At 72.6% G+C, this 230,686-nt stretch carries 201 protein-coding genes and 1 pseudogene (1 of these 202 cut by a window edge); 98 read left to right on the top strand and 104 right to left on the bottom strand.

The annotated features are described in order from the left end of the window. From FS793_RS13360 to FS793_RS13345, 4 genes are all read right to left on the bottom strand, one after another. A protein-coding gene (locus FS793_RS13360; RefSeq protein ID WP_144721124.1) for an AEC family transporter crosses the window boundary here: on the bottom strand, positions 1–485 show its 5' portion. The gene continues 439 nt to the left of window position 1, outside the view; the window shows 485 of its 924 coding nt (coding positions 1–485); the start codon lies at positions 483–485; its stop codon lies beyond the left edge, outside the window. Positions 486–575: 90 nt separating this feature from the next. After that, entirely contained in the window at positions 576–1,127 is a 552-nt protein-coding gene (gene pyrE, locus FS793_RS13355) for an orotate phosphoribosyltransferase (RefSeq protein WP_144721122.1), read from the bottom strand. Positions 1,128–1,230: 103 nt separating this feature from the next. After that, entirely contained in the window at positions 1,231–1,782 is a 552-nt protein-coding gene (locus FS793_RS13350; RefSeq protein WP_144721120.1) for a maleylpyruvate isomerase N-terminal domain-containing protein, read from the bottom strand. Positions 1,783–1,920: 138 nt separating this feature from the next. Beyond that, positions 1,921–2,610, bottom strand: coding sequence for a metal ABC transporter ATP-binding protein (locus FS793_RS13345; protein ID WP_144721118.1), 690 nt, complete (start codon positions 2,608–2,610; stop codon positions 1,921–1,923). Between the two features lie 44 nt (positions 2,611–2,654). Here FS793_RS13345 and aztB point away from each other — a divergent pair, with 44 nt between their 5' ends. The 9 genes from aztB to FS793_RS13300 all read left to right on the top strand — a co-directional run bounded on the left by aztB (position 2,655) and on the right by FS793_RS13300 (position 17,420). Continuing rightward, a complete protein-coding gene (gene aztB / locus FS793_RS13340) occupies positions 2,655–3,644 on the top strand; it encodes a zinc ABC transporter permease AztB (protein ID WP_144721116.1) in 990 nt (329 codons plus the stop codon). Positions 3,645–3,732: 88 nt separating this feature from the next. Continuing rightward, the gene (locus FS793_RS13335) at positions 3,733–4,929 is read left to right on the top strand and encodes an ABC transporter (protein WP_144721114.1); all 1,197 of its coding nucleotides are present in this window, start codon (positions 3,733–3,735) and stop codon (positions 4,927–4,929) included. Beyond that, the gene (gene aztC / locus FS793_RS13330; RefSeq protein ID WP_144721112.1) at positions 4,926–5,834 is read left to right on the top strand and encodes a zinc ABC transporter substrate-binding protein AztC; all 909 of its coding nucleotides are present in this window, start codon (positions 4,926–4,928) and stop codon (positions 5,832–5,834) included. The genes FS793_RS13335 and aztC overlap by 4 nt, the downstream gene beginning before the upstream one ends. Before the next feature lie 68 nt (positions 5,835–5,902). Further along, on the top strand, positions 5,903–7,120 hold the full coding sequence (locus FS793_RS13325) for a hypothetical protein (RefSeq protein WP_144721110.1): 1,218 nt from the start codon (positions 5,903–5,905) through the stop codon (positions 7,118–7,120). Positions 7,121–7,284: 164 nt separating this feature from the next. Beyond that, positions 7,285–8,097 carry an exodeoxyribonuclease III gene (locus FS793_RS13320; protein WP_144721108.1) on the top strand — a complete coding sequence of 271 codons (813 nt, stop codon included), beginning with the start codon at positions 7,285–7,287 and terminating at the stop codon, positions 8,095–8,097. A gap of 181 nt (positions 8,098–8,278) precedes the next feature. Further along, positions 8,279–10,147 carry a hypothetical protein gene (locus tag FS793_RS13315; RefSeq protein ID WP_186329522.1) on the top strand — a complete coding sequence of 623 codons (1,869 nt, stop codon included), beginning with the start codon at positions 8,279–8,281 and terminating at the stop codon, positions 10,145–10,147. 124 nt (positions 10,148–10,271) lie between these two features. Then, positions 10,272–10,625 (top strand): hypothetical protein, encoded by a 354-nt coding sequence (locus tag FS793_RS13310; RefSeq protein WP_144721104.1) that lies wholly within the window; start codon positions 10,272–10,274, stop codon positions 10,623–10,625. A gap of 135 nt (positions 10,626–10,760) precedes the next feature. Next, a complete protein-coding gene (locus tag FS793_RS13305; RefSeq protein WP_222123762.1) occupies positions 10,761–12,173 on the top strand; it encodes a DUF6421 family protein in 1,413 nt (470 codons plus the stop codon). Positions 12,174–12,473: 300 nt separating this feature from the next. Beyond that, complete coding sequence (locus FS793_RS13300; protein ID WP_144721101.1) at positions 12,474–17,420, top strand: choice-of-anchor G family protein; 4,947 nt, start codon at positions 12,474–12,476, stop codon at positions 17,418–17,420. 82 nt (positions 17,421–17,502) lie between these two features. Here the strand turns inward: FS793_RS13300 and FS793_RS13295 are convergent, their stop codons facing one another. After that, positions 17,503–17,997, bottom strand: coding sequence for a DUF427 domain-containing protein (locus FS793_RS13295; RefSeq protein ID WP_144721099.1), 495 nt, complete (start codon positions 17,995–17,997; stop codon positions 17,503–17,505). Positions 17,998–18,392: 395 nt separating this feature from the next. Here FS793_RS13295 and FS793_RS13290 point away from each other — a divergent pair, with 395 nt between their 5' ends. From FS793_RS13290 to FS793_RS13265, 6 genes are all read left to right on the top strand, one after another. Beyond that, positions 18,393–19,160 carry a DUF998 domain-containing protein gene (locus tag FS793_RS13290; RefSeq protein WP_186329521.1) on the top strand — a complete coding sequence of 256 codons (768 nt, stop codon included), beginning with the start codon at positions 18,393–18,395 and terminating at the stop codon, positions 19,158–19,160. Between the two features lie 33 nt (positions 19,161–19,193). After that, positions 19,194–19,805: an SDR family NAD(P)-dependent oxidoreductase gene (locus tag FS793_RS13285; RefSeq protein WP_144721095.1), complete on the top strand. Its 612-nt coding sequence runs from the start codon at positions 19,194–19,196 to the stop codon at positions 19,803–19,805. A 113-nt stretch (positions 19,806–19,918) separates the two neighbouring features. Then, a complete protein-coding gene (locus tag FS793_RS13280; protein WP_144721093.1) occupies positions 19,919–21,262 on the top strand; it encodes a DNA cytosine methyltransferase in 1,344 nt (447 codons plus the stop codon). 13 nt (positions 21,263–21,275) lie between these two features. Further along, a complete protein-coding gene (locus FS793_RS13275) occupies positions 21,276–23,564 on the top strand; it encodes a DUF262 domain-containing protein (protein ID WP_144721091.1) in 2,289 nt (762 codons plus the stop codon). After that, entirely contained in the window at positions 23,564–26,341 is a 2,778-nt protein-coding gene (locus tag FS793_RS13270; protein ID WP_144721089.1) for a Z1 domain-containing protein, read from the top strand. Before FS793_RS13275 ends, FS793_RS13270 begins: the two co-directional genes overlap by 1 nt. Next, positions 26,334–27,392 (top strand): PD-(D/E)XK motif protein, encoded by a 1,059-nt coding sequence (locus FS793_RS13265; RefSeq protein WP_186329520.1) that lies wholly within the window; start codon positions 26,334–26,336, stop codon positions 27,390–27,392. The genes FS793_RS13270 and FS793_RS13265 overlap by 8 nt, the downstream gene beginning before the upstream one ends. Here FS793_RS13265 and FS793_RS13260 read toward each other — a convergent pair. After that, positions 27,331–27,786, bottom strand: coding sequence for a very short patch repair endonuclease (locus FS793_RS13260; RefSeq protein WP_144721085.1), 456 nt, complete (start codon positions 27,784–27,786; stop codon positions 27,331–27,333). The genes FS793_RS13265 and FS793_RS13260 overlap by 62 nt on opposite strands. Positions 27,787–27,839: 53 nt before the next feature. Here FS793_RS13260 and FS793_RS13255 point away from each other — a divergent pair, with 53 nt between their 5' ends. The 10 genes from FS793_RS13255 to FS793_RS13210 all read left to right on the top strand — a co-directional run bounded on the left by FS793_RS13255 (position 27,840) and on the right by FS793_RS13210 (position 37,900). Next, entirely contained in the window at positions 27,840–28,355 is a 516-nt protein-coding gene (locus FS793_RS13255) for a nuclease-related domain-containing protein (RefSeq protein ID WP_186329519.1), read from the top strand. Continuing rightward, entirely contained in the window at positions 28,348–29,550 is a 1,203-nt protein-coding gene (locus FS793_RS13250; RefSeq protein ID WP_144721081.1) for an ATP-binding domain-containing protein, read from the top strand. The genes FS793_RS13255 and FS793_RS13250 overlap by 8 nt, the downstream gene beginning before the upstream one ends. A 156-nt stretch (positions 29,551–29,706) precedes the next feature. Continuing rightward, positions 29,707–31,176 carry a sensor histidine kinase gene (locus FS793_RS13245; protein WP_144721079.1) on the top strand — a complete coding sequence of 490 codons (1,470 nt, stop codon included), beginning with the start codon at positions 29,707–29,709 and terminating at the stop codon, positions 31,174–31,176. Then, positions 31,173–31,853 (top strand): response regulator, encoded by a 681-nt coding sequence (locus FS793_RS13240; protein ID WP_144721077.1) that lies wholly within the window; start codon positions 31,173–31,175, stop codon positions 31,851–31,853. The genes FS793_RS13245 and FS793_RS13240 overlap by 4 nt, the downstream gene beginning before the upstream one ends. Positions 31,854–32,143: 290 nt before the next feature. Further along, entirely contained in the window at positions 32,144–33,028 is an 885-nt protein-coding gene (locus tag FS793_RS13235) for an ABC transporter ATP-binding protein (RefSeq protein WP_144721075.1), read from the top strand. Next, positions 33,025–34,140 (top strand): ABC transporter permease, encoded by a 1,116-nt coding sequence (locus FS793_RS13230; protein ID WP_144721073.1) that lies wholly within the window; start codon positions 33,025–33,027, stop codon positions 34,138–34,140. Before FS793_RS13235 ends, FS793_RS13230 begins: the two co-directional genes overlap by 4 nt. Before the next feature lie 129 nt (positions 34,141–34,269). Beyond that, positions 34,270–35,571: a heparan-alpha-glucosaminide N-acetyltransferase domain-containing protein gene (locus FS793_RS13225; RefSeq protein ID WP_186329518.1), complete on the top strand. Its 1,302-nt coding sequence runs from the start codon at positions 34,270–34,272 to the stop codon at positions 35,569–35,571. Positions 35,572–35,912: 341 nt separating this feature from the next. Further along, positions 35,913–36,269 carry a GntR family transcriptional regulator gene (locus tag FS793_RS13220; protein WP_144721069.1) on the top strand — a complete coding sequence of 119 codons (357 nt, stop codon included), beginning with the start codon at positions 35,913–35,915 and terminating at the stop codon, positions 36,267–36,269. Next, the gene (locus tag FS793_RS13215) at positions 36,266–37,159 is read left to right on the top strand and encodes an ABC transporter ATP-binding protein (protein WP_144721067.1); all 894 of its coding nucleotides are present in this window, start codon (positions 36,266–36,268) and stop codon (positions 37,157–37,159) included. The genes FS793_RS13220 and FS793_RS13215 overlap by 4 nt, the downstream gene beginning before the upstream one ends. Before the next feature lie 12 nt (positions 37,160–37,171). Further along, positions 37,172–37,900 carry a hypothetical protein gene (locus FS793_RS13210; protein ID WP_144721065.1) on the top strand — a complete coding sequence of 243 codons (729 nt, stop codon included), beginning with the start codon at positions 37,172–37,174 and terminating at the stop codon, positions 37,898–37,900. Between the two features lie 146 nt (positions 37,901–38,046). On the opposite strand, the gene FS793_RS13205 is transcribed toward FS793_RS13210, so the two are convergent. After that, entirely contained in the window at positions 38,047–39,411 is a 1,365-nt protein-coding gene (locus FS793_RS13205) for a cryptochrome/photolyase family protein (protein ID WP_144721063.1), read from the bottom strand. A gap of 624 nt (positions 39,412–40,035) precedes the next feature. Between FS793_RS13205 and erm the strand changes: the two are divergent. Next, positions 40,036–40,782 (top strand): annotated as a pseudogene (gene erm / locus FS793_RS13200) (23S ribosomal RNA methyltransferase Erm); the annotation flags it as partial. A gap of 183 nt (positions 40,783–40,965) precedes the next feature. Here erm and FS793_RS13195 read toward each other — a convergent pair. The 8 genes from FS793_RS13195 to FS793_RS13160 all read right to left on the bottom strand — a co-directional run bounded on the left by FS793_RS13195 (position 40,966) and on the right by FS793_RS13160 (position 47,927). After that, the gene (locus FS793_RS13195) at positions 40,966–41,850 is read right to left on the bottom strand and encodes a type II secretion system F family protein (RefSeq protein ID WP_144721059.1); all 885 of its coding nucleotides are present in this window, start codon (positions 41,848–41,850) and stop codon (positions 40,966–40,968) included. After that, positions 41,850–42,779 carry a type II secretion system F family protein gene (locus FS793_RS13190; protein ID WP_144721057.1) on the bottom strand — a complete coding sequence of 310 codons (930 nt, stop codon included), beginning with the start codon at positions 42,777–42,779 and terminating at the stop codon, positions 41,850–41,852. Before FS793_RS13190 ends, FS793_RS13195 begins: the two co-directional genes overlap by 1 nt. Continuing rightward, positions 42,776–44,254 carry a CpaF family protein gene (locus FS793_RS13185; protein WP_144721055.1) on the bottom strand — a complete coding sequence of 493 codons (1,479 nt, stop codon included), beginning with the start codon at positions 44,252–44,254 and terminating at the stop codon, positions 42,776–42,778. Before FS793_RS13185 ends, FS793_RS13190 begins: the two co-directional genes overlap by 4 nt. Continuing rightward, positions 44,251–45,438 carry an AAA family ATPase gene (locus FS793_RS13180; protein WP_144721053.1) on the bottom strand — a complete coding sequence of 396 codons (1,188 nt, stop codon included), beginning with the start codon at positions 45,436–45,438 and terminating at the stop codon, positions 44,251–44,253. Before FS793_RS13180 ends, FS793_RS13185 begins: the two co-directional genes overlap by 4 nt. After that, entirely contained in the window at positions 45,435–46,154 is a 720-nt protein-coding gene (cpaB, locus tag FS793_RS16300) for a Flp pilus assembly protein CpaB (RefSeq protein ID WP_186329517.1), read from the bottom strand. The genes FS793_RS13180 and cpaB overlap by 4 nt, the downstream gene beginning before the upstream one ends. Continuing rightward, positions 46,151–47,209: a TadE/TadG family type IV pilus assembly protein gene (locus FS793_RS13170; protein WP_186329516.1), complete on the bottom strand. Its 1,059-nt coding sequence runs from the start codon at positions 47,207–47,209 to the stop codon at positions 46,151–46,153. Before FS793_RS13170 ends, cpaB begins: the two co-directional genes overlap by 4 nt. A gap of 2 nt (positions 47,210–47,211) precedes the next feature. Continuing rightward, positions 47,212–47,613 carry a TadE/TadG family type IV pilus assembly protein gene (locus tag FS793_RS13165; protein WP_260980164.1) on the bottom strand — a complete coding sequence of 134 codons (402 nt, stop codon included), beginning with the start codon at positions 47,611–47,613 and terminating at the stop codon, positions 47,212–47,214. 92 nt (positions 47,614–47,705) lie between these two features. Continuing rightward, positions 47,706–47,927, bottom strand: coding sequence for a Flp family type IVb pilin (locus FS793_RS13160; protein ID WP_144721045.1), 222 nt, complete (start codon positions 47,925–47,927; stop codon positions 47,706–47,708). Positions 47,928–48,185: 258 nt separating this feature from the next. Here FS793_RS13160 and FS793_RS13155 point away from each other — a divergent pair, with 258 nt between their 5' ends. The 5 genes from FS793_RS13155 (at position 48,186) to FS793_RS13135 (ending at position 53,927) form a co-directional block, all read left to right on the top strand. Continuing rightward, positions 48,186–48,812 carry a TetR/AcrR family transcriptional regulator gene (locus FS793_RS13155; RefSeq protein ID WP_144721043.1) on the top strand — a complete coding sequence of 209 codons (627 nt, stop codon included), beginning with the start codon at positions 48,186–48,188 and terminating at the stop codon, positions 48,810–48,812. Between the two features lie 42 nt (positions 48,813–48,854). Continuing rightward, positions 48,855–49,496, top strand: coding sequence for a prepilin peptidase (locus FS793_RS13150; protein WP_144721041.1), 642 nt, complete (start codon positions 48,855–48,857; stop codon positions 49,494–49,496). Positions 49,497–49,638: 142 nt separating this feature from the next. Then, entirely contained in the window at positions 49,639–51,903 is a 2,265-nt protein-coding gene (locus FS793_RS13145) for a bifunctional metallophosphatase/5'-nucleotidase (RefSeq protein WP_144721039.1), read from the top strand. Between the two features lie 105 nt (positions 51,904–52,008). After that, entirely contained in the window at positions 52,009–53,061 is a 1,053-nt protein-coding gene (locus tag FS793_RS13140) for a threonine aldolase family protein (protein ID WP_144721037.1), read from the top strand. 200 nt (positions 53,062–53,261) lie between these two features. Next, the gene (locus FS793_RS13135) at positions 53,262–53,927 is read left to right on the top strand and encodes a YdeI/OmpD-associated family protein (protein ID WP_144721035.1); all 666 of its coding nucleotides are present in this window, start codon (positions 53,262–53,264) and stop codon (positions 53,925–53,927) included. A 91-nt stretch (positions 53,928–54,018) separates the two neighbouring features. Here FS793_RS13135 and FS793_RS13130 read toward each other — a convergent pair whose 3' ends face one another. Then, positions 54,019–54,645: a pyroglutamyl-peptidase I gene (locus FS793_RS13130; RefSeq protein WP_144721033.1), complete on the bottom strand. Its 627-nt coding sequence runs from the start codon at positions 54,643–54,645 to the stop codon at positions 54,019–54,021. A gap of 123 nt (positions 54,646–54,768) precedes the next feature. Here FS793_RS13130 and FS793_RS13125 point away from each other — a divergent pair, with 123 nt between their 5' ends. Continuing rightward, positions 54,769–56,469, top strand: coding sequence for an RNA polymerase sigma factor (locus tag FS793_RS13125; RefSeq protein WP_186329515.1), 1,701 nt, complete (start codon positions 54,769–54,771; stop codon positions 56,467–56,469). Positions 56,470–56,699: 230 nt separating this feature from the next. Then, positions 56,700–57,632, top strand: coding sequence for an ROK family protein (locus FS793_RS13120; RefSeq protein ID WP_144721029.1), 933 nt, complete (start codon positions 56,700–56,702; stop codon positions 57,630–57,632). A gap of 44 nt (positions 57,633–57,676) precedes the next feature. Here the strand turns inward: FS793_RS13120 and FS793_RS13115 are convergent, their stop codons facing one another. Both FS793_RS13115 and FS793_RS13110 read right to left on the bottom strand, forming a co-directional pair. Continuing rightward, complete coding sequence (locus FS793_RS13115) at positions 57,677–58,327, bottom strand: response regulator (RefSeq protein WP_144721027.1); 651 nt, start codon at positions 58,325–58,327, stop codon at positions 57,677–57,679. Further along, positions 58,324–59,535 (bottom strand): sensor histidine kinase, encoded by a 1,212-nt coding sequence (locus FS793_RS13110; RefSeq protein WP_144721025.1) that lies wholly within the window; start codon positions 59,533–59,535, stop codon positions 58,324–58,326. The genes FS793_RS13115 and FS793_RS13110 overlap by 4 nt, the downstream gene beginning before the upstream one ends. 117 nt (positions 59,536–59,652) lie before the next feature. Here FS793_RS13110 and FS793_RS13105 point away from each other — a divergent pair, with 117 nt between their 5' ends. Both FS793_RS13105 and FS793_RS13100 read left to right on the top strand, forming a co-directional pair. Further along, a complete protein-coding gene (locus FS793_RS13105) occupies positions 59,653–60,429 on the top strand; it encodes a GAP family protein (RefSeq protein ID WP_144721023.1) in 777 nt (258 codons plus the stop codon). Positions 60,430–60,536: 107 nt separating this feature from the next. Continuing rightward, on the top strand, positions 60,537–62,348 hold the full coding sequence (locus FS793_RS13100; RefSeq protein WP_144721021.1) for an RNA polymerase sigma factor: 1,812 nt from the start codon (positions 60,537–60,539) through the stop codon (positions 62,346–62,348). Positions 62,349–62,421: 73 nt separating this feature from the next. Here the strand turns inward: FS793_RS13100 and FS793_RS13095 are convergent, their stop codons facing one another. Further along, positions 62,422–64,083, bottom strand: coding sequence for a DEAD/DEAH box helicase (locus tag FS793_RS13095; protein ID WP_144721019.1), 1,662 nt, complete (start codon positions 64,081–64,083; stop codon positions 62,422–62,424). Between the two features lie 288 nt (positions 64,084–64,371). Beyond that, complete coding sequence (locus FS793_RS13090) at positions 64,372–65,349, bottom strand: helix-turn-helix transcriptional regulator (RefSeq protein ID WP_144721017.1); 978 nt, start codon at positions 65,347–65,349, stop codon at positions 64,372–64,374. 40 nt (positions 65,350–65,389) lie between these two features. On the opposite strand from FS793_RS13090, the gene FS793_RS13085 reads away from it, so the two are divergent. After that, entirely contained in the window at positions 65,390–66,550 is a 1,161-nt protein-coding gene (locus FS793_RS13085; protein ID WP_144721015.1) for an epoxide hydrolase family protein, read from the top strand. Positions 66,551–66,598: 48 nt separating this feature from the next. Here the strand turns inward: FS793_RS13085 and FS793_RS13080 are convergent, their stop codons facing one another. The 3 genes from FS793_RS13080 to FS793_RS13070 all read right to left on the bottom strand — a co-directional run bounded on the left by FS793_RS13080 (position 66,599) and on the right by FS793_RS13070 (position 70,652). Further along, on the bottom strand, positions 66,599–67,096 hold the full coding sequence (locus tag FS793_RS13080; RefSeq protein WP_222123761.1) for a heme-degrading domain-containing protein: 498 nt from the start codon (positions 67,094–67,096) through the stop codon (positions 66,599–66,601). 117 nt (positions 67,097–67,213) lie between these two features. Beyond that, positions 67,214–69,439 carry an ATP-dependent Clp protease ATP-binding subunit gene (locus FS793_RS13075; protein ID WP_144721013.1) on the bottom strand — a complete coding sequence of 742 codons (2,226 nt, stop codon included), beginning with the start codon at positions 69,437–69,439 and terminating at the stop codon, positions 67,214–67,216. 196 nt (positions 69,440–69,635) lie between these two features. After that, positions 69,636–70,652 (bottom strand): TerC family protein, encoded by a 1,017-nt coding sequence (locus FS793_RS13070; RefSeq protein WP_144721011.1) that lies wholly within the window; start codon positions 70,650–70,652, stop codon positions 69,636–69,638. A 284-nt stretch (positions 70,653–70,936) separates the two neighbouring features. Here FS793_RS13070 and FS793_RS13065 point away from each other — a divergent pair, with 284 nt between their 5' ends. The 4 genes from FS793_RS13065 to FS793_RS13050 all read left to right on the top strand — a co-directional run bounded on the left by FS793_RS13065 (position 70,937) and on the right by FS793_RS13050 (position 73,778). After that, positions 70,937–71,554 (top strand): hypothetical protein, encoded by a 618-nt coding sequence (locus FS793_RS13065; protein WP_144721009.1) that lies wholly within the window; start codon positions 70,937–70,939, stop codon positions 71,552–71,554. A gap of 82 nt (positions 71,555–71,636) precedes the next feature. Further along, entirely contained in the window at positions 71,637–72,311 is a 675-nt protein-coding gene (locus tag FS793_RS13060) for an SDR family NAD(P)-dependent oxidoreductase (protein ID WP_144721007.1), read from the top strand. 111 nt (positions 72,312–72,422) lie between these two features. Beyond that, entirely contained in the window at positions 72,423–73,184 is a 762-nt protein-coding gene (locus tag FS793_RS13055) for an alpha/beta fold hydrolase (protein WP_144721005.1), read from the top strand. 48 nt (positions 73,185–73,232) lie between these two features. Then, on the top strand, positions 73,233–73,778 hold the full coding sequence (locus FS793_RS13050) for a hypothetical protein (RefSeq protein WP_144721003.1): 546 nt from the start codon (positions 73,233–73,235) through the stop codon (positions 73,776–73,778). Between the two features lie 46 nt (positions 73,779–73,824). Here FS793_RS13050 and FS793_RS13045 read toward each other — a convergent pair whose 3' ends face one another. Both FS793_RS13045 and FS793_RS13040 read right to left on the bottom strand, forming a co-directional pair. After that, positions 73,825–75,441: an amidohydrolase gene (locus FS793_RS13045; RefSeq protein WP_144721001.1), complete on the bottom strand. Its 1,617-nt coding sequence runs from the start codon at positions 75,439–75,441 to the stop codon at positions 73,825–73,827. Continuing rightward, positions 75,438–76,883, bottom strand: a complete 1,446-nt coding sequence (locus tag FS793_RS13040; protein WP_144720999.1) for a purine-cytosine permease family protein — start codon at positions 76,881–76,883, stop codon at positions 75,438–75,440. The genes FS793_RS13045 and FS793_RS13040 overlap by 4 nt, the downstream gene beginning before the upstream one ends. 79 nt (positions 76,884–76,962) lie before the next feature. Here FS793_RS13040 and FS793_RS13035 point away from each other — a divergent pair, with 79 nt between their 5' ends. Continuing rightward, a complete protein-coding gene (locus FS793_RS13035) occupies positions 76,963–77,601 on the top strand; it encodes a TetR/AcrR family transcriptional regulator (protein WP_144720997.1) in 639 nt (212 codons plus the stop codon). Positions 77,602–77,605: 4 nt separating this feature from the next. Here FS793_RS13035 and FS793_RS13030 read toward each other — a convergent pair whose 3' ends face one another. Next, positions 77,606–78,640 carry a LacI family DNA-binding transcriptional regulator gene (locus tag FS793_RS13030; protein ID WP_144720995.1) on the bottom strand — a complete coding sequence of 345 codons (1,035 nt, stop codon included), beginning with the start codon at positions 78,638–78,640 and terminating at the stop codon, positions 77,606–77,608. Positions 78,641–78,830: 190 nt separating this feature from the next. After that, positions 78,831–85,427 (bottom strand): GH92 family glycosyl hydrolase, encoded by a 6,597-nt coding sequence (locus tag FS793_RS13025; RefSeq protein ID WP_186329514.1) that lies wholly within the window; start codon positions 85,425–85,427, stop codon positions 78,831–78,833. Between the two features lie 286 nt (positions 85,428–85,713). On the opposite strand from FS793_RS13025, the gene FS793_RS13020 reads away from it, so the two are divergent. The 4 genes from FS793_RS13020 to FS793_RS13005 all read left to right on the top strand — a co-directional run bounded on the left by FS793_RS13020 (position 85,714) and on the right by FS793_RS13005 (position 89,827). Beyond that, on the top strand, positions 85,714–87,489 hold the full coding sequence (locus FS793_RS13020) for a DUF7507 domain-containing protein (RefSeq protein ID WP_144720991.1): 1,776 nt from the start codon (positions 85,714–85,716) through the stop codon (positions 87,487–87,489). Between the two features lie 113 nt (positions 87,490–87,602). Continuing rightward, complete coding sequence (locus tag FS793_RS13015; protein WP_144720988.1) at positions 87,603–88,070, top strand: DoxX family protein; 468 nt, start codon at positions 87,603–87,605, stop codon at positions 88,068–88,070. 139 nt (positions 88,071–88,209) lie between these two features. Beyond that, the gene (locus FS793_RS13010; RefSeq protein ID WP_144720986.1) at positions 88,210–89,145 is read left to right on the top strand and encodes a hypothetical protein; all 936 of its coding nucleotides are present in this window, start codon (positions 88,210–88,212) and stop codon (positions 89,143–89,145) included. A 55-nt stretch (positions 89,146–89,200) separates the two neighbouring features. Next, positions 89,201–89,827 carry an ATP-binding protein gene (locus FS793_RS13005; RefSeq protein WP_222123760.1) on the top strand — a complete coding sequence of 209 codons (627 nt, stop codon included), beginning with the start codon at positions 89,201–89,203 and terminating at the stop codon, positions 89,825–89,827. A gap of 30 nt (positions 89,828–89,857) precedes the next feature. Here FS793_RS13005 and FS793_RS13000 read toward each other — a convergent pair whose 3' ends face one another. After that, the gene (locus FS793_RS13000; protein ID WP_144720984.1) at positions 89,858–91,345 is read right to left on the bottom strand and encodes an NAD-dependent succinate-semialdehyde dehydrogenase; all 1,488 of its coding nucleotides are present in this window, start codon (positions 91,343–91,345) and stop codon (positions 89,858–89,860) included. A gap of 129 nt (positions 91,346–91,474) precedes the next feature. Here FS793_RS13000 and FS793_RS12995 point away from each other — a divergent pair, with 129 nt between their 5' ends. Further along, positions 91,475–92,113 (top strand): RraA family protein, encoded by a 639-nt coding sequence (locus tag FS793_RS12995; protein WP_144720982.1) that lies wholly within the window; start codon positions 91,475–91,477, stop codon positions 92,111–92,113. Positions 92,114–92,137: 24 nt separating this feature from the next. Here FS793_RS12995 and FS793_RS12990 read toward each other — a convergent pair whose 3' ends face one another. From FS793_RS12990 to dnaK, 17 genes are all read right to left on the bottom strand, one after another. Beyond that, positions 92,138–92,779 carry a TetR/AcrR family transcriptional regulator gene (locus FS793_RS12990; protein ID WP_144720980.1) on the bottom strand — a complete coding sequence of 214 codons (642 nt, stop codon included), beginning with the start codon at positions 92,777–92,779 and terminating at the stop codon, positions 92,138–92,140. A gap of 88 nt (positions 92,780–92,867) precedes the next feature. Continuing rightward, positions 92,868–93,455, bottom strand: a complete 588-nt coding sequence (locus tag FS793_RS12985) for a thiamine pyrophosphate-dependent enzyme (RefSeq protein WP_144720978.1) — start codon at positions 93,453–93,455, stop codon at positions 92,868–92,870. 1 nt (position 93,456) lies between these two features. After that, the gene (locus FS793_RS12980; protein ID WP_144720976.1) at positions 93,457–93,999 is read right to left on the bottom strand and encodes a thiamine pyrophosphate-binding protein; all 543 of its coding nucleotides are present in this window, start codon (positions 93,997–93,999) and stop codon (positions 93,457–93,459) included. A 142-nt stretch (positions 94,000–94,141) separates the two neighbouring features. Then, complete coding sequence (locus FS793_RS12975) at positions 94,142–95,299, bottom strand: MFS transporter (protein ID WP_144720974.1); 1,158 nt, start codon at positions 95,297–95,299, stop codon at positions 94,142–94,144. Between the two features lie 58 nt (positions 95,300–95,357). After that, positions 95,358–96,326 (bottom strand): DUF4862 family protein, encoded by a 969-nt coding sequence (locus tag FS793_RS12970; RefSeq protein ID WP_144720972.1) that lies wholly within the window; start codon positions 96,324–96,326, stop codon positions 95,358–95,360. Continuing rightward, the gene (locus FS793_RS12965; protein WP_144720970.1) at positions 96,319–96,954 is read right to left on the bottom strand and encodes an RraA family protein; all 636 of its coding nucleotides are present in this window, start codon (positions 96,952–96,954) and stop codon (positions 96,319–96,321) included. Before FS793_RS12965 ends, FS793_RS12970 begins: the two co-directional genes overlap by 8 nt. A gap of 25 nt (positions 96,955–96,979) precedes the next feature. Continuing rightward, positions 96,980–97,993, bottom strand: coding sequence for a tripartite tricarboxylate transporter substrate binding protein (locus FS793_RS12960; protein ID WP_144720968.1), 1,014 nt, complete (start codon positions 97,991–97,993; stop codon positions 96,980–96,982). 42 nt (positions 97,994–98,035) lie between these two features. Beyond that, positions 98,036–99,592: a tripartite tricarboxylate transporter permease gene (locus tag FS793_RS12955; RefSeq protein WP_222123759.1), complete on the bottom strand. Its 1,557-nt coding sequence runs from the start codon at positions 99,590–99,592 to the stop codon at positions 98,036–98,038. Between the two features lie 33 nt (positions 99,593–99,625). Continuing rightward, complete coding sequence (locus FS793_RS12950; RefSeq protein WP_144720966.1) at positions 99,626–100,210, bottom strand: tripartite tricarboxylate transporter TctB family protein; 585 nt, start codon at positions 100,208–100,210, stop codon at positions 99,626–99,628. Next, positions 100,188–101,036, bottom strand: coding sequence for a MurR/RpiR family transcriptional regulator (locus tag FS793_RS12945; protein WP_186329513.1), 849 nt, complete (start codon positions 101,034–101,036; stop codon positions 100,188–100,190). The genes FS793_RS12950 and FS793_RS12945 overlap by 23 nt, the downstream gene beginning before the upstream one ends. A 250-nt stretch (positions 101,037–101,286) precedes the next feature. Continuing rightward, on the bottom strand, positions 101,287–101,928 hold the full coding sequence (locus FS793_RS12940; protein ID WP_144720962.1) for a hypothetical protein: 642 nt from the start codon (positions 101,926–101,928) through the stop codon (positions 101,287–101,289). Between the two features lie 22 nt (positions 101,929–101,950). Then, positions 101,951–103,207, bottom strand: coding sequence for a hypothetical protein (locus tag FS793_RS16405; RefSeq protein WP_222123758.1), 1,257 nt, complete (start codon positions 103,205–103,207; stop codon positions 101,951–101,953). A gap of 74 nt (positions 103,208–103,281) precedes the next feature. Further along, entirely contained in the window at positions 103,282–104,013 is a 732-nt protein-coding gene (locus FS793_RS12930; RefSeq protein ID WP_144720959.1) for a hypothetical protein, read from the bottom strand. Positions 104,014–104,194: 181 nt separating this feature from the next. Beyond that, positions 104,195–104,617, bottom strand: a complete 423-nt coding sequence (locus FS793_RS12925) for a heat shock protein transcriptional repressor HspR (RefSeq protein ID WP_144720956.1) — start codon at positions 104,615–104,617, stop codon at positions 104,195–104,197. Between the two features lie 11 nt (positions 104,618–104,628). Continuing rightward, entirely contained in the window at positions 104,629–105,582 is a 954-nt protein-coding gene (locus FS793_RS12920) for a DnaJ C-terminal domain-containing protein (RefSeq protein WP_144720954.1), read from the bottom strand. Positions 105,583–105,586: 4 nt separating this feature from the next. Beyond that, entirely contained in the window at positions 105,587–106,273 is a 687-nt protein-coding gene (locus tag FS793_RS12915) for a nucleotide exchange factor GrpE (RefSeq protein ID WP_144720952.1), read from the bottom strand. Positions 106,274–106,277: 4 nt separating this feature from the next. Further along, positions 106,278–108,152 (bottom strand): molecular chaperone DnaK, encoded by a 1,875-nt coding sequence (gene dnaK, locus FS793_RS12910; RefSeq protein WP_144720950.1) that lies wholly within the window; start codon positions 108,150–108,152, stop codon positions 106,278–106,280. Positions 108,153–108,438: 286 nt separating this feature from the next. Between dnaK and FS793_RS12905 the strand changes: the two genes are divergently transcribed. Together FS793_RS12905 and FS793_RS12900 are read left to right on the top strand one after the other, a co-directional pair. Continuing rightward, on the top strand, positions 108,439–109,131 hold the full coding sequence (locus FS793_RS12905) for a DUF1345 domain-containing protein (protein ID WP_144720948.1): 693 nt from the start codon (positions 108,439–108,441) through the stop codon (positions 109,129–109,131). Between the two features lie 75 nt (positions 109,132–109,206). After that, on the top strand, positions 109,207–109,896 hold the full coding sequence (locus FS793_RS12900) for a DUF1345 domain-containing protein (protein ID WP_144720946.1): 690 nt from the start codon (positions 109,207–109,209) through the stop codon (positions 109,894–109,896). A 151-nt stretch (positions 109,897–110,047) separates the two neighbouring features. On the opposite strand, the gene FS793_RS12895 is transcribed toward FS793_RS12900, so the two are convergent. The 3 genes from FS793_RS12895 to FS793_RS12885 all read right to left on the bottom strand — a co-directional run bounded on the left by FS793_RS12895 (position 110,048) and on the right by FS793_RS12885 (position 112,236). Continuing rightward, the gene (locus FS793_RS12895) at positions 110,048–110,419 is read right to left on the bottom strand and encodes a cupin domain-containing protein (RefSeq protein ID WP_144720944.1); all 372 of its coding nucleotides are present in this window, start codon (positions 110,417–110,419) and stop codon (positions 110,048–110,050) included. 175 nt (positions 110,420–110,594) lie between these two features. Next, positions 110,595–111,752: a cation:proton antiporter gene (locus FS793_RS12890; RefSeq protein WP_144720942.1), complete on the bottom strand. Its 1,158-nt coding sequence runs from the start codon at positions 111,750–111,752 to the stop codon at positions 110,595–110,597. A 4-nt stretch (positions 111,753–111,756) separates the two neighbouring features. Continuing rightward, a complete protein-coding gene (locus FS793_RS12885) occupies positions 111,757–112,236 on the bottom strand; it encodes a cation:proton antiporter regulatory subunit (protein WP_144720940.1) in 480 nt (159 codons plus the stop codon). A 275-nt stretch (positions 112,237–112,511) separates the two neighbouring features. Between FS793_RS12885 and FS793_RS12880 the strand changes: the two genes are divergently transcribed. Both FS793_RS12880 and FS793_RS12875 read left to right on the top strand, forming a co-directional pair. After that, the gene (locus FS793_RS12880) at positions 112,512–113,936 is read left to right on the top strand and encodes an MFS transporter (protein WP_260980163.1); all 1,425 of its coding nucleotides are present in this window, start codon (positions 112,512–112,514) and stop codon (positions 113,934–113,936) included. Between the two features lie 197 nt (positions 113,937–114,133). Beyond that, positions 114,134–115,063, top strand: a complete 930-nt coding sequence (locus FS793_RS12875; protein ID WP_222123757.1) for a DUF368 domain-containing protein — start codon at positions 114,134–114,136, stop codon at positions 115,061–115,063. On the opposite strand, the gene FS793_RS12870 is transcribed toward FS793_RS12875, so the two are convergent. From FS793_RS12870 to FS793_RS12860, 3 genes are all read right to left on the bottom strand, one after another. After that, on the bottom strand, positions 115,060–115,818 hold the full coding sequence (locus FS793_RS12870) for a hypothetical protein (protein WP_144720936.1): 759 nt from the start codon (positions 115,816–115,818) through the stop codon (positions 115,060–115,062). The genes FS793_RS12875 and FS793_RS12870 overlap by 4 nt on opposite strands. A gap of 171 nt (positions 115,819–115,989) precedes the next feature. Then, positions 115,990–116,469, bottom strand: a complete 480-nt coding sequence (locus FS793_RS12865) for a GNAT family N-acetyltransferase (protein ID WP_144720934.1) — start codon at positions 116,467–116,469, stop codon at positions 115,990–115,992. A 116-nt stretch (positions 116,470–116,585) separates the two neighbouring features. Then, entirely contained in the window at positions 116,586–121,403 is a 4,818-nt protein-coding gene (locus tag FS793_RS12860; protein ID WP_260980162.1) for a proline dehydrogenase family protein, read from the bottom strand. Between the two features lie 177 nt (positions 121,404–121,580). On the opposite strand from FS793_RS12860, the gene FS793_RS12855 reads away from it, so the two are divergent. The 4 genes from FS793_RS12855 (at position 121,581) to FS793_RS12840 (ending at position 125,823) form a co-directional block, all read left to right on the top strand. After that, positions 121,581–123,149: a phytoene desaturase family protein gene (locus FS793_RS12855; RefSeq protein WP_144720932.1), complete on the top strand. Its 1,569-nt coding sequence runs from the start codon at positions 121,581–121,583 to the stop codon at positions 123,147–123,149. A gap of 124 nt (positions 123,150–123,273) precedes the next feature. Continuing rightward, complete coding sequence (locus tag FS793_RS12850; RefSeq protein ID WP_144720930.1) at positions 123,274–123,990, top strand: hypothetical protein; 717 nt, start codon at positions 123,274–123,276, stop codon at positions 123,988–123,990. Between the two features lie 19 nt (positions 123,991–124,009). After that, positions 124,010–124,651, top strand: a complete 642-nt coding sequence (locus tag FS793_RS12845; protein ID WP_144720928.1) for a hypothetical protein — start codon at positions 124,010–124,012, stop codon at positions 124,649–124,651. 5 nt (positions 124,652–124,656) lie between these two features. Beyond that, on the top strand, positions 124,657–125,823 hold the full coding sequence (locus FS793_RS12840; RefSeq protein ID WP_144720926.1) for a hypothetical protein: 1,167 nt from the start codon (positions 124,657–124,659) through the stop codon (positions 125,821–125,823). A 22-nt stretch (positions 125,824–125,845) separates the two neighbouring features. Here the strand turns inward: FS793_RS12840 and FS793_RS12835 are convergent, their stop codons facing one another. Together FS793_RS12835 and FS793_RS12830 are read right to left on the bottom strand one after the other, a co-directional pair. Beyond that, positions 125,846–126,400 carry an acyl-CoA thioesterase gene (locus FS793_RS12835; RefSeq protein WP_186329512.1) on the bottom strand — a complete coding sequence of 185 codons (555 nt, stop codon included), beginning with the start codon at positions 126,398–126,400 and terminating at the stop codon, positions 125,846–125,848. A 170-nt stretch (positions 126,401–126,570) separates the two neighbouring features. Then, complete coding sequence (locus FS793_RS12830) at positions 126,571–127,002, bottom strand: hypothetical protein (RefSeq protein WP_186329511.1); 432 nt, start codon at positions 127,000–127,002, stop codon at positions 126,571–126,573. A gap of 121 nt (positions 127,003–127,123) precedes the next feature. Here FS793_RS12830 and FS793_RS16290 point away from each other — a divergent pair, with 121 nt between their 5' ends. Further along, positions 127,124–127,600: a GNAT family N-acetyltransferase gene (locus FS793_RS16290; RefSeq protein WP_186329510.1), complete on the top strand. Its 477-nt coding sequence runs from the start codon at positions 127,124–127,126 to the stop codon at positions 127,598–127,600. Positions 127,601–127,809: 209 nt separating this feature from the next. On the opposite strand, the gene FS793_RS12820 is transcribed toward FS793_RS16290, so the two are convergent. The 6 genes from FS793_RS12820 to FS793_RS12795 all read right to left on the bottom strand — a co-directional run bounded on the left by FS793_RS12820 (position 127,810) and on the right by FS793_RS12795 (position 134,397). Next, a complete protein-coding gene (locus tag FS793_RS12820; protein ID WP_144720918.1) occupies positions 127,810–128,016 on the bottom strand; it encodes a DUF3618 domain-containing protein in 207 nt (68 codons plus the stop codon). Next, positions 128,013–128,468, bottom strand: a complete 456-nt coding sequence (locus FS793_RS12815; protein WP_144720905.1) for a phage holin family protein — start codon at positions 128,466–128,468, stop codon at positions 128,013–128,015. The genes FS793_RS12820 and FS793_RS12815 overlap by 4 nt, the downstream gene beginning before the upstream one ends. Continuing rightward, positions 128,468–128,716, bottom strand: a complete 249-nt coding sequence (locus FS793_RS12810; RefSeq protein WP_144720903.1) for a hypothetical protein — start codon at positions 128,714–128,716, stop codon at positions 128,468–128,470. Before FS793_RS12810 ends, FS793_RS12815 begins: the two co-directional genes overlap by 1 nt. Before the next feature lie 159 nt (positions 128,717–128,875). Further along, positions 128,876–130,816 carry a M13 family metallopeptidase gene (locus tag FS793_RS12805; RefSeq protein ID WP_144720902.1) on the bottom strand — a complete coding sequence of 647 codons (1,941 nt, stop codon included), beginning with the start codon at positions 130,814–130,816 and terminating at the stop codon, positions 128,876–128,878. A 9-nt stretch (positions 130,817–130,825) separates the two neighbouring features. Beyond that, positions 130,826–132,253: a mechanosensitive ion channel domain-containing protein gene (locus tag FS793_RS12800; protein ID WP_222123756.1), complete on the bottom strand. Its 1,428-nt coding sequence runs from the start codon at positions 132,251–132,253 to the stop codon at positions 130,826–130,828. Then, complete coding sequence (locus tag FS793_RS12795; protein WP_186329509.1) at positions 132,250–134,397, bottom strand: adenylate/guanylate cyclase domain-containing protein; 2,148 nt, start codon at positions 134,395–134,397, stop codon at positions 132,250–132,252. Before FS793_RS12795 ends, FS793_RS12800 begins: the two co-directional genes overlap by 4 nt. A gap of 264 nt (positions 134,398–134,661) precedes the next feature. Between FS793_RS12795 and FS793_RS12790 the strand changes: the two genes are divergently transcribed. Then, complete coding sequence (locus FS793_RS12790) at positions 134,662–135,594, top strand: zinc-binding metallopeptidase family protein (RefSeq protein ID WP_144720900.1); 933 nt, start codon at positions 134,662–134,664, stop codon at positions 135,592–135,594. 49 nt (positions 135,595–135,643) lie between these two features. Here FS793_RS12790 and FS793_RS12785 read toward each other — a convergent pair whose 3' ends face one another. Then, positions 135,644–137,023 (bottom strand): MFS transporter, encoded by a 1,380-nt coding sequence (locus tag FS793_RS12785; protein ID WP_144720899.1) that lies wholly within the window; start codon positions 137,021–137,023, stop codon positions 135,644–135,646. 164 nt (positions 137,024–137,187) lie between these two features. Between FS793_RS12785 and FS793_RS12780 the strand changes: the two genes are divergently transcribed. The 3 genes from FS793_RS12780 to FS793_RS12770 all read left to right on the top strand — a co-directional run bounded on the left by FS793_RS12780 (position 137,188) and on the right by FS793_RS12770 (position 141,516). Continuing rightward, positions 137,188–138,558 (top strand): LLM class flavin-dependent oxidoreductase, encoded by a 1,371-nt coding sequence (locus FS793_RS12780; protein WP_144720898.1) that lies wholly within the window; start codon positions 137,188–137,190, stop codon positions 138,556–138,558. Next, entirely contained in the window at positions 138,555–139,775 is a 1,221-nt protein-coding gene (locus FS793_RS12775; protein WP_144720897.1) for an acyl-CoA dehydrogenase family protein, read from the top strand. The genes FS793_RS12780 and FS793_RS12775 overlap by 4 nt, the downstream gene beginning before the upstream one ends. A gap of 388 nt (positions 139,776–140,163) precedes the next feature. Continuing rightward, positions 140,164–141,516 (top strand): MATE family efflux transporter, encoded by a 1,353-nt coding sequence (locus FS793_RS12770; RefSeq protein ID WP_260980161.1) that lies wholly within the window; start codon positions 140,164–140,166, stop codon positions 141,514–141,516. Positions 141,517–141,537: 21 nt separating this feature from the next. On the opposite strand, the gene FS793_RS12765 is transcribed toward FS793_RS12770, so the two are convergent. The 3 genes from FS793_RS12765 to FS793_RS12755 form a co-directional block, all read right to left on the bottom strand. Then, complete coding sequence (locus tag FS793_RS12765) at positions 141,538–143,172, bottom strand: ABC transporter permease (RefSeq protein WP_144720896.1); 1,635 nt, start codon at positions 143,170–143,172, stop codon at positions 141,538–141,540. Between the two features lies 1 nt (position 143,173). Beyond that, positions 143,174–144,109 (bottom strand): ABC transporter ATP-binding protein, encoded by a 936-nt coding sequence (locus FS793_RS12760; RefSeq protein ID WP_144720895.1) that lies wholly within the window; start codon positions 144,107–144,109, stop codon positions 143,174–143,176. 65 nt (positions 144,110–144,174) lie between these two features. Next, positions 144,175–144,444, bottom strand: coding sequence for a ribosomal protein L7/L12 (locus FS793_RS12755; protein ID WP_144720894.1), 270 nt, complete (start codon positions 144,442–144,444; stop codon positions 144,175–144,177). Positions 144,445–144,483: 39 nt separating this feature from the next. On the opposite strand from FS793_RS12755, the gene FS793_RS12750 reads away from it, so the two are divergent. Both FS793_RS12750 and nucS read left to right on the top strand, forming a co-directional pair. After that, positions 144,484–145,680, top strand: coding sequence for an MFS transporter (locus FS793_RS12750; RefSeq protein WP_144720893.1), 1,197 nt, complete (start codon positions 144,484–144,486; stop codon positions 145,678–145,680). Between the two features lie 46 nt (positions 145,681–145,726). Further along, positions 145,727–146,422, top strand: a complete 696-nt coding sequence (nucS, locus tag FS793_RS12745; RefSeq protein ID WP_144720892.1) for an endonuclease NucS — start codon at positions 145,727–145,729, stop codon at positions 146,420–146,422. Positions 146,423–146,630: 208 nt separating this feature from the next. On the opposite strand, the gene FS793_RS12740 is transcribed toward nucS, so the two are convergent. The 3 genes from FS793_RS12740 to hemB form a co-directional block, all read right to left on the bottom strand. After that, on the bottom strand, positions 146,631–146,837 hold the full coding sequence (locus tag FS793_RS12740) for a hypothetical protein (protein ID WP_144720891.1): 207 nt from the start codon (positions 146,835–146,837) through the stop codon (positions 146,631–146,633). A gap of 142 nt (positions 146,838–146,979) precedes the next feature. Further along, on the bottom strand, positions 146,980–148,296 hold the full coding sequence (hemL, locus tag FS793_RS12735) for a glutamate-1-semialdehyde 2,1-aminomutase (RefSeq protein ID WP_144720890.1): 1,317 nt from the start codon (positions 148,294–148,296) through the stop codon (positions 146,980–146,982). Positions 148,297–148,428: 132 nt separating this feature from the next. After that, positions 148,429–149,406 carry a porphobilinogen synthase gene (gene hemB / locus FS793_RS12730; RefSeq protein ID WP_144720889.1) on the bottom strand — a complete coding sequence of 326 codons (978 nt, stop codon included), beginning with the start codon at positions 149,404–149,406 and terminating at the stop codon, positions 148,429–148,431. Between the two features lie 197 nt (positions 149,407–149,603). On the opposite strand from hemB, the gene FS793_RS12725 reads away from it, so the two are divergent. The 4 genes from FS793_RS12725 to FS793_RS12710 all read left to right on the top strand — a co-directional run bounded on the left by FS793_RS12725 (position 149,604) and on the right by FS793_RS12710 (position 153,189). Then, positions 149,604–149,954 (top strand): ArsR/SmtB family transcription factor, encoded by a 351-nt coding sequence (locus tag FS793_RS12725; protein WP_144720888.1) that lies wholly within the window; start codon positions 149,604–149,606, stop codon positions 149,952–149,954. Then, positions 149,947–151,158 carry an MFS transporter gene (locus FS793_RS12720; RefSeq protein ID WP_144720887.1) on the top strand — a complete coding sequence of 404 codons (1,212 nt, stop codon included), beginning with the start codon at positions 149,947–149,949 and terminating at the stop codon, positions 151,156–151,158. Before FS793_RS12725 ends, FS793_RS12720 begins: the two co-directional genes overlap by 8 nt. Positions 151,159–151,299: 141 nt before the next feature. Then, on the top strand, positions 151,300–152,361 hold the full coding sequence (locus FS793_RS12715) for a winged helix DNA-binding domain-containing protein (protein ID WP_144720886.1): 1,062 nt from the start codon (positions 151,300–151,302) through the stop codon (positions 152,359–152,361). A 72-nt stretch (positions 152,362–152,433) separates the two neighbouring features. Continuing rightward, entirely contained in the window at positions 152,434–153,189 is a 756-nt protein-coding gene (locus tag FS793_RS12710) for a fructosamine kinase family protein (RefSeq protein WP_144720885.1), read from the top strand. 73 nt (positions 153,190–153,262) lie between these two features. Here FS793_RS12710 and FS793_RS12705 read toward each other — a convergent pair whose 3' ends face one another. Next, positions 153,263–160,309, bottom strand: coding sequence for an Ig-like domain-containing protein (locus FS793_RS12705; protein ID WP_186329508.1), 7,047 nt, complete (start codon positions 160,307–160,309; stop codon positions 153,263–153,265). A 319-nt stretch (positions 160,310–160,628) separates the two neighbouring features. Between FS793_RS12705 and FS793_RS16285 the strand changes: the two genes are divergently transcribed. Then, the gene (locus FS793_RS16285; RefSeq protein ID WP_186329507.1) at positions 160,629–160,949 is read left to right on the top strand and encodes a YbaY family lipoprotein; all 321 of its coding nucleotides are present in this window, start codon (positions 160,629–160,631) and stop codon (positions 160,947–160,949) included. Between the two features lie 32 nt (positions 160,950–160,981). Here the strand turns inward: FS793_RS16285 and FS793_RS12695 are convergent, their stop codons facing one another. The 6 genes from FS793_RS12695 to FS793_RS12670 form a co-directional block, all read right to left on the bottom strand. After that, entirely contained in the window at positions 160,982–161,311 is a 330-nt protein-coding gene (locus FS793_RS12695; protein WP_144720882.1) for a DUF7882 family protein, read from the bottom strand. A 62-nt stretch (positions 161,312–161,373) separates the two neighbouring features. Further along, positions 161,374–161,667 carry a hypothetical protein gene (locus FS793_RS12690; protein WP_144720881.1) on the bottom strand — a complete coding sequence of 98 codons (294 nt, stop codon included), beginning with the start codon at positions 161,665–161,667 and terminating at the stop codon, positions 161,374–161,376. A gap of 114 nt (positions 161,668–161,781) precedes the next feature. After that, a complete protein-coding gene (locus FS793_RS12685; RefSeq protein ID WP_144720880.1) occupies positions 161,782–163,131 on the bottom strand; it encodes an MFS transporter in 1,350 nt (449 codons plus the stop codon). A gap of 73 nt (positions 163,132–163,204) precedes the next feature. Then, complete coding sequence (locus FS793_RS12680; RefSeq protein WP_144720879.1) at positions 163,205–163,666, bottom strand: MarR family winged helix-turn-helix transcriptional regulator; 462 nt, start codon at positions 163,664–163,666, stop codon at positions 163,205–163,207. Positions 163,667–163,782: 116 nt separating this feature from the next. After that, a complete protein-coding gene (locus tag FS793_RS12675) occupies positions 163,783–164,670 on the bottom strand; it encodes an NAD(+)/NADH kinase (protein WP_144720878.1) in 888 nt (295 codons plus the stop codon). A gap of 1 nt (position 164,671) precedes the next feature. Next, positions 164,672–165,712: an SPFH domain-containing protein gene (locus tag FS793_RS12670; protein WP_144720877.1), complete on the bottom strand. Its 1,041-nt coding sequence runs from the start codon at positions 165,710–165,712 to the stop codon at positions 164,672–164,674. Positions 165,713–165,806: 94 nt separating this feature from the next. Between FS793_RS12670 and FS793_RS12665 the strand changes: the two genes are divergently transcribed. Then, on the top strand, positions 165,807–166,496 hold the full coding sequence (locus FS793_RS12665) for an NUDIX hydrolase (RefSeq protein WP_144720876.1): 690 nt from the start codon (positions 165,807–165,809) through the stop codon (positions 166,494–166,496). A 112-nt stretch (positions 166,497–166,608) separates the two neighbouring features. On the opposite strand, the gene FS793_RS12660 is transcribed toward FS793_RS12665, so the two are convergent. The 4 genes from FS793_RS12660 to FS793_RS12645 all read right to left on the bottom strand — a co-directional run bounded on the left by FS793_RS12660 (position 166,609) and on the right by FS793_RS12645 (position 170,613). Further along, on the bottom strand, positions 166,609–168,288 hold the full coding sequence (locus tag FS793_RS12660) for a class I SAM-dependent methyltransferase (RefSeq protein ID WP_260980160.1): 1,680 nt from the start codon (positions 168,286–168,288) through the stop codon (positions 166,609–166,611). Further along, entirely contained in the window at positions 168,285–168,866 is a 582-nt protein-coding gene (locus FS793_RS12655) for an HhH-GPD-type base excision DNA repair protein (RefSeq protein WP_144720875.1), read from the bottom strand. Before FS793_RS12655 ends, FS793_RS12660 begins: the two co-directional genes overlap by 4 nt. A gap of 266 nt (positions 168,867–169,132) precedes the next feature. Continuing rightward, entirely contained in the window at positions 169,133–169,360 is a 228-nt protein-coding gene (locus FS793_RS12650) for a hypothetical protein (RefSeq protein WP_144720874.1), read from the bottom strand. After that, a complete protein-coding gene (locus FS793_RS12645; protein ID WP_144720873.1) occupies positions 169,357–170,613 on the bottom strand; it encodes an inorganic phosphate transporter in 1,257 nt (418 codons plus the stop codon). The genes FS793_RS12650 and FS793_RS12645 overlap by 4 nt, the downstream gene beginning before the upstream one ends. Positions 170,614–170,813: 200 nt before the next feature. On the opposite strand from FS793_RS12645, the gene FS793_RS12640 reads away from it, so the two are divergent. Next, positions 170,814–171,524, top strand: coding sequence for a GOLPH3/VPS74 family protein (locus FS793_RS12640; protein WP_186329506.1), 711 nt, complete (start codon positions 170,814–170,816; stop codon positions 171,522–171,524). Positions 171,525–171,616: 92 nt separating this feature from the next. Continuing rightward, entirely contained in the window at positions 171,617–171,886 is a 270-nt protein-coding gene (locus FS793_RS12635; protein ID WP_144720871.1) for a hypothetical protein, read from the top strand. 69 nt (positions 171,887–171,955) lie between these two features. Here the strand turns inward: FS793_RS12635 and FS793_RS12630 are convergent, their stop codons facing one another. Next, positions 171,956–172,798 carry a DUF4352 domain-containing protein gene (locus FS793_RS12630; RefSeq protein ID WP_186329505.1) on the bottom strand — a complete coding sequence of 281 codons (843 nt, stop codon included), beginning with the start codon at positions 172,796–172,798 and terminating at the stop codon, positions 171,956–171,958. Between the two features lie 180 nt (positions 172,799–172,978). Between FS793_RS12630 and FS793_RS12625 the strand changes: the two genes are divergently transcribed. Continuing rightward, positions 172,979–173,695, top strand: a complete 717-nt coding sequence (locus tag FS793_RS12625; RefSeq protein WP_144720869.1) for a VIT1/CCC1 transporter family protein — start codon at positions 172,979–172,981, stop codon at positions 173,693–173,695. Positions 173,696–173,959: 264 nt separating this feature from the next. Continuing rightward, on the top strand, positions 173,960–175,642 hold the full coding sequence (locus tag FS793_RS12620; protein ID WP_144720868.1) for a thiamine pyrophosphate-binding protein: 1,683 nt from the start codon (positions 173,960–173,962) through the stop codon (positions 175,640–175,642). A gap of 227 nt (positions 175,643–175,869) precedes the next feature. Here FS793_RS12620 and FS793_RS12615 read toward each other — a convergent pair whose 3' ends face one another. Beyond that, complete coding sequence (locus tag FS793_RS12615; protein ID WP_144720867.1) at positions 175,870–176,355, bottom strand: FBP domain-containing protein; 486 nt, start codon at positions 176,353–176,355, stop codon at positions 175,870–175,872. Positions 176,356–176,606: 251 nt separating this feature from the next. On the opposite strand from FS793_RS12615, the gene FS793_RS12610 reads away from it, so the two are divergent. Continuing rightward, complete coding sequence (locus FS793_RS12610; protein ID WP_186329504.1) at positions 176,607–177,353, top strand: GntR family transcriptional regulator; 747 nt, start codon at positions 176,607–176,609, stop codon at positions 177,351–177,353. Positions 177,354–177,371: 18 nt separating this feature from the next. On the opposite strand, the gene FS793_RS12605 is transcribed toward FS793_RS12610, so the two are convergent. Further along, a complete protein-coding gene (locus tag FS793_RS12605; RefSeq protein WP_144720865.1) occupies positions 177,372–178,079 on the bottom strand; it encodes a sugar isomerase domain-containing protein in 708 nt (235 codons plus the stop codon). Then, the gene (locus FS793_RS12600) at positions 178,070–179,854 is read right to left on the bottom strand and encodes a PTS transporter subunit IIC (RefSeq protein WP_144720864.1); all 1,785 of its coding nucleotides are present in this window, start codon (positions 179,852–179,854) and stop codon (positions 178,070–178,072) included. The genes FS793_RS12605 and FS793_RS12600 overlap by 10 nt, the downstream gene beginning before the upstream one ends. Before the next feature lie 147 nt (positions 179,855–180,001). Between FS793_RS12600 and FS793_RS12595 the strand changes: the two genes are divergently transcribed. Further along, on the top strand, positions 180,002–181,405 hold the full coding sequence (locus FS793_RS12595) for a glucose-6-phosphate dehydrogenase (RefSeq protein ID WP_144720863.1): 1,404 nt from the start codon (positions 180,002–180,004) through the stop codon (positions 181,403–181,405). A gap of 224 nt (positions 181,406–181,629) precedes the next feature. Here the strand turns inward: FS793_RS12595 and FS793_RS12590 are convergent, their stop codons facing one another. Further along, positions 181,630–182,217, bottom strand: coding sequence for a hypothetical protein (locus FS793_RS12590; protein ID WP_144720862.1), 588 nt, complete (start codon positions 182,215–182,217; stop codon positions 181,630–181,632). A 227-nt stretch (positions 182,218–182,444) separates the two neighbouring features. Between FS793_RS12590 and FS793_RS12585 the strand changes: the two genes are divergently transcribed. Further along, entirely contained in the window at positions 182,445–183,167 is a 723-nt protein-coding gene (locus tag FS793_RS12585; protein ID WP_144720861.1) for a DUF3159 domain-containing protein, read from the top strand. A gap of 151 nt (positions 183,168–183,318) precedes the next feature. On the opposite strand, the gene FS793_RS12580 is transcribed toward FS793_RS12585, so the two are convergent. Next, positions 183,319–183,933, bottom strand: coding sequence for a TetR/AcrR family transcriptional regulator (locus tag FS793_RS12580; protein WP_144720860.1), 615 nt, complete (start codon positions 183,931–183,933; stop codon positions 183,319–183,321). A gap of 81 nt (positions 183,934–184,014) precedes the next feature. On the opposite strand from FS793_RS12580, the gene FS793_RS12575 reads away from it, so the two are divergent. Then, entirely contained in the window at positions 184,015–184,806 is a 792-nt protein-coding gene (locus FS793_RS12575) for an alpha/beta fold hydrolase (protein ID WP_144720859.1), read from the top strand. A 282-nt stretch (positions 184,807–185,088) separates the two neighbouring features. Then, positions 185,089–185,937 (top strand): hypothetical protein, encoded by an 849-nt coding sequence (locus FS793_RS12570; protein ID WP_144720858.1) that lies wholly within the window; start codon positions 185,089–185,091, stop codon positions 185,935–185,937. Positions 185,938–185,949: 12 nt separating this feature from the next. On the opposite strand, the gene FS793_RS12565 is transcribed toward FS793_RS12570, so the two are convergent. Further along, the gene (locus FS793_RS12565; protein ID WP_144720857.1) at positions 185,950–186,957 is read right to left on the bottom strand and encodes a pirin family protein; all 1,008 of its coding nucleotides are present in this window, start codon (positions 186,955–186,957) and stop codon (positions 185,950–185,952) included. A gap of 81 nt (positions 186,958–187,038) precedes the next feature. On the opposite strand from FS793_RS12565, the gene FS793_RS12560 reads away from it, so the two are divergent. The 5 genes from FS793_RS12560 to FS793_RS12540 all read left to right on the top strand — a co-directional run bounded on the left by FS793_RS12560 (position 187,039) and on the right by FS793_RS12540 (position 190,041). Then, positions 187,039–187,659, top strand: a complete 621-nt coding sequence (locus FS793_RS12560; protein ID WP_186329503.1) for an RDD family protein — start codon at positions 187,039–187,041, stop codon at positions 187,657–187,659. A 130-nt stretch (positions 187,660–187,789) separates the two neighbouring features. After that, a complete protein-coding gene (locus FS793_RS12555) occupies positions 187,790–188,620 on the top strand; it encodes an RDD family protein (protein WP_144720855.1) in 831 nt (276 codons plus the stop codon). Positions 188,621–188,622: 2 nt separating this feature from the next. After that, entirely contained in the window at positions 188,623–189,354 is a 732-nt protein-coding gene (locus FS793_RS12550) for a TSUP family transporter (protein WP_186329502.1), read from the top strand. A gap of 42 nt (positions 189,355–189,396) precedes the next feature. Further along, positions 189,397–189,789, top strand: a complete 393-nt coding sequence (locus FS793_RS12545) for a VOC family protein (RefSeq protein ID WP_144720853.1) — start codon at positions 189,397–189,399, stop codon at positions 189,787–189,789. Positions 189,790–189,822: 33 nt separating this feature from the next. After that, positions 189,823–190,041: a hypothetical protein gene (locus FS793_RS12540; RefSeq protein ID WP_144720852.1), complete on the top strand. Its 219-nt coding sequence runs from the start codon at positions 189,823–189,825 to the stop codon at positions 190,039–190,041. Positions 190,042–190,047: 6 nt separating this feature from the next. Here the strand turns inward: FS793_RS12540 and treS are convergent, their stop codons facing one another. Both treS and FS793_RS12530 read right to left on the bottom strand, forming a co-directional pair. After that, positions 190,048–191,772 carry a maltose alpha-D-glucosyltransferase gene (gene treS, locus FS793_RS12535; RefSeq protein WP_144720851.1) on the bottom strand — a complete coding sequence of 575 codons (1,725 nt, stop codon included), beginning with the start codon at positions 191,770–191,772 and terminating at the stop codon, positions 190,048–190,050. 314 nt (positions 191,773–192,086) lie between these two features. Beyond that, the gene (locus FS793_RS12530; RefSeq protein ID WP_260980159.1) at positions 192,087–193,277 is read right to left on the bottom strand and encodes an MFS transporter; all 1,191 of its coding nucleotides are present in this window, start codon (positions 193,275–193,277) and stop codon (positions 192,087–192,089) included. Between the two features lie 29 nt (positions 193,278–193,306). Between FS793_RS12530 and FS793_RS12525 the strand changes: the two genes are divergently transcribed. Continuing rightward, positions 193,307–194,071: a DeoR/GlpR family DNA-binding transcription regulator gene (locus FS793_RS12525; protein ID WP_186329501.1), complete on the top strand. Its 765-nt coding sequence runs from the start codon at positions 193,307–193,309 to the stop codon at positions 194,069–194,071. A 235-nt stretch (positions 194,072–194,306) separates the two neighbouring features. On the opposite strand, the gene FS793_RS12520 is transcribed toward FS793_RS12525, so the two are convergent. Beyond that, complete coding sequence (locus tag FS793_RS12520) at positions 194,307–195,305, bottom strand: LacI family DNA-binding transcriptional regulator (RefSeq protein ID WP_144720849.1); 999 nt, start codon at positions 195,303–195,305, stop codon at positions 194,307–194,309. Between the two features lie 242 nt (positions 195,306–195,547). On the opposite strand from FS793_RS12520, the gene FS793_RS12515 reads away from it, so the two are divergent. The 4 genes from FS793_RS12515 to FS793_RS12500 all read left to right on the top strand — a co-directional run bounded on the left by FS793_RS12515 (position 195,548) and on the right by FS793_RS12500 (position 201,605). Beyond that, complete coding sequence (locus tag FS793_RS12515; RefSeq protein WP_144720848.1) at positions 195,548–196,912, top strand: ABC transporter substrate-binding protein; 1,365 nt, start codon at positions 195,548–195,550, stop codon at positions 196,910–196,912. A 503-nt stretch (positions 196,913–197,415) separates the two neighbouring features. After that, positions 197,416–198,309 carry a carbohydrate ABC transporter permease gene (locus FS793_RS12510; RefSeq protein WP_260980167.1) on the top strand — a complete coding sequence of 298 codons (894 nt, stop codon included), beginning with the start codon at positions 197,416–197,418 and terminating at the stop codon, positions 198,307–198,309. Further along, positions 198,306–199,286 carry a carbohydrate ABC transporter permease gene (locus FS793_RS12505; RefSeq protein ID WP_144720847.1) on the top strand — a complete coding sequence of 327 codons (981 nt, stop codon included), beginning with the start codon at positions 198,306–198,308 and terminating at the stop codon, positions 199,284–199,286. Before FS793_RS12510 ends, FS793_RS12505 begins: the two co-directional genes overlap by 4 nt. A gap of 180 nt (positions 199,287–199,466) precedes the next feature. Continuing rightward, complete coding sequence (locus FS793_RS12500; protein WP_186329500.1) at positions 199,467–201,605, top strand: DUF11 domain-containing protein; 2,139 nt, start codon at positions 199,467–199,469, stop codon at positions 201,603–201,605. Between the two features lie 59 nt (positions 201,606–201,664). Here FS793_RS12500 and FS793_RS12495 read toward each other — a convergent pair whose 3' ends face one another. Continuing rightward, complete coding sequence (locus FS793_RS12495; RefSeq protein WP_222123755.1) at positions 201,665–202,114, bottom strand: YbhB/YbcL family Raf kinase inhibitor-like protein; 450 nt, start codon at positions 202,112–202,114, stop codon at positions 201,665–201,667. 189 nt (positions 202,115–202,303) lie between these two features. On the opposite strand from FS793_RS12495, the gene FS793_RS12490 reads away from it, so the two are divergent. Next, complete coding sequence (locus FS793_RS12490) at positions 202,304–203,284, top strand: aldo/keto reductase (protein WP_144720845.1); 981 nt, start codon at positions 202,304–202,306, stop codon at positions 203,282–203,284. Positions 203,285–203,488: 204 nt separating this feature from the next. Here FS793_RS12490 and FS793_RS12485 read toward each other — a convergent pair whose 3' ends face one another. Both FS793_RS12485 and FS793_RS12480 read right to left on the bottom strand, forming a co-directional pair. Then, positions 203,489–204,982 (bottom strand): MFS transporter, encoded by a 1,494-nt coding sequence (locus FS793_RS12485; RefSeq protein WP_144721206.1) that lies wholly within the window; start codon positions 204,980–204,982, stop codon positions 203,489–203,491. A 70-nt stretch (positions 204,983–205,052) separates the two neighbouring features. Further along, positions 205,053–205,433, bottom strand: coding sequence for a phage holin family protein (locus FS793_RS12480; protein WP_144720844.1), 381 nt, complete (start codon positions 205,431–205,433; stop codon positions 205,053–205,055). A gap of 285 nt (positions 205,434–205,718) precedes the next feature. On the opposite strand from FS793_RS12480, the gene FS793_RS12475 reads away from it, so the two are divergent. Then, positions 205,719–206,981: a low temperature requirement protein A gene (locus tag FS793_RS12475; protein ID WP_222123754.1), complete on the top strand. Its 1,263-nt coding sequence runs from the start codon at positions 205,719–205,721 to the stop codon at positions 206,979–206,981. A 251-nt stretch (positions 206,982–207,232) separates the two neighbouring features. Here the strand turns inward: FS793_RS12475 and FS793_RS12470 are convergent, their stop codons facing one another. From FS793_RS12470 to rarD, 4 genes are all read right to left on the bottom strand, one after another. Next, positions 207,233–208,735 carry a catalase gene (locus tag FS793_RS12470; RefSeq protein ID WP_144720843.1) on the bottom strand — a complete coding sequence of 501 codons (1,503 nt, stop codon included), beginning with the start codon at positions 208,733–208,735 and terminating at the stop codon, positions 207,233–207,235. An 80-nt stretch (positions 208,736–208,815) separates the two neighbouring features. Continuing rightward, positions 208,816–209,289, bottom strand: a complete 474-nt coding sequence (locus FS793_RS12465; protein ID WP_313959376.1) for a Fur family transcriptional regulator — start codon at positions 209,287–209,289, stop codon at positions 208,816–208,818. A 17-nt stretch (positions 209,290–209,306) separates the two neighbouring features. Next, on the bottom strand, positions 209,307–210,269 hold the full coding sequence (locus tag FS793_RS12460; protein ID WP_144720842.1) for a hypothetical protein: 963 nt from the start codon (positions 210,267–210,269) through the stop codon (positions 209,307–209,309). Between the two features lie 51 nt (positions 210,270–210,320). After that, positions 210,321–211,262 carry an EamA family transporter RarD gene (gene rarD, locus FS793_RS12455; RefSeq protein WP_144720841.1) on the bottom strand — a complete coding sequence of 314 codons (942 nt, stop codon included), beginning with the start codon at positions 211,260–211,262 and terminating at the stop codon, positions 210,321–210,323. A gap of 150 nt (positions 211,263–211,412) precedes the next feature. On the opposite strand from rarD, the gene FS793_RS12450 reads away from it, so the two are divergent. Then, positions 211,413–212,120 (top strand): ZIP family metal transporter, encoded by a 708-nt coding sequence (locus tag FS793_RS12450; RefSeq protein WP_144721200.1) that lies wholly within the window; start codon positions 211,413–211,415, stop codon positions 212,118–212,120. 11 nt (positions 212,121–212,131) lie between these two features. On the opposite strand, the gene FS793_RS12445 is transcribed toward FS793_RS12450, so the two are convergent. Beyond that, positions 212,132–213,079, bottom strand: coding sequence for an AEC family transporter (locus FS793_RS12445; protein ID WP_186329499.1), 948 nt, complete (start codon positions 213,077–213,079; stop codon positions 212,132–212,134). A gap of 90 nt (positions 213,080–213,169) precedes the next feature. Between FS793_RS12445 and FS793_RS12440 the strand changes: the two genes are divergently transcribed. Together FS793_RS12440 and FS793_RS12435 are read left to right on the top strand one after the other, a co-directional pair. Next, positions 213,170–213,376: a hypothetical protein gene (locus FS793_RS12440; protein ID WP_144720839.1), complete on the top strand. Its 207-nt coding sequence runs from the start codon at positions 213,170–213,172 to the stop codon at positions 213,374–213,376. 169 nt (positions 213,377–213,545) lie between these two features. After that, entirely contained in the window at positions 213,546–214,190 is a 645-nt protein-coding gene (locus FS793_RS12435) for a TetR/AcrR family transcriptional regulator (protein WP_144720838.1), read from the top strand. Positions 214,191–214,493: 303 nt separating this feature from the next. Here the strand turns inward: FS793_RS12435 and FS793_RS12430 are convergent, their stop codons facing one another. Beyond that, positions 214,494–215,438, bottom strand: a complete 945-nt coding sequence (locus FS793_RS12430) for a quinone oxidoreductase family protein (RefSeq protein WP_144720837.1) — start codon at positions 215,436–215,438, stop codon at positions 214,494–214,496. 298 nt (positions 215,439–215,736) lie between these two features. Here FS793_RS12430 and FS793_RS12425 point away from each other — a divergent pair, with 298 nt between their 5' ends. Together FS793_RS12425 and FS793_RS12420 are read left to right on the top strand one after the other, a co-directional pair. Beyond that, the gene (locus tag FS793_RS12425; protein ID WP_144720836.1) at positions 215,737–217,680 is read left to right on the top strand and encodes a BCCT family transporter; all 1,944 of its coding nucleotides are present in this window, start codon (positions 215,737–215,739) and stop codon (positions 217,678–217,680) included. 192 nt (positions 217,681–217,872) lie between these two features. Next, the gene (locus FS793_RS12420) at positions 217,873–218,709 is read left to right on the top strand and encodes a PhzF family phenazine biosynthesis protein (RefSeq protein ID WP_144720835.1); all 837 of its coding nucleotides are present in this window, start codon (positions 217,873–217,875) and stop codon (positions 218,707–218,709) included. 46 nt (positions 218,710–218,755) lie between these two features. Here FS793_RS12420 and FS793_RS12415 read toward each other — a convergent pair whose 3' ends face one another. Beyond that, on the bottom strand, positions 218,756–220,636 hold the full coding sequence (locus FS793_RS12415; protein WP_260980157.1) for a glycogen debranching N-terminal domain-containing protein: 1,881 nt from the start codon (positions 220,634–220,636) through the stop codon (positions 218,756–218,758). 127 nt (positions 220,637–220,763) lie between these two features. Between FS793_RS12415 and FS793_RS12410 the strand changes: the two genes are divergently transcribed. The 5 genes from FS793_RS12410 to FS793_RS12390 are packed head-to-tail and all read left to right on the top strand — an operon-like array spanning position 220,764 to position 226,073. Beyond that, positions 220,764–221,774 carry a LacI family DNA-binding transcriptional regulator gene (locus FS793_RS12410; protein WP_186329498.1) on the top strand — a complete coding sequence of 337 codons (1,011 nt, stop codon included), beginning with the start codon at positions 220,764–220,766 and terminating at the stop codon, positions 221,772–221,774. Further along, a complete protein-coding gene (locus tag FS793_RS12405; protein WP_144720832.1) occupies positions 221,771–223,003 on the top strand; it encodes a sugar ABC transporter substrate-binding protein in 1,233 nt (410 codons plus the stop codon). Before FS793_RS12410 ends, FS793_RS12405 begins: the two co-directional genes overlap by 4 nt. Positions 223,004–223,007: 4 nt before the next feature. Then, positions 223,008–224,174, top strand: a complete 1,167-nt coding sequence (locus tag FS793_RS12400) for a carbohydrate ABC transporter permease (RefSeq protein ID WP_144720831.1) — start codon at positions 223,008–223,010, stop codon at positions 224,172–224,174. Then, on the top strand, positions 224,171–225,004 hold the full coding sequence (locus FS793_RS12395) for a carbohydrate ABC transporter permease (protein ID WP_144720830.1): 834 nt from the start codon (positions 224,171–224,173) through the stop codon (positions 225,002–225,004). The genes FS793_RS12400 and FS793_RS12395 overlap by 4 nt, the downstream gene beginning before the upstream one ends. A 22-nt stretch (positions 225,005–225,026) precedes the next feature. Further along, positions 225,027–226,073, top strand: a complete 1,047-nt coding sequence (locus tag FS793_RS12390) for a phosphotransferase enzyme family protein (RefSeq protein ID WP_144720829.1) — start codon at positions 225,027–225,029, stop codon at positions 226,071–226,073. Here the strand turns inward: FS793_RS12390 and FS793_RS12385 are convergent. The 7 genes from FS793_RS12385 to FS793_RS12360 form a co-directional block, all read right to left on the bottom strand. Further along, the gene (locus tag FS793_RS12385) at positions 226,070–226,969 is read right to left on the bottom strand and encodes a carbohydrate ABC transporter permease (RefSeq protein WP_260980156.1); all 900 of its coding nucleotides are present in this window, start codon (positions 226,967–226,969) and stop codon (positions 226,070–226,072) included. The genes FS793_RS12390 and FS793_RS12385 overlap by 4 nt on opposite strands. A gap of 8 nt (positions 226,970–226,977) precedes the next feature. After that, positions 226,978–227,922, bottom strand: coding sequence for a carbohydrate ABC transporter permease (locus tag FS793_RS12380; RefSeq protein ID WP_260980155.1), 945 nt, complete (start codon positions 227,920–227,922; stop codon positions 226,978–226,980). Beyond that, on the bottom strand, positions 227,919–229,220 hold the full coding sequence (locus FS793_RS12375; protein ID WP_186329497.1) for an ABC transporter substrate-binding protein: 1,302 nt from the start codon (positions 229,218–229,220) through the stop codon (positions 227,919–227,921). Before FS793_RS12375 ends, FS793_RS12380 begins: the two co-directional genes overlap by 4 nt. A gap of 175 nt (positions 229,221–229,395) precedes the next feature. After that, a complete protein-coding gene (locus FS793_RS16280; RefSeq protein ID WP_186329496.1) occupies positions 229,396–229,698 on the bottom strand; it encodes an EI24 domain-containing protein in 303 nt (100 codons plus the stop codon). Further along, a complete protein-coding gene (locus tag FS793_RS12370) occupies positions 229,695–229,940 on the bottom strand; it encodes a hypothetical protein (RefSeq protein ID WP_144720827.1) in 246 nt (81 codons plus the stop codon). The genes FS793_RS16280 and FS793_RS12370 overlap by 4 nt, the downstream gene beginning before the upstream one ends. A 32-nt stretch (positions 229,941–229,972) precedes the next feature. Next, positions 229,973–230,374: a hypothetical protein gene (locus FS793_RS16275; protein WP_186329495.1), complete on the bottom strand. Its 402-nt coding sequence runs from the start codon at positions 230,372–230,374 to the stop codon at positions 229,973–229,975. A 120-nt stretch (positions 230,375–230,494) separates the two neighbouring features. Beyond that, a partial coding sequence (locus FS793_RS12360; protein WP_144720826.1) for a CsbD family protein occupies positions 230,495–230,686 on the bottom strand: 192 nt, incomplete at its 5' end.

The raw sequence follows: 230,686 nt of genomic DNA, 5'->3' as shown, positions 1-230,686 counted from the left end.
CGCAGCGGCTGCGTCACGATGCCCCAGAACGACGCCTTGCCCGCACGCACGACGTCGAGGATGCCGAGCAGGACGGGCGCGAGCACGAGCAGCTGCAGCATGATCATGGGGCCGACGAACTGCGCGTCGCCGATCACGTAGACGGCGACCGGCAGGCCGATGTTGTTGACGTTCGAGTAGCCCGACGTCGACGCGCCGATCGCGATGCGCCCGACGTCCTTCGTGAAGAGGAGGCGAGCGATGAGCACGTAGATCGCCGCGACCGAGACGAACATGAGCAGCGCGACGAGCAGCACGCCCGAGAACAGCACGCGGATGTCGGATGCGGCGAGCACCGTGAAGAGCAGCGCGGGGCTGGCGCCGAAGAACGCGACCTTGTTGAGCACGAGCCGATCGTCCTGCGAGACGACCTTCGTGCGGGCGAGCAGCCAGCCGACGAGGATGACGAACGCGATGATCGCGAACCCGATGAGCACGCCGCCCATCCGTCTCCTCTCGTCTGCTGCTCGGCACAGATCTGAGGTTCTCGGCCCTTTCTGATGTCAGAAAGGGCCGAGAACCTCAGATCGTCAGGGTCACTGGGGCGCGAGGCCCAGGTCGGCGAGGCCGATCGCCGCGCGGTACTCGACGCCGGCAGCCTCGATCGCCGCCTGCGCACCCGTCGAGCGGTCGACGATGACCGCCACGGCCACGACCTCGGCGCCGACCTTGCGCAGCGCCTCGATCGCGGCGATCGGCGAACCGCCCGTCGTGGAGGTGTCCTCGAGCACGACGACGCGCTTGCCCGCGAGATCCGGACCCTCGACCTGGCGGCCGCGGCCGTGGTCCTTCGGCTCCTTGCGCACGACGAACGCATCCACCGCGAGCCCGCGAGCGAGGCCGCGGTGCAGCACGGCGTTCGCGAGCGGGTCGGCACCCATCGTGAGGCCGCCGACCGCGGCGACGTCGGGGATGTCGGCGATGAGGTCGAGCAGCACGTCGCCGATGAGCGGGGCGCCGCGGTGGTCGAGCGACAGCTTGCGCATGTCGACGTAGTACGTCGCGCGCTTGCCGCTGGTCAGCACGAAGTCGCCGTGGAAGACGGCCTCGTCGCGGATGAGCTGGATGAGGTCGTCGCGCGCGGTCACGGCTCCAGGCTACCCAGGGCACGGGCGTGGTCGATGCCACCCGCGGCCGCTCGCGGCGTCGGGCGCCGAGCGTGCACGAGCGCGATGCGGCTCGATCGCGCGGTCAGACGCGTCGACCCGCCCACGCCATGATCGCCGTCGTGCGCGACGCGCCCTCGGGCGCCGGCATCGCATCCCCGAACACGACGGGCGAGCGCACGTCGGCGTCGACGATCCGCGACGGCAGCCCCTCCGCGAACGCGAGCAGCGGCTCGGGCAGCTCGAGACGCTCGGCGAGCCCGATGCGGGCGATGCCCCACCGGATGTCCCACGCGTGCATCGTGAGGTCCATCGTCGGGAAGTACAGCAGCGGCAGGCGCTCGTCGTCGCAGGCGTCGACGATGGCCATGGCCTCGCGGGCGGTGCGCTCCCAGACGCCGATGGCGCGCACGGCGGCGACGTCGGCACGCGCCGACGTCGGTCCGAGGGGCTCCGCGCCGGAGGTCAGCGGCGCGATGACGTTGCCGCGCTGCGTCAGGGCGAGATGCAGCACGACGTCGGCGATCGTCCAGCCCTCGCACGCCGACGGCAGCCCGAGCGAGTCCGAGGCCGCGAGCGCCTCGGCGGTGAACAGCTCGAGCGCGTCGAGGTAGAGCTCGCGGAGCGGCAGCGCCATGCGCTCATCCTGCCGGATGCGCCGTGTCCGAGATGCGGAAGGGGTGACGCCGTGTCACGGGCGTCCGTCCACCGTGCGCGGGGCCGACCGTCGCAGCCGCGCCGCACCGGTCGCGGCGCCGGGCCGCCGCGAGCTCGATCACCCGAGCGCGAGCGCCTCCACCGCCATGCGGGCCTGCACGTCGGCGACCGCTGCCGGCGTCCCCGCCGCGAGCACCCTGCCCCGCTCGAGCAGCACGGCGTGGTCGGCGCGGGCGAGCGACGTGCGGTCGTGCGTGGCGACGACGACGGTTGCCCCGTCGTCGGCGAGCGCGCGCATCGCGGCGTCGATGCGGTCGCGGGAGGCGGCGTCGGCCGACGCCGTGGGCTCGTCGAGCAGCGTGAGCGGGGCGGCCTGCACGAGTCCCTGGGCGACGAGCGCACGCTGACGCTGCCCACCCGAGAGCGCCGCGATCGGGCGGTCGGCGAACGACAGCATGCCGACGACCTCGAGCGCGTCGTCGATGCGCGCTCGGTCGCCCCGGCGCAGGCGACCGACGAGGCCGAGCTCGCGCCACAGCCCCATGGCGACCGTCGCGCGCACCGTGAGCGGCAGCCGGTCGCCGAGGTCGGTGCGCTGCACGACGAGCGCGCGCCGATCGGGCAGGCCGGATGCGTCGCCGACGAACGGCAGCACGCCGGCGAGCACCTCGAGCAGGGTCGACTTGCCCGAGCCGTTGTCGCCGACGAGCGCGGTCACGGAGCCCTCGGGCAGCGTGCACGAGACGTCGGCGAGCGCCGCACGGCCCCCGCGGAGGGCGTGGACGTGGTCGAGCGCGATCGCAGCCATCCTCCGATTGTACTTTGATAACCGTTATCAGTTACGTTCGATGCGTGCCCTGGATCCTGGAGCCGTTCGAGACGGCCTTCTTCGCCCGCGCGCTGCTCGGCGGCGTGCTGGCGGCGACGATCTGCGCCATCGCCGGCGCCTGGGTCGTCGCACGCGGCATGGCCTTCCTCGGCGAGGCGCTCGGCCACGGCATGCTGCCCGGCGTCGCCATCGCGACCCTCGTCGGCGCCTCGCCCATCGCCGGCGCCGCCGTGAGCGCCGCCCTCATGGGCGTGGGGATCGGCTGGCTCACGCGCCGCTCGCGCCTGCAGCACGACACCGCGATCGGCATCGCGTTCGTGGGCATGCTCGCGACCGGCGTCATCGTCGTGAGCCACTCGGGATCCTTCGCGACCGACGTCACCGCCATGCTCTTCGGCGACGTGCTCGCCATCCGCACGCCCGAGCTCGTGGCCCTCGGCGTCGGCCTGTTCGCGACCGCGATCGTCGCGCGCCTGCTGCACCGCCCGCTCACGGCGCTCGCGTTCGACGAGCGCGTCGCCACGACGCTCGGCATGCGCCCGCGGCTCGCGCGCGTCGGCCTGTCGGCGCTCGTGATCGTCGCCGTCGTCGCCTCGTACCAGGCCGTCGGCACCCTGCTCGTCGTGGCCCTGCTCGTCGCGCCACCCGCCGCCGCGGCCCTCTGGGCGCGGAGCATCGGCGCGACGATGGCCGGCGGCGCGGGCATCGGCGCCGCCGCCGTCGTCGCCGGCCTGCTCGCCTCCTGGCACCTCGCGACCGCGGCGGGCGCATCCATCGCCGTCGCCGCGGTGCTGCTCTTCACCGTCTCCGCGGTCGCCCACGCGATCGCGACGCGCTCGCGGAGCGATGCGGATGCGTCGGCTGCGCCGGCGTCCGCCGCGTCGGCACCAGCGCCCGCACCCGCACCCGCCCCGACGGGAGGACGGCCCGTAGGTGATCGCCGAGTGGTCGCGGACGGTCGAACGGTGGTCACGGATGGCAGCCATCCGCGACCAGTCGACCGCCATTCATGACCAGTCATCGACCATTCGTGACCAGTCGGCATCCCGAGGCGAGCAGTCGCCGGCCGACCGTCGCCATCCCCACCCCCGAGAGGACCGCATGATCCCGCGCCACCGCGCATCCCGCCGAGCAGCATCCGCGCTCGCCGTCGCCGTGCCCGCGCTGCTCGTGCTCGCCGCATGCACGAGCGCGCCCGATGCCGAGTCGGACGACGACGCCGACGCGACCCCGCACGGCTTCGTCGAGGGCGCGAGCGAGCACGAGGAGCCGCAGCTCGGCCTCGTCGGCGTGACCGCGGCCGGCGACGTGACGATGCTCGACCTGCTCAGCGAGGAGACCGCGGCCGTCGGCGAGATCGGCGCCGTGACCCACGTCGCCGACGACGGCCGCTTCGTCGCCGCGACGACCGCCGACGGCATCGCCATCGTCGACTCCGGCGCATGGACCGTCGAGCACGGCGATCACAACCACTACTACCGGGCGCATCCGCACGTCGCAGCGACCATCGAGGCCGACGGCCCGGCGCGCATCGCGTCGACCGAGCTCGTCACGGTCGTGCTCGCCGAGGGAGCCGGCGAGGTCGTCGTGCTCGACCGCGGCGACCTCGGCCAGGGCACGACCACCGAGCTCGGACGCTTCGACGCGGATGCCGTGGCGGCGGTGCCCCTCGGCGACGCGATCCTCGTCGCCGACGCCTCGGGCGTGCGGCTCGTCGACCACGACGGCGACGCGCTGACCGAGCCGACGGCGTGCACCGACCCGACGGATGCGATGCAGACCCGCGTCGGCGTCGCCGTGACGTGCGCGGAGGGCGCCGTGCTCGCGACGGCCGCGGATGCGCCGCTCGAGTCCATCCCCTACCCCGCGGGCACCGACCCGGCGACGGTGGCGACCGCGATCGACGGTCGCCCCGGGCGCCCCACCGTCGCCGCCGTCGCCGGCGACGCGGGGCTGTGGCTGCTCGACACCCGGGAGCGCTCGTGGACGCTCGTCCCCACCCAGACGCCGCTCGTGCGCGTCGCCGCGGTCGACGACGCCGACGAGCACGTCGTGGCCATCGCCGCCGATGGCCGCGTGCTGGCGATGGATGCGACGGGCGCCGTGCTCGGCGCCACCGAGCCGCTGCTCGCCGACGCGATCGCCTCGGACGCGACGCCGACGATCGACGTCGACGCCTCCCGCGCGTACGTGCCCGTCGGCGACGGCACCGTGCTCGAGATCGACTACGCCGACGGCGCCCGCATCGCCCGCACCCTCGAGGTCGCCGGCGACGCCGTGACGGAGGTCGGCCGATGAGGCGCGCGCTCGCGGCGGTCGCGAGCGCCGTCCTCGCCGCCGGCGTCCTCGCGGCGTGCGCGCCCGCATCCGAGGGTCCGCGCATCGTCGTGACGACGAACATCCTCGGCGACGTCGTCGAGACCCTCGTGGGCGAGCAGGTCGAGGTCGCCACGCTCATGCAGCCGAACGCCGACCCCCACTCGTTCGAGATCTCCGCACGCCAGGCGGCCGACATGGAGGCCGCCGACCTCGTCGTCGCCAACGGCCTCGGGCTCGAGGAGGGGCTCCTGCAGCACGTCGAGACCGCAGCGGATGCGGGCGTCCCGATCACCCTGGCCGGCGACGTCGTCGAGGTGCTCGAGTACGCGACCGAGGATGCGTCGGGCCCCGACCCGCACTGGTGGACGGATCCGACGCAGATGGTCGCGGTCGTCGACGCACTCGAGGACGCGATCGCCGAGCATGTCGACGGCATCGACGCCGACGCGCTCGCTGACGCCGCCGACGACTACCGCGGCGAGCTCGAGGCGCTCGACGCGGACCTCGAGACCCGCTTCGACGCGATCGGCGCCGACCGCCGCGTGCTCGTGACGAACCACCACGTCTTCGGCTACCTCGCCGAGCGCTACGACTTCCGCATCGTCGGCGCCGTCATCCCCGGCGGCTCGACGCTCGCGGCGCCGAGCGCGAGCGACCTCGACGACCTGGCCGCGGCGATCGAGGAGGCGGGCGTGCCCGTCATCTTCGCCGAGTCGTCGCAGCCCGACCGGCTCATCCAGGTGCTCGCGGAGGAGGTGGGCGTCGACGTGCGCGTCGAGTCGCTCTTCACCGAGTCGCTCACCGAGCCCGACGGCGGCGCGGGCACCTACCTCGAGCTCATGCAGGCGAACGCCGACCGCATCGAGGCGGCGCTCGCCCCCTGACCCCCGCGTCGCCCACGGCGACGCAACCCGTGCGGCGCATGCCGCATCCCCACCACGAGAGGAACCCCATGACCACCCACCACAGCATCCGACGTCGTGCGACGTCGGCGATCGGCGTCGCCGCCGCGGCCGCGCTCGCCCTCGCGGCGTGCTCGACGGCCGACGCCGAGCCCGCCGCATCCGAGTCCGCATCCGAGGAGGCGCACGACCACGCCGGTCGCCTGGCCCTCACGGTCGACGGCGGCGTCGTCGTGCTCGACGCCGAGACGCTCGAGCCGGTCGGCGACGAGGTCGCGCTCGACGGCTTCCTGCGCGTCAACCCCGCCGGCGACGGCGAGCACGTCTTCATCACGTCGTCGCAGGGCTTCGAGGTGCTCGCGACGGGCGCGTCGACCGACGACGAGCCGGCGCTCACCGGCGCCGTCTTCGAGGGCGCCGCCGCGGGCCACGTCGTGCTGCACGACGGCCGCACCGTGCTCTTCGACGACGCGACCGGCGACTTCTGGGCATTCGACACCGACGCGCTCACCGACTCCGCCGACCTGCCCGCCGACGTCGACGCGTACGAGTCGGAGGCGGCGCACCACGGCGTCGCCGTCGAGCTGGCCGACGGCACGATCGTGTCGACGCTCGGCACCGAGGAGGCCCGCACGGGCGTGCGCATCCTCGACGCCGACGGCACCGAGATCGCCCGCGACGAGACCTGCCCCTCGGTGCACGGCGAGGGCGTCGCCGCCGACGAGCACGTGCTCATCGGCTGCCAGGACGGCGTGCTGCTGTACGCCGACGGCGAGTTCACGAAGCTCGACAGCCCCGACGACTTCGGCCGCGTCGGCAACCTGTACACGACGCACGAGTCGTCGATCGCGTTCACCGACTACCGCGACGACCCCGACGCCGAGGGCAGCCTGCTGCACCGCATCGGCATGGTCGACACCGCCGCGGGCACGTGGGAGATCGTCGACCTGCCCGAGGGCGTCGAGTACACGTGGCAGGGCGTCGAGCGCGACCACCACGGCGACCTGTGGATCATCGGCACCGACGGCGCGCTGCACCTCGTCGACGGCGAGACCGGCGCGTTCACCGAGTCGTTCCCTGCGATCGAGGCGTGGGAGGGTCCGGCCGAGTGGCAGGAGGCTCACCCGTACCTCGTGGTCGAGGGCCACACGGCGTACGTGACCGACCCGGCCTCGAGCCGCATCGTCGCCATCGACCTCGAGTCGGGCGAGACGATCGCGGAGGCGGCGCTCGACGCCGCCCCGAACGAGATGGCCTTCGCGGGCTGATCCCCGCCGGCGCTGCGCGAGGCCCGCATCCCATCCAGGGATGCGGGCCTCGCGTCGTGCATGGGTCGCCGACGCGCTTCCAGCTCGTCGAGGAGCGCGCGAGCGCAGCAGATGGCGAGACCGTGCCGCCGACTCGTGTCGCCACCACGAAATAGGCTGATGCCATGCGCGTCGCGACCTGGAACGTGAACTCCGTCCGTGCCCGTGTGGGGCGCATCGTGGACTGGCTCGAGCGATCCGACGTCGACGTGCTGGCGATGCAGGAGATCAAGTGCCGCGTCGACCAGTTCCCGTACGAGCAGTTCGAGGCCGCCGGGTACCACGTGGAGGCGCACGGCACGAACCAGTGGAACGGCGTCGCGATCGCGTCGCGCCTGCCGATGGTCGACGTCGTGCGGCAGTTCGACGACCAGCCCGGCTACGCGAACACGGGCGAGCCCGTCGTCGAGGCGCGGGCGATGGCAGCGACGGTCGAGGGCGTGCGGCTGTGGAGCCTGTACGTGCCGAACGGCCGCGACCTGGGCCATCCGCACCTCGCGTACAAGCTCGAGTGGCTGCGCATCCTCGCCGAGCACGCGAAGACGTGGCAGCGCATGCCGCTCGCGCTCATGGGCGACTTCAACATCGCGCCGTTCGACCACGACGTGTGGGACATCGCCGCATTCGCCGAGTCGACGCACGTGTCGGAGCCCGAGCGCGAGGCGTTCCGCACGTTCGAGCGCCTGGGCATGGTCGACGTCGTCCGCGACCGCGCGAGCGGCTACACCTACTGGGACTACAAGGCCGGTCGCTGGCAGAAGGGCGAGGGCATGCGCATCGACTTCGTGCTCGGCACCGCCCCGTTCGCCGAGCTCGTCACGGGTGCCCGGATCGACTCCGGCGAGCGAGCGGGCGACGCCCCGAGCGACCACGTGCCCGTCGTCGTCGACATCGACGTCGAGACCGAGCTCGACGACGATCGCCCGATGATCTTCTAGGGATCGGATCGCACGACGACCCGCCAGCCACGGCATCTCCAAGCGACCCGCCGAATCATTGGCCGAATCGGCACAGGCTGAGGAGGCGGTCGGCGACGAACCATCTGCACGACGCGCGTCGCCCTGGATCCGCCAGGCCGTCGACGCCTCGGAGCACGGAGTGTCGACGATGACCCACGCCATGACCCACGGGACGGGGCGCACGCGCACCTCCCTCCGCACACGGATGGCCGCCGCAGGGGTGTCCTTCGCGCTCGCAGCCACCGCCGCCCTCCTTGCGGCACCGGCTGCGTCGGCCGTCGAGCAGCCCTTCTCGGTGACGAGCCCGACGAACGGCTCCGCCGTCGACTCGACGATGCCGACCTTCTCGGGCCTCGGCACGACGGGCAACAGCGTCACCCTGACCTACAGCGGACAGGGCCTCGGCTCGTACGTCGCGGGCACCGCGGTGGTCGACGACGCCGGCGAGTGGTCGACGGCGACGAGCTTCGCCTCCGCGAACCCGGGCGAGACCGAGACGCGCGTGCGCGTCACGGAGACGACCCCGGGAGGCACCGAGACCGGCGCGTTCTTCATCACCATCACGTTCCCGTCGGCACCAGTGCCGGCTGCGGCGCAGTTCACGCTCGAGTCGCCGCTCGAGGGCGAGACGCGCAACGACCTGCTGAACATCGTGCACTTCGTGGGCACCGGCGAAGTGGGCAACACGGTGACCGTGCGCTACTTCGACGGCCGTGGCGGCGTCGCGACCGCAGGCGTCGCGACGGTCGACCAGGGCGGTCGCTTCGACGTCTTCGCCACGTTCCGCGAGCTGCCCGCTGGGCAGACGTTCGCGAACACGTTCACCCGGCAGTTCGCACCCGACGGCACCCCCGCCTCCGTGGAGATCGGCCGCACCATCAACTTCGCCGTCGCCCCGGTCGAGGCCACGCCGTTCGCCGTCGTGAGCCCCGAGAGCGGCGAGCGCGTCGCGACGACGACGCCCGAGTTCACGGGCACGGGAACGCCGGGCGACACCGTGACCCTGCGCTACGGCGGACAGCAGCTCGGCTCCTACCTCGCGGGCGAGACCATCGTCGAGGACGACGGCACCTGGACCGTGCCGACGACCGACTTCACGAGTGCGAACTTCGGCGAGACCGAGATCCGCGTGGTCGCCACGGCGACGAGCCCCGCGGGCGTCGAGCGACCCGGCAGCCGGTTCGTCGACATCATCCTGCCCGAGGCTCCCGCGCAGCAGATCGTCTTCACGTTGACGACGCCCGAGGAGGGCGACACGATCGCCGACCCGCGTGCGGGCGTGGCGTACGTCGGCACCGGCGTGGCCGGCAACACGATCGTCGTGCAGTACTTCGACGGACGCGGCGGACTGGCCGAGGCCGGCTCCGCGATCGTCGACGACGACGGCACCTTCGAGGTCACCGCGATCTTCGACGGGCTGCCGGCAGAGCAGCTGTTCGCCAACACGTTCACGCAGCAGCTCGACGCCGACGGCGAGCGCGTCGCGCAGGAGATCGCTCGCACGATCTTCTTCGAGGTCGCGCCCGTCACGACGCCGCTCGCACCGCCGACGCTCGACCAGCCGGTCGTCGACGGCACGACCGTGACCTTCACGGGCACGGGCGTCGCGGGCGCCACCGTGTCGGTCTCGATCGTCCCGGCCCTGCCGCCGACGGGCGCTGAGGGCGAGTTCGACGGTGCGCAGGTCAGCGCGACCGTGGCCGAGGACGGCACCTGGACGGCGTCGATCGAGCTCGGCGCCGGCGACTACCTCGCCTCGGCGAGGCAGTCCACGGGTGACGGCGCCGACCGGTCCGCGCCGAGCGAGGGCCGCTCGTTCACGGTCGCCGCAGTCGCCGCACCGCCCACGGTGACGCCGCCGACCGCACCGCCGGTCGCCGGTGGTGGCGCAGGTGGCGGCGCAGGCTCCGGCAGCCTGCCCGTGACGGGCGTCGAGCTCACCGGCTCGCTGCTCGCGGCGATGCTGCTGCTCGCCGCCGGTGCCGCGACGCTCGTCACGCGACGGCAGCGGGCGCTCGCGCAGCGCTGACCTCGCACCGCACCTGCGCCCATCCGCGCGTCGTCCGTCGACGCTCGGGTGGGCGCAGATGCGTCGAGCGCCACCCACCGCGCGACCGGAGCAGCGTGCCATGCTGACCGCGATCGGAGGATGCGTGGAGGCAGACGAGGCGACGACGCGGCAGCCCGAGAGCTCGCTGCGCGTCGTGGCGCTCATGGTGCTGTCGGTCGTGCTCGTCGGCGCGCTCGCGACGCTCGGGCTCGTGCCGCTGTTCGTCGTGGCGCAGCCGTGCCCGATCGCGCTGCAGCCGTGCGACGAGGCGTCGGGCCTCGTCGCGCTCGTGCTCATGCTCGCCGTGCCGGCGGCCGCGGCGGTGGTCGGCATCGTCGGTGGCGCCGTGCAGCTCGCCCGGCGCCGCCGCGCGATCCGCTGGCCGGCGATCGCGTGCGCCGTCGCGGTCGCCTCGTGGCTCGCGGGGCTCGCGATCGCGCTCGTCGCGGCGTCCTAGTCCTCAGCCCGCACCGCATCCGAGCGCGCACGCAACGAACCTGCGCCGCGCGCTGCGCATCGTCGCGACGCACGGAACGCGCAGCAAAGTCGCCCCCGTGCACAATCCTTGTGCGAGCGGCCCTTCCTACGCTGGATGCATCCCCCGATCGCCCGCCAGGAAGGCTCTGACGTGACCATCGCCACGCCCCTCTCGACCACCGAGCTCGCGCAGCACCCCGCATGGCTGCGCCTGAAGGCCGCTGCCACCGCGCTGCAGCCCCTGCAGTCCAAGACGGGCGCGATCGAGGATGCGGCGCACCACGACGCGGCGCGTGCGAACGTCGCCGACCTCGTCGAGGGCATGCGCGAGCTCGCTCCGCTGCTCCCGCACGACGCCGAGTACCTCGAGCAGTCGGCGATCGACTTCGAGCGCTGGGCCGAGCGCGGCTTCGACGTGCCCGACCACTTCGACTCGCTGCTGCGCTTCCAGCCCCAGCAGCACCGCATCGACGGCCTGCAGCACCTCGTCGTCTTCCCCATGTACACGCAGAACGGCTCGCCGAACCGGCTCGTCGAGGCCGTGCTCGTCGAGGTCATCTGGCCCGAGTTCATCGCCGATCTCGAGGCCACCGACTACTCGAACGCGCTGTTCGTGCCGCTGCGCTTCATCGACTTCACCGCCGGCTACGACACGAACTCGGCCGTGCTCTTCCCCGAGACCGTCGCGATGCGCGAGATCCCCACCTTCACCTGGGGTGCGATCTTCCAGGACCGCGAGGCCGCGCGCTTCCGCCGCGTCGTGCGCGCCGCCGTCGACGTCACGAAGCTCGACCTGCCCGCCGACGTCGCCGCGATGCTCGACGACCAGCGGCTCACGGAGGAGGTCTTCGTGATGTGGGACCTCATCCACGACCGCACGCACATGCGCGGCGACCTGCCGTTCGACCCGTTCATGATCAAGCAGCGCATGCCGTTCTTCCTCTACTCGCTCGAGGAGCTGCGCTGCGACCTCACCGCCTTCCGCGAGTCCGTCGCGATCGAGCGTCGCCTCACGGCGCAGGAGGTGCGCAGCGAGGCCGACGAGCTGCTGATGCAGCGTGCGCGGCTCGTGCAGTTCGCCGTGATCTTCGACCGCATCTTCCGCTTCTCGATCACGGGCTCGCGCGTGCGCAACTACGACGGGCTCGGCGGCCAGCTGCTGTTCGCGTGGCTGCACCAGCGCCGCGTGCTGCACTGGACCGACACGCAGCTCGCGTTCGACTGGGATGCGGTGCCCGACATGGTCAACGAGCTCGGCGCCGCGATCGAGCACCTGTACTGGCGCTCGATCGATCGCCCGAAGGTCGCGCACTGGCTCGCCGCGTACGAGCTCGTGTCGGCCACGGTCGAGCCGCACCCCGCGTCGGCGTGGAAGGCGGGCGACCTGCCGCTCACGGGTGCGCCGCGCGAGATGACGGATCTCGTGATGGACGATGAGTTCCCGCTGTCGATGTTCTTCGAGGCCTTCGAGCGCAAGATGCGCGACGTCATCGCATCCACCTCAGGCATCACGGCAGCGAGCGCCTAGCCGTCCCCCGATCCGCTCCTCCGAGACGCCCCAGACCTTCGTGGTCCGGGGCGTCTTCGCGTTCCCGGGCGCGTCGCCGCGGCCGCCCATGGTCGATGGATGCTCCTGCCGGCGCCTGTCGACGAGCGCGAACGCCCGCTGCGCGTGGGTCTCGGCGAGATGGTCCGGGAAGACACCTCATCCGTACGAAGTGGCGGAATATACACCCGTCGGCTGACTGCTCCGCATCTATCCCCAGGTGGCCCGTCGGGGTACGTTGCTGGCTGAGGACACCTCATTCGTCTGCCACAGGGGGCACCTATGCGACGCACAGCAGCATGGAAGCCGATCGCGGGGGTCGCTGCGGCGACCATCGCGATCGCAGGATTCGGGGTCGCTCCGGCGACCGCCGCGCCGGGGGATCCATCCCAGGCGCTCGCGGAGGTGCTGCGCGCGCAGCTGATCGACACGGGGCTCGTCCAGGCCGGCTCGGCCTACGCGGCGAATCCCGGCGGCCCCTCGACCCAGGCCGACGACCTCGACGTCGCGCTGCTCGACGGCGACGTCTCGCTCGTCACGGGCGGGCTGCAGCTGCCGCTGCTCGCCGAGGGAGCGACGCCCGGCCTGCTGGACCTCGGCCAGGCCGGCGTGCTGTCGAGCTACGCCAGCACGCCGAGCGCGACCTCGGCCGTCGCCGCCTCCGGACTCATCACCGATGACGGCGCCATCGCCTTCGACGTCGACGAGGAGCCGCCGACCGCGAGCACCGCGAGCCTCGACGCCACGGCACTGCTGTCGCAGCTCGAGGTCACCGGCCTCACCGACGCGATCGTCGACGAGCTCGGCCTCACCGTCGGCGCCGTCGCATCGCGCGTGGAGGACACCGGCACCGGTGCGGCGAGCGACTACCGCGTCGCCGACCTGACGCTCGACCTGCACAGCGACCTGGTGGCCGGCCTGTCGACCGAGCTCGAGTCGTCGCTCACCGATGAGCTCGCTCCGTCGCTGCAGACCACGCTGAACGGCGTCGTCGGCACCGGAGGCGCCCTCACGACGATCCTCGGAGCGCTCAACCTGAACCTCGGCATCGCGCAGCTCGGGCTGGGCACGCCGACGGCCTCGATCACGCTCGCCGACCTGTCGACGGTCGTCGACACGGCGCTCTCGGGCCCGGGCGCGATCCTCGTCTCCGACGACGAGTCGGTCACGGTGAACCTCACCGACGGCACGGTGACGGTCGACCTGGCGCAGCTGGTCAACCCGGGTGGCACGGGCCTCAACGGGCTCGACCCGAACACCGAGGTGCTCGACGCCGACACGATCGCCCTCATCACCGACGGCATCGCGAACGCGCTCGGCAAGGTCGTGACGCCGCTCACGAACGCGATCGGCGACGTCGTGGACGACTCGGTCGTCGACATCACGATCCCGATCACCGCCAACGTGATCGGGCCCGTCGCGAGCGGATCGATCAGCATCCAGGGCACGATCACCGAGCTCATCACCGCGACGCCCGCCACTGCTCCCGCTCTGGTGGACGTGAACCTCACGGCTCTCGGCGTCATCAACCTCGACGCGCTGACCGACGCGGTCGTCTCGCTCGTCGTCGGCAGCGTCGTCCCGCCCCTCGGCACCGCCCTCACCGGCGTGCTGAACGCCAGCGACACGACCGTGAGCACCGCTCTCGAGGCGGTCGTCGACGGCCTGCTCGACGTGCTCGACCCCGTGCTCGCGGGCGTGGTCGACCAGGTCGCGAGCATCACCATCAACGCGCAGCCGACCCTCCTCGGTCAGCCGGCGGACATCGACGAGGACGGGGCCTTCACGGTCCGTGCGCTCGAGGTGACCCTGCTGCCCGACCTCGGTACGTCCGCGCTGCTCTCGCTGCCGTTCGCCTCGTCGACGGTCGTCCTGCAGGACGTCGCCGCCGCCGGCACGCTCGTGGTCGACCCCGACCGCGCGCACCCGGGCGACACCGTCGACCTCTCCGGCGACGGCTGGGACCCCGAGGGCGGCGACGTCGTCGTGACGTTCCGCGACGCCAACGGCACCCAGGTGGGAGCTCCCGTCACGCTGCCCGTCGCCGACGGCGCCATCAGCGGCACCTTCACGGTGCCCGCGGGCACCGCAGCCGGTCAGCTCACGGCAACCGCCGTGCAGGGCGAGGCATCGACCACCGACGGACTCGAGGTCGTGGCCGCACCGGTCATCATCGTCGACCCCGACCCGGTCGACCCCGGCGACACCATCACCATCACGGGCTCCGGCTTCCTCTGCGGCCCCGTCACCGTCACGATCCTCGACGGCGACACCGTGCTCGAGACGATCGAGGACGTCGCGGTCGCCACGGACGGCACGTGGTCGACGACCTACCTCGTGCCGGCGGACATCGATGTGACGAGCCTCACGATCCGCGCCGAGGGCCAGGGCACGTGCGACGAGGACGGTGAGACGCCTGTCGACGTCGACCTGCCCGAGTCGCTCGACCTGACGCCCGTCGAGGTGCGCGCCGGCGACGACGTCGCGATCGCCGGCGATGGATGGGCTGCAGGCACCGTGACGGTCACGTTCACGAACGCCGGTGGCCAGGTCGGCTCGCCCGTCCCCGTGACGGTCGCCGCCGATGGCGTGCTCGACGGCTCCTTCGAGGTGCCGACCGGCACCGCGGCTGGCGTCCTCACCGGCACCGCCGTGCAGGGCGACGACAGCGAGACCGACACCGTGACGGTGTTCGGCGACGCGACCGTCGCCGTCGACCCGACGAGCACCCGCGCCGGCGGCGTCGTGGACGTCACCGGCACCGGCTGGCTCCCGAGCGGCGGCGACGTCGTCGTGACGGTCACCGACGCGGACGACGAGGTCGTGACCACGGTCACGATCCCCGAGGCCGAGATCGGCGACGACGGCAGCATCGCGGACGAGTTCACGGTCCCGGTCGGCACCGAGCCCGGCTCCCTGACGGTCACGGCCGTGCAGGGCGACGTGGATGCGGCGACGTCGCTGACCGTCGTGCCCGAGCCGTCGGTCACGGTCACGCCGGACACGGCGCGTCCGCTCGACCAGGTCGCGGTCGGCGGCGGCGGCTGGGGCCCCGGCATCGTCACGGTGGTGTTCACCGACGAGGACGACCAGCCCGTGGGCGACCCGCTGGAGCTCACGTCCGTCGATGGCGTGATCTCGGGCTCGTTCACCGTCCCCGAGGGCACCGAGCCCGGCACCCTCACGGCCACGGCCACGCAGGGCACCGACGTCGACACCGCCGAGCTCGAGGTCACCCTCGCGCCCACGGTGACGGCGACCCCCGCGCAGGTGCACGGTGGCGACGCCGTGACGATCGGCGGCCCCGGCTGGGGCACCGACCCGGTCGTGGTGACCATCACCGACGGCACGACCGTGATCGGCACGCCGCTCACGCTCACCCCCATCGGGGGCGTCATCGCCGGCACGTACCCGATCCCGGACGGCACCGACCCGGCGGACCTCACGGTCACCGCCGACGACGGCACCGACGAGGCCACGGCTCCGGTCGAGGTCGTCGCCGACGCCGTCGTGGTCGCCGACCCCGACCCGGTCGACCCGGGCGACGCGGTGACCATCACGGGCACCGGCTTCCTCTGCGGCCCCGTCGACGTGGTCATCACGTCGGGCTCGACGACCCTCGTCACGTTCACGAACGTGCCGGTGGTCGACAACGAGTGGACGCAGACCTGGACCGTGCCGGCCGGCATCGCCGTCGACTCGGTGACGATCACGGCCACCACGGCCGCGACGGCTCCGTGCGACGACGAGGCGGAGACCGAGCTCGAGATCGACCTCGACGAGACGCTCGCCGCGACCCCGGCGACCGTCGAGCGGGGCGGCGTCGTGACGGTGAGCGGCACCGGCTGGTCCGACGGCATCGTGAGCATCATCGCTCGCGCGCCGGGCGGCGCCATCGTCGGGTCGTTCACGGCCACGTCGGCGGATGCGACGTTCTCGACGCCGTTCACCGTGCCGGCCGGCACGCCGCTGGGCACGCTGACCTTCACGGCGGTGCAGGGATCCGCGACCGAGACCGCCTCGGTCACGGTCGTGCAGATCCCGACGGGTCCGGCGACGCTCATCGCGTCGCCGAGCACCGTCGAGCCCGGTGACGACGTCGCCATCGACGGCCTCGGTTGGGACCCGACCGGTCCCGCCGTGTCGGTGACGATCGTCGACGAGGACGGGGCCGTGGTCGGCTCCTTCCCCGTCGCGGTGCTGCCCGACGGTCGACTCGCCACGGGCACCTACACGGTGCCTGCGGGGATCGACGCCCCGCAGACGCTGACGGCGACGGGTGTGCAGGGCTCGCGCTCGGCATCCGACACCATCGGCGTGCGTGAGGCCAACCTGCCGGTCATCCGCCTCGCGGGTCCGCAGCGCTGGGAGACCAGCGTCGAGATCTCGCGCGACGCCTACCCGTTCGGAGCATCGGTGGTCTACCTCGCCAGCGGCGAGAACTTCCCCGACGCCCTGTCGGCGGCGCCTGCCGCGGCCCAGGAGAGCGCACCGCTGCTGCTGACGCAGCGCGATGCACTGCCCTCGGCCGTCGCACAGGAGCTCGACCGCCTCGACCCCGACGTCGTCGTGGTCGTGGGAGGCCCGGCGGCCATCTCGGAGTCGGTCGCGAGCGCAGCCGGGCAGTACGCCGGCCAGCTCGTGCGGGCAGGCGGTGCGAACCGGTACGAGACGTCGGTGCTCATCACCGATCGCGCGTTCGGCTCGGCGGACGAGGCGTTCATCGCGAGCGGGGCGAACTTCCCCGACGCGCTGACCGCCGGCGCCGCCGCAGGCGCCGCGGGCTCGCCGCTGCTGCTCACCTACGGCTCGACCCCGAGCGCCCAGCTGCTCTCGCAGCTCGACGACCTCGGCGTCGAGGGCGTGCGGATCGCCGGCGGCCCCGTCGCCGTGGCGAGCTCGCAGGAGGCGGGCTTCACCGCAGCAGGGTTCGACGTGATCGAGCGCTACGCGGGTGCGAACCGGTACGAGACGGGCACGCTCGTCGCACAGGACTCGTTCGCGGGCCCTGCCGACCGCATCTACGTGGCGACCGGCGAGCGCTTCCCCGACGCGCTCGCGGGCTCGGCGGTGGCAGCGGCGCAGAACGTGCCGGTGTACGTGTCGCCGTCCACGTGCCTGTGGGGCACCATCCCCTCCGAGATCGACCGACTGGACGGCCCGCAGGTCGTGCTGCTCGGTGGCCCGGTGGCGCTGAACGAGGACGTGTTCGCGCTGCGGACCTGCTGATCGCAGGAGGATGACGCGGGGGTGCGGGCTTCGGCCCGCACCCCTTCGTCATGCGCGGGGGCTGCCGGCGCGTGGCGCGGGGCTACCAGCCCATCGACCCCGGTCCGCCCTTGAACGGGCCCACGACCTTCGACGTGATCCAGCCGCCGTAGAAGCCGCCGTCCTGCGGCACGACCTCCTCGCCGTCGACCGTGCAGACGAGCGGGGCGCCGGGCATGACCGCCCAGTGGTCGCGGATGCGCTCGAAGCCGGGGCTGGGGGTCGGGTAGGTCCAGGCGGCGCGCGCGACGGAGTGGCCGAGCGCGCGCACGTCGGCGTAGCTCGCGCGGCCCTTCCACTCGCACATGCTCGCGCCGGCGGCGGGCACGAGCGCGCCGGGCGCGAACGCATCGGCAGGCAGGTAGTAGGTCGGCGGATGGCTCGTCTCGAGCACGCGCAGCGCGTCGTCGGTCTGCGCGACGATCGTGCCGGCGAGGCGCACGACGATGTGCACGCCGGCGTCCTCGAGTCGGGGTGGACGCGGGTAGTCCCAGACGGACTCCTGGCCGGGCTTCGGTGGGATGGGCTCGGGACGCATGCCCCCTACCTTCCTCCTCGAGGCCGTCCGCGGCCAGTGCCCGGGGCATGGGATGTGGATGTGCGAGGCTCCCCGCTGGCCGCGTCGCTGCCGTGACCGTTGCGAGGTGGACTTCTCGTTGCGAGGTGGACTTCTCGTTGCGAGGTGGACTTCTCGAGTTGAGGTGCGGCGCGAGCCGCACCTCAACTCGAGAGCCGCACCTCACGACAGGTTCGGCGCGCCGATGACCGCTGTGAGGTGCGCTTGCTGCAGCCAGGTGCGGTTGCAACGGCACCTCACTGCAGCAAGCGCACCTCGCAACCGAGGGCCTCCCTTCGCGACGGGCGCCGTGCCCGCACCGCGTGCCCGCCCCGCATCCCGCATCCCGCGTCCGCTGCGCGTGCCAGGCTGGTCGGGTGACCGCATCCGCGCCCGACCTCACCGACCGCCGCCTCGCTCGAGGGGGCATCGCGCTCGTGGCGACGGCGCAGTACCTCATCGCCGAGCAGGTGGTGTCGGCGGCGTGGACCTCGGCGCCGTACTCGTTCGGCGACAACTACATCTCCGACCTCGGCGTGCCCGAGTGCCTCGTGCTCGACGACCGGGTCGTCTGCTCGCCGCAGTGGCTGCTCATGAATGCGGCGTTCGTGCTGCAGGGCCTGATCGTGCTCGTCGCGGTATGGCAGCTCGCGTGGCTGCTGCCGCGTGCGTGGCGCTGGGCTGCGACGGCGCTGGGCGTCGTGCACGGCGTGGGGATGCTGCTGGTCGGCACGTTCCCGGGCTCGATCGCCGAGGACCTCGGCGGCGACGCGACGCGTGCGGCGATCCACGGCATCGGCGCCTCCCTCGCGATCGGCGGCGGGCTCGTGTGGATGCTCGTCGCCGGGATCGGGATGCTCGTGCGGCGCTGGCGAGGCGTCGGCATCCTGTCGCTCGTCCTCGTCGTGATCGGCGCCGTCGGCATGGTGGGCCTCCTGCTGCTGCCGTCGACGCCGGGCGCCGACCTCGGGCTGGGCGTGGGCGGCATCGAGCGGCTCGCGGTCTACCCGATCATCGCGTGGCTGATCCTCATGGGCCTGTCGGCCGTGCTCGTGCACCGCGGGGCGCTGCGGCAGCAGCAATGGGAGCGGCTGCGCGACGAGGACGAGGCCGCCGCCCGCACGGCGCTCGACGCGAAGGACTGAGCGAGTCGCTGCGCGGTTCGGCAGACTGAGGGGATGCGGATCCTCATCGCCGGAGCGTCCAGCGCCCTCGGCCGCGCCACCGCGAGCGCGGCGCGTGCTGCCGGCCACCATGTCATCGCGGTCGGCTCGTCGGCCGAGCGGCTGGAGCCGGTCGACGCCGACGAGCGGCTGGTCTGCGATCTGACGTCGTTGGCTTCTGTCGAGTCGCTCGCTGCGTCGGTCGGGCAGGTGGATGCGCTCGTGCACCTCGTGGGCGGCTGGCGCGGCGGCGGCGGCCTGGCGGGCCAGTCGGACGAGGACTGGACCTGGCTCGAGCAGCGCGTCGTCGGCACGCTGCGCAACACGACGCGCGCGTTCGAGTCGGCGCTGGGCGCGTCGGAGGCGGGCCGCGTCGTGATCATCTCGACGACAGGCCTGGCGAAGCCGACGGCGGGCAATGCCTCGTACGTCTCTCTGAAGGCAGCGGCCGAGACCTGGCTCGCGGCGGTCGGCCACGCCCTGCGCGCGACTCCGGCGACGACGCACGTCATCCGAGTGAAGGCGCTCGTCTCGGCGGCCGACCGCGAGGCCGAGCCCGACCGCACCTTCGACGGCTACTCGGACGTGGACGACGTGGCGCGCGAGATCCTGGGGTTGATGCATTGACCACGCATCGCAACACCGTGTCATGGCGGCGCGCCTAGCCGGTGTTGTCAGCGGCCCGCTCGACAATGTGAGGACGCGTCACTCGCGAGACGCATTGGCCGGAGGATCGATCGATGAACCAGCAAGGCGCTGCCTTCACGTACGTGGACCTGTTCGCAGGCATCGGCGGCTTTGCAGCGGCCCTCGATGCCTTGGGCGGCAAGTGCGTCAAGGCCGTGGAGATCGATGCACGTGCGGCCGCGGTCTACAAGCTGAATCACGGCATCGACCCGTACGGCGACATCACGGAGATTGCGAACGAGGAAGTCGTCGACGTCCCCGACCACGATGTCCTGACAGCCGGCTTTCCCTGCCAGCCCTTCTCGAAGTCGGGCGCCCAGCGCGGCATGGACGAGACGCGCGGAACGCTCTTCTGGAATATCCTCCGAATCTTGAGGGCCAAGACGCCGAAGGTCGTCATCCTCGAGAACGTCCGGAACCTTGCTGGCCCCAGACACGCGCATGAATGGGATGTCATCATTCGCTCTCTTCGCCGAGAGGGCTATCACGTCTCATCGAAGCCAGCGATCTTCTCGCCGCACCTGCTGAAGGTCGTCGATGGCGGCGCCCCCCAGATCAGGGAGCGAGTCTTCATCACCGCGACATACTGGCCAGAGCGTGCACACCTCGAGCCGGAGGCTCTGAAGTCCGATCGCCGCGGCGACGAGTGGCGACTGACGGATGAACTTCCGTTGGACCCTCGAGACTCGATCCCGGGTTACGGCCTCACCCACGACGAAACTACGTGGATTCAGGCCTGGGACGAATTCCGTGAGCGAGTCGTCAATGAGATGAGGCGCCGCAGCACGAACGGGCGCATTGACGAACAGCGACTTCCAGGATTCCCAATCTGGGCGGATGCCTGGCAACGCGATCGTCGCTTCACAGAGCGCGACATTCCGCCGGGGACGCCCGCGTGGAAGGCGAACTTCCTTCGTAAGAACGCATCGCTCTATGCCGACTACTCGGAGGTCATCGACGATTGGCTCGCTGATTGGGACGTGTTCTCCTTCCCCACTTCCCGGCGAAAGCTGGAGTGGCAAGCGCAGGGTGACAGGTCACTCTGGAAATGCGCCATTCAACTCCGTCCCTCGGGGATCCGCGTCAAGCGGATGACTCACTTGCCTGCGCTGGTGGCCATCACGCAGACCCCCATCCTTGGGCCGAAGCGGCGCCGATTGACCGTCGGTGAAGCAGCGCGACTCCAAAGTCTTCCCGCCAGTTATGACTTCGGCGATCAACCTCGGTCGGCCAGCTTGAAGCAACTTGGAAACGGTGTCAACGTCGGCGTCGTCCAGCACGTCCTGCAAAAGCACCTCGACCGTGACGCTACGAGGATCGCGCGCTGGCCACAGCTCGAAGCCCTCCGTGGCAAGCCGTACACGGCATGGCGTGCCGAAGAGCACTCGATGGCGTAGGAGCGAACCGCAGGTGGCTTTCGATCTCGCTTACGTGGACGGGCGCGCCACTGGGGCGCGTCCGTACGCTGCAGCACGATCGAAGGCAGTCGCGACCGCACGCATGTACTACTTGGGAAACCGTGTGGCCGAACCGCTGGGCCCCGGCAGCAAGGAGAAGAAGTCGAGCCTTGTTGCTCTCGGGTCATTCGCAGAACTCGATCTCTCCGATGTCGCGGGCAAGGTCGAGTGCGGCCGAAGGATCGCGGAGTTCGCCGGTGTCCTCTGGGACTCGGACTGCTATTCGGCGGGCGACACCATCACGCTGATCGGCATGAACCGTCTTCTGGACGGCGTGCTGCATTGGCACATACGGTCCGGGCGACAGCCCGTCCGTTCGCTCATCAGAGACCTCATCTCTGTGAACCCCGCACCGAAGTGGGACGACGATCTGGAGGACGAAGTGCCGACCGACATTGGCGAACTCGAGAACAACATTGCCGAGCTCCTCGCAGACCTCAGTGGAGACGGTCCAGTGCCTGAAGGCGTAGCCCCGGTAGCCGTCGGGATCGAACGCGACGACGTCCGCGTCCACGACGGTTCGTGGCGGACTGCACTTGCACGCGTCGAGGGATGGCTTCACCTCACGGCTGAGATAGACACTCGTGACGACGACGCGTTCGACGAGTCCCTCGCCGCGCTCCTGCTGCTCGACGACGGCTGGACGAACGAGGATTTGTTCGAGCGCCTGCAGTATCGACTCGAGCGAGCCACAGATCTGCGGTCGCGGTTCATGGACGAACTCGAGGGGGAGAGCGAGGGCGAGGCGACCGCGGCGACGGCAACTGCCAACTGGGTGTCATCGTGGGAGGAGTCCGACGATGCCAACGAGGGCGAGGATTCTGGGCCGATTCGAGCCCTGGCCAACGTCTGGCCGATCCTTGAGTTCCAGAGCAAGGCACTCCAGGGCGAACTAGAACTGAGCCCGTCCTACCAACGCGCCGACGTCTGGCCCACTCGGGACGCTCAGCAGCTGATCGAATCAATCCTTCGAGGGATCCCTCTGCCCTCCGTCATCATCCTCGAACGCAATACCGAGGATGGCGGTCAGTACGAGATCGTCGATGGCAAGCAGCGACTGACTTCGATCTTGAGATTTATCGGGCTGCATCCGCGAGCTCTGGAAGTCGTGAGGCAGAAGGCTCACGAGTGGGGTGTCGCCGACCTGGAGGCAACTTTCCGCTCCAACTACCCTGAATTCAAGAAGCTTTGGAAGTTGAACGAACGCGAGTCACTCTCGCAGGGCATCGAGAGAGAGCACTTCTTCCCCTTCGTACTCCGTTCGACGGGTCAACCGATGCCCTTGAACGGCGAACTCGAGCAGTTGAGAGGCAAGTACTACTCGCAGATCAAGGACATCGCCATCGATGTCGTCAACGCCAAGCGCAAGATCTCCACCATCTTCGAGCAGATGTCCGAGTACCGGATCCCCGTCATCATCTATCAGCAAGCTTCAACGAAGCAGGTCCATGAGGTCTTCGCCCTCTACAACCGACAAGGCAAGCATCTGAACGCTGAGGAGATTCGGAATGCCACGTTCCACGAGCTCGACTTGATGCGTGCACTCCTCGTCACCGCCGGTGACTCAAAGAACGTCGCGAGGGTTGCCCCCTTCCTTGAGGCCGACTGGGCTGACCTGGAGAGCACTGGTGAGCAGCTCGCCGGATACGGATTCCCCGACGCCGGATACAAGCGCACCAAGGTGTTGTCCTGGGTTGCTTCCTCCCTGCTGTTCGAGCCAGAGGGAGGGACGAAGATCTCTGCGATGGCTACCAGCAAGCACATCAACCTCTTCCTCGGAGCGGTCGAAGCCGCTCGACCCGGAGCCATCTACTACCCTCTTCGCGATCGGCGTAAAGTCACAGACCTGATGCTCTTGCTGGACCATGCGGTCGACGCCCATGCAGCCCTCGGGGACGAGCCCTGGGCCGAGCAGTTCCATAGGGAGAACTCCAAGTGGCAGGAGCTCCAGCTGGTCGCCGCCCTGATCGCCTTCGCTGTAGCCGCCCACGTCTACATGGACGACGTCAATGACGTCGTCGAAGACGCGCTCGACGAGATCACTACTCGATCTGCTGATTGGGTCCGCCCTCCGAAGACGCAGTCACGCGAGCAATGGAAGTTCATCAGCCGTGTCGTCGCCGAACTGTTGGAAATCCTCGGCGTCGAGATCGATGTTGCCGACCAAGCCCTTCGGAAGTCCTTCGGTTCGAGTGGCTTGAGACTTCTCATCGATCTCACCGAGCGCGCAGACGACGACTGATGACGCTCGAGTTCGGTGAGTCTCGCCTTCATCTCGAGCTTCCTCAGACCTGGGCGGGCGTGTATGCGGAGTCACTCGCTCGGTCGGGTCTGAGCCAGGTCAGCCGTCAAGTGGTCGAAGCCGACGCCCTCGCGATCGCAATGACGGCGGCACCAGACCCGAGCGACTCCCGATGGGACGCGACACGAATTCGGACAGGCGTCGTCATGGGCGCCGTGCAGTCCGGGAAGACCGCGTCGATGCTTGCCGTGGCGGCCCATGCCATGGACGCCGGAGTCAACGTTCTCGTGCTGCTCGCGGGGACGAGGACCACGCTCTGGCTACAGACGCTCGAGCGACTCAAGGCGCAGCTCGACACCGCCCCCGAGCCGGGCAAACGGCGACTTCTAGCGCCAACCTTTGACTTCTCGAGGGCGAACCTCGTGACCGGCACTCCGCATCACCTGTATCGCCTCAACCGCGCGCATGTGGCGCGAGTGCTCGGCAAGGGACGCCCGTTGATGTTGGTCGTGATGAAGCAGGTCGATCACATCTCTCACGCGAGCAGCGCCTTGCACGATGTCGTGTTCCCGGAGGCCGCGAAGGTCGGCGTGAAGGTCCGGATGATCGTGATCGACGACGAGGCCGACGACTCGTCGATCTCCGGGAGCGAATCGGCAGCTACGGCGCGCGAGTTGCAATCGATGAAGCAGGTGCCGCGACGCATCCTGGATCTGTGGGAGGACCGACAGAGGCCGGGCGAGTCCGTAGCCGAGCACGTGTTCGCCACCTACGTGGGCTACACGGCAACCCCACAGGCCAACTTCCTCCAGGATCCGCAGAACCCGCTCGCTCCAAGGGACTTCGTCGCAAGCCTTCGCACGCCCGGTCCTTCTGGCGCCCTGGAACCTCGGGCGCTGACGTACCGAGTGCCGGAAGGCGTCGATGGTTGGTACACAGGGTCTGACGTCTACTACCGCGACCTGGCGGACGAGATCCTCGTCGTCCGCGATGACGAGGGCGACGAGGGCGCTCAAGGTGCCGAGGACGAGCCTGAGGAGACGATCGATCGCGATGCCATCGCCGATGCGACGAGGGCCTATCTCGTCGCCGCCTCTATTCGGCTGCTCCGCCAACCCGGGAGGCTGGGCCCAGAGACTGCGCGCAGTCGATCGTTCGACACGGCGCGAGAGGCCGAGCAGTTGGCTTGCAAGCCCAGCAGCATGCTCATCCATCCGTCTTCGGCGAAGCAGGATCACTTCGCCGTCGCTGAGGCTGTGCGACTTTGGTGGCGAGGGGCAAACGGTGCGGGCGATGATGCATCGGGCGTGCTCGCCGACATCGACGAGCGGCCCGAGGCTTGGAAGGCGTGGCTCGACTCCTATGCGAACTCCGCAGATGCGGTGTTCGAACGCTTCGAGAAGAAGCAGCCGACGACGACGAGACGAGCCATCCCCGAGTGGGACGGGGTACGACGAGTCATCATCGAAGAGCTCGTGCCCAGTACTCGCATCGCGGTGGTGAACAGCGACCCGAACGCCGACGATCGGCCGCGCTTCAATCCCGTTCGCGCAGAGGTCGGATGGTCGGCTGCGCCAGACCTCTCGACGATCTTCGTGTCGGGAAACGTCATGGCTCGAGGACTGACGCTCGAGGGTCTGCTCACCACGCTATTTACGCGCGACTCGAAAGCTCCGCTCGCAGATACGCAGATGCAGATGCAACGGTGGTTCGGCTACCGGGGTAGCTACATCGACCTTGTTCGCGTCTTCCTATCCGAGCGTCAACGAAGCCTGTTCGCCGCCTACGGCGACACTGACCACGCACTCCGCGAGCAGGTCCTGGCCGCGATGAATCAGTCGGAGGCGGGGCTTCCAGACTTCACGGTGCTCCAAGGCGAGGCGTTCCAGGCAACCGGCAAGGTCGGCGGCGTTCGCAGCCTTCCGCTGTCGCCAGGGCGACGGCCGTTCGTTCGGCACTTGAGTGGCGCAGGCGACGACGAGGCGAATCTCGCGGTCGTGTCCGACCATTTCCGCGACGCACTGGAGCGACAGGATCTGGTTGAGACCCGGCGTGGCCTCATCGATCGCGAGACCTTCTCCATGGATAAGGTCGCCGACCTGCTCGACTCGCTGCGCTACTCCGACCACTTCGCGCTACCGGCAGAGCGACGGAGGTGGTCGACCTACGGCCGGTTGGCCGGCATCGCGCCTCCGCCCGAGCTGTACCGTGCACCTGAGCTCGACGGGACAAGCCTCGACCTCGGCAACAGCTCGCCATACACGATTGCCGCCTATCTGCGGTTCTGGTCCGCCTCGCTCGATCACCATGTCCGCGGCCTCTACACCGACGAGGACGTTCCGCGTCAGTGGAGCCTGCTCGACCTGCAGGCGAAGCGAGCGGCTCAGCCTCGCTTCCGGATCGGACTTCGATTCGGCACCGGCGACGAGGTCTCGGAGGGGCCGCTGGACTCGCTGGCTGCTCGACTCCAGGTGCCCGTGCGCTCCATGAAGCGTGATGTGGGACCGAACGGCCTGGTCGCCGCCTGGGGCTCGCGGGGCGCTACGGCCGACGGATATCGCAGCGATGATCTCTTCGACGTGCAGGTCCTCGGTCTCGAGCCGACGCTGATGCCCGATGGCACTCGCGCCACCGGAGAGGCTGGTCTCGTGCTGTTCCACCTCATCGACGACGGAAGCGGTCGCGGGAGCATCGCGGTCGGCCTGAGCATCCCTGCCGGCGGCCCCGATTTCATCCACGCGACGACTTCGAGCCGATGGGATGACGCCGGTGCGTGACTCGACGTATGAGGAACTCCGAAACGCGATTCGATCGGTAGAGCCCGATGGGGACGCCAACTCGCGGAGCGTCCGCTGGCTCGAGGCATCACGATCCCTTGCCATCGCTCGCGATCACCAAGGTCGCATCGAGCTCTTCCTCCTCGGTGAGGAGCTCGCCACCGAGTCGCTTCGAGTACGAGAGCACCTCGTCTTCGACCGCTGGAACTCGCGCGAGGATGGTGTCGTCCTCGCCAATCGCATCGTCCTCTCGTCGGGCGATGAGTACGATGCGGCGGCGGCCCTCATCTGCGTCGAGCTGCTCGACCGAGGGTTCGCCGACGATCAGCAAGGCGCCTTCACGAGCGCTGAACCCGTCATCGAGATGGTGCTCGCCGAGGTGCAGAGCGCCAGCGAACTGGTGACGGGACTCGCTGGCGAGCTCCAGACGCTCGTGAATCTGCTCGATGCGGCCGACTCCGCCGAGACTGACACGATCCTCGATGGATGGCACGGTTGGGACCGATCGACACGGGACTTCCAGCTTGGGCCGGTCGGAGTCGAGGTCAAGACGACCACGACGGGTGCGAGCATCCACAGCATCGAGGGCTGGCAACAGATCGAGTGCGGCATCGCGGCGGACGGGCAGGTCGAGACCTCGTTGAGGCTACTTTCGATGGGCATCCGATGGCTTCCGCACGAGGGCGAGCTGGGTCTGACCATTGAGACGTTGGTGCAACGTGTCCTTGACTACGTCCAACCTCAGCACCGTGGCGAGTTCATCGACCGAGTGAGGGGCTTCGCAGGCGCTTCCTTCGAGATCGAGCTCGATGGGAGATGCGGGGACCCTGCCCTGCGCCGTCCGTTCATGCCAGTGTTCGAGCGACTCTATGACTTCGGCGACGAGCGCATCCGAGTCCTCCGCTCCGAGGATCTCGCGCATCTCAGCCACGTCCAGATCGACTCGGTCCGCTTCGCGGTGCAACTCCCCGAGAAGGTTCGGGGCGACGTTAATCCGGTGTCGAACCTGGACGCGATCGCGCCCTTCCTGCTTGCCCTGATGCGCGAGTGATCACAGACGAGATCGCGTCAGCGACTGCCGCTGGGCGCTCGTGCTCCCAGAACCGGAGCACGACCCACCCGAGATCCTCGAGCGCCTCGGTCGACTTCCGATCTCGCTCGACGTTCCGATCGAGCTTGGGCTTCCAGTAGTCGGAGTTCGCCTTCGGCTCGGTGCCATGGGTCGGGCATCGGTGCCAGAAGCAGCCGTCGATGTAGATGGCGACGCGTTGCTTGGTGAAGAAGATGTCAGGCCGCGACCGCACGGTGGGCTCGACCTGCAGGTCGACGCGGAAGCGCAGACCGCGCGCGTGCAGCAGGCGCCTCACTGCGATCTCGGGCGACGTATCCCTACGTCGGTTGGCCCGCATGATGCGTCGCGAGTTCTCGCTCGAAGCCCACGACATGCAGCGCATGCTTCTCGCGACACCCTGTCACCCGTTGGTCGTAGCCTGACCTGGTGACCACCCTCATCCCCAGCACCTGCCCGGCGGACGCGCCACTGGGCGAACAGGCGCTGTTCGCCGCGCTGCGCGATGCCCCGGGCTCCGACGGCTGGGTCGCCTTCCACGGGCTGCCGATCGTGCAGCACGCGAAGCAGATCGAGGGTGAGGCCGACTTCGTCGTGCTCGTGCCCGGCGAGGGCGTTCTCGTGATCGAGGTGAAGTCGCACCGGAGCGTCGAGCTCGACGAGCGCAACGAGTGGGTGCTCGGCGGCAAGCGGCAGCAGCGGTCGCCGATCACGCAGGCGCGCGACAACATGCGTAGCGTCGAGGCTGCGGCGCAAGGGAGAGCGCGTCGCGTTCCCGATCGCATCCGTCGTCTGGTTCACGCACATCGGCGGCGAGCGTCTCGCGGGCATCCCGACGCGCATCGACCTCGACCCGGGCGAGCTGCTCAGCCGCGCCGATCGGCAGCCGCAGCGCCTCGACGGCGCAGTCGTCGCCGCGCTCCGCAGGCAGCGAGCCATGCTTGAGCACCGCGGCGTCTCGATGTACGCCGACGCCCCGAACGTCGACGAGCTGCAAGCCGTGCGCCACGCACTCATGCCCGCGTTCCGCATCGTCGCCGGGCCGACGGATCGGCGTGAGGCGCGCGCCGAGAGCATCCGGCTGGCGACCGAGCGTCAGGAGCACATCCTCGAGATTGTCGAGGACAACGACCGCATCCTCGTGCTCGGACCTGCCGGAACAGGCAAGACCAATCTCGCCATCCGAGCCGCACGTCGGCTCGCGAACCGCGACGAGCGCGTGCTCGTCACGTGCTTCAACGAACGCCTCGAAGGCGTGCTCGACGCCACCCTCGCACGCCACGACGGGGTCTCTGTCGCCCGGGCGCACCGCGTGATGCTCGACCTCGCCGGCCTCGACGCACCGGAGCATGCGAGCGACGAGTGGTGGAACGAGGTGCTGCCGCGCGAGACGCTCGCCGTCACAGGGGCCGACGGCTTCCAGCCTCCGTACACGGCCCTCGTCGTCGACGAGGCGCAGGACCTCTCGAGGCCTCTCGTGCTCGACGTGCTCGACTCGGTCGTCGAGGGCGGACTCGCCACAAGCCGCAGCCTCATCGCCGGCGACTTCGAGCGCCAGGACATCTTCCGCCGCTCCGACACGACCGCCGCCGGCCTCGCCCGCGTGCGCGAGCGGATCCCGCACTCCACGATCGCCCGGCTCGTCGACAACGCCCGCGCCGCACCCGCGCTCGCGGAGCTCGTCGAGGCGCTCACCGGCGACGAGCTGTTCCGCGATCGACTGCGAGCGGACGATGGACGCGGCAAGGTCGTGTCGTACGCCGACGAGGCAGAGCAGCAGGAGCTGCTCGCCCTCGCCGTGTCGACGCTCGTCGACGACGGCTATCGGCTCGACGAGATCCTCGTGCTCGCACCGAAGCGCGACTCGGCAGCCGCGCGCGCCACGGATCCTTGGTTGCGCGAGCGGCTCGCACCTGCGGGAGCCGCGGCGATCGTGCCGAACCGCATCCGATGGGGCACCGTGCACGCGTGCAAGGGGCTCGAGTCGCCCGCCGTGATCCTCACGGATGTCGATCCCGCACGACCACGTGGCGAGGAGCTGCTGTACGTCGGGGCGACGCGGGCGACCGATCGCCTGTTCGTGCTGACCGTCGATCCGGCGCTCGTGGAGCGGGTGGAGGCGGCCGAGACGGGCGCGTAGATCGGCTCCTTTCGAGGCTCGCTTCGCTCGCACCTCAAGGAGCGTTCGGGAGAGCCACCGCACGGTGGTGGGAGGAACGGGCGCGCCACGTTTCGGTCTCCACACTCCCCCGCACGACTGAGGCGCCTCCCACCGGCCCCGCCTACCCTGGAGCGCATGCCCGCCACGCGTCGTCGCCCCACGAAGGCCGAGCTGCGCAACGACGTCATCGTCGCCGCCGTGCTCGGGCTCGTCAGCGCCGTGGTCGGCGTGCTCAGCTCGGTCGCGCAGTACATGATCGTGCGCGGCGACGTGCCCGCGTGGGCGTTCGTGCTCACCTCGCTCGCGATGGCCGCGCCGCTCGCCGTGCGCCGCATCTGGCCGTGGTTGCCGGCGGTCCTCTCCTCGGGCCTCTACATCGTCTTCGGGGAGCTCGGCATCGTCGAGCTCACGATCTCGCAGGTCATCATGTTCCTCGCGGTCTACTCCGTCGGCGCATGGGATCCGAATCGTCGCCGGGCGTTCTGGGTGCGCGTCGTCGTCGTGGTCGTGATGGCCATCTGGCTCGGCTGGGCGTTCTTCACGATGCTCACCACCGAACCCGCGACGACCGCGGTCATCGCCCAGATGCTCATCCTCACCGTCATCAACGTCGCCTACTTCGGTGGCGCGTGGATCTTCGGCGACCGCGCGTACACGCGGGCGCTCGAGCAGGAGGAGCTCGAGGATGCGCACGCCGAGATCGTCGCCCAGCGCGACCAGCTCGCCGAGCAGGCCGTGTCGCTCGAGCGCGTGCGCATCGCGCGCGAGCTGCACGACGTCGTCGCGCACCACGTCTCCGCCATGGGCGTGCAGGCCGGCGCCGCGCGCCGCACGCTGCGCACCGACGCCGACCGCGCCGAGCGTGCGCTGCGCCACGTCGAGCAGTCCGCGCGCGACGCGATCGCCGAGCTGCGCACCATGGTCGTCGCCCTGCGCAGCGACGGCGACGGCGACGGCCCGATGCCGACGCTCGCCGACGTGGATGGGCTGCTCGCGACCGCGCAGGATGCGGGCCAGATCGTCGACTACCGGGTCGTGGGCGAGCCGTCGGCCGTGTCGCCGATGGCTGAGCTGACGCTCGTGCGCGTGCTGCAGGAGTCGCTCACGAACGCGCGCAAGCACGCCGGTCCGACGGCGCACGTCGACGCGCGGCTGCGCTATCGCGGCGACGTGGTGGAGGTCGAGGTGTCCGACGACGGCCACGGCGCCCCCAAGCGCGCGCTCGGCACCGGCATGGGTCTCACCGGCATGCGCGAGCGAGTCGCCGCCGTCGGAGGCACGCTGGAGGCGGGCGCGCGCCCGACCGGCGGATGGCTCGTGCGGGCGACGCTGCCGACGCGCATCGTCGCCGCGGCGACGGCAGAGGCGGATGCGTCGACGCCCACCGCCGGCAGCCACGCTGCCGCGTCGATCGCCGCCTCCATCGCCGCCGACCGCGCCGACGAGGAGCGCGCGCTGCTCGACGCCGGTGCCGCCTCGCCCACGGACGAGGGCGAGCGAGAGCGCCCTGTGGCCCCGGACGCGACCGCTGCCGCCACCGAGGCAGACGACGCAGCCGGCGTCGACCCCACCCCGCATCCCGCAGCCACGAGGAGCTCCGAGTGACCCGCATCCTGCTCGTCGACGACCAGTCGCTCGTGCGCGTCGGCTTCCGCACCATCCTCGAGACCGAGCCCGGGTTCGAGGTCGTGGGCGAGGCCGCCGACGGACGCGACGCCGTCACCAAGGCGAAGGAGCTGCGCCCCGACGTCATCTGCATGGACGTGCAGATGCCCGTGCTCGACGGCCTTGCCGCGACGCGCGAGATCTGCGAGGGCGACTCGGGCGCCTCCGTGCTCATGCTCACGACCTTCGACCGCGACGACTTCCTCTTCGAGGCGCTGCGTGCCGGCGCCTCCGGCTTCCTGCTGAAGACGGCCGAGCCCGAGCACCTCATCGACGCCATCCACGCGCTCGCCCGCGGCGATGCGCTGCTCGCGCCCGCGGTCACGCGCCGCGTCATCGAGCGCTTCGCGACGCCCGACGGCACGACGACCTTGCCCGAGGCCGCCGAGCTCGACACCCTCACCGAGCGCGAGCGCGAGACCCTCATGCTGCTCGCCCGCGGCCACTCCAACGGCGAGATCGCCGAGCGCCTCTACGTCGGCGAGGCCACGGTGAAGACGCACGTGTCGAACGTGCTCATGAAGCTCGGCATCCGCGACCGCATCCACGCCGTCATCTGGGCGTACGAGCACGGCGTCGTGCAGGCCGGCACCGGATCGGTGCCCACGGTCGAGTGACGACCGCCGCCGGATCCGCGGCTGAGCGCGTCGTCGAGGGCGCATTCCACCCGGACCGCCGTCAGGGCGCGGATTCGGCGGCGAGCACGAGCCGAGCGCCGGTGGCATGTGCACGTGAGGGAGCCTTCGACACGCTGAGCGCATCCAGCGGCTCGATTCGCGCACATCTCACCGACGCTCGACCAGCTCGCCAGCGACCGGCAGCGGCCCCGACCTCACCCGCTCGGCGGAGCCGCGACTCCACCCCGCGCCGGATCCGCGGCACGACGCACGCACGTAGCGTCGGAGGCATGATCCAGCTGCGAGGCATCGACAGGACGTTCGGCACGACCCAGGTGCTGCACGACGTGTCCTTCGACATCCATCCCGGCCGCATGACGGGCTTCGTCGGCGCGAACGGCGCCGGCAAGACCACGACGATGCGCATCCTGCTCGGCGTGCTCGAGCCGAGCGCCGGCACCGTCGAGGTCGACGGTGCACCCATGTCGGCCGACTACCGCGCGCGCATCGGCTACATGCCCGAGGAGCGCGGCCTGTACCCGAAGATGCCGATCGACGACCAGCTCGTCTACCTCGCGCGTCTGCACGGCCTCGACGCGAAGCTCGCAAGGCGCCGCGCGCTCGACCTGCTCGAGCGGCTCGGCCTCGGCGACCGCCACCACGACACGCTCGAGTCGCTGAGCCTCGGCAACCAGCAGCGTGCGCAGATCGCCGCGGCGCTCGTGCACGACCCCGCGGCGCTCGTGCTCGACGAGCCGTTCTCGGGCCTCGACCCCATGGCCGTCGAGGTCACGCTCGAGGTGCTGCGCGACGTCGCCCGCACCGGCGCCCCCGTGCTGTTCTCGAGCCACCAGCTCGACGTCGTCGAGCGGCTGTGCGACGAGCTCGTCATCATCGGCGACGGCCGCGTACGCGCCGCCGGCACGCGCGAGGACATCCGCGCCGCGCACACCTCCCCCGAGTGGCGGCTCGTCACGACGGGCGACGCCGGCTGGGTGCGGGATGCCGTGGGCGTCGAGGTCGTCGACCTCGCCGGCGGCGAGGTGCGCTTCACCGCCACCGACGAGGCCGCCGCCGACCGCGTGCTGAGCCAGGCCGTCGAGCGCGGCGGCGTGCGCGCCTTCTCCCCCGTCACCCGTCCGCTGACCGAGATCTTCCAGGAGGTCGTGCGATGAGCACCGCATCCCCCACCGGCCACGTCCACGCCGCGAGCCGCGTGCCGTTCTGGCGCGCCGTCGGCATCGTCGCGCAGCGCGAGATCATGGTGAACCTGCGCTCGAAGGCGTACCTCATCTCGGCGGCGATCGTGCTGCTCGGTGCCCTCGCGGCGGTGATCTTCTCGTCGGTCGGCCCGCAGCTGTTCCAGTCGACGACGACCGTCGCGGTCGTCGCCCAGACCGAGCAGGCCGTCTCGAGCCTGCCCGACACCGAGGTGACGGTCGTCGACGACGCCGACGAGGCACGCGACCTCGTGGCCGCCGAGGAGGTCGACGCGGCGGTGCTGCCGGGCGATGGCCCCTCGGGCATCCTCGTCATCGGCGAGCGCGAGGCTCCCGAGGGGCTCATCGGGGCGCTGTCGCTGTCGCCGGAGGTCGAGCTGCTCGACCCGTCGGCACCGAACCCCGGCATCCTCTACCTCATCAGCCTCGGCTTCGGGCTCGTGTTCATGATGGCGTCCATGTCCTTCGGCTACGGCATCGCGGGATCCGTCGTCGAGGAGAAGCAGACGCGCATCGTCGAGATCCTGCTGGCATCCGTGCCCGCCAAGGCGCTGCTCGCGGGCAAGATCATCGGCAACTCGCTGCTGGCGTTCGTGCAGATCGCGCTCATCGCCGCCGTGGTGCTCATCGGCGGTGCCGTGACCGACAACTCGGTGATCGTGGATGGACTCGGCACGCCGATCGCGTGGTTCGTGCTGCTGTTCACCGTCGGGTTCGTGCTCATGGCGTCGCTGTTCGCGGCGGCGGCGGCCATGGTGTCGAGGTCGGAGGACCTGGGCTCGACGACGACGCCGATCATGATGCTCGTGATGCTGCCCTACTTCGCGATCATCTTCTTCAACTCGAACCCGGTCGCACTGCAGATCATGTCGTACGTGCCGTTCTCGGCGCCGGTCGCGGTGCCGATGCGCGCCTACCTCGGTGCGATGGAGTGGTGGGAGGGGCTGCTGTCGTTCGGCATCGTGCTGGCGGCGACGGCGCTCGTCGTGACGTTCGCGGGCCGCGTCTACGAGCGGTCGCTGCTGCGCACGGGCAAGCCGGTGAAGCTGCGCGAGGCGCTGCGCTGACCCAGCCCACACACCCTTCTGAGGTTTTCGGCCCTTTCTGACATCAGAAAGGGCCGAGAACCTCAGAACGTTCGGTCGTGAAGCGTCTGCCGGCGGGTGACGCATGGGCGGAGGATGCATGATCGACGCATGAGCGCGACGCCCGCATCCGCCGCCGGGGCTGCCGCGAGCGCGCCCTCGCAGGTCGAGGGCACCGCATCCTCGACCCGCGTCGTCGCCATCGACCTCGCGCGCTGGATCGCGATCGTCGGCATGATGAGCGCCCACCTCCTGGGGTCGGTCGCCGCGTCGTGGACGGGCGGCACGGATGCGCAGGCGCACGTCGCCTACGTCGTGATCGCCGGCGCGAACGGCAACGCGTCGTCGCTCTTCGCCGTGCTCGCGGGCGCGAGCCTCGTGCTCGCGACGCGCTCGCTGCTCGCGCGCGGCGCCCGCGGCGCAGCGCTGCGATCGGTGCTGGGGCGGGCGATCGTCGTCGGCGCCGTGGGCGTCGTGCTCGCCTCCACGGCGCCGCCCGTCTACGTCGTGCTCAACTTCCTCGCGTTCGCGATGGTCGTCGCGGCGCCGCTGCTGCTGGCGCCGAGCTGGGTCGTGGGCACCGTTGCCGTCGCGCTGTGGCTCGGCGGCTCGCAGCTCGCGCTCGCGGTGCGCGAGTGGCGCTTCGGCGAAGGCATCTACCGCGTCAGCGACTCGCTCGACGGGTCGCCGTGGGCGGCACTCGTCGATCTCGTCGCCACCGGCGAGTACCCGGCGGTCACGTGGGTGCCGATGCTGGCCGTCGGCATCCTCGTCGCCCGCGCGGTGCTCGCGGCGCGATCGACGGCCCGCGCACGCGTCCTGGGTCTCGGGCTGCTCGGCGTCGGCGCCGTCGTCGCGACCGCAGCGATCCTCGTGTCGCAGCGGGTCATGGACGCCGAGGCCGACGCCTGGGCCGCCGAGCAGGGGTTCACGGAGCTGCTGCCGTGGCTGCTGCGGTTCGGCACGGGCACGCCACCCGACGCGTCGTGGTGGTGGCAGGCGACGGCCATCCCGCATACGGGCACGATCGGCGACGTCGCCCGCGGCGTCGGCGTGGGCGTCGCCGTGATCGGCGCGCTCGTGGCGCTGCTGCCGCCCGGCGCGCGCATGCCGCGCGTGCTCGCACCCGTGCGCGCCGCCGGCGCGGCGCCGTTCACGATCTACACGCTCCACGTGTGCGCGCTGCTCGTGGCCTCGGCGATCTGGGCGATCGACGGCCCCGGCGAGGTCATCGTCGCCGCGGGCAGCGAGGTCGAGCTGCCGCCCTGGTACGTCGCCGGCCTCGTCATCCTCGCGCTGCACGTGCTCGGCTCGCTGGCGCTCGGGGCGCTGCTCGCACGGGCGGATGCGAAGGGTCCCCTCGAGCGGATCGCGAGCGCGGTCGCGCGCTCGTTCGCGACGCCGACTCGCTGAGGGGCGCTCGACCCCTGGCTGGTCGAGGAGCGCAGGCGCGCAGCGCCTTCGCGTCACGAGACCACGTGACGCGCCCGCTCGACGCGACCATGCGCGCGGCTGAGCGGGAGCAGCGGTCGCGTGGTCTCGTGACGCGTGCTCGCCCAAGGGCTCGCGCGCTCCTCGACCAGCTGTCGGCGACCGCCCTCGAGCGGTGCGGCGCTCGACCCTTGCGCCTCCGCCGGTTCTATGGTTCATTAGTCGAGTAATGAACCAGCGAAGCCGATCGGATGCGCACCGAGACGCCGCGCCGGATGTGCGCACATCCACCACTCCACCCATCCACCCGAGAGGACGAGCACATGCTCGATGACGGGAAGCCGCTGTTCCAGCAGATCGCGGAGCAGCTCTCGAACGACATCCTCGACGGCACCTACCCCGAGGAGACCGCCGTGCCCTCGACGAACGAGCTCGCGCAGTTCCTGCGCATCAACCCCGCCACGGCGGGCAAGGGGCTCAACCTGCTCGTCGACGACGGCATCCTCTACAAGAAGCGAGGCATCGGCATGTTCGTCGCCACCGGCGCTCGCGACCGTCTCGTCGAGGCGAGGACGCGCGCATTCACCCACGAGTTCATCGCACCCATGCTGCGCGAGGCAGCCAAGCTCGGCATCACGCCCGGCCAGCTCGTGCACCTCATCCAGGAGGAGTCGGCATGACCGCCGTCATCGAGACCACGAGTCTCTCCAAGCACTACCCGAAGGGCGTGCGCGCGCTCGACGACGTGTCGATCGCGCTCGAGCCGAACCGCATCCACGCCCTGCTGGGCCGCAACGGCGCCGGCAAGACCACGCTCATGCAGCTGCTCACCGGCCAGCTCGTCGCGACGAGCGGCGACATGCGCGTGCTCGGCGACCACCCGTTCGAGAACGCCCAGGTGCTCTCGCAGACGTGCTTCATCCAGGAGTCGCAGAAGTACCCGGACGGGTTCCGCGCGCAGGACGTGCTCGCCGTCGCCCGAACCCTCCACCCGCAGTGGGACGAGGACCTCGAGCGGCAGCTGATCGCGGACTTCCGACTGCCGACCGATCGGCAGATCAAGAAGCTCTCCCGCGGCCAGCTGTCGGCGATCGGCATCGTCGTGGGCCTCGCATCCCGCGCACCGGTGACGTTCTTCGACGAGCCGTACCTCGGCCTCGACGCCGTCGCCCGGCAGCTCTTCTACGACCACCTGCTGGCCGACTTCGCCGAGCATCCACGCACGATCCTGCTGTCGACGCACCTGATCGACGAGGTCGCGAACCTGCTCGAGCACGTCGTCGTCATCGACGAGGGTCGCGTGCTCATCGATGCCGACGCCGACGAGCTGCGCGGCCGCGCCTACGACGTCTCCGGACGCGTCGACGCCGTCACCGCCTACGTCGCCGGGCGCGAGGTCGTGGCGCAGCAGCGCATGGGCGGGCTCGCGAACGCGACCGTCATCGGACCCATCGACGCCGCCGCACGCGCCGAGCTCGACGCCGCCGACCTCACGACGAGCCCCGTGTCCTTGCAGGCGCTCGTCGTGCACCTCACCCGCACCCCCGAGCTCGCCGCCGCGAGCCGCTGAGAGGAGCACGCCATGTTCCGCACCGCCTCCGTCATCCGGCTCCACACGCAGCAGCGCTTCAACACCTTCGTGCTGCCGTTCATCATCCTCGCGATCGCGTTCGCGGTCGTGCTGGCCATCGGCGTCATCGCCAACCTCAGCGTCGACGACCCGTCGCAGCTCGACGGCATGCACGAGGGCATGCGGTGGAACGGCGCCGTCTGGTCGGTGCTCGGGCCGCTCATGGGCTTCGGCTTCACGGCGATGCTGCAGATCTTCCCGCTGTCGCTGGGCCTCGGCATCACGCGTCGCGAGTTCGCCGCGGGCACGCTCGCGGTCTTCGGCATCATCGCCGCCCTCTTCACGACCGCCATCACCGTGCTGAAGTCGATCGAGCAGGCGACCGACGGCTTCGGCCTGCGCATCCGCATGTTCGACGTCGTCTACGTGGGCATGGGCGACTGGTGGCAGACGGCCGTGCAGACCTTCCTGCTGCTGCTCATGGCGATGTTCCTCGGCGCCGCCGTGTCGACCGTGTACCTGCGGTGGGGACAGCGCGGCCTGTGGATCTCGCTCACGTCGCTCGCGCTCGTGCCGTTCCTCGTCGTCTCCATCGCCTTCGTGGTGCCGGGGATGATGGAGCAGGTCTTCATCGCCGTCGGCTCGGTGCCGTGGATCGGATGGATGGGCATCGTCGCGTTGATCGGCGCGCTCGCCGCCGGCGCGTGGGTGCTGCTCATCCGTCGGGCACCGGTGCGCTGACCCGCGCTCGCGTCACGACGCCCCGCCACCATCCTCGGTGGCGGGGCGTCGTGCGTGCTCCTCGCGATTGGTCACTTCTGTCGCTCGATTGGGCGGCAGTGGTTCGCGACACGCCGCCGCGCGAACCACTACTGCCCAATCGAGGATCAGCGCTTCGTCGCCGCGAGCCGATCGAGCGCCTCGGCGCGCTCCTCCTTGTGGTCGAGGATGCGCTCGGGATAGCCGTCGCGGTAGCCGTCGTCGACCTTCCACGGCTCGTGCACCGCACCGCCGCCCACGTGGCGCAGCTCGGGGATCCACCGCCGCACGTACTCGCCCTCGGGGTCGAACCGCTGCCCCTGCAGCACGGGGTTGAACACGCGGAAGTACGGTGCCGCATCCGTGCCGGTGCCCGCCGTCCACTGCCAGCCGTGGTTGTTGGATGCGACGTCGCCGTCGACGAGATGGTCGAGGAAGTGGCGCGCGCCGTGCGGCCACCACACGTGCAGGTCCTTCACGAGGAACGACGCCGTGAGCATGCGCACGCGGTTGTGCATCCACCCCTCGGCGAGCAGCTGGCGCATGCCCGCATCCACCATCGGGAACCCGGTGCGGCCCTCGCGCCAGGCGTCGAACGCGTCGCCGGGCTCGTCGTACTGCATGCCGTCGAGCGCGTCGGTGAGGTCGTGCCAGTCGCTCTGCGGCGCGTGCCAGAGCACGTCGGCGTAGAACTCCCGCCACGCGAGCTCGGTGCGGTACCGCAGCAGCGACTGCATGCGCTTGCCCGTGCGGCCGCGGGCGCGGCGCTCGAGGTCGGCGAGCATCGTGCGCGGATGGATCGTGCCCCACTTGAGCTGGGCCGACATGCGGCTCGTCGTGTCGTCGCCGGGCCGGTCGCGGCCGTCGTCGTAGTCGTCGAGGTCGTCGTCGAGGAAGGCGTGCCACCGCGTCAGCGCCGCCTCCTCGGAGATCGTGGGGATGTCGGCGTCGATCGCGGGCGCCGCGGGCAGGTCGTCGGACTCGACGAGCCGGCTCCAGCGCAGCCCCTCGGGATCGTCGGCCGGGGCACGCCATCCGTGCTCGAGCCACGCCTTCGAGAACGGCGTGAACACCTTGTAGCGGTCGCCCGAGCCGTTGCGCACGCGGCCGGGCGTGACGGCGTACGGGCTGCCGGTCTCGACCCAGGCGACGTCCGTCGCCTCGAGCGCCTCCTGCACGCGCGCGTCGCGGCGGCGACCGTAGGGGAAGGTCTCGGCGCTCACGTGCACGGCGGTCGCGTCGATCTCGGCCGCGAGCTGCGGCAGGATGCGCGCGGGGTCGCCGCTGCGCACCACGAGGGCGCCGTCGGTCGCGCGCCGCAGATTCGCGAGCGCGTCGGCGAGCGCGGCGGTGCGCACGTCGCCGGCGGTGCCGAGCAGCGTGCGGTCGAGGACGAAGACGGGCAGCACGTCGCCCTCGGCCGCGGCGGCGCCGAGCGCGGGGTGATCGCCGAGCCGCAGGTCGCGGCGGAACCAGAGGATCTGTCGAGGCATCCCTCTCACGGTACGGATGCGCGACGGCGCTCCGGGCGGGCTTGACGCGCGGCGGTGCACGCTCTGAGTGGTCACTCGATGTCGTCAGAATCGGGATTCGACGACACCGAGTGACCACTCAGTCGCATCGAGTGACCAGTCGGTGGGATGCGGCACACGGGAGGCGTCGACTAGCCTGGCCGCATGGGAACGATGTACGCGATCCGCATCCGCCGCGCCTGAGCGCGGGCCGATCCCCTCTTCGCTCGGCTCGTCGCCGACCGCCGGTCGCCGGCTGCAGCAGCATGCTGCGCCCGCACCCGTGGTCCGCACGTCAGGAAGCGGCACCTCGTGCTGCCACCGCCACCCACGAGCCTCGCGGAGCCTCCCATGTCCCGGCATCCTCGCCGACGCGCCGATCGCGGCGCCCCCGACCACCGACCGCAGCGCACGTCGCAGCCTGATCACGGCCTCCCTCGCGAGCATCGTCGCGACGACCGACCCGAACGCCCCGGAGCGGGCGCGCCCGGCGCGTCCGACTCCGGCGCGTCCGGCGACGCCCGTCGCGATGCGCCACGCGACCGACGCACGCCCACCTCGGGCACGCGGCCGGCGCAGCCGCCGACCGCATCCCGCCACGCGCCCGGCAGGCACGAGCTCGGCCAGAGCTTCCTCGTCGACCGCGCGGCCGTGCGTCGCATCGTCGACCTCGTCGACGCCACCGACGGCCCGATCCTCGAGATCGGCACGGGCGACGGCGCGATCACGCGGCCGCTCGCGCGGCTCGGGCGCCCCATCCGCGGCCTCGAGCTCGACGCGCGTCGCGCCGCGCGACTCGACGCGCGCACGCCGCAGCACGTGCGCATCGAGCACGCCGACGCCCTCGACCACCGCTTCGACGCGCGCCCGCACGTCGTGGTGTCGAACCTGCCGTTCCACCTCACGACCGCGCTGCTGCGGCGGCTGCTGCGCGCGCCAGGGTGGACGGATGCGGTGCTCGTCGCGCAGTGGGAGGTCGCGCGCCGCCGCGCCGGGGTCGGCGGGGCGACGCAGCTGACGGCGCAGGCGGCGCCGTGGTTCGACTTCGCGCTCGACCGCCGCATCCCCCGCTCGGCGTTCCGCCCGATGCCGGCGGTCGACGCAGGCCTCTTCACCGTCGCGCGGCGTCCGGATCCGGGCATCCGCTCGCGCGCCGGCTACGAGCGGATGGTGGCCGACGTGTTCGGCGCCTCCGGTCGCGGCCTCGCACGCATGCTCGCGCAGGCCCGCGTGCTGCGGCTCGACGACGCGAAGGCGTGGATGGGCGGCCGCGGCGTCCCTCGCGACGCCTCCCCGACGGCGCTCACGCGCGACGACTGGATCGCCCTCTGGCGAGCGAGCGGCGGCCGGTGACGGCGCGCCCGCGCCCCGCACCGATCCCGCGGCCCCTGCCTCGAGGTGATCGGCGACTCTGCCACCGAGCGGCGACCGCTGCCGTGCCGACGTCGCCGATCCCGTCCCGAAGTCGCCGATCCCCGTGCCGGAGTCGCCGATCCGAGCAGCAGCGACGCCGCCGTCGGGAGCGGCGAGGCGGGGCTACGAGAAGGCGGCCACGATGTCGAGCACCGCGGGCGCGAGCACGACGATGAACAGCACGGGCAGGATGCAGAGCATGACGGGCATGAGCACCTTCACGGGCACCTTCTGCGCCTGCTCCTCGGCACGCTGCCGACGCTTCAGGCGCATCTCGCCCGCTTGCGTGCGCAGCACGTCGGTCACCGAGATGCCGTAGGCATCCGCCTGCAGGATCGCGCGCACGAACTGCCGCAGGTCGGCGACGTGCGTGCGCTCGGCGAGCTGCTCGAACGCCTCGCGTCGCGACCGCCCCATGCGGATCTCCTGCAGCGTGCGCGTGAGCTCGTCGGTGAGCGGCCCGTCGCCGTTGCCCGCCGTGCGCGTCATCGCCGCGTCGAAGCCGAGGCCCGCCTCGACGCCGATGAGCATCTGGTCGAGCGTGTCGGGCAGCTCCTTCTGGATGCGCTGGTCGCGTTCCTGCCCGCGGCTCAGCAGCAGCAGCTCGGGCAGGAAGTACACGATGACCGAGCCGAGCAGCGTGACGACCACGAGCAGCGGCGCCGCGCGCCCCGCGACCACGAGCACGCACAGCAGCAGCGCGATCGGCACCCAGGCGAGCTTGAGCGTCAGCAGCCGATCCATGGGCGCACCTGCCGGGCGACCGGCGCGGGAGTGCTGCCGGTCGAGCATCGAGAGCACGGCGCCGGGCGTGAGCCGCACGGCGAGCGCCACGGAGGCAGGACGCCCCCTCGGCGTCGGGTCGGCGGCCTCGGCGGCGATGGCGCCGCGCTGCAGGTTCGCGAGCATGCGGGTGCGCTCGGCGGTGGAGGAGGAGGTGAGCGCGAGCACGGCGACGACGAGCGACCCGGCGACGAGCGCGCTGCCCACGAGCACGACGGGGTCCATCAGAGCTCGATCTCGACGGTCTTGCGCAGCCAGATGCCGCCGACGACCAGCAGCAGCACGGCGACGCCGATGAGCACGGGTCCGAACGGATGCTCGACGAACGGCGAGAGGTAGCCGGGGTTCGAGATGCCGACGAAGCCGGCGACGCCGATGGGCAGGATCATGAGGATGACCGCCGACAGGCGACCCTCCGCCGAGAGCGCTGCGACCTGGCGACGCAGCATGCCGCGCTCGCGGATGGTGGTGGCGACGCCGTCGAGCACGTCCGACAGGCTGCCGCCGACCTCGCGGTTGATCGCGATCGCCTGCGTCGCCCACCGGAAGTCGACGTTCGCCATGCGCTCGGCAGCCTCCTCGAGCGCGTCGACGACGGGCCGGCCGACGCGAGTCTCGTTCACGATGCGCGCGAGCTCGCTGCTCGTCGGCTCCTCGGCCTCCTTCGCGACCGACGCGAGCGCCTGCATGAGGCTCTGGCCGGCGCGGAGGCTCGACGACATGAGCTGCAGGGTGCCGCCGAGCTGGTTCGCGAACTCGGTGCGGCGCTTCGCGACTCGCGAGCGCACGATCAGCCAGGCGATGCCGACGGCGCCCACGCCGAGCGGCAGCGCCAGGATGCCGCCGCCCAGCACGACGACGATCGCCGCGATGGCGACGCCGCCGAACAGCACGAGCAGCGCGAAGTCCTGCGGGCGCATGCGGATGCCGGCGAGGTCGAGCGACCGCGCCAGCGCGCCGGCACGGGGCTGGATCGCCTTCGACATGAGGTTCGAGGCGAGGTTGGCCGCCCCGGCGAGCGCGCCCTCCCCGTCCTCGATCCCGGGGCGACGACGCGACCGTGCGAGGTGCACGCGGAACGGCTGCAGCACGACGAGCAGCGCCGCGGCGATGCCGACGGCGACGACGACCGAGCCGACGAGCGCGGCGGTCACCAGGCGCCCCTCGCGGCTCGGACGGGCGGGTCGAACGTGCCGGGCGGCACGGCGATGCCGTGGTCCTCGAACCGCTCGGCGAAGCGCGGGCGCACGCCCGTCGCGATCGGCGTCCCGAGGAATCGGCCCTGCGCATCCACGCCGGCCGAGAAGTCGAACACGAAGACGTCCTGCATCGTCACGAGCTCGCCCTCCATGCCCTGCACCTCGGTGACGGCCGTGATGCGGCGGGTGCCGTCGCGCAGGCGCGAGAGCTGCACGATGACGTCGACGGCCGAGGCGATCTGCTCGCGGATCGCGCGCAGCGGCAGGTCCATGCCGGCCATGAGCACGAGCGTCTCGAGGCGCGCGACGGCGTCGCGCGGCGAGTTGGAGTGCACGGTCGACAGCGAGCCGTCGTGGCCCGTGTTCATGGCCTGCAGCATGTCGAGCGTCTCGCCGCGCACCTCGCCGACGACGATGCGGTCGGGGCGCATGCGCAGGGAGTTGCGCACGAGGTCCCGGATGGTGACCTCGCCCTTGCCCTCGACGTTCGCGGGCCGCGACTCGAGCCGCACGACGTGGTCCTGCTGCAGCTGCAGCTCGACGGCATCCTCGATCGTGATGATGCGCTCGTCGTCGGGGATGCACGACGACAGCACGTTGAGCAGCGTCGTCTTGCCGGTGCCGGTGCCGCCCGAGACGATGATGTTGAGCCGGGCCTCGACGCATGCGCGCAGGAGCTCCGCCATCTGCGGCGTGAGGGTGCCGAAGCGCAGGAGGTCGTCGACGACGAGGGGGTCGCGCGAGAACTTGCGGATCGTGAGCGTCGAGCCCGAGAACGCGAGCGGCGGGATGACGGCGTTGACGCGGGAGCCGTCCTCGAGGCGCGCGTCGACCATGGGCGACGACTCGTCGATGCGGCGTCCGACGCGCGTCACGATGCGCTCGATCACGCGGCGCAGCTGATCCTCCGACGTGAAGCGCACCCCCGAGAGCGTGAGGCGCCCGTGCTGCTCGACGTAGACCATGTCGGGGCCGTTGACCATGATCTCGCTGACGGTGTCGTCGTCGAGGAGGCGCTGGAGGGGGCCGAGGCCCAGCACGTCGTCGCGCACCTCGGCCATGAGGCGCTGTCGCTCGTCGGCGGTGAGGGGCGTCGGCTCGGCCTCGACGACGGTGCCGAGCTCCTCGCGCACGAGCGCATGCAGCTGCGCCTCCGTCAGCGAGGGGTCGTTGAGGCGCGTGCCGATGCGGGCGAAGAGCGCGTCGGCGGTGCGGGCCTTGACGCGCTGGAGCCCGTCGGCGTCGGGCGACGGCGCCGACGGCGCGTGGGTGCGCTCGGCGAGCGACGGGTGGTGCTCGCCATCGGCCGGGGATGCGGGTGCCGGGCCCGGGGGCGCGCTCGCGGGTGCCTGCACCAGCGCGGACGCCGGCGCAGCGACTGCGGCCTCGTCGCCGCGTGCTGCGGCGAGCCGGTGCGCGAGGGAGGTCATGCCGCAGCCCGGTGTCGGCCGCTCGAGCGGCGCTCGTCGACGTCGCGGTAGTACGCGACGAGCGTCGCGAGGCGCCGTGCGACGGCGTCGCGCGGCTTGCCGGCGACGATCGGCACGCCCATGTTCATCGCAGCCGTCGCGGCCTTCGAGTGCGGGATGGTGAGGTCGACCTTCGACCCGATGGTCGCCTCGACGTCGCGCACGCTCAGCCCGTTGCCGGGGTTCGCGAAGTTCAGCACCACCTGGCGGGCATGCGTGAGCATCCCGAGCTCGCGCAGCGTCGCCATCTCCTTCGCGAGCCCGCGTGCACCGGGCACGTCGAACGTCGTGAGCAGCAGGGGGTCGGTGGTGTGGTCGAGGGCGGCAAGCGTCGTGGCGTCGAGACCGGGAGCGGTGTCGAGCACGACGTGGCGGAACTGCCGGGACAGCGCGGTGATGACGGCGGCGACCTGATCGGGCGTCACGACGTCGGCGCCGGCAGGCGTCGCGGGCGCGCACAGCACCGACAGGCCCGACGAGTGCTGCGTCAGACGCGTCTTGAGCGCGATCGGGTCGAGCACGGCCTGCGACCGCACCACGTCGTCGATGGCGTACTCGGGGTCGAGCCCGAGCGCCGTGGCGACGTCGCCGAACTGCAGGTCGAGATCCACGAGCACGACGGATCCGGGGTCCGCGATCGCGAGACCGACGGCGAGGTTCGTCGAGATGGTCGTCTTGCCGGCGCCGCCCTTCGGCGACAGCACCGAGAGCACGCGGCCGGGGGTCTCGAGCGTCGTCGCCTCGACGCCGTGGGCCATGGGAGCGGCGGACCGCATCCGCATGCTGGCTGCGACGCGCTCGAGCACGGCGCGCAGCGAGTCGACGTCGGTCGCGGGCGGCAGCACGTCGCGCACGCCGGCGCGCATGGCGTCGAGCGACAGCACGTCGGGGTCGCCCACCAGCACGACGCCCGTGCCCGGCAGCTCCACGTCGATGCGGGCGGCGAGCGCGATGGCCTCGCGCGACGCCCGCGTCGCGTCGACGACCACGACCTCGGGATGCGACGGCGCCGCCGCGAGCACCAGCAGGTGGCGCGGATCCGTCGGCAGCGGCTGCGCGGGCACCGCGATGCACGTGCCGCCGGACGCGTCGTGCACGCGGGCGTGGAGGTCGGGGGAGTCGGAGACGAGCAGCACCGCGATCATCGGATGACCTCCTCGATGATGCCCGGGCCGTCGGCGGCGCCCTCGGGCTCGATGGACAGGTAGATGAGCTCGTACTCGGCGGAGTAGACGAGCTGCTGCGCGGCGGTGGCGTCGACCGCGAGCGTGATCGAGATCATGGGCTCGGCGGCCTGCTCGGTCTGCTCGCCCGTCTCCGCGTCCGTCGTGGTCGAGGCTCCGCCCGCGACGGCGACGACGAGCACGCGATGCTGCACGAGGCGCGTCGCGGGGGTGAGCGGGTCGCCGTCGGAGACGAAGACGCCGACGCGGTCGCCCGGTTGCACGTCGCCGCCGACGACGCGACGCGCCTCGAGGTCGAACGTCAGCAGGTGCATCCCCTCCGGCACCTCGACGGCGCCGCCGAGGTCGTCGGGTGCGGCGAAGCGGCTCGCGAGCAGCTGCTCCCCCACGACGAGGTCCGACGTCGCGACCTGATCGGCGATCTCGGCGAGGTCGGCGAGCGCGCCGAGCGCGCCTGGCGCGACCGCCGAGGCGGGCAGCTCCTCGAGCGCGACGGCGTCGGCGATCGCCGACGCCGAGGTGCCCTGGGCGATCGGCTCGACGACGACGAGCACGGGAGTGGGCTCGAGTCCGGCCATGGCGCGGGCGTCGGCGCCCGATGCGTAGGAGAACGTCACGACGCCTCCGACGATCGCGAGCACGAGCGCCGACGCGATGACGAGCACGCGACGGATCATGGTCTCTCCTCTGGGAGCACGAGCTCGACGCGCGGATCGCCGATGGGCTCCGCGTCGGGCCCGTACTCGAAGTCGTCGCTCGGCGAGTCGATGCCGAGCTCGAGCTCGATGGTGGCGTCGATGCAGCGGTTCTCGACGCTCGTGGGGATCAGGTTCACGATCTCCACATGGCTGCCCGGGCAGGGGTTCGGGTTCGACACGACGCCGTTGCCGAGGTTGTAGCCGTGCAACGTGACGGCGACGAACGCGTAGACGCGGTACTGGTTCGTGCGCGTGACGCTGTTCAGGCGGATCTCGCTGTGCACGGGCAGGTACACCGTCTCGCCGAGATACTCGGAGAAGTGTCGGGTCGAGCAGCTCGCAGGCGCCTCGGGCCGCGGCGCCTGACCGACCCACGTGCGTACCTCGACGTAGGTGTCGCCGCATCCGGGTCCGGGAGCGAGGAATCCGAGCGCCGAGCCCGGCTTCGTGAGCCCGAGCGAGGACAGCAGCGCACCAGGGCACACGGTGGCGGTGAGACCGAGCCGCGGCACGCGCAGGCCGCTCGCGGGAAGGTCCAGGCCGATGACCCGACCCGAGAGGTCGAGCACCTGGCCCACGCCGACTGCTGCGACGAGCTCGCACCACGAGATCGTGAGCGGCATCACGACCGTGCCGCGCTCCGGGTAGCCCCAGCGTGCGCCCGAGGTCGCGCTGAGCTGCGTCGACTCGATGCCGGCGACGGGGCCGAAGAAGTGCTCGCGCGTCGAGGTCGTCGTGACCTCGACGTAGCCCTCGACCCTGTCGATGACATCGACGGTCGCGAAGGCCGGGTCGACGAGCGGCGCGTTCGCCGTCGCCATGTCCTGCGCGGCGAGCGCGTTCGTCGTGCTCGTGCACACCTGCCGTGAGCACTGCGTCGCGATCGCGAGCGCCGCGGCGTCGGCACCCGTCTGCAGCCGCTGACGGTCGACCTGCATGAGGCCGACGTCGATGCCGAGGGCGCCGACGACGAGCAGCGGCACGATGAGCAGCGCCACCCAGGTGGCGGCCGCGCCGCGGTCGCGGCGTCGCATGGTCAGCCTCCGCATCGCATGGTCCCTCGTCCGGTGAGCTCGATGGCGCCGAGGCCGCCGAGCAGCTGGTGGTCGACCCTGATGGTCACGGTGACCCGGTCGCCGATCAGGCACGTGATGGGACTGATGGCGATGTCCGACGGCTGGAGCGCGATCGTCGGAGCGGCAGCCGCGATGGCCGCCTCGCGCGCGGCGGCCGCGCGGTCGGGCAGCGTCGAGATGGCGGCGATGCGCACGCCCTCTCGCGCGGCACCGTCGAGCATCGACTGGATGTGCAGCGCGTAGCCGAAGGCGAGGATGCCGAGCGTCAGTGCGACGAGCACCGGCAGCACGATCGCGAACTCGACCGCGACCGCTCCCCGGTCCCTCGCCTCGCGCAGCGCGCGGCAGCGGTGAGCATGCACGGCGACCTCCTCCCCTGCGTGCGATGCCGGGAATGGCGGATGCGGTGGCGAGCCCCCGAGGGCTCGCCACCGCATCCGACGATGGGAGCTGGTTACGGCTCGGTGGTCCCGCCACCGGGCGTGCCACCGGGAAGGACGGCCGTGACGCTCTCGAAGAGGCCGGTGAGCTGGGTGCCGAGAGCGGCGACCGCGATGATGATGACTGCGGCGATGAGGCCGACGAGGAGGCCGTACTCGACGGCGGTGGCGCCGCGGTCGGACGAGGAGAAGCGGTCTGCGATGCGGCTCTGGACGGCCTGCAGTGCTGCGAACATGGTGGGTTCCAATCGGGTCGGGATTCCGTGCCTGGCCGCACGGTTGCCGAAGACTTCGGATGCAGCGCATTTGCGCCTCCGGCAATTCGAGGAGTCTGGCAAGTCTTCGGCGCGCGAACCTGTACGTCGACTGCGAACATGCCCGGCGAATGCTGCGAATCGTGAATCTGTCGTACGAACACTTCGAACGTTCGAACTGTCCCCCGGACTACAGATCCCGCAGGACTTCCCAAGCGGCATCTCCTAGGGTTTCGCCTCATGCCCGAGAAGGACCCTGCGCAGCGCCGACGACCGTCGCTGCGCGAACGGAAGAAGCTGCACACGCGTCGCACGATCGCCGACGCCGCGTTCGCACTCGCCGTCGAGCACGGCCTCGACGGCGTGCTCGTCGAGGAGATCGCCGAGCGCGCCTTCGTGTCGCCGCGCACGTTGTCGAACTACTTCCCGTCGAAGGAGGCCGCGATCGTCGCCGCGGGCGAGGACGACCTCGCGCAGCTCACGACGGCGCTGCGCGAGCGCCCCGACGACGAGGCGCCGCTCACCTCGCTGCGCGCCCTGCTCGCCTACGCCGTGAATGCGTGGACGCCGGAGCAGCTCGACGCCCTGCGCGCCAAGGAGCGCCTCGTCGACGAGCACCCCACCCTGCTCCCCTATCGCATGGCGCAGTACGACGCGCTCGAGGACGCCATCCGCGTCGCGGTGGCCGAGCGCATGGGGCTCGATGCCGAGACCGAGGCGCACCCGCGCCTCGTCGCCGGCGCCGCCGCGAGCGTGGTGAAGACCGCCATCCGCGTGTGGGTGCGCCAGGACGGCGACGAGCCCACGATCGGCGACCTCGTCGCGACGGGCTTCGCCGACCTCGAGACCGGTCTCGCAGAGGACTGACGCGAGCGAGCCGCGGCGTCCAGACGCCTCGTACTCGCGAAGATGGACCCCGTGCCCCTCGCCGTCGTCCTCGCCGCACTCGCATGCGGCGCCGCGGCGTGGGCCCTGACCCCCTCGGCGCGACGGCTCGTCGACACGCGATCGCGCTGGCTGCACCGCGCAGTGCCGACGGCGCTCGGCATCGTCGGCGGCGCGGGCGCCGTGCTCGCCGCGACGAGCCCGGCGCACGCCGTGGGGCTCGGCATCCTGGCCGCCGCCTGCGCCCTGCTCGCACCGATCGACCTCGCGACCGAGCGCCTGCCCGACGCCCTCGTGCTGCCCGCGCTCGGCGGGCTGCTCGCGAGCCTCGTCGTCGCGTCCGCCATCACGGGCGACTGGGCCCGGCTGGGCACCGCCGTGCTCGCGTCGCTCGCTGCGGGTGCGGGCTACTTCGCGCTGGCATGGATCTCGCCGTCGAGCATGGGGCTCGGCGACGTCAAGCTCGCGCTGCCGCTCGGCCTCGCGCTCGGCTGGCACGGCTGGCTCGTGCTGCTCGTCGGCGTGCTCGCGGCGTTCGTGCTGCTGCTCGTCGTCGCACTCGTGCTGCTCGTCGCGCGGCGCGGGATCCGCGGCGTGCAGGTGCCGTTCGGACCGCTCATGATGCTCGGCGCCGCCGCTGCGATCGGGTGGGCGACGCAGCGCTGACGAGCAGGCGGAGCCCGCGACACGCCGCGACGACCCCTGCCATGTGAACGCTAGGTAACGACCTCGTCGCGATCCGGTCGCGAGCCTCGGCGCATCCATAGGCTGGCCATATCCGTCCCCCTGACACGAGGATCACTCACTCATGACTCGATCGAACGTGCGCCGCGGAGCCCTCTCCGCCGTCGCCGCAGCCGGCGCCATCGCGCTCGGCCTCGGCGTCGCCGCACCGGCATCCGCCACCGTCAATCCCGACGGCAGCGTCACCGTCGACCTGCTCTCCATCACCGACTTCCACGGCGCCCTGCGTGCCGCCCCCAACATGGCGCAGCAGATCGCGACCTTCCGCCTCGACAACCCCGACACGCTCTTCTCGTCGGTCGGCGACTCGATCGGCGGATCGACCTTCGAGTCGGCGATCTTCCAGGACGAGCCCACGATCGATGCACTGAACGCCATGGCGCTGGACGTCTCGGCTGTCGGCAACCACGAGTTCGACCAGGGCTTCGACGACCTCGTCGACCGCGTCGTGCCGCTCGCCGACTTCCCGTACCTCGCCGCGAACGTCGAGGGCCAGTCCGACCTCGCGCCGACCGAGATCATCACGACCGACAACGGCGTGCGCGTCGCCTACATCGGCACCGTCACGCAGCAGACGCCCGACATCGTCAGCGCGTCTGGCGTCGAGGGCCTGACGTTCACCGACCCGGTGGCCGTGACCAACGCGATCGCAGCCGACATCGTCGCGACCGACTCGGCCGATGTGATCGTTGCACTCGCGCACGAGGGCACCGCCGTGATGCGCGACGGGCTGTCCGCAGACGTCGACGTCGTGTTCACCGGCCACTCGCACGAGACGATCCCCACGCAGGTGCCGCCGCCCAGCGGCGTCACGCCGCTGCCCGTGTCGTACACGCCGTCGGGCGCGCCCATCGTGCAGTCGGGATCGTCGGGCTCGGTGCTCGGACACGTCGAGCTGCTCGTCGCGCTGGACGGCACCGTCACGGTGGCCACCGCCGAGAACCTCTCGGTCTCCAGCATCTCGCAGGCGCAGGCCGACTCCGACGACCCGATCACGTCGCCCGCGACCGAGCCGGCCGTGCTGCAGATCGTGCGCGACACGTTCGACGCAGCGCGCCCCATCGGCGCCCAGATCGTCGGCGAGGACATGACGCTGCCGTTCCTCGCAGCCTCGAACAGCGGCACTCCGAACTCGGGCACGCCGCAGCATCGCGGCGCCGAGTCGCCGCTGGGCAACCTGATCGCAGAGGTGGCGCGCGTGACTGCGAACGAGGGAGGGCTCGACGCCGACTTCGGCATCATCAACCCCGGCGGCATCCGCGCGGACCTCGTGCCGAACGCGAGTGGTGAGATCACGCTGCGTCAGGCGTTCAACGTCACGTCGTTCAGCAACACGATCGGCACCCTCGACCTCACCGGCGCGCAGGTCGACGAGCTGCTCGAGCAGCAGTTCATCGGCCAGGGCTCGCGGCCGATGCTGGCGCTTGGTCTCGCGGGCCTCGGCTACTACTACGACCCCACCGCCCCGATCGGCGATCGCGTGACGGGCATCTGGCTCGAGACCACCGAGGTGATCGACGGCGAGGAGCTCGTGCTGCAGGAGCCGATCTTCGAGGAGGACGTGTACACGGTCGCGTCGAACGTGTTCCTGCTCGAGGGCCAGGACGGCTTCACCGTGCTGCGCGATGGCGCGAACCCGCAGGCGCTCACGACGATCGACTGGCAGGCGACGGCCGACTACCTGACGGCCAACCCGGGCCTGCTGCCCGACTACACGCAGCAGTCGATCGGCGTCACCGAGGTCACGCCGTTCGACCAGGTCTTCGAGCCCGGCGACGAGATCACCATCGACTTCTCGTCGCTGTCGTTCACGAACATCGAACCGAAGCCGTCGGTGGTCACCGCCTCGGTCGTCGACTTCGGCTCCGCCCCGACCGGTGACGTCGTCACCGGCTCGGTCACGGGCGGCTTCGACCAGGCTGCGGCCGAGCCGGGCACCGTGCTCGTGGAGGCTCCCGTCGACAATGCGAACGTGCTCGACTCGAACGAGACCGGTCGCGCGAGCGTCACGTTCACGATTCCCGAGGACACCGAGGACGGCCTGTTCGCAGCGCAGTACGTGTCCTCCGGCAGCGGACTCGACGACCAGCTGCTCGGCATCCTCGTGGTCGAGGTCGACGCCGCCGACGCCCCGCCGTCGGTCGACCCGTCGACGCCGCCGAGCGCGACGCCGCCGACGACCTCGCCCAGCACGCCGCCCGCCGCGGGCGGTGCTGGTGGCACGCTGCCGCAGACCGGCGCCGAGCTCGCCGGACCGGCCGTCGCGCTCGCAGCGCTGCTGCTCATGGCCGGCATCGGCCTCGTGCTGCGTCGCCGTCGCACGCTCTGACGCACCCATCGTTCGAAGGCGGTCCCGACTCGCGTCGGGGCCGCCTTCGTCCGTTCGCGGCATCCGGCGTCGCGGCGCGAGCCGCGGAACCGAGAGGATGGATGCGTGCAGCAGATCCACGACACCAGCATCCGCACCTTCGCGAGCGACAACTACGCCGGCGTGCATCCCGCCGTGCTCGCCGCGATCGCGACGGCGAACGAGGGCCACGTCGTGTCGTACGGCCTCGACCCGTACACGGCGAGGCTGCAGGAGGTCGTGCAGGCGCACCTCGGCGAGCAGGCGGAGGCGTTCCCCGTCTTCAACGGCACCGGCGCGAACGTGCTGGCGCTGCAGTCGAGCCTGCCGCGCTGGGGCGCGGTCATCTGCGCGACCGGTGCGCACATCAACGTCGACGAGGGTGGCGCGCCCGAGCGCGTCGCCGGCCTCAAGCTGCTCGCCGTGCCGACGCCCGACGGCAAGCTGACCCCCGAGCTCGTCGACCGTGAGGCGTGGGGCTTCGGCGACGAGCACCGCGCGCAGCCCGGGATCGTGTCGATCACGCAGTCGACGGAGCTCGGCACCCTCTACACGGTCGACGAGATCCGCGCGCTCGCCGACCACGCCCACGGCAAGGGGATGCTGCTGCACGTCGACGGCGCCCGCATCGCCAACGCTGCGGCGGCGCTCGACCTGCCCCTGCGGGCCTTCCTGACCGACGCGGGCGTCGACATCCTGTCGCTCGGCGGCACGAAGGACGGCGCGCTCGGCGCCGAGGCCGTCGTGACCCTGTCGGAGCGCGCGGGCGACGGTCTCGTCTACCTGCGCAAGCTCGACATGCAGCTCGCGTCGAAGATGCGCTTCCTGTCGGCGCAGCTGCTCGCGCTCTACGACGGCGACGTGTGGCTCGAGAACGCGCGCCACGCGAACGCGATGGCCGCTCGACTGCGCGCGGCGCTCGAGGGGGTCGACGGCGTGGACTTCGTGCAGCCGACCCAGTCGAACGGCGTCTTCGCGCACCTGCCGGCCGGCGTGGCCGATCGCGTGCGCGAGTCGTTCATGTTCTACGACTGGAACGGCGAGTCGGGCGAGGTGCGCTGGATGTGCTCGTGGGACACGACCGAGTCCGACGTCGACGCCTTCGCAGCCGCGGTGCGCGCTGCGGTCGCAGCGGCGTAGCGCTCGCACGGCTCGACTGGGCCGCGCCCCTCCATCGGTTGGCCACCTTCTGCGTCGATTGGCCATCTTCTGCGTCGATTGGCCATCTTCTGCGATCGATTGGTCCACTTGTGGACCAATCGCCCTGTCGATTGGTCCACAAGTGGACCAATCGACGCCTCACCGCGAACCGCGTCGCACGTGCGTGGCATGCTGACCGCATGACGCAGCCGGGCACGCCGGGCGGGAGCGCCGAGCGGCCCGCGATCTTCTTCCGCGACGCCGCCGAGCTGCGTGCCTGGCTCGAGGCCAACCACGAGACGGCGACCGAGCTGTGGATGGGGTTGCACAAGCGCTCCTCCCCCGCCGCGGATCCCGGTCTCGGGTGGGCGGATGCCGTGCCCGAGGCGCTGTGCTTCGGCTGGATCGACTCGGTCTCGCAGCGCATCGACGAGCACACGCGGCGCCAGCGCTGGACGCCGCGGAAGTCCGTGAGCACGTGGTCGGCGGTCAACGTCGCGCACGTCGAGCGGCTGCTCGCCGAGGGGCGGATGCACCCGGCCGGCATCGTCGCGTTCGAGCGGCGCACGCCCGATCGCACGGGCACCTACTCGCACGAGCAGGATGCGGTGGCGCTCGCAGCGTCGGAGCAGGCGGTGCTCGACGCGAGCGCGCCCGCGACCGCGTTCCTGCGCGAGGCGACCGCGAGCTATCGCAAGGCCGCCATCCACTGGATCGCCTCGGCGAAGCGCGACGAGACGCGCGCGCGGCGTGCGGCCCAGCTCGTCGAGCGCTGCGAGGCGGGCGCGCTGCTGCCGAACCTCAGCCCCGTGGCGACGCCGCGCTGGGTCGAACGGGCAGCGGCCGCCGCCGACGCGGCGCGCTGACGCTCGGCGCCCGCCGCATCCGCGGCTGCGCGCTCGGCCGAGCGGCATGCGGCCTCGCCGTGCCGCATGCGCGCGGCATCGGTGGCGACCTTCAGTCGGCGGCCACCTGCCCGGCCGCCGATGCCACGCACGCGCCGATCGCCGTCGCGAGGTCGTCGAACGTCAGCGCCGTCGCGACGCCCGCGACCGCATCCGTCTCGCGTCCCACGCCCGCGACGCCGATCGAGCGCACCGCCGGCACGTGCACGAATGCTGCAGGCACCGGCAGGCCGGCGACCTCGACGGCGATGCGGTTGCAGACGAAGCCGCCCGCATCCTCCGACGCCTCGGCCCGCACGCCTGCGTCGCGGATGGCGGCGACGAGCGCGTCGACGTCGAGCGTCGCCGCGCGCAGCTCGGGGCCGTCGTCGATCGCGACGTCGCGCGGCTGGTCGCCCGCCTCGTCGGGGATGCGCGCGTCGATGCGGTTGCGGCCCTGTCGCTCGGGCGTCACGACCGCACGCCCGCCGGCCTCGCCGATCGCGAGCACCGCATCGGGCGCGTGCTCGTCGACGAGCGCGCGCAGCCGCGTCGGCGCGGTGGCGAAGGCGACGGGCAGGATGCCGACGGCCAGGTCGACGCCGGGCACGTCGCGTTCGGCGAGCCGCAGCACCGCCTCCCGGCTCGCGTTCTCGGCGTCGCCGCCGAAGGGCTCGAATGCCGTCAGGAGGATGCGCATGACTCGATGGTGCCATCGGGGGACACTGCTGAGTGTCGCTCACCACTTCGGGGGACTAGTCTCTGCTTCCGGCCCGCCGCTCCATCCGGGTGCACGCGTCACCGGACGAGAGATGAGTGGCCCATGACCCTCGAGCTGCACGAGACCGCGGCGATCCGCGCCGTGCTGCGCGACGAGTGGGACGACCTCCAGCCACGACTGCTGGCCATCGCCCAGCGCGTCGTCCGCCGCCGCGAGGTCGCCGAGGACGTCGTCTCGGCCACGGTCATCGAGCTCATCGGCCGCGTCGACGCCGGCGAGGAGATCCGCGATCCCGCCGCCTACCTCGCCCGCGGCGTGCGCTTCCGCGCGATCGACGTCGTGCGATCGAAGGATGGGCAGGCGGTCGTGGGCACCGAGGTCGCCGACGACGCGCTCGCCTCGATCGCCGACACGCGCCTGGGCGCCATGGCCGTCGACGACCTCGACGCCCTCGCCCCCGTGCGCGAGGCGTTCGGCGCGCTCGCGCCGCGGCATCGCGAGGTGCTGGCGCGCACCGTGATCGATGACGAGCCGGTGAAGGATGTCGCCCGCGACATGGGGCTGTCCCCCAACGCCGCCGCCGTGCTGGCGCTGCGTGCTCGTCGCGCGCTGCGCAGCGAGCTGCAGGCCGTGCTCATGGAGCGCGCGGGCGGCGAGTGCGCCGTGCACGCGAGGTCGAAGGATCGCTCGGCGCTCGCGCACGTCGCCCGCTGCGAGCACTGCCTCGAGGTGCGCGGCGGCCGGGGCTTCGGCCGCTGGGTCTTCGCGGTGGTGCCGCTGCTCGTCGGCGGCGGCGCCGTCGCCGTCGCGCCGGCGAACGTCGCCCAGGCCGTGATCGGCACCATCGCGCGCAAGCCCGCGATCGCCGCCACCACCATCCTCGGTGCCGCGGCCGCGGCGACCGTCGTGGTCGTGGTCTCCGTCGCCGCGCTCACGCCGACGGATGCGGCGAGCGTCGCCGCGCCGCCGACCGCGGTCGCGCCCGTGACGCAGACGCCGAGCGCACCGTCGGCCGCCGACGAGGCACCCGTCGCCGCCGCTGACGAGGCCGCTCCCGCCGCTCCGCAGACGGTCGTCGTCGGAGCCGCAGCGTCGGCCCCCGTCGCCCGCACGCCCGTCGCGCCGCCGTCGCAGCAGGTGGCGCCGATCGTCGCGACGGCGCCCACGCCGACCGATCCCGCCATCGAGACGCCACCCTCGACGGAACGCCAGCCACCCGCCAGCGAGCCGGAGCCGCCGGTCGAGCCGGTCGACCCGGTCGACCCCGTGGATCCCGTGGACCCGGTCGATCCCGTCGACCCCGTCGACCCCGTCGATCCGGTCGATCCCGTCGACCCGGTCGATCCCGTCGACCCGGTCGATCCCGTCGACCCGGTCGATCCCGTCGACCCCACCCCGGTCCCCGTGCTCTCCGTGAGCGCTCCCCCGACCTGGTCGACGCCCATCCCGCTCGTCGCGACCTCGACGTTCACGATCGACGGGCTCGTGCCCGGAGCCGACTACGTGCTCACGGCGCCGAGCGACCTCGTCGCGAGCACCGTGGTGCAGTCCGGGCTCGCATGCGACCTGGGATCGTGCATCGCGACGGCGACGTCCGCGGTGCTCACGGTGGACTCCGTGGACCTCATCGTGCTGTGCACCGCGCCGCAGGCCATCACCCTCGCGCCGCAGAGCGCCGCGCAGTCGCCCATCACGGTCACGCTGCCCATGCTCGACGGCCTGCTGTGCCTCGCGCCGCAGGAGCCCGGCATCCCCGAGCTCCCCGAGGTGCCAGGACTGCCGCTCCCGCCGCTCATCCCCTAGCCCGGCCCCGACGACACGCCCGGGATGCGCCCGCCTCCGGGCGTCCGTCATGCTGAGGCGACCTCACACGTCTTCCCTGTGGCGCCCACGGGCGTCGGCCCGCGCTCCCGTGCGGGTCGAGTGGAGGGGCACGGGTCGGTGCCCCTCCGCTCTCGCACCGAGGCCGTCGCGGGTCGCCCTGGCCGGCGACCCGCGACGCACCGCATCCGTCGACACGGCAGGATGGTGCGGTGACTCTGCTCGGGATCGACGTCGGCGGCACCAAGGTCGCGGGCGTCGCGATGACCGAGGCCGGCGAGGTGCTGCACCGTTCGTGGCGCGAGCATCGCATCCGCTCGTCCGACGGCCTGCTCGACGAGATCGCCCGCACCGCCGACGAGCTGCGCGCCGCGCTGGCCGCCGCGGGGCAGCCGACGCCCGACCGCCTCGGGCTCGGCATCGCGTCGTGGCTCACGCCCGACGCGTCGACGATCGCGTGGGCGGCGCACTTCCGCATCCGAGACTTCCCCGTGCGGGATGCCGTGTCGGCGCGCGTCGGGCTGCCGGTGGTCGTCGACAACGACGGCAACGCGCACGGGCTCGGCGAGCACCGCTTCGGCGCGGGCCGCGGTGCGCAGTCGCTGCTGCTCGTGTCGCTCGGCACGGGCGTCGGCGGCGCGCTCGTCGTCGGCGGTCAGGCGCTGCGCGGCGCGCACGGCTTCGCGGGCGAGCTCGGGCACGTGACCGTCGTCGAGGACGGCCCGCTGTGCTCCTGCGAGGCGCACGGATGCCTCGAGGCGTTCGCAGGCGGTCAGGCGCTCGCGCGCGTCGGCATGCGCATCGCTGCGGCGCGCGACCTCGCCGGGGGCCTGCCCGTGACGGCGAAGCACCTCGTGGATGCGGCGCTCGCCGGCGACCCCGCATCCATCGGCGCCGTCGGCGACGCGGGCATCGCGATCGCGGCGGCGCTGCGGCGCATGCTGCCGGCATTCGACCCCGAGATCGTCGTGCTGGGCGGCTCGGTCGGCATGGCGGCGCAGTCGATCCTGCTGCCGATCATCGAGCAGGAGCTCGACGCGCTCGCGCCGTTGCAGTCGGTGCCGCAGCCGCGCCGCATCGTGCCCGCGGCGCTCGGCCGCTGGTCGACGGCGATCGGCTCGGCGAGCCTCGCCCTGCAGGGTTGAGGGCTTCGGTCCGATGCGAGGTCGCATCGGACCGAGACCCTCGACTACACGAGGCGAGCGTCGCGCGCGATGACCGCGGCACGCATGCGCGAGGGGGCGCCGAGCTTCGCGAGCACCCGCGAGACGTGGGTCTTGATCGTCGGCTCCCCGATGCCGAGCCGGTCGGCGAGCTGCGCGTTCGAGAGCCCCTCGCCGAGGCCCACGAGCACCTCGCGCTCGCGCACCGTGAGGTCGTCGACGCCCGCGGGCACCGCAGCGGGTGGTGCCGGGGCTGCCCGCATGCGCTCGAGCACCCGCATCGTGACCTCGGGGGCGAGCACGCCCTCGCCGGCGGCGACGCGGCGCACGCCCGCGATGATCGCCTCGGGCTCGGCGGTCTTCAGCAGGTAGCCGGATGCGCCGGCGGCGAGCGCGCCATCGACGTGCTCGTCGACGTCGTAGGTCGTGAGCACGAGCACCGCGACGCCGAGCGCGACGACCTCGGCGGTCGCGGCGATGCCGTCGAGGCGCGGCATGCGCACGTCCATGAGCACGAGGTCGGGGCGCAGCGCCGTCGCCTGCTGCACGGCGGCGCGACCGTCTGCCGCCTCGCCGACGACCGCGATCGATGGATCCGCGGCGAGCACCGCCGCGATGCCCGCGCGCACGGCGGCGTGGTCGTCGGCGACGACGACGCGCACGGTGGGCTCGGTCATGCATCCACCTCCGCCGCGGGCACCTCGACGCGCACGACCCAGCGGCCGTCGCGCGCCCCCACGCTGCCCGATCCACCCACGGCGCGCCATCGCTGGGCCATGAGGGCGATGCCGAGCCCGTTGCCGCCGGCGGTCGCCCCGGGCACGAGCGCGTTCGACGCGTCGAGCGCGGCGACGCCGTCGGCGATCTCGACGCGCAGCCGCACGGGCTCGCCCGGCGCGTGGCGCGCGGCGTTCACGAGCGACTCGCGGGCGATGCGCATGAGGGCGTGGGATGCGGCGGTCGCGATCGCGTCGGGCGGCACGTCGACCCGGGCGTCGAGGTCGACGGCGAACCGCTCCGCGTCGCGACGCAGCACCTCGGCGTCGTCGATGCCGACGGCGACGGCGTCGTCGTCGCGTCCGGTCGTGAGCACGCCGATGAGCTGCCGCAGCTCGTCGAGCGCCTCGACGCTCGACGAGCGGATGGCTCGTACCGCCGTCGCCGTCGCGTCGTCGGCCGGAGCGCGCGCCGCGAGGGCCGCCGACTGCAGGGCGATGGCGGACAGCCGCGCCGCGAGCTCGTCGTGCAGCTCGCGCGCCATCGCCGTGCGCTCGCCGCGCACGGCGCTCTCGCGCTCCGCGTCGGCGGCGCGGGCCACGGCATCCGCGCGGGCGGTCTCGGCGGCGAGCAGCTCGTCGCGCTGCCGCACCGACAGGCCCCACACCGTCGGTGCCGCGATGAGGAGCGCGAGCGACAGCGCCAGCTGCAGGCCGCGCACCGGGTCGACGTCGCCGGTCGCGAGCCATACGCCGACGAGCACGAGGCCGACCGCGACCGCGATCGCCAGCACGACGCGGCGGATGCGCGCCCGATCGTCGAGCATGGCGGCGTAGATCGCGTCGAAGAACGCGAGCACGGGGATGAGCGACAGCGACCCCGTGACGGCGGCGACGTCGGTCACGACGATGACGCCGGCGCCCGCCACGGCGACGATCGGCACCGCACGCTTCGCGAGCAGGCACCCGGCCGCGCCGACGACGAGCACGTACGACATCCACGGCAGACCGAGCGGCAGCGCGGGATCGACGGGGTAGCCGTACCCGAACGCGGTGCCGGCGATGCCCGCGGCGAGCGCGAGCGCGGCGATCGCCACGACGCCCAGGCGCGATCGGTACCGCACGAGCGGCAGCACGTACTCGTCGAGCGGTGGTCGGCGATCGGCCATGCGTCCATCCCAGCACGCCCGGGGCGATGGCGGGTCATCCGATCGACGGATGCCGGGGCGCGACGCATGCGACCTTCCGCCGACGCGCGGATGGGGCGGGCACGCGAGCGTGGAGCCATGGACCTTCCCACGATCGGCACGCTCGTGCTGCTCGCGCTCGCCGACTCGACGAGCTTCGGCACGCTGCTCATCCCCATCTGGCTGCTGCTCGCGTCGACGCGGCCGAGCGTGGCGCGCATGCTCGCCTACCTCGGCACGGTCGCGGGCTTCTACCTCGTGATGGGCGTCGTGCTGTCGTTCGGCGCGCGACTGCTGCTCGACGACGTGCAGGCGTGGCTGGCGTCGCCGGTGGGCGGCGGCGTGGTGATGGCCGTGGGCGCCGCGCTGTTCGCGGGCTCGTTCTGGCTGTCGAGCCGTGCGAGGGCTCGGCAGGGCGACGGCCCACCCGAGCGCATCCTGCGCTGGCGGGATCGTGCGCTCGACGCGGAGTCCGGATCCGTCGCACCGCTCATGACGCTCGCGCTCGCGGCGACCGCGATCGAGGTCGCGACGCTGCTGCCGTACCTCATGGCGATCGGCATCATGGATGGCGCCGATCTGCCGCTGCCCGTGCACGGCGCCGTGCTGGCCGCCTACGTCGTCGTGATGGTGCTGCCTGCGCTCGTGCTGCTGGGCGTGCGGCTCGTGGCGCATCGCCGCATCGAGCCGTGGCTGCAGCGCGTGAACGACTGGCTCATGCGGCAGGCCGGCGAGATGACGTCGTGGATGGTCGCGATCGTGGGCTTCCTCCTGCTCCGCGCCGGTGCGGACGCGTTCGGCGGCATCGGGGTCGTCGCCGACACGGTCGCCGACGTGGTGCGGCAGGTCGTGCGCGGCCTCGTGCCGATCGCGTGATCGGGCGCGCGGCTGGCCGCGCATCCTGTCCCCCGCCCAGACGCTTCGCCGCGCGCAGGGTTACCATCCAGCACCACGTTCGCCCACGCATCGAGGCAGGAGGCACCGTGACGACCGCGCACCAGGGGTTCGAGTCGCTGCTCGGCCGCGACTGGGCCGCGGTGCGCTCGCGGCTCGACGCGCTCGCGCAGCGCCTCGTGCGACGCGCAGACGATGCCGAGACGATCGTGCTGCATGCCATCGACGTGCTCGACCCGTCGGACTACGCCCACGACGAGGCCGGCGCGCGCGCCGCGGTGGATGCCCTGCGCCGATCGGTGCGTGACTCGGCGGCCGAGGCGCTCGAGGTGGGCGCGAGGCCGACGGTGCCGATGTCGATCGACGAGTCGACGCTCGCGGCGTTCGACGTGCCATCCGCGGATCCGTCGGCGGTGTCGCCGATGCGCGAGGCGCTCGGCGCGCTGCCCCAGCTGCAGCGCGACGCCGTGCTCGCGCGCGTCGTCACGGGCTATCACGCGTCGGAGGTCGCCGATGCGCTCGGCGTCGACCACCGCACGGCCGCGGCCGCCATCCGCGCCGGCCGCCGCGCGCTGCGCACCGAGGTGCGCGCGGTCGTGCTCGATCGCGCCGGCGGCGAGCACGCGCGATTCGCGAGGTCGAGCACGCCTGCCGCTCGCGCGCACGTCGCGGCCTGCACGCTGTGCAGCGACGTGCGGCACCCCGCCCGCGCGCGCGCCGACGTCGACGGCGAGCCATCGGCGCGCGTCGTCGAGACGGCACGGCTCGGGATGACGGGCTCGGGGGCGGTGGGGCTCGGCGCCGTCGGTGCCGCATCGAGCGAGATCGGCGCCGACGACGTCGCCGACGCCCCGCTCGATGCCGCGCCGGCGGTGGCCGTGGCGTCCGACTCGGACGACCGCGAGACCGACGCCGTCCCGGAGACCGCCGCCGAGGCCGAGGCCGAGGGCCCCGGGGTGGAGGACGTGACGGTGGCCGTGCTGCCCGAGGCGGCGGCCGACGCCGTGGTCGAGTCGCCGGACGCCGAGGTGGAGGACGCTCCACCGACGAGCCCGGAGTCGCCGAACGCCTCGTCGACGGCCGCGGCCCCGGCCGCCCCGTCGGCGGAGGCAGCGCGGTCGCACGACGACGGCGACGACCGCCCGGACGACGCCGACGACCGCGCAGACGCAGCCGGCATCGCGGCGCTCGCAGCGGCCGGCGCAGGCGACGCGTCCATGGCGCCGACGCCCGCGGTCGCGACCGACGACGACCCTGCCAGGGCGACCGCATCCACCCCGTCCGACGTGGCCGCACGACGTCGCCGCAGGCGCCGCGGCGCCGTGACCCTCGCAGCGCTCGCGGTCGCAGCGACCGCGATCGCCGCCGTCGCGGTGTGGGGCGGTGGGCTGTCGAGCCTCGGTGGTGCGCAGGACCTCGACCCGGGGGCCATCACGCCGACGTCGGACGGCGCCGAGCCCGTCGGCGACGACACGACGCCCACCGAGTCCGACGGATCGGCCGATGCGCCGACGCAGCCCCTCATGCCGGGGAGCACGACGCCGGCCTGGGCGGAGGGCGACGGCTGGGCGACGCCGGCGCCCACGAGCACGACGACGCCCGCGAGGAGCTCGACCACCGCGCCGACGGCTGCGGCGCCGACGACCGTCGCGAGTCCTGCTCCCGCTCCCGCGGCGACGACCACGCAGTCCCCCGCGCCGGCACCGGCACCGGCGCCCGCGCCGTCGCCGACCCAGACGCAGGCGCCGGCGCCTACGCCGACCCAGCCGCCTGCCGAGCCGACGCCCTCCGATGCCGGCGACGGCGGCGTGCTGCCGTCGATCCTGCCGACGCTGCCGCCGATCCTGCCGACCCTGCCGAGCATCCCGCCGCTGTCGCTGCCGTGGGTCCTCGCGGTCTGAGCACCCGTCGCACGACGAACGCGCCGCCACCCGCGAGGGCGACGGCGCGTTCGATCGTGCTCCGTGGAGGGCGTCAGCCCTGCGCGCGGCCGGAGCGGCGCGAGCCGCCCGAGCCACCCGCGCGGCCGCCGGAGCGACCCTGGCCGCCGGAGCGGCCGCCGTCCTGCAGCGAGCCGCCGCCGCCCGACGACCATGCGACCGACGAGCCGCCGCGCGGGGCGCCGCCGTCGCGACGCGCGCCGCCCTGGCCCTGGCCGGCACCGCGGCCGCGACCCTGGCCGCCCTCGCCGCCGGTGCGCTCGCGGCGCTGCTGCTTCTGCTCGGGGCGACCCGAGCGGTCGCGACGCGGGCGACCGGCGCCCTGCGACTCGCCGCCTGCGGCGGGGCCGCCGGCCGAGCCGCCACGGCCGCCACGGCGCGAGCGACCGCCGCCGCCGCCCTGCTGCTGCGGGATCTCGTTGCCCGAGCCGGGTCCGCCGGGCACGGGCTCCACGATCGGGGCGACCTCGCCGACGAGGCGCGTCACGGCATCCGACGTCGCGGTCACCTTCTGCGGCTGCACCGCGATGGCCGCCTTGCGCAGCAGCTGCATCGTGTCGGAGCGCTGCGCGGGCAGCATGATCGTGGCGACGTCGCCCTCCGAGCCGGCACGCGCCGTGCGGCCCGAGCGGTGCAGGTAGGACTTGTGCTCGAGCGGCGGCTCGACGTGCACGACGAGCTCGATGTGGTCGACGTGCACGCCGCGCGCGGCGACGTCGGTCGCGACGAGCACCTTCACGGAGCCGTCGGTGAACGCGCCGAGGTTCCGCTCGCGCGCGTTCTGCGACAGGTTGCCCTGCAGGTCGTGCGCCGGGATGCCCCACGCGGTGAGCTGCTTCGCGAGCTTCTTCGCCTGGTGCTTGGTGCGCGTGAAGAGGATGCGACGACCCGTACCCGATGCGAGCGTGCGCACGAGCGCCATCTTGTCGTCGGCGCCGACCTCGAACAGGTGGTGCGTCATGGCAGCGACGGGCGAGTTCGCCTCGTCGACCGAGTGCATGACCTCGTCGTGCAGGAAGCGCTTGACGATCTTGTCCACGCCGTTGTCGAGCGTCGCCGAGAACAGCATGCGCTGGCCCGACTGCGGCGTCTTGTCGAGGATGCGCGTGACGACGGGCAGGAAGCCGAGGTCGGCCATGTGGTCGGCCTCGTCGATGATCGTGATCTCGATGGCCTCGAGGCTCGCGATGCGCTGCTTCATGAGGTCGTCGAGGCGGCCGGGGCAGGCGACGACGATGTCGACGCCGTTCCGCAGCGCGGTCTCCTGCGGGCCCTGCTTCACGCCGCCGAAGATCGTCGTGACCGTGAGGCCGGCGGCGTCGGCGAGGGGGCGGATGGTCGCGGCGATCTGCGTCGCGAGCTCGCGCGTCGGGGCGAGCACGAGGCCGAGCGGCAGGCCCTTGCGACGGCGGCCGCCCGAGAGCTCGCCCGCGAGGCGCTGCACGAGCGGGATCGCGAACGCGAGCGTCTTGCCCGAGCCCGTCTTGCCGCGGCCGAGCACGTCGCGGCCCGCGATCGTGTCGGGCAGCGTGTCGGCCTGGATGGGGAACGGCGTGGGCCGATCCATGCCGCGCAGGGCCTCGAGGAGGCGCGGGGCGACGCCGAGGTCGGCGAACGACGGCAGGTCGCGCTCGGCCGGTGCGGGGGTGGATGCGGGCTTGGAGCCCGCGATGGACGTGGGAGTGATGGTGCTCATGGCTTCGTCTCTGGCAGCGCTGTCGCATGCCGTGTCGGCCCACGCGCACGCTGGGGCGTGCCGATGGGCGGTGGGCGTCGTCGCGTCGGAAGGGCGATCGCGACGGTCGTCGCGTTCGTTCGCCGCAGTTCCGAGCCCGGCTGCCCTGCCGATGAGATTCGGCGGATGCTTCGGGCGCGTCCACGACGCAGGCGAGCGTGAACCGCTCGCAGGTACCCCTAGCCTAGCGCGCCGGACGTGCCGAGCGCATCCGAGCCTCTGTGCCGTGGGCGATCGGGGGCCGAGCGGTCACCGCTGCGGGCTCCGTGCGGCGGCCGCGGAGAGTCTCGCGCCGACGGCTGCGACCGCGTCGCGCAGGGCAGGCGGGTCGACGACGGAGAAGTCGAGACCCGAGACGCCCAGGTAGACGGCCGCCGTCTCGAGGTCGTCGGTGCCGAAGACGAGCTCGGTGCGATCGTCGGCGATCGCCTGCGCCTCCGCGACGTCGGGGCCGTACCGCGCGCGGGCGTCGACGAGCGACGCGTGCACGACGACGCGGCACCGCACCCGGTACGGCGCGGTCGCGATCGCGCGGTTCGTGAAGCGCTGCACGGCGTCGTCGGGGATGTCGCGCACCGCGAATCCAGCCGCGAACGGCAGCACGGGCTCGAGCCGATCGAGGCGGTACGTCCGCCATGCCTGCTGCTCGGCGACGTACGCGAGCACGTACCAGCGCTCGGCGGTGTGCACCATGCGGTGCGGCTCGATGGTGCGGGTCACCGCCGTGCCGTCGTGGCGGACATAGCGGATGCGCAGCCCGCGGCGCTCCCGGATCGACCTCGCGACCGTGACGACGGTCTCGACGGGCACGGTCGCCGCGCCAGCCAGCTCGACGACCGACCCCGCGACCGCGGCGATCCGCTCGCGCGCCTCGTGCGACAGCGACCCCTCGAGCTTCGCGAGCGCGCCCGCCGCCGCCTCCTCGAGCCCGCCGATCGCGCCGTTCACGGCTCCGCGCAGGCCCACCGCGATCGCGACGGCCTCGTCGGGACGCAGCACGAGCGGCGGCACCGAGGAGCCGGCCCCCAGACGGTAGCCGCCGATGGCACCACGCGTGGCCTCGACGCCGTAGCCCAGCTCGCGCAGGCGACCGACGTCGCGGCGCAGCGTGCGCTCGGTCACGCCGAGCCGCGCGGCGAGGTCGGGGCCCGTGCCGCCGCCGCGCTGCAGCAAGACGAGCAGCTCGAGCGCCCTCGCTGTCGCATCCACGACGAAAGTCTCGCGCATCAGGACGTCTGCTGTCCGCATTCGACGATGGACTGGGGTCATGGACACGAGCACCGACGCCATCCGCCCCCTCACGATCGACATCCCCCAGGCCAACCTCGACGACCTGCACGAGCGCCTGCGCCGCACCCGTGCGGCGAGCCCGCTGCCCGACGACTCGCGCGCCGTCGGCGTGCCGCAGGCGCACCTCGACCGGCTCGTCGCGGCGTGGCTCGAGCTCGACTGGCGCGCCGTCGAGGACCGTCTCGACGCGTTCGACCACGTCGCGACCGACATCGACGGGCAGACCATCCACGCCGTCCACGCCCGATCGCCGCACGCCGACGCGACGCCGCTCGTCATCACCCACGGGTGGCCGGGCTCGTTCCTCGAGCACCTGGGTCTCGTCGAGCGCCTCACGCGGCCCGAGCTGCACGGCGGCTCGATCGACGACGCGTTCCACGTCGTCATCCCGTCGCTGCCCGGATTCGCGTTCTCGACGCCGCTCTCGCCCGAGGCTGACGTGTCGACGACCGGCATCGCTCGCATGTGGGCCGAGCTCATGACGCGGCTCGGCTACGACCGTTTCGTCGCGCAGGGCGGCGACATCGGCGCCGGCATCGCGCCCGAGCTCGGTCGCATCGCACCCGAGCGCGTCATCGGCGTGCACGTGAACGGGGCGCTCGGCGCATTCGTGACCTCGGAGCACGCGGACTCGCTCGGCGAGCTCAGCGACCTCGAGCGCGACCGCATCGCACGCGTCGACGCATTCATGCAGGACGAGCTCGCCTACATCGCGCTGCAGAGCACGCGTCCCGCGCTGCTCGGCGCGATGCTCGCCGACTCCCCCGTCGCGCAGCTCGCATGGATCGTCGACAAGCTGCAGGCCTGGTCGTGGCCCGAGGAGGCGCCCGCGGAGGACGTGCTGGGCCTCGACTTCGTGCTGGCGAACGCGTCGCTGTACTGGTTCACGGCGTCGGCGGGCACCGCAGCGTTCGTCGGCTACGCGCAGCCGCAGGGATGGGGTGAGACGGCGGAGATCTCGGGGGTGCCGACCGCGGCGCTGCAGCTCGCGCACGACATCGGCATCCGCGCCGCTGCCGAGCAGGAGAACCGGATCGTGCGGTGGACCGACGTCGACCGCGGCGGGCACTTCGCGGCGCTCGAGGAGCCCGAGCTGCTCGTCGACGACCTCCGCGCGTTCGTCGCGTCGCTGCGCTGACGGCGGCCGCTCGCGGCCGACGGAGGCGGCGGCAGCGGCTCGCGGCCGTCAGCCGCGCGGCGCCGCGAGGTAGGTGCGCACGATCGAGGCGACGAACGCGTGGTCCTCGAGCTGCGGCAGCCCCGAGACGCCGACCGCGCCGACGACGCCCGCACCTCGCACCGCGATCGGCAGCACGCCGCCGTGCGCCGCGTGCGTCGCCGGGTCGAGACGGGCCTCCGCGAAGTCCTGGCCGCGGGCGCGGAAGCGCTCGCCAACGCCGAGCGACGACCGCTGGAAGTGCAGCACGACGTTGGTCTTGCGCTCGAGCCAACGGTCGTTCTCGGGCGTCGTGCCTGGCAGGGCCGCGTGGAAGACGCGCTGCCCGTTCACGACGATGCCGATGACGACCGGGAGCTCGCGGTCGAGGGCCGCCTCGCGCAGCATCACGCCCAGCCGCCAGGCGTCGCCGAGGTCGAAGCGCTCGAAGACGAGCTCGGCCTCGTCGCGCTCGACGATCGCGCGCAGCTCGTCGCTGCCGTGCGGGGGCATGTCCTCATGGCTCATGGTCCCCATCCTCGCGCTCGGCGTCCCGCATCCGCCAGCGTTCGATTGGGCAGTAGTGGTTCGCTCCACGGCGTGTCGCGAGCCACAACTGCCCAATCGGCCGCCAGAAGTGACCAATCAGGCGTCGGTCACGTCCGTCGGGTCGGCATCGGGGTCGAACGACCACTGCGGCGCGGCCGCGGACGGCGGCGTCGCACCCTCGGGGCCGAGCCAGAGGCCATCGCCCCCGGCAGCGACGTCGACCTGCACCGTGTCGCCGTCGCGGATCTCGCCCCCGAGCAGCGCGCGAGCGAGGCGGTCGTCGATCTCGCGCTGCATGAGGCGGCGCAGCGGACGCGCGCCGTACAGCGGGTCGTAGCCGCGCTCGCCCAGCCAGCGGCGCGCCGCATCCGACACGTGCACGGTGAGCCGCCGCTCCTGCAGCCGGCGATCGAGGCCGCCCACCTGGATGTCGACGATGCGCCCGAGCTCCGCCACCGAGAGCGCGTCGAACACGACGATGTCGTCGAGCCGGTTCACGAACTCGGGCTTGAACGCCTGCCGCACCGCCGCCATCACCTGGTCGCGCGCCGCGCGCGCGTCGATCGTCGGGTCGGTGAGGAACTGCGAGCCGAGGTTGGAGGTGAGGATGAGGATGACGTTGCGGAAGTCGACCGTGCGGCCCTGACCATCCGTGAGCCTGCCGTCGTCGAGCACCTGCAGCAGCAGGTCGAAGACCTCGGGATGCGCCTTCTCGACCTCGTCGAGCAGCACGACCGAGTACGGGCGTCGCCGCACGGCCTCCGTCAGCTGGCCGCCCTGCTCGTAGCCGACGTACCCGGGAGGGGCGCCGACGAGGCGCGCGACCGAGTGCTTCTCGCCGTACTCCGACATGTCGATGCGCACGAGCGCGCGCTCGTCGTCGAACAGCAGCTCGGCGAGCGCCTTGGCGAGCTCGGTCTTGCCGACGCCGGTGGGGCCGAGGAACAGGAAGGATCCGGTGGGCTTGTTCGGGTCGGAGACCCCGGCGCGCGATCGGCGCACCGCATCCGCCACGGCGCCGACGGCCTCGCGCTGCCCGACGACGCGGGAGGCGAGCTCGTCCTCGAGCCGCAGCAGCCGCTCGGTCTCGCCCTGCATGAGCCGGCCGACGGGGATGCCCGTCCAGGCGGCGACGACGCCGGCGATGTCGTCGGCCGTCACCTGGTCGTTCACCATGCGGCCGACGCCGCTCTCGCCCGCCTCGGCCTCCTTGAGCTCGGCCTCGACCTTGGGGATGTCGCCGTAGAGCACGCGCGAGGCGCGCTCGAGGTCGCCCTCGCGCTGCGCGCGCTCGGCGCGGATGCGCAGCTCGTCGAGCTGCTCGCGCAGGCCGCCGATGCGGTTGAGGGAGGTGCGCTCGGCCTGCCAGCGTCGGTCGAGGTCGCCGAGCCTCGTCTGCTGCTCCTGCAGCGTCTGCTCGAGCGTGGCGAGGCGAGCCTTGGAGGCGTCGTCGCGCTCGCGGCGCAGCGCGAGGCGCTCGAGCTGCAGGCGGTCGACGGATCGGCGCAGCTCGTCGATCTCGACGGGTGCGGAGTCGATCTCCATGCGCAGGCGCGACGCGGCCTCGTCGATGAGGTCGATGGCCTTGTCGGGCAGCTGGCGGGCCGGGATGTACCGGTTCGACAGGGATGCGGCGGCGACGAGCGCGGAGTCGGCGATCGTGACCTTGTGGTGCGCCTCGTAGCGCTCCTTGAGGCCGCGCAGGATGGCGACGGTGTCCTCGACCGAGGGCTCGCCGACGTAGACCTGCTGGAAGCGCCGCTCCATCGCGGCGTCCTTCTCGATGAACTCGCGGTACTCGTCGAGCGTCGTCGCACCGATGAGGCGCAGCTCGCCGCGCGCGAGCATGGGCTTGAGCATGTTCGACGCACCCTGGCTGCCCTCGGCGGCGCCCGCGCCCATGATCATGTGCAACTCGTCGATGAACGTGATGATGCGGCCGTCGGCCTTCTGGATCTCGGCGAGCACGTTCTTCATGCGCTCCTCGAAGTCGCCGCGGAACTTCGATCCCGCGACCATCGCGTTGACGTCGAGCGTCACGATGGCCTTGCCCTTCAGCGACTCGGGCACGTCGCCGGCGACGATGCGCTGCGCGAGGCCCTCGACGACGGCCGTCTTGCCGACGCCGGGCTCGCCGATGAGCACGGGGTTGTTCTTCGTGCGCCGCGACAGCACCTGGCTGATGCGGCGGATCTCGGCGTCGCGCCCGATGACGGGGTCGAGCCGACCCGCTCGTGCGATGGCGGTGAGGTCGGTGCCGAACTGCTCCAGCGCCGAGCGCTGGTCCTGCTGGCCGGGCTGCATCCCGCCCATGCGTGCCATGTGGTCTCCTTGCGATCCGTGGCTCCGAGCGCCGATCGACGCTCGGGGAAAACTTGAGTCTGATTGGCTCAAGTCTACTCCCGGCGCACGACGAGCGCTAGAGGGCTAGGGGCGCCGGGCGCGGGCGGCGGCGGCACCGATGCCGCGCACGACGACCGACGCGTGGGCGCCCGACGGCGCCCACGCGGGCCTCGGCTCAGACCTCGGCGTCCGACGGAGACTCGACCGACGCGCGGTCGGCCCGCTCGGCTGCTCGCGTGCCGCGGGTGGCGATGAGGCTCGCGACCGTCGCCACCGCGATCGTCGCGCCGATGAAGGTCAGCGAGAACCAGATCGGGATGTCGAACGCCCACGGCACGGGCTCGCCGCCGTTGATGAACGGCACCTCGTTGACGTGCAGCGCGTGCAGCACGAGCTTGACCGCGATGAAGCCGAGGATCGCGGCGAGGCCCTGACCGAGGAACACGAGCCGCTCGAGCAGGCCGCCGATGAGGAAGAACAGCTGCCGCAGCCCCATGAGCGCGAAGGCGTTGGCCGTGAAGACGATGTACGCCTCGTCGGTCAAGCCGTAGATCGCGGGGATCGAGTCGAGCGCGAAGAGCAGGTCGATGAAGCCGATCGCGACGATCGTGAGGAGCATCGGCGTCACGAACCGCTTGCCGTCGCGGCGCACCGTCAGTCGGTCCTCGTGGAACTCGTCGGTGACGGGGAGCACGCGCCGCACGAACCGCATGAAGGCGTTGTTCGACGGGTCGCCGTGGTCGCCCTTCAGCTGCTGGATCGCGAGGACGAGCAGGAGCGCGCCGAAGACGTAGAACACCCAGGAGAAGTTCTCGATGAGCGCCGCGCCGACCGCGATGAAGGCTCCGCGCATGATCAGTGCGATGACGATGCCGATCATCAGCACCTTCTGCTGGTAGATCCTCGGCACCGCGAAGCCGGCCATGATGACGATGAAGAGGAAGAGGTTGTCGAGCGACAGCGCCTTCTCGGTCAGATACCCGGCGAAGTACTCGCCGCCGAACGTCCAGCCGTTCGTCACCCCGATGCCGACGCCGAACAGCAGCGCCAGGCCGATGTAGAACGCCGACCATCGCGCGGACTCGCCGATCGTCGGCTCGTGCGGCTTGCGCACATGGGCGAAGAACTCGTAGACGAAGAACGCGATCGTGACGGCGATCGTGACGATCCAGACGAGGGCAGAGACCTGCATGGGACGACTCCAGGGGATTGGTGACGGACACCAAGGTCTCCTCCGCCCCGAGCGACGCGCGTGTCGTCTCGAGACCGACGAGCCCGGAGCGCAGAAGCGTTCGGAATGACGGGTTCGCCGCAGACGGGAGTACTCCCCTTGCTGCTCCCAGGCTAGCCGACGGGCCCCGCAGCAGCGGCCGACCGAGCACGTTCATGGGGAATCCTTGGACTCGGTCCGCGCCGGCGCCCACGATCCGGCGCATCGTCGCCACCGTGCACGCGTGGACGGTGCGAGCATGGGGCATGACCTCCAGGCCCGTGCTCCGCATCGTCGCGGCCCTCGTCGGCCCCATCGCGCTGACCGTCGCGGGCGCCACGCATCCCGCGCACCTCACCGCCGAGTCGGCCTCGTGGTGGCACGACCTGCACGTCGTCATGCTGCCGCTGTTCCCGCTGCTGGGGCTCAGCGTCTGGGCGCTGCTGCATCGCGTGCGCGGCGGGCTCGACGGCGCGCTCGCGATCGCCGCCCGCCTGCTCGCCTTCGTGTACGCGATGTTCTACACGGGGCTCGACGTGCTCGCCGGCATCGGTGCCGGCGCGCTCATCGAGCACCACGCGATGGGCGGCGAGATCGGCGACGCCACCTCGGTCATGTTCTTCGAGGGCAACGTGCTCGCCGACGTCGGCACGTGGTCGCTGCTCGCGGCGTTCGCGCTCGTGGGCGTCGTCTTCGTGCGTCGGACCGGCTGGCCGTCGCTCGTCGGCACCGCCGTGCTGCTGGGCGCCTCCGTGTCGTTCACGACCTCGCACGTCTTCTGGCCGCGCGGCGTGCTCACGATGGCGGCGTTCGGCGCGGGGGTGGCGCTGCTGCTGCTCGCCGAGCGCCGCGCGCGACGGCGCTCCGAGGCATCCGCCGCGTAGCCGGGCAGCACGCCGATCGGTGGGCCTGCGCCGGACGCGCAACCCCCCGCGTGCGGGGCTCGGCTCGGGGAGGATCGAGAGCATGCCTACGATCGCCATCATCGGCGCCGGTCCCGGACTCGGCGCAGCCACCGCACGTCGCTTCGCACGCGAGGGGTTCGCCGTCGCGCTGATCTCGCGCGACCAGGCGAAGCTCGACGACCTCGCCACGACGCTCCAGGGCGACGGCGTCGACGCGCGCGGCTACGCCGCCGACGTGCTCGACCCCGCCGCGCTCGAGGACGTGCTCGCCCGCGCCGCCGACGATCTCGGTGCCATCACGACGCTGCAGTACAGCCCCCTGCCCTCTCGCGACTACCTGCACTCCGTGCTCGACCTCACGCCCGCGCTCGCGAGCGAGGCGCTGCGCTTCTCGGCGATCGGCCTCATCCACGCCGCCCGCGCCGTGCTGCCCGCGATGCGCGAGGCCGGCGAGGGCAGCATCATCCTCATCAACGGCGGCACGTCCGTGCAGGCGCGGCACGGCTTCGCCGGCACGTCCGTCGCCTTCCCCGCCGAGAGCGCGTACGGCGAGATGCTGCACGACGCGCTCGCCGACGAGGGCATCCGCGTGGCGCAGCTCGTGATCCCCGGCGCGATCCCGAAGCTGCAGCTCGAGCACGGCATCGACTCGGTCGCCGACCGCATCTGGCAGCTGCACGCGCAGCCCGGCGAGTTCCGCACGATGCTCATCCCGCTCGAGGACGGCCGCGAGTAGCCGCCGACGCGCTGGGAATGTGCACGTGAGCGGGGCGGCGCACCTGGATGCAGGGCTGCCACCCCGCTCACGTGCACATCTCCTCCCCCGCTCGCCCGGCAGGATGGACGCGTGAGCGACCTCCACGTGACCCGGCTCGGCGACCACGGCTCGCCCGTGACGTTCTGCCACGGCCTCTTCGGCCAGGGCCGCAACTGGACGCAGATCGGCAAGGCGCTCGCCACCGACCACCGCGTCGCGCTCGTCGACATGCCGAACCACGGCCGCTCGGGGTGGACAGACCGCATCGACCTCGTCGCGATGGCCGACGCGATCGCCGCGACGCTCGACGAGCCGACGGCGCTCGTCGGCCACTCGATGGGCGGCAAGGTCGCCATGCTCGCGGCGCTGCGGCATCCGTCGCTCGTCTCGCGGCTGTGCGTCGTCGACGTCGCACCCGTCGCCTACCGCGAGTCCGACGAGTTCGGCCGCTTCATCGACGCGATGCTCGCCGTCGACCTCGACGCGCTCGGCGGCCGGGCGGATGCCGACGCCGCGCTCGCCGAGGCCGTGCCCGACCCGGGCGTGCGCGCCTTCCTGCTGCAGAGCCTGCGCCGCGAGGGCGACGCGTGGACGTGGATGTCGAACCTCGAGGTGCTGCGCCGCGACCTCGGCGCCATCCGCGGCTGGCCCGACGTCGAGGGCGTGTACGACGGACCGGTGCTGTGGATCGCCGGCGGCGCGTCGCGCTACGTGCGCGACGAGCACCGCGACGCGATGGAGGCGCTGTTCCCGCGCGTGCGACGCGCGACCGTGAAGGGCGCGGGCCACTGGGTGCACTCGCAGGAGCCTGCGATCGTCACCGAGCTGCTCACGCGGTTCCTCGCCGACTGAGCCGCGCGCCCAGGAGGCGGTCGGCGAGCGTGGCTAGGCTCACGGCCCGTGGACGATCCCCTGTACGTCATCGGCGGCATCGCCGTCGTCCTGCTCCTGATCGCCGTCCCCTTCGTGCGCCGATGGACGCGGCGCACGGGCGCCGAGCTCGGCGAGCGCGCCGGTCGCCGCTTCGCCGAGGACAACCTGGCGAAGGGCGAGGTCGCCAAGCAGCGGATGGTCGAGGGTCTCGGCGCGACGGTCGTGATCGGGGCGCCGCCCGCTCGCGCGCACGAGCTCGTCGCCGAGGCGACGCGCAAGGGCAGCGACTACCGCAGCACGCCCGACGGCCTCTTCGAGATCCTCTTCGGCGTCGAGCCCGCTGCCACGGTCGTGCTCAGCGACACCCCCGACGGCACGCTCGTGCACCTCCAGGACTTCCGCGAGCAGCACGGCCAGGTGCTCTTCGCCCCGTTCTGGGACACGCTGCGCACGCGCATCGAGAAGGCCGCGACGTCCGCGGGCGTCTCGACGCGCCCCGGCCCACGGCTGTCCTTCGCGCGCACGCCCGTGCCCGGCGAGGCGCTGAACGGCACGTGGGCGCTCCTGCGCTGACCCACCGACGCCGCCGCCACGCCGGCGAGGCGGCGGCGCGAGCGCCTCAGCGCGTGCGCGCGAAGACCGTGCGCCCCGCCACGATGGTGCGCTCGATCTGCGCATCGAGCAGCGCGCGCTCGCCGTCGACGAACGGGTCCCGGTCGACGATCACGAGGTCGGCCGCGAACCCGGCCGCGAGCCGTCCTCGCCATGCGCCGTCGCCCACCGAGGCGGCCGCGTCGCGCGTCGCGTGCCCGATGGCGCGCAGGAGCGGGATCGCGAGCGCGGGCTGCTTCGCCGCGACCGACGGGTCGAGGGCCGAGGCGCGCGTCGAGGCCACGTACATGCTCGCGAGCGCCTCATGCGGCGCCGTGGGGGTGTCGGTCGAGAACGCCAGCAGCGCGCCCGCATCCTCGTACTCCGCCCACGCGAAGCCGCGGTCGACGCGCTCGTCGCCGAGCATCGCCGCCCAGTTGTCGAAGATCGCCGGATCGGCGTGCACGGGCTGCATGGATGCGGTGACGCCGAGCCGCGCCATGCGTGCGGCGGTGCCGGCTGCCGCGTACTCGAGGTGCTCGATGCGGTGGCGGCGCGGCAGGTCGCCGTTCTCGGCGATCGCCGCCTCGATGGCGTCGAGCGCGACGTCGCTCGCGCGGTCGCCGATCGCATGGAGCGCGATCTGCAGGCCCGCCGCATCCGCCGCGACCACGACGGGGCGCAGCTGCTCGACGGGCCAGATGAGCTCGCCGAGCGTGCCGTCGGAGTACGGCAGGTGCAGGGCCGCGGTGCAGGCGTCGATGACGCCGTCGAGGATGAGCTTGATGCCCACGACGCGCAGCCAGGGCGAGTCGGATGCGGCGGCGAGCTCGGCGGCGCGGCGCACCTGGGCGAGGTGGTCGTCGGCGTCGCCGGTGCAGGCGACGAGCCAGTGGGCGGCGACGCGCAGCGGCAGGGCGCCGCCGCGACGGTCCATCGCGCGCTGCAGCGCCGCGAGCCCGAGCTCGTCGAAGCCCATGTCGACCGTGCCGGTGATGCCGGCGGCGGCGAACGCGTCGAGCACGCGCTCGATCGCGGCGTCGCGCTCGGCGTCGCCGACGACGCGGTCGCGCAGCGCGCGCACGTGCACGATCGCGGCCGTCTCGAGCAGGAGGCCCGTCGCCTCGCCGTCGGCGTCGCGCACGATCTCGCCGCCGATGGGGTCGGGGGTGTCGCGGTCGATGCCGAGCTCGCGCAGCGCGGCGGCGTTGACCCACGTCGAGTGGTAGTCGTTGGCGTCGAGGTACACGGGCACGTCGGCGACCGCCGCGTCGAGCATCGCCGCCGTCGGGCGCCCGCCGGGCACGGCGTCGAAGAGCCAGCCGCGACCCCACAGGCGCGTCGCGTCGGGCGCCGCCGCACGGGCGGCGCGCAGGCGATCCTGGATGTCGTCGAGCGTGCGCGCATCCGTGAGCCCGACCTGGCCGAGCGCCTCCCCCGTCATGAGCAGGTGCGCGTGCGCATCCGTGAAGCCTGGCAGCACGAGCCGGCCGCCGAGGTCGACCGTCTCGTCGGCGGCGGGCGCATCGGCCTCCGCGCCGACGAACGCGAGCGTCTCGCCGTCGACGACGAGGGCGTCGGCCCACGCGCGCTCGGGGTCGACGTCGGCGGTGAGGATGCGGGCGTTGCGGTAGAGCGTGGTCACGGGCGGCCTTCCTTCGCGAGCGGGGTGCGCAGCAGGAGCGCGTAGAGGGCGCCGGCGACGAGCATGCCGGCGGGCACCGAGAGGTCGACGACGCCGATGGCGAGCGCGACGGGCCCGACCCAGACGTCGGTCGCGAGGCATGCGGCCGTCGCGACGCCGCCGCCGACGAGCGACACGATGCCGGGCACGCTCCACCCGCGGTGGTACCAGTAGCGACCGCCGGGGCCGTCGTCGAAGAGCTCGACGCCGTCGTAGCGCGCACGGCGCAGCAGCACGTCGACCGCGAACACCGCCATGGCGGGCGCGGACACGACGACGAGGAACTGGAGCATGAGGTTGACGGCATCGAGCAGACTCGAGGTGAGCACGAGCGCGATCGTGAGCGCGGTGCCGACGACGCCGACGACGATCGCGGCCGGGATGCGCTGCAGCCGCAGGCCGATCGCCTGCAGCGCCATGCTCGACGTGTACGTCGTCATGGCATTGAGCGCGATCGTGTTCACGACGACCCCGAGCACGAGCACGGGGGCGAGCCAGGCCGGCAGCAGGTCGAAGATCGCCGCGTCGATGCCGCCCGCCAGGGCTGCGCGCTCGAGGGCGGTGCCGAGCAGCACGCCGACGATCGTGAAGACGGCGCTCGGCACGGCGCCGCCCACGGCGGTGGCGAGCGCGATGTGCGACGGCCTCGTCGAGCGCGGCAGGTAGCGGGCGATGTCGGGGCTGTTGATGAACGACAGCGGGGTCGAGGCGAGGATCGTGAAGCCGATCGACGCGGCCGACAGCAGCGCGAGCCCCTCGAGCGGCTGCGGGTTCGCGTAGGTCCAGTCGACCGAGGGCAGGATGCTGACGCCGACGGCGAGGAAGATGACGAGCAGCACGGCGGCGAGCACGGGGTAGACGCGCAGGATGAGGCCGTGGCCGAAGATCGCGACGACGACCGTGATGGTCGAGACGACGACCGTGACGCCGATGGGCGTCCAGACGGGGTCGTCGATGCCGACGCGACGCAGCAGGTCGGCGCCCATGAACGACGACGCGAGCCAGCTGAGCGACAGGAACACGGCGCCGATGAGCCAGCCGACGATCGTCACGAACAGGCGGTTGCCCGCGATGCCGTACATGGCTCGGGTGATGACGGAGCCGGAGGTGCCTGCGGCGGGGCCGCTCGTCGCGACGATCCCGGGCAGGATCCACAGCAGCGACGCGAGCAGCACGAGGCCGATGGCCTGCCACAGCTCGAGGCCGAGCAGCACGAGCGTGACGCCGACGGTGAGGTTGAGGATGCTCACGCCGGGCGCGGCCCACACGAGCACGAGGTCGCGAGCGCGGCCGTGACGCTCGGCGTCGGAGACGAGGTCGATGCCGCGGGTCTCGGGATGCGTGGCGGCGTCGACGGGCACGCCGTCGTCGTGCGCACCGGGTGCGTCGAGCTGGGTCGTCATGGGGCTCCTCCTGGACCGAACGCCGTTGTTGGTCACATGGCCAATGGCTGTTGGCCACAGAGTCAATAGCATGGAGGGCATGGCGTCAAGCACGACTGCGCGACGAACGCGCAAGCAGCCCGACGAGCGGCGCGCCGAGATCCTCGAGGCGGCGGCCGACATCGCCCTCGAGCGCGGCCTCGAGCGCATCACGCTGCGCGCGCTCGCCGAGCGCCTCGGGGTGCGCCCCGGCCTCATCACGCACTACTTCCCCGCCGTCGAGGACGTGGTCGTGCAGGGCTTCGAGCGCGCCGCCGTCGTGGAGCGCGAACGCTTCTTCCCCCGCGACCTCCACGGCATCCACGGCGTCCGCCACTTCGTCGCGCACGTCGAGAGCGGCCTCTCCGAGCCGCTCGCCCGCCTCTGGCTCAACGCCAGGCATCTGTCGCGCTTCACGCCCGCGCTCGAGGCGGCGCTGCGCGAGCAGGATCGCCTCGACCGCGAGCGCCTGCTCGAGCTGCTCGCCGAGGGCATGGCCGCCGGCGACATCCCCGCATCCGACGCCCACGTCGCCGCCGCGCGGATCTGGATCGCCGTCGACGGCTCGGGCTCGTACGTCAACGTGACCGAGCTGCCCTCCCCCGCGACCCACAAGGCGTTCGTCGCCGACGTCGCCGAGTGGTCGCTCGGCCTGCCGACCGGGTCGCTGCCGCGACCGCCCGGCGCGACCGGGGCGTGACGCGTCAGGCCGGCGGCCGCTCCCCCGAGCCGCGGGCGACGAGCGTCGTGGGCAGCGCGCGCGTCGTCGACGCATGCGGCCCGTCGCCGCGGCGCAGCAGCGCCGCGACGGCCTCGCGACCGAGGGCAGCGGTGTCGGCGCCGACGGTCGTGATGCCGAGGGCGTCGGCGAGCTCGAAGTGGTCGAAGCCGACGAGCGCGGGCGGATGCGCCACGTCGCGGAAGGCCGCGATCGCACCGATCGTGACCCGGTTGTTCGCGGTGAAGACGGCCGTGGGCGGCTCGGCGAGCGCCAGCAGGTCGCGCACGGCCGCCTCCGCCGCGACCGCGGAGTGCGAGCCGCGGGCGACGAGCGCGGGATCGAGCGGCAGACCGGCCGCCGCGAGGGCACCCGCGTAGGCGGCGTACCGCTCGCGCTGCGGCGAGAGGCGCTCGAGATCGCCCACGAACGCGATGCGCCGATGCCCGCGCGCGACGAACGCGGCGATGGCGTCCGTCGTGCCCGCGACGTTGTCGATGACGACCGCATCAGCCTCGATGCCCGACGGCGCGCGATCGACGAGCACGAGCGGCACGCCGCGGTCGCCCACCGAGCGCAGCTCGCCGTGCTCGTCGAGCGTCGAGACCAGCAGGATGCCGGTCGCGCGCCGGTGCACGAGGTCCTCGACGATCGCGCGCTCCGTCGCGGCATCCTCGTCGGACGACGCCATCGTGAGCTGCAGGCCGTGCTCGCGCAGTGCGTGCTCGACGCCGGTCGCCAGGCCCATGTAGAAGGGGTTCGCGAGGTCGCCGACCACGAGGCCCACCGTGCGCACCGCCGTGCCGCGTCGCAGCTGGCTCGCGGCGGAGTTGAGCGTGAAGCCCAGCGTCGCCGCCGCCGCGCGCACGCGGCCACGCGTCGAGTCGGCGACGTTCGGCTCGCCGCCCAGCGCCCGCGACGCCGTCTTGATGCTGACACCCGCGGCCGCGGCGACGTCGGCGAGCGTCAGCGGTCGCTGCGCGGCGGCGGACGCGGTGCCGCGCTCGACGTCGTCGGTCATCGCGGCACCTCCCTGGCTCGTCCGCTCGCTCGGGTCGCCGCGTCGCATCCCTGTCGCCCCTAGCGTGGCACGGCCCGCGCCGCACGCGCACAGCGGACGCGCAGGGCGCCGTGCGCATCCGCCTCGTCGACGATGCTGCGCCCCGGGGACGGCTCGGGCGCGTGCAGCACCCGAGCCATCCCGCGTGCCGCTACGAGCAGCTCGTGCTCCACGCCGTCGGCAGCAGCGACGCCGAGCCGCCGACGTTGCGCACGACGTCGGGGGCCGCAGCCGTGACGAGCGCCGCGACGGGTGCCGTGGTGCACGTGCCGAGCGCCAGCAGCAGCGGGTCGCCCGTCGCACCCACGACGGCGCTCGCCGAGAGGGCATCCGGGAAGCCGGCGCCCGTCGCGATCACGAGGCCCTCCGAGTCCTCGAGGTCGACGAGGCGCTCGACGAGCAGCGCGTTCGTCTCGTAGCGGTCGGCGCCGCCGACGCGCTCGGCGCCGCCGGTCTCCATCCGTGCAGCGACGACGATCGCGTACGCGAGGCTCTCGCGCCCGCCGACGATCCACGCCTGCTCGGCGCCGAGGTCGTGCAGCGCCTCCGCGGTCGCATCGGGCAGCGATGCCCGCTGCGACAGCAGCACGGGTGCGTCGCCGATGGCCGCGGCGACGCCGCTGGCCGACAGCGCATCCGGGAACACCTCGCCGCTGGCCACGAACGCGGTCTCGGCCGTGCCGAAGACCTCGGTCGCGATGCGCGCCGCCGTCTCGTACCGGTCGCTGCCCGCGATGCGCGTGACCTCGGCGTCGGGGTAGCGCTGCGCGAGCTGCGCCTCGACCTCGGCCGTGATGGTCGCCGTGCCGCCGACGATCGTGATGCTCGGCGGCTGCAGCCGATCGAGCTCCGCGAGCGTGACGTCGAGCACGACGTCGCCGAGCGTGAGCAGCAGGCTCGCGCCCTCGTGCGCCGCCGCCGGCCCCGCGGCGAGCGCGTCGGGGAAGGCCGAGCCCGCCGTGAGGAACACGGGCGATACCGGCTCGAACAGGTCGCGCGAGGCGAGCACGCTCGTCTCGTAGCGGCTCGCGCCGGCGTACGTGATGACGTCGACGCTCACGTCGGGCACGACCGACACCAGCACGGAGCCGGAGACGCTGCCGTCGACGCCGTCGCCGCCGCTGAACGCGGCGACGAACGTGCGATCGCCGAGCGCATCCGCCGGCAGCGTGAGGGTGGCCGTGCCCGCGTCGACCGGCGCGGTGCCGACCACGACGGCGCCCTCGGTGAACGTCACCGAGCCCGACGTCGCGGCCGTCGAGCCGACGGCGACCGTGGCGGTCAGCACGATCTCGTCGCCGAGCTCGACGCTCGACGCCGCGGCCTGCAGCGTCGTCGTCGACGGCACCGAGGGCGTGACGACCGTGATGGATGCGGTCGCAGGCGTCGCGGACTCCTCGCCCGTCGCGGTGACCACGTAGTCGCCGTCGGCGACGTCGCCCACCGGCACGTCGACGCGGAACGCGCCGCCGACCGCCTCCACGGCGATGGGGTCGCCCCCGCCCGAGAACGTCACCGTCACGTCCTCGCCGGGCACGAAGCCCGTGCCGTCGACGGGGACGGTCGAGCCGGGTGCCACGGCGCCGGCAGGCACCGTGATCGTCGGCGTCGGGTCCACCGCGGGGCCGACGACGATCGGGATCGTGGTCATGGCGCTCGCCGACCCGTCGTCGACCGTGACGCTGATCGCGTACGAGCCCTCGGCGAGGTACGCGTGCGCACCGCGCACGATGCCGTCGACGATCTCGGCCTGCAGGCTCGCCTCGACCGAGGTCGGCGCGTCGACGTCGGCACCGGCCAGGTCGATGCGCGCGATGTCCGACGGCGTGCCGTCGCCCCAGCTCACGACCGCGGTGACCTGCTCGGCCGTCGGGCTCACGCCGTCGAAGGTCGCGAGGTCGAGGTCGAGGTCGGCCTCGACGGTCGTCTCGAGCGTCGGCGACGTCGGCGCGACCTGCAGCGTCGACTCCGGCAGCGTGCCGTCGAACGCGACGGCGGCGACGTGCACCTGCCCGCCCGCGAGCGTTCCCTCCGAGGGCGGGAACGTGATCGACACGAGCGGCAGCACCGCACCGTCGGCGCTCGTCGCGAGCGCGACGGGCGCGGTCGCGAACAGCGACGACGGCTTCGTGTCGATGGAGCCGGGGCCCGTGAGCCTGCCGGGCACCGTCGCCACGATCGCGTTGCCTGCCGACGGTGACGTCGTGCCGCCGACCCAGTCGCCGAACGTGACCGGCACGTCCTGCGTCGAGCCGTCGGCGTACGTGAGGGTGAGCGTCGTCGACTGCTCGCCCTCGTTCGCCGTGCCGACGAACGACACGTGCGTCGCATCCGCCCCGACGCGCACCGGCAGCACCTGGCCGTCGGGCACGATCGTGTCGTTCGCGGCACCGGGCAGCGCCGGCAGGACGTACGTGAAGGTGCTCGTGCCCGACCCGACCGGGAGGTCGACGGTCTCGGGCTCGCCGAACGCGAGCCCGGCAGCCTGCAGCTGCGCGAGGTCGAGGGCGGCGCCCTGACCGTCGCAGTTGCCACCCGCGGACGCGTCGGCGAAGCAGTCCACGTTCGCGAGCGCCGCGATCGCCTCGGCCGTCGTCGACGGACGCGCGACCGTCACCTGCGTGCGCGCGGTGGCGACGAGGTCGCCGGCCGTGACCGTGACGTACGCCGTGAAGACGCCCGCGAGGTCGAACGCGTGCGGTGCCACGACCTCGTAGCCGCCGCCGACGGGCAGCTCCCGCAGCTCGGCCTCCACGGGGCCCTCGCCGTCGAGGAAGTCGACCGTCGCGGTCGGCTCGCTGCCCTCCGGCGTGCCGAGCACCGTGGCGACGGGCGCGTCGAGCTCGGCGCCGACCCAGGCCGTGAGGCCCTCGGCGGGCGTGACGGCGAACGGGCCGGGGTCGACCTCGCCGAGCAGCTCGAGCTCGGCGAGCGTCGTCGGCCCGTCGCTCGACGCGAGCACCTCGAGGCGGTACTGCGCGTAGGCGCCCGGCTCCTGCACGACGAACGGCATCGTCTGGGTCGCCCACGGGAAGGTCACGTCGGAGCGCTCGTCGACGGTCGTCCACGACGTCCCGTCGTTCGACCCCGACAGGGTCCAGGCCGTCGGCGACGAACCCGTCGCGCCGTTCGTGATCGTGTAGGTCGTCGTCGTCGACGAGCCACCGCGCAGCTGCACCTGCAGCGTGGGCGTCTCGGTGTCGAACGTGACCTCCGACGTCGAGTTGTCGTCGACGAGCCCGCCGAGCGCGGGGCCCTCGAACCCGGCGCCGATCGTGCTGAGGTACGGGTTCGTCGCGTCGACGAGCGGCTCGTAGACCTCCTCGTCGGTGCTCGACGAGCCCCATGCCGACGGCTCCGACTGCATCTGGAACGCGAGCTCGCTCGACTCCTGCAGCGCCGCCTGGTCGAGGATGGGCGCGTCGAGCGCCTCGCCGTCGAGGCTCACGCCACCGACGTAGATCGTCGCGTCGTCGTTGCCGGGCGCCGTGATCGTGAGATCGCCGCCGAACGCGTCGTCGCGGTGCACGACGGCGTGGTCGAACAGCGGCGAGCCGATGACGTACTCGCCCGAGCCGAGCGCGAGCGGGTAGAAGCCGAGCGCCGAGAAGACGTACCACGACGACGTCTCGCCGTTGTCCTCGTCGCCCGCGTAGCCCTGGCCGATCTCGCTGCCGACGTAGAGACGCGACAGCACCTCGCGCACGACCTCCTGCGTCGTCGTCGGGTCGCCGTTCGCTGCCGAGATGTACGGGGTGTGGTGCGAGACCTGGTTCGAGAAGCCGAACTGCCCCATCCGCACGTCACGAGCCTCGAAAGCCTCGTGGATGCCGCTCGACAGGGCGGTCTCGGGCGTCGAGTAGAACTCCTCGAGCTTGGCGTCGAGGCCGTCGCTGCCGCCGTAGAGCGCCGCGAGCGCCGGCACGTCGAACGGCGCGTGGAAGGCGAACGTCCACCCCGGAGCCTCGGTGTACGAGTGGTTCTGCCAGTCGGTCGGGTCGTACTCCTCGGGCGACAGCTGCCACGTGCCGTCGGGCTCGCGCGCCTGGAAGAAGCCGACGTTCGGGTCGAACATGTTCACGAAGTCGCTCGCACGGGAGTCGAAGTAGACGGCGTGCTCGGCGTAGACGGCCTGGCGTGCGGGGTCGACGTCGGGGTCGACGGCGAGCATCGCGGCCATGTCGGCCATCGCGGCGTCGTTGATGTTGCCCTCGAGCCCCCACGACACGCTCTGGCCCGTCGTGGATGCCGTGTAGCCGAGGAACTGCGACGTCGTGATGCCCTTGCGGCCCACGGCGTTGGGGTTCACGAGCGTCGTGTCGCTCGCCGACGACACCGTCGCGTTGCGCAGCGCCGCCTCGTACGCCTGCTCGGCGAGGCTCGTCGAGATCGCGCCCGACGTGTAGGCCTCGGCGAACGACGCATCCGACGACGTGCCGGTCATGAGGTCGGCGTAGCCGGGCGACGACCAGCGGGCGATCCATCCGCCGTCGCGCGACTGCTGCACGAAGCCGTCGACGAGTCGCTCGGTCACCTCGGGGTAGAGGAACGAGTAGAGCGGCCAGACGGTGCGATACGTGTCCCAGAAGCCGTTGTTGACGTAGATCTGGCCGTCCATGATGACGGCGTTCGTCTCGGTCGCCGTCGCGGCGCCCTCCGTCGCGCGCACGGGCGAGGCGTACTGCCACACGGGGGCGTCGGCGGTGCCGGTGTTCTCGGACTGCGAGTTCGGGTAGAGGTTCAGGCGGTAGAGGCCCGAGTAGAACGAGACGAGCTCGGCCTCGGTCGCGTTCGACGCCGACAGGTCGACGACCTCGAGCCGCTCGAGCCACAGGGCACGGGCGGCGTCGCGCACGTCGCCGTAGGAGGCCCCGGCGACCTCGAGGTCGTGGTTGTGCTGCGCCTGGTCGAGCGAGATGAACGACGTCGCGAAGCGCAGCTCGAGCGGCTCCTCGCCGGTCTCGAAGCGGGCCCAGGCCGCCGTGGTGCGCTGCGCGCCCATGCCGGTTGCGACGGGCGAGTCGGTGAAGACGCCGTACACGAACATGCGCGACGAGCCCGCCGAGAGGCCGCTGCCGCCCTCGACCCAGCCGCTCACGACGCCGCCGGACGAGATCTGCAGGCCCGACTGGCCCTGCACCTGGTCGACCATGACGGTGCCGACGTCGGCTCCGTCGGGGAAGTCGAAGCGCATGATGCCGCCGTGGTCGGTCGGGCTCATCGACGCCGAGAGGCCGTTCGCGAAGTCGACGGCGTACTCCTCGGGCGTCGCGACCTCGTCGTCGTGGCTGAACTCGAGCCTGCGAGACGCGGGCGTGCCCGAGGGCTGGCCCGTGTCGAGGCTCGGCATGATGGCGAGCTGCGCGCGGTCGCCCATCCACGGGCTCGGCTCGTGGCTGATGCCGAGGGCCTCGAGCGCGGGCAGGTTGTTGGCCGTGTTCCGCGACTGCCAGTCGTACAGCCACGTCTGCGACGTCGCGTTCGTCATCGGCACGAGGAAGTTGAAGCCGTTGGGCACCGCGGTGGCCGGGATGTTGTTGCCGCGCGAGAAGCCGCCGGACGAGTTCGTGCCACGGCGAGTGTCGACGTGGTCGAGCACCGTCTCGGCCTCGATGGGCGCCGCAGGCGCGATCGACAGGTCGTCGACCCAGCCCGAGAAGCGCGTGGCGGCCGAGCCGCCGGGGTTGTCGTACTCGAGCAGCACCTGCGTGATGGTGCCGCCGGCGAGGCTGCCGAGCGGCACGCGGATCTGGTTCCACTGATCGGCGTACAGCGAGTGCGCCTCACCCTGGCCGATGGCGGATGCGGGGAACCCGTACTGGTCGACGAGCTGCGCATCCGACATCCGCACCGTCTCGCCCGCCGCGGTCTCGATGACGAGGTCGAGCGCGACGTACGTCGACGGGTACTGCAGGTCGAGGGCGTAGAGCGTGGGCAGCACGGCGTACGACAGCTCGGTGTCGGCGGCGATCGTCACGTCGAGGTCGTCGACGAGCACGTTCGTCGACGACGCGGGGCCGTCGGCGAGATGCTGGCCGCGGTACTGCACGGCGGCGAGGCCGTCGAAGCCGCGACCGGAGGCGATGTTGTAGCCCGTGGTGGGGCCGCTGCCGACCGTGGTGCGCATGGGCGACGCGACCGCGCCGGTGTCCTCGCCGCGCAGGTCGAGGTCGGCGAGCTGCAGGAGCGACGCACCGTCGTTGGCGCTGATCTGCAGGCGGAAGTGCGGGTAGGTCGCGGGGGCAGCGAGCGCATACTCGACCTGCGTGAAGGGTGCGGCGCCACGCAGCTGCTGCACCTGCGCGTCGACGTCGACCCAGGTCGTGCCGTCGTCGGAGCCTTGCAGGGTCCAGTCGCGCGGGTTGCGGTCGGCGGCGTCGTTGGCGGTCGTGAGCGCGTACGTCGCGACCGTCACGGGGGCGGCGAAGTCCATCTGCACCCAGCCCGTGCGGGTGCGGGTGAGCCACTTCGTGCCGGCATCGCCGTCGAAGAGGCGCGCGGCGGTCTCGCCAGGGGGGTTCTCGCCCGATGCGGTGACGGCGGAGATCTGCGCCGTCAGGCTCGACGAGGGCAGCGTGCCGCCCTGCACGTTGACCGGCGGCTCGTACGCGGCTGCGGGCGGCACGGGGTGCGCGGCGACGTCGGCGGTCTCGAACGAGGTCGCGAAGGGCGGGTCCGCGGCAAGGGCGGGGGCGGCGTCGAGGCCGACGAGCGGCACGGCGATCAGGGCTGCGAGCGCGGCTGCCACGGGGGCGAGGATCCGACGGGATCGGGTGGACAGCGGCGTGCGACGGTGCAGCATGCGAACTCCTGGTGCCGTGACTGACATCGTTGTCAATCGTGGGAAGGCTATGCGGATCGCGCGGCGCACGTCAAGCATCCGGATGCTCGACCCCGCGCGTCGGCGCGACGCCGGGGCCCCGTCTCGTCGACGCAGGCCCCTCGTCAGCAGCGCGTTCCCGGGGTACAGTCGGGCAACCGCGTCGCTCGGTCATCACGAGACGCGCGGCATCCGCTCGGCATGAGGAGCAGGCATGCGCATCCGCACCGCATCCGCCACCGCGATCGTCGCCGCCCTCGGGCTCGCGCTCGTGGCGCCCGCCGCCGCGCAGGCCGCGCCCGAGGCGATCGCCCCGCGGTTCGCGTCGAGCGCTGCCGCGCCAGCCGGGTCCTGGGCGGGGCTCGAGCCCGTCACGAGCGATGGCACGGCGCGCGTCGATCGGCCGATCACCGGCTCCACGAGCCTCGAGCTGCGCGTGCACGAGCCCGCGGGCTCGACCGGACGAGTGCTCGACCCCGGCCTCGAGGGCACGGTCTCGCTCGACGTGGCGCAGCTGGCTCCCGGGGGCCCGGGCACGACGGGCGCGGTGCTCACGGCGTGGCCGAGCGCGCCGGGCACGGTGGAGCCCACGGGGTGGCCGGGCGCGAACGACGTCCTCACCAGCGCGTTCTCGATCGACCAGCGCACGCAGCTGTGGGCGTTCGCCTACACGTTCGACTTCTCGGGCCTCGCCGGTGGCGTCCTGCCGGCGGGTTCCCGGATCGCCGCCGCCGACATCGACGTGTGCGGCACGGGCGCCGGCGCCGGCATCGACGAGCGCTTCGCGGCGACGTCGGACGCGAGCCGGCCCTGGCTCGACTACCAGTACCGGGTCCTGCGCGGCTCGGATGCCAGCTCGCCGCCGACCGTGACGTTCGACGCCGAGACCGGCGCGTACGGCGTCGCTCCGTCGTGCAGCGACCGGGAGATGATCGAGACCTTCGTCACGACGCAACCCGTGTCGACCCTGACCATCGAGCTCGCGAATCGCCAGGGCGCCGGCATCACGCGCTTCGGGCTGCTGCTGCCGACCGCGGCGCCCGCTGCCGCCATCGCGATCGTGAAGACCACGAACGGCGAGGACGTCGCGGCAGCACCCGGGCCGAGCCTCGCGATCGGCGACGACGTCGACTACGGCTTCGCGGTCACGAACCCGGGCGCCACCGACCTCGCGGCCGTCACCGTCACCGACGACCGGCTCGACGCGACCGCGATCGACTGCGGCGACGGCACGAACGTCATCCCGTCCCTCGCTGCCGGCGAGACGACGACGTGCGCGGCGACCGGCATCGTCGTCGAGGGCCAGCATCAGAACACCGCGTCGGTCACGGGCACGCCCGTCGACTCGCGCGGCGCGGCGATCGTCGGCGCGGTCGCGCCGACCGCGCAGGACTCGTCGTGGCACGTCGGCGTCGTCGACCCCTCGGCATCGATCGCCACGAGCGCCTCGGCGAGCGAGGCGCAGCCGGGCGCATCGGTGACCTACACGACGACCGTCGAGGACACGGGCGTCACGACGCTCGACGGCGCGGTCGTCGAGGCCGCGGTGCCCGAGGGGCTCGAGGTGACGGATGCGGGCGGCGGCGTGATCACGGACGACGTGGTGCGCTGGGAGATCGGCGAGCTCGCGTCCGGCGAGACGGCGACCGTGACGCTCACGGGCATCGTGCGCGAGACGCAGCCGGGTGCCGTGCTCGAGCTGCGCGCCACCGGCTCGGCGTCGGTCGGCGAGACGACGGTGCCGCTGCTGCCCGTCGAGGCGTGCGTCGACGACGAGGCGGCGTCGTGCGCGGTCGTGACGGTGGCGGCGGTCACGTCGCCGCCGCCCACCACGAGCGCGCCGCCGTCGACGGCGCCGCCGAGCGTCGGCCCCGGCGCGAGCGGCGCGCTGCCCGCCACCGGATCCGACCTCGCGCCCGTCGCCTGGATGCTGGCGATGGCGACGCTGCTCGTCGGGCTGGGCGTCGTGCTGCGGCGTCGCGCGCGCTGACGCCGCGCTCGTCACACGCCTGCAACGTCGAGCCCGCGCGAACGTTCACGTCGCCGTAACGCCGCGGTTCGGGGTACGTGCCAGCCTGGGCATCCCGACGGACGGAGCACACCATGCGATCCACCGACCACCGCTCGCCCCTGGCCACCGACGCCGCCCTCACGGTGCTGCGCGTCGTGCTCGGCGGCGTCATGATGGCCCACGGCCTCCAGAAGCTGCTCGGCGGCGGCATCCGCGGCACCGCCTCCGGATTCCGCGACATGGGCATCCCGCTCGCCGACCTGGCCGCGCCGGCGGTCATCGCGGTCGAGGTGCTCGGCGGTGCGGCGATGATCGCGGGGCTGCTCGTGCCGCTCGTCGCGATCGCGTTCGTCGCGGTGCTGGGCGTCGCGGCGGTGCTCGTGCACGGGCCCGCCGGATTCTTCGCGCAGGCGGGCGGCTTCGAGTACCCGGCGGTCCTCGCGGTCGCCTCCGCCGCGATCGGCGTCGCGGGCAGCGGGCGCTTCGGTCTCGACGCCGTGCTCGCCGCACGCCTCGCACGTCGCCCGGCGGGCGTCGGGGCACCCGCGGCCGCGCACTGAGCGGATCCCGCGCCGAACCCGCACGTGAGCGGGGTCTCGGTTGCGATGGACGCCTCAGACCCCTGAGCGGTGCGGATCGCACGCGGAGGCGTGCCGCCCGTGGCGGCGCGCATCCAGCCGCGAGGCCTAGCCTCGCGTCATGCACGCCTCCCGCCGTCGCCCGCTCGTCGCAGCCGCCGCCGTCCTCGCTGCGGCCGTCGCGCTCACGGGCTGCATCCCGAACGTCATCCCGCAGCCGCCGAGCCCGACGACGTCGAGCGACCCCGCGACGACGCAGGCACCGACCGACGCGAGCCTCGACCAGTACCTCACGGCCGCGACGGCCGAGGGCGGCTCCGCCGTCGGATCGGCGTCGGGCGACGCCGTGGCGGGCGGGCCGGGCGCTGCGGTGCGCACGACCGACTCGGCGATCGCCGTGAACGGCGGCTCGATCGAGATCGTCGTCGAGTCCGACGAGCCGTTCGACGCGATCCTCGTCGGCGTGGGCTCGACGACGGTCGGCTCGGCGACGCCGACGGCGTGGCCGGGCTCGTACGAGATCGACCTCGGCAGCGCGACGAGCTCGACGTCGGTCGTCGTGACGGTGTCGCAGGCGCCGCCGTCGACGGAGTTCTCCGTCGTGATCGCGGTCGTCGGCACGGACGGCACCGCGAGCGCCGTGGATGCGACCAACGTGTCGATCGTCGAGGTGGGCACGGGCGACGTGCAGGTGAGCGTGTCGTGGAACCAGGACGTCGACGTCGACCTCTACGTCGTCGACCCGAACGGCGAGACGATCTACTACGGCTCGACGGCGTCGTCGTCGGGCGGCGAGCTCGACCTCGACTCGAACCCCGCGTGCAGCATCGACGGCATCCGCAACGAGAACGTCACGTGGCCGACGGGCGAGTCGCCATCGGGCACCTACGAGGTGCGCCTCAACCTCTACGCCGACTGCGACATCGACCAGACGAGCTGGGTCGTGACGGTGCAGGCCATTGGCCGCACCTACCGCTGGGAGGGCGTGCTCGACGCTCCGGGCCTGGGCGGCGGCGAGGACGCCGGCATCCTCGTCGGCCGCTTCGACGTGCCCTAGCGGGGCGCCGCCTCGTGCGCGCTGCTCGGGCGCCGCGCGTGGGATCATGGAGTCCATGCCCGATGCGACCGAGCCCGCCGCGGGCGTCGGCGACGGCATCCGCGCACGCATGCTGCTCGTCGGCGGGGCGTCGGGATCGGGCAAGTCCCGCCTCGCGGACGCCTCGGGCCTGCCCGTGCTGCGGCTCGACGACTTCTACCGCGTCGCGGGCGACCCCGCGCTGCCGCTGCTCGAGACGGGCGAGGTCGACTGGGACCATCCCGGCTCGTGGCATCTGCCCGACGCCATCGCGGCGATCGAGCAGCTCGCGACGACGGGCACCACGAAGGTGCCCGACTACGACATCTCGCGCAGCGACCGCGTCGGCTGGCGCACGCTCGACCTCGGCGACGCGCACGCCTTCGTCGCCGAGGGCATCTTCGCGAGCGAGGTCGTCGCGCCCGCGCTCGAGCGCGGCCTGCTGCTCGATGCGATCGCCGTGCGGCGTCCGCGCGGCGCCACGATGGCGTTCCGCTTCCTGCGCGACCTGCGAGAGCGACGCAAGAGCCCAGCGTTCCTCGTGCGTCGCGGGCTGCTGCTGGCCCGCCGCGAGCCGACGATCCTGCGTGCGCTGACCGACGCGGGATGCCGCCCGCTGCGTCCGCGCGCCATCCGCCGCGAGCTCGCGCGCCACGCCGCCTGACCCGGGTCCGCGTGCGGCGCGGCGACGACGTCAGGTCGTCGAGCGCCGTGCGAGGTTGTAGAAGCGGATGGTCTCGTACTCCTCGAGCCCCTCGGCGCTGCCCTCACGACCGAGCCCCGACTGCTTGACGCCACCGAAGGGTGCCGCGGCGTTCGAGGGCACGCCCTGGTTGATGCCGACGATGCCGGTCTCGAGCAGGTCGGCGACGTCGAACGCACGATCGAGGCTCTCGGTGAAGACGTAGCCGGCGAGGCCGAGGTCGGTATCGTTCGCCCGCTCGAGCACCTCCGCCTGCGTCGAGAAGCGCTGGATCGCCGCGATGGGGCCGAAGATCTCGCTCGTCGCCGCGAGGCAGTCGACGGGCACGTGGTCGAGCAGCGTGGGTGCGTAGAAGTGCCCGGCGCCGTCGAAGCCGTGCCCTCCCGTGCGCAGCGTCGCACCGCGCGTGACGGCGTCGTCGACGTAGCGCTGCATCTGCTGCGCAGCACGGTCGTCGATCACAGGACCGACGAGCGCATCGTCGGCGAACCCGCTGCCGACGGGTGCCGATGCGAGGCGCTCGGTGAGCGCATCCACGAAGTCCGCGGCGATGCCATCCTGCACGTAGATGCGGTTGGCACCGATGCACGACTGCCCGACGTTGCGCATCTTCGCGGCGTAGGCGCCCTCGACGGCACGGCCGAGGTCGGCGTCGTCGAACACGATGAGCGGGGCGTTGCCCCCGAGCTCCATGGACGTGCGCAGCACCGTGGCGGAGGCGAGCTCGAGCAGGGTCCGCCCGACGGGCGTCGAGCCCGTGAACGACACCTTGCGCACCCTCGGGTCGCGCAGCACCGCCTCGCTGAAGGCCGACGCGCCCGACGTCGTCACGACCTGCACGAGATCATCCGGCATGCCTGCCTCGATCGCGAGGCGCACGGCGAGGATGGTCGTGAGCGGCGTCAGCGCAGCGGGCTTCACGACGGCCGCGCAGCCGGCGGCGAGCGCCGGCGCGATCTTGCGCGTCGCCATCGCGAGCGGGAAGTTCCAAGGCGTGATGAGCACCGAGAGTCCGACGGGGCTGCGCCGCGTGATGATCTGCGCGCCACCGTTGGGCGCCTCGCGGTAGTCGCCGCGAGGGCGCACCGCCTCCTCGGCGTACCAGCGCACGAAGTCCGTGCCGTACTGCACCTCCGCGTACGCCTCGGCGAGCGGCTTGCCCATCTCGCGCACGATGAGGTGGGCGAGGTCGTCGCGATGGTCGATCAGCAGGTCGTACCAGGCGTGCAGCACGTCGGCACGCTGCCTGGGCGTCGTGCGCGCCCAGGAGCGTCCGGCGGCGTGCGCGGTCGCGACGGCCTCGAGCGCATCGCCGGCGTCGAGATCGGGGACGGCTGCGATGCGCTCTCCCGTCGCAGGGTCGGCGACCGCGACGCCCGAGGAGGGCAGCCCGAGGGATGCGATGACGCGATCGGCGTGCGCGATGCGATGGGCGTCGCCCGCGAGCGGGCCGCTGCGCGTGGTGTCGGCGATGGTCATCGTTCACCTTCCTCTGGACTCGTCGGCTTCGACGCGTGGTGGGAGCGCGGTCGAGGCTTGCGCTTCGACCGTAAGTGCGACAACACTATCATTTAACCGTCACCCCGGCGATACCCCTGGAGGCCTGCCATGTTCCTCACGGTCGATGCGAGCTCGATCACCGTCGCCCCCTTCGAGCGGCGTGCCGACGCCGCGCTCATCCGCGCCATCGCGCAGCACCCCGTCGCCCTCATCGGCGACGTGCAGCAGCGCATGGGCATGCTGAGCGCAGGCATCCGCCCACGCACGTCGCTGCCGCTCGCCGGCTCGATCCTGCCCGTGCTCGTGCGCGAGGGCGACAACCTCGCCATCCACCGATCCCTCGACGAGGCGCAGCCGGGCGACGTGCTCGTCGTCAACGGCCAAGGCGACGTCAACCGCGCCGTGTTCGGGGGGCTCCTCGCCGCCGGTTGCCTGGCGCGCGGCATCGCGGGCGTCGTCATCGACGGCTCGCTGCGCGACGTCGCGGAGTTCGAGGAGCTCGGGCTGCCCGTCTACTCGCGCGGCGTGAGTCCCGCCGGTCCCTACAAGCACGGGCCGGGATCGGTGGGCATGCCCGTGGCGTGCGGCAACGTCGTCTGCAACCCGGGCGACGTGATCGTGGGTGACGCCGATGGACTCATCGTGCTCGCTGCCGCCGCCCTCCCCGAGCTGCTGCCGCGCGTCGAGGCGCAGGCCGACTACGAGGTCACGCTCAGGGCAGGGCTCGTCGACGGCGCGCGGCGCTGACGAGCGCGCGCTCGTCGCATCCGCCTATGCCGCGAGGCCCTGGAGCGCGGCGCGATAGACGCGGGACAGATGGGAGACGAGCTCGTCGCCCGCCATGCCCGTCGCAGCGCGGACGTCGAGGATCTCGCGTGAGTTCAGCAGCGCGTTGTAGAGGGTCAGCGCGAGCGGGTAGCGGGACTCGGGCACGCCCGAGTCGACCATCAGGTCGCGGATCGCCCTGCCCCACATGCGGTCGAGCGCGACCGCCTGGCCCTCGCCGTGCCCGAACCTCGTGAGGAAGCCCTCTCGCGATCGCACGAGCACCATCGCGGGGCCGTAGACCTCGACGACGTCGATCCAGTGCGCGAGGATGCGCTCGAAGAGCGCCTGCCCGCGTTCCGGGTACGCGCTGGTCGTCGCGTCGGCCCGCTCGACGACGCTGAGCATGAAGCGCCGGTGCAGCTGGTCAAGCGTCGGAAAGTACCGGTAGGCGGTCGCGAGCGAGAGCCCTGCGCGCGCCGCGACCGCCGGCATCGTCGCCTCGTCGGGTGCCTCGCGCAGCAGGGCGCCGACGGCGTCGACGAGCGCCTGCTCGTTGCGGATGGCGTCCTGTCGCGGTGCCCGACGACGGGGACGGCCATCGCGCGTGGTCGCGACCTGCGCCTCGCCACCCTCCGCCGTGCTCATGCCGCCATCCTCGCAGGTCAGCGCGCGGGGGCCAGATCGACGGACGATGCGCCGCGACCGGTCACGCGACCGGTCGCGGCACCGTGGGTCACGCAGCCGGTCGCGGCAGTCGTGCCGTCAGCCAGGCCGTGAAGCGCAGCGTGATGGACACCGGATCGACGAGCAGCTTCGCGATGTCGGCGGCGTTGCCCGCCTCGATCCGCACGTGCAGCAGGGCGGGCCCCGGCGTCTCGGCGAGCCGTGCGAACTCGGCACGGAGGCTCGCCTCGTCGTCGGCCGTGCCGACGGTCCAACCGGACGCCGCCGCGAGCGCACCGAGGTCGACGCGGTCGGCGTAGGTCGGCAGGCCGGCCGTCGACCCGTAGACGCGGTTGTCGAGCAGCACCATGAGCAGTCGATCGGGCGCCAGGTAGCCGCCCGTCGGCAGCACGTTCGGGTTCATGAGCAGCGAGCCATCGCCCTCGATGCCGATGACCTTGCGCACGTCGCTGCCATCGACGGCGATCGCGAGGCCCGTGGCGACGGACCCGACGAGCCCCATCGAGTCGAGCAGGTAGAGGTGGTTGTCGCGATCCGCCAGCGACGCGAGCTCGCGACTCGTCGCGGCGCACGTCACCACGAGCGGGTCGTGCTCGGTGAGCTCGACGAGGTGCGCGAGTGCTTCGATGCGGCGCATGTCAGGCGACCTTTCCGTCGGTGTTCCAGAAGGATGCGAGCACGACCACCGGGCGGTAGGTCATGACCGCGTGCGTGCCGGCCTCGGCGATCACGTCGTGCCAGTCGTCGACGGACGAGCGGCGGTCGAGCTCGACGACGGGGATGCCGAGCGTGCGCAGGATCGGTGGCACGTGCTGGCTGATCGAGTGGATCATGGAGTTGTACTCGCCGAGGCTGCCACGCGTGTTCGCGACGATGAGCAACGGCAGGTGGTACGAGACCGAGAACGTGGTGAGCGCCGTCAGGTTGTTGCCGAAGCCGTTGTCCTGCATGACGACGGCACCGAAGCTGCCCGCGAGCGGCAGCGCGCCGAGCACGCCGACCGCCTCCTCCTCGCGCGACAGCGGCGTGACGTGCTCCGAGACGCCGTCGCGACCACCATCGGTCTCGACGAGCGCCTGGATGACGGGGGCGACGGTCACCGACGGGATGTACCCGACGTGCTTCGCGCCGCTCGCCCAGATGCCGGCCGCTGCGGCCTGCGCATAGGTTCGAGTGCCCATGTCCTGGTTCCTCCTGCTGGGACCCGCCGCCCGCTGCCCGCGATGCGGAGCGTGACGACGGATCGGGTTTAAATGCGACTGCAGTCTCAGATAGTAGCGGCTCGCGGCGATGCGCGGAAGTGGCGTCGTGGCGCGAGCGGCGTCAGCGGCGCTCGACGCGTGCGCGATCCGCACCACCGGGCCTCGATGCGGCGGCGAGCGCCGTCGCGACGGCGAGCACGGCGGCGTTCGTCCAGATGATGCCGCTGCTGCCGAGCGGCGCCGCGATGCCCGCCATCGCGAGTGGGATCGCGGTCTGCGCGAGACGGTTGCCCGCCATCCGCAGCCCGAGCGCGGCCCCGTGGTCGCGTGGCGCCGTGATCTCGACGACCCACGCGAGCGTGAGCGGCTGGGGCACGCCGAGGCAGACGCCGAGCGCGATCATCACGGCGACGGCAGCGAGCACGTCGGAGGCGGGCAGCGCAGCGAGCGCCGCGACGCCGAGCGCCATCGACGCGACGAGCGGAGCCTTGCGGCCCCAGCGCGCCACGAGCCGACCCAATCCGAGCCGACTCGCGACCGAGACGAGCGCGCGAACCGCGAGCAGCCAACCCACGGTCGTCGCGTCGATGCCGCGCTCGGCAGCCCACACGGGCACGAACGTGTAGAGCAGGTCCATCGTCACGAGCATCGCGCCGCTCACCACGAGCGCCCGCCAGAGCCCCGGGGTGCGCAGCACGCCGATCGACCGCTGCGCCGGCTCTCCCGCATCCGACGGCGAGGGCGCAGCGCGGTCGACGATGCGCAGCGCGACCGCGACGACGACGGCTGCCGCGGCGGCGACGGCGCACACGACGAGCCCTGCCGTGGTGTCCGGCCTCGCCGGCGACGCGGCGAGCGCCGCGACGCCCGTGACGAGCGGTGGCGCGACGAGCTGTCCGAGCGAGCCGGCCGTCGCAAGGGTGCCGAACTCGCCATCGCTCGATCGGCCGCGCGTGCGATGCGCGACGAACGCCTGCTGACCGACGAAGACGCCGACGCTGCCGAGACCGACGATGGCCGCGGCGGCGAGCAGCAGCCATGGCGCGCGAGCGACCAGCGGCACGACGCAGCCGACCACGACGAGCGACGACCCGAGCAGCGTGACGAGCCCGCCGCCGTGTCGGCCAGCCAGCCGACCGACGACGACCGAGCCGGCGAGCGCGGGGGCGGCGAACGCGCTCGCGAGCACCGCGATGAACGCCGCGTCGGCGCCGAGCTCGAGGGCGCGGTAGCCGAGCATGAGTCGCGCCCCCACCCACGCCACCTGCAGCAGCAGCATGTGCGCCGCCAGGGCGACGCGCCACCTCGGCTCGTCGCCCGGCGGTCTCACCGGCCGGTCACCGCACGAGCGCGTCGACGCCCTGCGCGGCTGCGATCGCACGCGCCACGACGGCGATCCGCTCGTCGACGCTCGCGCTCGACGGCGCACCGACCTTCACAGCCCGGAACGCCACGTGACCCGCCGCCTCGATCGTCGCCGCGGCGCGCTCGACCGTGAGGAGCGAGCCCGCATAGGCGCCGTCGTCTGCGAAGGGCGCATGCACGTCGGCCCAGGCCCCGCCGACGGGCGTCGCCACGGGCGCCGCGCCGGAGAGCACGATCCCGTCGAGCACGCCCCGTGCCGCTGCAAGGGCAGCATGCGCGCGCCCAGCGTCGGGATCGCGCTGCTCGATCACCGACCGGCCCCAGTTGACGCTGATGCCGACGAGCACGCCCTCGTCGCGCAGGGCGTGCACGACGGCGAGCTCGTCGTCGAGCGCGAGGTAGCCCTTCGCCGGAGCGTGCGTCGGCACCCAGGCGTCGCAGTGCTCGACGACGAGCCGCGCTCCGCCCCAGTCCCAGCCGGCGATCTCCGCGAGGCTCTCGCGCAGCGCGCTCGCCGACGACGCGCCGGGTGTCGCCCGGGGTGCACCGTGCAGCTCCACGGCCGAGACGACGGGTACCGAGGCGCGCAGTCGCGGCAGCGCAGCGTGCAGCGCACGCGTCGCCTCGATCGCGTCGCGCCTGCCGTCCTCGTCGGTCGATGCGAGTCCGAACGTCGAGGAGGCCCGGTGCCGGTTCGAGGTGTCGGGCGCGGTCGTCACGACGATCTGCGCGTCCGATGGGATGCGCTCCAGCATCCAGCCTTCGTCGCGCAGGTGGAACGCACCGTGCGCCCAGGGCAGCTCGAGCCCCACGACGCCCGGCAGCGCTCCGAGCGCATCGAGGAATCGACGCTCCGCATCCGGGTCCCAACCGATGCGACTGGGGGCGGCGGCGTACGCGCCGACGAGCCATCCCGTCGACGCGTGCGCCCCGTCAGCCATGCGCGGGCGTCTCGATCTTCATCGCGGGCACGGTGCCCGCTCGGATCCCCGCGATGCGCTCCCGCTCGCCGTCGAAGCGCGTCTGCGCGTTGTCGAGCGCCTCGTCGAGGCGCGCGCCGGGCACGATGACGACGCCGTCGGCGTCGGCGACGACGACGTCGCCGACCTCGACCGCCCGACCGGCGAGCTCGATGGGCTCGCCGATCGTGCCCCCGTCGAGCTTCTGCGCATGGCGCATCGCGATGCCGCTCGAGAAGATCGGGAACCCGAGCTCCTCGATCTCGTCGATGTCGCGCACGGTGCCGTGGATCACGAGCCCCGCGATGCCGCGCAGCAGCGCGATCTCGGTGAGGATGCCGCCCCAGTAGCCGAAGGCACCGCCTGCGGCCTCGACGACGAGCACGGATCCCGCGGGAGCCTCGCGGACTGCTCGTTGCAGCGCGAGGTTGTCGCCGACGCTCGCGAGCACGGGGAACGCCGAGCCCACGAGTCGTGCTCCGCGCCAGGCCGGCCGGATGGCGGGATCGACCCACCAGTCCTCGCCCGTGCCTTCGTACACGGTGCTCGTGCCGAGCTCGAGCAGCCGTCCGAGTCGGGGGTCGGTGGATGAGGGTGCGGTGGTGGTCATGCGCGCTCCTGTTCGGATCGGTGGGCTAGTCGCCCTGGAGGGCGACGGGGACGAGCTCGCGCCACTGGGCGTCGAGGTCGGTCCAGCGGTCGTTGGTCCACTCGGAGTCCTGGAATCCGAACTCGTAGCCGCCGTTGGTCATCTGCTCCATGAAGGCCGAGTCGGCCTCCGCTGCTGCGGCGGCCGCGCCGATGGCATCCTCGAGCTCGCTGCGCACGGCCTCGTCGGTGCCCGCGGGCACCGAGAGCACGTTGTACGACTCCCATTGCACGTCGTAGCCGAAGCTCGACGTCGTGGGCACGTCCTCGAGCCCGGCGACCGTCTCCGCGTCGAGCGCGGCGAGGGCCACGACGTTGCCCGAGTCGATCTGGGGCCGGAAGGTCGGGACCGAGCCGAACGAGAGGTCGATCTGGTTGCCGATGAGGGCCGTCATCTTCTCGGACCCGTCGTCGAACGGCACGACGGTGAACTCGACGTCGGCCGCCTGCTCGAACGCCGTCACGAAGATGTGATCGTCGCCGCCGAGGCCGTCGACGCCGACCGTGACCGCGCCGGGGTTGTCCTGCGCGTACGCGACCATCTCCTCGAGCGTCGCCCATTCGCCGGTCGACGACGTCGCGATGATGCCGCGGAAGCGGTTGATCGTCGCGAGCGGCTCGAAGCTGTCCTGGTCGTAGGTCGCCTGACGCTCCTCGTTGACGTATGCGAGCGTCGACGGCAGGTTCGTGACGCCGATCGTGAAGCCGTCCGGCTGCGCCCCGGCGATCGCGGTGAGCGCGACCTGCCCGCCGGCGCCGACGGTGTTCTCGACGATGATCGAGGTGTCGAGCTCGTCCTCGAGGAACGGCACGAGCGCGCGGATCATGAGGTCGGTCGAGCCGCCGGCGCTGAACGGCATGACGATCGTGATGGGCTCGCCACCGGGGAAGTCCCCGGTGGCTCCGGCGTCGCCACCGCCTGCGGACAGGGATGAGCAGCCCGAGAGGGCGAGCGGGATGGCGAGTGCCGCGAGGGTTGCGGCTGCGATGCGTCGGCGCATGTCATTCTCCTTCGAATGCGTTCGGGACCGAACGGGTGGTGGCTACGAGGACTTGGTGGTGGGCAGGGAGGTCGTCTCTCCGGCGCGCGTCGGCGCTGCCATGAGACGGGCTCGTCGACGCTCGAGACGCGTGCGCAGCAGCGCGAGCAACGGCGCGCTGCACAGCACGAGCACCGCGCCCGTCAGCAGCGTCGCCGAGAACGGGCTGCCGACGAGGGTGCCGACGTCGCCGTCGGACAGGAGCAGCGCGCGCACGAGGTTCTCCTCGAGGATCGAGCCGAGCACCATCGTGAGCGCGATGGGGGCGAGCGGCACGTCGAGCTTGCGCAGCACGTACCCGAAGATGCCCGAGACGAGCAACACGAGGATGTTGAACGCCGCGCCCGTGACGAGGAACGCGCCGAGGATCATGAGCCCGACGACGAGGGCGAACAGGATCGAGTACGGGATCTTCAGGATGTAGAGCCAGACGCGGATGAGCGGCACGTTGAGCACGAGCAGGATCACGTTGCCCACGAAGAGGCTCGCGATGATCGCCCACGCGACGTCGGGGTGATCGCGGAACAGGAGCGGTCCCGGCGTGAGCCCGTGCACGATGAACGCGCCCATCATGATCGCCATCGTCACCGACGACGGGATGCCGAGGGTGAACATCGGGATCATGGTCGCGATGCCGAGGGAGTTGTTCGCGGTCTCGGGACCTGCGACGCCCTCGATGGCACCGCGGCCGAACTGCGCGCGTCCCTTGGAGACGCGGCGCTCGAGCGCGTAGGAGAAGAAGGTCGCGGCGGTGCCGGGCGAGCCGGGAAGCAGGCCCGTGAAGAACCCGATGACGCTGCCACGCGCCATGGGACCGACGGAGCGCCTCCAGTCCTCCTTCGTCGGCGCGATGCGCCCGAGCTTCGTGAGCCTGCCCGACGTCGCGCGGTGCTCGAGCCCGATGAGCATCTCGCTGAGCCCGAAGAGCCCCATGACGACGGCGACGAGGTCGATGCCGTCGAACAGCTCGGGCATCCCGCCCGTGAAGCGCGGCGTGCCGAGCACGGGATCGAGTCCGACGAGGCCGATGGCGAGGCCGATGAGCGCGCAGACGAGCCCCTTCACGACGTTGCGGCCCGAGAGGCCGACGACGAGCGAGAGCCCGAGGACGCCGATGGCGAAGTAGTCGCGGGCGCCGAGTCCGACGACGGCGATCGCGAGCGGCGCGGCGAGCACCATGCCGACGATGCCGACGGTCGCGCCGACGAACGAGCCGGCCGCGGCGATGACGAGCGCAGGACCGCCGCGCCCCTGCTTCGCGAGCGTGTAGCCCTCGAGCGTCGTGGCGACGGACGACGGCTCGCCGGGGACGTTGAGGAGCACGGCGGTGATCGTGCCGCCGTACATGGAGCCGTAGAGGATCGCGGCGATCATGATGATGCCGGGGATGGGACCGACGACGTACGTCACGGGCAGCAGCAGCGCCATCGCGGCGGGCGGGCCGAATCCCGGCAGGATGCCGACGACCATGCCGAGCACGCATCCTGCGAGCGCGAACAGCAGGTTGACGGGTGAGAGCACCTCCTGGAAGCCGGCCAGGAGCTGAGCGAAGATGTCCACGTCGACATCGCCTTTCGTCTGGGTCGGGCCTGGTCAGAGCAGGCCGACGAGGAGCGGACGCAGCACGCCGGTGGGCAGCTGCACGCCAAGTGCGGTGGTGACGAGCAGGAAGCTGAGCACGGCGAAGCCGACGCCGGCGGGGATCGCCGCTCGCAGTCGTGCGCGAGCGAGCAGCGCGAGCACCGTGACGGCGATCGCGGTCGTGAGGGGGTAGCCGAGGGGCTGCAGCGCGAATGCGCTCGCGGCCACGACGCCGAGCGATGCGATCGCCCGGATCGCCGCCGATCGGTCCGGCGGTGCCTCGACCTCGTCGTCGAGCGGGATGCGACCGGCGATCGACAGCACGAGCCACGCGAGCGAGAGCCCGAGGAGCCCGACGCCGATGACGACGGGGAAGAACGCGGGACCGGGGAGGTCGCGGACGCGGAAGGCGAAGTCCTGCGAGGCGATGAGGATCGCAGCGGCGAGCGCGGCGGCGGCTGCGGCGCCGCAGACGTTCGCGATGCGGAAGGCCCGCGGCGTCCAGCTGACGAGCGACTCCGTCGACGTCGCGGCGCCATCGGGCGCCGCGTCGCCAGGCTGGCCGACGACGTCGTCAGCCCCAGTGCGAAGGCTCATCGTCACCCACCGATCGTGCGAGGTCGTCGAGCAGCAGGAGCGCCTCGCCCGTGCGCTCGCGCGCCAGGTGGAAGAGCGAGAACTGCAGTGCGTAGATGAGCACCGCGGGCACGATGAGCGAGCGCTGGTTGGAGCGCGGACCGCGCGGTGCCACGAGCAGCTGGTCGGGGCGAGGGTCGAGCCCGAGCCCCTCCTCGTCGGCGATGACGGCCGTCGCCGCGCCGACGCTCTGGGCGTAGGCGGCGATCCGCGACAGCCGCGGATCGGGGCGTCGGAACACGAACGACAGGAGCAGGTCGTCCTCGGTGAGCGAGGTGAGGTGCTCGGCGATGAGCCTGCCGCTCGTGGGGAGCACGATCGGCAGGATGCCGACGCGACGCACGCGACGCGCGAGCAGCTCGATCGAGCTGCTGGCGTACGGCGGACCGAAGAGGTAGACGGCGCGTGCGTCGAGGATGCGCTGCGCGAGCTCGTCGACCTCGTGCTGCGCGACCGAGCGAGCGAGCCGCTGCATCGCAGCGACCTCGTCGTCGACGAGGGCGTCGAGCGTGTAGGCGTCGTCGGGGCGGCTCATCATGCGTCCGGCGCTCGTGACGGGCTCGAGCCCCTCGTCGGCGAGGCTCGCGCGGAACTGGCGATAGCCGGGGAACCCGAGCTGCGTCGCGAGGCGGATGAGGGTCGTCTCGTGCACGCCGAGCTGCGCCGCGACCTGCGCTGCGGACAGCTGCGACATGGTCTGCGGGTCGGTGAGCAGATGGTCGAGCGCGCGGCGGCCCGTCTCGGACAGGCTGCCGCTCATCCGTCGGGCCGAGTCGGCGATCCCCATGTCGGGCCTCCACATCGTCGTGAGTCCTGCAGTCCTGCGCAGGCTTGCATTCCTGCGCAGGACTGCAGGTTGGCACACCGACGTCGCCGTGTCAACAGGTAGGGGCGGCACGGCTCGGCGTCGCCGGGGTGGGCGATGCACGCGGCGCGGGCAGCGCTCGGGTCGGGCCAGTCACGCCCACGCCCTGCGGACGTCGCCTACTGGGCGAACGGCGGGATCCGGCGCACGCGGCCGTCCTCACGGCGCTGCGTCATCGGGCGTCCCCGACGTCGGCACCGGGCGAGGGTCGCTCTCCGCCGACGTCGACCCTCTCGGCCAGCGAACGCGCCCCGATCATCGCGCGCTCGCCGTCGCGCCGCACGCGCCATGCCCACAGCCTCGGGCCGGCGACGTAGCCGGCGATCGCCGACACCGCCGTCGACAGCACGAGCGAGATCGCCACGACGATGCCGAGGCCGAGGCCACCGGTGAGCAGCCCGACGAGCGTCGTCACGCCGCTGCCGACGATCGTGATCGCCGCCTGCACGAGCGTGCCGACGCCGCAGCACCACCACGTGATCTCGCGGGCGCGCGGCACGCCGGCCCGTCGCAGCACGCGGACGCTCGTCGCCGCCCCGAGCGCCACGAGTCCCGCCGAGAGGAGCAGGGCGATGGCGACCGTCACGATCCACGGCGTCGGGTCGATGCTCGCCAGCCACTCGTCGACGGCCTCCTCGACCCCGTCGGAGCCCGCGACGAGCGAGCGGAGCGCCCAGCGGGCGAACGCGACGCCCGTCGCGACGGCCGACAGCAGGACGACGACGTTGACGCCCACCGACACGAGCGACAGCCCCCAGCCGCCCGCGTCGCGTGCCGCGCGACGCACGTGCGGCGGCAGCGCTGGCCTCGGCATGCGCTGCGCGCGACCCGCCACGTCAGTCGACCCGCGCGAGCTCGGCCGCGTCGGCCTCGGCCGCGCGACGTTCGGCGTCGACCTCCGCCTGCCGCGCCTCCGCCTCGACCTGCGCCCACGTCGGACGCGGGCGGAACGCGAGCAGGTAGATCCAGCCGAACAGCATGCCGACGGCGCCCGTGAGCACGATCGCCACCCCGAGGCAGAGGAAGAGGTAGCCCCACATCGAGCCGATCGTGAACGTCGACGACGACGAGGCGAGCGCGAAGAAGAGTCCGCCGACGAGCGCGGTCGGCCAGCCGGCCGAGCCGACGAAGCCGCCGATCGCGGTCGTCGTCGCGTAGGCGAGCGCGATCGATCGCTTGATGCCCACGAGCCCGGCCGAACGCTGCCAGAGGAAGCTGGCGACGCATCCGGCCGCCCCGATCGCTCCCGTGACGAGCAGCACGATGACGATCGTGATCGGGATGCGCGCCGGGTCGGCCCAGAACGCGACGAGGTCGGTGAGGCTGTCGGCCTCGAGCGCGTCGAGGCCGCTCGTGCCGCCCTCGGAGAAGGTGCCCCAGAGCAGCAGCACGATGGCGGCGGTGACGAGCAGGTGCGTCGCGAGCGCGAGCAGCAGCTGACCCACGAGCGAGCCGAGCAGCGCCGCACGCGTCTGCCTGCGCGTGAGCCTCCGCTTCGGCGGCGCCTGCAGCACGGGAGGGAACGGCATGGGCGACGGCCCGTATGGAGCAGGCGCCCCGAAGGGCGAGGCGACGGCGTACGGACCCGGCTGGCCGTACGGACCAGGCTGCCCGTGCGGACCAGGCTGCCCGTACGGACCCGACTGGCCGTACGGACCAGGCTGGCCGTACGGACCCGGCTGGCCGTACGGACCCGGCTGGCCGTACGGCGACCAGCCGACGGGTGCGGGGTGCGCGAGGGCGACCGGGGCCGGCGCGGGCTGCTGCTGCGGAGCGGGATGCGCAGGCGTCTGCGGCCAGGCCGCCTGCGGCGCCGGAGGCATGCGCTGCACGTCGCGCTGCTGCGCCTCCCACGCCATCCGCGCCGCGACGGAGGGCGGCACGGCGTTCGCCATCGGGTTCGCGAGCGGCGGGGGCAGGGCGCGTGCACGGCGCTCTCGCTCGCGACGCTCGGCACGCTGCGCCATCGCGGTCTGGGGCACGAGACCGTCGGGCGCGGACTCGACGGCGCGGCGGCGTCTCGGCTTCGCGACGACGTCGGAGGGCACGGGGGTGTCGCTGCCTGGCGGCGGCGGGGCCTCGAGCTCGCTCACGTCCGCGACGGTACCGCTCGTCGCTGGGACGATCGTGCACCGCGGCTCGGCGCGGCCCGCACGTCCCGCGGCGCTCAGCGCCTCGCGGGCTCCGCGCGCTCGTGGAAGATGCCTGCCATCCACAGCCACACGAGCGCACCGGCGACGATCGTCGCGACACCCGAGCCGATGGCCGTGAGGGCGATCGCGACCGCGGCGTTGCCGAGCACCTGGCTCAGCGTGTCGCTCGTGCCGAACAGCAGGCCGCCGAGCGCGCCGACCGTGCCGGTGACGATCGTCGCCACGAGGCTGCCCATCGGCACGGCCACGGTCGTGACCATGCCGGGGCGCGGCACGCCGTGGGCCCGCAGCACGAGCACGCTCACGACGGCGCCGCCCACGAGCAGCACGACGCCGACGATCGCGAAGGCGATGGTGATGCCCGACATCGCGTCAGGATCGATGGATGCGAGCGTCGCGTTCGCGTCGGCCGCGGCACCCGTGCCGGCCACGGCGTTCGCGATGACGACGACGACGGTCTTCACGATCGTCGCGAGCTGCCAGATCGCGAGCGGCACGGCGAGCAGCGCGAACCCGGCCGTGACGAGCGGCAGGGCGATGGCGCCGGCCACGATGGCGCCTCGGCGCGCCCTGCGCTCGGGGGTGAGGGGCTTCGCGGGCGTCGCAGCGGCGGCTGCCGGGGGCTTCGCGGGCTCGGCCTTCGCCGGCGCGGGCGTCGCCGGCGGCGTCACCGCGGTCGGCGCATCCGGCAGCGGCGTCGTCGGACGGGTCGGCTCGGTCGGCGGGGTCGCGGCGGGGTCGATCACGGCACCATCATGCACCGGCGACGACCGGGCGTTGAGGTGCGAACGGAATGAGCCTCGACGCGAGCCCACGAGGTGCGTGCAGCCTGCGCAGCTCGTGCACCCTTCGAGGCTCGCAACGCGGATCCTGACGTGCGAGCGCAGCGATCCTCGAAGGGCGCAGCTCAGGGAGCGAGCGACGACGTCAGCCGCGATGCAGCGGCCGCCACACGACGACCTGGTTGCGCTTCGCGGGCCGCGCGCCCGAGCGGATCGAGGTGACGCCCTCGACCCCTGCCGCGAACACGCGTCCCCGCCGGTCGATCACCTGGTCGGCGAGCGTCGCCTCGAGCTCGCGCACACGCTCCTTGAGACCGCGCACCTCGTTCGACAGGTCGAGGATGCGGCGGATGCCCTCGAGCGACACGCCCTCCTGCGACAGCAGCTGCACCTGGCGCAGCTGCCCGATGTCGCGCATCGAGTATCGACGCGTGTTGCCTGCGGTGCGCTGCGGCTGCACGAGCCCGATGCGGTCGTACTGGCGCAGCGTCTGGGGGTGCATGCCCGCGAGCTCGGCCGCGGCCGCGATCGAGAAGATCGGGCTCGTCTCGTCGAGCTCCTCCGGCATGCGCCCCACGCTCACCTCGCCTTCGACAGCAGGTCGTCCCTGGGCGACTCGTCGCCCGAGGCCGCCGCGAACGCCTCCAGCGCCTCGCGCTGCGCGGCGTTCAGGTGCGACGGTACCGCGACCTGCACGGTCGCCAGCAGATCGCCGGTGCCCTGCTTGGCCGCGACGCCCTTGCCCTTGACGCGCAGCACGCGGCCCGAGGGGGTGCCGGCCGCGACCTTGAGGCGCACGGTGCCGCCGCCGACGGTCGGCACCTCGATGGTCGCGCCGAGCGCGGCCTCCGTGAACGTCACCGGCACGTCGAGGCGGATGTCGCGCCCGTCCATGCGGAACACCGGATGCGGCCGCACCTGCACCGTGACGATGAGGTCGCCGGGCGCCCCGTTCGTGATGGATGCCTGGCCCTTGCCGCCGATGCGGATCTTCTGGCCGTCGTGCACGCCCGCGGGGATCTTGACGGTCATGGAGCGACCGCCGACCGTGAGCTTGAGCGTGTCGCCCTGCACGGCCGAGAGGAAGTCGAGCTGCGCGTTCGCGGTGACGTCGCGGCCCCGCTGCGGTGCACGCTGGCCGCCGAAGCCGCCACCGCCGCCGCCGAACATGCCGCCGAGGATGTCCTCGAAGTCGCCCTGCGAGTACTGCACCCGCGGGCCGCCACCCTGGTTGAACATGCCGCCGAAGACGTCCTCGAAGCCGCCTTGCGCACCGGGAGCGAAGCGCGGACGCCCACCCGCCATGGCGCGCACGGAGTCGTACTCCTCGCGCTGCTTCGGATCAGACAGCACCGTGAACGCCTCGGAGATCTCCTTGAACCGCGCCTCCGCCTTCGCGTCGCCGGGGTTCGAGTCGGGGTGGAACTGCCGCGCGAGCTTGCGGTACTGCTTCTTCAGGTCGGCGGCCTCGACGTCCTTCGCGACGCCGAGGACCTTGTAGAAGTCCTTGTCGAACCAGTCGTTGCTCGCCATGCGACTACTCGCCAGCGGGCACGAACACGGCCACCTTCGCGGGGCGCACGAGGCGCTCGCCGATGCGGTAGCCGCGCTGCACGACGTCGGCGACGACCATCTCGGTCACCTCCGGGTTCGGCAGCTGCGCGATCGCCTCGTGCACGGCCGTGTCGAACGGCTCGCCCACGACGCCCACGGCCTCGAGCCCGAGCCCCGCGATGGAGCCGCGCAGCTTCTGCGCGACGATCGCGAGCGGCGAGCCCTCGAGGTCGCCGTGCTGCTCGGCCCGGTCGAGGTCGTCGAGGGCCGGCAGCAGCGCCGACAGCACGGATGCCGTCGTCGCCACCTTGTCGGCGGCCCGCTCGCGCTCGACGCGGTTGCGGTAGTTGACGTACTCGGCCTGCAGCCTGCGCACCTCGTCCTTCGCCACGGCGATCTGGGCGTCGAAGCTCGCCTGCTCGGCGGCGAGGCGCTCGGCCTCGCCCTCGAGCAGCGCACGGTCCTCGGCGCTCAGGTCGTCGGATGCGGGGGCGGGCGCGGGTGCCTCGGCACCCGCATCCGCCGCCTGCTCCGTCGTCTCGGCCGCCGCCTGCTCCGCGGCTGCCTGCGCATCCGCAGGGCTCTGCCGCGCCTCGCCGGTCTCGGGGTCGATCCTCCGCTTGTCGCGGAAGACGGGGCCCTCGTCCTCGGGTCGGATGTCGTCGCTCATGCGATCACTTCCGGTCGTTCTTGTCGTCCTCGTCGTCGACGATCTCGGCGTCGACCACGTCGTCGTCGTTCGACGACGGCTGCTCGCCCTGCGGCTGCTCGCCGGGCTCGCCCTCGGGCGCAGCCTGCGACTGCTGCTGGTAGAGCGCCTCGCCGAGCTTCTGCTGCGACGCGTTCAGCGTGTCGAACGCCGTCTTCAGCGCCTCGTCGTCGTCGCCCGCGAGCGCCGTCTTGAGGGCGTCGACGTCGGCCTGCACCGAGGTCTTCACGTCGTCGGGCAGCTGCTCGGCGTTGTCGGCCAGCAGCTTCTCGACCGAGTAGACGAGCTGCTCGGCGTTGTTGCGCGTCTCGGCGGCCTCGCGGCGGGCCTTGTCGGCCGCGGCGTTCTCCTCGGCGTCCTTGACCATGCGCTCGATGTCGTCCTTCGAGAGGCTCGAGCCGCCCGTGATCGTCATCGACTGCTCCTTGCCCGTGCCCTTGTCCTTGGCGGACACGTGCACGATGCCGTTCGCGTCGATGTCGAACGTGACCTCGACCTGCGGGATGCCGCGGGGCGCGGGCGCGATGCCCGTGAGCTCGAACGTGCCGAGCGCCTTGTTGTCGCGGGTGAAGTCGCGCTCGCCCTGGAACACCTGGATGGCGACCGACGGCTGGTTGTCCTCGGCCGTCGTGAAGGTCTCCGAGCGCTTCGTCGGGATGGCGGTGTTGCGCTCGATGAGCTTCGTCATCATGCCGCCCTTGGTCTCGATGCCGAGCGACAGGGGCGTGACGTCGATGAGCAGCACGTCCTTGCGCTCGCCGCGCAGCACGCCGGCCTGCAGGGCGGCGCCCACGGCGACGACCTCGTCCGGGTTCACGCCCTTGTTGGGCTCCTTGCCGCCCGTGAGCTTCTTGACGAGCTCCGAGACGGCGGGCATGCGGGTCGAGCCGCCGACGAGCACGACGTGCGCGATCTCGTCGACCGAGACGCCGGCCTCGCGGATGACGTCCTCGAAGGGCTTGCGGGTGCGCTCGAGCAGGTCGGAGGTGAGCTGCTCGAACTGCGCGCGGGTGAGGGTCTCGTCGAGGTTGGCGGGGCCGTTCTCGGTGAGCGAGAGGTAGGGCAGCTGGATGCTCGTCGACGTCGACGACGAGAGCTCCTTCTTCGCCTGCTCCGCGGCCTCCTTGAGGCGCTGGCGTGCGATCTTGTCCTTCGAGACGTCGACGCCGGTCGAGTCCTTGAACTTCTTCGTGAGCCACTCGACGACGCGCTCGTCCCAGTCGTCGCCGCCGAGGCGGTTGTCGCCTGCGGTCGAGCGCACCTGGATCGTCGAGAAGTCGTCGTCCTTGCCCACCTCGAGCAGCGAGACGTCGAACGTGCCGCCACCGAGGTCGAAGACGAGGATGAGCTCGTCCTCCTTGCCCTTGTCGAGGCCGTACGCGAGCGCCGCGGCGGTGGGCTCGTTGATGATGCGCAGCACCTTGAGGCCCGCGACCTCGCCGGCCTCCTTCGTGGCCTGGCGCTCGGCGTCGTTGAAGTACGCCGGCACCGTGATGACGGCGTCGGTGACGGGCTCGCCGAGGTACGTCTCGGCGTCGCGCTTCAGCTTGCCGAGGATGCGCGCCGAGATCTCCTGCGGCGTGTAGCGCTTGTCGTCGATCGCCGTCGTCCAGTCGGTGCCGATGTGGCGCTTGACCGAGGCGATGGTGCGGTCGACGTTCGTGACGGCCTGGCGCTTGGCGGGCTCGCCGACGAGGGTCTCGCCGTCCTTCGCGAAGGCGACGACCGAGGGGGTCGTGCGGAAGCCCTCCGCGTTGGCGATGACGGTGGGCTGACCGGCGTCGAGGAATGCGACGACGGAGTTGGTGGTGCCGAGGTCGATGCCGACTGCTCGTGCCATGGTGGCTGCTCCTTGGTTCGTGGTCTGTGTCTACGCGGGCTCGCGCCCGTGGGGTCTGCCTGATTCCGGCGGAGGAGCCTGCCGGCAACCCCCCATGACTGACGGCAGGCTCGTCCTCCGGAACCATCGCACGGCGTCGACCCCGACTTGAGCCGTGCAGACTCAACATTGGCACTTGAGTCAGGTGCAGTCAAGTTCTGAGGCTCAGCGTTCCCTATGCATCCGCTCGCCTCCGCCCACCGCGCCGCAGCGAGGGATGCTCGGGCCGCGGGGCTAGCGTGACCCCATGAGCAGGGTGCGACGCAGGCTCCACGGCGAGGCGATCCGGCACACGATCGCGATCGTCGCATCGAGCATCCTCATCTCGGGCCTCATCGCCACGATCGCCGTCGCGACGCAGGGCCGGATGGCGTACGCCGACGTGCTGCTCGTGAGCATGACGCTGGTCTTCGCCGTCTACGGCCCGATCTTCCTGTGGCTCACGCACGTCGCCTTCGGGCGACTCCATGGCTCGGCGCTGCGCCAGCACCTGCAGCGCTCGAAGGAGCAGCGCAGGCTCGTGCGGCTGCTGTTCCTCGGCGGCCCCAAGTCGTGGGCCTCGCTCATCGTGCTCGTCGGCGTCGCGTCGGTGCTGCTGCTCGCCACGGGAGGCGCCAGGGACAGCATCTGGCTCGTCGCGGCATGCGTCGCGTGCGTCGTCGGCACGTGGGTGCTGCTCGTCGCCGTCTTCGCCGCCGAGTACATGCGCCAGTGGGCCACCGACGAGTCGCTGCGGTTCCCCGGCGGCGACGACGACGTGCGCTTCGCCGACTTCGTCTACGTGTCGGTGCAGCTGTCGACGACGTTCTCGGCATCCGACGTCGACCTCGTCGCGACGCCGGCCAGGCGCCTCGCGACCGTGCACTCGATCGTCGCCTTCGCCTACTCCACCGTCATCGTCGCCGTCTTCGCCTCGCTGCTCATCTCGTCGGCGCGCTGACCCGCTCGGCAGGCGGCGCGCCAGGCTGGGGATGTGCTCGGCGGCGCACGCGCTGCACGCCGCTACCGTGGCTGCATGTCGCGCGGCACGAGCATCATGCACCGGGAGGTCGTGCGGTCGACGGTCGCGACGCTCATCGCGGCGGCCATCATGGTGGTGCTCGTCCTCGTGGCGGGGCTGCTCGACCTGCAGATCACCGAGGCCGGCGAGATCTCGGCCGTCACCTTCGCGATGCTGTTCGGGCTCTACGGGCCGATCTTCCTCGCGCTCACGTGGCTGGCGTTCCGCTCGCTCTCGGGCGAGCGGCTGCGCGCGCATCTCGCACGATCCGACGAGCGCAGCCGCTTCGTGCGGTGGATGTTCCTGGCCGGCCCGAAGTCGTGGGCAGTCCTGGTCACCCTCGCCGGCGTCTACTCCGTCGTGCTGCTCACGACCGGCGAGGCCCGCTCGAACCCCTTGCTCGTGATCGTCTGCGTGCTGGGCGTCGCGGGCACCTGGGTGCTCATGGTCGCGATCTTCGCCGTGGAGTACATGCGGACCTGGGCGAAGAGCGACTCGCTCGTGTTCCCCGGCGACGAGCCGCGCACGTTCCGCGACTTCCTCTACCTGTCGGTGCAGCAGTCGACGACGTTCTCGTCGTCCGACGTGCAGATCGTGCGCGGCTCGGCGCGATCGCTCGCGATGGTGCACTCGGTCGTCGCGTTCGCCTACTCGACGGCGATCATCGCGGTCTTCGCCTCGCTGCTCATCGCCGTCGCGGGCTGACGCGGCACCGTCGGCCGGCAGTGCGCAGCCGGCAGCGTCCCTTCATCCGACACCGTCCGCTGGCGGCGCCCGATTGGTCACTTTTGCACGTCGATTGGGCAGCAGTGGTTCGCGACACGCCGTGGAGCTCGCCACTACTGCCCAATCGACGTCAGAGCTCGCGCGCCTCGAACGTGCGGTCGCCGCCGGCGTCGCCCGTGTTCACGGTGCCGACGCGCTCGATGAGCACCGCCTCGACCTCCTCGCGCGCGAGCGGGCAGTGCTCGACGCCGGCGGGGATGACGTAGAGGTCGCCGGGGCCGAGCGTGACGTCGCCGTCGCGCAGCTGGATCACGACGGTGCCCAAGCGCACGAGGAACAGCTCGTCGGTGTCGGGATGCGCGTGCCACACGAACTCGCCCAGCAGCCGCACGACCTTCACGTCGGAGTCGTTGACCGTCGCGAGCCGGTGCGGCTGCCACGGGTCGGTCACGACGTCGAAGGCGGCGGGGATGCTGCGCACGTCGCGCTGGAGGTCGCTCATCCCTCTCATCATGCGGATGCCCGCGGCCTCGTCGCCCGGACCATCCGCACCTCCGTGGCCCGCGCCTGGTCCGCCCGCGACTCGATTGGGCAGTAGTGGCACGCTCCACGGCGTGTCGCGAACCACTACTGCCCAATCGGACGACACAAGTGACCAATCGCGGCGAGGCCGCGCGCTACGCGAGGGCCTCGTCGCGGCGCGGGGCGCGCACGATGAAGCGGGCCGCGAGCGGGCCGACGATCGCGAGGATGAGCACGTAGCAGGCCGCGAGCGGGCCCAGCTCGGTGAAGCCCGCCCCGACCGCGAGCGCGGCGATGATGATCGAGAACTCGCCGCGAGCGATGAGCGTCGCACCGGCACGCAGTCGGCCCTTCGCCTGCACGCCGTCGCGCTTCGCCGCGAGCCATCCGGTCGCCATCTTCGTGGCGGCGGTGACGACCGCGAGCAGCAGCGCCGCGGGCAGCACCGGCAGCAGGTCGGAGGGCACGATCGGCAGGCCGAACGACAGGAAGAAGATCGCCGCGAAGAGGTCGCGCAGGGGGCCGAGGATCGCGCGCGCCCGCTCGGCGATCGACGGCGGGACGGCGATGCCGACGAGGAAGGCACCGACGGCGGCGGATGCGCCGAGCAGCTGCGTGAGGCCCGCGACGACGAGCGTGATGCCGAAGAGGCGCAGCAGCACCTGCTCGTCGCTCGGATGGCTCAGCAGCCAGCGGATGCCGCCCGACGCTCGCTGCGATGCGACGAGGATGATCGTCACGGCCGCGACGGCCAGCGCCACCGCGCCGAGCGCCTGCCACCACGCGGCGCCCGTGAGCACCGCGATGAGGATGGGCAGGAAGATCGCCATCGCGATGTCCTCGATGACGAGGATCGACAGCACGGCGGGCGTCTCGCGGTTGGCGACGCGGCCGAGGTCGTCGAGCAGGCGCGCGATGATGCCCGACGACGACACCCACGTGATGCCCGCGAGCGCGAGCGCGGCCTGCCACGGCATCCCCAGCACGATGCCCACGAGGAACCCGGCGGAGGCGTTGAGCGCGAAGTCGATCGCGCCCGACGTCGAGTGCCGCTTGAGCGACTGGCCGAGCTCGCCCGCCGTGAACTCGAGGCCGAGCATGAGCAGCAGCAGCAGCACGCCGATCTCGGCAGCGGGACCGATGAACGGCTCCGCAGCGCTGAGGTCGATGAACGAGCCCGAGCCGAGCATGAGGCCGGCGAGCAGCATGAGCGGGATGGGCGAGATGCCGACGCGGTGGGCGATGAGGCCCAGCACGGACACGCCGAGCACGACGGCCCCGAGCTCGAGGAGCAGCGCGGAGATGTCGTGCATGGCGCTACCCGCTCAGACGGGTGCGCAGCTGGTCGAGCCCTTCCTTGGAACCGATGGCGACGAGGGAGTCGCCCGCGAGCAGCTGCTCGGCGGGCGTGGGGGCTGCGATGACGTCGTCGTCGCGCACGATGGCGACGATCGAGCAGCCGGTGAGGGTGCGGGCCTTGGTGTCTCCGAGGGTGCGACCCGCGAACGGCGAGCCGGCCTCCACGAGCAGACGGGCGGTGTCGAGCCCCGGGATGGGGCGGGTGACGTCGACCATCGACTGCGTGATGCGGTGCGCGCCGAGCACGTCGGTGAGCGCGTCGATCTCCTCCTCGTCGAGGTGGAGGGCGAGGCGCACGTCGTCGGGGTCGTGCTTGCTGGAGACGCAGAGGTCGGCAGGGCCCTCGCGATGCACGACGACGCTGACGGGCACGCCCTTGCGCGTCGTCATGTCGTAGCGCACTCCCACACCGGGGAGGAGCGTCTGCGTGATGTCCACGGGTGGATCATGCCACCATCCGCAGCGCGTCGGTGCGCGCGGGGTGCGCGACGCGCGGATGCGGTGTGCCGGGACGGTCTCCCCACCGCTCGGTGAGGTGCGAGCGGAGCGAGCCTCGAAGCGAGCCCACCGATGCGAGGGATCCTCTCGAGGCTCGCTTCGCTCGCACCGCAAGGGCCGGTCGTCGGGGCGGTCGAGCCGAGACGGCGAACGGCAGGTGAACGCCGACGCGTCGGGTCGGCTCCCGCGCATCCGCCCGACCTATGCTCGGCATCGTGAGCACCGCGACCGTCGACGACCGCACCCTCCGCCGCCGCGCTCGCGCGTGGGCGCTGTGGGACTGGGGCTCCGCCTCGTTCAACGCCGTCGTCACGACGTTCGTCTTCAGCCGGTACATCGCCTCCGACCTCTTCGTCGAGCCCGAGGTCGTCGAGGTCGGCGGCCGCGCCCTCACGGGTGCGCTCGCCGACAACGCGGCCGTCGTCGCGTGGGCCGTCGCCATCGCCGGTGGCCTCGTGGCGCTGCTCGCGCCCATCCTCGGCCAGCGCTCCGACGGCAGCGGCAAGCGGAGGCTGTGGCTCGGCATCAACACCGGGCTCACGATCCTCGCGATGCTCGGCATGTTCTTCGTCACGCCCGTGCCCGAGTACATCTGGTTCGGCGCTGCGCTGCTGGGCGTCGGCAACCTCTTCTTCGAGTTCGCCTCCGTGAACTACAACGCGATGCTGCACCAGGTCTCCACGAAGGAGACCATGGGGCGGGTCTCGGGCTTCGGCTGGGGCATGGGCTATGTCGGCGGCATCGTGCTGCTGGCGATCCTGCTCGTGCTCTTCCTCTTCCCGTTCGGCGACCCGTCGACGAACGGCCTGCTCGCCATCCCCACCGGCACCGAGGGCGCGGCGCTCGACGTGCGCCTCGCGATCGTCGTGTCGGCCGTGTGGTTCGCGATCTTCGCCATCCCGGTGCTCGTCGCCGTGCCCGAGCTGCCCGCGCGCGAGCGCGGGGAGCGCGTGAGCGTCGTCGAGTCGTACCGCCGCCTCTTCCGCACGATCGTGCGCATCGGCCGCCGCGACCCGAAGACCCTGCTCTTCCTGGTGTCGAGCGCGATCTTCCGCGACGGCCTGTCGGCCATCTTCACGTTCGGCGCGATCATCGCCTCCACCGTCTTCGGGTTCTCGTCGACCGAGGTGCTGCTGTTCGCGATCGCCGCCAACGTCACGGCGGGCGCCGGCACGTTCGTCGGCGGCTGGGCCGACGACCGCTTCGGCCCGAAGGCCGTCATCACGACGTCGCTCGTCGTGCTGTCGACGGCGGGCATCGCCGCGATCTTCATCCAGGGCAAGCCCGCGTTCTGGGTCGTGGGGCTCATCCTCACGATCTTCGTCGGGCCCGTGCAGGCGTCGGCACGCTCGTTCATGGCCCGCATCACGCCGCCCGGGCGCGAGGGCGAGATGTTCGGCCTCTACGCGACGACGGGCCGCGCGGTGTCGTTCCTCGCACCGACGCTCTTCGGCATCTTCGTGACGATCTTCTCGGACACGCGCTTCGGCATCATCGGCATCGTCATCGTGCTGCTCGCGGGCCTCGCGCTGCTCATCCCGGTGTCGGCGAAGCCCGTCGCGATCGACGACGCGGATGCGGTGGATGCGGGCGCGGGCCTGCCCACGCCGCCGCTGCGCGGCGACGACCCGCAGCGCTGACGCGCACGGATGCGGTCCCAGCGGGCGGTCGAGGACGCATCCCGCCTGAGGCGCCGCTGAGGTCGGATCCGCGCGCGGCACCAGCCGCCGACGCGCGCTTCCGCCACCGCCTGGCAGGGTGGAGGGGTCGCTCGCGCGCCCGAGGCTGCGCGGCGACCAGCACCCTCGACCGCTCCCTACCTCCCAGGAGGGCCATCGTGCCTGCCGTCCGCACCCTCGTCGACCTGCTGCGCGGCGCCCTGATCGGCGTCGTGGAGGTGATCCCGGGCGTGAGCGGCGGCACCGTCGCGCTGCTCATCGGCGTGTACGAGCGACTGCTCGAGTCGGCATCGGCGCTCGTGCGCGGCATCGTGCGCGCCGTCGTCGACCCCGTGCGCGGCCGTGGCCTCGCCGCCGCGAGGACGCATCTGGCGCAGGTGTCGTGGCGCGTCGTGCTGCCCGTGGGCATCGGCATGGTGCTCGCGCTCGTCACGGCCGCGCGCGTCGTCGAGCCGCTGCTCGAGGAGCATCCCGCGACGTCGCGCGCGCTCTTCGCGGGCCTCATCGTCGCGTCGCTCGTCGTGCCGGCGCGGATGCTCGGCGCACGCTGGCGCGTGCGCGACGTCGCGCTCGCCGTCGGCGCCGCAGCCACCGGGTTCCTGCTCACGGGGCTGCCGTCGGCGACGGTCGACGACCCGTCGCCGCTCGCGATCCTCGGCTCGGCGGCCCTCGCGGTGTGCGCGCTCGTGCTGCCCGGCGTCTCCGGCTCGTTCGTGCTCGTCACGACGGGGATGTACCAGCCGGCGCTCGCAGCGCTCAACGGTGGCGACCTGCCGACGATCGCGCTCTTCATGGCCGGGGGCGTGCTGGGACTCGCGGTGTTCGTGCACGTGCTGCGCTGGCTGCTCGCGTCGCATCGGCGCGTGACCCTCGCGATCATGACGGGGCTCATGGCCGGCTCGCTGCGGGCGCTGTGGCCGTGGCAGTCCGACGATCGCGACCTGCTGGCACCGTCGGGCGACGTCGCGATGGTCGCGCTGTGGTTCGTGGCCGGGGTCGTGCTCGTCGGCGCCGTGCTGGCGGTCGAGCTCGTCGTCGTGCGACGCCGGGCTGCTGCCGCTGCAGCCGAGAGCGCCGAGACCCGCTAGTCGCCGACCGCGGCGTCGAGCGCTGCGATCTGCGTCTGGACGATCGCGACGGCCTCGGCCGTGACGTCGGTGCCGACGTCGGCCGAGTAGGGCGTGACCACCACGAGCTCGTCGTGGGCGACGAGCGTGTACGTGCCGTAGTGGTTCGACCCCACGAAGCCGATCAGCGCCTGCTGCATGCCCGCATCCGCGACCGCAGCCGAGGTCTCGAAGGGTCCGCGCATCGCGATGACGCCGTCGCCGCCGACCGCCGTGCCCTGCGCGTCGCCGCACGCCGTCGTCGCGGCGACGAGCGCGTCGACGTAGGCGGTGGCGTCGGAGCTCGAGGCCATCCGACCGACGATGATCGTGGAGACGAGGACGCCCTCGTAGGGATGGCCGCCGCGCACGACCTCCTCGGGGGCGACGTCGAGCACCGCCTGCACCGCTGCCGCGCACTCGGGCGCGGACGCGAACGCTGCGGGGTCGAGGCCGGGCACGATCGCATCGCGACGCTCGGTGGCCCAGGGTCCCCAGGACTCTGGCGAGGCCGGTTCGATCGGACGCTCGACGAGTGCCGCCGCGAGGTCGACATCGTCGAAGCGCTCGCCCTCCGGAGTCGGCTCGGGCGAGACGCTCGGCGATGCGCTCGGCGACGCCGACGGCTGAGGAGCGCCGGACGCGGCGGGCGGGTCGGGGTCGAGGGATCCCGGCCCGCACGCGGCGAGCGCAAGGATCGCCGCGATGGCCCCGGGCGCGGCGAGGATGCGGCGCATGCGGGCTCCATTCGTCGCCTCCATCGTCGCGCGCTCCCCCGAACGCGCCCTGGACGATCCCCGTCGCGTCGATCCCGTGGCCACCGCAGCCTGCCTTCCGTCGGGCACCCCGCCCTCGACCAGGCATGTCCGGCACGGGCCGGCGGTCACCGTCGCGACGTCACGGTTCGGTCACGGCTCGGAGGCGTCGTCGGCGAGCACGCGGCGCAGCATCTCGTCGGTCTCGGTCGCCGTGCGGCGCACGCCCGCGTCGTCGACGTACGCGTAGGTCGTCGTGGCGCGGATCCCGGTGCCTGCGTAGCCGAGGCGCTCGTAGAGGGCGCGCGCACGCGGGTTGTCGTCGGCGACGCCGACCGACAGCGCCATGGCACCCGCCGCACGAGCGTGGCGCTCGGCCGCTCGCACGATCGTGGTGCCGACGCCGTGGCCGCGCGCCACCGTCGCGACCTGGAGGTTGCGCAGCTCGGGCTCGCGGCCGAGCGTCAGCTGCCCCTGGCCGACGGGCACGTCGGCGACCCACGCCACGAGCAGCACCGACTCGCCGCGCTGCTGCGCCGCCCACATCCCGACCGAGAAGTCCCGGCCGGCGGGCTCGAGCGCAGCGAGCACCGCGACCTCGTGCTCGGCGAGCACGCGCACGTCGACGTCCATGGCTCCTCCTCCCGTCAGTCCGGCATTCATCCGTTGTGCATCGCAGGCGATTCCGGGTGCTGAGGGGAATGCTCCCTCGAAGGCCGGAATCGCCTGCGATGCGCGATCCCGAGGCGTCACACCTCGAGCGTCGCGAACGCCTCGTCGGGGTTGCCGAAGCGGTGCGCCGTGATCGACACCGCCTGCTCGCGCAGGAACGGCATGAGCTCGAGACGGCCCTCGACGGTGATCGGCGCGTCGTAGACCGCGATCGTCGGGTTGCCCGCGAGCAGCGGCCGCAGCCCCGCATCCGTGCCGCACAGGCGGATGCGACGCGTCGGCTCGCCCGAGCGCACGAGGCCGTCGTGCACGGCGGCGCCGCGGTCGTCGAGCGCCGGTGGGCCGACGGGCAGCACGGCGGCGCCCGAGCGCAGGCGCTCATGGAAGGCGGCATCGGTCTCGACGACGATCTCCTCGACGCGCAGCACGGGTCCGTGGGCGGTCACGAGTCGCTCGAGGCCCGGCGGCAGCGGCTGCGACGTCGAGATGCGCACGGTCGCGCGAGCGCGAGCAGCCGCGGCGAGCACGCGCACGAGCTGCCCCATCGTGCCGTCGTCGGCGAGGCGCACGAGCGTCTGCGTGGGCCGGTGGCGCAGCACGTTGCGCTCGACGCCCAGCGACGAGACGTCGAGCGACAGCCCCAGCTCGGCCTCCCACGCGCGCTGGTCGCTGTTGGCTCCGGCGCGGATGCGGTCGAACTCGAGGAAGTCGAGCTGCGGCGTCGCCGACTCGATGAGGTTCGACACCCGCTGGTGCAGGCCCGCGAGCTTCACGTTGGCGCGCGGCGGCTGGAACACCGGCTGCCAGTCGACGAGCGTCGCGAGGTACGACGGACCGCCGGCCTTCGCACCCGGGCCCACCTGCGACAGCCGCCAGCCGCCGAACGGCTGCCTGCGCACGATCGCACCCGTGATGCCGCGGTTGACGTAGAGGTTGCCCGCCTGCACGCGCTGCATCCACTCGTGCACCTCGTCGACGTCGAGGGAGTGGATGCCGGCGATCAGGCCGTAGTCGGTGCCGTTCTGCACCGCGATGGCCTCGTCGAGCGTGCGCACCGCGACGAGCGACAGGTGCGGGCCGAAGAACTCGGTCGTGTGGGTGAACGAGCCCGGCTGCACGCCCATGCGCACCCCGGGGCTCCACACGCGGCCCTCGGCGTCGAGCTGACGCGGCTCGACGAGCCACGACTCCCCCTCGCCGAGCGTCGTGAGGGCCTGCAGCAGCCTGCCCTGCGCGGGCTCGATGATGGGGCCGACGTGCGTGCGCGGGTCGAGCGGCGAGCCGACGCGCAGCGTCTGCACCGCATCCACGAGCTGGCGGCGGAACCGCTCCGACGTGCCGACGGAGCCCACGAGGATGCCGAGCGACGCCGCCGAGCACTTCTGCCCCGCGTGGCCGAACGCGCTGCGCACGAGGTCGGCGACGGCGAGGTCGAGGTCGGCCGACGGCGTCACGACGATGCCGTTCTTGCCGCTCGTCTCGGCGAGCAGCGGCAGGTCGTCGCGCCACGACGAGAAGAGCGCCGCGGTCTCCGACGAGCCCGTGAGGATGAGGCGACCGACGGCGGGGTGCGCGACGAGATGCCTCGACACCTCGCCCTCCTCCATGTCGCACAGCACGAGCACGTCGCGCGGCACACCCGCCTCCCACAGCGCCTCGAGCAGCACCGCGGCCGAGCGGCGGGCCTGCGGTGCGGGCTTCACGATGACGGCGGAGCCGGTCGCGAGCGCCGCGGTGATGCCGCCGGCGGGGATGGCGACGGGGAAGTTCCACGGGGGCGTCACGACCGTGAGCGCGACCGGCACGGGCTTGGCGTCGTGCGTCTGCTCGAGACGGATGGCCTGGTCGGCGTAGAAGCGGGCGAAGTCGATGGCCTCCGAGACCTCGGGATCGCCCTCGGCGAGGGTCTTGCCCGTCTCGGCGGCCATGACCTCGAGCAGGCGACCGCGGTAGGCGCCGAGCGTGATGGCGGCGTCGCGCAGGATGCGCGCGCGCGCCTGGGCGCCCTGCGCCGCCCATCCCGACGCCGCCTCGACGGCCTTGCCGATGCGCCGCTCGAGCGTCGGCACGTCGTCGATGCGGTTGAGCTCGAGCGTGCGGATGCCGAGCGTCGACTGCGCGGCGCGCTCGAGCACCTGGCGGCCCCATGCGCGGTTCGCCGGGAGCGACGGGTCGGTGTCGGGCTCGTTCTCGAAGCCCTCCTCCTGCGCGGGTCCGACGGCGACCGCGAGGTCGCCGCCGCGGTCCTGCACGCGGTTCGGGGCCGGCGCATCCATCCCCTGCTCCTGCAGCAGGCCGATGGAGGCGAGGAAGCGGTCGCGCTCGCGCACGAAGGCGTCGAGGTCGGTGCCGAGCGAGTACATGCTCGACATGAAGTTGTCGCCCGAGCCGTTCTCCTCGAGCCTGCGCACGAGGTAGGCGACCGCGGCGTCGAACTCCTTGGGCCGCACGACGGGGGTGTAGAGCAGCACGGCGGGCACGTCGGCGCGGATGGCGTCGATGTGCTCGGCGGCCATGCCGAGCAGCATCTCGACGTCGATCGACTGGATGGTGCCGGTGCGGTACGCGACCTCGACCGCGAAGGCGAGGTCGAAGAGGTTGTGGCCGGCGACGCCGATGCGCACGGCGCGCGTGCGCTCGGGCGTGAGGGCGGCGACGAGCACGCGCTTGTAGTTCGCGTCGGTGTCGGCCTTCGACGGCAGCACCGTGAGCGGCCAGCCGTGCACGGCGGCGTCGACGCGCTCCATCGCGAGGTTGGCACCCTTCACGACGCGCACCTTGATGGGGGCGCCGCCCGCATCCACGCGTCCCTGCGCCCACGTCGTGAGCCGGTCGAGCGCACCGAGCGCATCCGGCAGGTACGCCTGCAGCACGACGCCCGCGTGCAGGTGGTGCAGCTCGGGCTGCTCGAGGAGTCGCTGGAAGACCGCGATCGTGAGGTCGAGGTCGCGGTACTCCTCCATGTCGAGGTTGATGAACGCCGGCGCCGGCCCATCGGGGCCCTGCTTCGTCGCGGCGATGCGGTACAGCGGCAGCAGCCGCTCGACGACCGACGCGACCGTCTCGTCGAACGCCCACGGCTGCAGCTGCGGCGCCATGCTCGACACCTTGATCGAGACGTAGTCGACGTCGTCGCGCTGCAGCAGCTCGATGGTGCCGCGCAGTCGCTGCTCGGCCTCCTGCTCGCCGAGCACGGCCTCGCCGAGCAGGTTGACGTTGAGGCGCGTGCCGTCGGCGCGCAGGCGGGCGAACGACTTCGCGAGGCGCTCGGGCGTCGCGTCGAGCACGAGGTGCGACACGAGCGAGCGCATGGCGCGCTTGGCGATGGGGATGATGGCGCCCGGCGCGAGCACGCCGAAGCCGCCACCCATCGTGACGCCGAGCTTGAGGTACCAGTCGAGGAAGTCGGGCAGCTCGCGGCTGAGCCGGTCGAACGCACGGGCGCTCACGGCGGGGTCCTCCGGGCGCACGACGCGGTCCACGAAGCCGATCGCGAAGTCGAGGCCGCGCTCGTCGGCGAGCAGGCCCGCGAGGCGCTCGGCCGAGCGGTCGCGCCGCTTGGGATGGTCGCCCTCCCGGGCGAGCCAGCCGCGCACGCGCGTGATGGCGGCCTGCGCGAGCTCGTCGTCGGTGTCGGGCTCGGTGGGACGCAGGATCGCCGCGCGCGCCGCCGCCTCCGGGGAGAGCGGCGCGGGCGGGGTCGGGGCGGGTCCGGGCTCGGGGATGGGAGCGGCCGCGATCGTGCCGGTGGGGCCGGGCACAAGGGGGTGCGGCGCTGCGGGGCCGGGGGTGCCGGCTGCGGCGCCCGCTGCGACGGTGCCGAGCTCGACGACGTCGGGAGGCAGCGGCGGCAGCGGCGCGGTGCCGGCGTGCGGCGGGACGACGCCGGGCGCATGGCCGGTCGCGGGCTGGGCGGTGGCGACCTCCTCGACGGCCGACCACTGCGCGGCGCGCTCGGCGGACGCGTCGTCGACGATCGCGGACTCGGACCCGGATGCCGGCGGGGCGGCGCCCGGCCCCGGCGCCGACGACGCCGCGGCGGCGGTCGGCTCGACCGCCTGGAACGCGTTGCCCGTGTCGACCTGGATGATCGGGTCGACCTCGAGCGGCGGCACCTGCTGCGTGCGTGCGATGGCGTCCCAGCCGGGCGCGGAGCCGTGGGCATGGTCGGAGGCCGACAGCATCCACCCGCGCGGCTCGGCCTTCGGCTCGAGGTCGTCGGCCGGGTCGACGGACGGGATGGTCGGCTGCTCCTGCGAGAGCATCCAGCCCTCGCGCTCGGGCTCGGGTGCGTCGTCCTCGACGGGCTCGAGCACCGTCGGCTCCACGACGACGGGCTCGGCCGGCGCGTCGTCGGCGACGACCTGCCAGTCGTGCTCGACCGGGGGTGCCGACGCGCGGGCGGCGTCGGCCGCCGCCGTCCACGGATCGCTCGGCTGGGCATCCGTCGCCGGCTCGGCGGCGGGCGGCACCGTCGGCAGCACCTGCGTCGGCGGGTCAGCGGGGGCGAACCCGTCGGCGACCCAGAAGGGCTCCTCGGCGGGCGCGGCGTGCGGCACGGAGCGGGTGCCGGCGAACGGCGGCGACGGCGGGATGGGCGCGACGACGGTCGGGGCGGACGTGGGCGCCACGGGCGCGTCGACGTCGACGACCCCCGTCTCGCCCGTGCGCGGCGCGTGCTGCTCGTCGAGCACCTCGAGGTCGTCGCCGAAGAGGGCGTCGAGGTCGTCGAGGCCCTGGTCGTCGGCGGAGCCGGTGGGCTCGGCCTCGTGCTCGTGCTCGCTGTCGACGTGCGCGTGCGACGTCGCATCCTGGGCGTCCGCGTCGGCCTCGGCCGCGCCCGCCCGGAGGATGTCGTCGAAGTCGGCCGAGTCGCCGCGCGGGGCATCCGTCATGCGCCCATCGTACGCAGCGCGAGCCCGCCCGCCGCGGGCTGGACGGCGGCGTGCCGTCCCCGTTCCGCGCGTCGGATCCGCACGCCGCAGCGTCCTCCGGCGCTCCTCGCACCCGCGCCCCCGTCGTCGCGCGGCGTCGACGGGCACCGGCGCTCGCCCACCCGCTAGCGTCGCGGCATGAGCCCCGCCGCCCGCACTCCCCGCGTCGCCATCGTCGGCGGCGGCCACAACGCGCTCGCCGCAGCCGCCTACCTCGGCCGCGCCGGCGTCGACGTCACGGTGCTCGAGCGGCTCGAGCACGTGGGCGGCGCCGCGGTGTCGGCGCAGGCGTTCGCGGGCGTCGACGCGCGGCTGTCGCGCTACTCGTACCTCGTGAGCCTGCTGCCGCAGCGCATCGTCGACGACCTGGGGCTCGCCGTGCCGCGCGCCCGCCGCCGCTACTCGTCGTACACGCCCGTGCCGGGCAGCGACGCCGGGCTGCTCGTCGACGAGCAGGACGCCGACGCGACGCGGGCGTCGTTCGCCGCGATCGGCGCCGCCGGCGATGCCGACCGCTTCGCCGACCTCTACCGCCGCACCGCCCTCGTGGCGCAGGCGGTCTTCCCGACCATGACCGAGCGGCTGCCGCTGCGCGCCGACGTGCAGGCCCGCGCTGGTGCGGCGTCGGCGTGGACGGAGCTCGTGGATGCGCCCATCGCGCAGGCGATCGAGGCGGCGGTGGCCCACGACGTCGTGCGCGGCGTCGTCGCGACCGACGCGCTCATCGGCACGTTCGACGACCTCCGCACCGGCTACGCGGGCAACCGCTGCATGCTCTACCACGTCATCGGCGGCGGCACGGGGGACTGGGACGTGCCGATCGGCGGCATGGGACGCGTCTCGGGTGGCCTCGCCGACGCCGCCCGCGCCGCCGGCGCGCGCATCCGCACCGGCGCGACCGCCACGGCGCTCTCGCCCGACGGCGACGTCGCGTGGATCGAGCGCGACGCCGAGCACCGCGAGGGCTTCGACCTCGTGCTCTCCGGCGTCGCCCCCGCCGTGCTCGCGCGCCTGCTCGGCGAGGAGGCGCCGCAGCCCGAGGGCGCGCAGGTGAAGGTGAACATGGTGCTGTCGCGCCTGCCGCGACTGCGCGGCGGCATCGCGCCCGAGGCGGCGTTCGGCGGCACGTTCCACGTGCAGGAGTCGTGGTCGCAGCTCGACGCGGCCCAGCGCGTCGCGGCCGCCGGCGGCATCCCCGACCCGCTGCCGTGCGAGATCTACTGCCACACGCTCTCGGACCCGTCGATCCTCTCCCCCGAGCTCGCCGCATCCGGCGCCCACACGCTCACGGTCTTCGGCCTGCAGACGCCCGATCGCATCCTCGGCGACGCCCGCCCGGGCACGCCCGCGCACGACGCCCTGCGCGACCGGCTGCAGGATGCGGTGCTGCGCTCGCTCGATGCCGTGCTCGACGAGCCCATCGCGCCGCTGCTGCTGCCCGACGCCGACGGCCGCCCGTGCATCGAGACGAAGACCACGCGAGACGTCGAGGATGCGCTGGCGATGCCGGGCGGCGACATCTTCCACGGCGCGCTGTCGTGGCCGTGGCTCGAGGAGGCGCCCGGCTCGATCGCCGAGGCGTGGGGCGTCGAGACGGCGCACGACCGCATCCTCATGGCCGGCTCCGGCGCTCGCCGCGGCGGGGCCGTCTCGGGCGTCGGCGGTCACAACGCCGCCCACGCGGCGCTCGAGCTGCTGCGCGTCTGAGGCACCTGGGCAGTTCTCCCCATCGCGCATCCAGCCGGCCGCGGATAGGTTCGGGATCGAGCCCAAGCCGCTGGCGTGCTGACGGCCGCATCGCCTTCCGCACCAGCACCGAGGAGCCCCCAGCATGGCCATGACCCTCCCCGGCGAGCTCGTCTGGGTGCTCGACCTGCTCGGCTTCGAGTGGCCGCAGCTCGACGAGGACGCCATCAACCAGGCCGCCCAGATCATGCGCCAGTTCGAGGAGGACCTCAACAGCGCGATCGACGCCGCCGACGCCAACGTGCAGGAGGCCTACGCGTCGGTCACGGGCTCCTTCGCGAAGGCGCACGCCGACGCGTGGGACGAGGAGCGCTCGGGCAGCATGCGCCAGCTCTCCGACCTCATCGGGCCGGCCGCGACGGGCGTCGACCTCTTCGCCGACGCCGTCGTCGCCCTCAAGCTCAAGGTCATCGCCGAGCTCGTCATCACCGCGGCGCAGATCGCCGTCGCGATCGCCTCGGCCTTCGTCACGTTCGGCGCCGGCGCTGCCGTGCAGGCCGTCATCCTCGTCGCACGCAAGAAGGCGCTCGACATCGTGACGGACATCATGATCGACGCCGCCGTCGGGCAGGTGCTCGAGATGGTCCTGGATCCGCTGCTGTCGATCGCCGAGCCGCTCGTCGAGGCGACGATGGACCTGCCCGTCGTGCAGGGCGCCGTGGGCGAGGCCGAGGCGCTCATCCTCGACCTGCAGGCGCTCGACCGCGCGTCCACCGGCATGGAGGCGACGGGCGACGACGTCGACAGCCTCGGGCAGGACTTCGTGACGCAGATCACGTCCCTCCAGTTCACGACCGCCTGATGGGATCGGTGACCACCTGATGGCCAGGAGCAAGCTCGACGGCGCCGCCGACACCGTCAAGGACCAGCTGCGCGAGACCTTCGAGCGCATCGCGCGCCTGCACCGCAAGCGCGCCCGCGATCGCGCCCGCAAGATGGGCGACGACGCCGAGGCGATCCGCGAGCGCGACCGGTTCGACCACCTGCCCGACTCGCTGCGCGACGTGCACGCGATGGACCAGTACACGCGCCCACCGACGTCGACGTACTTCTCCGAGGACGACCTCGCCGATCACGCCTCCCGCTTCGACGGCGGGGGGACGCGGTTCGTGCGCGCCGACGATTGGAGGCGCTTCGGTCTCACTCGCGACGACGGCACGACGTTCGTCATGTCCACCGCCGAGGTCGAGGACCTCATGGATCGCACGGGCGGCGACCCCGATCTCATGGCGCAGGAGCTCGGCCTCGCCGACGGCTTCTTCGACGGCGACATCCTGCGCATCGACATCCCCGACGCGCGCGGCGCGAACGCGCGCATGCCCAGCGGCAACGAGGACGGCGCCAACGAGTGGTGGCTCCCCGGTGGCACGCTGCCTGGCGGCATCTCGGAGGCCACGATCGACGGCGGTAGTCTCGTCGAGGACGTCGACTTCACCGTGAAACCGTTCCGATTGGGAGGCTGATCGCAGTGAGCACCCACACGACGTACGTCTCGCGCGAGCACCTCTACGTGCTCGGCGTCGATGAGGCGACAGGCCGTCCGTACCTCTCGATCCCCGTCTCGAACAGCGTCGCGGACTACTCGGAGCGCTACGGGATCTCGCCGGAGGAGCTCGAGAGGTTCCTCGCCGACGGCGCCGCCGCCGCCGCCTTCGCTGCTGCGTGCCGTGCCCGGACCGAGGACTCGCGACTGCTCCAGCAGCCCGGATGGAACCGAGGCACGCCGCGCATGCCGGCGGCCGACGCGGGTCCGCCCGCCCCCGCGGTCGCTGCCCCGCCCGCCCCCGAGCGAGCGGCTGCGACCGATGGCGCGACCACGATCCGCGCCGCGATGCCGCCCGCAGGAACGTGGTTCGGACCCGAGTCCGACGAGCCGGCGATCGCCGCACGCCCGCACATGGCACTCACCGCGCCGCTCGACGAGCGCGTCGCCGCCGTCGCCGCCGCCGTGCGCGCCGGCGACCTGTCGGGCCGCGAGTCGCTCGTCGACCTGCTGCACGACCGCGAGGAGTCGCTCTCGGTGCGCCTGCAGGCGCAGCGCCTGCTCGTGCTCGTCGCACGCGACCAGGACTTCGCCGAGCGCACGACGTTCCGCTACCTCGACGACGCCGAGCCCGAGATCGTCGAGGCCTTCGCGGGCCTCGGCAAGCTCGCGCTCGCTCGATCGGCGGTCGACGTGCTCGTGCGCGTCGGCCGCGCCGGGTGGGAGGACCAGGACGTGCGTCGCGCCGTCGTGCCGAGCCTCCTGGTGCTGGTCGATCGCACCGAGGCGGAGCGCCGCGAGCCGCCGACGCTCGTGAGCCTCGCGAGATCCGCCGTGCGCACGTTCGCCGACGAGTCCGCCGCCTACCTGCTCAAGGGTGCTCCCTGGAGCCCCGCGTCGATCGTCGAGCGCATGCGCGCGGGCGCACGACGCGCGCACGCCGCCGGCGAGCTCTACGGCAACTGGTTCCTCGCGGCCGATCTCGCGGTCTGGAGCGGCATCCCGGGTCCGTACCTCAAGGACGCGCTGCTGACCGACGACGACCTCGCGGCGATCGTGGCGTGGGCGGATGCGCTCGACGCCCTGCCGTGGGTGCCCGGCCGCAAGTACGTCCACGGCCACGACGTCGACGGCGGGCCGTCGCTGCGCTGATCCGCCTCGCGGGCGCCGGGCCTCAGGCCCAGACGCTCGGGTGGTCGGCCTTCGCGCCGGGCAGCGCCGACCAGTCGGCCCAGGTGCGGATCTCGTCGGGCACGGGGTGGTTCGCCTCGAAGTCGTAGCCGCACGCGGCGCTCACGACGTCCATGCGCACGGCGCCGACGCCGCGCTGCACGAAGCGGCCGCGCACGACGGCGCGCGCCATGACCTGCCCCTTCGCCACGAAGCGCTGCTCGATGTAGCAGCTGCGCTCGTCCGCGCCCACGAGCCGCGACTCGAGCGTGAAGCGCTGCAGGAAGCCGATCGAGCGCCGATATGCGATCGACTGCTGACCGACGACCGCATGGATGCCGGCCTTCGACAGGCGCGAGGCGATGCCGGCGCGCTTCGTGAGGTCGATGCGGCCGAGGTCCATGAACGACAGGTAGCGCCCGTTGTTCATGTGGCCGAGCAGGTCGATGTCGACGAGGTGCACGCGGTGGTCGATGCGGCTGACATCGTCGATCGCGAGGCGCGGTGCGCGGTTGCCGCGAACGAGCATGGCGAGCAGGAACCGCAGGAGCATGTGCATGGCGCCCATCCTCGCGGGCGCCACCTGGGCGACGCCATTCGATGCCGGTCCGGCACAGCCGCGGCGGTGCCCGATGGTGCGCACCTTGGAGGTGCGCGCCGAATCCACGCCCGAGCGGGCGGCCGGGCGGCATGCGCCCTCGGCACCCCGCTCGGCCGCGGATGCGGCGGCTACTCGCCGCGCGTCTCGTCCATCGAGCGCCACCGGTCGGGCGTCACGCGCAGCACGACGATGCTCGGGTCGCCCTCGAGCCAGCCCTCGGCGAACTCGGCGCCCTTGGCCTCGCCGAGGCTGCGGCGCGACATCGACCGCACGAGCGCGGGCAGGTCGACGGACTCGTCGAGCTCGACCGGGCCCTCGCCGGCCACGAAGCGGTAGGGCGCGTCGTTCGTGAGCGCCGTGACCCACGCGCGGCCTGCGCCGAGCATCACGCGCGCCTTCTCGGAGGCGCGCGGCGTGACCATGAGCACGCTCGCATCCTCCACCTGGATCCAGATCGGCACGGCGACGCTCTCGCCGTCATGGTTCGCGGACACGACCGCCACGGTCGCGTCGCGCAGGAACCGCCAGCGATCGGCGAGCGGCATGGTGAGTGCGGACACGGTCTCCCTCTCCTCGGCCGCGACGCCGCATCGGATGGGCGGCATCGCGTCTGACGGGGTCAACGCCGAGCCCGCCGCGCGACTTCCCCGACCGTCCAGCGGCGCGCCCTATCCTGGGCTCATGGCAGGGGTCGAGGTACGAGCGGCGACGCGCGACGACGTCGATGCGCTCGTCGCGCTGCTGCAGCGCTGGGGCGCCGACGACGGGCCCGACGAGAAGGTCGTGCGCTACCGCGAGCGGCTCGCATCGAACCTCGACAACCCCACGCACCACGTGCTCGTCGCCGTCGCCGACGGCGCGGTCGTCGGCTACGCGGCCGCGCAGGACTACGGCCCCGCGCTGCGTCAGGAGCGCTCGATCGCCCGCATGCACGACCTGTGGGTCTCGCCTGCGGCTCGCGGCCGCGGAGCCGGCACGGCGCTCTTCGAGGCCGTGCGCGTGTGGGCGGAGCGCGAGGCGCGCATCGGCATGCTGCAGTGGCAGTCGAGCGAGGTCGCGGTCGACTTCTATCGCACGCTCGGGCTCGAGTCGGATGCGGCGGATGCGCCCGCCGACTTCGCCCTCGCCGTGCACCTGCCCGGCCGCGACGACGCCTGACGATCGTCAGCGAGGCGCCGTCCCACCAGCTGGTCGAGGAGCGCGTGAGCCCCTGGGCGAGCCCGCGTCACGAGACCCGGTGACCGCGCGAACGGCACCTCGAATCGGCGTGCTCGCGGTGACTCGGGTCTCGTGACGCGGAGGCGCTGCGCGCCTGCGCTCCTCGACCAGCTGGGAGTCGAGCATCGAGCGCGGAGAGCTCGACGCGGCTAGCGGCGGCGGAGGATGAGCAGCGCCACGACGCCCGCGACCGCGAGCACCACGCCGCCCGCAGCCACGAGGAACGGCGTCGGGTCCTCGTCGAGGCGCTGCCGCGTGCGCTCCGCGACCTTGGCCGGGTTCACACGGTCCTCGATCTCCTCGAGGGCACGGCGCAGCTCGTCGCGCTGCTGGTCGACGTCACGCTGATCGGTCATCGCAGGTCTCCGTCCGTGCGGGTGGTGCGCGTGGGCAGGTCATCGAGGGGCGAGGTGCCGTCGGCAGCGTGGCCGAGACCCCGCACCATGTTCACGTCGTCCTTGATCGAGTCGAGCGACTCCATCTGCTTGAACGCGGCACCGCGCTTGAGCAGCGGGATGCCGACGAGCACGAGGATGCCGATGACGACGAGCAGGCACGCGGCGGTGAGCAGCGCAGCCGCCCACTCGGGGAACAGCAGCTGCCACAGGCCGTTGACGGCCGCGAGGAGCCAGCCGAGCATGAAGACGGCCATGACGCCCGCGACGGCGAGGAGCGCGCCGCCGATGCCGAGCTTCGCGACCTTGCCCTTGACCTCTGCCTGCAGGTTCTCGAGCTCGGCGCGGAACAGGTTCACGACGAGCGTCGGCACCTCCGCGAGCAGCTCGGGGAGCGACCGGCGCTCGGCCATCACGCCTCCTTCGGGCGACGCGTCGCCTTGCGGATGGCCTTCGTCGCAGCGTCGGTCGCGGCGTCGACGACCTTGGGCGTCTGCGTCTCGACGAACTGCTGCACCTCGGCGCGCGGCTTGGCCACCGTCTTCGAGTTCCAGAGCTTCTCGGCAGCCGAGGCGATCTGCTCGTACCGCTGTCGGCCGGCCTTGGCGCCCAGCACGTAGCCGACGCCGATGCCTGCCACGAAGATGATCTTGCCGCGCATGTCGTCTCCCTGCGTCTGCGAACGTCGAGGACAGAGGAGCGTCCCCGACTCGACCCACACTAGCGACCGCGGACCGCGTGGGACCTGGGCGCTCTCGCCCCCTTGACCTGCGGTGCGCCGTCCGTCACGCGCACGCGAGCGACGGACGACGCCTCGCCGCTACCAGATGGTGACGCGCGCCTCGGGCGACAGCCACAGGGCGTCGCCCTCGCGCACCGCGAACGCGTCGTAGAACGCATCCATGTTGCGCACGATCTGGTTCGTGCGGTGCTCGTTCGGCGAGTGCGGGTCGATCGACACGAGGCGGATGGCCTCCTCGGGGCGGATCTTCAGCTGCCACGCCTGCGCCCACGAGAGGAAGAAGCGCTGGGCACCCGTGAGCCCGTCGATGACGGGCGCCTCGACGCCGTCGAGATGCCGCAGGTACGCCTTCCAGGCGATGCCGAGGCCGCCGAGGTCGCCGATGTTCTCGCCGATGGTCAGGGCGCCGTTGACGGTGTGGTCGGGCGCCGCCTCGGGCGAGAGGGCGTCGTACTGGGCGATGAGCACGCTCGTGCGCTCCTCGAAGCGCGCGCGGTCCTCCTCGCTCCACCAGTCGCGCAGACGGCCGTCACCGTCGTAGCGCGAGCCCTGGTCGTCGAAGCCGTGGCCGATCTCGTGGCCGATGACCGCGCCGATCGCGCCGTAGTTCGCCGCGGGATCCGCCGTGTGGTCGAAGAACGGCGGCTGCAGGATCGCGGCGGGGAACACGATCTCGTTGAAGCCCGGGTTGTAGTACGCGTTCACGGTCTGCGGACCCATGAACCACTCGTCGCGGTCGAGGGGACGGCCGATCTTGCCGAGCTCGCGGTCGTGCTCGTGCGCGGCCGCCGCCTGCACGTTGGTGACGAGGTCGTCGCCGATCTCGAGCGCCTCGTACGTGCGCCAGCGCACCGGGAAGCCGATCTTCGGCGTGAACCGCTCGAGCTTCTCGAGCGCCGCCTCGCGCGTGGCGGGGCTCATCCACTCGAGGGTCTCGATGGATGCGCGGTAGGCCGCGACGAGGTTGGCGATCAGCTCGTCCATCGCGACGCGCGCGTGCGGCGGGAAGTGCCGCTCGACGTAGACCTTGCCGACGATGTCGCCCAGCGCGCCCTCGACGAGCGCGACGCCGCGCTTCCAGCGCGCACGCTGCTCGGTCGCGCCCGTGAGGGCCGTGCCGTAGAACGCGAACGCGTCCTTCGAGATCGTCGTCGTGAGGTACGGGGCCCAGGCGCGCACGATCCCCGCGCGCAGCCACGACCGCCACGCGTCGAGCCGCTCGGGCAAGAGCAGCGTCGCGACGCCCTCGAGGTACGACGGCTGGTGCACGACGACCTCGCGGTAGGCGTCGGCGGGCGACTCGACGGCCGCGAACCACGGCGCGAGCCATGCGTAGGTCTCGACGAACGGCACGAGGTTGTACGTCTTCACGCTGTCGCGCGAGGTCACGCGGTCCCAGTGGTGCGCGGCGACGTCGGTCTCGAGCGCGAGGATCGCGGACGCCTCGGCGGCCGCATCCGGACGCTCCGCGTGGCCGAGCATCGTCTCGAGGTGGGTGAGGTACCTCGCGCGCGTCTCGGCGAACGACTCGTCGCCGTAGTACGACTCGTCGGGCAGCCCGAGGCCGGCCTGCACGACGTTGACGACGTAGCGCTCGGGGTCGCCCGGGTCGTTGTCGACGTACTGGCCGAAGAGGCCGGGGCCGCCGATGCGCTCCATGCCCGCGATGACGCGGAGCAGGTCGTCGGTCGACTCGATGCCGTCGACCTGGGCGAGCAGCGGGCGGATGGGATCGATGCCGCGCGCGTCGATCGCCGCCTCGTCCATGAACGACGCGAACAGGTCGCCGACCTTGCGCTGCTCGCTGCCCGGCTCGGCGTCCGTCGACTCCTCGATGATCGTGCGCACCGCCTGCTCCGCCTCCTCCGCGAGGATCGCGAACGATCCCCAGCGGGCCTTGTCGGCGGGGATGTCGGTGCGAGCGAGCCACTTCGCGTGCACGTGCTGGAAGAGGTCGTCCTGGGGGCGGATCTCCGGGCTGAGCTCGGCGATGTCGATGCCGGATCGGGCAGCAGTCATGCGCCGAGTCTAGGAGCGGCTCCCTGGCAGCGACGAGCCGGTCGAGGCTGCGACGGCGTCGCGCATCGACTGCCTCGTCGCGTCGATCGTGCGCCCCATCTCCTGGGCGAGCCGCGGCGCGGAGGCGACGAGTCGGTCGAGCGTCGGCAGCGGCACCGTGAGCGTGGTCAGCACGGACTGGGCGACGGTGGCGGCGACGGCCGGCTCGCGCGTCAGCGCCGTCTGGCCGATGGCCGCGCCGCGCTCGGCGATGCCGAGCTCGAGCAGCCCGGCGCCGTGCGAGGCGACGATCTGCGCCCGGCCGTCGACCACGAACCGCACGGTGTCGGGCACGACGCCGGCGGGCTGCACGGTCTCGCCGACGCCCCAGCGCTCGAGACGGGCGTGCTCGGCGAGGAGCGCCTTGCCCTCCTCGTCGGCGAACAGCGACGGTGCGACGTCGGCGATGGCGCGCTCGAGCACGCCGGGCTCGGCGATCGGGTCGCTCGCATCGCCGTCGAGCGCGAAGCCCTGCCTGCGCGCCGCGTACCAGAGCCAACCGAGGAACGTGCTCGTCGCAGCGCCGACGAGGCCGGGCCCCTGCACCGGCAGGGACACCGAGAAGCCGCCCTTGCCCGTGTACGACGCCGACGGCGTCTCGCCCGGGGCGAGCATCGGCAGGCTCGACGCGACGCGCACGAGCAGCGCGATGACCTCGTGCGGCGGATCGTCGGTCGAGAAGACGACGTCGACGGAGGCGTGGTGCGGCCCCGCGGGTCGCGAGCGGTTCGTGAACGAGGCGCCCGCGAGCGTCGAGTTCGGCACGATCTGGATGCCCGAGCCCGTGTCGATGTGGCTCGCGCGCCAGTTCACCTCGACGACCCGGCCCGAGACGCCCGCCGCGTCGAGGTGGTCGCCGATCTGGAACGGCTGCTCGAACAGCAGCAGCAGGCCCGAGATGACGCCGCCGACGGCGTTCTGCAGCGCGAGGCCGATGACGATCGACGTCACGCCGAGCGCCGTGATGAGCCCGCCGACGTCGGCGCCCCACACCCACTGGAACAGCAGGCCGAGGCCGACGACGACGAGCACGAGCCGCGCGATCTCGATGAAGATCGTCGGGATGCGCTGCCGCCACGACCCCTCCTCGGCGTGCGAGAACAGCGCCACGTTGAACGCCGACAGCACGAGCAGGATCACGAGGAAGCCGAGCACGGTCGCGACGATGCGCACCCACACCTGGTCGGCGGGCGACTGGAACGCGAACGCGAGCAGCGCGAGGAGCGCGCCGACCGGCACGACCCAGTTGCGCAGGAGACGCAGCGGCTTCGCGGCCGCGTGCCCGCGCCGCTGCAGGTGGTTCACGACCTCCGTCAGCACCACGAGCACGATCGGCACGCCGAGCGCGAGGGCGACCGCCCAGCCGAACCAGTCGGCGGCGAGCACGTCGTCGATCATCCGACCCTCCACACCGACTTGGCCGTGCCCGCGACGTCGACGGTGCCGACGTTCGTGAACTCGACGGTGTCGCGCAGCCGGTCGTGCACGGCGTCGCTCACGTACACGCCGGGCTCGCCCGTCACGGTGCGCACCTTGTAGGCGAGGCTCACGGCGTCGCCCCACAGGTCGTAGGCGAGGTTCGTGCGGGCGACGAGGCCGCTCGTGACGGTGCCGGTGTCGACGCCGGCACGAAGCGCCACCTTCGTGCCGTGCTGCGCGTTGAACCGCTCGACGACGGCACGCATCTCGATGCCGAAGTCGACGGCGCGGCGGGCGTTGTCGACGCGCGGCACCTCGAGTCCGACGCTCGCGAGGTAGCCGCCGCGCAGCGTGCGCACCTGCTCGACGCCCGCCTTCCTCGCTGCCTCGTCGAAGCCGCGCGTGAGGAAGTTGAGCTGCGCGACCTCCTCCTCGAGGGCGAGCCCGCGCGCGTGGTCCTCCCAGCCGACGAGCTCTGCGAACACGACGGAGACGTTCTCGTGACGCTCGGCGATCGCCTCGTCGCCACCCTTGAGCCGCTCGGCGACCGAGTCGGGCATGAGCGTGCGCATGAGACGCACGTTCTCGTCCTGCTGCTGGTCGATGAGGTCCTGCTTGAGCCGCAGGCTCGTCGCCATCTCGTTGAACGCCGTGCCGAGGTCGCCGAACTCGTCGCGCGACCGCACGGGCACCTGCACCGTGTAGTCGCCGCCCGCGACCTGGCGCACCGCGCCGACGAGCTTGCCGATGGGCCGCGTGAAGACCTGCGCGAGCAGCAGCGACACGATGCTGACGAGCAGCAGCAGGCCGAGGATCGACAGCACCACGGTGCGCGTGAAGTCGGAGACGGGCGCGAACGCCTCGTCGGCGTCGATGCGGGCGACGATGACCCAGTCGAGCCCCTCGATGTCGAGGGGTGCGTAGGCGACGAGGCTCGACCCCGACCGGTAGTCGGCGGTCTCGGCGACGCCCGACTCGCCACGCAGCGCATCCTGGACCCCTTCGTCGTCGACGGGTTGCAGCAGCACCGTCCCCGCGACCTCCACCACTCGCTCCGCGGTCGCGACCGACGTGCCGTTGGCGATGACGGCGTCGGCGTAGGCGTCGGGATCCTCGACGAGCAGCCGCGACTCGCTGCGCATGAGGCCGTCCGAGCCCGCCAGGTACACCTCGCCCGTCTGCCCGAGCCCCTGCTCCGCCCACTGGCGATCGCCCGTCATGACGGCGTTGATCTGCGTGATCGGCACCTGCACCGCGAGCACGCCGATGAGCTCCGACTCGTCGCCGATCGGCGAGAGGACCCACGCGGTCGGCACGCCCAGCGACGGCAGATAGCGCTCGAAGTCCGTCGTCACGACGGCATCGAGCGACCCCGACTGCAGCACCTCGTCGAAGGCGCGCGTGAGCGCCGAGCCCTCGAACACCGTGCGGCGCATCGAGAGCCCGAGGTCGACGCTCTGGTAGGCGGAGAACACCACCTCGGCGTCGAGGTTGAGCAGCAGCACGTCCTCGTAGTCGAGCGCGTCGACGAGCCCCGTGAAGTAGGGCCCGTACTGCGCGTTCGCCGCCGACCACGCGGAGCCGTCGCCGGCGTCGTGCGCCTCGAGTGCGGCGTCGAAGTCGTCGAGTCCGCGGGACGACGTGTAGTTCGCCTGCAGGTAGCGACCGGCGTTCGTGGCAGGCACGAACGACTCCGACTCGTACTGCTCACCCGTGCGGGCCTCGAGCGCCGGGATGTACTCGTCGTCGTAGAACCCCTGCAGCCGCTGCTCGAGCGCGGGGTCGATCGGCGCGGACTCGAGCTGCTCGAAGCCATCGATGAAGGCGCGGGCGCCCTCGACGGCGCTCGCGTTGCGCGAGTCGAGCTGCACGCCCGTCTGCAGCCGCGAGAACTCCGACTCGATCGCGTCGGCCCGCAGCTCGCGGATCGCCGTGAGCTGGTCGTACGCGGCATCCTGCAACGACCCCCGGCCGTTCACGACGCCGATGACGCCGATCGCGATCGACGAGACCAGGCTCACGACGAGCAGCATCACGAGCAGCTTGGCCTGCGTGCCGAGGGCGAGCCCACGTCGGCGGCGCTGCGCGACCGGCTCGGATGTGGTGGACAGGGCATCGCTCATGCGCACGCTCCGAGAGTGGTGACGAATCTTCTTCACCCTGAGGGGTACAGGCATCCTAGGCAACGTCTGTGACCGTTTCGTGACGACTGGATCACGGCGTGACGCATGCCGTCACGATCGCTCTCGGCCGCCTTGCCCACGCTGGGGTCGTCGCGCAACCCACCCCGTCGTGCGCGCAGAGCGCCTACCGTCGACGATGCGATCGCCGCCGATCGCCGCCCTGGCCCGACGGCCCGGATGCCGGCGACCGGGACGGGAGCCCCCATGCGTCGATTCCACTGCGACACCTGTGGCAACGAGGTGTTCTTCGACTCGACCTCGTGCTTGCGCTGCGGCACGCGGCTCGGGTACGTGCTCGAGCGCGACGACGTCGTGGTCCTCGGCGACGGCCTCGCGCGCTGCGCCAACGCCGAGCTCGCGGGCTGCACCTGGCTTGCCGAGCACGAGGGCGCGCTGTGCGCGAGCTGCGTGCTCACGCGCACGCGACCGAACGACTCGGATGCGAGCGGACTGCGACTCCTGCCCGTCGCGGAGCGCGCGAAGCGCCATGTGCTGCGCGACCTCGCGCAGGCGGGCGTACCCATCGGCGTCGACGCCCCGCTGCGCTTCGACATGCTCTCGAGCGTCGACGACGACGTGACGATCGGGCACGCGAACGGCGTCATCACGATGGACCTCGCGGAGGGCGAGGACAGCCACCGCGAGCGCATGCGCGCCAGGCTCGCCGAGCCGTACCGCACGATGCTCGGCCACTTCCGGCACGAGAGCGGCCACTACGTCGAGTGGCAGCTCGTCGAGTCGACGCCGAGGATCGAGGAGGCGCGGACGCTCTTCGGCGACGAGCGCGACGACTACCAGGCCTCGATCGATCGGCACTACGAGGAGGGGCCGCCCGACGGATGGCGCGAGCGCTACCTCAGCGCGTACGCGACGATGCATCCCTACGAGGACTTCGCCGAGTGCTGGGCTCACGTGCTGCATGCGACCGACGCGCTCGAGACGGCGGTCGCGTTCGACCTCATCCCGCCGCTCGATCCCGAGGCCGCGTTCCGCGACGTGCTGCTCGACCGTTGGCTGCCGTTCGCGACCGCGATGAACGTCGTGCAGCGCTCGCTCGGCCAGGGCGACGCGTATCCCTTCACGCTCCCCCGGGACGTCGTCGACAAGCTGGCCTTCGCGGCATCCGTCCGCCGCTGATGCGAAGGGAGCCGTGCACGCGATGCCTGCACGGCTCCTGACCCTGGCCTCAGGCGCGCAGCTCCGCGCCCTCGCCCTCGACGAGCGCGTCGAGCTCCGCCTCGACGTCGTCGGAGGCGGCGAGCTCGACGTCATCGGAGCCGCCGTCCTTCGCGAAGATCGCCGCGATCGACGTCAGCACGGCGTAGACCCCGATGAAGACGCAGAGGATCCACGGGCTGCCGCCGCCGAGCTCGACGAACACGACCGCGAGCAGCGGCGTGAGGCCGTTCGAGAAGATCGAGCCCACCTGGTAGCCGAGCGAGACGCCCGAGTAGCGCAGGTCGGTCGGGAACTGCTCGGCGAACCACGCGGCCTGCGGACCGTAGATCGCGTCGTGCAGCAGGTTCATGCCCACGAGGAAGACGAGCCAGACGAGCGCGAGCGGGCCGTGGTCGAGGAAGGCGAAGAAGGGCCACACGGCGACGCCGATGCCGAGCGCGGCGCCGATCGCGATGCGGCGGCGACCCCAGCGGTCGGACAGCCACCCCCACAGCGGCGTCGAGACGAGGCTGATGGCGCCGACGATGAGCAGCGACTGGATGCCGACGGCCGAGTCGCCGCGCGCATTCGTGAGGTACGTGAGCGAGTAGACGGTGAGGATCGAGAACCATGCGGGCTGCACGAGGCGCAGGCCGATCGTCACGAAGACGCCGCGCGGGTGGCGCTTCAGCACCTCGAGCACCGGGTAGCGGCGCACGGCACCCGCCTGCTTGATCTGGCGGAACTCCGGGGCGTCCTCGACGCCGAGGCGGATGACGAGGCCGATGACGACGAGCACCGCCGAGAAGAGGAACGGGATGCGCCATGCCCACTCCTGGAAGGCCTCCGTGCCGAGGATGCCCTGCACGCCCCAGATGGATGCGGTCGCGAGCAGCAGCCCGCCCGCCGAGCCCATCTGCGTGAACGAGCCGAAGAATCCGCGGCGCCCCGCCGGCGCGTGCTCGACCGACAGCAGCGCGGATCCGCCCCACTCCGCGCCGGCCGACAGGCCCTGCGCGAGCCGCAGCACCACGAGCGCGACGACGGCCCAGATGCCGATCTGCGCGTACGTCGGCAGCAGGCCGATGAGCAGCGTCGCGACGCCCATGAGCAGCAGCGAGCCGACGAGCAGCTGCTTGCGGCCGATGCGGTCGCCGAGGTGGCCGGCGATGATGCCGCCGAGCGGTCGAGCGAGGAAGCCGACGCCGTAGGTCGCGAACGAGGCGATGAGCGCGACGGCGGGCGTCGTCTCGGGGAAGAACGTGGCGCCGAACACGAGGGCGGCTGCCTGCGCGTAGAGGTAGAAGTCGTACCACTCGATCGTGGTGCCGACGAGGGATGCGGCGAGCACGCGGCGGCGGCGCTGCTGCGTCGTGCGCTCGGGCTTCGCGCTGGTCGTCTGGGACATGGGTGGCTCCTGCGGTCGGGTCGCAGGCAACCGAACCCTCTTGCAACGCCGGATGCAACGCGGTCATGTCGCGGGACGTCACACGCCGTCATGCGACGTGACGCGGTCTCGGGCCTTCGACAGGCTGGTCGGGTCGCGCGAGCGCCGCGCGAGGAGGAGGAGCCGTGCCCGATCGCCCGCCGCTGCGCTACGCAGCGTTCGTCATGGACACCGTCTCGCACATCCAGCACGGCCTGTGGCGGCACCCCGATGCGCAGCAGCACCGCTTCGACGAGCTCGACCTGTGGGTGGACCTCGCGAGGACGCTCGAGCGCGGCGGCTTCGACGCCATGTTCTTCGCCGACGTCGTGGGCCTCTACGGCCCCGCGGGCGGCGACTACACGCTGAACGCGCGCGAGGGGCTGCAGATCCCCAACGGCGACCCGTCGGTGCTGATCTCGGCGCTCGCCGCCGCGACCGAGCACCTCGGCTTCGCGTTCACGTCGTCGGTGCTGCAGGCGCATCCGTTCGAGTTCGCCCGCCGCGTCTCGACGCTCGACCACCTCACGAAGGGGCGCGTCGGCTGGAACGTCGTGACGAGCGCGCTCGACGGCGCCGCCCGCAACTTCGGCAGCGACCGGCTCGAGGAGCACGACGAGCGCTACGTGTGGGCGCAGGAGTACGTCGACGTCGTGACGAAGCTGTGGGAGGGGTCGTGGGACGACGACGCCTGGCGCGCCGACAAGGCCGCGGGCGTCGTCTCGGATGCCCGCGGCATCCACCGCATCGACCACGTCGGGCAGCGCTACTCGGTCGCGGGGCCGCACCTGTCGCGCCCGTCGCCGCAGCGCACGCCCGTGCTGTTCCAGGCCGGGTCGTCGGTCGCCGGTCGCACGTTCGCGGCCCGCAACGCCGAGGCGCAGTTCATCCTGTCGTCGACGCCCGAGAAGACCGCCGAGCTCATCGCGTCGACCCGCGACCAGGTCGAGGCCGTCGGCCGCGCCCGCGACGACATCCGCTTCTTCCTCGGCCTCGCGTTCGTGATCGGCTCGACCGAGGAGGAGGCGCAGCGGAAGTCCGCCGAGATCGACGAGTGGCTCTCGCCCGACGGCTTCCTCGTGCACTCGAACCTCGGCTTCGACCCCGACACCGGCGCGCAGCTCGACCCCGACACCCCGCTCTCGCAGGTGAGGACGCAGACGAACCAGTCGCATCTGCAGTGGCTCAAGGAGGCTGCGGGCGACCGCGAGCCCACGATCCGCGACCTCGCAGCGCTGTCGGCGCGCATCCGCTCGCGCGTCGTCGGCACGCCCGAGCAGATCGCCGACCAGCTCGAGACGTGGCAGGACGCCGGCGTCGACGGCATCAACGTCATCAACTGGACGATCCCCGGCTCGTTCGAGGAGCTCGTCGACCACGTCATGCCCGTGCTGCGCGAGCGGGGCCTCGCCGAGCCGCACCCCGAGACGCCCGGCACGCTGCGGTCGCGCATCTTCGGCCACGACCAGCTGCCCGCGACGCATCCGGCGCGGCAGTGGCGCGGAGCGTTCTCGTGAGCGTCGCGGGCCCCGTCGTGGCCGACTCGATCGTCGATCGCTTCGCCGAGCTCATCGACGAGGTGCGCGCAGGCGCCGTGCAGCGCGAGCTCGACCGCGAGCTGCCGATCGACCTCGTGCGCCGGCTCGCGGACGCGGGCGTGGGACGCGTGCGCCTGCCCGTCGCCGACGGCGGACTCGGCGCCTCCATCGCCGAGTCGGTCGCGCTCACGATCGCGCTGTCGGCGGCGGACGCGAACGTCGGCCACCTGCTGCGCTCGCACGCGGGATTCGTGGAGCTCGTGCTGCGGCGGGCGCCCGGTACCGAGCGCGATGCGTGGGTCTCGCGCATCGCCGACGGCGCGCTCGTGGGCAACGCGACGAGCGAGCTCACGGGCACGACGCTCGCCGACATCTCGACGCGGGTGTCGCAGGACGATGACGGCGCCTGGCGCCTCGACGGCCGCAAGTTCTACTCGACCGGCACCCTCTACTCCGACTGGGTGTACCTCGCGGCCGCCGACGGCGACGCACGCGTGACGTTCGCGGTGCCGACGGATGCGCCCGGCGTCGAGATCCGCGACGACTGGGATGGCTTCGGCCAGCGCGCGACCGCCTCGGGTACGACGGTGTTCGACGGCGTGCCCGTGGACGCGTCGCAGTTCGCGACGTACGGCGCCGGCCCGCTCACGCACATCCAGGCGTTCTACCAGTTGCACCTCGTGGCGGTGCTCGCCGGCATCGCCGAGGCCGTCGTGCGCGATGCGGCCGACTTCGTGCGGCCGCGCGAGCGCTCGTACGTGCATGCGAACACGGCACGGCCCGCCGACGACCCGCAGGTGCTCGAGGTCGTGGGCCGCCTCTCGACGACGGCGTTCGCGGTGCGGGCGGCGGTGCTCGAGGCGGCGCGCGCGCTCGACGTCGCCGCGGCGTCGGCGGCACCCGGGTCGTCGCTGGATGCGCGGCTGCTCGAGGAGGCCGAGATCGCCGTCTACCAGGCGCAGGTGCTCGCCACCGATGCGGTGCCGGACGCCGCGACGCGGCTCTTCGAGGTCGGCGGGGCGTCGGCCACCGAGCGCACCCGCGCGCTCGACCGGCACTGGCGCAACGCCCGCACCGTCGCATCCCACAACCCCGCGACCTTCAAGGCGCGCACGATCGGCGCGTGGGAGGTGTCGGGCACGGGTCCGCTGGGCGTGTGGCACCGCTACGAGACGGTGGGCCCGACGCGGTTCTGACTCCGTCGGGCTACCTCGTCACCAGCTGGTCGAGGAGCGCGCGAGCCCGAAGGGCGAGCCCGCGTCACGAGACCACGCGACCGCCGCTCCTCCCCGGCCACGCGCATGGTCGCGTCGAGCGGGCACGTCGCGAGGTCTCGTGACGGCTCCTCGCCTGCGGCTCGGGGCCTCCTCGACCAGCTGCGAGGACGGCCCCCTCCCCGCCAGCTGGTCGAGGAGCGCGCGAGCGCAGCGAGCACGCGTCACGAGACCACGCGACCGCGGCTCCTGCCCAGCCATGCGCGCGGTCGCGTCGAGCGGGCATGCCGCGCGGTCTCGTGACGGCTCCTCGCCTGCGGCTCGGGACCTCCTCGACCAGCGCGTGGGCGCCCGGGCATAGCCTCGGATCGTGAGCCCGGCGACCGCATCGACGCGCGACGAGCGGCGACGCCTCGATCGCGACATCGTCGCGCTGGCCCTGCCGGCGCTCGGTGCGCTCATCGCCGAGCCCGCGTTCCTGCTCGTGGACACCGCGCTCGTCGGCCACCTCGGCGCTGCGCAGCTCGCGGGCGTCGGCATCGGCGCGACGGTGCTGCAGACGGCAGTCGGACTGCTGATCTTCCTCGCCTACGGCACGACGCCCGCCGTCGCGAGGCGCCTCGGCGCCGGCGACCGTCCCGGTGCGATCCGCGCGGGCATCGACGGCATCTGGCTCGCGATCGTGGCCGGAGCCGTGCTGCTGCTCACCGTGCCGCTCGCGCATCCGCTCGTCGCGCTCTTCGGCGCCGCACCCGACGTCACGGGCCACGCGGCGACCTACCTCGGCATCTCGATCCTCGGCCTGCCCGCCATGCTCGTCGTGCTCGCCGCCACCGGCCTGCTGCGCGGCCTGCAGGACACGCGCACGCCGCTCGTCGTCGCAGGTGCGGGCTTCACGGCGAACGCCGCGCTCAACGTGCTGCTCATCTACGGCCTCGACCTCGGCGTCGCCGGCTCGGCGATCGGCACCGTCATCGCGCAGTGGGGCATGGCCGCGTTCTTCCTGTGGTTCGCGGTGCGCGAGGCGCGTCGCGAGCGGGTGTCGCTGCGCCCGTCGCTCGCCGCCGTCGGCCGCGTCGCGGGCGTCGGCGTGTGGCTGCTGCTGCGCACGCTGTCGCTGCGCGTCGCGCTCATCGCGACGACCGCGGTGGCGACGCGACTCGGCACCGACGTGCTCGCGGCGACGCAGGTGGCGTTCGCGCTGTTCTCGACCCTCGCGTTCGCGCTCGACGCCCTCGCGATCGCCGGGCAGGCGATGCTCGGCAAGGCGCTCGGCTCGGGCGACGCCGCCCTCGCGCGCCGCATCACGCGCCGGCTCGTGCGCTGGGGGCTGGTGAGCGGATGCGTGCTCGGCGGCGCCATGCTCGCCCTCGCGTGGGTCGTCGGCGGGGTCTTCACGTCCGACCCGACGGTCATCGGCATCCTGCCCTGGGCGCTCGTGCCGCTCGCGCTCGCGCAGCCGCTCGCCGGGTTCGTGTTCGTGCTCGACGGCGTGCTCATCGGCGCGGGCGACGCCCGGTACCTCGCGTGGACGGGCATCGTGAACCTCGGCGCGTACCTGCCGCTGCTGCTGCTCGCGCTGCTGCCCGCCGTGCCGCACGGCTCGGCCGCCCTCGCCGTCGTGTGGCTCGCGTTCTCGATCGGCTACCTCGGCGCCCGCGCGCTCACGCTCGGCCTCCGGGCGCGGTCCGATGCGTGGATGGTGCTGGGCGCGACCCGCTAGCCGGCTCGAGCGCCGCACGCCTCACACCGCAGCGTCCCGCCTCCGGAACGCCGCGAGCGCGACGCCGAGCGCCACGGCCGCGCCGCCGAGCATCCACCACGACGCCGCCCAGTCCGGGTCGCTGGCGAGCGGGTTCGCGAGATGGTGGAAGGGGCTCACGTCCTGCAGCCAGTCGAGGTCGTCGCCGAACAGCGGCGCGAGCTCCCCCAGCAGCATCGGCACGACGAGCAGCACCCAGCCGAGCCACGCGCCCACGCCCGGCAGCACCGCGACGAGCAGGGCGCCGACCGCGAGGTAGAGGCCGAGCGCCGGCAGCATCGACGCCGCGATCGCCACGACCGTGCCGGTGCGCGCGGCATCCGACGACGCGAGCGAGACGGATGCCGCAGCCGCGAACGCCGTCATCACGAGCACGCCGGCGACGAGCGCGACCGCGAGCGTCGCGCCGAACCAGCCGAGCCGCGACGTGCGGGTGGCGAGCACCTGCTCGCCGTGCGCGAGCTCCTCCGAGCGCATCCGCGTCGCGCCCTGCAGCACCGCGGCGCAGGCGACGAGCGCGACGATGCCCGCGAGGGCGTGCACGAACGTGTCGATCGTGTCGTCGGCCGTGCCGCCGAGCGCCTGCACGAGAGCGAGCAGCGTGGGATTCGACTCGAACGCGTCGGCGGCGACGGGCGCGACACGGCCGATGAAGAGGCCGACGACGGTCGCGGCGACGATCCAGCCGATCGCTGCACCGCGCTGCAGCCGAACGGCGAGGCCGAGGGGCGTGCCGAGCAGTGCGTGCGCTCGGGCGCGGCCGCCGCGCTCGCGCACGAGGGAGTCGCCGAGCTCGCGGCGTGACTCCAGCGCGACGACGACCGCGGCGAGCACGAGGAGCAGCGGCATGAAGAGCGCGAGCGGCGTCCACGACGGCGCCCAACCCGCGCTGTCGGACGGGTCGGCGAACGGATGCGTCTGCGTGATCCAGCCGATCGGCGACAGCCACGACGGCCACGCGGACGCGACGTGCGCGAGGTCGTCGCCCGCGTCGGCGAGCGCATCCCCCACGCCGCGCACGACGAACGCCGCGCCCGCGATCGCCGCCGCGAACCCGTTGGCGCCGCGCGACGACGGCATGACCTGCGCCGCGAGCAGCCCGACGAGCACGAACGCGACGCCCGTGAGCAGCACGCCAAGGGCCATGAGCGCCGATCCCTCCGCGGGGAGCCCGATCGCGAGCGAGCCCGCGGCGAGGCCCGCTGCGACGATCGCGACCTCGATGGCACCCGCGATCGCCGTCGCGACGAGCGGGGCGAGCCGACCGATCGGCGTCGAGCGCACGAGCTCGGCGCGCCCCGCATCCTCGTCGCCACGCGTGTGCCGCACGGCGAGGAACGTCGCCATGAGCGCGATCGTCACGCCCACGTACGCGAGCGTCGACACCGCCATGACGGCGCCGAGGCTCGTGCCCGCGGGCGCGCCGCGCAGCATGCGCAGGCTCGGGTCGGCGGCGATGAGCGCGACGAGCTGCGAGCGGGCCTGCGCGTCGAACGACGAGCCGAGGCCGGCACCCACGGCAGCCCACAGGCCGGCGAAGAGCACGGTCCAGAGGATGAGCGTGAAGCGGTCGCGCCGCAGCCGGGCGGCGACGAGGAGACCGGTGCCGCGGAGCATGTCAACGCTCGGGGTCGTCGGTGCGGGCGTGGCGGCCGTGGGTGTGGTCCGGTGCAGCGTCGGTCGAGCCGTAGTGGCGCAGGAAGAGCTGCTCGAGGCTCGGCGGCTGCATCGTGAGGCCCGGCAGCGTGCGCTGCGCCGCCCACACGAGGAACGTCGGCACCGACTCGGGCGCGAGCGAGCCGACCACGCGACCACCGCGGGTGGCGACGTCGGCGAGGCCCGGCGCGCCCGCATCCGACCCCGACTCCCCCTCCCACGACACCTGCGTATGCGACAGGTGCCGCAGGTCGGCGAGCGAGCCGGCCTCGACGATGCGGCCCGCGCGGATGATCGAGACGCGCGAGCACAGCTGCTCGACCTCCGACAGGATGTGGCTCGACAGCAGCACCGTCGCGCCGTCGTCGGCGACGCGGCGCACCTCGGCGCGGAACGCCTCCTCCATGAGCGGATCGAGGCCGCTCGTGGGCTCATCGAGCACGTACAGGTCGGCGGGCGTCGCGAACGCGGCGACGAGCGCGACCTTCTGACGGTTGCCCTTCGAGTACGCCTTGCCCTTCTTCGTCGGGTCGAGGTCGAACGCGTCGAGCAGCCTCGCCCGGTCGCGGGCAGGCGGCCGCTGCCCGCGCATGCGCGTGAGCACGTCGATCGCCTCGCCGCCCGTGAGGCTCGGCCACAGCGTGACGTCGCCGGGCACGGATGCGAGGCGCTCGTGGATGCGCGTCGCATCCCGCCACGGGTGCATGCCGAGCACGGTCGCCTCGCCGCCGGATGCGCGCAGCAGCCCCAGCAGGATCCGGATCGTCGTCGACTTGCCCGCCCCGTTCGGGCCGAGGAACCCGTGGATCTCTCCCTGCTCGACCGTGAGGTCGACGCCGTCGAGCGCGACCGAGCGGCCGAACCGCTTCTCGAGAGCCTTCGTCGCGATGACGCTCATGCGCGCGATGCTACGCCTGCGGCACGCACGCGCAAGGGGTGCGGCGTCGCCGTGCTCGGCGGACGTCAGACGCCGCGGTGCACCATGTCCATGGCCGCCTCGACGGCGTCCTTCGCCTCCTTGAGCCCCTGCCCCGACTCGGCCCGCTGCTGCTTGATCGCCCGGATGAGATCGCCCTCGCGCGCGAGCCCGAGCACGGCGGGCGAGACCGGGTAGGGCCACGGCGCCCCGGACGGCGCGGGCATCGTGCCGTTCGGCGGCTCGTAGCCCGCCTGGGCGAAGAGCCAGTCGACCTGCTGCTCGAGCCGAGCGATGCGCGTGGTGTCGGAGTCCATGCCGCCCACGCTACGAGTGCCCGATGGGAGGATGGTGGGATGCGCGAGACGGTGCGGTGGCGGAACGCGGTGTTCGCGGTGTTCTTCGCGATGGGCTTCGGCTTCGCGTCGCTCGCCGCCCGGTTCCCGACCGCGCGCGACATGCTCGACATCTCCGTCGACCAGCTGGGGCTCGCGCTGCTGGGCATCTCCGTCGGGTCGATCACGGGACTCGCGACGGCGAGCCACGTCATCGCCCGGCTCGGCACGCGCGTCGTCATGGTGACGGGCGCCTCCGTGATCGGCGTCGGCCTGTGCGTCGCCGGCTGGGGCGTGGAGGCGCGCAGCATGGCGATCCTCATCGCCGGCCTGCTCGTCACGGGCCTCGCGACCGGCATCGCCGACGTCGCCATGAACCTCTCGGGCGCCGCGAACGAGCGCGCGATCGGCCGCGCCATCATGCCCGTCTTCCACGCGTTCTTCTCGATCGGCACCGTCGCCGGCGCAGGCTACGGCGCGCTCGGCGAGGCGACGGGCATCGGCATCGGCCCGCAGATGACGGTCTACCTCGTGCTCGTCGTGGGGCTCGCAGCCGTCGTGCGTCCGCACCTCGTGCAGCAGCCCATCCAGGCGGAGGATCACGTCGGCTTCCGCGAGCGGCTGTCGGTGTGGACGGATGCGCGCACGTGGCTCATCGGCGGCCTCGTGCTGGGCATGGCGCTCACCGAGGGCTCGGCGAACGACTGGCTCACGCTGCTCATGGTCGACGGCCACGACTTCGACGAGGTGGGCGCGGCGCTCGCGTTCGCCCTCTTCCTCACCGCCATGACCGCCGGGCGCCTCGCGGGCGTGCCGCTCATCGAGCGCTTCGGCCGCGTCGCGATGCTGCGCGCCACCGCATCCCTCGCCGCCGTGGGCCTCGTGCTCGTCATCGTCGTCGACGACCAGGTCGTCGCGCTGATCGGCACGGCGATGTGGGGCCTCGGCGCCTCGCTCGGCTTCCCCATCGGCATGTCGGCCGCCGCCGACGACGCCCGCATGGCCACGGCGCGCGTCGGCGCGGTCGCGACGATCGGCTACGTCGCCTTCCTCGCCGGGCCTCCCCTGCTCGGGTTCCTCGGCGAGCACCTGGGCCTGCGCGACGCCATGTGGGTCGTGCTCGCGTTCGTCGTGCTGTCGCTGCTCACGTCGGCGGTCGCGCGCGAGCGCGGCACCGCATCCGCCGCGCCCGACCCGGCGGCCGAGGTTCGGCCGTAGGCGCCACGCGGCCCGGCGCGCCCTCCGGCGCGGGTACCGTGGTCGGGTGCGTCTCGTCATCGCGAACTGCTCCGTCGACTACACCGGGCGGCTCACCGCCCATCTGCCGCTCGCCACGCGCGTGCTCATGCTGAAGGCCGACGGCTCGCTGCTCGTGCACTCCGACGGCGGCTCGTACAAGCCGCTCAACTGGATGTCGCCGCCGTGCACCGTCGAGACGTCGGCGCCGAGCGACGACCAGGCCGACGCCGGCGTCACCGAGCTGTGGACCGTCACGCACCAGAAGACCGGCGACGCGCTCGTCGTGCGCGTGCACGAGGTGCACTCGGACACCTCCTTCGACCTCGGCGTCGACCCGGGTCTCACGAAGGACGGCGTCGAGTCGCACCTGCAGGCGTTGCTCGCCGACCAGATCGACCTGCTCGGCGACGGCTACGAGCTCTGGCGCCGCGAGTACATGACGCCCATCGGCCCCGTCGACATCCTCGCCCGCAACGAGGCGGGCGCGACGATCGCCGTCGAGATCAAGCGCCGCGGCGGCATCGACGGCGTCGAGCAGCTGACCCGGTACCTCGAGCTCATGAATCGCGATCCGCGCATCGCCCCGGTGTCGGGCGTCTTCGCGGCGCAGGAGATCGCGCCGCAGGCGCGCACGCTCGCCGAGGATCGCGGCATCCGCTGCGTCGTGCTCGACTACGACGCGATGAAGGGCATCGAGAGCAAGCGTCCCACGCTGTTCTGACGCGCCTGGGGTGTGCTCGGTCTGGTGCGTCTTGCAGGCGATTCCGGGCGCTGAGGGGAATGCTCCCTCGGCTCGCCGAATCGCCTGCGAAACGCACTCCGACGGATGCCCTCGGTTGCGTCGTGCAGGCGACCAGGGGAGGCAGAGGGGCATCGTCCCTCTGCCCACGCGGATCGCCTGCGAGACGCGGGCCGCGCAGGCGAACGCGTCAGTCGCGCGACGAGTACGGCTCGACGTGGTCGGGCATGGCGGCCGGCGACGTGCTGGGCACGGCGTCCTCGCGGGAGGCGTAGGGGGCGACGTGGTCGGGCGTCGCGTGGTGCTCGGCGTCGCCGCCGAAGTCGTGGTCGTCGAACGGAGGGCGGTCGCCCGTGCTCGGCTCCGGGCTGGTCTGCGTGGCGTCGTCGGCACTCATGCGTCGCACGCTACGCCCGCATCCTCGACGCGTCGCGGGGGTTGACGCTCCGCGAGCGCGCGGTGAGACGTGCGCGAATCCGGACCCTCGGTGCGCTCAGCGCATCGAGGGCTCGGATTCGCGCACGTCTCACCGGCGAGCGTCAGGCGGGCTGGGCCGCAGCCGCCGCGCGGGCCGCGGCAGGCAGCGCGGCGAGCACGCGCTCGATCGCCGCGTCGTCGTGCGCCGCCGTGACGAACCACGACTCGAAGAGGCTCGGCGGCAGCGCGACGCCGCCGTCGAGCATCGCGTGGAAGAACGGCGCGTGGCGGAAGACCGCCTGGGCCTTCGCGTCGTCGTAGGTGCGGGGCGCGGATGCGGCGAACGCGAGCGAGAACAGGCTGCCGACCCGCGGGATCGCGTGCTCGACGCCCTCGGCGGCGAGCGCATCCGACAGCCCGGCGGTGATGGCGTCCGCCACCTCGTCGAGGCGCGCGTAGACGGCGTCGTCAGCCAGGCGCAGCTGCGTGAGACCCGCGGCGACGGCCAGCGGGTTCCCCGACAGCGTGCCCGCCTGGTAGACCGGGCCGAGCGGGGCGAGCAGGTCCATGACCTCGCGCCTGCCGCCGAGCGCCGCGAGCGGCATGCCGCCGCCGACGACCTTGCCGAACGTGAGGATGTCGGGGGCGTCGTCGCCCCTCGTGCCCTCGATGCCCCACATGCCCGACGCGTGCACGCGGAAGCCGGTGAGCACCTCGTCGCTGATGAGCAGCGCGCCGTGCGCGTGCGCCGTGCGGGCGAGGAACGCGTGGAAGCCGGGGCGCGGGGCGATGAGGCCGATGTTCGCCGGCGCGGCCTCGGTGATGATCGCGGCGATGCGGTCACCGTGCTCGGCGAACGCCGCCTCGACCGCCGCCTCGTCGTCGTACGGCAGCACGATCGTCGTCGCGGCGACGGCGTCGGGGATGCCCGACGAGCCCGGCATCGCGAGCGTGGCGAGGCCCGAGCCCGCCGCGACCAGCAGCGCATCCGAGTGCCCGTGGTAGTGCCCGTCGAACTTCACGAGCAGGTCGCGACCCGTGGCGCCGCGCGCGAGACGGATGGCCGTCATCGTGGCCTCCGTGCCGGTCGACACCAGGCGCACGCGCTCGGCGATCGGCACGCGGCGCGTGATCTCCTCGGCGAGCTCGACCTCCGCGCCCGTCGGGGCGCCGAACGAGAGGCCGCGCGACGCGGCCTGCTGCACCGCATCCACGATGGCCGGATGCGCGTGCCCCAGCAGCGCCGGACCCCACGAGGCCACGAGGTCGACGCGCTCGACGCCCTCGACGTCGGTGACGTACGGCCCCTGGGCGCTGCGGATGAACCGCGGCGTGCCGCCGACCGAGCCGAACGCGCGCACGGGCGAGTTGACGCCGCCGGGGATGGCGCGGCGAGCGCGGTCGAAGAGGGCGTCGTTGGTGGTGGTCGTGTCCGTCATGCTGCGTCCCTGCTCGTCTGCTGCGTCGTCGTGGTGTGCGTTTTGCAGGCGATTCGGCCTTCTGAGGGGAATCTTCCCTTGGAACCCGAGATCGCCTGCAAAACGCAGAAGGATGCGGTCGCGGGGACGCGGTCAGCGCAGGGCGTCGGCCAGCTCGACCGCCCAGTAGGTGAGCACCGCATCCGCGCCCGCGCGCACGATCGACGTCACCGACTCCGCGATCGCCCGGTCGCGGTCGATCCAGCCGTTCGCCGCCGCCGCCTCGACCATCGCGTACTCGCCCGACACCTGGTACGCCCACACGGGCACCTGCGCCTCGTCGGCGACGTCGCGCAGCACGTCGAGGTAGAAGGATGCGGGCTTCACCATGAGCACGTCGGCGCCCTCGGCCTCGTCGAGCGTCGCCTCGCGCAGGCCCTCCCGCGCGTTCGCCGGATCCTGCTGGTACGTGCGGCGGTCGCCCTGCAGGCTCGAGCCGACGGCCTCGCGGAACGGGCCGTAGAGCGCGGATGCGTACTTCGCCGCGTAGGCCAGGATCGCCGCATCCTCGTAGCCGGCGTCGTCGAGCGCGTCGCGCACGAACGCCACCTGGCCGTCCATCATGCCGCTGAGGCCCACCATCGCCGAGCCCGCGTCGACCTGGGCGATCGCCATCTCGGCGTAGCGCTCGAGCGTCGCGTCGTTGTCGATGCCGCCCCACTCGTCGAGCACGCCGCAGTGGCCGTGGTCGGTGAACTCGTCGAGGCACAGGTCGGTCTGGATGACGGTGTCGTCGCCGAAGCGATCGTCGAGCGCCGCCGTCGCGCGGTTGAGGATGCCGTCGGCATCGATGCCGGCCGAGCCCGTCGCATCCTTGTCCTCGTCCTTGGGCACGCCGAACAGCATGACGCCGCCGATGCCCGCCTCGATCGCCTGCTCGACGGCGCGGCTCGCGGAGTCGATCGTGTGCTGCACGACGCCCGGCATGCTGCTGATGGGTCGCGGCTCGGCGATCCCGTCGGCGACGAACATCGGCAGGATGAGCTGGCTCGGGTGGATGCGCGTCTCGGCCACCAGCCTTCGCAGGGCGGGAGTGCGTCGGAGCCTGCGCGGACGGATCGTTGGACTCACCCATCCAGCCTACGCGCGGGTGGCGGAGCCGGTGACTGGTCGCTCGTTGGGCTGACTGGTCACTCGTGGTTGCGACGAGCGACCAGTCCCAACCACGGCTGACCAGTCGATCCCCACGAGTGACCAGTCCCCACCACGAACGACCAGTCGGCGACGCCGAGTCGACATCGGAGTCGCGCGTGTGCAACTATCTGCGCATGCATGCAGATAACGATGCTTCCGGCGTGTGCCAGCGGTACGACCTCGCGGCAGAGGTGTTCGGGATGCTCGCCGACGCCACGCGGGTGCGCATCATCGTGGCGCTGCGCGGCGGCGAGCTGCCCGTCGGTGAGCTCGCCGAGCGCGTCGGCAAGAGCCCTGCTGCCGCATCCCAGCACCTCGCGAAGCTGCGGCTCGCCCGCATGGTGCTCACGCGCCACGAGGGCACGAAGGTCTTCTACCGGCTCGCCGACGACCACGCGAGCCAGCTCGTCGCCGACGCCGTGCACCAGGCCGAGCACACCCTCGGCATCGCACCGCAGCACGCGGAGGACGCCTCGGATGCGTGAGGTGCTCGCGAACCGCGCCTACGCACGGCTCTTCTCGGCGCAGGTCGTCGCCCTCGTCGGCACGGGTCTGCTCACCGTCGCGCTCGGACTCCTCGCCTACGACGTCGCCGGAGCGGATGCGGGCGTCGTGCTGGGCATCGCGCTCACGATCAAGATGGTCGCGTACGTGGGCGTCGCGCCCGTCGTCTCGGCGCTGACGAGCCGCGTCCCGCGCAAGGCACTGCTCGTGACGGCCGACGTCGTCCGCGCCATCGTCGCGCTGAGCCTGCCGTTCGTCACCGAGGTGTGGCAGGTCTACGCGCTCGTGTTCGTGCTGCAGTCGGCGTCGGCCACGTTCACGCCCGCGTTCCAGGCGCTCATCCCCGAGGTGCTGCCCGACGAGCGGCAGTACACGCGCGCCCTGTCGCTCTCGCGCCTGGCCTACGACCTCGAGGCCCTCGTCAGCCCCGCGCTCGCGGCGGCGCTGCTCGCGGTCGTCACGTTCCACGAGCTGTTCGTCGGCACGGTCGTCGGATTCGTCGCATCCGCGATCCTCGTGCTCGCGACCGCGCTGCCCGCCCGCGTCGCCGCTCCCCCGTCGTCGTTCGTCGACCGACTCACGCGCGGCGCGCGCGTGCTCTGGCGCGAGCGCGAGCTGCGAGCGTTGCTCGCCCTCAACATCGCCGTCGCCGCGCCCACCGCGATGGTCATCGTCAATACCGTCGTGCTCGTGCAGGGCGACCTCGGCCGCGCGCAGACCGATGTCGCGCTGCTGCTCGCCGCCTACGGCGCGGGCTCGATGCTCGTCGCGCTCGCGCTCCCGCGCGTGCTCGACCGCATCCCCGACCGTCCCGTCATGCTGGCGGGAGCCGCGGCCGTCGCGCTCGGCCTCGTCGCCGCCACGGGCGCGCAGGCGCTGCCGGATGCAGTCGCCTGGCCGGCGCTCGTGGCCGTCTGGGTGCTGCTCGGCGCGGGCACCGCGGGCATCCTCACGACCGGCCCGCGCCTCATCCGGCGGGCAGCCTCTCCCGACGAGCGCCCGGCCGCCTTCGCGGCGCAGTTCTCGCTGTCGCACGCGTGCTACCTCGTCACCTACCCGCTCGCCGGCGTGCTCGGCGCGAGCATCGGCCTGCCGGCGACGGCGCTCGTGCTGGCCGCGATCGCGGTGCTGGGCCTCGCGCTGGCGACGACCGCGTGGCGGACGCGAGTGCCCGCGAAGGTCTGAGGGCGAGCAGCCCGACTGGTCGCACCGAGTCGGCGACCAGTCGGCGGCGACTGCGACCGGTCACCGTGCGGGCGCGAGCATCCCGGCCGGCCGGGCGCCTTCGGAGCACGCCACGTCGGCGGCGCACGGCATGCTGAGCACATGGTGCGCAGGCTGACCGCCGACGAGCGACGACTGCTGGGCATGCGCGTGCGCGCGCAGCTGCTCGCCGAGCCTGCCGCGTCGGTGGCCGACGCGATCGGGTGGATGCTCTCGATGCAGGGGCAGGACCGGTTCGGCTCGCTGTGGGCCGTCGCGCAGCGCGCGGATGCGACGGTCGCCGACGTCGAGGCCTCGCAGGCGCGCGGCGAGATCGTGCGGTCGTGGCCGATGCGCGGCACGCTGCACTGGACGCGCTCCGAGGACATCCGGTGGCTCGCGCTCCTCACCGCCGAGCGCGTCGACCGGCGCGACGCGACGCGGATGCGCTCGCTCGAGCTCGACGAGGCAGCCATCTCGCGCTCCCGCGCGGTCGTCGAACGCATCCTCGCCGACGGCCCCGCGTCGCGCCAGACGCTGCTCGACGCCCTCGTCGCCGCCGGTCAGCCCGTGCATGCGCAGCGCGGCCCGCACATCCTCGGCTGGCTCGCGCGGCACGGGCACGTCGTGATGGTGAGCCGCACCGACTACGCGCTGCACGACGCGTGGGTCGCGGCACCCCGCACGCTCGATGGCGACGAGGCGCTGGCCGAGGTCGCGGGCCGGTACCTCGCGAGCCACGGACCGGCGACGGTGCACGACCTCGCGTGGTGGACCGGCTTGACGATCGCGGATGCGCGCCGCGGCATCGACGCCGTGCGCGGCGAGCTCGACGCGATGGTCGTCGACGGCGTGGAGCATCTGCACGCGCCAGGGCTCGAGCCGGCCGAGGGCGTGCACCTCGTCGCCCCGTTCGACGAGCTCGTGCTCGGCTATCGCGACCGCGAGGTGCCGCTGCGCGGCGAGCCGCTCGAGCGCATCGTGCCCGGCTCCAACGGCATGTTCCTGCCGGCGATCGTCGTCGACGGCGCCGTGTCGGGCACGTGGCGGCGCACGCAGCGCGCGACGAGCATCGACGTCGAGACGAATGCGTGGGTGCCCATCCCCGCGCGGCGCGAGCCGGCCCTGCGCCGCGCCGTGCGCGCCTACGGGGTCGCCCACGGCGCGACGGCGACCCTGCGCTGACCTCGCGGTCGCCACCTGGCGCGCGCACGGGATGAGGATGCGAGGCCCGGGCGCCCGCACGAGGATGGACGGATGACGTTCACGAAGCACGTGCGCTGGGGCGACGACGCGGCAGCGTGGGAGGTCGCGAGCCTGCGGTGGCTCGCCGACGCCGAGCCGCACGACGGCGCGCCCGTCGTGCGCGTGCTCGCGCACGACGGCGCCACGATCGAGCTCGAACGGCTCGATCCCGCGCGCCCCACGCGAACGGATGCGGAGGCGTTCGGCCGCGCCCTCGCCGCGACGCACGCGAGCGGCGCCGACGGCTGGTGCGCTCCCCCGCCCGGGTGCGACGGCGAGGGGTGGATCGGGCGCCAGCGCCAGCGCATGGCGCCGACGGCCACGTGGGGCGAGGGCTTCGCCGAGCAGCGGATCCGCCCCTTCGTGCGCGCCGCCGTCGACGCCGGCCATCTCGAGCCGCGTGGCGCGGCCGTCGTCGACGCCGTCTGCGACCGCATCGCAGCGGGCGCCTTCGACGACGACCGAGCGCCCGCGCGCATCCACGGCGACCTGTGGAGCGGCAACGTGCTCTGGACGCCGACCGGTGCCGTGCTCATCGACCCGGCGGCGCACGGCGGGCATCCGCTCACCGACCTCGCGATGCTCGCCCTCTTCGGGCTGCCGCATCTCGACACGGTGCTCGACGCGCATGCCGAGGCCGCCGTGCTCGGCGACGGCTGGCGCGAGCTGCTCGGCCTGCACCAGCTGCATCCGCTGGCGGTGCACGCCGTCTCGCACGGCCCCGCGTACGGCGACGAGCTCGTCGCCATCGCCCGCCGCTACGCCTGACCGCGAACGCCGACGGCCCCGGAGCCTCTCGCTCCGGGGCCGTCGTGCGTCAGGCCGTCAGGCTGTCACCGACTCAGGCGTCGGTCACGTCCGTGCGACGGCGGCGGATGAGCCACACGGCCGCACCTGCCAGCAGCAGGCCGAGGCCGGCGATGAGCGACCACACCGTGATCTCCGCACCGGTCCGCGGCAGGTCGATGCCCGGGATGCCGGCCACCTGGCGGTAGTCGATCGTGACCGTCGCCTGCGTGACCTCGCCGTTCACGTCCGTCACGCGGTACGCGATGGGCGTCGGGTCGCCGGTGAAGCCGCGCTCGGGCGTGAACGTGATCGCGCCCGTCACCGGGTCGACCGTCCACGTGCCCTCGCCGGGCACGACGACCGTCTTGCCCCAGTCGCCCGTCTGCGGGTCGCGGATCTCGACCGTCGTCGGGTCGAGGTCGCCTGCGTCGTTCGCGAGCGGGTCGACCGTGACGGCCGTGCCGGGAGCGTTGCCCTCGGAGCGGTCGTCGTTGGCCTTCGGCAGGTACGTGATCGTCACGGTCGCCTCGGTCACGTCGCCCGACACGTCGGTCACCGCGTAGGTGATCGGCGTCGGGTTGCCCGTGAAGCCGGATGCGGGCGTGAAGGCGATCGCGCCGGTGGCGGGGTCGACCGTCCACGTGCCCTGGCCGGGCACGACGAGCTCGGTCACGAGCTGGTCGCCCGAGACGATGCGCACCGACGCCGGGTCGAACTGCCCGAGGTCGTTCGCGAGCACGTCGACCGTGACCGTCGTGCCCTGCGCGTTGCGCAGCGAGGCGTCGTCGACCGCCGTCGGACCGTAGGTGATCGTGATCGTCGCCTGCACGGTGTCGCCGGTGGAGTCGGTGACGCGGTACGAGACGACGTCGGGGTCGCCGCCGTAGCCGGCCTCGGGCGTGAACGCCACGGCACCCGTCTGGGGGTCGATCGACCAGGTGCCCTGGCCGGCGACGACGAGCGAGACGCCCGGCTCGAGCCACGCACCCACGCCGCCGTCGGCCGCCGGGTCGTAGAGCGAGACGGTCGACGGGTCGAAGTCGCCCACGTCGTTCGCGAGCACGTCGACGACCACGGGCTCGCCGAAGGCGTTCGCCAGGTCCTCGTCGTCGTTCGCGACCGGCAGGTACGACACGGTGATCGTCGCCTGCGCGAGGTCGCCACCCGCATCCGCCACCTGGTACCGCACCGGCGTCGGGTCACCGAGGTAGCCCTCCTCCGGCGTGAACACCACGTCGACCGTGCCGTCGTCGTCCACGACGATCGTCCACACGCCCTCGCCGGGCACGGCGAGCTCGGCGCCCGGCTCGAGCCACGACTCGGTCGCGGGGTCGAAGAGCTGCACCGACTCGGGCAGGAAGTCGCCCGCGTCGTTGCCGAGGATGTCGGCGACCGTGACCGGCTCCGTGATGGGCTGGTCGAGGTTCGCATCGTCGGCGGCTGCCTGCAGGTAGTCCACCGTCAGCAGCGCACCCGTCTCGGAGCCCGACCGGTCCTCGACCGTGTACGACACGGGCGTGGGGTCGGAGAGGAAGCCCTCCTCCGGCGTGAACGTCACCGTCACGACGCCGGTCTCCTCGTCGATCGCGAACGACCAGGTGCCCTCGCCATCGACGACGAGGTCGCCGTCGACGAGCCGGCCACCCTCGTCACCCGGCACGAACGCGAACGTCGCCGGGTCGAGGTCGCCTGCATCGTTGCCCAGGACGTCGGCGAGGGTCGCCTCCGTGCCGGGCTCGAGGCCCGTCACCGAGTCGTCGACCGCGAGCGGCTGGTAGTCGACCGTGATCGTCGCGTCGACCGTGACGCCGCTCGTGCTCGTGATCGCGTAGTCGACGGGCGTCGGGTCGCCCTCGAAGCCGTCGATCGGGTCGAAGACGACCGTCAGGACGCCCGTGGCGACGTCGACCGTGAACGACCACGTGCCCTCGCCGGGGACGATGAGCGAGCCATCCTCCTGCAGCGTCAGGCCGGTGGGCGGCACGAACGTGAACGTCGTCACGTCGAGCTCGCCGAGATCGTTGGCGAGCGGGCTCACCTGCGCGTTCGCGCCGATGGCGAAGCCGGACTCGGCGTCGTCGTTCGCGACGGGCTGGAACGTGACCGTGATGGTCGAGTCGACGAGGTCGCCCGCCGCGTCCGCCGCCTGGTAGCGGATCGGCGTCGGGTCGCCCTGGAAGCCGTCCTCGGCCACGAACACGACGTCGGCGGTCCCGTCGTCGTTGACGCGCGGCTGCCACGTGCCCTCGCCGGGCACGACGAGCTCTGCGCCGACCGGGAGCCACGCTCCCGCGCCACCGTTCGCGGCCGGGTCGAAGAGCTGCACCGAGGCGGGGTCGAGGTCACCGACGTCGTTGCCCAGGATGTCCGCGACCCTGACCGGCGTGCCCGGCTCCGTGAGCGGCGCGAGCAGCACCTGGTCGGGGTTCGCGACCTGCAGGTAGTCGACCGTGATGGTCGAGCCCGTCTCGGTGCCCGAGAGGTCGTCGACGACGTAGGCCACGGGGTCGGGGTCGGACAGGAAGCCCTCCTCCGGCGTGAAGACCACGTCGACCGTGGCAGGCGCGCCGCCCTGGCCGGGGGTCACGACGGTCGACCACGTGCCCTGACCGGGGACCACGAGCGTGCCGTCGACGAGCTCGCCGCCCTCGGCGCCCGGGACGAACGCGAACGTCGCCGGGTTCAGGACGCCCAGGTCGTTGCCGAGCACGTTCGGCACGGTCGCGACCGTGCCGGGCGCGACGCCCGTCAGGGAGTCGGGCTGCGCCTCGGGCACGTAGTCGAAGGTGATGGTCGCGTCCACGACCACGCCGCCGTTGCCGGCGATGGCATAGCCCACGGGCGTCGGGTCGCCCACGAAGCCGTCGTTCGGGTCGAAGGACACCGTCAGGACGCCGGTCTCGGGATCGATCGCGACCGACCACGTGCCCTCGCCGTTCGAGTAGTCGGCGAGCGCGCCCACCGACGAGCCGTCGGGGTTCAGGAACGTGAACGTCGCGGTGTCGAACGCTCCGAGGTCGTTCGCGAGCGGCGTGAGCGATGCGACCTCGCCGATGGCGAAGCCCGCGTCGGCGTCGTCGTTCGCGACCGGCTGGAAGGTCACGGTGATCGTCGACTCGACGACGTCGCCTGCGGCGTCCGGCACCTGGTAGCGGATCGGCGTCGGGTTGCCCTGGAAGCCGTCCTCTGCGGTGAAGGTCACGTCGACCGTGCCGTCGTCGTTCACGACGATCGCCCACGTGCCCTCGCCAGGCACGACGAGGTCGTCGCCGGCCGGGAGCCATGCGCCCGCGCCGCCGTTCGCGGCGGGGTCGTACAGCTGCACGTCCGCACCGTCGAAGTCGCCCTCGTCGTTGCCGAGGATGTCGGCGACGACCGCCGGCGTGGCCGGCTCGGTGAGCGGCGCGAGGAGCACCTGGTCGGGATTCGCGACCTGCGCGTAGCCCACGATGAGCTGCGCGGTCGACGAGCCGGTGCCGATCGCCTGCACCGTGTAGGTGACGATGCTCGGGTCGGACTGGAACGACGGCAGCGGAGTGAACGTCACGTCGACGGCGCCCGTGGGCGTCACGACGAACGTCCAGGTGCCCTGACCGGCGACGGTGAGCGACCCGTCGTCGTTCCGCGTCGAGCCCGGGATCGGGTTGAACGTGAACGTGGCGGGGTCGAACTCGCCGTCATCGTCGGCCAGCACGTCGAGGAGCGTGACGGGGTTGCCGACCGGGTTGCTCAGCGACACGTCGTCTGCGCCTGCGGCGTCGTAGTCGAACGTGATGCTCGACCGCGCGGTCGCACCCTTCGTGTCGGACATCTGGTAGCGAACCAGGCTCGGGTCGCCCTCGTAGCCGAGCTCGGGCTCGAAGGTGACCGTCAGCACCCCGCCGACGACCGCGGCCGTCCAGGTGCCCTGACCGGCGACCGCGTAGCTCTGGCCCACGGGGTTGCCCGCCGCGTCGAGGAACGTGAACGACGCGGGCACGAGGTCGCCGAGGTCGTTGGCGAGCGGGGTGATGCTCGCGGTGGTCCCCGTGGCGAAGCCACCGGCGACATCGGGGTTCGCGACCGGCTGGAACGTCACGGTGATGAGCGCGGTCGTCGCGTCGCCGTTCGCGTCCTCCACCTGGTAGCGGATCGGCGCGGGGTCGCCGAAGAAGCCGGGCGCAGCCGTGAAGACGACGTCGACGGTGCCGTCGTCGTCCTGCACGACCTCCCACGTGCCGACGCCGGGGATCTCGACGGGGCCGTCGACGTACGTGTCGGTCGCCGGGTCGAGCAGCTGCACGGTCACGGGGTCGAGGTCACCTGCGTCGTTGCCGAGGATGTCGGCGACGACGACCGGCGTGGCCGGGTCGGTGAGCGGCTGGAGCAGCGCCGAGTCGCCGACCGCGAGCGGCAGGTAGGGCGCCGAGATCGTCGACTGCACGGGCACGCGGTCGGGGCCGGGGCCGGCGACCTGGTAGCCGATCGGCGTCGGCGTCCCGGTGAATCCGGGCGCGGGCGTGAACGTGACGACGAGCTGTCCGTCGACGGTCGCCTGCGACCAGGTGCCCTGGTTCGGGATCGTCACCGACGTCGCGGGCGCGGCCGTGATCGGGTCGATGATCGGGTCGCCGTCCTCATCGAGGAACGCGAACGTGGCCGGGTCGATGGTGCCCTGGTCGTTCGCGAGCGGTGCGACGCTCGCGGGCGAGCCCGGGGTCGTCTGCGGCGTCGTGTCGGGGTTCGCGACCGGCTGGTACGTCACCGTGACCGTGTTGCGGGTCGGCGTGCCATCGGTCGAGATGACCTGGAACTCGATGGGCGCGGGATCGGTCGTCACGCCCGGGTTCGGGGTGAACACGATCTCGTCGTCGACGACGGTCCACTCGCCCTCGGGCACCGTGAGCGACGGCGCGACGTCGCCGGGGTTCGGGCCCGTGACGATCGCGACGGTGCCGGGCTGCACCGTGCCGACGAGACCCGTGAGGGGGTCGACGGTCACGGTCGAGCCGATCGGGTTGTCGTCGGAGCGCTGCGGCTGCGCCTGCGCCCCGTACGTGACCGTGACCGTCGCCTCTGCACGCACCCCGTTGGGGCCGGCGACGCTGTAGGTGATGGGTGCCGGATTGCCGGTGTAGCCGGAGGCGGGCGTGAACGTGATCGTGCCCTGGGGGCTGACGGTCCACACGCCGACGTCCTCGACCTCGAGGCGCTTGCCGTCGCCGGGTGCGCCGACGATCGTCACCGAGGCCGGGTCGACGGTGCCGTCGTTGCCGACGACGTTCACGGTGACGGGCTGACCGATCGTGCCTCCGCCCTGCGTGTCCGCCGTCGCCGCGGGCGGCGTGCGGTCGGGCGTGAACGACGCGGTGTCGGATGCGGTCCGCGGCGCGTTGCCGGGGGTGGGCTGCTGCGTCGTGTACGAGACCGTCGCGGTGTTGTCGACCGTGCCCGTGCCCTGGAAGTCCTGGGCGGTCGCGAGGCGCGACGCCGTGCACGTGACGGTGTTCACCGTGTTGAAGGCACCGACCGGGTTGACGGTCGACGAACCGGCGGGGCACGTCACCGTGAGGCCGGGAGCGGGGTCGGTGACGACGACGTTCTGCAGCGGCACGTTGCCGGTGTTGGTGACGGTGATCGAGTAGTCGATCCGCTGGCCGATCGCGGTGATCGGACCGCCGGTGAAGGTCTTGTCGATCGTCGCGCTCGAGACTGCCTCCTCGGTCGTGAACGAGCAGACGATGTTCGATCCGATGGCAGGGTTCGTGGGCATCGTGAAGGACGCCTGCGGCCCGAAGCCCGAGCTCACGACGGCGTTGCCGTACGCGGTGTCGCGGCAGACCCACTCCCGCGCGTAGTCGGGGCCGGGGGTCGCACTGCCTGCGGCGGGCCGCTGATCGACCGTGACGGTGTCGCCAGGCAGGACGATGACCGGGCCCGTGACCGGGTTGTTGGCGACGGTCGAGCCGGTGCCGGTCGTGGTCCCCGTCGTCGACGCGTCCGCCGGGCTGAGGCCTCCGCCACCGATGACGACCTGGAACTGATCGCTCGGGTCCTGGCGCGGCTCGTCGAGCACGACCTCGCCCCGGACGGTCGACGGCGACGCGCAGGACGCGAGGTCGGTCAGGCCGCCGGCGGCGGGGCCAGCGAGCGTCGTGCGAGAGACGATGTCGCCATTCGACGGGTTCACCTTGATGAGCTGGGGCGTGCCCGCGGTCGAGCTCGTGGGGGTCTGGCCGAAGAGGTACAGGAAGCCGTCGGCGCCGAAGGCGATGGAGTTGAGTCCGCGCACGTTGTCGATGCGGCCGCCGAGGGGCACGCCGGAGTAGCTCGCGGTGCCGGTCGTCGGGATGCCGCCCGTGACGCGGTAGAGCTGGGCGTTGTCGCCACCGCCACCCGGCTGCGTCTGCGTGGAGTTGCCACCGGTGACGACGTACATCGTGCCGGCGGGCGAGAACGCGAGGTCACCGTTGGCACCAGTCGCACCAGGGAGGCTGATCGTGGCGGCGCTCGGCTGGATCGCGTTGTTCGTGGGGTTGTACGAGTGCACCGTGAGCGACGCCGACGACGCCGTGGTCTGCGTCGGAGGCGTGTAGACGGCGCCGCCATAGATGTAGCGGTTGGTCGCGAGGTCGAACCCACCCATGGTGTTCCACGCGTTGTTCGGCGCGGCGGTGCCGCCCGTGGCGGTGCCACGCGGGGTCGTCTGCGGCGCTGCGTCGGTCGCAGGGGTGTACTCGTAGATGTTGGACGTGGCGGTGGTGCCGTCGGTCCAGAAGATCTGCGCACCATCGCGCGAGATGGCGAGCTGGTTGAGGGTCACCGTCGACGTGATGCCGGGCGAGTACGCCACGCTCGTCGCACCGGTTGCCGGATCGATCCTGAACAGATCACGCGGGTTCGCCGTGTTCGCCGTGCTGTTCCCCGTCGCGTAGAGCGGCGACGACGAGCCGGGACCGCAGATGAAGTTCGCCGCGGCACTCGCCGCAGGCGCCTGCACGAGCGGTGCCGCGACGGAGACGGCGACGAGGCCGCCGGCGACGAGCATCGACGACACGGCGCCCGCGAGGACGCGCTGCAGTCGCTGGGTGAACCTGCTCGGGGTGGTCGAATCGCGCACGATCGCTCCGGGTCTCTCGCTCTGCCGTGGGACATCGGTCCGTGCACCCCGAACGATCCTCGATCGGGGTACATCGCACCAAGCGGGAACCTATCTGGCGTTGAAGATTCGTCACCACCGATTCTGTGAATGTCAGCGAGTCTCGGCGTGTCGCGGCCTGGATTCCGGCGTGTCGCAATCCGCGTGTCCGCGGATTCCGAACCTCCCGTTCTCCCGCGATGGCGATGTCCTTCGATCATCGAAGGATCCCCGGACTCGACGACGGCGGATGCGGCCAGCCCCGACGGCCCGCCAGCGCACGTCCGACTACGCTCCCGGCATGGCCATCACGACGATCTCCGGCGAGGCATGGATGCGAGAGCGGATGCTGCTGCCGTCCGACTCCATCCTCACGGTCGAGGTGCTCGATCGCTCGACCGTCGTCGCAGCCACCGCCATCGAGGGCTCGCCACCTACGGCGTTCGCGCTCGCCCTCGACGAGGCTCGCGTCGGCGATCCCGAGGATCTCCGCGTGCGCGCCACGCTGCGGAGCGCGTCGGGCACATGGTGGACGCCCGAGGCCGTCGCCGACTGGGATCGCGTGCTGCTCGTGCGCGTCGCCGACGCCGACGACCAGCCGCTCGTCGATGTGCCGGTCTGACGGGGGCCCACGACGAGCCGTCGCGTCGCCTCCTACGCCTCGGCGGCGTCCTCGGCCGGCTCGAGCATCGTCGCCTCGTCGATGAGCAGCCCCTGCGGCGCCGACGACGCCCGCGACATGCGCTCGAGCAGCCCGCGATCGAGGTCGACGTGCTCGGCGGCCTCGTACTTGTAGTGCAGGTCGCAGGCCTGGTGGATCCACACCGACGACCGGCCGTCGCCGATCGCGTCGGCATCGAGCCACGACAGCAGGAACGGCTCGCTGCGACGCAGCTTCGCGGTGATGACGGCGCTCACGTGCGCGAGCGTGTGGTCGTCCATGTGCACCCTCGTGCGCGCGGCTCCGTAGTACAGATCACCCACGTCGACCTCCTTCGTCGGAAGTCGACGCTACTCGGGCACGCCGCCGCGCGTCGAGGTCGGCGTCACGCTGCGCCGAAGCCGGGGCCGACGAGCCTCGCCTGGCGCTCCCGCAGGTCGTCGATGGCGAGGTCGGCGCCCACGACGTCGGCGAGCGGATCGGCCGCCGGCCCCACCGCGATGGCGATGCCGGAGCCGACCAGCAGGTCGCACGAATCGGCCCCGGTGGCACCGACGATCGGGATCGACACGACGTCGACGGTGCCGTGCGTCGCGAGGGACTTCGCGTAGGAGAGCAGCTCGATGGCCACGCGGTCCGACGACGTGACCGCCTGTCCCGCGTACATGATCGATCGCATCGCCACACTCCCCTCGCCCGCGTCCTCATGTCCACGGTGCGCCTCTCGTGCGACGAGCCGCAAGCCCCTCGACGGGGCTTGCGGCTCGGTGCAGCGCGTGCCACGCGCCTGCGATCAGCGGTGCGCGGGCTGCTGATCCTGCTGCCGCTCGGCGGCGCGGATCGCCGACGCATCCTCGTCGAGCGCGTCGTCCACGAGCACCACGGGCTCGGCCGGCGCGTCGCCCGCGGCGGTCGGCAGCACCTGCTCGTCGGCGGCCTCGGCCGCGGCGACCGCATCCGAGATCCGGTGGCCCGACGCGACGAGCAGCACGACCGCGCCCGCGATCGCGACGACCGCGATCCAGAACGGCACGTGGATGCTCACCGCGGTGCCGACGACGCCGGCGACGAACGGGGCGAGGCCGCCGCCGAAGAAGCGCACGAACGAGTACGAGGCGCTGGCCACGGGGCGCTCGACCGGCGCCACCTGCATGACTGCCTGCGTCACGAGCGTGTTGTTGAGGCCCGAGCAGATGCCCGACACGATGATCGTCGCGACGAGCACGGCGCCGACGTCGGTGAAGATCGCCATCGCCGCGAGGTCGAGGGCCATGAGCACGAACGCGCCGATGAGCACGGGCACGAGGCCGAAGCGGCGCTCGAGACGCGGCGCGACCACGACCGCGAACAGCGCGACGAGCAGACCCCATCCGAAGAACACCATTCCGAGCGCGATGGCGTCGAAGCCGAGGATGAGTGGCGCGTAGGCCAGCACGGTGAAGAACGCCCAGTTGTAGAGCAGCGCGACGAGGCTGAGGATGAGCAGGCCGCGGTGGCGCAGCGCCTTGATCGGCGCGCTGAGCGGCAGCCGGCGCGCGGTGGTCGGGGCGTTGGGCACGAACAGGATCGTGCCGACGAGGCCGACGAGCATGAGGACCGAGACGCCCAGGAACGGCCACTGCCAGCCCGCGGAGCCGAGGATGCCGCCGAGCAGCGGGCCCACGGCGATGCCGATGCCCATCGCCGCCTCGTAGATCGCGATGGCGCCGGGCACGCCGCCCGTGGCCGAGCCGACGATGACGGCGAGGCTCGTCGCGATGAAGAGGGCGTTGCCGAGACCCCAGCCGGCGCGGAAGCCGACCATGGCGCCGATCGACGGCGAGAGGCTCGCGAGCGCCGCGAACGCGACGATGATGACGAGGCCGAGGATGAGCGTGCGCTTGCCGCCGATGCGGCTCGACACCCAGCCGGTGCCGAGCATCGCGACGGCCGTGACGAGCAGGTAGCTCGTGAACAGCAGCTCGACCTCCGCGTGGCTCGCGTGCATCTGCTCGCCGATCGCCGGGAGGATCGGGTCGACGAAGCCGATGCCCATGAACGAGATGACGCACGCGAACGCGACGGCCCAGACGGCCTTCGGCTGGTGCAGGATGCTGGGCTTCGCGTGGGCGTCCGCGGGTGCCGGTGACGTGCTGGTGGGCATGGACGGGTGTCCTCTCTCGTGACGTGCGACGGCGTCGCGAGAGGCGCCGGGGCGTGGATGCGGTGGCTGGGGGCTACCGCGCGGTGGTGGATGCGGAGGTGCGGGCGCCGACGGGAGCCGGCGCTGCGGCAAGGTGCTCGAGCGCGGGCACGGCGGCGGCGAGCGCGTCGCGCTCGCCGGGACCCAGCTCGTCGAGCACGGCACCGAGCGCGTCGGCGCGGGCGGCGCGGCGCTCGGCGCTCAGCGCGACGCCCGCATCCGTGATCGTGACGAGCACGGCACGACCGTCGCTCGGATCGTCGCGGCGCTCGACGAGCCCCTCGCGCTCGAGGCGGCGCACGAGCTGCGTCATCGCGGGCTGCGTCACGTGCTCGGCGGCCGCGAGCAGCGTGAGGCGCGTCGGCCCCTCGGTCGCGAGCGCGTAGAGCGTCGAGGCGGCGACCGACGAGAGCTCGCCGGGCAGCTCGGCGGCGCGCACGAGCCGAGCGATGCGCTCGAGCGCGGCGCTCAGGCGCACGACCTCCTGCGTTTCCATGCATCCATTATATAACGCATGCATGCATCCTGTCGAGTCAGACCGACGATCTGAGGTTCTCGGCCCCTTCTGATGTCAGAAGGGGCCGAAAACCTCAGACGGTCGGTGGCCGATGGTCAGCGGACCGTGCGAAGGGTGCGGGACGCCACGCGCAGCTCCACGCGCTGGCCCCACGACAGCGCCAGGCGGTCGGCCTCGATGCCGTCGCCGAACGCGACGAGCGCGTCCGACTCCACGCGCAGCGCGAGCGCCGCATCCCCCTCGAGCCGTCCGGCGACGAGGTCGGCGCCGGTCGAGGGGCTCGGCCACGGCTCCCGCGCGAACCACGCGAGCGCCCGCTCGGTCGGCGCGGGCAGCGCGAGCGCGGGCGCCTGGATGCGCGCGATCGATCGGCACCAGCCGCTCGCGCCCGTCCCGGTCGACACGATGACGCCCGACGACGACTGGCGCTCGACCTCGCTGCCCACCTCGAGCGCGTAGCGCGCCGACTGGTGGCCGACCTGGCCCACGAAGACCTCGTTGAGGGCGACGAGCGACTGCCCGTCGTCGACGCGCACCTCGACCATCGCGCGCTCGTCGACCTCCGCCGACCCTGCGGCGGCGGCGCGGATGAGCCGCGCGGCGTCGGCGGGCGCGTGCGGCACGAGCACGCCCGCGTTCGCCCCGGGCAGCGGATCGATGCCGACCACCGGCTGCCCGTCGAGGTACTTCGCGACGTTGGCGACGAGGCCGTCCTGCCCGACGACCACCACGACGTCGGCGGGCTCGAACACGAACCGGGCGAGCTCGGCGCGCTCCACGGATGCGCGGCGCCAGTCCGCCGGCACCGCGACGGCCACGGCGTCGAGCGCCGCCGTCGTCGCCGCGTGCCGCTGCTCGACGGGCTCGAGCGACTGCCCGCGCGTCTGCAGGAAGAAGCTCGCCTGCCCGATCGTGCCGTGCGCCGCGATGAGCTCGTCACGCTCGGTCGCGCGACGCACGACCACGACGCGAGGGGCGGCCACGTCAGCGCTCCGTCGCGAGCACCGGGGCCGGCGCGCCTGCCGTCGTGCCGCCACCCAGCAGGCCGCCGAGCACGTCGGTGAGCAGGTCGGGCGTCACCGTGAGGCGCTCGATGCTCGGCATGTTCGCCGCGAGCTGCTGCAGCGCGAGCGCCGTGAGCACCTCGGGCCGCACGTCGCGGTAGGCGTCGAGCCGGGCCCGCTCCCCCACGGCCTTCGCCTCGCCGAGCGCACGGTCGGCATCCGCCCGCGCCTCGGCGACCGTGCGCACCTTCGCCGCATCCGCATCCGCCGCGATCGCACCAGCCGCTGCGGCCTCGCCGGCCTCGCGCCGAGCGTTGGCACCGCGGCGCGCGATGAGCTCCTCCTGCCTGCGGGCGAGCTCGATCTGGTTCGCGAGCTCGTTCTCGCCGATCGCCGCCTCGCGCTCGACCGCGAGCGCGCGGCGCGCGAAGGTCGCCTTGTCGGCGTCCTCCTGGATGCGCTCGCGTGCGGGGGTCTGCATCGCGCGCTCGACCTCGGGCTCGGGCCGCAGGAGGCCGAACCGCACGCCGACGATCTCGAGCCCGAGGTCGGCGATGCGTGCGTCCGCGACCAGCGCTGCCGTGACGCGGCGGCCGAGCTCGGTGGGGTCGGCGCGCAGCGCCTGCTCGAGCGGCTCGGGCGCGAGCAGCGCGACGACCGCTGCCGCGGTGGCGCCGTGCAGCATCGCGGCGATGGCCTCGAGCGGCTGCTCGAGCCACAGGCCCATGGCCAGGTCGATCGAGAAGTCGACGCGTCGGGCGGCGAGCTCGGGGTCGGCGACGCGGTACGTGACGGTCGCGGGCGCCGTGAGCTGCTGCAGGTCGGCGGCGCGCAGCGTGACGAGCACGGGCAGGTCGCGGTCGTCGAGCGGCACCTCGCTGATCGTCGCATCGATGGCGCGGAACCAGAACGCCTGGCCCGGGCCCGCGTGACGCACGGCGCCCTTCGCGCGGTGCTGCACGTAGACGGTCGGTCCGGTGCTGCAGTGACGGATGCACGGGAAGCGGGTGATGGTGGCCATGGCGTCCTCCTCGGTCGTCGTGGTTTGTCGTCACTACGACGATAACCCCGCGGGCGGGTTGTCGTCAAGGTGACGAGATCGCTAGGCTGCCGTCGTGCCCCGCCTTCCCGCCGCGAGCGTGACCGTCGACCTCGTCGTGCTCACGATCCGCGACCGCGCGCTGCACGTGCTGCTCGTCGAGCGCGGCATCGATCCCTTCGCCGGCGCCTGGGCGCTGCCGGGCGGCTTCGTGCTCGCCGACGAGGACCTCGACGCCGCCGCGCATCGCGAGCTCGCCGAGGAGACGGGCGTCGCGCAGGGCATCCACCTCGAGCAGCTGCGCACGTACGGCGCCCCGGGCCGTGACCCGCGCGGCCACGTCGTGACGGTCGCGTGGCTCGCGCTCGCGCCCGACCTCGACGAGCCCGCCGCCGGATCCGACGCCGCCGGCGCGCGCTGGTGGCCGATGGATGCCGTCGTCGCCGGCGACGTCGCGCTCGCGTTCGACCACGCCGCGATCGTCGCCGACGGCCTCGAGCGCGCGCGGGCGAAGCTCGAGTACTCGTCGCTCGCCGCCGCGTTCTGCCCGCCCGAGTTCACCGTCGCCCAGCTGCGCGCCGTCTACGAGGCGGTGTGGGGCGTCGCGATCGACCCGCGCAACTTCCACCGCAAGGTCACGGGCACGCCCGGCTTCGTCGAGCCCACGGGCGGCACGATCGCCGAGGGTGCCGGCCGCCCCGCGCGCCTCTTCCGCCGCGGCCCGACCGAGACCCTGCATCCGCCGCTCACGCGAGCGCAGAGCTGAGGTCTTCGGCCCGATGCGAGGTCACATCGGGCCGAAACCCTCGACTCCGCGAATCCTTGAGTGGTTGTCGGCCACTTGTGACATCAAAAGTGGCCGAAAACCACAGAAGGATTCAATGGGGACGGCGGGCGACCATGAGCACGTGGGTGTCGGGCCACGGGATGGGGTCGCCCGAGGGGTCGAGCAGGGTCGCGTCGGGCGCGAAGCGGTGCTCGACCATCCACTCGTTGCGCCACGCACCCGACCGCTCGTCGACCTCGAGACCGGCGCGCTCGACGAGCGCGACCCAGTCCGACCACGACAGCGCGCAGAAGCGCTCGTGCATCTCGGACAGCCAGTTGCCCGTGTAGTGCACCTTCGTCATGAGCTCCATCGCGTCGCCCTGGCGCAGCGAGATCGTGCGCTCGTCGACGACCTCGTACGGCCACGGGCTGCCCGATGCAGCGCGGAAGTCCTGCGCGAACTGCGCGACGCGCGAGCCGACGGGCAGCGCATCGAGCACGGCGGCCACCTCGTCGTTCGACCCCGAGAGCGCGACGGCGGGCGTGCGCACGTCGCCGTCCGCGAATCGCAGCAGCACGGGCCTCGCGAGGTCGGCCGGGCCGCACACGTCGGAGTTGATCCACACGCCGCCCGGCTGCGTGTGCGCCGCGATCGCCTCCGCGAAGCGCTCGAGCGACGGCAGCCCCTCGCCGTACGACACGATCTCGTGCGTGAGCGCGAACGTGAGCGTCGTCGCGATCGAGCGGTCGGGGAACAGCGATCCGGCCATGATGTTGCGCCGGTAGAAGTACGTGCTCGGGTTCGCGAACGCGCCCTGGGCGAGCTTGTGCACGCACTCGGCGAAGAGCGGCGCTGCCACCTCGATGCCGATGAGGTCGGACTCGGCGAGCGCCGGCTCGCGCGCCGCGAGCTCGAGCATGCCGCCCGTCGCGCATCCCACGTCGACGACGCGACCCGGCACGACGAACGGCCGCGCCTGCGCCCACTTGCGCGGCGCCGCATCCTCGAACGAGCGCATGTACGAGCGGTAGTCGCGGGTCTCGGTGAGCCCGCCCTCGTCGCCGACGACGGGGTCGGCGGCGATCATGCGCGCGAGCTCGTCGAGCGCGTAGCGGTCGACGATGCCGAGGCTCGCCGCGTGCACGCCCTCGCGCCAGGCGTCGTCGCCCGGCAGCGACGTCGCGAGCGCGTCGAGATGCGCCCACGGCGGCACGGCATCCGTGCCCGCCTCGAGCGGCGCGATGCGATAGCCGAGGTCGCGGTACATCGCGGCCACCGCCTCCGTCGAGCAGGCGACGACCGCCGTCTGCGGCGTCGGCACGAGCCGGCTCGCGGTGGCGTGCTCGACGGCCTTGAGCGTGAGCTCGGCGAAGCGATCCGTCGGCGGCACGTCGACGATCGGCACGACGACCGAGGGGATGCGCTCGACGTGCGCCAGGATCTCGATCGCCGCCTCGCGCCGATGGCCGGGGAACGGGTTGCGCCTGGTCGACGCCTGGTTCGCGCTCGTCACGGCCCACACGACCACGGCGTTCGGCGCCATCACGATCGGCACGCCCGCCTCGTCGCGCTCCTCGCCGCGGAGGATGCGCCGCAGCGCCCGCACCTGGAAGTCGGTGAGCAGGTGGTGCCTGCCGGGCACGATCACCATCGATGGCGCGGACGACGGATGCGGCACGACGACCGCATCCTGCGTCTCGTGGGTGGCGGGCTCGCTGGAGGGTGCCGACGGCACGAGCGAGACGACCGGTGCAGGCTCGGACGAGGTCGCCGACTCCTCGGCGCTCACGCCTTCGCGGCCTTCGCCGCTGCCTTGGCCGCCTGCTTCGTCGCACGCACCTGCTTGAGGGAGTCGGCATCCACGATGTCGGCCACCGATCGGTACGCGCCCTCCTCGCCGTACGCGCCCGCCGCATCCCGCCAGCCCGCGCCGTCGAAGCCGCGCTGCTTGCCGAGCAGGGCGAGGAAGATGCGCGCCTTCTGGTCGCCGAACCCCGGCAGCGCCTTGAGCCGGCGCAGCACCTCGGCGCCGTCGGGGGCGTCACGCGTCCAGATCGCGGCGGCGTCGCCGCCCCAGTCGTCGACGACCGCGCGAGCGAGGTCCTGCACGCGAGCGGCCATCGAGCCGGGGAAGCGGTGCACGGCGGGCTTCTCGGCCATGACCTCCTTGAACGCGTCCTCCTCCATGCCCGCGATGCGCGCCGGGTCGAGGTCGCCGATGCGATCGTGCAGCTTCGCGGGGCCCGCGAACGCCGCCTCCATCGTGATCTGCTGGTCGAGCAGCATGCCCGTGAGCAGCGCGAACGGGTCGACGGAGAGCAGTCGGTCGGCGGCGTCGTCGCCCGTGATGTGCAGCGCGGAGGTCATGCTCTCAGCATCCCGCATCCGCCGTGCGCGCGGGAGCCGGTTGCCGCTGTCTCCCCCGCCGTTGCGAGGTGCGGCTCTGGTTGCGAGGTGCGGCTCTGGTTGCGAGGTGCGGCTCTCGTTGCGAGGTGCGGCTCTCGTTGCGAGGTGCGGCTCTCGTTGCGAGGTGCGGCTCTCCTGCTGAGGTGCGCGGAGAGCCGCACCCCGACAGGAGAGGCGCACCTCGCAACGGATGCCCGTGCGTCGACGGCGCCGAGCGCGAGCGCGCGTCAGATGCCGAAGAGCGCCTTGCCGAAGACGATGAGCACGATGCCCATGGCCGCGAGCAGCACGCAGACCGCCATGGCCGTCCAGCCGAGCACGCGGTTGCGGGGCGCCGACTGCTCGAGCTGGCGCGCGCCGAGCGCGTAGATCGTGGGGATGCCCGCGCCGAGCAGCACGCCGACGACGAGCACCGAGACGATGGAGACGAGCAGGGCCGAGAGGTCGAACATCACGCACCGTCCTTGCGGCCGCGACGCTTGCGCGGCTTCGCGACTGGCGCGATGCCCGACGCGACCGTCGACAGCTCGCGGTCGATCGCCTTCTTGCGCTCGCGCTTGGCCTCCTTGCGCTCCTCCTTGGGCATCGCATCCCACTCGGCGCCCACGTTGGCGTGGTCGACGTGGCTCTGTCGCGAGCGCAGCCACATCGCGGCGCACGCGACGATGAGCACCGCGGTGATGACGATGGAGCCGACCAGGTGGCCGAACAGCCCGGCGACGAGGAAGCAGACCGCGCCGACGGCGCCGGCGGCCGGCAGGGTGACGATCCAGGCGAGGAGCATCTTGCGGGCCACCGACCAGCGCACCGTCGCATCCGTGCGGGCCATGCCCGAGCCGATGACCGAGCCCGACGCGACGTGCGTCGTCGACAGCGGGAGGCCGAGGTGCGAGGAGGTGAGGATGATCGACGCGCTCGAGAAGTCGGCCGACATGCCCTGGCGGGGCGAGATGTCGACGATGCCCTTGCCGAGCGTGCGGATGACGCGCCAGCCGCCCATGTAGGTGCCGGCGGCGATCGCCATCGCGCAGACGATGCGGATCCACAGCGGCATGTCGGCGTCGGGGTCGAGCGAGCCGTGCGCGACGAGCGCGAGGAAGATGACGCCCATCGTCTTCTGCGCGTCGTTCGTGCCGTGGGCGAGCGACATGAGCGATGCGGCGCCGATCTGGCCCCAGCGGAAGCCGCGCTGCTCGGTGCGCGTCGAGATGCGGCGCGTGACCTTGTGCACGAGCCACGTGCCCGTGAACGCGACGAGGCCGGCGATGACCGGGGCGAGCAGCGCGGGGATGAGGATCTTCTGCGCGACGCCGCCCCACAGCACGCCCGTGACGCCGAGCGCCGCGATCGTCGCGCCGATGAGGCCGCCGAACAGCGAGTGGCTCGACGACGACGGCAGGCCGAACAGCCACGTCAGCACGTTCCAGATGATCGCGCCGGTGAGTCCGCACAGCACGATGAGCATCAACGACTCGCCGTCGACGCCCGTGAGGTCGACGATGCCGGATCCGACGGTGCGCGCCACCTCGATCGACAGCATCGCGCCGACGAGGTTGAGGGACGCCGACAGCGCCACGGCCACCTTGGGCTTCAAGGCACCGGTCGCCACCGAGGGTGCCATGGCGTTCGCCGTGTCGTGGAAGCCGTTCGTGAAGTCGAACGCCAGGGCCACGAGCACGACGATCACGAGGATCGCGAGCTCCTGCATCGACCCCGATCATTCACCATCCGTTCACCCCGTGTCGACCTGGAGTGGCGGATCGGGTGCGCGAAGGCGCGCAGATGGCGGGCCGCGGGCTGCGTGCGCACCCGACACGCACCACGCAGCCGCCGGAGTCCGGCATCCGTCGCGCGGCGTCCACCCCGCGGCGGATGCGCGCCCGACGGCCGCTGCGTAGCGTCGCAGCCATGGACATCCAGGCGACCATCCCCGAGACCGTGCTGCTGCTGGCGCTCGACGACGCATCCGGCAAGCCCGTGCTCGACGGCACGACGCTGCTGCAGACGCTCGGCGGCGCCGGACTCGCCGAGCTCGTGGTGCGCGGCCGGCTGCGGCTCGCGGAGGCGGGCGAGACCACGGCCGCGAAGCCCGGCAGCTTCGTCGCGTCCACCGCGGTCGTCGAGCCCGTGCTCGAGGCATTCGTCGAGCACGCCGAGGGGCGCACGCCGAAGGATGCGCTCGCGCGCGTCGTCGGCTGGGGCGGCACGAGGTCGGCGGCAGCGCGGCTGCGGGCCGAGCTGCTCGGCGAGCTCGTCGCCGAGGGTGCGCTCGCCCACTCGGAGACGAGGTGGCTGGGCATCGCCTGGTCGGAGCGGTGGGAGCGCGGTGCCCGCACCGAGCGCGAGGATGCGATGCAGGCGCGAGCCCGCGCGCTGCTGCAGGGCGAGGAGCCGACCGCCGCCGACGAGCACCTCGTCGCCGCCCTCGCGATCCTGCACGGCGCGAAGGTGCTGCCGAAGGTGTTCGCCGACCTCGACGCCAAGGCCCTGCAGGCGCGCGCCGACCAGCTCGCGCTCGGCTCGTGGTCGAGCGACGTCGTGCGCAAGGCCGTCGAGGCGATGCAGGTCGCGATGATCGTGGCCACGAGCGTGCCGATCGTCATCTCGACGTCGAGCTGACGCGCTCCGCGGTCGCTCGGCGCCGCTGCGCCCTGCGCGAACCGGCCGCGGATCCCAGGCTCCGACCAAGGTTGGCGGCCCACGATGGAGGCATGACCACCACCTCCGCTCGCCGTGCGAACCCCACGGCCTGGTTCGCCTTCTGGATCGGGCTCGCGGGGCTCCTGCTCATGCCCATCCCGCTCTTCATCGGCCTCATCCTCGGCGGAGGCCTGTCGATCGTCGCCGCGATCCTCGGCGTCATCGCCCTGTTCAAGGGCCTCGCCCGCGGCGGCAAGGGCATCGCGCCCGTCGTGTTCGCCGCGATCTTCATCGCCCTCACGTGGGGCGGCATCTCGATCGGCGGCGGCGTCATCTGGTAGCCCGCTCCGCCACGCATGACGCCGCCGGTCGCAGCACGCGACCGGCGGCGTTCGTGCGTGCTTGCGTGCCTAGCCGACCCAGAAGCGCAGCTCGCTGGTGAAGAAGCTCCAGGAGTCCGAGTACGAGACGTGCTCGAGGTTGGTCGTCGCTGGCACGTCGTAGTACAGCACCACGTCGACGGTGAGGCCGGGATTGACGTCCATGCCGAAGCGCGACCCAGCGATGAGCGTCTGCGACGAGGCCTCGTACTCGGCGCCAGCGATCTGGCCAGCGAAGTCTCCCCCGTAGAGGTAGATCGCGTCATCGCTCCAGTTGGCGATCGTTCCCGTCACCTCGCAGAACTGACCGAGCGCGGCATCGCCGAAGTACTGGTCGCCGACGTACGGGATGCCACAGCGCGCGCCGGTGACGGTGAAGGAGATGTTGTCCTCGTTCGTGAGCGTCTCGCCGACGAAGCCGGTGCCATCGTCCTCGACGACGGGCGCGGGCTCTGCGACCGGCTGCTGCGTCGGCGTCGGCTCGGGCGTCACGTCGGCGACCGGCTCCTGGCTCGGCGACGACTCTGCGACCGCGACCGGCTCAGGTTCCTGCGACGTCGGCGCTGCGACCGTCGGGGCAGCCTCGCTCGCTCCTGAGGCGAGCAGCGCGATGCCCGAGACCGCGACCACGATCGCGATGAGCCAGGCGAGCGGCGCGACCACGATGGCGGTGATGGGCAGCCACCTCGGTTGCGCGCGCTTCACGAGAGCGATGACCGCGAGCACGATGGCGATGCCAGCCGGGATCCACGTCAGGAACGCGGTGACGTGCGTGAACGACGACAGGAGCGCGACGCCAGCGACGATGCCGCTCGCGAGGGCCATGCCGTCCACGCGTCGCGGCGCCTGCGGCGTCGGGGCGAACTGCTGCATGGGCTGTGAAGGGACGTACGTCATGAACTGACCAGTCGTTCGAGTGCAATGAGGACGTCTCATCTTCAGACAGGCCACCGACATCCAGTCCGCGACCGGCGACATCGTGATGCGAACGTGACATGACGCCGCCGGTCGCAGCACGCGACCGGCGGCGTTCGTGCGTGCTTGGATCGCCGCATGGGCGAAGGACACGCACGACACGAGCCGCACGACGGTGGCTGGCTCGACCGGCTGAGCTGGCTGCGCGCCGGCGTGCTGGGCGCGAACGACGGGATCGTGTCGGTCGCGGCGGTGCTCGTGGGCGTCGCGGGCGTCACGACGCAGTCGGGGCCGCTGCTGACCGCAGGCGTCGCAGCGCTCGTGGGCGGCGCCATCTCGATGGCGCTCGGCGAGTACGTGTCGGTGTCGTCGCAGCGCGACAGCGAGCGCGCGCTCATCGAGCTCGAGCGGCGCGAGCTGGCCGAGGATCCCGAGGGCGAGCTCGCCGAGCTCATCGAGCTGTGGGAGCGCCAGGGCCTCGACCGGGAGTCGGCGACGCTCGTCGCGACGCGGCAGACCGAGCGCGACGCGCTGCGGGCGCACCTCACGCTCGAGCTCGGCATCGACCAGGACGACGTCGTGAGCCCATGGCGCGCGGCGTTCGCGTCGCTCGTCGCATTCACGGTGGGCGGCGCGCTGCCGCTCGCCGCCATCATGCTCTCGCCCATCGAGGTGCGCGTCGGCGTCGCGATCGTCGTCGTGCTGCTCGCGCTCGGCGTCACGGGCGCGATCGGAGCACGCCTCGGCCGCGCGCCCTGGCAGGCGGCGACGGTGCGCATCATCGTCGGCGGCGCGATCGCGCTCGCGATCACCTACGGCATCGGATCGCTGCTGGGGGTCGCCGGGGTCGGGTGACCGCCCGCCGGATCCGCGGCTGAGCGGCGCGCCGAGCGGCATGCGCCCTCGGCAGGGCGCTCTGCCGCGGATTCGGCGGCGCATGCGCCGACATCCGACCGGATCCGCCCTGACGCAGCGAGCCGTGGCCGGAGTAGCATGCTCCAGTCAGGCTGCGACGGCGCAGCCGGTGCTCGGAAAAGGGGCACGCAACCGACGGGCCCGCGGCCCGGGCCGGCGAGACACATACGGATCCATCCGTCCCTGCTCTCGAGAGGCCCCTCCATGCCCATCGTCTCCGCGCACGTCGCCCACGCGCTCGCTGCCCACTCCGACGTCGTCTTCGGCGTCATGGGCAACGGCAACGCCTACCTGCTCGACGCCGTCGAGCGCGACACCGCCATGGCGTTCGTCGCCGTGCGGCACGAGGCCGGCGGCGTCGTCGCCGCCGACGTGCACCACCGCGCCTCCGGACGCCTCGCCGTCGCCACCGCGACGTACGGCGCCGGCTTCACGAACACGCTGACCCCGCTCGCCGAGGCCGTGCAGGCCCGCGTGCCGCTCGTGCTCGTCGTCGGCGACGAGCCCACGACGGGCGCCCGCCCGTGGGACGTCGACCAGGTGGCGCTCGCCGCCGCCGTCGGCGCGCGCACGTGGGTCGTCGGCGTGGGCGACCCCGCCGGGGCCACGACCGACGCGATCGAGCACGCCCTCGAGCACCGCACCGCCGTGGTCGTCGCGATCCCCTACGACGTCGCCACCGCCGACGCGGGCGCGCTGCCCGAGCTCCGCGCGCTCGCGCTGCCGTCGCCCGTGCCGCCCGCCGCATCCGACGTCGCCGCGATCGTCGACGCGCTCGCCGGTGCCGAGCGCCCCGTGATCCTCTCGGGCCGCGGCGCGTGGCTCGCCGGCGCGGGCGCGGGGATCGACGCGATCGCGGATGCCGTGGGCGCGCTCACGACGTCGAGCGCGCTCGGCCGCGGCCTCGTCGCGCGTGACGAGCACGACCTCGGCGTCGCCGGAGGGTTCGGGGCGGATGCCGCGATGGCGCTCGTGCACGACGCCGACGTGGCGCTCGTGGTCGGGGCGTCGCTCAACCAGTTCACGATGCGGTTCGGCGAGCTGTTCGCCGAGGATGCCCGCGTGCTGCAGGTCGACGTCGCCGAGTCGGCGACGAACGCGCGCGTCGACGTCTACGCCCGCGGCGACGCCGCGCTGACGACGCGCGCGATCGCCGACGAGCTCGCCGCTCGCGGCGCGACGCCGAGCGGCTGGCGCGAGTCGGTCGACGCCCTCGCGGCGCGTGGTCGCGAGCGCGGCGACGGCCAGGCGTCCGACGGTCGCCTCGACCCCCGCACCGCCGCGGCGCGCATCGCCGAGCTGCTGCCCGCCGACCGCGTCGTCGTCTCCGACGGTGGCCACTTCCTCGGCTGGGCGAACATGCACTGGCCCGTCGCATCCCCCGACCGTCACCACATGGTCGGCACGGCGTACCAGTCGATCGGCCTCGGCTTCCCGTCGGTGCCGGGCGCTGCCGTCGCGCACCCCGACGCGACCATCGTGCTCGCCACCGGCGACGGCGGCGGCCTCATGGCGCTCGCCGACCTCGAGTCGGCGGTGCGCGTCGCCGGCGGGCGCGGCATCGCGACCGTGTGGAACGACGCCGCCTACGCCGCCGAGACCACGCTCTACGGCGGCAAGGGCCTCGCGCAGCCGCCCATGCTCATCCCCGAGGTCGACTTCGCCGGCCTCGCGACGGCCGTCGGCGCCGAGGGCGTCGTCGTGCGCACGATGGCCGACCTCGAGCGACTCGACACCTGGGCCGCCGAGGACCCCGCCACCCGCCGCTTCCTGCTGCTCGACCTGCGCATCTCGCGCGAGGTCGTGGCGCCGTACCAGGAGGAGATCATGCGCGTGAACCAGTCGCCGACCCGCGCCGAGATCGCGCCGGAGCCGGTGCACGCGTAGGGATTCCGCGGCCCGCGCGCCCGCCCGCATCCGCCGGAGCTTGCGTTCTGCAGGCGATTCCGCCTCTCGAGGGAAGATTCCCCTCGAGAGGCGGAATCGCCTGCGAAACGCAATCGGCACGGAGGCTGGCGCTGCGTCTCGCAGGCGATCAGGGCGGGCGGAGGGACGATGCCCCTCTGCCACTCCTGATCGCCTGCGATGCGCGATCGCGTCCGCGGCTGAGGGCCTCAGCGGCCGTCGCGCACGACGCGCACGAAGCCCTCGACGTGGGCGACGAGCGCGGCGATGCGGCGGGCGGTCGACGTCTCGACGTCGAACCCGGCCGGCCGCGTCGCCGGTGGCGTGCGCACGTTGACGGGGCACTCGAACGCCGCGCAGACGAGCGTCGACACCGAGTCGCCCTTGCGACCGGCATCGCCCGCGCGACGCGCGTTGAACGAGACGACGTCGTTGGGCAGCGACACGTCCTCGCACCACGAGCACTGCGGACGCGTGCGGGCCGACGCCTCGGTGCGCTGCAGCGCGACCCCGACGTGCTCGCCGTCCACCTCGGCGACGACGAAGCCGACGCGCGGCCGCTTCGGGTCGCGCCAGCCGAGGTACTCGAGGCGCGACCAGTCGAGGTCGAGGTCGGGCACGGGGATGCTCGCGCGCTCCCTCTTGGAGACGTTGACGAAGGTGGCGCGCACGAGCGCGCCGTCGATGGGCTGCATGACGATCCTGTTCGAGGAGGGTCCGCGGTCGCGGACCGTGGATGGATGGGTGTGCGAGCCGAGCTGCTGTCGCAGCACTCCGGGAGGAGCGGCTCGAGTCGCGGGTCGCCGACGAGGGGCGACCGAGGCGGCTACCCGAGGTCGGCGGGTGCTCCGCCGACGACCTCCATCCACCCGATGGGCGTCGCGAACGTCATGTGCATGGCGTCGAGGCTACTCCTCGGCAGCGCGGCAGGTGCGAGGATCGAGGCATGGCCGACGCGCGACCGAAGTACCAGCGCCTCGTCGACCATCTCCGCGCGGTGATCGCCGAGCTGCCGATCGGCGCCTCGGTGCCGAGCGAGCGAGCGCTCGCCGACGACTCGGGCGTCTCGCGCATGACGGCGCGGAAGGCGCTCGATGCGCTCGAGGCCGAGGGGCTGCTGCGCCGCGAGGTCGGCCGGGGCACGTTCGTGTCGCGCCCTGCCGTGAGCCTGCCGCTCATGCTCACGAGCTTCAGCGAGGACATGCGCGCCCGCGGCCACGAGCCGTCGTCGCGGCTGCTCGGCACCGCGACCCTCGCGGCCGACGCCGAGCTCGCGGCGGTGTTCGGCGTCGCCGTCGGCGAGCCGCTCGTGCGCATCGATCGCCTCCGGCTCGCCGATGGCACGCCCTTCGCGATCGAGCGCTCGACGCTGCTGCAGCGCGCGGTGCCCGGCATCCTCGACGTCGACCTCGCCGCCGCCTCGCTCTACGAGGTGCTCGACCGCGACCACGGCATCCGCTTCGACGCCGGCCGGCAGAGCATCCGCGCCGCCATCGCCAAGCCCGGCGACGCGGCCATCCTCGAGCTGGCCCCCGGCGACGCGGTGCTCGAGCTCGTGCGCACGTCGATCGCCACCGGCGTCGTCGTCGAGCACACGGTCTCCACCTACCCGGGCGACCGGTTCGAGCTGTCGGCGAGCATCGCGCCGGTCACGGCCGACGGGTCGGCGCGCAGCGCCCTCCGCGCGCGCTGACGCGGACGGCGCCTGCGCTCAGCGCAGCTCGGGGATGCGCGGCTCGAGCGCGTCGAAGAGCGCCTGGTTCGCGCCGTCGGAGCCCGCGACGTTCGCCGAGCGCCACCGTGGCGCGTCGGGCCAGCGGTCGTGCACCTCGCGCAGGATCGCCGTCCACAGTGCCGTCGTGACGAGGCTCGACGTCGGCGCCGTCACGGGTGCGTCGATCGGCCACGACGCGTCGCCGGCGCGCACCTGGGTGTCGAGCACGATGGTCGCGACGTCGGCGAGGCGCACGGGGGCGCGATCGGTCGGCGCGGCCGCGCTCGCCGCGAGCGACGTGAGGGCGACGACCGTCGCGCCCGCCTCGACGCCCGCCTGCGCGATCTCGACCGGGTAGGGGTTGGCGCCCGAGTTCGAGAACACCACGAGCGTGTCGCGCGCCTCGATCCCCGCCGCGTCGGCGACGCCCCGCCCGAGACCCGGCTCGCGCTCCGACGAGGTCGCCGCGGACGCGCCCGCGAAGGGCAGCACGCGCTCGTGCCACAGGGGTCGCACGAACGCGAGCCCGCCGGCGCGGAAGAAGGTCTCGAGCACGGCCGCGAGCGAGTGGCCGGCACCCGCGGGGCGCACGAGCCCTCCCGCCCGACCGGTCGCGACGATGGCGTCGGCGGCCCGATGGATGCCGTCGGCCGCGTCGTCGACGACGACGCGCAGGTGGTCGAGCACGTCGTCGATCACAGCCATCCCTGCTTCCGCAGCGCATCCGCGATCCGCTGCTCGACGTGCTTCCGATCGACGAACGACTCGATGGGCACCATGACGGGTGCGAGGTCGCCGAGCTCGCCGAGGTAGGTCGCCTGGGCCACCACGACGTCGGCGGTGGCGCTGCGCGCCGACGAGACGTCGGTGTGGTCGAGCCTCGCCGCGACGCCGAGGTCGGCGAGCGCCGCCTCTGCGGTCGTGCGCAGGATGAGGCTCGAGCCCATCCCGGCGCCGCAGACGGCGAGCACCCGCAGCTCGGCGGGGCGTGCGGCGTCGGCGCCCGGACTCCTCCCCATCGCCGTCGCGGTGCCCTCGTCGCCGGCGCCGACGAGCACGGGCTGCGGCTCGTCGACCGACTCGAGCACGTCGCGACCGCCGCCGCGCCGACCGAGCACGACGAGCACGGCGACCGTGATCGCGACGACGACGCCGGCGATGATCCACACGCCGCCCGCGCCCAGCGGTGCGAGCAGCGATCCGAGCCCGAGCAGGATCCAGCCGACGGCGTACCAGTCGGGGTCGGCGAGGGTCGCGAGCTCCGGCGCGGTCGAGCCGTAGAGGCCCCAGCCGATCCACTGGCCGAACGCGAGCACGACGCCGTTGAGCAGGCCGCCGAAGACCGCGCCGCGCCACCCTGCGACGGCGTTGCCGAACACGCCACCCGCACCGCCGCCGAAGAACAGCATGATCATCGGCGGCACGAGCACGAACCAGCCGGCGAGCGCGAAGACGCCCATGAGGATGAGGAAGACGACCGTCGAGGTGATGAAGCCGACCATGACCGACGTCGGCGCCTTCGTGAACGTGACGGGGATGTCGAGCGCGGGCTTCGTGCCGGGCAGCACCTTCTCGGACAGGCCGCGGAACGCGGGCACGATCTCGGCGAGGAACATGCGCACGCCGAAGAGCAGGATCGCGATGCCGGCGGCGAAGCGCAGCGCCTGCAGGAGGCCCCACACCCACGGCAGCACCGCGGAGCCCGCCATCTGCTCCTCGACGATCGCGGCGTCGGCGAACGCGATGGCGACGAGCATGATGATGCCCGTCACGAACGCGGTCGACACGGTGATGTCCTTGAAGAACGAGAGCGCCTTCGGCAGCCGCAGCCGCTCGGAGTCGTGCCGCACGGGGTCGCCGAGCCGCAGCGCGCGGGCGCCGTAGCCCGCGGCGAGGGCGAGCGTCGAGGTCGTGTGCGCGAGGCCGACGGTGTCGTCGCCCATGACCTTGCGCATGAGCGGCTGGGTCCAGAGCGGCTGGAGCACCCAGTAGCAGCCGATGATCACGGCGCCCGCGCCCGCGACGACCCAGCGGTCGACCTCGCCGAACGCCTCGACGATCGTCGCGGCCAGCACCACGGCCATCCAGTACATGAGGTGACCGGTGAGGTAGACGAAGCGCGCTGCGGGGAAGATCCGCACGACCACGAGATGCACGACGAAGCCGCCGGCGATGATGAGCGGCACGACGGAGCCCGGCCCCGCGTTGAACTCGGCGAGCGTCGACTCGGCTGCCGGCGGCTGGAGTCCCATGGCGCTCGACACGATCGCCTGGAAGGCGACGAGCCCGCCGATGAAGAGGTCGATGCCGATGTTCAGGATGACGACGCCGATCGTGGCGCGCATGGCGCCGGCGACGACCTCCTCGATCGGCTTGCGCTGCAGCGCGAGCCCGACGAGCGCGATGAGGCCGATGAGGATCGCGACCTGGCTGAACAGGTTGTCGGTGATGGTGCGGACGATGTCCTCGAAGACGCCCATGGGGTCTCCTCTCGGTGCTGATCCCGAAATGGTATAGCCCACTTCGCCAGGACACCAGCGTCGTCACACGATCGTCACATGCGCCGACGTCCCGGTGCCGCGCGCAAGTGGCCGAGCCGGAGCCGTGCCGCGTGGAAGAGTGGCCGCATGGCGGCTGATCGCACGACCCTGCTCATCCTCGGCGCATCCGGCGACCTCACGTCTCGGCTGCTGCTGCCCGGCATCGCGACGCTGCTGCGCGCACAGCCGAAGCGCAGCCTCGAGATCGTGGGCGCCGATCTGCGCGACCTCGGGCAGGACGAGTGGCGCAGCCGCGTGCAGACCGCCATGGCGGCGGCGCACGGCGAGGGGGATGCGGGCGAGCTGGGCGCGACGGCGCAGCACGTCGTCGACACGACCCGCTACGTCGCGGGCGACGCGACGGACCCGAAGGCGCTGCGCGCGCTGCTCGAGAGCGTCGACTGCGACCGCCTCGTCCTCTACTTCGCGCTGCCGCCGCACGTGAGCCGCATGGTGTGCGAGGCGCTCGCCGAGGTCGGCGCACCCGACGGCGCGATCCTCGCGATCGAGAAGCCGTTCGGCTCGAGCCTCGACGACGCCCGCGAGCTCAACGCGCTCGTGCAGCGCATCGTGCCCGAGGATCAGATCTTCCGCATCGACCACTTCCTCGGCCTCTACACGGTGCTCAACCTGCTCGGCATGCGCTTCGCGAACCGCATCCTCTCGCCCCTGTGGGATCGCGACTCCATCGCGAAGGTCGAGATCCTCTACGACGAGACCGTCGCGCTCGAGGGTCGCGCCGGCTACTACGACACGGCCGGCGCGCTGCGCGACATGATCCAGAGCCACCTGCTGCAGGTGCTCGCGCTCGTGGCGATCGAGCCGCCCGCGTCGATCGACGCGCGCGACCTGCGCGACGCCATCGGGCAGGTGCTGCGCGCCGCTCGCGTCGTCGACCCGGCGACGGATGCGCGTCGCGCGCGCTACACGGCTGGTGCGATCGGGGACCGCGAGGTGCCCGACTACACGGGCGAGGACGGCGTGGATGCGTCGCGCGGCACCGAGACGCTCGCCGAGGTGACGGTGCACGTCGACAACCAGCGCTGGGCGGGCGTGCCGTTCGTGCTGCGCAGCGGCAAGGCCATGGGGCACATCCGCAAGCAGGCCGTCATCCACTTCCGCGAGCCGGCGTACGTGCCGCGCGGCTTCGGCGGCCGCAACTCCGCCGACCGGCTCGTGCTCGACTTCCGGCCCGACTCCTTCGCGATCCACCTCACGACGAACGGCAAGGGCGACCCGTTCACGCTCGAGCAGTCGGTGCTGCGCGGCGAGCTCGGCGGGGGCCAGCTCGAGCCGTACGGCGAGGTGCTCGCGTCGATCCTCGACGGCGACCCGCGGCTCGCGGTGCGGGCGGATGCGGCCGAGGAGTGCTGGCGCATCGTCGAGCCCGTGCTGCGCGCATGGAAGCGCGACGAGGTGCCGCTCGCCGAGTACCGCGCAGGCGGCGTGGGTCCGCGCGGATGGCGGTCGAACGGAGAGGCGCAGGACTGAGCGGCGCCAGCGGCCCGCGTCCCTCCCTTCGAGCCGGTGCACCCCGGCAGCTGGTCGAGGAGCGCGCTCGCCCATCCAGCTGGTCGAGGAGCGCGCTTGCGCAGCGAGCACGCGTCACGAGACCACGCGAGCGCTGCTCCCACCCAGACATGCACGTGGTCGCGCCGAGCGGGCACGACACCTGGCCTCGTGACGGCTGCGGCCTCCTCGACCAGCCGATGGACCTACTCGTCGATGCCCGGGATGTGCTGGAAGCGCCAGCCTCGCTCGATCGACGCGACGACGCCGGCGACCGTGATCGGCACGTTCCACTCGACGGGCAGCTGGATGGGCGAGACGAACGACCAGCCGAGCCAGTCGCGCACGACCTCGACGTGCGTGACGACCTGCAGCAGCTGCGGCAGCTCGAGGATCGCTGCACCGACGACGATCGTGAGGGAGATCGCCGCGACGATGCCGCTCGCGACGGGGAAGCGCTCGGCGAAGCGTGCGCGGCCGTGCTCGGCGGTGCCGCGCTCGGGCGTCATCCGCTGCGTGCCCGCGTGGGTCACGAGTCGCGCTCGCCGCACCTGGCCCGACACGATCTTCGCCTCGATGCGTCCATCCGGCACGTCGAAGCGGGCGGGGCTCGTGGCCTTCGCCACCTGCACGCCGTCGCGGTAGAGCTCGATGCGCTCCTCTCCGTCGGCGAAGTCCTGCTCGACGACCCACCGCGAGCCCGCGTGGTCGATGCCGAGCTGCGTGCGCCAGAGGAACTGGACGTGCCGCATCGGCCGCAGCGCCCTGCCGTCTCCTGCCTTCGTGCGTCCCATGGCGGCGACGCTACGCACGGCGCCACGCGTCCGCGTCATCCCTTCGACGCACCCGATGGCGCCCGCGTCCGCCGCTCGACGGAGGTCCTGCTGCCGTGACTGGTCACTGGTGCGCGTCGACTGGTCGCAGGTGCACCGGAACAGCGACCAGTCCGGTGCAGCCGCGACCAGTCATGCGTCGACGGCGACCAGTCACGCGAGTCGCGCGGCGAAGTTAGGCTTGCCTCATGTCGCAGCGCCCCGCAGACGATGCGCTGCGGCCGACGCCGCCGCGCGAGTCGCTCGCCGACCTGCTGGGCGGCTCGCGCGCGGCGATCGAGGCGAGCATCCCGCCCGCGGCGTTCCTCGTGGGATGGCTCTCCGGCACCGCGCTGCCGGGCTCGTTCGCGCTCTGGCTCGGATGCGGCGCCGCCGTGCTCGCGTCGCTCGCGATCGCCGTGGTCGGCGTCGCGCAGGGGCGCCGCCCCCGCGCCGTCGTCATCGGCCTGCTCGCCGTCGTCGTCGCGGCGCTCATCGCCGCGTACACCGGCGAGGCGCGCGACTTCTTCCTCATCCGCCTGCTCACGAACGCGGCGAGCGCCCTCGCATGGGCGGGGTCGATCGTCGTGCGGTGGCCGTTCCTCGGGCTCATCCTCGGCGCCGTCGTCGGCACGCGCACGCGCTGGCGAGGCGACCCCGTGCTGCTGCGCGCGTACCAGCGGGCGTCGTGGATCTGGGTGCTGCAGTACGTCGTGCGTCTCGCGGTGTTCGTGCCGCTGTTCGTGCTCGACCTGCCTGGAGCCCTCGCCTTCTTCCAGGCGGCGCTCACCTATCCGCTCGTCGCCGCATGCCTCGTCGTGTCGGGCATCGTGCTGTTCCGATCGATCCCCCACGATCATCCGGGCATCCGGCACCCGCGCGCTCCGGGAGCGGCGAGCACGCCCGCATCCGACACGCCCGCCGGCGCCTGACGGGTCTTGTCACCCGTTCCGGGCGGGTCTAGGGTCAGGGCCAAGCCAAGCGGTGCGGACCGACCAGGAGCCTTCACTCACCTCGCGATAGCGAGCTCCTCAGTGCCAGTCCGCACCGCTTCTTCGTGCCCGGACGGGGGATGCAGCCCGGTCAGGTGCCGTAGGCGGCGAGGAAGACCCGCACCGCGCCCTGCACGATCGCCGCGCGCTCGCGCGCCGATGGCAGGGCAGCGTCGCCGCGCAGCATCGCCGCGTTGACGGGCTCGCCCATCACGAGCCAGTTCAGCTGCGTCGCGGCGGCCGGCACGTCGGAGACGTGCAGCGCACCGCGCTCGACGAGCACGGCGAGCAGCGCGCCGATCCGCTCGATGCCGAGCCGCGGCCCGTGATGCCAGAGCGCCTCCGCGAGCGCCGGGAAGCGCACGACCTCGCCGATGACGAGCCTGCGCACCGCGAGCACGCGCGGCTGCAGCACGGCGTCGAGCTGCCGCGCGAGGTATGCCTCGAGCACGTCGGCGGCCGCGGCGCCGTCGGGCACCTCGACGGGCTGCACCTGCGCGCTCGTGCCCGTGGTGATGCCGGTGACGAGGCCGACGAACAGCGCCTCCTTCGACCCGAAGTGGGCGTAGAGCGTCTGCTTGGCGACGTCGGCGCGCTCGGCGATGTCGGCCATCGTCACGGCGTCGAAGCCGACCTCGAGGAATCGCGCCTCGGCGGCCTCGAGGATGCGCTCGCGCTTGGCGATCGAGCTCGGTCGCAGATCCATGCATCACCTCTTGCGCCGATCATACCAGCGGGTCTAGATTCTCGACAGCAGACCGAGCGGTCCAGAGTTCGAGGAGCCCCGATGTCCGAGCACGTCACCACCGCCCGCGGCGACCGCGTCGCCTTCGACCACCACGGCCCCGAGGGCGCACCCGCCGTCGTGTTCATCGCCGGCGCTGGCCCGTACCGGGCCACCGATCACGTCACGACGCCCACGGCCGCGCTGCTCGCCGAGGCGGGCATCCAGTCGACCGTGCACGACCGCCTCGGTCGCGGCGAGTCGAGCGTCGACGGCCCCATCGACCTCGCTCGCGAGATCGACGCCATCCGTGCGCTCGTCGACCGCGTCGGTGGCCGCGCCGTGCTCGTGGGCCACTCGTCGGGCTGCTCGATCGCGCTCGCCGCCGCCGCGGCCGGCGTGCCCGCATCCGCGCTCGCGCTCTGGGAGGCGCCGCTCACCGAGGACGGCGCCGCGACCGCCGACTGGTGGGGGCGGTGCGCCGACCTCATCGCGCGCGGCGAGCTCGAGCGCGCGCTCGAGACGTACATGGAGGACATGCCGCCCGAGTTCCTCGAGGGCGCACGCAGCACGCCCGAGTTCCCCACGATGGTCGCCCAGGTCGTGAGCTACGGCCCCGACGGCGAGTCGCTCGTGTGGGCCACCGCACGACCCCTGCCCGAGGTGCTGCAGGACGTCGACGTGCCCGTCGTCGCCGCCGTCGGCACCGAGACGTTCCCCGGGATGCCCGAGGCGGCAGCAGCGATCGCCGCCGCGACCGGCGGCACGGCGATCGAGGTCGACGGCCGCTGGCACTCGTGGGAGCCGGCTGCGATGGCCGCCGTGCTCGCCGATCTCGCGCGCGCGAACGCGTGAGTCCCGCCGTAGGGCGCGCGATGCGGAGAGGATCCGCGGATCTTGATCGACGGTCGTGCTGCGGTTGGCTGGCCCCCGACGAAGCGGAGAACAGCACGACCGTCGATCATGTGCGAGAGAGCACGCTTCGACGCTAGCCGCGCTCCGTGCGCGGCATCCGGCTCTCGCGAGTCGGATGTGCGGCGAGTTTGCTCGATCGTCAAGAATCGTGATTCCTGCGCATACCGGTGCCGCAGCGGGTCGGTGCACGCCGCGTCCAGGGCGCCCGCCTAGCGTCGAGGCATGCCCGACGCCCTCCACCGCCCCGACGTGCGCGCCGCGGTGGCCTGCCTCTCGGCCGTCGTCGCCGCGGGCCTCTTCGCCATGACGGTGATGCCGCGCGACGGCTGGTGGTCGATCGCGCCGATGGTCGCGCTCGTCGCGACCGCGGTCGTCGCCGGCGCCGGGCTGCTCGTGCGCGCGGCCGTGCAGGGTGCGCCGCGCGGGCAGCTCGTCGCCATCGCGGTCATCGCCGCCGGAGCATCGGTCGCCGCCGTCGGCGTGGCGTTCGGAGCGATCCTCGGCGCGGCCCTCGTGCTCGGGATCCCCCTCCTCCTCGCGATCGTCGCGTGCCTCGCGCTCGTGCTCACGGGGCGCGGGGTGCCACCGTTCGCCCCGCGCGCGCCGCGCGCGATCGCGACCGGCGCGGGCGTGAGCCTCGTCCTCGTCGCCCTGGGCGTCGTCGACGCACTCGTGTGGCTGCCCGAGACGCTCGTGCCCGGCGCCGCTGCGGCCGAGGTGCATGCGGCACTCGCGGCCGCCGGCGCCGAAGGCTCCCGACTCGCGATGGTGTTCGGTGCGGCATGGGCCGCGTCGGCGATCGTCGTCGCCGCCATCGTGCGGTGGCGCCGTCTGCGCCCGGGAGCCTCCTTCGCCTGGACCGCCGCTCCGGGCATCCTCGCGATCATGGGGCTCGGCTGGTGGGAGCTCGGCCTCGGCATGGACATCGCCGACACCCTCATGACCGGCGGCGGGCTGTCGTGGGCCATGCCGTGGCTCGCAGCGCTCGCATGCGTCGCGACGGGCATCGCGACCTTCGCGGTGCTGCGCGATCGAGCGCCGGTCGCGAACGCCGCGGCCGTCACGGCCTAGCGCGTCGGCGCCTCAGCGCCGGCGGGCGCGACCGCGCGGCAGCAGCTCGACGTCGGGCAGGCGCGGCGACGGCAGCGTGGGCTCGCCGCCGGGCACGACGCCGAAGCGCTCGCGCGCCTCCGCGCCCGCGTCGCGCTCGCGCATCCACGACTCGCGCGCTGCCGCGACGTCGTCGTGGGTCGTGCCGACGAAGTTCCAGAACATGACGATCTCCTCGGCGAAGGGCTCGCCGCCCAGCAGGATCGCGACGACGTCGCCAGCTGCGTCGGCATCGGCGTGGATGCGCACGAGGTCGTCGCCCGGCGCCATCACCGCCATGCCGCCGACGGGCACGGGCACGCCGCCCACGACGAGGCCCTCGGTGAGCGCGAGCACGCCGTGCTCGAACGACGGGTCGGCGGGCACCTCGGCGACGCCGCCGGCCGGCAGCCGCACCTCGGCGCCGACGATGGGCGTGTGCACCGGCACCTCGGCGTGCAGCACGCCCAGCGAGCCGGCGAACACCTGCACCGTCGCATCCCCCACCGACACCGTCGGCACGGCATCGAGACCCGCGAAGTGCGGCTCGATCCACCGCTGCGCCTCGGGCAGCGCCACCCACAGCTGCACGCCGTGCAGCGACGTCGTCTCGGGCGTCGAGTGCTCGGAGTGCGCGATGCCGCGGCCGGCCGTCATGACGTTGACGCCGCCCGGCGCCACCGTGTGCACCGAGCCCACCGAGTCTCGGTGCTCGATGCTGCCGGCGACGAGCCACGACACCGTCTGCAGGCCCGTGTGCGGATGCGGCGGCACGTCCATGCCGCCGTGCGCCGTGACGTCCTCGGGGCCGAACGCGTCCGCGAAGCACCACGCACCCACCATGTGGCGGTGCTTGTTCGGCAGCACGCGCAGCACGGGCATCGCTCGCGGGCCGCCGAGCGGCACCTCGCGCGGCAGCAGCAGCTCGACGCCGGCCTCGGCGGCCTCGTCGACGCATCCGCGCTCCGCCTCGACGACCGGGGCGGCCTCGTCGTTGCTCATGGTCCGAGGCTACGCCGCTGCGGGCGCAGGATGGCGTCGAGGGGGTTCACGCGCCGCGAACGGATCGATACGGTACGTCGCATGAGCGACCAGTGGATCCCCGGACACGACGGCCGCCCCCGCCCGACGCCGACGGCGGAGGAGGCGATGCTGCTGCCGCCGACGCAGCGCGACCGCGTCGTGACGCCCGACGGCGTGCCGCTCGCCGCGTGGTGGCGCCGCCTCGTCGCCTACTGGATCGACGGCTTGCTCGTGGCGATCGCCGTGCAGGCCGTGCTGCTGCCGCTCGGGCTGCTCGGTCCCGTGACATGGTTCGGCTCGATGCCCGCCGACCTCGTCGCCGAGGCGTGGACGCGACCGGGCTCGGGCGCATGGTGGTACGCGGTGCTCATGCTGGCCCTGACCCTGATCGCGAGCGCCGCCTACACCGTCCTCATGCTGACGCGACTCGGATGGACCGTCGGCAAGCGCGTGCTCGGCATCCGCGTGCGCCACCGCGACCACGAGCGACGCCCCACGCTCGGCGAGGCCGCCACGCGCTGGGCGGTGCAGCTCGCGCCGGGTGCGCTCACGGCGGTGCCGTGGCTCGGGGGCGCCGCCGGCCTGTGGGTGCTGATCGACGGCCTGCGGCCGCTCATCTGGAACGACCGTCGCCAGGCGTTCCACGACTCGGCGGCCGGCACGAGCGTCGTCATGGCATAGGCGCGACGGCGTCTCGGGGTGACGGCGCTGCGGCCCTCGAGGGCGCTGCGCCCCGAACGGCCGCGCAGCGACACCTCGTGCGGACGGCCGCGTGCGGCACCGCACGCAGCACCGCCGTACCCTGGAGGGCATGAGCGAGCAGTCCCGGGAGCCCGGTTGGTACCAGGATCCGTTCGGCACCGGTCCCGAGGATCGCCGCTACTGGGACGGCGACACGTGGCTCGCGGTGCAGCAGACGCAGCCCGCCGCGTTCCAGGCGCCGGGTGCGCCGCAGCAGCCGCAGCCCGTGCAGCCCGAGCCGCAGCAGGGCCATGGCGCGCACCCCTCGGAGCAGCAGGAGGGCTGGCCCGACCAGTCCCGCGGCCTCGGCTGGGGGCAGCCGGCGTCGCCCGACGACCGCATCCGCACGCCCGACGGCGTGGAGCTCGCCACGTGGGGGCGGCGCTTCGGCGCCTACGTCGTCGACTGGATCGTCATCCAGCTCACGACGCTCGTGATCGCGGGCGCGCTCGGGCTCATCGCGGCCGCGGACGAGGCCTTCGCACCGCTGCTCTCCGGCGACGCGGCTGCGGATCCGACGGCTGCGAGCGCCGCCATCGACGAGGCGTACGTCGGCTTCCTCACGCAGCACTCGGGCGAGCTCATCGCCCTCTCGTTCCTCACCCTCGCAGCCAGCGGCGCGTACCACGTCGTGCTCGTCGCGCTGCGGGGCCGCACGCTCGGCAAGCGCCTGCTCGGCATCCGCGTGCGGCTGCGCGATCGCGAGGGGCTGCCGATCTGGCGCGCGGCGCTGTCGCGCTGGCTGCTGCACTACGCGATGCCGAACCTGCTCGCGGGCGTGCCCGGGCTCGGCATCGTCGCCGGCATGTTCCCCATCGTCGACGGCCTGTGGCCGCTGTGGGATGCGCGCCGCCAGGCGATCCACGACAAGCTGGCGAAGACCGCCGTCGTGCGCGGCTGACCGTGGTGGTCGCAGCCGCGATCGGCGGCATCGTGCTGCTGGGCTCGACGACCCAGCGGGTCGCGGGCATCGGCTTCGGCCTCGTCGCCTCGCCCATGCTCATGCTGCTGCTCGGCCCGCTGCAGGGCGTCGTCGTGGCCAACGTCTTCGGGCTCGGCACCGCGCTCGTCGCCTACCTCGGCGTCGTGAAGCAGGTCGAGTACCGGAGGATCCTGCCGATCGCGGCAGCCGCGGTCGTCGCCATCGTGCCGGGCGCGCTGCTCGCCCGATCGCTCGCGGGGCCGCACCTGTCGATCCTCGCCGGCTGCCTCGTGCTCATCGCCCTGTCGATCAGCGTCGCCGCACGGCGCATCCGGGGTCTCGACCGCTGGCCCGGCCTCGTCGCGGCGGGGGCGGCAGGAGGCGTGATGAACGTGCTCGCCGGCGTCGGCGGGCCGGCCGTCACGGCGTACGCCATCGCTGCCCGCTGGGAGCACAAGGCGTTCGTCACGAGCATGCAGGCGTATCTCGTGATCGTCTGCATCGTGTCGCTCGTCATGCGCGGCGAGGTGCCCTCGCTCACGCTGGCGGAGTGGATCGTCGCGCTCGCCGCGCTCGCCCTCGGCGCGGTCGTCGGCTCGTATGCCGCGAAGCGCATCGACCCGCGAGCAGGCCGCATCGCGTGCATCACGGTCGCGACGCTCGGCGGCGTCGCCGTGATCGTGACGGGTGCCATCCAGCTCGCGACGGCCTAGGACGGCATCGCGCAGGGCTCGCCGCGCGCCTATCCTCGGGCCATGGTCAGCGCCGTCTCCCACACGTCCATCGACTGCCGCGACGCGTACGCGCTGTCCGAGTGGTGGAAGCGGGTGCTCGGCTACGTCGACGTCGACGGCGACCCCAACGAGCCGGGGCACGAGGAGTGCATGATCCTCGCGCCCGACGGCTCGCATCGACTCCTGTTCATCGAGGTGCCCGAGGCGAAGTCGGTGAAGAACCGCATCCACCTCGACCTGCGCCCGACCGACCGCACGCGCGACGAGGAGGTCGAGCGCCTGCTCGCCATCGGCGCCACGCAGCTCGCCGATCGCCGCACCGCGACGGGCGGATGGGTCACGATGGCCGACCCCGAGGGCAACGAGCTGTGCGTGCTGCGCTCGCAGGCCGAGGTCGACGCCGCGGCCCCTTGACCGGAGGGGCGTGCCTCGACCTACCCTCGAGCCATGGCCCGGCGACGACCATCCGACGACGACGTGCCGCCGCGTGCCCTCATCATCGCCGGCCTCGTGATCGGTGCCGTCACGCTCGTCGCATGGATCGTCGCGATCGAGCTGAACGCCATGCCGGGCGGGCGCCTCGACGGGATGATGCTGCTCGGCTTCCCGATCGCCCTCGGCGTGCTGATCTGGGGCGTCGTGTCGGCCGTGCGCGCCCGACGCTGACGCTCGTCAGCGCGACGCGGCGATGTGCAGCCAGTAGAACGACTGCGTGCCGAAGGTCAGCGAGAAGCGGCCGTCGTCGGCGATCGTCGGGAACTGGCCGCCGCCGAACAGGTCGTGCAGCTCGGCGCCCGACCAGTCGGGCGCATCGATCGTCACGTGCACCGGGTTGTGGCTGAACGAGAAGACGCACAGCACGTGCTCCTCCTTCGGCCCGTGGTACGTGCCGTCGCCGGCATACGAGCGGACGAAGGCCAGCACCGACTCGTTGTCGGTCTCGAGCACGCGGATCGTGCCGAGGCCGAACACCGGATGCTGCCGACGCGTGTGGAGCACCGACCGCATCCAGTTGAGCAGGCTCGAGGCCTGCGCCATCTGCGCCTCCACGTTGACCGAGGTGTAGTGGTAGACGAGCGACTGCACCGGCGGCAGGAACAGCTTGCCCGGGTCGGCGGTCGAGAAGCCGGCGTTGCGATCGGGCGTCCACTGCATCGGCGTGCGGCTCGCGTCGCGATCGTCGAGCCAGATGTTGTCGCCCATGCCGATCTCGTCGCCGTAGTACAGGAAGGGCGAGCCGGGCAGCGACAGCAGCAGCGCGTTCGCGAGCTCGAGCTCGGCGCGCGAGTTGTCGAGCAACGACGCGAGCCGGCGGCGGATGCCCACGTTCGACCGCATCCGCGGGTCGTACGCGTACCAGCCGTACATCGCCTGCCGGTACTCCTCGCTCACCATCTCGAGCGTCAGCTCGTCGTGGTTGCGCAGGAACACGCCCCATGCGGCGCCCGGCGGCACCTCCACCTGCTCGGAGAGCACCCGCTTGAGCTCTGCGGCGTTCTGCGCGCGCAGGCTGTAGAAGATGCGCGGCATCGTCGGGAAGTCGAACGCCATGTGGCACTCGGGCTCCTCGGCCGTGCCGAAGTACTCGGCCGTCTCGGCCGGCCACTGGTTGGCCTCGGCGATGAGCACGCGACCGGGGTACTCGTGGTCGACCATCGTGCGCAGGTCGCGCACGAACTGGTGCGTCGCCGGCTCGGACTCGCCGTTGCCCTCCTCCGACTCGTACAGGTACGGGATGGCGTCGAGGCGGATGCCGTCGACGCCGATGTCGAGCCAGAAGCGCAGGATGTCGCGCACCGCCTCGTGCACCGCCGGGTGCTCGAAGTTGAGGTCGGGCTGGTGCGAGAAGAAGCGGTGCCAGTAGAACTGCCGCCGCTGGCTGTCGAACGCCCAGTTCGACGTCTCGGTGTCGACGAAGATGATGCGCACGTTCGGGTAGCCCTCGTCGGTGTCGCGCCACACGTAGAAGTCGCCGAACTCGCCCTCCGGATCCTCGCGCGAGGCGAGGAACCACGGATGCTGGTCGGACGTGTGGTTGATCGGCAGGTCGATCATGATGCGCATGTTGCGCGCATGCGCCTCCGACACGAAGTGCTTGAAGTCGTCGATCGTGCCGTACTCGGGCAGCACCGCCTGGTAGTCGGAGACGTCGTAGCCGCCGTCCTTGAGCGGCGACTGGAAGAACGGCGGCACCCAGATGCCGTCGATGCCGAGCCACTGCAGGTAGTCGAGCTTCGAGGTGAGGCCCTGGAAGTCGCCGAAGCCGTCGCCGTTCGAGTCGACGAACGACCGCACCATGACCTCGTAGAACACCGACTTGCGGTGCCAGTCGGGATCGAGCCGCAGACCCGGCACATGGCTCGCGCCGATCACGGGGATGGGTGCGGTGAACGACATGCGCGGTCCTCTCGCTCGGCTCATGCACGTGCGGTGCGCCCCGCCTCACGGCCGGGACGCGTCGACCCAGCCAAGCACTCGCGGCCCGCTTCGGCCAGAGGACGCGGGGGCTTGCGCGCGGCGGTGGTCGTGCCGCATGGGGGCGGCTGCCCGCTCTCGTCTGGCGCATGACTGGTCGCTCGTTGGCGGCGACTGGTCGCTCGTGGGGATCGAGTGGTCACCAGTCGTTCCCACGAGCGACCAGTCCCGACCACGAGTGACCAGTCACCACCACGAGCGACCAGTCAGCGGCAGGACCGAGGCCGTGGGACGGGTCAGAGCGCGGGAGCGGCGGCGGGCGGCCGCTGGGCGCCGGGGTCGAGCCGCGGTGCGAGGACGACGACCACGAGGCCGGCGACCACGAGCACCGCGAGCCCGACGCGCAGGTCGACCGCGTCCGACAGCCCGCCGATGAGGGGGCTCGTGCCGAGGAATCCAAGGCGCATGAGCCAGCTCACCACCGTCACGCCCGCGCCCTCGCTGAGCCCGGGGATGGAGCCCGCGGCCGAGAACGCGCTCGGCACGAGCGTCGCGCATCCGTATCCGGCGAGCACGAAGCCGGTCATGAGCAGCGCGGGCTCGGAGGCGAGCACGATCGCGATGCCGCCGAGCGCCACGAGCGCGCCGCCGATGCGTGCGACCGTGCCGCGGCCGAGGCGATGGATGAGCAGGTCGCCCGTGAAGCGGCCCACGCATTGGCTGGCGATCACGACCGTGAAGGCGATGCCGGCGACGGACGCGTCGAGTCCGGCCAGCTGCACGCCCGAGATGGCGGCCCAGTTGTTGGCGACGTCCTCGACGACCGTGCCCGCGATCGCGATGATCACGATCGGCAACGCGATCACCGCCACGCGGCGCCAGCGCGCGAGGCCGTGCACGCCCGCGTCCTCCTCGGCGGGCGCCTCGGGCACCGGGCCGACGACCCAGCCCGCGACCGCGACGAGGCCCACGCAGACGAGCCCGGTGACGGCGAGGTGGATGCGCAGATCGCCACCCGCCGCCGCGACCGCGGTCGAGATGGCGCCGGAGCCGGCGGCGCCGAGGCTCCACAGGGCGTGCATCGACCCGAGGATGGGCCGCCGGGCACGCTGCTGCACGCGCAGGCCGGCGACGTTCTGTGCGACGTCGACGATCGCATCCGTGAAGCCGACGGTGAGGATGCAGGCCGCGAGCACGACGCCGGTCGTCGACCAGCCGGCCGCGGCCACGGCGAGCGCGATGAGCACCGTGCCGAGCACGGCGACGCGACGCGCCCCGAAGCGACGGATGAGCGGCGCGGGCAACGCCGACGACACGACGGCGCCGAGCGCGAAGCACGCGACGACGAGCCCGAACTGCAGGCCGCCGAGCCCGAGACGATCGGCGAGCTGCGGATACCAGGGCAGCAGCGCGGCGAAGATCGCGCCGTTGGTCGCGAACATGAGGCCGGAGCCGGCGATGGGGCGGAGCGTCGATCGGATGGCCACGGATGCACGCTAGGGGCCAGACTGATCGCATGCAACGATCGGAACGACAGCGTTCGATCATCCGCGCCGTCGACTCGGGGCGGCGCTCGATCGGCGACCTATGCGCGCTCACGGGCGCCTCGGCCATCACCGTGCGCCGCGACCTCGCCGAGCTCGCCGAGGTCGGTGCGCTCGCACGCGTGCGCGGCGGCGCCGAGCCCGTCGCGCACCGCGGCTCCGGCTTCCCGTTCTCGCTGCGCGCCGGCGAGCACGGCGACGACAAGGCCGCGCTCGCCGCGGCCGCCGCCGCGCTCGTGCCCGACGACGCATCCGTGCTCGTCGACAACGGCACCACGGCCGTCGCCGTGGCCCGCGCGCTCGCCGGACGACGCATCCGCGCCCTCGCGCTCTCGCTGCACGCCGCTGCCGCACTGGGCGCCCGCCCGGGCGCCGAGGTGCGCGTGCCCGGCGGCACGATCGTGCACGACGACCTGTCGTTCGCCGGCGTCGGCGCCCTGCAGGCCGTGCGCGAGACGCGGTTCGACGTCGCGATCCTCGGCGCATGCGCCGCGTCGCCCGAGTCGGGGCTCACGGTCGCGGGGTGGGACGACGCGCAGGTGAAGCGCGAGGCCATCGCCGCCTCGCGCCGCGTCGTGCTGGTCGTGACGCCCGACAAGCTCGCGCGCACCTCGGCCCACCGGTTCGCGACGTTCGCCGACGTGGATGCGGTGGTGACGACGGATGCGGTGCCCGCCGACGTGCTGCACGCCATCCGCGCCGCCGGTGCCGAGGTGGTGCTGGTGCCGTCGGCGTGAGCCCGTCGGCCCGACTGGTCGCAGTTGCACCGAAGCTGCGACCAGTCAGGTGCAGCTGCGACCAGTCACGGTGCATCTCTGACCAGTCCGTCTGACGGTGGTCGCTCGTGGTGGGGAATGGTCACTCGTGGGACCGAATCGTGACCAGTCGGTCGCAACGAGCGACCGGCCAGCGCCACGAGTGACCAGTCACCACCAGTGACCAGTCAGCGCCACCAGCGACCAGCCGGCCGTCTCAGGCCGGTGCCGTCGAGCCCCGCACGACGAGCTCGGGCGCGATGAGCTCGTGCGACGTGTCGCCCGAGGGCGCGCGCAGGTCGGCGACGACCCAGTCGACGATGCGCTCGCCGTGCTCGCGCGGATCCTGTCGCACCGTCGTGAGGTCGAACGCGCCCGCGTAGGCGTGGTCGTCGACGCCCACGACCGACAGGTCGAGCGGCACGCGCAGCCCGAGCGAGCGTGCGGCGAGCAGGATGCCCATCGCGATCTCGTCGGTCGCCGCGAACACGGCACGCGGACGGTCGGGAGCGCGCAGCATCGACAGGGCGTGCGCATACGACGCGTCGGCCGTCGGATCGTGCAGCAGCGTCGGCTCGGGCTGCAGCCCCGCCGCCCGCATCGCACGCTGGTAGCCGCGCTCGCGCAGCCGCTCGGCGGCGAAGAGCGACTCGTCGAGCACCGTCGACCCGCCCACGTGCGCGATGCGCCGGTGCCCGAGCGACAGCAGGTGCTCGGTCGCGAGCGTGCCGACGCGCTCGTCGTCGAGGCACCAGGAGCGCACGCCCGCGGCCCCGTCCCCCAGCGCGACCGCCGGGATGCCGATCGACGCGAGGCGCGACACCTCGCGGTGCGTGAGCGCGAACGTCGTCGAGATGAGCGCGTCGATGTGGTGCCGCTGCAGGAAGCGCTCGAAGACCCGCTCGCGCATCTCGGCGCCGCGTCCGAGGTCGTAGAGCACGACGTCGAGGTCGTGGGCGAGGGCCGCCTCGGCGATGCCGCGCAGCAGCGTCGACACGTACCAGGTGTCGATCGCGGGGGCGAGCACGCCGATGGCGCCCGTGCGTCCGGTCGCGAGCGACACGGCCGCGGGCGAGGCACGGAAGTCGAGCGCGGACGCGGCCTGGAGCACGCGCTGACGGGTGGCATCCGCCACGGATCCGCGACCCGAGAGGGCACGGGATGCGGTGGCCTTCGAGACGCCAGCGAGCCTCGCGACGTCGTCGATGACGGCCATGGCGCCCCCTCGCGCATCCGGTGCCTGATCGCGATCCGATCGACCGCAACCGGTTCCAATGAGTATCACGGAAGCGCAACGAAGCGAAAGCGGATGCCGCGGATCGTTGCGGCCCACGAGGCCGTCCGTTACGGTCGGCAGTGCTGTGGAACCGGTTCCGGTTCGGGTGAGGGCGCCCCAGCGGATGCCCCACCTGTCTCCGGTCGTCCGCAGCTCCCGCACCAATGGAGACAGGAGTTCCGATGAAGCGCTCCCAGCGCCGCCTGCTCATGCCGCTCGGCATCGCAGGCATCACCGCGCTCGCACTCACCGCATGCGTCGGCGACGACGCCGGCAGCGGTGGCGGCGGCGGCGACGGCGAGGCCGCAGACTGCAGCCTCTACGAGGACTACGGCACGTTCGACGGCGCCGAGGTCAACATCTACGGCACGATCCTCGACGCCGAGGCCGACCGTCTCAACGAGTCGTGGGCCGACTTCGAGTCCTGCACGGGCATCGACGTCGTCTACGAGGGCTCCGCCGAGTTCGAGGCGCAGATCAACGTGCGCGTGCAGGGCGGCAACCCGCCCGACCTCGGCATCTTCCCGCAGCCGGGCCTTCTCGCCTCCGTGGCCGGCACCGGCTCGCTGCTGCCCGCGCCGGAGTCGGTGCAGGCGAACGCGCAGGAGTTCTGGAGCGAGGACTGGCAGAACTACGGCACCGTCGACGGCACGCTCTACGGCGCCCCGCTCATGGCGAGCGTCAAGGGCTTCGTCTGGTACTCGCCGTCGGTCTTCGAGGAGAACGGCTGGGAGATCCCGACCACGCTCGACGAGCTCGACGACCTCACGGCGACGATCGCCGAGTCCACCGACGAGTCCGGCGTGACGCCCTGGTGCGTCGGCTTCGGCTCGGGCGAGGCCACCGGCTGGCCGGGCACCGACTGGATCGAGGACTACGTGCTCCGCACCGCGGGCGCCGACGTCTACGACCAGTGGACGAGCCACGAGATCCCCTTCGACGACCCGCAGATCGTCGACGCCATGGACCGAGTGGGCGACCTCATCCTCAACCCCGACAACGTGAACGGCGGCATCGGCGACGTCTCGACGATCGCCACCACCGACTTCGGCGAGGCCGGCCTGCCCGTGCTCGACGGCACGTGCGCCATGCACCACCAGGCCTCGTTCTACGAGGGCTTCTGGAGCGACGACAACTCGGTCGAGGTGGCCGAGGACGGCGAGGTCTGGGCCTTCCTGCTCCCGGGCGCCGAGGCTGACGGCAACGCCGTCACCGGCGGTGGCGAGTTCGTGGGCGCCTTCTCCGACGCCGAGGAGGTCGTGGCGACGCAGACCTACCTGTCGAGCGACCTGTGGGCCAACAACCGCGTCTCGCTCGGCGGCGTGATCTCGGCCAACAACGGCCTCGACCCGGAGAACGCCTCGAGCGCCCTCCTCACGTCGGCCGTCGAGATCCTGCAGGACCCGGACACCACGTTCCGCTTCGACGGCTCGGACATCATGCCGGGCGCCGTCGGCACGGGCACGTTCTGGACCGGGATGGTCAACTGGGTCGGCGGCGAGTCGACCGAGTCGGTGCTCTCGACGATCGAGAGCAGCTGGCCGTAGCCAGAGGCTGACACCGCGAGCGGGGGTCGTGCGAGAGCACGGCCCCCGCTCCATACCTACGGAGGTGACCCATGACCACCATGGATCTCGTCGGCAAGCTGCTCCAGGCCGTGTTCGGCCTCGGCGGCTTCGCCTTGCTCGTGGTGGTGCTGCTGCTCGTCCTCGATCGCGAGGCCACGGCCCTGCGCAGCATCATCGGCCGCATCGTCGCGGCCGCCGTCGTGCTTCTCGCGACGCTCTCCAGCCAGCTCGGACTCCTCGACGGCGTCGACTGGCTCACCGACCAGGTGCGCACCGCCATCCTGCTCATCGGATGGCCGCTCTCCGCATCCCTGATCGTCGGCCTGCTGCTCGAGCTCGCACCCCGCCGGGTGCGGCGCTCCGGCCGCCTCACGGCCCACCTGCTCGCCGCAGCGGCGGTCGTCGTCGGCGGTCTCGTCATCGAAGGCGCCGACGAGACGGCGATCGGCGCCTGGCCGTGGGCTGCCGCGCTCACGATCTCGATCATCGCCGTGCTCGGCTTCACCGCATCGCGAGACGACGACTCGAAGCCGATGCTCGTCTTCCTCGTGCCTGCGGTGGCGCTGCTCACGCTCGGCCTCATCTACCCCGCGCTGCGCACCGCGCTGCTCGCGTTCACGAATGCGCAGGGCGAGTTCAACGGACTCGACAACTTCGTGTGGATGTTCACGCAGGGAACCGCGCTCGTCACCCTCGCGAACACCGTCGTGTGGGTCGTGCTCGTGCCGCTCGTGTCGACCATCGTCGGCCTCGCCTACGCGGTCTTCATCGACAAGAGCGCAGGCGAGAAGATCTTCAAGATGCTCGTCTTCCTGCCGATGGCGATCTCGTTCGTCGGCGCCGGCATCATCTGGAAGTTCATGTACGCCTACCGCGGTCCCCAGCAGGACCAGATCGGCCTCGTGAACCAGATCCTCGTGCTCTTCGGCGGCGATCCGCAGCAGATCCTGCAGAACTCGCCCACGAACACGCTCGCGCTCATCATCGTGATGATCTGGATCCAGACCGGCTTCGCCATGACGGTGCTGTCGGCCGCGATCAAGGGCGTGCCGACCGAGCAGATCGAGGCAGCCAGCCTCGACGGCGCCAGCCCGTGGCAGCGGTTCACGAACGTGACCGTGCCGGGCATCCGCTCGTCGATCGTGGTCGTCGTCACGACGATCTCGATCGCGACGCTCAAGGTGTTCGACATCGTCCGCACCATGACGGGCGGCAACTTCGACACCTCCGTGGTGGCCAACGAGATGTACACGCAGGCGTTCCGCGCCGGCGAGCCCGGACGCGGTGCCGCGCTCGCGCTCATCCTGTTCGTGCTCGTGCTGCCGATCGTGCTCTACAACGTGCGCATCCTGCGCCAGCAGAGGGAGATCCGATGACCTCCACCGCCATCACCCCCGACCCCGAGATCCGCGACGTCGACGACGCGCTGAACACGGCTCCCCGCTCGCGCGCGGACCGAGTGAAGCAGCGGCTCACGAGCCCGTGGGCGACGCTCGTCGCCATCGTCATCGCCGTGCTGTGGACCATCCCCACGTTCGGACTGCTGCTGTCGTCGTTCCGACCGGGCGACGCCATCCGCACCTCCGGCTGGTGGACGTTCTTCACGAACCCGCAGCTGACCTTCCAGAACTACCAGGAGGTGCTGCTGTCGGGCTCGGCGTCGTCGCCGCAGCTCGGCGAGTACTTCGTGAACTCGCTCATCGTGGCGATCCCGGGCACGATCTTCCCGCTCGTGCTCGCGTCGCTCGCGGCGTACGCGTTCGCGTGGGTGAAGTTCCGCGGCTCCGGCACGCTGTTCGTGATCATCTTCGCGCTGCAGATCGTGCCGCTGCAGATGGCGCTCATCCCGCTGCTGCAGATGTTCGTGACGTTCCTGCAGCCGTTCCAGGTGGGGCTGGCGGATGCGCTGCCGTTCATCTCGGAGCGGCAGTACGCGCCGATCTGGGTCGCGCACACGATCTTCGCGCTGCCGCTGGCGATCTTCCTGCTGCACAACTTCATCTCGGAGATCCCGAGCGAGGTCGTCGAGGCCGCGCGCGTCGACGGTGCCGGGCACGGGCAGATCTTCTTCCGCATCATCCTGCCGCTCGCGATGCCGGCGATCGCGTCGTTCGCGATCTTCCAGTTCCTCTGGGTCTGGAACGACCTGCTCGTGGCGTTGGTGTTCTCGTCGGGCACGCCGGACACGGCGCCCTTGACGCAACGACTGGCCGAGCTCGCGGGCTCGCGCGGCGAGAACTGGGACCGCCTCACCGCAGGCGCGTTCGTGTCGCTCGTCGTGCCGCTGATCGTGTTCTTCGGCCTGCAGCGGTTCTTCGTGCGCGGTCTGCTGGCGGGCTCCGCGAAGGGATAGGCGTCACTGCCGCAGCGTTCGCGTTGCGGTCGACGCAGGAGGGGGTCGCCCGGTGGGCGGCCCCCTTCCGCGTGCATGCGCGGGCTGTGGAGAGCGCATCCGTCCACATCCGCCTCCACTCGACCGCGTCCGCGCCGTCGCTCGCTCGTACCGTCGCCGCGGCACGACGAGGGAGGCCCGATGCGACAGCGCACGAACGACGAGATGCGGCGAGCGGCGAGACGCCGACGCCGAGGGATGGGCGCGGTCGCGGCCGCGCTCGGGATGCTGGTGGCGGCGGGCGGCGGCGTGGGCGTCGCCGTCGCGACGCCGCCGTCGCCCGCGACGCCGCAGGCACCGAGCATCGAGGGCCCGGCCACGACGACCCTGCCCGGCACGCAGCTGCAGGGCGGATGGAGCGACGAGGGCGTCACGACCCTCTTCGCGTACGCCGTCGCGGGCGAGCGGCTCGTGGCCGACCTGCGCGTCTCCGACCGCACGGGTGCGGGTGCGCGGGTCGTCGTCACCGATCCGGCCGGCGTCGTCGCCCACGACGCGACCGTCGCTGCCGGCGCTGCCGCCGGCACGACGCTCGGCGGCGCCTGGAGCGCCGGGCTCGACGGCGTGTGGTCGGTCGCGATCCACGACGGACCGGGACGGCAGGCCGGTCTCGAGTGGGACGTCGCGGTCGTCGGCGCCGCTGGCTCCGTGCCCGGGCGCGTGTGGACCGAGTCGCTCGCGATCCACACGCCCGAGCCGACGACGCTCGCCCTGCACGCCGCGGCGCCCGACGGGGCGCAGTACCGCGTGACGCTCGACGGCTACGACGGCGTCGACTCGACGCTGCGCATGAACGACGTCGGCAACGCGGCGGTCGGCACGTGCGAGCCCGCGCTGCGGTCGGTGCCGATGCCGCACTCGCCCGAGGGCGGTGGCGCCGGGGCCGCGTGGTGGCAGCCCACGGCAGACGACTGCGCCGGCCTCACCGACTTCCGCCTCTTCCTCGACGCCCCGGCCGCCGACCTGCCGCCCTCGACGACCGCCTGGGCCGACGGCCGCACGGTCGAGACGTGGCTCTTGGCCGACTACGTCGCGCCCACGATCGCGGCGCTCGACTTCGCTCGCGACACCGTCGCGGCGAACGCCGGCACGCTGACGGGCACCCTGCAGGGGCAGCCGGGCGTGGTGCGCGTGGAGGTCGACGGCGACGGCGACGGCGGCTTCGACGGTCCGCGCGACGTGGTCGACGAGGTCGCGGTGCTCGAGCCCGGCGCGTTCTCGTGGCACTGGGACGGCCTCGACGCCGCCGGCGCGCCCGTGTCGCCGACGACCGCCGGCGTGCGCATGCGGGCGACGATGGCGCAGGTGTCGCCCATCCACTTCCTGCGGATCGACGCCGAGACGAACACGGGCGGCATCGAGGTCGAGGCGCTCACGGGACCCGCACCGGGCGTGACGACGTTGCACTGGGACGACACGGCGCTCGACGCGTCGAGCGCCTCGCGGTGGACGCGCACGCCGGCGCTCATCGGCAGCGACCCTGCGACGACGTCGGCAGGGGGCGTGCACGGGTGGCAGGCCGGTGGCGAGCGCCCCAACCAGAACGACGGCATCGGCGGCTCGTGGGGCGACCTGCGGGCGATCGACGACTGGGCCTTCATCGAGGACCACGCGCAGGCCGAGGTCGCGCTCGCGGCGCTGCCGGACCTGCGCATCGACAAGCGCGTCGACGCCGAGGTGCTCGCCGTCGACGACGGCAGCGCCGTGTCGGTCGTGTGGACGATCGACGTCGCCAACCTCGGCACGGTCGACGCGACCGACGTCTCGGTCACCGACGACTACCCGGTGGAGCTCGACCCCGCGTCGCTGCAGGTCGTCGCCGGTCCGTCGCAGGGCTCGTTCGACGTCGCGGCCGGGATCTGGTCCGTGGGCACGCTGCCGCCGAGCGGCGTCGCGTCGGTGACGCTGCAGGGCACGGTCGCCCCCACGGCGGGCGCCGCCGCCACCGTCGTCAACGCCGCGTGGGTCATGGCTCCGCAAGCGCCGCCGCCGGGATCGTGCCGACCGAACGCCGACCTCGAGAGCGACGACGACCGCTGCGACCTCGTCGAGACGCCCATCGCGCCGACGCCGGCGACCGTCGCTCCGCCGGCCGTCACGACGCCCGCGGCGGCGCCTGCGCCGAGCCCGGCGCTGCGCGACCCGGGTCGACGCGAGCCGCTGCCGGAGACCGGCGCATCCGTCCCGCCGCTCGTCGCGGTCGGCGGCGCACTCGCCCTCGCCATCGGCCTCGGCGCGCTCGCCGTGCGCCGCCGCGCGCGCGGCACGCACGCGCGGTGACATGCGGATGCCCCGGCTCGCGAGCCGGGGCATCCGTCGACGTCGGTCGCGGCGCGCGGTCAGCGCGAATAGGTGCCGACGACGCGGTTCTGCTCGAGGATCGCACCCGCGTGACGATCGAGGAAGGCCTCGCGCGTCGGCTCGCCCGAGATGGGCTCCGACAGGGCGTAGACCCACGCGTAGTAGCGGTGCGTGCCGTGGCCGACCGGCGGCTGCGGGCCGTACCAGCCCGGCTCGCCGGCGCTCGTCGGCGCCGCACGGCCGACCGACGGGTCGATCGCGCCGTCGACGGCGGGCAGGCCGTAGACGACCCAGTGCGTGAACCCGCGCGCCATCGGCGCATCGGGGTCGTGCACGACGAGCGCGAGCTCGACGGCGTCCTCCGGCACACCGGCGACGACGAAGCGCGGCGCCTCGTTGCCACCGTCCTTCGCGAGCCGGTCGGGCATGCGCCCGTCGGCCTCGTAGTCCTCGGTCGAGATGGTCAGGTCTGCGACGTGCGGTCCCATGGGCATCCTCTCCGTCGCGCGTCGGCGCGACTCCTCCATGCTGTCGTCGACGGCGAGCGGATGCAGCGGGTTGCGCTGCGGGCATCCGTTCGCTCCGGGGTCCGCTCTGCGAGGATCGAGCCGTCGCATCCCCGCATCCGATCGCCGACGCCGGCGCGGATCGCCCACGTCACGGCAAGGAGCCACGCAATGCAGCGCACCAGGATCGGCACGAGCGGCCTCGACATCTCGCGAGTGACGCTCGGATGCATGAGCTTCGGCGAGCCCGACGTCGGCAACCACGGATGGACGCTGCCCGAGGAGGAGTCGCGCGGGTTCATCCAGCGCGCGCTCGAGCTGGGCTTCACGTCGTTCGACACCGCCAACGCGTACTCCGCGGGACGGTCGGAGGAGATCGTGGGCAAGGCGCTCGCCGACTTCGCCCGCCGCGAGGACGTCGTCATCGCGACGAAGGTCTTCATGCCGATGCGCGACGGGGTCAACGGACGCGGCCTCTCGCGCGGGCACATCCTCGAGTCGGTGCATGCGAGCCTGCGGCGGCTCGGCACCGACTACGTCGACCTCTTCCAGATCCACCGCTTCGACCCGACGGTGCCGATCGAGGAGACGATGCAGACGCTCGACGACCTCGTGCGCTCGGGCAAGGTGCGCTACCTCGGTGCCTCGTCGATGTGGGCGTGGCAGTTCGCCAAGATGCAGCACGCTGCGGCGCTGCACGGGTGGACGCGGTTCATCTCGATGCAGGCGCAGTACAACCTGCTGACGCGCGAGGACGAGCGCGAGATGTACCCGTTCTGCCTCGACTCGGGCGTCGGTGCGCTGCCGTGGAGCCCGCTCGCGCGCGGCAAGCTGACCCGACCATGGGACGAGGAGTCGACGCGCTTCGCCACCGACGGGCTCGCGCCGCAGCTCTACCACCAGGCCGAGGACTCCGACCGGCGCATCGTGGATGCGGTGCTGGCGATCGCCGCCGAGCGCGAGGTGCGCCCGGCGCAGGTGGCGCTCGCGTGGGTGCTGGCGCAGCCGGTCGTCTCGTCGCCCATCGTCGGTGCGACGCGGATGCAGCACCTCGACGACGCCGTCGCCGCGGCCGAGCTCGAGCTCACCGACGACGAGCTGCGCCGCCTCGAGGAGCACTACGTGCCCCACGCGATGGAGGGCTTCGCCTGATCCCCCGGATCGCGGCGTCCCGGACGCGCGCGGTCGGCCGACTGGTCACTTGTGGCTGGGACTGGTCACCCGTGGCGCTGACTGGTCGCTCGTGGTTGGGATCGGTCGCTCGTGGGAACCAGTGGTGACCACTCGATCCCCACGAGTGACCAGTCACGACGGCGAGCGACCAGTCGGCGCAACGAGCGACCAGTCGATCGACGCCTACGGGGTGGGCGTGCGCGCGTCGTACTGCAGGAACGTGCCCTGCATCCGCGTCACGAGCACCACGAGCGCGACGATGCACAGGCCGCCCAGCAGCGGCGGGAACCACAGCGCCACGAGGGATGCGGTGAGGCCGGCGTAGAGGTCGCCGAGGCGGGGTCCACCGGCCACGACGACCGTGAACACGCCCTGCAGGCGGCCGCGCATCTCGTCGGGCGACGCCTGCAGCAGCATCGTCGAGCGGAAGATCGCGCTGATCTCGTCGCTCGCGCCCATGCCCGCCATCGCGACGCAGGCGAGCGCGAGCGCCGGCCAGGCGACGCCGTCCAGCTGGTCGGTCACCGAGACGCCCGACAGCATCGTGACGAGCAGCACGACGCCGAGCAGCAGCCCGGCCGTGCCGTAGAGCATGATCGCCCGCTGCACCGCGAGGCCGTGCCGATGCACGTGCGCGACGGGTCCCGAGAGGAGGCTCGCGAGCAGCGTGCCGATCGCGCCGGCCGCCGTGAGCACGCCCACCGTGATGGGGCCGCCGCCGATCACGAGCGCACCGACGGCGGGGAAGAGCACGTTGGGCCGCCCGAACACCATCGCGATGATGTCGACGACGAACGACATGCGGATGTTCGGCGCCTGCCGCAGGAACCGCATCCCGTCGCGCAGCGACTCGAGGCCCGGCTTCGCCACCTGGCCCTGCGGGGGCATGGCGGGCAGTCCGAGGATGCCGATGAACGCGACCGAGAACAGCACGGCGTCGACGGCGAACGTGAACGGCAGGCCGACCGTCGCGGCGAGCACGCCGGCGAGGGCCGGCCCGATCGTCACCATCGCGCCGATCGCGATGCCGTTGAGCGCGGCGGCGCGCGACAGCAGGTGCGCGGGCACGATGCGCGGCGTGATCGCGCTGCGCGTGGCTCCCGAGACGGTGGTGGCGACGGCGTTGATCGTGGCGAGCACGTAGAACGGCCACACCTCGACGCGCTGCCCCTCGGCCATCGCCCATGCGTCGTAGGCCGACATCGCGACGATGCCGAGCACCGTGAGCCAGCCGACGATCGCCGACACGAGCAGCACGCGCTTGCGGTCGAACGCATCCGCGAGCATGCCGCCCCACAGGCCGGCGACGATCATCGGCACGAGGCCGATGGGGCCGACGAGCGAGACGGCGAGCGTCGACTCGGTGATGTCGTAGATCTGCAGCCCGACGGCGACGACCGTGACCATCGAGCCGATGCCCGAGATCGCGTTCGCGATCCAGAGCCGGGCGAAGGCCGGGGATGCGCGCAGCGGCTCGAGGTCGACGAAGCGCTTGCGGCGGGCAGGCTCCGGCCGATCGGCGGACCGGTGCGGGCCGGGCTTCGCGATCGCGTCGGACGACGCCTCGAGCCCCGCGACCTGATGCGCGGGCGCAGCGGCGTCGGCGTGCGCGCCGTCGGGGTCGGTGCCCGGGACGATCGGCACGCGCCCCGTCGTGGGGTCGCCGCCGGAGTCCATGGTCACCGGACGAGCCTAGGGGCACGCGCGTGTGCCGGCGGGAGCCGGCTCCTGCCCTGCGACGCGCACGCTACGCGGTGGCGTCGCGCACCGTGCGCGTCTCCTCCTCGACGAGATCGTCCGCGGACGGCGGCGAGATGCGACGCATCCCGACGGCGGCGAGGATGCCTGCCGCGACCGCGAGCGGCGCCACGATGGCGAGGATCGCGCCCCACCACGGCAGCACCTCGGCGAGCGCGATCGTCAGCGCGACCGCGAGCGTCGTGAGCGTGACCAGGGCGAGGCCCGCTGCGATGCCGAGCAGCACCAGGCCCACGCGAGCCTCGCGCGTGCGCTCCATGAGCTCGCGTCGCGCGTCGTCGACCTGCTCGAGGGCGGCCGCGCGCAGCCGTCGGGGCACGTCGCGCACGACGGCGAGCGGCGAGCGGCGACGCGTCGAGCCCTCAGCCACGACGGCGACCCGACGGCTGGCCGTCGTCGCCGCGACGGCGACGACCGAGGATGCGCTTCACCACGAAGGCGGCGACGAGCGAGAGGATGCGGGGCAGCATGGTGTCCTTCCTGGACGGCAGGGCGACCGAAGCCGCGGCGAGCCCGAGGATGGGCTCACGAGGGAGACGTCACGACCGCCGGATCCGTCACGGATCCGTCGACCACGGCCCCGCGCGACCGGCGCGACCGGGCCATGCGCCCACCGCGTGGCATCATGGCGCCGAGCACGGCCGAGAGGACGCCCATGAGCACCGATGCCGGAACCCTCCCCCGCCCGTCGTCGACCGTGCGCCTGCGACGCATGCTCGGCCGCGATCCCCATGAGCGCGGACGCGCCGCGACGCCGCTCGAGCTGCTCTTCGACCTCGCGTTCGTCGTCGCGTTCGGCATCGCAGGCAACCAGATGGCGCACGCCCTCGCCGAGGGCCACGTCGCCGTGGCGATCGGCGGCTTCGCCTTCGGCGCGTTCGCGATCACCTGGGCCTGGATCAACTTCTCGTGGTTCGCCTCGGCGTTCGACACCGACGACTGGGTCTACCGACTCACGACGATGGTGCAGATGGTGGGCGTCGTCGTGCTCGCGCTCGGCCTCTCCGACGTCTTCCACTCGCTCGAGGAGGGCCACGGCATCGACAACGGCGTCGTCGTCGCCGGCTACGTCGTCATGCGCGTGGCGATGCTCGCGCAGTGGCTGCGCCTCGCCGCGCAGTCGCCGGAGCACCGTCCGGCAGCGCTGACGTACGCCGGCGCGATCGCGGTCGCCCAGGTCGGATGGATCGTCGTGGCCGTCGTGCACATGCAGCTCGTGCCGACGATCGTCGCGTCGCTCGCGCTCTACGTCATCGAGCTCATCGGTCCGGTCCTGGCCGAGCGCCGTCGTCCCACGCCCTGGCATCCGCACCACATCGCCGAGCGGTACGGCCTGCTCGCGATCATCGCGCTCGGCGAGGGCGTGCTCGGCACCGTCGCGGCGGTGCAGCCGATCATCGAGCACCAGGGATGGTCGGGCGACGCGATCGTGCTCGTCGTCGCCGGCGTCGTGCTCACGTTCGGCATGTGGTGGGCGTACTTCGCGATGCCGTTCGGCGAGCTGCTGCACCGCGATCGCGGTGGCTCGTTCGCGTTCGGCTACCTGCACATCCTCGTCTTCGCGGCGATCGCCGCCGTCGGCGCCGGGCTGCACGTGGGCGCGTACGTCATCGAAGGCGAGGCGGAGGTCGGGTACGCGGAGGCGACGCGCGCCGTGGCCATCCCCGTCGGCATCTTCCTCGTCGCGTACGTGGGCATCGCCGACGTGCTCATGCGCCGCGTGCACGCTGCCCACGTCGGGATGTTGGCGGCGGCGATCGCGGTCCTCGCACTCGCAGTCGTGCTCACCGAGACCGGCACGCCGTTCGCGCTCGACATCCTGCTCGTGGCCGCGGCGCCGTGGATCGTGGTGATCGGCGCCGAGACCGTGGGCCGACGACACCTGACGGCGCACCTGACGCGTGTCGACGCACACTGAGGCACGGCGTCGGGATCGACCGGTCGCTCGTGGTCGGGATCGGTCGCTCGTGGGAACGATCGGTGACCAGTCACGCGCATCGAGCGACCAGTCGCCACCACGAGCGACCAGTCACGCCGAGACGCGGACGGCCCCGCACCCGGGTGGGTGCGGGGCCGTGCGAGGAGGAGATGTGCACGTGAGCGGGGTGGCGGGGCCGTGGCGGGTCCCGCCTCGTCGCTCAGGTGCACATCTCCCGCACCCGACGGGTCTCAGCCGACCGGCGCGGTGGCCGGCGGCTCCACGAGCGTCGACTTCGGGTCGGTGATCTCGGGCAGGCGCGCAGCGACCTGCTCGCCGAGCCACGCATCCACGTTCGACCAGTAGGCGAGCACGCGCTCGCGGATCTCGGGGATGCGCACCTTCGACACGTGGCCGACGATGTTGCCCACGAGGCGCTCGCGGGCGGCGTCGTCGAGCACGTCGCGCACGAGCGTGCCCGCCTGGCCGAAGTCGTCGTCCTCGGGGTGCAGCGTGGCTGCCGAGCGGATGAGCTCGCCGTCGGACTCCCAGCCGCGGTCGTCGCCGTGGGCTGCGGGGTCGGCGTGCGGGCCGCCGAACGAGTTCGGCGCGTACACGGGCGTCTCGGGCGAGTGGAAGCCGTGCCGCATCGCGCCGTTCTTCGAGTACGACTGCGCCTCGGTCGCATGCGGGCGGTTCACGGGCAGCTCGGCGTGGTTCGTGCCGACGCGGTACCGGTGGGCGTCCGCGTACGAGAAGATGCGCGCCTGCAGCATCTTGTCGGGGCTCGCGGCGATGCCGGGCACGAAGTTCGACGGCGCGAACGCCGCCTGCTCGATCTCGGCGAAGTAGTTCTCGGGGTTGCGGTTCAGCTCCATGCGGCCGACCTCGATGAGCGGGTAGTCGCCCTTGGGCCACACCTTCGTGAGGTCGAACGGGTTGAAGCGGTACGACGCGGCGTCGTCGTACGGCATGACCTGCACGTACAGGGTCCACGACGGGAAGTCGCGGCCGTCGATCGCCTCGTAGAGGTCGCGGATGTAGTAGTCGCCATCCGAGCCCGCGAGCTGGTCGGCGTTCTCCTGCGACATGAAGTCGTTGCCCTGGTCGGTCTCGAAGTGGTACTTCACCCAGAAGCGCTCGCCGGCGGCGTTGATCCACTGGTAGGTGTGCGAGCCGAAGCCGTCCATGTGGCGCCACGAGGCGGGCAGGCCGCGGTCGCCCATGAGCCACGTCACCTGGTGCGCCGACTCCGGCTGCAGCGTCCAGAAGTCCCACTGCATGTCGTGGTCGCGCAGGTTGGAGCCGGGGAGGCGCTTCTGCGAGCGGATGAAGTCGGGGAACTTGATGCCGTCCTTGATGAAGAAGACGGGCGTGTTGTTGCCGACGAGGTCGTAGTTGCCCTCGGTCGTGTAGAACTTCAGCGCGAAGCCGCGCGGGTCGCGCCACGTGTCGGGGCTGCCCTGCTCGCCGGCGACCGACGAGAAGCGCGCGAGCATCTCGGTCTCGACGCCGGGCTGGAAGAGCGCTGCGCGCGTGTACTGCGAGACGTCGTTCGTGGTCGTGAACGTGCCGAATGCACCGCCGCCCTTGGCGTGCACGACGCGCTCGGGCACCCGCTCGCGGTTGAACTGGGCGAGCTTCTCGACGAGGTAGTGGTCGGTGAGCGCGATCGCGCCGTCGGCGCCGACGGACTGCGAGTGCTGGTCGCTCGCGACCGGCGCTCCGGAGTTGGTGGTGGTCCGCTGGGTCATGGGTCCTCTTCCTCGGGGTGGGTGGAGTCGGGTCGGATGGGTCGGTGGAGCATCCCGAGGCGATCGGGATGCGGGAGGGGTCAGCGCTCGGACTGCGCGCAGTGGGCGCAGAGCCCCCAGAAGGTCACCTCGGCCTGCACGACGGCGAAGCCGGCGGGGGCGGGCGCGTGCAGGCACGGTGCCTCGCCGGTGACGCAGTCGACGTCCTCGACGCGGCCGCAGCGCGAGCAGACGGCGTGGTGATGGTTGTCGTCGACGCGCAGCTCGTAGCGTGCGGCCGATCGGGCGGGCTCGAAGCGGCGCAGCACGCCGGCCTCGTGCAGGGCCCCGAGCACGTTGTGCACGGACTGCAGCGAGATGCCGGGCTCGAGGATGGCGACGCCCTGATGGATGGTGTCGGCATCCGAGTGCGGCTGCGCGGCGAGCACGTCGAGCACCGCGAGGCGGCCTCGCGTGACGCGCAGGCCGCGGGTGCGGAGCATGCCCTCGTGCGCGACGCGCTGCGCGAGGGCCGCGTCGGCGGCCTCGGCGGGTGCGTGGTCGACGAGCTCCATGCCCCCATCCTGCTCGCTTATCGTGAACGACTCAAATCTGCGGCGTGTCGGGCGTGCGAACGCCACCCGACGACGAGCAGGGTGAGCTCGGTCACGAGGCTGACGAGCCCGCCGCCGATGGCGGCGCGCGCCGCGGCCTCGTCCATGCCGAGCAGCGCGTACGCCATGCCGCCGAGCAACGCGGCCGACGCGACCTGCAGCAGCACGAGGGCTGCGATGCGCCCCGCGAGCGCGCGCGGCCATTCGTCGCGCTGCGCCCACGGCAGCAGCACCACGGCCGCGAACCCGAGGCCGACGACGGGCCCGAGCCCGATCCCGAAGCACGCGAGGATGCCCGCGTTGGTCAGCACGATCGGCGTCGAGGTCCCCGGGTCGAGCGAGGCGATGAGCGGTGCCGCCGAGAGAGCGATCGGGCCGAGGCACGCGCCGAGCACGAACGGCTCGCGCAGCGGGACCTCGACGGCCGTCGCCCCCGACGTCCACTCCGCCTGCGGCTCGCCTCGCGGCGCGCACGGCGCCGCACGGTCGGCGATGCGGATGATGCGCGCCGTCGCCAGCGCTCCGATCGTGGCGAGGGCGACGGCGGGCACAGGGCCGTCGGCGCCAGCCATGGCTCCGATGTCGACGAGCATCACGATCGTCGCGAGCACGCCGACGATGAGCGCGGTCGGGATCGCGAGTCGCGCGATGCGCGCGCGGCGGCGCCGTGCGGGCCGCGCACCTCGGACGGCGAGCACGATCGCGGCTGCCCAGAGACCTCCCGTGCCACCCACGGGCGCGACGCCGAGGAGCACGAAGAGGCCCACGAAGACCAGCGACCAGCCGTCGATCGGGCCGCGCTGCGATGCTTGCACCGCGGCCACGACGCCTGCCGCGAGTGCGACGATCCCGCTGCCCGCCGCTCCCAGCACCCAGCCGTGACCGGCGACGCGGGCTGCGCTCGCTCGCCACGCGATGGCCTCGGCGGCGGCGGTCGTCATCTCGGCAGCCTCGCACGACCGCATCCACGACCCCTGGGGGACTCGTGCGGCTCAGTGCGGGATGGGCTGCGTCGTCGTGGGCGGCTCGCCGCGGCGGCGGGCGGCCCACGGCTCGAGCGCGAGGATCACGAGCGCGACGGCGATGGGGCCGTAGACGAGCGCGTCGGAGGCGCCGACGGCCTCGCCGAGCAGCAGCGTCGAGACGACGACGAGCAGCACGGGCTCGACGTAGGCGAGGAGGCCGAAGAGCCCGAACGGCAGCATGCGGCTGGCCGACAGGTACATCCAGAGGGCTGCGCCGCTGACGACGCCGAGCAGCAGCAGCATCGGCGCGTGGCCCCACGTGACGACGGCTGCGCCGGTCGCGGCGTGGGCGACGAGCACGACGATCGCGACGGGCAGCAGCACGAGCTGCTCGAGCACCGTCGCGCCGGGGCCGTCGAGTCCGAACCGACGGCGCAGGTCGAAGTAGATCGGGTAGCCGAGCGCGACGAGCGCCGTCGCGAACCCGACCGAGCCGCCGACCGCGAGCGCGGCGACGACGCCGAGCACCGCGGCGACGACGGCCGCGCCGCGCAGGCGCGACAGCCGCTCGCCGTGCAGCACGACGCCCACGAGCACCATCGCGAGCGGCAGCAGCAGGTAGCCGGTGGCGGTGTCGAGCCCGTGCCCGGCGATGGGCGCCCAGCCGAAGAGCCACAGCTGCACCGACAGCAGCAGTGCGTCCACCACGAGCACGATCGCGAGCACGGGGCGTCGGCGGATGCGGCCGAGCACGCGCGCGACGTCGCGGAGCCCGACCGTCGCGGCGAAGAGCCCCACGAGCACCGGCAGCATGACGACGACGCGCCACGCGACGATCTCGATGCCCGTCAGTGGCGCGAGCAGCGGCGGCAGCAGGAACAGCACGCCGAACAGCACCGACGCCCCGATCGAGGCGGCGACGCCGAGGCCGACGCCGGATGCGGCGCGGGCGCGAACGGGCGCGAGCATGCGACCTCCATGCGGCGGCGGGCGGGATGCGCCCGGCGACGGCCTGCGCGCATCCAGCCTACGAGCGCGCGGATGCGGGCGGCGTCGCGCGCCCCGTTGCCGCGATCCGCCGACGGGAGCATGCTCGTCGGCGACGAAGGGAGCGTGCGCATGCTCGAGAGCCTGCTGTGGGGCGGCGTCGCTGCCGCGTCGCTGCTCGTCGGCGCCGCGCTCGCGGTGCTGCGGCGCTGGAGCGACGTCGTGCTGGGGTCCGTGCTCGCGTTCGGGGCGGGAGCGCTCATCGCGAGCATCGCGTTCGAGCTCGCCGAGGAGGGGCTGTCGGTGGGAGGCGCCATCCCCGTCGCCATCGGCCTCGCGCTCGGCGCCGTCGCGTTCTTCGGTGCGGATCGGCTCGTGCGGCGCATCGGCGCGCGAGGCCGCGGCGGCGCCGCAGGGCTGCCGCTCGCCGTCGGCTCGCTGCTCGACGGCGTGCCGGAGCAGGCCGTGCTCGGCATCGGCATCGCAGCCGGCGACGGCGTGAGCGCCGCGCTCGTCGTCGCGATCGTCGTGTCGAACCTGCCGGAGGCGATCGGCTCGTCGGCCGACATGCTGCGGGCGGGCTCGTCACGGGCGCACGTGCTGCTGCTGTGGTCGGCGGTCGCGGTCGCCTGCATGGCCGCCACGCTCGGCGGCACCCTGGCCGCCGATGCCGCGAGCCCCGAGGTGAAGGCCGGCATCGACGGCTTCGCCGCCGGCGCGCTGCTCGTGATGCTCATCGACGCGATGGTGCCGGAGGCCCGCGAGAAGGCGAAGGACTGGGCGGGGCTCGCGACCGTGCTCGGCTTCGCGATCGGCGCTGGGCTGTCGCTGCTGGGTTGAGCCGCTGGGCGTCAGCCCAGCAGCCCTGCCGCAAGCACCGCGAACGGGCACGCGAGCACGGTCGTCGTGAGCACCACCGTGCGCACGACCGCGCCGAACGACGTGTACGACGACGCGATCGCGTACATGTTCTGCGCCGAGGGCAGGCAGGCGATCACGACGAGCGCCAGCAGCTCGAGCCCGCCGAAGCCGAGCAGCAGCCCGAACCCGAGCGTCGCCACCGGCAGCAGCACGAGCTTCGCGACGAGCGGGATCAGCACGATCGCCGGCTCGCGGCGCAGGGGATCGAGCGGTCGCGCGCCACGCAGCGACATGCCGAACGCCAGCAGCAGCATGGGGATCGACGCATCCGCGAGCAGGTCGGCGGGCATGAGCACCGCATCCGGCAGCTCGACGCCCGTCAGCATGACGACGCCACCGAGCAGCGCGGCGGGCACGACGGGCGTCGCGAACGGCCGCAGCACGCGCCGCCACCACGGCTGCGGGCCGCCCTCGTGCGCGGCCGCGGTCGCGATGCCCATCGCGACGGGTGCGAGCACGAGCACCTGCAGCAGGATGCTCGGCGCGAGGAACGACGTGGTGCCGAGGATCGACGTGGCGAGCGGGATCCCGATGTTGCCGGAGTTCGTGAAGCCGGTCGAGATGCCGAGCACCGCGAGGGCCGTGGGCGAGCGGCGCACGCGCGCCTGCGTCAGCAGCGCGCCGACGGTGACGACGATCGTGAGCACGATCGGCGCGATCATCGCGAGCGAGTACGACGACAGCAGCACCGTCGGGTCGGCGCGGGCGAGCACCACGAACGTGAGGCCCGGCATGCCCACGAGCAGCGTGAGGCGGCTGAGGATGCGCTCCGCCTCGGGGCCGACGACCTCGAGGCGACGCACGAGGTAGCCGATGGCGATGACGACGGCGACGCCGCCGAACGCGAGCGCCGCGTTCGCCATGTTGTCGAGGTCCACGAGCGGACGCTCCGTCTCGTCTGCGGAACCGATGCCCTTCGATCCTGCCACCACTGGCATGCGAGCGTCCGGCCCGCGTACCGTGGAGGCATGGGCCAGGAAGCACTGCCGTTCGGCACGCCATCGGAGCCGGGCGAGGATCCGCTCGCGGACGCGATCGAGCGCGCGCTCGCGAGCGCGGGGCTCGGCGACGGCGGCGCGGCGGATGCCGAGTGGCTCGCGGCCGACGCACCGGAGCCGACGAGCGCCGAGGCCGGCGACGCGGGCGGGGTCGACGGCGGGGTCGACGGCGACTGAGCCAGACGCCTCCTGATCCCGCGAAGCGTCGACCGTCGACGGCAGGAATCCAGCGGGATCACGGGGCCGGACGACCATCCGGATCCTCGATCGATCCAGTGAGGTTCCTTCGACCATCGAGCCTTCTGGCCGGTTATGCTCGCGTACCGCACGGACGCAGGAGGTCGGCATGGACACCGGACCCATCGAGCTCGACTCCGCCACCATGCGCATGGACCCGACGCCGGGTCAGGCGACCGACACCGCGCACCGTCTGCTCGACGCGGCGGCCGCCATCATCGGCGAGCGCGGCATCGAGCGGCTCACCACGACCGACGTCGCCGCGCGTGCCCGCGTCTCGGTCGGCACGGTCTACCGCTACTTCGAGGACCGCGAGGCGCTCATCCGCACGCTCTACGAGCGCAACGTGCTGCGCATGCGCGACGCGCTCGTCGACTCCGCGCTGCTGTCGCACGGCAGCCTGGCCGCCGACGTGCGCGCGCTCGTCGACACGTACGTGCGCATGCATCGCACCATCCCGGCGTACCAGCCCGTGCGGGCGTGGCAGTGGCTGCTGCCGGATGCGCGCGCCGACCGCGCGCTGGCGGTCGCCGCATCCGCGCGCGAGCTCGTCGCCGTGCTCGCGCCGCGCCACGGCGTCGAGCTGACGCCTGCGCGGCGCGCCGATCTCGTCGGCGCGATCCAGCGCACCGACGCCATCGTGCTCGCGGCGTTCCTGGACGACCCGTCGATGGACGACGAGGCGGTCGTGCAGCTCGGCACCGTCGTCGAGTCGATGCTGGCGCAGGCGATCCGCGAGGCGATCGACGGCTGAGCCGTCAGCCTCGGTGGTCTCCGCTCAGCGGCCCGCCGGAGGGCGCTCAAGGGGACGATCACCCATCAGCTGGTCGAGGAGCGCGCTCGCGCAGCGAGCACGCGTCACGAGACCACGCAACGGCCGCTCCTGGCCACGCACGCGCCCGGTCGCGCGGAGCGGGCACGTCACGTGGTCTCGTGACGGCTCCTCGCTGCGCGGTTCCTGAGGAGGCCGCGAGCGCAGCGAGCAGCCGTCTCGAAGGGCGGGGCCTCCTCGACCAGCTGGTGGGAGGCGGCCCCGATCGCCGCGGCGAGCGGTCCCCTACGGCACCAGCAGGATCTTGCCCCGCACCGCGTTCGCCACGTTGAGGCGCTGCGCCTCGGCCGCCTCCGACAGCGGCAGCGCCTTCGCGACCTCGACCTCGAACGAGCCCGACGCCATGCGGCCCAGCACGACCTCGTACGCCTCGTGGCGCAGCTGGATCGTGCGCTCCGAGAGCGGCTCGGGCTTGCCGCCCATCCATCCCTGCACCCCGAGCGCAGCGGCAGCGTCGCTCCACACGATCGTGCCGATGCGGTGCGGGTCGGCCACGAGCTGCGCCGAGACGGCCATGGAGTCCTCGGTGCCGACGCAGTCGTAGATCACGTCGACGCCGCCGGGCGCCGCCTCGCGCACGCGGTCGAGCAGCCCCGCACCGTAGGTCACGGGCGTCGCGCCGAGCGCGCGGATGCGGTCGTGGTTGGGCTCGCTGCCGGTCGCGATCACCGTCGCGCCCTGCAGCACGCCCAGCTGGATCGCCGCCTGACCGACGGCGCCGGAGCCGGCGTGGATCAGCAGCGTCTCCCCGGCGCGCACCTCGAGCTCGACGAGGCCCTGGTAGGCCGTCGAGGCGGGGATGCCCATCGCCGCGCCCTGCTCGAACGTGACGGCGTCGGGCAGCGCGTGCAGCTGCTGCGGGGTCGCGACGGTGTGGGTGGCGTACGCGCCCTTCGCGTTCTGCACCACCACGCGATCGCCGACGGCCCAGTCCTCGACGCCGCCTCCCACCTCCACGATCTCGCCGGCGGCATCCCCGCCGGGCACGCGCGGCGTCGTGATCTCGCCCGACGCCCGCGCACCCGAGCGCAGCTTCGAGTCGAGCGGGTTCACGCCCGCGGCGCGCACCGCCACGACGACCTCGCCGTCGCCCGCGGTCGGCTGGGGCACGTCGACGAGGTGCAGGACCTCGGGCTCGCCGAACTCGGTGTACTGGACTTGCTGCGCCATCGCTCGCTCCTCGTGTCGAATCGTCGGCACCCATCCTTCCGCGGATGCGGCAGCCGCGGCAGGGTGCGTTCGCTGCCGGCCGAGCCCGTGCGCGACCGCGATCGACGCTCGTCGTTCCTGCGTCTGCGCGCTGCGCTCGCAGGAGTCCTGCATCCATCGCGGATCCGTAGCAGGTTCCATGCGCGCACCTGCGACGCCGCGGGCGCTTCGGTACCGTGGAACGTTGGGCCGGTGCCGTTCGGCGCGCCCAGACGTCCCGGAACGCGCCATGCATCGTCACGCAGGAGGAACCCGCCAGATGGCAGATCGTCAGGTCTCGCAGCTCGCCCTCGACTGGTCGCCCAAGGAGGTGTGGCGCCAGCTGTCGAAGCCGGTCTTCATCCCCGCGATCATCCTCATCGCGGGCCTCACGATCTTCGCGATCGTCTACTCGAGCACGGGTGGCGACGCCTTCACCGTGCTGAACACCGCCATCACGAACGGCGTCGGCTGGTGGTACATCCTCGCCGCGACCGGCTTCGTGCTGTTCGCGCTCTACGTCGGCCTGTCGCGCATCGGCAGCATCAGGCTCGGCCGCGACGACGAGGAGCCGGAGTTCTCGACGCTCTCGTGGTTCACGATGCTCTTCTCGGCGGGCATGGGCATCGGCCTCGTCTTCTACTCGGTCGCCGAGCCGCTCTCGCACATGACGACGCCGCCCGAGAACGCGGGCGTCGAGGGCGGCACGGATGCCGCCGGCCGCCTCGCGATGGACCTCACGCTGTACCACTGGGGCCTGCACGCCTGGGCGATCTACGTCGTCGTCGGCCTCGGCCTCGCCTACATGACCTTCCGTCGCGGTCGCCCGCTGTCGATCCGCTGGCTGCTCGAGCCCATGCTCGGCCGCCAGCGCGTCGAGGGCTGGATGGGCCACGCGATCGACGTGGTCGCCATCGTCGGCACGATGTTCGGCGTCGCGACGTCGCTGGGCCTCGGCGTGCAGCAGATCATGGCCGGCTTCGAGTTCCTCGGCTGGTTCGAGGCGAACTCGCAGCTCGCGATCGCGCTCATCGCCGGCGTCTCCGCCCTCGCGGCGTTCTCGGTGATCTCGGGCCTCGACAAGGGCCTCAAGTGGCTGTCGAACATCAACATGTCGCTCGCGGCGCTGCTCGCGATCTTCGTGCTGCTGCTCGGCCCGACCCTCGTGATCCTGCAGTCGATGGTCGCCAACACGGGCTCGTACATCGCAGCGCTGCCGAGCCTGTCGCTCGAGACGTGGCCGCTCGCGAACGACGGCTGGGCCGGCGGCTGGACGATCTTCTACTGGGGCTGGTGGATGAGCTGGGCCCCGTTCGTGGGCATGTTCATCGCGCGCATCTCGCGCGGCCGCACCATCCGGCAGTTCGTGTTCGGCGTCCTGCTGGCACCGACGATCATCGGCATCCTGTGGTTCTCGATCTTCGGCGACTCGGCGATCCTGCGACAGCTGACGGAGGGCGACATGCTCGTCGACGGCGCCGTGGACACGAACACGTCGCTGTTCCACCTGCTCGCGACGTTCCCGTTCGCGGAGGTCACGAGCGTGCTCGCGATCCTCATCATCGTGTTCTTCTTCGTGACCTCGGCCGACTCGGGTGCGCTCGTCGTGGACATCCTCGCGACCGGTGGCGCGACGGTGACGCCGCGCCTCACGCGCCTGCTGTGGGTCGCGATCGCCGCGACCGCCGCTGGCGTGCTGCTCGTCGTCGGCGGCTCGGAGGCGCTCACCGCGTTGCAGACCGCATCGATCGCGACGGCCGTGCCGTTCTCGATCATCATGGTGCTCGCGTGCGTCTCGCTGCTGCGGGCGTTCCACTTCGAGGTCGCCTCGACGCCGCGCTACGTGCGCGCTCGCGTCGCCTCGGCGACGGAGATGACGCCCGAGGCCATGGCGGAGGCCGCCGCGGCTGCCGGCAGCGGGCGCCGCGGCCTGTTCGGTCGCCGCCGCGAGGTGTCGTCGACGTTCGCGGGGCTCGGGCACTCGCAGCCGTCGCCGTCGGCCACCGACTCGGGCGAGGTGCTCATCGCGCTGCACTCCGTGCCGTCGGAGGCCGTCGACCTCGACGCCGACGGCGTCGCGTCGCTCGACGAGGACCGACTGCTCCAGGACCCCATCGCGGGCGAGGTGTTCGACACCCCCGAGTTCGCGGCGTCGCAGGCGGCCGTCGACCTCGAGGCGACGGACGGCGCGTCCGACGACGCGAAGGACGACGCGAAGGCCTGAGGCCGTCCGCTCGACGAGGGCCGCATCCCGTTCGGGGTGCGGCCCTCGTCGTCTCCTGAGACCCGCACTCCCCCGTGGGGCCCTCCCACCCGCTCCCCGAGGGGCGAGCGCAGCGAGCCTCGAAGGGTGCTCAGCGTCACCTCGTGCCAGCGTCACGGCCGCGGACCGCCCGCGGCCACCTACGCTGGCCGGATGCCGCAGCATCGCTTCGCCCAGGTCGACGTGTTCTCGTCGACGCCGTTCCTCGGCAATCCCGTCGCCGTCGTGCTCGACGCCGACGGCATCGGCGACGACGACATGCTGCGCATCGCGCGATGGACGAACCTGTCGGAGACGACGTTCGTGCTGCCGCCGACGCGAGCCGGTGCCGACTACCGCCTCCGCATCTTCACGCCGGGCGGCGAGCTGCCGTTCGCGGGCCATCCGACGCTCGGCTCGGCCGCCGCGTGGCTGCGCGCCGGTGGCGAGCCCGCTGGCGACGACGTCGTGCAGGAGTGCGGCGCCGGCCTCGTGCGCATCCGCAGGTCGGGCGGCATCCTGTCGTTCGAGGCGCCGCCGACCGTGCGGTCGGGTGCGATCGACGAGGACGAGGTGGATGCGATCGCCGCCGCGTTCGGCATCGAGCGCGCCGCGATCGTCGACCACCAGTGGATCGACAACGGACCCGGCTGGTGCATCGTTCGGCTCGCGTCGGCCGACGAGGTGCTGGCGCTCGAGCCCGACCTGTCGCGCATCCCCGACGCCATGGTGGGCGCGATCGGCGCGTATTCACCGGGGTCGCCGCACGCGTTCGAGCTGCGCGCGTTCGCGCCCGCGATCGGCGTCGCGGAGGATCCGGTCTGCGGCTCGATGAACGCGAGCGCCGCGCAGTGGCTCACGGGCTCGGGCATCGCGACGGCTCCGTACACGGTCTCGCAGGGCGCCAGGCTGCAGCGGGCGGGCGAGATCGCCATCGCGACGGACGCCGAGGGCGCCGTGTGGGTCGGCGGCGCGTGCACGGTGGCGATCGAGGGCACGATCGAGGTCTGAGCCCACGGGGCGGCTCCCCACCGGCCGGTGGTGGACTGTCCCGTCGCTACGAGCCGAGCGCCTGCGCCACCGCCACGACCGCCGCCGCGCTCCACGCCTGCGGGCGGCAGGATGCCGGATAGGCGATCGGCGAGGGCAGGTCGTCGCCCGAGAAGAGCTCGGGCATGCGCCACGAGAACGCCTCGGCCGCATCGAGCAGGCGCGCGGACAGCGCAGCGGCCTCCGCCCGGAGCCCGGCCCGCAGCATCCCCTCGACGACCACGCCCGTGTCGTGCGGCCACACCGACCCGCAGTGGTACGACAGCGGCCAGAAGCCGCCCTCGTCGGTCGCCATCGTGCGCAGGCCCCATCGCGAGGCCAGGTCGTCGGCCACGAGCTGCGCCGCGAGCAGCGCCTCCTCGTCGGCCGACAGGATGCCCGTGCCGATGCACTGCCCCATGTTCGACGTGCGGGAGTCGACCGGCCGCCCGGCGCCGTCGAGCGCGATCGCCAGGAAGCGGCGCCCGTCGCGCTCGACCCAGAACCGATCGCGGAAGCGCACCGCCATGTCCGCAGCCCAGACGCGCCAGGCATCCCCGGCGCCGTCGCCGTCGAGCGCATCGAGCAGCTCGGCCCCCACGATGGCGGCCTCGTAGGCCTGCGCCTGCACCTCGGCCAGCGCGATGGGCCCCTCGGCGATGGAGCCGTCGTGGAAGCGGATCGAGTCGCCCGAGTCCTTCCAGCCCTGGTTCGCGAGTCCCGTGCCGAGCTCGTCGCGGTAGTGCAGGAAGCCCGTGCCCGTCGGGTCGCCGAAGTCGCGCATCCAGGCGAGCGCACCCTCGAGCGTGCTGCGCAGCTCGCGCACGTCCGCGAGGCCGACGGCGCCGGCGGCGAGCGCGCGGCCCAGCAGCACGACCCACAGCGGCGTCGCGTCGACCGTGCCGTAGTAGACGGGCGGCAGCGCGATGCCCTCGCCGGGCATCGTGAACACGCCGTCGCGGATCTCGTGCAGGATCTTGCCGGGCTGCTCGGCCGAGCCCGGATCGACCGCGGCGCCCTGCAGGCGTGCGAGCGTGCGCAGCGTGCCGAGCGCGAGGCCCGCGTCCACCGGCAGCAGCAGTCGCGCGGCGATCAGGGTGTCGCGGCCGAAGAGCGTGAGGAACCAGGGCGCACCCGCGGCGAGGAACGGCTCGTCGCCGTATCCGGGACGCGTCATGACGAGCGCGTCGAGGTCGGCGAGCGCGAGGTCGGCCCACCGGTCGATGCGGGCGTCGCCCGTCGCGGGCACGCGGCGCAGCACGGCATCGCCGCCGTAGGGTGCGACGACCTGGCCGTCGTCCGAGACGCGCAGGCGCAGCGCCACCTCGGCGCGTCCGTGCGCCGGCACGTGCACGGGCCACGTCAGGGCGACGCGACGACCGAGCACCGCGACGTCGGCGCCCGAGGCGTCGAGCTCGAGCGAGCGGGAGGCGTGGGTCGCGACGACGGCACCCGACCGCTCGACGATCGTCGGCTCGACGCCCGTGGGCACGCCCGACTTCACCGACTGCAGGTCGCTCGCGTCGAGCCCGACGACGTAGGTCACGGTCGTGTCGACCGCGTCGTCGAGCGCGTTGACGATCGCGACGTGCTCGACGACCGTGCCGGCGCCGACGACGCGGCGCCGCTCCACGCGCACGCGAGGGTCGGGCGTGCGGTCGTCGACGTTCCTCGCCACGGCGACGAAGCGCGCCTCGGAGGCGGTCGACGAGGCACCGATCGGCTCGGGCACCTCGCCGCCGACCTCGACGCGCAGCTCGTCGATCACGCGCGCGTCGGCGTGGAAGACGCCGTGGATGGGCATGCCGCCCACGTCGCCGGTCGGCGACGACCAGACCTGCGTCGGGGCGTGGAGCACGACGAGCTCCTCGTGCAGCAGCGGCTGCCTGCCGTGCGCGCTGTCGGTCACCGTCGACCTCCGGAGTTGGTGGGGCTGGCGTGCTCCGCCACCGTACGCTACGTTCGTTGGAACGATCAAATGGATCGATCGAACTCGAGCCAGGTCGGCTCGGGAGCGAGGCACGAGGAGGTGCGGCATGAGCGCGACGCTCGCCGACGTGGCCGCGAAGGCCGGCGTCTCGCGTCAGACCGTGTCGAACGCCATCAACACCCCGCGCATCGTGCACCCCGCGACGCTCCAGCGCGTCATGGCCGCCGTCGACGAGCTCGGCTACGCCCCCAACCTGCACGCCCGTCGCCTGCGCACCTCGTCGGCCCGCACGATCGGCATCCGCCTCGAGCGGCACGACGACGGCATCCACGGCGTGCTGCTCGACCGCTTCCTGCACGCCGTCACCGAGCAGGCCGCCGGCCTCGATCGGCACGTGCTCGTGTTCACGGCCGACGACGCCGACGCCGAGGTCGCCCAGATCCGCTCGCTGTCGCAGCGCAGCCTCGCCGACGCGTTCGTGCTCACCTCGACCGACCACCGCGACCGCCGCATCGACGCGCTCGCCGAGGCGGGCATCCCGTTCGTCGCGTTCGGCCGCCCCTGGGACGACGGGTCCGCCCCGCACTCGTGGGTCGACGTCGACGGCCGCGCGGGCACGCGCGAGGCGACCGACGCGTGCCTCGCCACGGGCGAGCGCGTCGCCTTCCTCGGCTGGCCCGACGGGTCGGGCGCGGGCGACGAGCGCCGCGGCGGCTGGCGCGACGCGATGGCCGACGCCGGGCTGCCGGCGGACCTCGACCGCGCGGTCGAGGACGACCCCGCGCAGGCGCAGGCTGCTGCCGCCGAGCTGCTCGCCGCGGGCGCCACGAGCATCGTGTGCGCCTCCGACACCCTCGCGCTCGGCGCGATCGGCGCCCTCTCGCGGGCCGACGCATCCGTGCCCGTCGTCGGCTTCGACGACACGGGCGTCGCCGCAGGGCTCGGCTTCTCGAGCATCGATCAGAACCTGGGCGCCGTCGCGGCAGCCGTGCTCGAGCTGCTGCACGGCGAGCCCGCCCACCGTCTCGTGACCCCGCGCCTGCACCGGCGCGCGAACCCACGCTGGGGACTCCCGGCACAGCAGTCGGCCGCGGCCGACGGGAAGGATGCATCATGACGCATCGCAGGAGGCAAGGACGCGCCCTGCAGATCGCCTCGATCGCAGGCATCGGAGCGCTCGCGCTCGCAGGCTGCTCGGGCGGCGGCAGCGGAGGCGGCGGCGACGAGCCGCTGCAGGTGCTCATCGGCACGTCGGGCGACGCCGAGACGAACGCCGTGCAGGCGGCCGTCGACGCGTGGACCGAGGAGTCGGGCGTCGCGGTCGAGGTCGTCGTGGCCTCCGACCTGGGTCAGGAGCTCGCGCAGGGCTTCGCCGGCGACATCCCGCCGGACCTCTTCTACATGTCGTGGGACCAGTTCCAGACCTACGCGGCCGACGACTACCTCGAGCCGTACGCAGCGGGTCTCGACAACGCGGGCGACTTCTACCCCGCCCTCGCCGACACGTTCTCGTACGACGGCGAGCTCGTCTGCGACCCGAAGGACTTCTCGACCCTCGGCCTCGTCATCAACACCGACCTGTGGGCGGCTGCCGGCCTGACCGACGCCGACATCCCCACCGACTGGGACTCGCTCGCCACCGTGGCCCAGACCCTCACGACCGGCGACACCGTCGGCCTGTCGATGGGCGCCGAGTACGCGCGCGTCGGCGTCTTCATGGAGCAGGCGGGCGGCGGCCTCATGGACGGCGACGAGGTGACGGCCGACAGCCCCGAGAACGTCGAGGCGCTCACCTACCTGCAGGGCCTGCTCTCGGCAGGCTCGCTCGCATGGCCCGCCGACCTCGGCGCCGGCTGGGGCGGCGAGGCGTTCGGCAACCAGCAGGCGGCGATGGTCATCGAGGGTCCGTGGATCGCGGGCGCGCTCGAGAACGACTTCCCCGACGTGAGCTACCAGATCGCCGAGCTGCCCGCGGGCCCCGGCGGCCAGGGCACCTACACGTTCTCGAACTGCTGGGGCATCCCCGAGGGCGCCGACACGGCCGACGATGCGGCGAGCCTCGTCGAGTTCCTCACGAGCGACGAGCAGCAGCTCGCGTTCGCCGACGCGTTCGGCGTCATCCCGTCGACGGAGACCGCTGCGGCGACGTACGCGGAGACCTACCCCGAGAACGCGGCCTTCGTGGCCGGCGCCGACTACGCGGTGAGCCCCGTCGCGTTCCCCGGCGCCTCCGAGGTGGTCGGCGAGTTCAACACGGTGGTGCCGACGCTCGCGACGGCCGATCCGCAGGCGATCCTCACGACGCTGCAGGGGCAGCTCGAGGACGCCTATTCCGAGGTGGAGTGACCTGATGGCAACGCGTGCTCCCGCGACGGCGCGGGTGCGACGTCGCGGGAGCACGCGCGGCGGGGAGACGGCGGCCGGCTGGCTGTTCGTCGCGCCCGCCCTCGTGATCGTCGGCGTCTTCCTCATCGCGCCGATCCTGCTGGCCCTCTTCGTGTCGTTCACCGACTGGAACGGCCGCAACTCGCCCCTGTTCAACGACCGGGTCGACGTCGTCGGCCTCGAGAACTACCAGGCGATCACGACCGACGACCGGCTCACCCGCGACCTCTTCGGCCGCGCGCTGCGCAACAACCTCTTCTACGTGCTGCTCGTCGTGCCGCTGCAGACGGCGCTGTCGCTGTTCCTCGCGGTGCAGGTCAATCGACGGCTCCTGAAGGCGAAGGGCTTCTTCCGCACCGCGTTCTACTTCCCGTCGGTCACGTCGTCGATCGCCATCACGGGCGTCTTCCTCTTCCTCTTCCAGGCATCCGGCGCCGTCAACGCCGTGCTCGCGTGGCTGCAGGTCGACGGCCCCAACTGGATGGCCGACCCGCGCGGCGTCGTGCACGTGCTCGTGGGCGCGCTCGGCGGCGGGCAGCCCGGTGGATGGGGCGAGCCCGGCTTCCTCGGCCAGAGCGCATGGGAGTGGGCGGCCGGCCCGTCGGTCGCGCAGCTCGTGCTCATCGTGATGGCCGTCTTCACGACGTCGGGCACCTTCATGCTGCTGTTCCTCGCGGGGCTGCAGTCGGTGGGCGCCGAGATCGGCGAGGCGGCGATCATGGACGGCGCGAGCCCCCGCCAGGCGTTCTTCGGCGTGACGCTGCCGATGCTGCGGCCCGTGCTCTTCACCGTGCTGACCCTCGGTCTCATCGGCACGTGGCAGGTGTTCGACCAGGTGTACCTCACGCGCGGCACGCCCGCGGCGGCGACCCTCACGAGCCCTGCCTACATGGCCTACGACCAGGCCTTCACCGAGAACGAGCCAGGCATCGCCGCCGCGATCGCCTTCGTGCTCTTCCTCATCATCATCGCGTTCTCGCTGCTGCAGCGGTTCGTGCTGCGGGACCGCGACGAGCCCGCGAAGCCGTTCTGGCGGCGCAGGCCGCGCACGATCGCGAGCGCCGACGGCGGCGTCGCGCAGGGCACGGCCCGGCTGAGAGCCGGGCCCACCCAGAAGGGAGTGGGCGGATGAAGCAGCGCATCACCGCAGGCCTCGTCGCAGGCTACGTCGTGCTCATCCTGCTCGCCGTCGCCTACCTCTACCCGTTCCTCATCTCGGTCGCGTCGTCGTTCAAGACCGACGGCGAGGCGGTGGCGCAGCCGCTGTCGCTCATCCCCGAGACGCCGACGTTCGCCGCCTACGAGCGTCTCTTCACGGGCACGGACATCGGACTGTGGGGCGTCAACTCGGTCATCGTCACCCTCTGCGTCACCCTGGGCCGCGTCTTCTTCGACTCGCTCGCGGGCTACGCGCTCTCGCGGCTGCGGTTCCGCGGCCGCTCGTGGGTGTTCGGCCTGTTCATCGGCGTCATGGCGGTGCCGACCGTCGTGCTCATGGTGCCGCGCTTCCTCGTGCTCAAGGAGCTCTCGCTCTACGACTCGTACGCGGGCATGATCATCCCGCTGCTGGCGGATGCGGCGGGCATCTTCATCATGAAGCAGTTCTTCGACTCGATCCCCGTGTCGATCGAGGAGGCGGCGCGCATCGACGGCGCCGGCGTCTTCCGCACCTTCTGGTCGGTCACGCTGCCGATGGCGGCCCCCGCGCTCGTGACGCTCACGATCCTGTCGTTCCAGGGGTCGTGGAACGAGTTCGCGCACTTCGTCGTCTCGCGCCAGAGCCCCGAGCTCAACACGCTCACGACCGGCGTCGCATCGCTCGTCTCCGGCCAGCTGGGATCGGGCAGCCAGTTCCCGCTGAAGCTCGCGGCGGCGGTGCTCATGACGATCCCGGTCGCGATCGTGTTCTTCATCTTCCAGCGCCGCATCATGTCGACGACGGAGGGCGCCGAGAAGGGATAGGTCGCCGACTACGCTCGCGTCCATGCCGTCCGAGCCCGCCGCGCCCGCTCCTGACGCGGCGACGCCGCACGACCTCGACGCGGCGCGGATCGCGCGCGTGCTCGCCGACGAGTACGGCATCGCGGTCGCATCCCTCGAGCCGATCGCCGGCGGCTGGGATGGCGAGGCGGTCGTGTGGGCGGCGACCGACGACGACGGGCGACGGTGGAGCGTCAAGGTCACCGTGCGCGACGTCGCGTTCGGCCTGCACGTGGCATCGTCGCTCGCGCTCGACGGCGCGGAGGGCATCGTGCCGCCGCTGCGGACGCGCGACGGTCGCGTCGGCGCGGAGGTCGCGGGCGTCGGCATCGTCGTGAGCGCGTGGGTCGAGGGCATCGACGCCGTCGACGTCGCCATCGACGACGTCGACTGGGAGCGGCTCGGCCGCACCCTGCGATCGGTGCACGACCACCTGCCGCCGCAGCGAGCGTCGGTGCCCAGGCGCGGCATCCGCCGGTTCGCGCGCGCGCCGCGCGCGCTGCTGGCCGATCTCGACGCGCGGCTCGCGGCAGCCGACGACGACGCCTCGACGGCGGCGGTGCGAGCGCGCTGGGCCGAGGCTCGCGACCGGCTGGACCACCTCGCGCGCGCCGAGCGCGCGCTCAAGCGATCGCGGACGCCCACGTCGCGCGTCACGCTGCACGGCGACCCGCACCTCGGCAACGTCGTCGTCGATCGCCACGGGCGCCCCTGGCTCATCGACTTCGACGAGGCCGCCGTCGCGCCGCGCGAGGTCGACCTCATGCTCGTCGAGCTGGGCGTGCTGTTCTCGAAGCCCATCGGCGAGCAGCATCGGCGACGCTTCCGCGACGGCTACGGGCGTGACGCGGTCGTCGACGAGCAGCGCATCGCCCGCTTCGGCTGCGTGCGAGCCATCGAGGACGTCGTGCTCACGATGCAGCGCGCCCTCGACGCCGGCGGCGACGAGCACCTCGCGACCATCGACGGCATCCTCGGCCCCGACGGCCTCGTCACGCTCGTCGAGCACGAGCTGCGGCGACTCGGGCTCGAGCCGCCGCCCGGCGGCTAGCGGATGCCGCTGCGAGCGAATCCCTGCACGAAGTAGCGCTGGAAGAAGAGGAACAGCAGCACCATCGGCAGCACCGACACGAGCGCCATCGCCATGATCGCGTTGTAGTCGGGCGTCGTCTGGCCCTTGAGGTAGAGCAGGCCCACCGGCAGCGTGAACAGGTCGTTCTCCTTGAGGGCGATGAGCGGCCACGCGAAGTCGTTCCACGATCCGAGGAACGTGAGCAGCAGCAGCACGGCGATGAGCGGCCGCGACAGCGGCAGCACGATCTGCAGGAAGATGCGCAGATGGCCGGCACCGTCGAGCCGAGCGGCCTCGACGAGCTCGTCGGGGATCGAGAGGAAGAACTGCCGCGCCAGGAAGATGCCGAAGGCGGCCGCGGCGCCGGGCAGGATCACGCCCCAGTACGTGCCGTAGACGCCGATGTCGACGACGAGGCGGAACTGGGCGACCATGATCGCCTGCACCGGGATCATCATCGTCGACAGCGTCAGCAGGAAGATGCCGGTGCGGCCGCGGAAGCGGAGCCGGGCGAACGCGTAGCCGGCGAGCAGGTTGAGCGCCGTCGTCAGCACCATCACGAAGACGCCGATGACGAGCGAGTTGCCGAACCAGCCGAGCACCGGGTAGCGGTCGAAGATCTTCTCGAAGTTCTCGAGCGTGAAGGTCGACGGCCACAGGCGCAGCCCCGGCTCGAAGATCTCGCCGCGCGGCGAGAACGCCACGACGAGCATCCAGTAGAGCGGGAAGACGACGATCGCGGTGACGACCACGGCGACGATCGTGCGCCACACGATGCCGCGACGCGACTCGGTCCCGCGCGAGCGGCGGCGGGGCCGCTGGGGCGCGGCGACGGTCGCCGCCTGGGCGGGCAGCTGATGCGCGGGAGCGGTCACGATGCCTCCTAGCCGGCGAGGTCGCGGGTGCGGCTCGTGCGCCACTGCACGAACGTGAACACGAGGGTGATGAGCAGGATGACGATGCCGAGCGCGGCGCCGTAGCCCTGCTCCCGGATCTGGAAGCCGTTGCGGTACGCGTAGGTGACGAGCACGCTCGTCGCCCCCGAGGGCCCTCCCCCGGTCATGACGAAGATGACGTCGAACACCTGGAACGACGCGATGACGTTCATGATCAGCAGGAAGAAGGTCGACGGGCCGAGCAGCGGCACGGTGATGAGCCGCAGCTGCTGCCACTTCGAGGCGCCGTCGATGCGCGCCGCCTCGTAGAGCTCGGGCTCGATCGACTGCAGGCCCGCGAGGTAGATGACCATGTTGAAGCCGAGCCGCAGCCAGATGGCGACGAGGATCACCGAGAGCATCGCGGGCGCGCCCTCGGACTGCCAGGCGACGCGGCTCAGGCCCACCGCCTCGAGCACCTTGTTCACGAGCCCGTTCGACTCGTAGAAGAGGATGACGGCGATCATCGCCGAGGCGACGCCCGACACGACCATCGGCAGCACGAGCAGCGTGCGCAGCAGCCCGCGCGCCGGCAGCGCGGAGTTGAGCAGCACGGCGAGGCCGAGGCCGGCGGCGAGCTCGATCGGCACGGTGACGGCCGTGAACAGCACCGTGTTCGCGAGGCTGCGCCAGAAGTCGGGATCCTCGACCATCGTCCGGTAGTTCTCGAGGCCCACCCACTCGGGGTCGCCGAAGCCGCGAGTCTCCTGGAGCGACAGCTGCACCGCGACCACGATCGGCACGAAGAGGAAGCCGATCATGAGCACGAGGTTCGGGGCGAGGAAGGCCCAGCCGACCAGCCCCTCGCGCCGTCGCGCTCTGCGCGCGCCGGCGCGCGGCCGGGCAGGCGGCGTGCCGCCTCGTCGACCGTCGCGCACGGCGGCCGTCGTCACGAGCCCGTCGCCTCCGAGATGGCGGCGTCGAGGTTCGCGAGCGTGTCCTCGGTCGACTGCCCCTGCACGAACGCCGCCTCGAGCTCGGTGCTCATCGCGACGCCGATCTCGGCGATCGCGGGCGACGTGAGCTGTGCCACGTCCTGCGGCTCGATCGTCGTCGCCTGGTCGACGAAGACGGGCATGAGGTCGGGTCGGATGGCGAACTCGACGGCGTCGCCCTCGAGCGCCGTGAGCGTGGGCAGCTCGTTCGTGGCGCCGCAGAACGACGACATGGCGTCCTCGGAGGCCATGAAGCGCAGGAACTCCGCGGCGAGGTCGGGGTCGGCGGCGTCGGCGGTCGCGACCAGGGCGTTGCCGCCGAGGTCGGTCGCGCCGCGCTCGTCGCGCGGCATGGGCAGCGCCGTCCACTCGAACTCGTTGAAGTAGTCGAGGTCGGGCACGAGGAACGACCCGACGAACGCCATGGCCGTCGTCTGCTCCGAGAAGAGGGAGTCGGCGTAGACGGTGCCCGTGGGCGTCGACGCCGGCGGCACCCACTGCTGGTCGTAGAACGAGCGCGTGAAGTCGAGCGCCGCCGCACCCTCGGGCGAGTCGATCTGCGGGGTGCCGTCCTCGTCCATGAGCGAGCCTCCCGCCTGGAAGAGCCACGAGAGCCAGCGCAGCACGCCGCCCTGCTGCCAGTTCACGACGAACGGGTACTGCTCGGCCGGCATGGATGCGCGCAGCTGCGTCGCGACCTCGGCGAACTCGTCCCACGTCCACGCGTCGTCCTGCGTCGTCGGCAGCGTCGACGTGTCGATGCCTGCGGCGGCGAGCATGTCGAGGTTCACCAGCAGCGCCGAGACGTCGGTCTGGTGCGGCACGCCGTAGGGGACGCCGTCGAACGAGACCGCCTCCCACATGGCGGGCGTGAACGCGTCGACCTCCTCGTCGGAGAAGTACGACGAGAGGTCGAGCAGCTGCTCCTGGCTCGAGTAGACGCCCAGGTTGCCGTAGTCGACGCGGAAGATGTCGGGAGCGTCGCCGGAGCCGAGCTGCGCGTCGATGTTCGTGAACATCTGCTCGTACGGTACGACGTTGAGCTCGACGGTCGCACCCGACTCCTGCTCGAACTGGGCCACGAGATCCTCGAACGCCGCCTGCTCGGACTCGCTCGCCCAGGTGGTGAACGTGAGGGTGTCGTCGTCGGCGTCGCCGCTGCCTCCGCCGCCGCCGAACCCGGCGCAGCCCGTGAGGGTGAGTGCGGTGATGACGGCCATGCCGAGGGTCAGGGTGCTGCGGGCGGTCGTGGCCACTGGTCCTCCTCGTCGAGCCCCGCGGCGACGCGTCGCCGCCTTCGGGGAAGGCAAGTATGCGGCGCGGGTGCGCGAGCCCGACGGCGGTTGACGTCGGGCGCGAAGTCTGCGTCTGGCGCACGCAGACGACCCCGCCCTCGACGCGGCGTCGAGGGCGGGGTCGTGATGGCGCAGGTCAGCGCTGCGCGCGGGCGACGAGCCCGGCGAGCACGAGCGCGGAGACCGCGACGCCGATGCCGAAGGCGAGCGGCTGCTCGTCGCGGAGGCGACGGATGCGGCGACCCGCCGAACGGGCGGCGTCGCCGAACGACGAGGAGTCACGCACCTCGTCGACGGCGTCGCGGGCATCACGGACGCCGCGCTCGACGGCGGCGCGACCGCGATCGAGCACGTCCTGGGCGGTGGTTCGGGTGTCCTGGTCGCTCATGGCGTCCTCCTCGTGGGTGCTGCGGTCGGGGTGCTGGGTCTCGTCGCTCATCGCGCGAGATCCTTGGCGCGGCGCTTGGCCGCCTTGGCGAGGTGCTTGCCGGTGCGCTCGGCGTCCTTGCGCAGCTTCTTCGCCTTGCGCTCGCGACGCTTGCGGGCCTTGGGGTCGTTCCAGAGCCGCACGAGCTGGTGGCGCACCGACTCTCGGGCCTTGATGGTCGGGCGGTTGGCACGGGTGCCGAGGACGAAGCCGACGAGGGCGACGCCTCCGACGATCAGGATGGTGTTGCGCATGATGGGCTGCCTTCTCTGTCGATGCGGATGGCTCAGCCGACGCTGCGGATGAGCTCGGTGATGAACGGGATGACGTCGCCTGCTCGGTCGACCGCCGCGTTCGCGGTGACGACGATCGGCCAGATCGATCCGATGAGCGACGCGACCCATGCGGCCACCACGAAGGTCCACGACATCCCTCGCGGTCGCGAGATCCCCGCGAGGACCACGCAGCCGATCGCGACGAGGAAGCCCACGATGATCGCGATGGCGATCTGACCGACGGGCACCTGGAAGACGGGGCCGAAGGAGGTGGCGGCGCCGACGAGCCCGAGCACGGGCCCGAGCACGAGCAGGCCGTTGCCGATCACGAGCACGGCGCCGACGGCGGCGGCGATCAGGCGCATCGGGATGCGTCGTCCGCTCGAGCTCGAGCGACGGGTGTAGCGGCTCATGATGACTCCTTCACGAGAGGTGATCGGGGCGTCGAGCGTGGACGACGCCGGAAGAGCGACGGCCGCGACGCGGCCCGGAGGCTCGCGTCGCGGCCGTGGCTGGCGACCGTGTGCGGGTCGTTACTGCTTGTCGCCGAAGACGTCCTTGGCGGCGTCCTTGACGTGCTCGCCGGCCTGCTTGGCCTTGGCGGCTGCCTGCTCCTTCTGGCCCTCGGCGGCGAGGCGGTCGTTGTCGGTCGCGTTGCCGACGGCCTCCTTGGCCTTGCCGCCCAGCTCCTCGGCCTTGTTCGAGATCTTGTCTCCGAGTCCCAT

The sequence above is a fragment of the Agrococcus jejuensis genome (assembly GCF_007679035.1).
GTDB classification, from domain to species: Bacteria; Actinomycetota; Actinomycetes; order Actinomycetales; family Microbacteriaceae; genus Agrococcus; species Agrococcus jejuensis_A.
This window is presented reverse-complemented; position numbering and strand designations above follow the sequence as displayed.

Coding starts and splice junctions, on each gene's coding strand:
- FS793_RS13185 (WP_144721055.1), bottom strand. CDS start 44,254: ATGACCTCCCTCGCGCACCGGCTCGCCGCAGCACGCGGCGACGAGGCC.
- FS793_RS12450 (WP_144721200.1), top strand. CDS start 211,413: ATGCTCGAGAGCCTGCTGTGGGGCGGCGTCGCTGCCGCGTCGCTGCTC.
- FS793_RS13220 (WP_144721069.1), top strand. CDS start 35,913: ATGCTCGATGACGGGAAGCCGCTGTTCCAGCAGATCGCGGAGCAGCTC.
- FS793_RS12740 (WP_144720891.1), bottom strand. CDS start 146,837: ATGAGTGCCGACGACGCCACGCAGACCAGCCCGGAGCCGAGCACGGGC.
- FS793_RS12725 (WP_144720888.1), top strand. CDS start 149,604: ATGCATGCAGATAACGATGCTTCCGGCGTGTGCCAGCGGTACGACCTC.
- FS793_RS12760 (WP_144720895.1), bottom strand. CDS start 144,109: ATGAGCGTCATCGCGACGAAGGCTCTCGAGAAGCGGTTCGGCCGCTCG.
- aztC (WP_144721112.1), top strand. CDS start 4,926: ATGAGGCGCGCGCTCGCGGCGGTCGCGAGCGCCGTCCTCGCCGCCGGC.
- FS793_RS13250 (WP_144721081.1), top strand. CDS start 28,348: ATGCTTGAGCACCGCGGCGTCTCGATGTACGCCGACGCCCCGAACGTC.
- FS793_RS13260 (WP_144721085.1), bottom strand. CDS start 27,786: ATGTCGTGGGCTTCGAGCGAGAACTCGCGACGCATCATGCGGGCCAAC.
- FS793_RS13080 (WP_222123761.1), bottom strand. CDS start 67,096: ATGAGCCATGAGGACATGCCCCCGCACGGCAGCGACGAGCTGCGCGCG.
- FS793_RS12580 (WP_144720860.1), bottom strand. CDS start 183,933: ATGGATCTGCGACCGAGCTCGATCGCCAAGCGCGAGCGCATCCTCGAG.
- FS793_RS12485 (WP_144721206.1), bottom strand. CDS start 204,982: ATGGACTCCGGCGGCGACCCCACGACGGGGCGCGTGCCGATCGTCCCG.
- FS793_RS12835 (WP_186329512.1), bottom strand. CDS start 126,400: ATGCACATGCTCCTGCGGTTCCTGCTCGCCATGCTCGTTCGCGGCAAC.
- FS793_RS12950 (WP_144720966.1), bottom strand. CDS start 100,210: ATGAGCCTTCGCACTGGGGCTGACGACGTCGTCGGCCAGCCTGGCGAC.
- FS793_RS13295 (WP_144721099.1), bottom strand. CDS start 17,997: ATGCGTCCCGAGCCCATCCCACCGAAGCCCGGCCAGGAGTCCGTCTGG.
- FS793_RS13335 (WP_144721114.1), top strand. CDS start 3,733: ATGATCCCGCGCCACCGCGCATCCCGCCGAGCAGCATCCGCGCTCGCC.
- FS793_RS13035 (WP_144720997.1), top strand. CDS start 76,963: ATGGCGTCAAGCACGACTGCGCGACGAACGCGCAAGCAGCCCGACGAG.
- FS793_RS12475 (WP_222123754.1), top strand. CDS start 205,719: ATGAGCACCGATGCCGGAACCCTCCCCCGCCCGTCGTCGACCGTGCGC.
- FS793_RS12655 (WP_144720875.1), bottom strand. CDS start 168,866: ATGACCTCCGCGCTGCACATCACGGGCGACGACGCCGCCGACCGACTG.
- FS793_RS12755 (WP_144720894.1), bottom strand. CDS start 144,444: ATGGACTCCGACACCACGCGCATCGCTCGGCTCGAGCAGCAGGTCGAC.
- FS793_RS13030 (WP_144720995.1), bottom strand. CDS start 78,640: ATGACCGACGACGTCGAGCGCGGCACCGCGTCCGCCGCCGCGCAGCGA.
- FS793_RS13325 (WP_144721110.1), top strand. CDS start 5,903: ATGACCACCCACCACAGCATCCGACGTCGTGCGACGTCGGCGATCGGC.
- FS793_RS12810 (WP_144720903.1), bottom strand. CDS start 128,716: ATGCGCGGCAAGATCATCTTCGTGGCAGGCATCGGCGTCGGCTACGTG.
- FS793_RS12620 (WP_144720868.1), top strand. CDS start 173,960: ATGCCCATCGTCTCCGCGCACGTCGCCCACGCGCTCGCTGCCCACTCC.
- FS793_RS12970 (WP_144720972.1), bottom strand. CDS start 96,326: ATGGCTGACGGGGCGCACGCGTCGACGGGATGGCTCGTCGGCGCGTAC.
- FS793_RS12690 (WP_144720881.1), bottom strand. CDS start 161,667: ATGCGATCGATCATGTACGCGGGACAGGCGGTCACGTCGTCGGACCGC.
- FS793_RS12595 (WP_144720863.1), top strand. CDS start 180,002: ATGGCGGCTGATCGCACGACCCTGCTCATCCTCGGCGCATCCGGCGAC.
- FS793_RS12870 (WP_144720936.1), bottom strand. CDS start 115,818: ATGCGCCGCATCCTCGCCGCGCCCGGGGCCATCGCGGCGATCCTTGCG.
- FS793_RS13015 (WP_144720988.1), top strand. CDS start 87,603: ATGCGATCCACCGACCACCGCTCGCCCCTGGCCACCGACGCCGCCCTC.
- FS793_RS12750 (WP_144720893.1), top strand. CDS start 144,484: ATGCGCGAGACGGTGCGGTGGCGGAACGCGGTGTTCGCGGTGTTCTTC.
- FS793_RS12850 (WP_144720930.1), top strand. CDS start 123,274: ATGGCCATGACCCTCCCCGGCGAGCTCGTCTGGGTGCTCGACCTGCTC.
- FS793_RS12435 (WP_144720838.1), top strand. CDS start 213,546: ATGGACACCGGACCCATCGAGCTCGACTCCGCCACCATGCGCATGGAC.
- FS793_RS12985 (WP_144720978.1), bottom strand. CDS start 93,455: ATGCGCCGCATCGAAGCACTCGCGCACCTCGTCGAGCTCACCGAGCAC.
- FS793_RS13235 (WP_144721075.1), top strand. CDS start 32,144: ATGATCCAGCTGCGAGGCATCGACAGGACGTTCGGCACGACCCAGGTG.
- FS793_RS12505 (WP_144720847.1), top strand. CDS start 198,306: ATGACCTCCACCGCCATCACCCCCGACCCCGAGATCCGCGACGTCGAC.
- FS793_RS13095 (WP_144721019.1), bottom strand. CDS start 64,083: ATGAGCACCATCACTCCCACGTCCATCGCGGGCTCCAAGCCCGCATCC.
- FS793_RS13300 (WP_144721101.1), top strand. CDS start 12,474: ATGCGACGCACAGCAGCATGGAAGCCGATCGCGGGGGTCGCTGCGGCG.
- FS793_RS12980 (WP_144720976.1), bottom strand. CDS start 93,999: ATGGGCACTCGAACCTATGCGCAGGCCGCAGCGGCCGGCATCTGGGCG.
- FS793_RS12680 (WP_144720879.1), bottom strand. CDS start 163,666: ATGGAAACGCAGGAGGTCGTGCGCCTGAGCGCCGCGCTCGAGCGCATC.
- FS793_RS12790 (WP_144720900.1), top strand. CDS start 134,662: ATGCGTCGATTCCACTGCGACACCTGTGGCAACGAGGTGTTCTTCGAC.
- FS793_RS13230 (WP_144721073.1), top strand. CDS start 33,025: ATGAGCACCGCATCCCCCACCGGCCACGTCCACGCCGCGAGCCGCGTG.
- FS793_RS12405 (WP_144720832.1), top strand. CDS start 221,771: ATGACGCATCGCAGGAGGCAAGGACGCGCCCTGCAGATCGCCTCGATC.
- FS793_RS12710 (WP_144720885.1), top strand. CDS start 152,434: ATGACGTTCACGAAGCACGTGCGCTGGGGCGACGACGCGGCAGCGTGG.
- FS793_RS13085 (WP_144721015.1), top strand. CDS start 65,390: ATGGACACGAGCACCGACGCCATCCGCCCCCTCACGATCGACATCCCC.
- FS793_RS12960 (WP_144720968.1), bottom strand. CDS start 97,993: ATGCGCCGACGCATCGCAGCCGCAACCCTCGCGGCACTCGCCATCCCG.
- FS793_RS12685 (WP_144720880.1), bottom strand. CDS start 163,131: ATGCCCACCAGCACGTCACCGGCACCCGCGGACGCCCACGCGAAGCCC.
- FS793_RS13280 (WP_144721093.1), top strand. CDS start 19,919: ATGAACCAGCAAGGCGCTGCCTTCACGTACGTGGACCTGTTCGCAGGC.
- FS793_RS13180 (WP_144721053.1), bottom strand. CDS start 45,438: ATGATCGCGGTGCTGCTCGTCTCCGACTCCCCCGACCTCCACGCCCGC.
- FS793_RS13075 (WP_144721013.1), bottom strand. CDS start 69,439: ATGGCACGCATGGGCGGGATGCAGCCCGGCCAGCAGGACCAGCGCTCG.
- FS793_RS12820 (WP_144720918.1), bottom strand. CDS start 128,016: ATGACCGATCAGCGTGACGTCGACCAGCAGCGCGACGAGCTGCGCCGT.
- FS793_RS12460 (WP_144720842.1), bottom strand. CDS start 210,269: ATGACGACCGCCGCCGCCGAGGCCATCGCGTGGCGAGCGAGCGCAGCC.
- FS793_RS13065 (WP_144721009.1), top strand. CDS start 70,937: ATGACCTCCAGGCCCGTGCTCCGCATCGTCGCGGCCCTCGTCGGCCCC.
- FS793_RS12545 (WP_144720853.1), top strand. CDS start 189,397: ATGGTCAGCGCCGTCTCCCACACGTCCATCGACTGCCGCGACGCGTAC.
- FS793_RS12965 (WP_144720970.1), bottom strand. CDS start 96,954: ATGACCACCACCGCACCCTCATCCACCGACCCCCGACTCGGACGGCTG.
- FS793_RS12795 (WP_186329509.1), bottom strand. CDS start 134,397: ATGAGCGATGCCCTGTCCACCACATCCGAGCCGGTCGCGCAGCGCCGC.
- FS793_RS12570 (WP_144720858.1), top strand. CDS start 185,089: ATGCCCGACGCCCTCCACCGCCCCGACGTGCGCGCCGCGGTGGCCTGC.
- FS793_RS12585 (WP_144720861.1), top strand. CDS start 182,445: ATGTCGCAGCGCCCCGCAGACGATGCGCTGCGGCCGACGCCGCCGCGC.
- FS793_RS13205 (WP_144721063.1), bottom strand. CDS start 39,411: ATGCCTCGACAGATCCTCTGGTTCCGCCGCGACCTGCGGCTCGGCGAT.
- FS793_RS12555 (WP_144720855.1), top strand. CDS start 187,790: ATGAGCGAGCAGTCCCGGGAGCCCGGTTGGTACCAGGATCCGTTCGGC.
- FS793_RS12815 (WP_144720905.1), bottom strand. CDS start 128,468: ATGGCCGAGCGCCGGTCGCTCCCCGAGCTGCTCGCGGAGGTGCCGACG.
- FS793_RS13115 (WP_144721027.1), bottom strand. CDS start 58,327: ATGACCGAGCCCACCGTGCGCGTCGTCGTCGCCGACGACCACGCCGCC.
- FS793_RS12670 (WP_144720877.1), bottom strand. CDS start 165,712: ATGGCCACCATCACCCGCTTCCCGTGCATCCGTCACTGCAGCACCGGA.
- FS793_RS13170 (WP_186329516.1), bottom strand. CDS start 47,209: ATGCGACGCCGCGACCGCGGCGCGGCCGCCACCTGGGTGGCGCTGCTC.
- FS793_RS13125 (WP_186329515.1), top strand. CDS start 54,769: ATGACCCTCGAGCTGCACGAGACCGCGGCGATCCGCGCCGTGCTGCGC.
- FS793_RS12645 (WP_144720873.1), bottom strand. CDS start 170,613: ATGCAGGAGCTCGCGATCCTCGTGATCGTCGTGCTCGTGGCCCTGGCG.
- FS793_RS12490 (WP_144720845.1), top strand. CDS start 202,304: ATGCAGCGCACCAGGATCGGCACGAGCGGCCTCGACATCTCGCGAGTG.
- FS793_RS12785 (WP_144720899.1), bottom strand. CDS start 137,023: ATGTCCCAGACGACCAGCGCGAAGCCCGAGCGCACGACGCAGCAGCGC.
- dnaK (WP_144720950.1), bottom strand. CDS start 108,152: ATGGCACGAGCAGTCGGCATCGACCTCGGCACCACCAACTCCGTCGTC.
- FS793_RS12410 (WP_186329498.1), top strand. CDS start 220,764: ATGAGCGCGACGCTCGCCGACGTGGCCGCGAAGGCCGGCGTCTCGCGT.
- FS793_RS12465 (WP_313959376.1), bottom strand. CDS start 209,289: ATGGAGCTCGTCGACCACGCACCCGCCGAGGCCGCCGACGCGGCCCTC.
- FS793_RS12865 (WP_144720934.1), bottom strand. CDS start 116,469: ATGGACGTCGACGTGCGCGTGCTCGCCGAGCACGAGGTCGCGGTGCTC.
- FS793_RS12605 (WP_144720865.1), bottom strand. CDS start 178,079: ATGGCTGTGATCGACGACGTGCTCGACCACCTGCGCGTCGTCGTCGAC.
- FS793_RS13105 (WP_144721023.1), top strand. CDS start 59,653: ATGGACCTTCCCACGATCGGCACGCTCGTGCTGCTCGCGCTCGCCGAC.
- FS793_RS13090 (WP_144721017.1), bottom strand. CDS start 65,349: ATGCGCGAGACTTTCGTCGTGGATGCGACAGCGAGGGCGCTCGAGCTG.
- FS793_RS12640 (WP_186329506.1), top strand. CDS start 170,814: ATGGACATCCAGGCGACCATCCCCGAGACCGTGCTGCTGCTGGCGCTC.
- FS793_RS12630 (WP_186329505.1), bottom strand. CDS start 172,798: ATGCAGCAGTTCGCCCCGACGCCGCAGGCGCCGCGACGCGTGGACGGC.
- FS793_RS16285 (WP_186329507.1), top strand. CDS start 160,629: ATGGCCATCACGACGATCTCCGGCGAGGCATGGATGCGAGAGCGGATG.
- FS793_RS12995 (WP_144720982.1), top strand. CDS start 91,475: ATGTTCCTCACGGTCGATGCGAGCTCGATCACCGTCGCCCCCTTCGAG.
- FS793_RS12925 (WP_144720956.1), bottom strand. CDS start 104,617: ATGCCGGAGGAGCTCGACGAGACGAGCCCGATCTTCTCGATCGCGGCC.
- FS793_RS12370 (WP_144720827.1), bottom strand. CDS start 229,940: ATGCGCAACACCATCCTGATCGTCGGAGGCGTCGCCCTCGTCGGCTTC.
- FS793_RS12975 (WP_144720974.1), bottom strand. CDS start 95,299: ATGCTGCTGCTGCAGGTGGCGTGGGTGGGGGCGCGACTCATGCTCGGC.
- FS793_RS13320 (WP_144721108.1), top strand. CDS start 7,285: ATGCGCGTCGCGACCTGGAACGTGAACTCCGTCCGTGCCCGTGTGGGG.
- FS793_RS12520 (WP_144720849.1), bottom strand. CDS start 195,305: ATGGCCGTCATCGACGACGTCGCGAGGCTCGCTGGCGTCTCGAAGGCC.
- FS793_RS16280 (WP_186329496.1), bottom strand. CDS start 229,698: ATGAGCGACGAGACCCAGCACCCCGACCGCAGCACCCACGAGGAGGAC.
- FS793_RS12420 (WP_144720835.1), top strand. CDS start 217,873: ATGCCGCAGCATCGCTTCGCCCAGGTCGACGTGTTCTCGTCGACGCCG.
- FS793_RS12395 (WP_144720830.1), top strand. CDS start 224,171: ATGAAGCAGCGCATCACCGCAGGCCTCGTCGCAGGCTACGTCGTGCTC.
- FS793_RS12560 (WP_186329503.1), top strand. CDS start 187,039: ATGAGCGACCAGTGGATCCCCGGACACGACGGCCGCCCCCGCCCGACG.
- FS793_RS12470 (WP_144720843.1), bottom strand. CDS start 208,735: ATGACCCAGCGGACCACCACCAACTCCGGAGCGCCGGTCGCGAGCGAC.
- FS793_RS12495 (WP_222123755.1), bottom strand. CDS start 202,114: ATGGGACCGCACGTCGCAGACCTGACCATCTCGACCGAGGACTACGAG.
- FS793_RS13070 (WP_144721011.1), bottom strand. CDS start 70,652: ATGCAGGTCTCTGCCCTCGTCTGGATCGTCACGATCGCCGTCACGATC.
- rarD (WP_144720841.1), bottom strand. CDS start 211,262: ATGCTCGCGCCCGTTCGCGCCCGCGCCGCATCCGGCGTCGGCCTCGGC.
- FS793_RS12525 (WP_186329501.1), top strand. CDS start 193,307: ATGCAACGATCGGAACGACAGCGTTCGATCATCCGCGCCGTCGACTCG.
- FS793_RS13010 (WP_144720986.1), top strand. CDS start 88,210: ATGCACGCCTCCCGCCGTCGCCCGCTCGTCGCAGCCGCCGCCGTCCTC.
- FS793_RS12945 (WP_186329513.1), bottom strand. CDS start 101,036: ATGGGGATCGCCGACTCGGCCCGACGGATGAGCGGCAGCCTGTCCGAG.
- FS793_RS12425 (WP_144720836.1), top strand. CDS start 215,737: ATGGCAGATCGTCAGGTCTCGCAGCTCGCCCTCGACTGGTCGCCCAAG.
- FS793_RS13110 (WP_144721025.1), bottom strand. CDS start 59,535: ATGGCCGATCGCCGACCACCGCTCGACGAGTACGTGCTGCCGCTCGTG.
- FS793_RS13155 (WP_144721043.1), top strand. CDS start 48,186: ATGCCCGAGAAGGACCCTGCGCAGCGCCGACGACCGTCGCTGCGCGAA.
- FS793_RS12765 (WP_144720896.1), bottom strand. CDS start 143,172: ATGCTCCGCGGCACCGGTCTCCTCGTCGCCGCCCGGCTGCGGCGCGAC.
- FS793_RS16275 (WP_186329495.1), bottom strand. CDS start 230,374: ATGAGCCGCTACACCCGTCGCTCGAGCTCGAGCGGACGACGCATCCCG.
- FS793_RS12800 (WP_222123756.1), bottom strand. CDS start 132,253: ATGATCGACGACGTGCTCGCCGCCGACTGGTTCGGCTGGGCGGTCGCC.
- FS793_RS12990 (WP_144720980.1), bottom strand. CDS start 92,779: ATGAGCACGGCGGAGGGTGGCGAGGCGCAGGTCGCGACCACGCGCGAT.
- FS793_RS13315 (WP_186329522.1), top strand. CDS start 8,279: ATGACCCACGGGACGGGGCGCACGCGCACCTCCCTCCGCACACGGATG.
- FS793_RS12625 (WP_144720869.1), top strand. CDS start 172,979: ATGGGCGAAGGACACGCACGACACGAGCCGCACGACGGTGGCTGGCTC.
- FS793_RS13145 (WP_144721039.1), top strand. CDS start 49,639: ATGACTCGATCGAACGTGCGCCGCGGAGCCCTCTCCGCCGTCGCCGCA.
- FS793_RS13350 (WP_144721120.1), bottom strand. CDS start 1,782: ATGGCGCTGCCGCTCCGCGAGCTCTACCTCGACGCGCTCGAGCTGTTC.
- FS793_RS12515 (WP_144720848.1), top strand. CDS start 195,548: ATGAAGCGCTCCCAGCGCCGCCTGCTCATGCCGCTCGGCATCGCAGGC.
- FS793_RS13135 (WP_144721035.1), top strand. CDS start 53,262: ATGACGCAGCCGGGCACGCCGGGCGGGAGCGCCGAGCGGCCCGCGATC.
- FS793_RS12905 (WP_144720948.1), top strand. CDS start 108,439: ATGAGCAGGGTGCGACGCAGGCTCCACGGCGAGGCGATCCGGCACACG.
- FS793_RS13210 (WP_144721065.1), top strand. CDS start 37,172: ATGTTCCGCACCGCCTCCGTCATCCGGCTCCACACGCAGCAGCGCTTC.
- FS793_RS12920 (WP_144720954.1), bottom strand. CDS start 105,582: ATGGCGAGCAACGACTGGTTCGACAAGGACTTCTACAAGGTCCTCGGC.
- FS793_RS12430 (WP_144720837.1), bottom strand. CDS start 215,438: ATGGCGCAGCAAGTCCAGTACACCGAGTTCGGCGAGCCCGAGGTCCTG.
- FS793_RS13060 (WP_144721007.1), top strand. CDS start 71,637: ATGCCTACGATCGCCATCATCGGCGCCGGTCCCGGACTCGGCGCAGCC.
- FS793_RS13040 (WP_144720999.1), bottom strand. CDS start 76,883: ATGACGACCCAGCTCGACGCACCCGGTGCGCACGACGACGGCGTGCCC.
- FS793_RS12500 (WP_186329500.1), top strand. CDS start 199,467: ATGCGACAGCGCACGAACGACGAGATGCGGCGAGCGGCGAGACGCCGA.
- FS793_RS12635 (WP_144720871.1), top strand. CDS start 171,617: ATGACCACCACCTCCGCTCGCCGTGCGAACCCCACGGCCTGGTTCGCC.
- FS793_RS12855 (WP_144720932.1), top strand. CDS start 121,581: ATGAGCCCCGCCGCCCGCACTCCCCGCGTCGCCATCGTCGGCGGCGGC.
- FS793_RS16290 (WP_186329510.1), top strand. CDS start 127,124: ATGGCAGGGGTCGAGGTACGAGCGGCGACGCGCGACGACGTCGATGCG.
- FS793_RS12940 (WP_144720962.1), bottom strand. CDS start 101,928: ATGCCGAGGCCAGCGCTGCCGCCGCACGTGCGTCGCGCGGCACGCGAC.
- FS793_RS12610 (WP_186329504.1), top strand. CDS start 176,607: ATGGCCGACGCGCGACCGAAGTACCAGCGCCTCGTCGACCATCTCCGC.
- FS793_RS13215 (WP_144721067.1), top strand. CDS start 36,266: ATGACCGCCGTCATCGAGACCACGAGTCTCTCCAAGCACTACCCGAAG.
- FS793_RS12615 (WP_144720867.1), bottom strand. CDS start 176,355: ATGCAGCCCATCGACGGCGCGCTCGTGCGCGCCACCTTCGTCAACGTC.
- hemL (WP_144720890.1), bottom strand. CDS start 148,296: ATGACGGACACGACCACCACCAACGACGCCCTCTTCGACCGCGCTCGC.
- FS793_RS13000 (WP_144720984.1), bottom strand. CDS start 91,345: ATGACCATCGCCGACACCACGCGCAGCGGCCCGCTCGCGGGCGACGCC.
- FS793_RS12390 (WP_144720829.1), top strand. CDS start 225,027: ATGCCGTCCGAGCCCGCCGCGCCCGCTCCTGACGCGGCGACGCCGCAC.
- FS793_RS12565 (WP_144720857.1), bottom strand. CDS start 186,957: ATGAGCAACGACGAGGCCGCCCCGGTCGTCGAGGCGGAGCGCGGATGC.
- FS793_RS13345 (WP_144721118.1), bottom strand. CDS start 2,610: ATGGCTGCGATCGCGCTCGACCACGTCCACGCCCTCCGCGGGGGCCGT.
- FS793_RS13150 (WP_144721041.1), top strand. CDS start 48,855: ATGGACCCCGTGCCCCTCGCCGTCGTCCTCGCCGCACTCGCATGCGGC.
- FS793_RS12845 (WP_144720928.1), top strand. CDS start 124,010: ATGGCCAGGAGCAAGCTCGACGGCGCCGCCGACACCGTCAAGGACCAG.
- FS793_RS12860 (WP_260980162.1), bottom strand. CDS start 121,403: ATGACGGATGCCCCGCGCGGCGACTCGGCCGACTTCGACGACATCCTC.
- FS793_RS12720 (WP_144720887.1), top strand. CDS start 149,947: ATGCGTGAGGTGCTCGCGAACCGCGCCTACGCACGGCTCTTCTCGGCG.
- FS793_RS13160 (WP_144721045.1), bottom strand. CDS start 47,927: ATGTTCGCAGCACTGCAGGCCGTCCAGAGCCGCATCGCAGACCGCTTC.
- FS793_RS12590 (WP_144720862.1), bottom strand. CDS start 182,217: ATGGGACGCACGAAGGCAGGAGACGGCAGGGCGCTGCGGCCGATGCGG.
- FS793_RS12400 (WP_144720831.1), top strand. CDS start 223,008: ATGGCAACGCGTGCTCCCGCGACGGCGCGGGTGCGACGTCGCGGGAGC.
- FS793_RS13285 (WP_144721095.1), top strand. CDS start 19,194: ATGCGGATCCTCATCGCCGGAGCGTCCAGCGCCCTCGGCCGCGCCACC.
- treS (WP_144720851.1), bottom strand. CDS start 191,772: ATGTCGTTCACCGCACCCATCCCCGTGATCGGCGCGAGCCATGTGCCG.
- FS793_RS12900 (WP_144720946.1), top strand. CDS start 109,207: ATGTCGCGCGGCACGAGCATCATGCACCGGGAGGTCGTGCGGTCGACG.
- FS793_RS12890 (WP_144720942.1), bottom strand. CDS start 111,752: ATGCACGACATCTCCGCGCTGCTCCTCGAGCTCGGGGCCGTCGTGCTC.
- FS793_RS12895 (WP_144720944.1), bottom strand. CDS start 110,419: ATGAGCGACCTCCAGCGCGACGTGCGCAGCATCCCCGCCGCCTTCGAC.
- FS793_RS13225 (WP_186329518.1), top strand. CDS start 34,270: ATGAGCGCGACGCCCGCATCCGCCGCCGGGGCTGCCGCGAGCGCGCCC.
- FS793_RS13305 (WP_222123762.1), top strand. CDS start 10,761: ATGCATCCCCCGATCGCCCGCCAGGAAGGCTCTGACGTGACCATCGCC.
- FS793_RS12600 (WP_144720864.1), bottom strand. CDS start 179,854: ATGGGCGTCTTCGAGGACATCGTCCGCACCATCACCGACAACCTGTTC.
- FS793_RS13005 (WP_222123760.1), top strand. CDS start 89,201: ATGCCCGATGCGACCGAGCCCGCCGCGGGCGTCGGCGACGGCATCCGC.
- FS793_RS12540 (WP_144720852.1), top strand. CDS start 189,823: ATGGCCCGGCGACGACCATCCGACGACGACGTGCCGCCGCGTGCCCTC.
- FS793_RS12715 (WP_144720886.1), top strand. CDS start 151,300: ATGGTGCGCAGGCTGACCGCCGACGAGCGACGACTGCTGGGCATGCGC.
- FS793_RS13130 (WP_144721033.1), bottom strand. CDS start 54,645: ATGCGCATCCTCCTGACGGCATTCGAGCCCTTCGGCGGCGACGCCGAG.
- FS793_RS13020 (WP_144720991.1), top strand. CDS start 85,714: ATGCGCATCCGCACCGCATCCGCCACCGCGATCGTCGCCGCCCTCGGG.
- FS793_RS13195 (WP_144721059.1), bottom strand. CDS start 41,850: ATGGACCCCGTCGTGCTCGTGGGCAGCGCGCTCGTCGCCGGGTCGCTC.
- FS793_RS12805 (WP_144720902.1), bottom strand. CDS start 130,816: ATGACTGCTGCCCGATCCGGCATCGACATCGCCGAGCTCAGCCCGGAG.
- FS793_RS12575 (WP_144720859.1), top strand. CDS start 184,015: ATGTCCGAGCACGTCACCACCGCCCGCGGCGACCGCGTCGCCTTCGAC.
- FS793_RS13270 (WP_144721089.1), top strand. CDS start 23,564: ATGACGCTCGAGTTCGGTGAGTCTCGCCTTCATCTCGAGCTTCCTCAG.
- cpaB (WP_186329517.1), bottom strand. CDS start 46,154: ATGATCCGTCGCGTGCTCGTCATCGCGTCGGCGCTCGTGCTCGCGATC.
- FS793_RS12440 (WP_144720839.1), top strand. CDS start 213,170: ATGGGCCAGGAAGCACTGCCGTTCGGCACGCCATCGGAGCCGGGCGAG.
- FS793_RS13245 (WP_144721079.1), top strand. CDS start 29,707: ATGCCCGCCACGCGTCGTCGCCCCACGAAGGCCGAGCTGCGCAACGAC.
- FS793_RS12915 (WP_144720952.1), bottom strand. CDS start 106,273: ATGAGCGACGACATCCGACCCGAGGACGAGGGCCCCGTCTTCCGCGAC.